Annotated in this window: 213 protein-coding genes, 11 pseudogenes and 1 riboswitch (2 of these 225 running past the window's edge); of the genes and pseudogenes, 122 read left to right on the forward strand and 102 right to left on the reverse strand. The window is 71.6% G+C overall.

The features are described 5' to 3' along the window. Positions 1–514, reverse strand: the start of a protein-coding gene (locus I6J71_RS19735; protein ID WP_204096049.1) for a M20 family metallopeptidase. 860 nt of this gene lie to the left of the window's left edge; only the first 514 of its 1,374 coding nucleotides appear in the window; it begins with the start codon at positions 512–514; its stop codon lies beyond the left edge, outside the window. 124 nt (positions 515–638) lie between these two features. On the opposite strand from I6J71_RS19735, the gene I6J71_RS19740 reads away from it, so the two are divergent. Both I6J71_RS19740 and I6J71_RS19745 read left to right on the forward strand, forming a co-directional pair. Beyond that, positions 639–1,148: a SigE family RNA polymerase sigma factor gene (locus tag I6J71_RS19740; protein WP_204096050.1), complete on the forward strand. Its 510-nt coding sequence runs from the start codon at positions 639–641 to the stop codon at positions 1,146–1,148. Continuing rightward, on the forward strand, positions 1,145–1,816 hold the full coding sequence (locus tag I6J71_RS19745; RefSeq protein WP_204096051.1) for a hypothetical protein: 672 nt from the start codon (positions 1,145–1,147) through the stop codon (positions 1,814–1,816). The genes I6J71_RS19740 and I6J71_RS19745 overlap by 4 nt, the downstream gene beginning before the upstream one ends. A 2-nt stretch (positions 1,817–1,818) precedes the next feature. Here I6J71_RS19745 and I6J71_RS19750 read toward each other — a convergent pair whose 3' ends face one another. After that, positions 1,819–2,316: a cupin domain-containing protein gene (locus I6J71_RS19750; protein WP_204096052.1), complete on the reverse strand. Its 498-nt coding sequence runs from the start codon at positions 2,314–2,316 to the stop codon at positions 1,819–1,821. A gap of 205 nt (positions 2,317–2,521) precedes the next feature. Here I6J71_RS19750 and I6J71_RS19755 point away from each other — a divergent pair, with 205 nt between their 5' ends. Together I6J71_RS19755 and I6J71_RS19760 are read left to right on the forward strand one after the other, a co-directional pair. Continuing rightward, positions 2,522–2,947 (forward strand): nuclear transport factor 2 family protein, encoded by a 426-nt coding sequence (locus tag I6J71_RS19755; RefSeq protein ID WP_204096053.1) that lies wholly within the window; start codon positions 2,522–2,524, stop codon positions 2,945–2,947. Next, complete coding sequence (locus I6J71_RS19760) at positions 2,944–3,546, forward strand: TetR/AcrR family transcriptional regulator (RefSeq protein ID WP_204096054.1); 603 nt, start codon at positions 2,944–2,946, stop codon at positions 3,544–3,546. Before I6J71_RS19755 ends, I6J71_RS19760 begins: the two co-directional genes overlap by 4 nt. On the opposite strand, the gene I6J71_RS19765 is transcribed toward I6J71_RS19760, so the two are convergent. The 7 genes from I6J71_RS19765 to I6J71_RS19795 form a co-directional block, all read right to left on the reverse strand. Then, entirely contained in the window at positions 3,515–4,495 is a 981-nt protein-coding gene (locus I6J71_RS19765; protein WP_204096055.1) for a GlxA family transcriptional regulator, read from the reverse strand. The two genes, I6J71_RS19760 and I6J71_RS19765, sit on opposite strands and share 32 nt — an antisense overlap. A 439-nt stretch (positions 4,496–4,934) precedes the next feature. After that, a complete protein-coding gene (locus I6J71_RS19770; protein WP_204096056.1) occupies positions 4,935–5,912 on the reverse strand; it encodes a hypothetical protein in 978 nt (325 codons plus the stop codon). 67 nt (positions 5,913–5,979) lie between these two features. After that, the gene (gene lepB / locus I6J71_RS19775; RefSeq protein ID WP_204096057.1) at positions 5,980–6,900 is read right to left on the reverse strand and encodes a signal peptidase I; all 921 of its coding nucleotides are present in this window, start codon (positions 6,898–6,900) and stop codon (positions 5,980–5,982) included. 1,122 nt (positions 6,901–8,022) lie between these two features. Beyond that, complete coding sequence (locus I6J71_RS19780) at positions 8,023–9,654, reverse strand: thiamine pyrophosphate-binding protein (RefSeq protein ID WP_204096058.1); 1,632 nt, start codon at positions 9,652–9,654, stop codon at positions 8,023–8,025. After that, positions 9,651–10,430 carry a cyclase family protein gene (locus I6J71_RS19785; RefSeq protein ID WP_204096059.1) on the reverse strand — a complete coding sequence of 260 codons (780 nt, stop codon included), beginning with the start codon at positions 10,428–10,430 and terminating at the stop codon, positions 9,651–9,653. The genes I6J71_RS19780 and I6J71_RS19785 overlap by 4 nt, the downstream gene beginning before the upstream one ends. A gap of 70 nt (positions 10,431–10,500) precedes the next feature. Further along, complete coding sequence (locus I6J71_RS19790) at positions 10,501–11,208, reverse strand: FadR/GntR family transcriptional regulator (RefSeq protein ID WP_204096060.1); 708 nt, start codon at positions 11,206–11,208, stop codon at positions 10,501–10,503. A 106-nt stretch (positions 11,209–11,314) separates the two neighbouring features. Further along, the gene (locus I6J71_RS19795; RefSeq protein ID WP_204096061.1) at positions 11,315–12,373 is read right to left on the reverse strand and encodes an enoyl-CoA hydratase/isomerase family protein; all 1,059 of its coding nucleotides are present in this window, start codon (positions 12,371–12,373) and stop codon (positions 11,315–11,317) included. 125 nt (positions 12,374–12,498) lie between these two features. Between I6J71_RS19795 and I6J71_RS19800 the strand changes: the two genes are divergently transcribed. The 13 genes from I6J71_RS19800 to I6J71_RS19860 all read left to right on the forward strand — a co-directional run bounded on the left by I6J71_RS19800 (position 12,499) and on the right by I6J71_RS19860 (position 25,808). Continuing rightward, positions 12,499–12,930 (forward strand): cobalamin B12-binding domain-containing protein, encoded by a 432-nt coding sequence (locus tag I6J71_RS19800; protein WP_239155057.1) that lies wholly within the window; start codon positions 12,499–12,501, stop codon positions 12,928–12,930. Continuing rightward, positions 12,930–14,378 carry a phenylacetate--CoA ligase family protein gene (locus tag I6J71_RS19805; protein WP_239155059.1) on the forward strand — a complete coding sequence of 483 codons (1,449 nt, stop codon included), beginning with the start codon at positions 12,930–12,932 and terminating at the stop codon, positions 14,376–14,378. The genes I6J71_RS19800 and I6J71_RS19805 overlap by 1 nt, the downstream gene beginning before the upstream one ends. Continuing rightward, entirely contained in the window at positions 14,375–15,367 is a 993-nt protein-coding gene (gene meaB, locus I6J71_RS19810) for a methylmalonyl Co-A mutase-associated GTPase MeaB (protein WP_239155061.1), read from the forward strand. The genes I6J71_RS19805 and meaB overlap by 4 nt, the downstream gene beginning before the upstream one ends. Next, a complete protein-coding gene (locus I6J71_RS19815; RefSeq protein ID WP_239155063.1) occupies positions 15,364–17,079 on the forward strand; it encodes a methylmalonyl-CoA mutase family protein in 1,716 nt (571 codons plus the stop codon). Before meaB ends, I6J71_RS19815 begins: the two co-directional genes overlap by 4 nt. Before the next feature lie 63 nt (positions 17,080–17,142). After that, the gene (locus I6J71_RS19820) at positions 17,143–18,828 is read left to right on the forward strand and encodes an L-lactate permease (RefSeq protein ID WP_204096063.1); all 1,686 of its coding nucleotides are present in this window, start codon (positions 17,143–17,145) and stop codon (positions 18,826–18,828) included. Continuing rightward, a complete protein-coding gene (locus tag I6J71_RS19825) occupies positions 18,825–19,247 on the forward strand; it encodes a hypothetical protein (protein WP_204096064.1) in 423 nt (140 codons plus the stop codon). Before I6J71_RS19820 ends, I6J71_RS19825 begins: the two co-directional genes overlap by 4 nt. Before the next feature lie 24 nt (positions 19,248–19,271). Continuing rightward, positions 19,272–19,423: riboswitch (cobalamin riboswitch) on the forward strand. 59 nt (positions 19,424–19,482) lie between these two features. Further along, positions 19,483–20,211, forward strand: coding sequence for a FadR/GntR family transcriptional regulator (locus tag I6J71_RS19830; protein ID WP_204096065.1), 729 nt, complete (start codon positions 19,483–19,485; stop codon positions 20,209–20,211). A 123-nt stretch (positions 20,212–20,334) separates the two neighbouring features. Next, positions 20,335–21,744, forward strand: a complete 1,410-nt coding sequence (locus I6J71_RS19835) for an ABC transporter substrate-binding protein (protein ID WP_204096066.1) — start codon at positions 20,335–20,337, stop codon at positions 21,742–21,744. Between the two features lie 5 nt (positions 21,745–21,749). Continuing rightward, on the forward strand, positions 21,750–22,793 hold the full coding sequence (locus tag I6J71_RS19840; protein ID WP_204096067.1) for an ABC transporter ATP-binding protein: 1,044 nt from the start codon (positions 21,750–21,752) through the stop codon (positions 22,791–22,793). 1 nt (position 22,794) lies between these two features. Beyond that, the gene (locus I6J71_RS19845; RefSeq protein ID WP_204096068.1) at positions 22,795–23,733 is read left to right on the forward strand and encodes a carbohydrate ABC transporter permease; all 939 of its coding nucleotides are present in this window, start codon (positions 22,795–22,797) and stop codon (positions 23,731–23,733) included. Further along, positions 23,730–24,611: a carbohydrate ABC transporter permease gene (locus tag I6J71_RS19850; RefSeq protein ID WP_204096069.1), complete on the forward strand. Its 882-nt coding sequence runs from the start codon at positions 23,730–23,732 to the stop codon at positions 24,609–24,611. Before I6J71_RS19845 ends, I6J71_RS19850 begins: the two co-directional genes overlap by 4 nt. A gap of 136 nt (positions 24,612–24,747) precedes the next feature. Continuing rightward, positions 24,748–25,308, forward strand: a complete 561-nt coding sequence (locus I6J71_RS19855; RefSeq protein ID WP_204096070.1) for an HD family hydrolase — start codon at positions 24,748–24,750, stop codon at positions 25,306–25,308. A 65-nt stretch (positions 25,309–25,373) separates the two neighbouring features. Next, entirely contained in the window at positions 25,374–25,808 is a 435-nt protein-coding gene (locus tag I6J71_RS19860; protein WP_204096071.1) for a L,D-transpeptidase, read from the forward strand. Positions 25,809–26,384: 576 nt separating this feature from the next. Here the strand turns inward: I6J71_RS19860 and I6J71_RS19865 are convergent. Next, complete coding sequence (locus tag I6J71_RS19865; RefSeq protein ID WP_204096072.1) at positions 26,385–26,543, reverse strand: hypothetical protein; 159 nt, start codon at positions 26,541–26,543, stop codon at positions 26,385–26,387. A gap of 440 nt (positions 26,544–26,983) precedes the next feature. Between I6J71_RS19865 and I6J71_RS19870 the strand changes: the two genes are divergently transcribed. Then, entirely contained in the window at positions 26,984–28,192 is a 1,209-nt protein-coding gene (locus I6J71_RS19870; RefSeq protein WP_204096073.1) for an MFS transporter, read from the forward strand. A gap of 9 nt (positions 28,193–28,201) precedes the next feature. Then, entirely contained in the window at positions 28,202–28,930 is a 729-nt protein-coding gene (locus I6J71_RS19875; protein WP_204096074.1) for a S9 family peptidase, read from the forward strand. Positions 28,931–29,044: 114 nt separating this feature from the next. Here I6J71_RS19875 and I6J71_RS19880 read toward each other — a convergent pair whose 3' ends face one another. Further along, complete coding sequence (locus tag I6J71_RS19880) at positions 29,045–29,509, reverse strand: GNAT family N-acetyltransferase (RefSeq protein ID WP_204096075.1); 465 nt, start codon at positions 29,507–29,509, stop codon at positions 29,045–29,047. A 75-nt stretch (positions 29,510–29,584) separates the two neighbouring features. Between I6J71_RS19880 and I6J71_RS19885 the strand changes: the two genes are divergently transcribed. Continuing rightward, positions 29,585–30,238 carry an AAA family ATPase gene (locus I6J71_RS19885; RefSeq protein WP_370542164.1) on the forward strand — a complete coding sequence of 218 codons (654 nt, stop codon included), beginning with the start codon at positions 29,585–29,587 and terminating at the stop codon, positions 30,236–30,238. 956 nt (positions 30,239–31,194) lie between these two features. Here I6J71_RS19885 and I6J71_RS48440 read toward each other — a convergent pair. The 8 genes and pseudogenes from I6J71_RS48440 to I6J71_RS19915 all read right to left on the reverse strand — a co-directional run bounded on the left by I6J71_RS48440 (position 31,195) and on the right by I6J71_RS19915 (position 38,707). Next, positions 31,195–31,611: a hypothetical protein gene (locus tag I6J71_RS48440; protein ID WP_239155066.1), complete on the reverse strand. Its 417-nt coding sequence runs from the start codon at positions 31,609–31,611 to the stop codon at positions 31,195–31,197. Continuing rightward, positions 31,587–32,006, reverse strand: coding sequence for a LysR substrate-binding domain-containing protein (locus I6J71_RS48445; protein WP_239155067.1), 420 nt, complete (start codon positions 32,004–32,006; stop codon positions 31,587–31,589). The genes I6J71_RS48440 and I6J71_RS48445 overlap by 25 nt, the downstream gene beginning before the upstream one ends. Positions 32,007–32,133: 127 nt before the next feature. Beyond that, positions 32,134–32,325 (reverse strand): annotated as a pseudogene (locus I6J71_RS50850) (LysR family transcriptional regulator); the annotation flags it as partial. Beyond that, entirely contained in the window at positions 32,264–33,433 is a 1,170-nt protein-coding gene (locus I6J71_RS19895; protein ID WP_204096078.1) for an NAD(P)/FAD-dependent oxidoreductase, read from the reverse strand. The pseudogene I6J71_RS50850 and the gene I6J71_RS19895, both read right to left, overlap by 62 nt. Continuing rightward, a complete protein-coding gene (locus I6J71_RS19900) occupies positions 33,430–33,756 on the reverse strand; it encodes a bifunctional 3-phenylpropionate/cinnamic acid dioxygenase ferredoxin subunit (RefSeq protein ID WP_204096079.1) in 327 nt (108 codons plus the stop codon). The genes I6J71_RS19895 and I6J71_RS19900 overlap by 4 nt, the downstream gene beginning before the upstream one ends. Before the next feature lie 211 nt (positions 33,757–33,967). After that, entirely contained in the window at positions 33,968–35,626 is a 1,659-nt protein-coding gene (betA, locus tag I6J71_RS19905; protein ID WP_204096080.1) for a choline dehydrogenase, read from the reverse strand. 14 nt (positions 35,627–35,640) lie between these two features. Further along, the gene (locus I6J71_RS19910) at positions 35,641–37,206 is read right to left on the reverse strand and encodes an amino acid permease (RefSeq protein ID WP_204096081.1); all 1,566 of its coding nucleotides are present in this window, start codon (positions 37,204–37,206) and stop codon (positions 35,641–35,643) included. Between the two features lie 35 nt (positions 37,207–37,241). After that, positions 37,242–38,707 (reverse strand): annotated as a pseudogene (locus I6J71_RS19915) (aldehyde dehydrogenase family protein). A gap of 209 nt (positions 38,708–38,916) precedes the next feature. Here I6J71_RS19915 and I6J71_RS19920 point away from each other — a divergent pair. Both I6J71_RS19920 and I6J71_RS19925 read left to right on the forward strand, forming a co-directional pair. Beyond that, positions 38,917–39,498 carry a TetR/AcrR family transcriptional regulator gene (locus I6J71_RS19920; protein WP_204096082.1) on the forward strand — a complete coding sequence of 194 codons (582 nt, stop codon included), beginning with the start codon at positions 38,917–38,919 and terminating at the stop codon, positions 39,496–39,498. 316 nt (positions 39,499–39,814) lie between these two features. Then, positions 39,815–40,936 carry an aromatic ring-hydroxylating dioxygenase subunit alpha gene (locus I6J71_RS19925; RefSeq protein ID WP_204096083.1) on the forward strand — a complete coding sequence of 374 codons (1,122 nt, stop codon included), beginning with the start codon at positions 39,815–39,817 and terminating at the stop codon, positions 40,934–40,936. Positions 40,937–40,939: 3 nt separating this feature from the next. Here the strand turns inward: I6J71_RS19925 and I6J71_RS19930 are convergent, their stop codons facing one another. Beyond that, the gene (locus tag I6J71_RS19930; RefSeq protein WP_204097147.1) at positions 40,940–41,587 is read right to left on the reverse strand and encodes a GntR family transcriptional regulator; all 648 of its coding nucleotides are present in this window, start codon (positions 41,585–41,587) and stop codon (positions 40,940–40,942) included. A 96-nt stretch (positions 41,588–41,683) separates the two neighbouring features. On the opposite strand from I6J71_RS19930, the gene I6J71_RS19935 reads away from it, so the two are divergent. From I6J71_RS19935 to I6J71_RS19975, 9 genes are all read left to right on the forward strand, one after another. Further along, positions 41,684–41,911 carry a hypothetical protein gene (locus I6J71_RS19935; protein WP_204096084.1) on the forward strand — a complete coding sequence of 76 codons (228 nt, stop codon included), beginning with the start codon at positions 41,684–41,686 and terminating at the stop codon, positions 41,909–41,911. Then, entirely contained in the window at positions 41,908–43,131 is a 1,224-nt protein-coding gene (locus I6J71_RS19940) for a sarcosine oxidase subunit beta family protein (protein WP_204096085.1), read from the forward strand. The genes I6J71_RS19935 and I6J71_RS19940 overlap by 4 nt, the downstream gene beginning before the upstream one ends. A 28-nt stretch (positions 43,132–43,159) precedes the next feature. Next, complete coding sequence (locus tag I6J71_RS19945) at positions 43,160–43,438, forward strand: sarcosine oxidase subunit delta (RefSeq protein WP_204097148.1); 279 nt, start codon at positions 43,160–43,162, stop codon at positions 43,436–43,438. Continuing rightward, positions 43,435–46,104, forward strand: coding sequence for a 2Fe-2S iron-sulfur cluster-binding protein (locus I6J71_RS19950; protein ID WP_204096086.1), 2,670 nt, complete (start codon positions 43,435–43,437; stop codon positions 46,102–46,104). The genes I6J71_RS19945 and I6J71_RS19950 overlap by 4 nt, the downstream gene beginning before the upstream one ends. Continuing rightward, a complete protein-coding gene (locus I6J71_RS19955) occupies positions 46,094–46,690 on the forward strand; it encodes a sarcosine oxidase subunit gamma (RefSeq protein ID WP_204096087.1) in 597 nt (198 codons plus the stop codon). The genes I6J71_RS19950 and I6J71_RS19955 overlap by 11 nt, the downstream gene beginning before the upstream one ends. Next, the gene (gene purU / locus I6J71_RS19960; protein ID WP_204096088.1) at positions 46,675–47,517 is read left to right on the forward strand and encodes a formyltetrahydrofolate deformylase; all 843 of its coding nucleotides are present in this window, start codon (positions 46,675–46,677) and stop codon (positions 47,515–47,517) included. The genes I6J71_RS19955 and purU overlap by 16 nt, the downstream gene beginning before the upstream one ends. Before the next feature lie 23 nt (positions 47,518–47,540). After that, on the forward strand, positions 47,541–49,985 hold the full coding sequence (locus I6J71_RS19965; RefSeq protein ID WP_204096089.1) for an FAD-dependent oxidoreductase: 2,445 nt from the start codon (positions 47,541–47,543) through the stop codon (positions 49,983–49,985). Positions 49,986–50,560: 575 nt separating this feature from the next. Beyond that, on the forward strand, positions 50,561–51,397 hold the full coding sequence (locus I6J71_RS19970; RefSeq protein WP_204096090.1) for an oxidoreductase: 837 nt from the start codon (positions 50,561–50,563) through the stop codon (positions 51,395–51,397). A 119-nt stretch (positions 51,398–51,516) separates the two neighbouring features. Further along, a complete protein-coding gene (locus I6J71_RS19975) occupies positions 51,517–52,494 on the forward strand; it encodes a zinc-binding dehydrogenase (protein ID WP_239155069.1) in 978 nt (325 codons plus the stop codon). 48 nt (positions 52,495–52,542) lie between these two features. Here I6J71_RS19975 and I6J71_RS19980 read toward each other — a convergent pair whose 3' ends face one another. The 6 genes from I6J71_RS19980 to I6J71_RS20005 form a co-directional block, all read right to left on the reverse strand. Beyond that, positions 52,543–53,982 carry a glycoside hydrolase family 3 protein gene (locus tag I6J71_RS19980; protein WP_204096092.1) on the reverse strand — a complete coding sequence of 480 codons (1,440 nt, stop codon included), beginning with the start codon at positions 53,980–53,982 and terminating at the stop codon, positions 52,543–52,545. Between the two features lie 3 nt (positions 53,983–53,985). Next, the gene (locus tag I6J71_RS19985; protein WP_204096093.1) at positions 53,986–54,816 is read right to left on the reverse strand and encodes a carbohydrate ABC transporter permease; all 831 of its coding nucleotides are present in this window, start codon (positions 54,814–54,816) and stop codon (positions 53,986–53,988) included. After that, positions 54,813–55,799, reverse strand: coding sequence for a carbohydrate ABC transporter permease (locus I6J71_RS19990; protein ID WP_204096094.1), 987 nt, complete (start codon positions 55,797–55,799; stop codon positions 54,813–54,815). The genes I6J71_RS19985 and I6J71_RS19990 overlap by 4 nt, the downstream gene beginning before the upstream one ends. Beyond that, complete coding sequence (locus I6J71_RS19995; RefSeq protein WP_204096095.1) at positions 55,796–57,088, reverse strand: sugar ABC transporter substrate-binding protein; 1,293 nt, start codon at positions 57,086–57,088, stop codon at positions 55,796–55,798. The genes I6J71_RS19990 and I6J71_RS19995 overlap by 4 nt, the downstream gene beginning before the upstream one ends. 575 nt (positions 57,089–57,663) lie before the next feature. Further along, positions 57,664–58,440: a hypothetical protein gene (locus tag I6J71_RS20000; protein WP_204096096.1), complete on the reverse strand. Its 777-nt coding sequence runs from the start codon at positions 58,438–58,440 to the stop codon at positions 57,664–57,666. Positions 58,441–58,564: 124 nt separating this feature from the next. Then, a complete protein-coding gene (locus tag I6J71_RS20005) occupies positions 58,565–59,497 on the reverse strand; it encodes a MurR/RpiR family transcriptional regulator (RefSeq protein WP_204096097.1) in 933 nt (310 codons plus the stop codon). A gap of 191 nt (positions 59,498–59,688) precedes the next feature. Between I6J71_RS20005 and I6J71_RS20015 the strand changes: the two genes are divergently transcribed. The 3 genes from I6J71_RS20015 to I6J71_RS20025 all read left to right on the forward strand — a co-directional run bounded on the left by I6J71_RS20015 (position 59,689) and on the right by I6J71_RS20025 (position 61,994). Next, positions 59,689–60,828: an alpha/beta fold hydrolase gene (locus I6J71_RS20015; protein WP_239155071.1), complete on the forward strand. Its 1,140-nt coding sequence runs from the start codon at positions 59,689–59,691 to the stop codon at positions 60,826–60,828. A gap of 40 nt (positions 60,829–60,868) precedes the next feature. Beyond that, positions 60,869–61,234: a DUF2568 domain-containing protein gene (locus I6J71_RS20020; protein ID WP_204096098.1), complete on the forward strand. Its 366-nt coding sequence runs from the start codon at positions 60,869–60,871 to the stop codon at positions 61,232–61,234. A 268-nt stretch (positions 61,235–61,502) separates the two neighbouring features. Next, positions 61,503–61,994 (forward strand): hypothetical protein, encoded by a 492-nt coding sequence (locus I6J71_RS20025; protein WP_204096099.1) that lies wholly within the window; start codon positions 61,503–61,505, stop codon positions 61,992–61,994. Here I6J71_RS20025 and I6J71_RS20030 read toward each other — a convergent pair. The 5 genes and pseudogenes from I6J71_RS20030 to I6J71_RS20050 form a co-directional block, all read right to left on the reverse strand. After that, positions 61,991–62,273 (reverse strand): annotated as a pseudogene (locus I6J71_RS20030) (integrase core domain-containing protein); the annotation flags it as partial. The gene I6J71_RS20025 and the pseudogene I6J71_RS20030 sit on opposite strands and share 4 nt — an antisense overlap. A 16-nt stretch (positions 62,274–62,289) precedes the next feature. Beyond that, positions 62,290–63,666: an IS110 family transposase gene (locus I6J71_RS20035; RefSeq protein WP_204096100.1), complete on the reverse strand. Its 1,377-nt coding sequence runs from the start codon at positions 63,664–63,666 to the stop codon at positions 62,290–62,292. Positions 63,667–63,976: 310 nt separating this feature from the next. Further along, positions 63,977–64,680, reverse strand: a pseudogene (locus tag I6J71_RS20040) (leucine zipper domain-containing protein); the annotation flags it as partial. 127 nt (positions 64,681–64,807) lie between these two features. Next, a complete protein-coding gene (locus I6J71_RS20045; protein ID WP_204096101.1) occupies positions 64,808–66,274 on the reverse strand; it encodes a hypothetical protein in 1,467 nt (488 codons plus the stop codon). A 105-nt stretch (positions 66,275–66,379) separates the two neighbouring features. Continuing rightward, positions 66,380–67,039: a serine/threonine-protein kinase gene (locus I6J71_RS20050; RefSeq protein ID WP_204096102.1), complete on the reverse strand. Its 660-nt coding sequence runs from the start codon at positions 67,037–67,039 to the stop codon at positions 66,380–66,382. 124 nt (positions 67,040–67,163) lie between these two features. Here I6J71_RS20050 and I6J71_RS20055 point away from each other — a divergent pair, with 124 nt between their 5' ends. Further along, positions 67,164–68,753, forward strand: coding sequence for an acyl-CoA synthetase (locus tag I6J71_RS20055; RefSeq protein ID WP_204096103.1), 1,590 nt, complete (start codon positions 67,164–67,166; stop codon positions 68,751–68,753). On the opposite strand, the gene I6J71_RS20060 is transcribed toward I6J71_RS20055, so the two are convergent. After that, positions 68,754–69,248: a MarR family winged helix-turn-helix transcriptional regulator gene (locus I6J71_RS20060; RefSeq protein ID WP_204096104.1), complete on the reverse strand. Its 495-nt coding sequence runs from the start codon at positions 69,246–69,248 to the stop codon at positions 68,754–68,756. A 181-nt stretch (positions 69,249–69,429) separates the two neighbouring features. On the opposite strand from I6J71_RS20060, the gene I6J71_RS20065 reads away from it, so the two are divergent. The 5 genes from I6J71_RS20065 to I6J71_RS20085 all read left to right on the forward strand — a co-directional run bounded on the left by I6J71_RS20065 (position 69,430) and on the right by I6J71_RS20085 (position 73,815). After that, complete coding sequence (locus I6J71_RS20065) at positions 69,430–71,643, forward strand: FUSC family protein (RefSeq protein ID WP_204096105.1); 2,214 nt, start codon at positions 69,430–69,432, stop codon at positions 71,641–71,643. Positions 71,644–71,757: 114 nt separating this feature from the next. Continuing rightward, on the forward strand, positions 71,758–71,967 hold the full coding sequence (locus I6J71_RS20070; RefSeq protein ID WP_204096106.1) for a hypothetical protein: 210 nt from the start codon (positions 71,758–71,760) through the stop codon (positions 71,965–71,967). 147 nt (positions 71,968–72,114) lie between these two features. Next, entirely contained in the window at positions 72,115–72,723 is a 609-nt protein-coding gene (locus I6J71_RS20075; RefSeq protein ID WP_204096107.1) for a GntR family transcriptional regulator, read from the forward strand. Between the two features lie 104 nt (positions 72,724–72,827). After that, a complete protein-coding gene (locus I6J71_RS20080) occupies positions 72,828–73,364 on the forward strand; it encodes a dihydrofolate reductase family protein (RefSeq protein ID WP_204096108.1) in 537 nt (178 codons plus the stop codon). Positions 73,365–73,656: 292 nt separating this feature from the next. Further along, complete coding sequence (locus I6J71_RS20085; protein ID WP_204096109.1) at positions 73,657–73,815, forward strand: hypothetical protein; 159 nt, start codon at positions 73,657–73,659, stop codon at positions 73,813–73,815. 106 nt (positions 73,816–73,921) lie between these two features. Here the strand turns inward: I6J71_RS20085 and pip are convergent, their stop codons facing one another. Continuing rightward, complete coding sequence (gene pip, locus I6J71_RS20090) at positions 73,922–74,878, reverse strand: prolyl aminopeptidase (RefSeq protein ID WP_204096110.1); 957 nt, start codon at positions 74,876–74,878, stop codon at positions 73,922–73,924. A gap of 146 nt (positions 74,879–75,024) precedes the next feature. On the opposite strand from pip, the gene I6J71_RS20095 reads away from it, so the two are divergent. Next, positions 75,025–75,486: a GNAT family N-acetyltransferase gene (locus tag I6J71_RS20095; RefSeq protein WP_204096111.1), complete on the forward strand. Its 462-nt coding sequence runs from the start codon at positions 75,025–75,027 to the stop codon at positions 75,484–75,486. Between the two features lie 111 nt (positions 75,487–75,597). Then, entirely contained in the window at positions 75,598–76,140 is a 543-nt protein-coding gene (locus tag I6J71_RS20100) for a GNAT family N-acetyltransferase (protein ID WP_204096112.1), read from the forward strand. Positions 76,141–76,144: 4 nt separating this feature from the next. Here I6J71_RS20100 and I6J71_RS49805 read toward each other — a convergent pair whose 3' ends face one another. The 3 genes from I6J71_RS49805 to I6J71_RS20110 form a co-directional block, all read right to left on the reverse strand. Continuing rightward, complete coding sequence (locus I6J71_RS49805) at positions 76,145–76,279, reverse strand: hypothetical protein (RefSeq protein ID WP_255570891.1); 135 nt, start codon at positions 76,277–76,279, stop codon at positions 76,145–76,147. Positions 76,280–76,540: 261 nt separating this feature from the next. Next, positions 76,541–76,864, reverse strand: coding sequence for a hypothetical protein (locus I6J71_RS20105; protein WP_204096113.1), 324 nt, complete (start codon positions 76,862–76,864; stop codon positions 76,541–76,543). A gap of 337 nt (positions 76,865–77,201) precedes the next feature. Continuing rightward, positions 77,202–77,345, reverse strand: coding sequence for a hypothetical protein (locus tag I6J71_RS20110; RefSeq protein ID WP_204096114.1), 144 nt, complete (start codon positions 77,343–77,345; stop codon positions 77,202–77,204). 377 nt (positions 77,346–77,722) lie between these two features. Here I6J71_RS20110 and I6J71_RS20115 point away from each other — a divergent pair, with 377 nt between their 5' ends. Both I6J71_RS20115 and I6J71_RS20120 read left to right on the forward strand, forming a co-directional pair. Next, on the forward strand, positions 77,723–78,436 hold the full coding sequence (locus I6J71_RS20115) for a hypothetical protein (protein ID WP_204096115.1): 714 nt from the start codon (positions 77,723–77,725) through the stop codon (positions 78,434–78,436). 137 nt (positions 78,437–78,573) lie between these two features. Next, on the forward strand, positions 78,574–79,431 hold the full coding sequence (locus I6J71_RS20120) for an SAM-dependent methyltransferase (protein WP_204096116.1): 858 nt from the start codon (positions 78,574–78,576) through the stop codon (positions 79,429–79,431). Between the two features lie 66 nt (positions 79,432–79,497). On the opposite strand, the gene I6J71_RS20125 is transcribed toward I6J71_RS20120, so the two are convergent. Continuing rightward, positions 79,498–80,406: a LysR family transcriptional regulator gene (locus I6J71_RS20125; protein ID WP_204096117.1), complete on the reverse strand. Its 909-nt coding sequence runs from the start codon at positions 80,404–80,406 to the stop codon at positions 79,498–79,500. Positions 80,407–80,534: 128 nt separating this feature from the next. On the opposite strand from I6J71_RS20125, the gene I6J71_RS20130 reads away from it, so the two are divergent. The 3 genes from I6J71_RS20130 (at position 80,535) to I6J71_RS20140 (ending at position 84,326) form a co-directional block, all read left to right on the forward strand. Further along, the gene (locus I6J71_RS20130) at positions 80,535–82,268 is read left to right on the forward strand and encodes a pyruvate dehydrogenase (protein WP_204096118.1); all 1,734 of its coding nucleotides are present in this window, start codon (positions 80,535–80,537) and stop codon (positions 82,266–82,268) included. Between the two features lie 21 nt (positions 82,269–82,289). After that, the gene (locus I6J71_RS20135; protein WP_204096119.1) at positions 82,290–83,279 is read left to right on the forward strand and encodes a PucR family transcriptional regulator; all 990 of its coding nucleotides are present in this window, start codon (positions 82,290–82,292) and stop codon (positions 83,277–83,279) included. Positions 83,280–83,384: 105 nt separating this feature from the next. Further along, a complete protein-coding gene (locus I6J71_RS20140) occupies positions 83,385–84,326 on the forward strand; it encodes an alpha/beta hydrolase (RefSeq protein WP_204096120.1) in 942 nt (313 codons plus the stop codon). Here the strand turns inward: I6J71_RS20140 and I6J71_RS20145 are convergent, their stop codons facing one another. Genes I6J71_RS20145 through I6J71_RS20155 form a run of 3 tightly spaced genes read right to left on the reverse strand, consistent with a single transcriptional unit; the run spans position 84,327 to position 87,711 of the window. Beyond that, complete coding sequence (locus tag I6J71_RS20145) at positions 84,327–85,073, reverse strand: succinate dehydrogenase/fumarate reductase iron-sulfur subunit (RefSeq protein WP_204096121.1); 747 nt, start codon at positions 85,071–85,073, stop codon at positions 84,327–84,329. Next, complete coding sequence (locus tag I6J71_RS20150; RefSeq protein WP_370542165.1) at positions 85,070–87,013, reverse strand: fumarate reductase/succinate dehydrogenase flavoprotein subunit; 1,944 nt, start codon at positions 87,011–87,013, stop codon at positions 85,070–85,072. The genes I6J71_RS20145 and I6J71_RS20150 overlap by 4 nt, the downstream gene beginning before the upstream one ends. Continuing rightward, on the reverse strand, positions 87,001–87,711 hold the full coding sequence (locus I6J71_RS20155; protein ID WP_239155073.1) for a succinate dehydrogenase cytochrome b subunit: 711 nt from the start codon (positions 87,709–87,711) through the stop codon (positions 87,001–87,003). The genes I6J71_RS20150 and I6J71_RS20155 overlap by 13 nt, the downstream gene beginning before the upstream one ends. A gap of 82 nt (positions 87,712–87,793) precedes the next feature. On the opposite strand from I6J71_RS20155, the gene I6J71_RS20160 reads away from it, so the two are divergent. The 4 genes from I6J71_RS20160 to fdhD all read left to right on the forward strand — a co-directional run bounded on the left by I6J71_RS20160 (position 87,794) and on the right by fdhD (position 91,995). Then, complete coding sequence (locus I6J71_RS20160; protein ID WP_204096123.1) at positions 87,794–88,723, forward strand: LysR family transcriptional regulator; 930 nt, start codon at positions 87,794–87,796, stop codon at positions 88,721–88,723. A gap of 39 nt (positions 88,724–88,762) precedes the next feature. After that, on the forward strand, positions 88,763–89,671 hold the full coding sequence (locus tag I6J71_RS20165; protein ID WP_204096124.1) for an MBL fold metallo-hydrolase: 909 nt from the start codon (positions 88,763–88,765) through the stop codon (positions 89,669–89,671). 100 nt (positions 89,672–89,771) lie between these two features. Beyond that, a complete protein-coding gene (locus I6J71_RS20170) occupies positions 89,772–91,127 on the forward strand; it encodes an OFA family MFS transporter (RefSeq protein ID WP_204096125.1) in 1,356 nt (451 codons plus the stop codon). Positions 91,128–91,143: 16 nt separating this feature from the next. Further along, on the forward strand, positions 91,144–91,995 hold the full coding sequence (gene fdhD / locus I6J71_RS20175; RefSeq protein ID WP_204096126.1) for a formate dehydrogenase accessory sulfurtransferase FdhD: 852 nt from the start codon (positions 91,144–91,146) through the stop codon (positions 91,993–91,995). A gap of 299 nt (positions 91,996–92,294) precedes the next feature. On the opposite strand, the gene I6J71_RS48450 is transcribed toward fdhD, so the two are convergent. Together I6J71_RS48450 and I6J71_RS20185 are read right to left on the reverse strand one after the other, a co-directional pair. Next, positions 92,295–92,522, reverse strand: a complete 228-nt coding sequence (locus tag I6J71_RS48450) for a hypothetical protein (RefSeq protein WP_239155075.1) — start codon at positions 92,520–92,522, stop codon at positions 92,295–92,297. A 172-nt stretch (positions 92,523–92,694) separates the two neighbouring features. Then, entirely contained in the window at positions 92,695–93,570 is an 876-nt protein-coding gene (locus I6J71_RS20185) for a LysR family transcriptional regulator (RefSeq protein ID WP_204097151.1), read from the reverse strand. Between the two features lie 115 nt (positions 93,571–93,685). Between I6J71_RS20185 and I6J71_RS20190 the strand changes: the two genes are divergently transcribed. Further along, complete coding sequence (locus I6J71_RS20190; protein WP_204096127.1) at positions 93,686–94,294, forward strand: dihydrofolate reductase family protein; 609 nt, start codon at positions 93,686–93,688, stop codon at positions 94,292–94,294. Here I6J71_RS20190 and I6J71_RS20195 read toward each other — a convergent pair. The 3 genes and pseudogenes from I6J71_RS20195 to I6J71_RS50860 all read right to left on the reverse strand — a co-directional run bounded on the left by I6J71_RS20195 (position 94,291) and on the right by I6J71_RS50860 (position 96,569). After that, positions 94,291–95,612 (reverse strand): annotated as a pseudogene (locus tag I6J71_RS20195) (IS701 family transposase). The gene I6J71_RS20190 and the pseudogene I6J71_RS20195 sit on opposite strands and share 4 nt — an antisense overlap. Positions 95,613–95,665: 53 nt before the next feature. Further along, a complete protein-coding gene (locus I6J71_RS50855; protein ID WP_370542166.1) occupies positions 95,666–96,220 on the reverse strand; it encodes an IS5 family transposase in 555 nt (184 codons plus the stop codon). Beyond that, complete coding sequence (locus tag I6J71_RS50860) at positions 96,168–96,569, reverse strand: transposase (protein ID WP_370542167.1); 402 nt, start codon at positions 96,567–96,569, stop codon at positions 96,168–96,170. The genes I6J71_RS50855 and I6J71_RS50860 overlap by 53 nt, the downstream gene beginning before the upstream one ends. Positions 96,570–96,733: 164 nt before the next feature. Here I6J71_RS50860 and I6J71_RS20205 point away from each other — a divergent pair, with 164 nt between their 5' ends. Continuing rightward, positions 96,734–98,191, forward strand: a complete 1,458-nt coding sequence (locus tag I6J71_RS20205) for an NF041680 family putative transposase (protein WP_239155398.1) — start codon at positions 96,734–96,736, stop codon at positions 98,189–98,191. Between the two features lie 26 nt (positions 98,192–98,217). Here I6J71_RS20205 and I6J71_RS20210 read toward each other — a convergent pair whose 3' ends face one another. From I6J71_RS20210 to sucC, 5 genes are read right to left on the reverse strand one after another with little or no spacing between them, the layout of a single operon-like run. Continuing rightward, a complete protein-coding gene (locus I6J71_RS20210) occupies positions 98,218–99,075 on the reverse strand; it encodes a LysR family transcriptional regulator (RefSeq protein ID WP_204096129.1) in 858 nt (285 codons plus the stop codon). A 13-nt stretch (positions 99,076–99,088) separates the two neighbouring features. Continuing rightward, positions 99,089–100,243, reverse strand: a complete 1,155-nt coding sequence (locus I6J71_RS20215) for a molybdopterin molybdotransferase MoeA (RefSeq protein ID WP_204096130.1) — start codon at positions 100,241–100,243, stop codon at positions 99,089–99,091. 10 nt (positions 100,244–100,253) lie between these two features. After that, positions 100,254–100,763: a carbonic anhydrase gene (locus tag I6J71_RS20220; RefSeq protein ID WP_304503276.1), complete on the reverse strand. Its 510-nt coding sequence runs from the start codon at positions 100,761–100,763 to the stop codon at positions 100,254–100,256. A gap of 2 nt (positions 100,764–100,765) precedes the next feature. Beyond that, positions 100,766–101,656, reverse strand: coding sequence for a succinate--CoA ligase subunit alpha (sucD, locus tag I6J71_RS20225; protein WP_204096131.1), 891 nt, complete (start codon positions 101,654–101,656; stop codon positions 100,766–100,768). 3 nt (positions 101,657–101,659) lie between these two features. Beyond that, positions 101,660–102,841 (reverse strand): ADP-forming succinate--CoA ligase subunit beta, encoded by a 1,182-nt coding sequence (sucC, locus tag I6J71_RS20230; RefSeq protein ID WP_204096132.1) that lies wholly within the window; start codon positions 102,839–102,841, stop codon positions 101,660–101,662. Positions 102,842–103,160: 319 nt separating this feature from the next. On the opposite strand from sucC, the gene I6J71_RS20235 reads away from it, so the two are divergent. The 4 genes from I6J71_RS20235 to I6J71_RS20250 all read left to right on the forward strand — a co-directional run bounded on the left by I6J71_RS20235 (position 103,161) and on the right by I6J71_RS20250 (position 109,883). Continuing rightward, on the forward strand, positions 103,161–104,903 hold the full coding sequence (locus I6J71_RS20235) for a thiamine pyrophosphate-binding protein (protein WP_204096133.1): 1,743 nt from the start codon (positions 103,161–103,163) through the stop codon (positions 104,901–104,903). Between the two features lie 16 nt (positions 104,904–104,919). Continuing rightward, a complete protein-coding gene (gene frc, locus I6J71_RS20240) occupies positions 104,920–106,149 on the forward strand; it encodes a formyl-CoA transferase (protein WP_204096134.1) in 1,230 nt (409 codons plus the stop codon). Between the two features lie 12 nt (positions 106,150–106,161). Continuing rightward, complete coding sequence (locus I6J71_RS20245) at positions 106,162–108,300, forward strand: acetate--CoA ligase family protein (protein WP_204096135.1); 2,139 nt, start codon at positions 106,162–106,164, stop codon at positions 108,298–108,300. A 173-nt stretch (positions 108,301–108,473) separates the two neighbouring features. After that, complete coding sequence (locus tag I6J71_RS20250; protein ID WP_239155077.1) at positions 108,474–109,883, forward strand: OFA family MFS transporter; 1,410 nt, start codon at positions 108,474–108,476, stop codon at positions 109,881–109,883. A 61-nt stretch (positions 109,884–109,944) separates the two neighbouring features. Here the strand turns inward: I6J71_RS20250 and I6J71_RS20255 are convergent, their stop codons facing one another. After that, the gene (locus I6J71_RS20255) at positions 109,945–110,682 is read right to left on the reverse strand and encodes a GntR family transcriptional regulator (protein WP_204096136.1); all 738 of its coding nucleotides are present in this window, start codon (positions 110,680–110,682) and stop codon (positions 109,945–109,947) included. A 280-nt stretch (positions 110,683–110,962) separates the two neighbouring features. On the opposite strand from I6J71_RS20255, the gene I6J71_RS20260 reads away from it, so the two are divergent. The 8 genes from I6J71_RS20260 to gcl all read left to right on the forward strand — a co-directional run bounded on the left by I6J71_RS20260 (position 110,963) and on the right by gcl (position 121,445). Next, positions 110,963–111,949, forward strand: a complete 987-nt coding sequence (locus I6J71_RS20260) for a 2-dehydropantoate 2-reductase (protein WP_204096137.1) — start codon at positions 110,963–110,965, stop codon at positions 111,947–111,949. 29 nt (positions 111,950–111,978) lie between these two features. Beyond that, positions 111,979–113,916: a molybdopterin oxidoreductase family protein gene (locus I6J71_RS20265; protein WP_204096138.1), complete on the forward strand. Its 1,938-nt coding sequence runs from the start codon at positions 111,979–111,981 to the stop codon at positions 113,914–113,916. Positions 113,917–113,927: 11 nt separating this feature from the next. Continuing rightward, positions 113,928–115,709, forward strand: a complete 1,782-nt coding sequence (locus I6J71_RS20270) for an NAD(P)H-dependent oxidoreductase subunit E (protein WP_204096139.1) — start codon at positions 113,928–113,930, stop codon at positions 115,707–115,709. 34 nt (positions 115,710–115,743) lie between these two features. Next, positions 115,744–116,667, forward strand: a complete 924-nt coding sequence (locus tag I6J71_RS20275; RefSeq protein ID WP_204096140.1) for a 2Fe-2S iron-sulfur cluster-binding protein — start codon at positions 115,744–115,746, stop codon at positions 116,665–116,667. A 145-nt stretch (positions 116,668–116,812) separates the two neighbouring features. Beyond that, on the forward strand, positions 116,813–117,937 hold the full coding sequence (locus tag I6J71_RS20280) for an acyl-CoA dehydrogenase family protein (RefSeq protein WP_204096141.1): 1,125 nt from the start codon (positions 116,813–116,815) through the stop codon (positions 117,935–117,937). 96 nt (positions 117,938–118,033) lie between these two features. Further along, positions 118,034–118,858, forward strand: coding sequence for a hydroxypyruvate isomerase family protein (locus I6J71_RS20285; RefSeq protein ID WP_204096142.1), 825 nt, complete (start codon positions 118,034–118,036; stop codon positions 118,856–118,858). Further along, entirely contained in the window at positions 118,858–119,748 is an 891-nt protein-coding gene (locus I6J71_RS20290; protein ID WP_204096143.1) for a 2-hydroxy-3-oxopropionate reductase, read from the forward strand. Before I6J71_RS20285 ends, I6J71_RS20290 begins: the two co-directional genes overlap by 1 nt. Before the next feature lie 20 nt (positions 119,749–119,768). Then, entirely contained in the window at positions 119,769–121,445 is a 1,677-nt protein-coding gene (gene gcl / locus I6J71_RS20295; RefSeq protein WP_239155400.1) for a glyoxylate carboligase, read from the forward strand. A 147-nt stretch (positions 121,446–121,592) separates the two neighbouring features. Here gcl and I6J71_RS20300 read toward each other — a convergent pair whose 3' ends face one another. The 3 genes from I6J71_RS20300 to I6J71_RS20310 all read right to left on the reverse strand — a co-directional run bounded on the left by I6J71_RS20300 (position 121,593) and on the right by I6J71_RS20310 (position 123,630). Next, the gene (locus I6J71_RS20300; RefSeq protein WP_204096145.1) at positions 121,593–122,405 is read right to left on the reverse strand and encodes a helix-turn-helix domain-containing protein; all 813 of its coding nucleotides are present in this window, start codon (positions 122,403–122,405) and stop codon (positions 121,593–121,595) included. Positions 122,406–122,415: 10 nt separating this feature from the next. Continuing rightward, positions 122,416–123,045 carry a hypothetical protein gene (locus I6J71_RS20305; protein ID WP_204096146.1) on the reverse strand — a complete coding sequence of 210 codons (630 nt, stop codon included), beginning with the start codon at positions 123,043–123,045 and terminating at the stop codon, positions 122,416–122,418. Between the two features lie 330 nt (positions 123,046–123,375). Further along, positions 123,376–123,630: a hypothetical protein gene (locus I6J71_RS20310; RefSeq protein ID WP_204096147.1), complete on the reverse strand. Its 255-nt coding sequence runs from the start codon at positions 123,628–123,630 to the stop codon at positions 123,376–123,378. 198 nt (positions 123,631–123,828) lie between these two features. Between I6J71_RS20310 and I6J71_RS20315 the strand changes: the two genes are divergently transcribed. Next, the gene (locus I6J71_RS20315; protein WP_204096148.1) at positions 123,829–124,326 is read left to right on the forward strand and encodes a MarR family winged helix-turn-helix transcriptional regulator; all 498 of its coding nucleotides are present in this window, start codon (positions 123,829–123,831) and stop codon (positions 124,324–124,326) included. A gap of 384 nt (positions 124,327–124,710) precedes the next feature. On the opposite strand, the gene I6J71_RS20320 is transcribed toward I6J71_RS20315, so the two are convergent. After that, entirely contained in the window at positions 124,711–125,166 is a 456-nt protein-coding gene (locus I6J71_RS20320) for a single-stranded DNA-binding protein (protein ID WP_204096149.1), read from the reverse strand. A gap of 562 nt (positions 125,167–125,728) precedes the next feature. Further along, entirely contained in the window at positions 125,729–126,514 is a 786-nt protein-coding gene (locus I6J71_RS20330) for a sulfite exporter TauE/SafE family protein (RefSeq protein ID WP_239155079.1), read from the reverse strand. Positions 126,515–127,688: 1,174 nt separating this feature from the next. Here I6J71_RS20330 and I6J71_RS20335 point away from each other — a divergent pair. Next, positions 127,689–128,375: an NUDIX domain-containing protein gene (locus I6J71_RS20335; protein WP_204097154.1), complete on the forward strand. Its 687-nt coding sequence runs from the start codon at positions 127,689–127,691 to the stop codon at positions 128,373–128,375. 3 nt (positions 128,376–128,378) lie between these two features. On the opposite strand, the gene I6J71_RS48455 is transcribed toward I6J71_RS20335, so the two are convergent. The 3 genes and pseudogenes from I6J71_RS48455 to I6J71_RS20350 all read right to left on the reverse strand — a co-directional run bounded on the left by I6J71_RS48455 (position 128,379) and on the right by I6J71_RS20350 (position 130,920). Then, complete coding sequence (locus tag I6J71_RS48455) at positions 128,379–128,747, reverse strand: hypothetical protein (RefSeq protein WP_239155080.1); 369 nt, start codon at positions 128,745–128,747, stop codon at positions 128,379–128,381. An 85-nt stretch (positions 128,748–128,832) separates the two neighbouring features. Continuing rightward, positions 128,833–129,387 (reverse strand): annotated as a pseudogene (locus tag I6J71_RS50865) (hypothetical protein); the annotation flags it as partial. Between the two features lie 123 nt (positions 129,388–129,510). Then, the gene (locus I6J71_RS20350; RefSeq protein WP_204096153.1) at positions 129,511–130,920 is read right to left on the reverse strand and encodes an amino acid permease; all 1,410 of its coding nucleotides are present in this window, start codon (positions 130,918–130,920) and stop codon (positions 129,511–129,513) included. A gap of 277 nt (positions 130,921–131,197) precedes the next feature. On the opposite strand from I6J71_RS20350, the gene I6J71_RS20355 reads away from it, so the two are divergent. Continuing rightward, positions 131,198–132,136: a catalase family peroxidase gene (locus I6J71_RS20355; protein WP_204096154.1), complete on the forward strand. Its 939-nt coding sequence runs from the start codon at positions 131,198–131,200 to the stop codon at positions 132,134–132,136. Between the two features lie 20 nt (positions 132,137–132,156). On the opposite strand, the gene I6J71_RS20360 is transcribed toward I6J71_RS20355, so the two are convergent. Beyond that, positions 132,157–133,287, reverse strand: coding sequence for a pyridoxal-phosphate dependent enzyme (locus I6J71_RS20360; RefSeq protein WP_239155082.1), 1,131 nt, complete (start codon positions 133,285–133,287; stop codon positions 132,157–132,159). Between the two features lie 161 nt (positions 133,288–133,448). Here I6J71_RS20360 and I6J71_RS48460 point away from each other — a divergent pair, with 161 nt between their 5' ends. From I6J71_RS48460 to I6J71_RS48485, 10 genes and pseudogenes are all read left to right on the forward strand, one after another. Beyond that, positions 133,449–133,646, forward strand: coding sequence for a hypothetical protein (locus I6J71_RS48460; RefSeq protein WP_239155084.1), 198 nt, complete (start codon positions 133,449–133,451; stop codon positions 133,644–133,646). A gap of 38 nt (positions 133,647–133,684) precedes the next feature. Further along, positions 133,685–133,843 (forward strand): annotated as a pseudogene (locus I6J71_RS48465) (hypothetical protein); the annotation flags it as partial. Between the two features lie 37 nt (positions 133,844–133,880). Beyond that, positions 133,881–134,150 (forward strand): hypothetical protein, encoded by a 270-nt coding sequence (locus I6J71_RS48470; protein WP_239155661.1) that lies wholly within the window; start codon positions 133,881–133,883, stop codon positions 134,148–134,150. Between the two features lie 498 nt (positions 134,151–134,648). Then, the gene (locus I6J71_RS48475; RefSeq protein ID WP_239155663.1) at positions 134,649–134,918 is read left to right on the forward strand and encodes a hypothetical protein; all 270 of its coding nucleotides are present in this window, start codon (positions 134,649–134,651) and stop codon (positions 134,916–134,918) included. 157 nt (positions 134,919–135,075) lie between these two features. Further along, a complete protein-coding gene (locus I6J71_RS20370; protein ID WP_204096155.1) occupies positions 135,076–136,563 on the forward strand; it encodes a hypothetical protein in 1,488 nt (495 codons plus the stop codon). Between the two features lie 32 nt (positions 136,564–136,595). Beyond that, the gene (locus I6J71_RS20375) at positions 136,596–138,134 is read left to right on the forward strand and encodes a hypothetical protein (RefSeq protein ID WP_239155086.1); all 1,539 of its coding nucleotides are present in this window, start codon (positions 136,596–136,598) and stop codon (positions 138,132–138,134) included. 10 nt (positions 138,135–138,144) lie between these two features. After that, positions 138,145–139,683 (forward strand): DUF2079 domain-containing protein, encoded by a 1,539-nt coding sequence (locus I6J71_RS20380; RefSeq protein ID WP_239155089.1) that lies wholly within the window; start codon positions 138,145–138,147, stop codon positions 139,681–139,683. 35 nt (positions 139,684–139,718) lie between these two features. Next, positions 139,719–140,660, forward strand: coding sequence for a non-homologous end-joining DNA ligase (ligD, locus tag I6J71_RS20385; RefSeq protein WP_204096156.1), 942 nt, complete (start codon positions 139,719–139,721; stop codon positions 140,658–140,660). A gap of 106 nt (positions 140,661–140,766) precedes the next feature. Next, positions 140,767–140,967, forward strand: a complete 201-nt coding sequence (locus I6J71_RS48480; protein WP_239155091.1) for a hypothetical protein — start codon at positions 140,767–140,769, stop codon at positions 140,965–140,967. Further along, positions 140,964–141,425 carry an SDR family oxidoreductase gene (locus I6J71_RS48485; protein ID WP_239155092.1) on the forward strand — a complete coding sequence of 154 codons (462 nt, stop codon included), beginning with the start codon at positions 140,964–140,966 and terminating at the stop codon, positions 141,423–141,425. The genes I6J71_RS48480 and I6J71_RS48485 overlap by 4 nt, the downstream gene beginning before the upstream one ends. A 62-nt stretch (positions 141,426–141,487) precedes the next feature. Here the strand turns inward: I6J71_RS48485 and I6J71_RS20395 are convergent, their stop codons facing one another. Continuing rightward, positions 141,488–142,681, reverse strand: coding sequence for a thiolase family protein (locus I6J71_RS20395; protein ID WP_204096157.1), 1,194 nt, complete (start codon positions 142,679–142,681; stop codon positions 141,488–141,490). A gap of 144 nt (positions 142,682–142,825) precedes the next feature. On the opposite strand from I6J71_RS20395, the gene I6J71_RS20400 reads away from it, so the two are divergent. Together I6J71_RS20400 and I6J71_RS20405 are read left to right on the forward strand one after the other, a co-directional pair. Beyond that, positions 142,826–143,263 (forward strand): helix-turn-helix domain-containing protein, encoded by a 438-nt coding sequence (locus tag I6J71_RS20400; protein ID WP_204096158.1) that lies wholly within the window; start codon positions 142,826–142,828, stop codon positions 143,261–143,263. Positions 143,264–143,358: 95 nt separating this feature from the next. Beyond that, the gene (locus I6J71_RS20405; protein WP_204096159.1) at positions 143,359–144,135 is read left to right on the forward strand and encodes an SDR family oxidoreductase; all 777 of its coding nucleotides are present in this window, start codon (positions 143,359–143,361) and stop codon (positions 144,133–144,135) included. A 2-nt stretch (positions 144,136–144,137) separates the two neighbouring features. Here the strand turns inward: I6J71_RS20405 and I6J71_RS20410 are convergent, their stop codons facing one another. Then, a complete protein-coding gene (locus I6J71_RS20410; RefSeq protein ID WP_204096160.1) occupies positions 144,138–144,746 on the reverse strand; it encodes a TetR/AcrR family transcriptional regulator in 609 nt (202 codons plus the stop codon). Between the two features lie 270 nt (positions 144,747–145,016). Between I6J71_RS20410 and I6J71_RS20415 the strand changes: the two genes are divergently transcribed. The 4 genes from I6J71_RS20415 (at position 145,017) to I6J71_RS20430 (ending at position 149,723) form a co-directional block, all read left to right on the forward strand. Then, complete coding sequence (locus I6J71_RS20415) at positions 145,017–147,377, forward strand: glycoside hydrolase N-terminal domain-containing protein (RefSeq protein ID WP_204096161.1); 2,361 nt, start codon at positions 145,017–145,019, stop codon at positions 147,375–147,377. Between the two features lie 137 nt (positions 147,378–147,514). Further along, positions 147,515–147,883 carry a DoxX family protein gene (locus tag I6J71_RS20420; RefSeq protein ID WP_204096162.1) on the forward strand — a complete coding sequence of 123 codons (369 nt, stop codon included), beginning with the start codon at positions 147,515–147,517 and terminating at the stop codon, positions 147,881–147,883. A gap of 89 nt (positions 147,884–147,972) precedes the next feature. Further along, positions 147,973–148,827: a LysR family transcriptional regulator gene (locus I6J71_RS20425; protein ID WP_204096163.1), complete on the forward strand. Its 855-nt coding sequence runs from the start codon at positions 147,973–147,975 to the stop codon at positions 148,825–148,827. 35 nt (positions 148,828–148,862) lie between these two features. Further along, positions 148,863–149,723, forward strand: coding sequence for a hypothetical protein (locus I6J71_RS20430; RefSeq protein WP_204096164.1), 861 nt, complete (start codon positions 148,863–148,865; stop codon positions 149,721–149,723). 2 nt (positions 149,724–149,725) lie between these two features. On the opposite strand, the gene I6J71_RS20435 is transcribed toward I6J71_RS20430, so the two are convergent. From I6J71_RS20435 to I6J71_RS20475, 10 genes and pseudogenes are all read right to left on the reverse strand, one after another. After that, positions 149,726–150,634: a cobalamin-binding protein gene (locus I6J71_RS20435; RefSeq protein WP_204096165.1), complete on the reverse strand. Its 909-nt coding sequence runs from the start codon at positions 150,632–150,634 to the stop codon at positions 149,726–149,728. A gap of 140 nt (positions 150,635–150,774) precedes the next feature. Further along, a complete protein-coding gene (locus I6J71_RS48490) occupies positions 150,775–151,278 on the reverse strand; it encodes a putative immunity protein (RefSeq protein WP_370542168.1) in 504 nt (167 codons plus the stop codon). A 69-nt stretch (positions 151,279–151,347) separates the two neighbouring features. Then, on the reverse strand, positions 151,348–152,448 hold the full coding sequence (locus I6J71_RS20445) for a serine hydrolase (protein WP_204096167.1): 1,101 nt from the start codon (positions 152,446–152,448) through the stop codon (positions 151,348–151,350). Then, a pseudogene (locus tag I6J71_RS20450) lies at positions 152,445–154,018 on the reverse strand (ABC transporter ATP-binding protein). The gene I6J71_RS20445 and the pseudogene I6J71_RS20450 overlap by 4 nt, the downstream one beginning before the upstream one ends. Positions 154,019–154,035: 17 nt before the next feature. Then, a complete protein-coding gene (locus I6J71_RS20455; RefSeq protein WP_239155094.1) occupies positions 154,036–154,956 on the reverse strand; it encodes an ABC transporter permease in 921 nt (306 codons plus the stop codon). Between the two features lie 43 nt (positions 154,957–154,999). Next, a complete protein-coding gene (locus I6J71_RS20460; protein WP_239155096.1) occupies positions 155,000–155,434 on the reverse strand; it encodes a thioesterase family protein in 435 nt (144 codons plus the stop codon). Continuing rightward, positions 155,427–156,379 (reverse strand): annotated as a pseudogene (locus I6J71_RS48495) (3-hydroxyacyl-CoA dehydrogenase NAD-binding domain-containing protein). Before I6J71_RS48495 ends, I6J71_RS20460 begins: the two are co-directional and overlap by 8 nt. Next, entirely contained in the window at positions 156,372–156,788 is a 417-nt protein-coding gene (locus tag I6J71_RS50870; protein WP_370542169.1) for a 3-keto-5-aminohexanoate cleavage protein, read from the reverse strand. Before I6J71_RS50870 ends, I6J71_RS48495 begins: the two are co-directional and overlap by 8 nt. An 81-nt stretch (positions 156,789–156,869) precedes the next feature. Beyond that, positions 156,870–157,268, reverse strand: a complete 399-nt coding sequence (locus I6J71_RS50875) for a 3-keto-5-aminohexanoate cleavage protein (protein WP_370542170.1) — start codon at positions 157,266–157,268, stop codon at positions 156,870–156,872. Continuing rightward, positions 157,268–158,128, reverse strand: coding sequence for a TetR/AcrR family transcriptional regulator (locus I6J71_RS20475; protein WP_204096170.1), 861 nt, complete (start codon positions 158,126–158,128; stop codon positions 157,268–157,270). Before I6J71_RS20475 ends, I6J71_RS50875 begins: the two co-directional genes overlap by 1 nt. A 173-nt stretch (positions 158,129–158,301) precedes the next feature. On the opposite strand from I6J71_RS20475, the gene I6J71_RS20480 reads away from it, so the two are divergent. After that, positions 158,302–158,919, forward strand: a complete 618-nt coding sequence (locus tag I6J71_RS20480) for an enoyl-CoA hydratase-related protein (RefSeq protein WP_204096171.1) — start codon at positions 158,302–158,304, stop codon at positions 158,917–158,919. A gap of 37 nt (positions 158,920–158,956) precedes the next feature. Here the strand turns inward: I6J71_RS20480 and I6J71_RS20485 are convergent, their stop codons facing one another. Further along, positions 158,957–159,766, reverse strand: a complete 810-nt coding sequence (locus I6J71_RS20485) for a carbon-nitrogen hydrolase family protein (protein ID WP_204096172.1) — start codon at positions 159,764–159,766, stop codon at positions 158,957–158,959. A 144-nt stretch (positions 159,767–159,910) separates the two neighbouring features. Between I6J71_RS20485 and I6J71_RS20490 the strand changes: the two genes are divergently transcribed. From I6J71_RS20490 to I6J71_RS20510, 5 genes and pseudogenes are all read left to right on the forward strand, one after another. Continuing rightward, positions 159,911–160,609, forward strand: coding sequence for a GntR family transcriptional regulator (locus I6J71_RS20490; RefSeq protein ID WP_204096173.1), 699 nt, complete (start codon positions 159,911–159,913; stop codon positions 160,607–160,609). A gap of 12 nt (positions 160,610–160,621) precedes the next feature. Continuing rightward, positions 160,622–161,944 carry a M20/M25/M40 family metallo-hydrolase gene (locus I6J71_RS20495; RefSeq protein ID WP_204096174.1) on the forward strand — a complete coding sequence of 441 codons (1,323 nt, stop codon included), beginning with the start codon at positions 160,622–160,624 and terminating at the stop codon, positions 161,942–161,944. A gap of 20 nt (positions 161,945–161,964) precedes the next feature. Beyond that, positions 161,965–162,784 (forward strand): annotated as a pseudogene (locus tag I6J71_RS20500) (alpha/beta fold hydrolase); the annotation flags it as partial. A gap of 31 nt (positions 162,785–162,815) precedes the next feature. Then, positions 162,816–163,424 carry a helix-turn-helix domain-containing protein gene (locus I6J71_RS20505; RefSeq protein WP_204096175.1) on the forward strand — a complete coding sequence of 203 codons (609 nt, stop codon included), beginning with the start codon at positions 162,816–162,818 and terminating at the stop codon, positions 163,422–163,424. Between the two features lie 2 nt (positions 163,425–163,426). Beyond that, complete coding sequence (locus I6J71_RS20510) at positions 163,427–164,176, forward strand: SRPBCC domain-containing protein (protein WP_204096176.1); 750 nt, start codon at positions 163,427–163,429, stop codon at positions 164,174–164,176. Positions 164,177–164,194: 18 nt separating this feature from the next. Here the strand turns inward: I6J71_RS20510 and I6J71_RS20515 are convergent, their stop codons facing one another. The 3 genes from I6J71_RS20515 to I6J71_RS20525 all read right to left on the reverse strand — a co-directional run bounded on the left by I6J71_RS20515 (position 164,195) and on the right by I6J71_RS20525 (position 166,499). Further along, entirely contained in the window at positions 164,195–164,419 is a 225-nt protein-coding gene (locus I6J71_RS20515; protein ID WP_204096177.1) for a DUF5703 family protein, read from the reverse strand. Continuing rightward, the gene (locus I6J71_RS20520) at positions 164,416–165,432 is read right to left on the reverse strand and encodes a YncE family protein (RefSeq protein WP_204096178.1); all 1,017 of its coding nucleotides are present in this window, start codon (positions 165,430–165,432) and stop codon (positions 164,416–164,418) included. Before I6J71_RS20520 ends, I6J71_RS20515 begins: the two co-directional genes overlap by 4 nt. Before the next feature lie 98 nt (positions 165,433–165,530). Continuing rightward, positions 165,531–166,499, reverse strand: a complete 969-nt coding sequence (locus tag I6J71_RS20525; protein ID WP_204096179.1) for an aldo/keto reductase — start codon at positions 166,497–166,499, stop codon at positions 165,531–165,533. A gap of 123 nt (positions 166,500–166,622) precedes the next feature. On the opposite strand from I6J71_RS20525, the gene I6J71_RS20530 reads away from it, so the two are divergent. From I6J71_RS20530 to I6J71_RS20545, 4 genes are all read left to right on the forward strand, one after another. Next, positions 166,623–167,666 (forward strand): LLM class F420-dependent oxidoreductase, encoded by a 1,044-nt coding sequence (locus I6J71_RS20530; RefSeq protein WP_204096180.1) that lies wholly within the window; start codon positions 166,623–166,625, stop codon positions 167,664–167,666. Next, complete coding sequence (locus I6J71_RS20535; RefSeq protein WP_204096181.1) at positions 167,666–168,508, forward strand: undecaprenyl-diphosphate phosphatase; 843 nt, start codon at positions 167,666–167,668, stop codon at positions 168,506–168,508. Before I6J71_RS20530 ends, I6J71_RS20535 begins: the two co-directional genes overlap by 1 nt. Before the next feature lie 124 nt (positions 168,509–168,632). Then, entirely contained in the window at positions 168,633–169,343 is a 711-nt protein-coding gene (locus I6J71_RS20540) for a histidine phosphatase family protein (RefSeq protein ID WP_204096182.1), read from the forward strand. 148 nt (positions 169,344–169,491) lie between these two features. After that, positions 169,492–171,543 carry a M3 family metallopeptidase gene (locus I6J71_RS20545; RefSeq protein ID WP_204097159.1) on the forward strand — a complete coding sequence of 684 codons (2,052 nt, stop codon included), beginning with the start codon at positions 169,492–169,494 and terminating at the stop codon, positions 171,541–171,543. Positions 171,544–171,682: 139 nt separating this feature from the next. On the opposite strand, the gene I6J71_RS20550 is transcribed toward I6J71_RS20545, so the two are convergent. The 3 genes from I6J71_RS20550 to I6J71_RS20560 form a co-directional block, all read right to left on the reverse strand. After that, a complete protein-coding gene (locus I6J71_RS20550) occupies positions 171,683–172,276 on the reverse strand; it encodes an AAA family ATPase (protein WP_204097160.1) in 594 nt (197 codons plus the stop codon). After that, positions 172,273–173,262, reverse strand: a complete 990-nt coding sequence (locus I6J71_RS20555; RefSeq protein WP_204096183.1) for a malate dehydrogenase — start codon at positions 173,260–173,262, stop codon at positions 172,273–172,275. Before I6J71_RS20555 ends, I6J71_RS20550 begins: the two co-directional genes overlap by 4 nt. A gap of 81 nt (positions 173,263–173,343) precedes the next feature. Continuing rightward, positions 173,344–173,784, reverse strand: a complete 441-nt coding sequence (locus I6J71_RS20560) for a MarR family winged helix-turn-helix transcriptional regulator (protein WP_204096184.1) — start codon at positions 173,782–173,784, stop codon at positions 173,344–173,346. Positions 173,785–173,890: 106 nt separating this feature from the next. Here I6J71_RS20560 and I6J71_RS20565 point away from each other — a divergent pair, with 106 nt between their 5' ends. Next, positions 173,891–174,289 (forward strand): nuclear transport factor 2 family protein, encoded by a 399-nt coding sequence (locus I6J71_RS20565; protein ID WP_204096185.1) that lies wholly within the window; start codon positions 173,891–173,893, stop codon positions 174,287–174,289. Continuing rightward, the gene (locus I6J71_RS20570; protein WP_204096186.1) at positions 174,289–174,654 is read left to right on the forward strand and encodes a VOC family protein; all 366 of its coding nucleotides are present in this window, start codon (positions 174,289–174,291) and stop codon (positions 174,652–174,654) included. Before I6J71_RS20565 ends, I6J71_RS20570 begins: the two co-directional genes overlap by 1 nt. On the opposite strand, the gene I6J71_RS20575 is transcribed toward I6J71_RS20570, so the two are convergent. From I6J71_RS20575 to I6J71_RS20585, 3 genes are all read right to left on the reverse strand, one after another. Then, complete coding sequence (locus I6J71_RS20575; RefSeq protein ID WP_204096187.1) at positions 174,638–176,743, reverse strand: FUSC family protein; 2,106 nt, start codon at positions 176,741–176,743, stop codon at positions 174,638–174,640. The two genes, I6J71_RS20570 and I6J71_RS20575, sit on opposite strands and share 17 nt — an antisense overlap. Then, positions 176,740–179,904, reverse strand: a complete 3,165-nt coding sequence (locus I6J71_RS20580) for a GH92 family glycosyl hydrolase (protein WP_204096188.1) — start codon at positions 179,902–179,904, stop codon at positions 176,740–176,742. Before I6J71_RS20580 ends, I6J71_RS20575 begins: the two co-directional genes overlap by 4 nt. A 126-nt stretch (positions 179,905–180,030) precedes the next feature. Further along, positions 180,031–184,338: a GH92 family glycosyl hydrolase gene (locus I6J71_RS20585; RefSeq protein WP_204096189.1), complete on the reverse strand. Its 4,308-nt coding sequence runs from the start codon at positions 184,336–184,338 to the stop codon at positions 180,031–180,033. 240 nt (positions 184,339–184,578) lie between these two features. Here I6J71_RS20585 and I6J71_RS20590 point away from each other — a divergent pair, with 240 nt between their 5' ends. Continuing rightward, positions 184,579–185,322: a bifunctional 2-polyprenyl-6-hydroxyphenol methylase/3-demethylubiquinol 3-O-methyltransferase UbiG gene (locus tag I6J71_RS20590; protein ID WP_204096190.1), complete on the forward strand. Its 744-nt coding sequence runs from the start codon at positions 184,579–184,581 to the stop codon at positions 185,320–185,322. Between the two features lie 557 nt (positions 185,323–185,879). Then, positions 185,880–187,331 carry an amidase gene (locus I6J71_RS20595; protein ID WP_204097161.1) on the forward strand — a complete coding sequence of 484 codons (1,452 nt, stop codon included), beginning with the start codon at positions 185,880–185,882 and terminating at the stop codon, positions 187,329–187,331. A gap of 201 nt (positions 187,332–187,532) precedes the next feature. Here the strand turns inward: I6J71_RS20595 and I6J71_RS20600 are convergent, their stop codons facing one another. Further along, positions 187,533–188,867: a M20/M25/M40 family metallo-hydrolase gene (locus tag I6J71_RS20600; RefSeq protein WP_204096191.1), complete on the reverse strand. Its 1,335-nt coding sequence runs from the start codon at positions 188,865–188,867 to the stop codon at positions 187,533–187,535. After that, a complete protein-coding gene (locus I6J71_RS20605; RefSeq protein WP_204096192.1) occupies positions 188,860–189,687 on the reverse strand; it encodes a M55 family metallopeptidase in 828 nt (275 codons plus the stop codon). The genes I6J71_RS20600 and I6J71_RS20605 overlap by 8 nt, the downstream gene beginning before the upstream one ends. A gap of 238 nt (positions 189,688–189,925) precedes the next feature. Here I6J71_RS20605 and I6J71_RS20610 point away from each other — a divergent pair, with 238 nt between their 5' ends. The 6 genes from I6J71_RS20610 to mptB all read left to right on the forward strand — a co-directional run bounded on the left by I6J71_RS20610 (position 189,926) and on the right by mptB (position 197,794). After that, positions 189,926–191,692 (forward strand): ABC transporter substrate-binding protein, encoded by a 1,767-nt coding sequence (locus tag I6J71_RS20610; protein ID WP_204097162.1) that lies wholly within the window; start codon positions 189,926–189,928, stop codon positions 191,690–191,692. A gap of 6 nt (positions 191,693–191,698) precedes the next feature. Continuing rightward, positions 191,699–192,730: an ABC transporter permease gene (locus I6J71_RS20615; protein WP_204096193.1), complete on the forward strand. Its 1,032-nt coding sequence runs from the start codon at positions 191,699–191,701 to the stop codon at positions 192,728–192,730. Next, positions 192,727–193,641 (forward strand): ABC transporter permease, encoded by a 915-nt coding sequence (locus tag I6J71_RS20620; RefSeq protein WP_204096194.1) that lies wholly within the window; start codon positions 192,727–192,729, stop codon positions 193,639–193,641. Before I6J71_RS20615 ends, I6J71_RS20620 begins: the two co-directional genes overlap by 4 nt. Beyond that, the gene (gene nikE, locus I6J71_RS20625) at positions 193,638–195,293 is read left to right on the forward strand and encodes an ABC transporter ATP-binding protein (RefSeq protein WP_239155098.1); all 1,656 of its coding nucleotides are present in this window, start codon (positions 193,638–193,640) and stop codon (positions 195,291–195,293) included. Before I6J71_RS20620 ends, nikE begins: the two co-directional genes overlap by 4 nt. Position 195,294: 1 nt before the next feature. After that, the gene (locus tag I6J71_RS20630) at positions 195,295–196,065 is read left to right on the forward strand and encodes a tyrosine-protein phosphatase (RefSeq protein WP_204096196.1); all 771 of its coding nucleotides are present in this window, start codon (positions 195,295–195,297) and stop codon (positions 196,063–196,065) included. A gap of 160 nt (positions 196,066–196,225) precedes the next feature. Beyond that, complete coding sequence (gene mptB, locus I6J71_RS20635; RefSeq protein ID WP_204096197.1) at positions 196,226–197,794, forward strand: polyprenol phosphomannose-dependent alpha 1,6 mannosyltransferase MptB; 1,569 nt, start codon at positions 196,226–196,228, stop codon at positions 197,792–197,794. Here mptB and I6J71_RS20640 read toward each other — a convergent pair. From I6J71_RS20640 to I6J71_RS20655, 4 genes are read right to left on the reverse strand one after another with little or no spacing between them, the layout of a single operon-like run. Then, the gene (locus I6J71_RS20640) at positions 197,791–198,498 is read right to left on the reverse strand and encodes a hypothetical protein (RefSeq protein ID WP_204096198.1); all 708 of its coding nucleotides are present in this window, start codon (positions 198,496–198,498) and stop codon (positions 197,791–197,793) included. The genes mptB and I6J71_RS20640 overlap by 4 nt on opposite strands. Before the next feature lie 10 nt (positions 198,499–198,508). Continuing rightward, a complete protein-coding gene (locus I6J71_RS20645; protein ID WP_204096199.1) occupies positions 198,509–198,922 on the reverse strand; it encodes a TIGR03668 family PPOX class F420-dependent oxidoreductase in 414 nt (137 codons plus the stop codon). 2 nt (positions 198,923–198,924) lie between these two features. Further along, a complete protein-coding gene (locus I6J71_RS20650) occupies positions 198,925–199,824 on the reverse strand; it encodes an LD-carboxypeptidase (protein WP_204096200.1) in 900 nt (299 codons plus the stop codon). Beyond that, entirely contained in the window at positions 199,821–201,752 is a 1,932-nt protein-coding gene (locus tag I6J71_RS20655) for a prolyl oligopeptidase family serine peptidase (protein WP_204096201.1), read from the reverse strand. The genes I6J71_RS20650 and I6J71_RS20655 overlap by 4 nt, the downstream gene beginning before the upstream one ends. 118 nt (positions 201,753–201,870) lie before the next feature. On the opposite strand from I6J71_RS20655, the gene I6J71_RS20660 reads away from it, so the two are divergent. The 6 genes from I6J71_RS20660 to I6J71_RS20685 all read left to right on the forward strand — a co-directional run bounded on the left by I6J71_RS20660 (position 201,871) and on the right by I6J71_RS20685 (position 207,030). Further along, a complete protein-coding gene (locus I6J71_RS20660) occupies positions 201,871–202,446 on the forward strand; it encodes a DUF3090 domain-containing protein (protein WP_204096202.1) in 576 nt (191 codons plus the stop codon). Between the two features lie 8 nt (positions 202,447–202,454). After that, on the forward strand, positions 202,455–203,264 hold the full coding sequence (locus I6J71_RS20665) for an SCO1664 family protein (RefSeq protein WP_204096203.1): 810 nt from the start codon (positions 202,455–202,457) through the stop codon (positions 203,262–203,264). Next, entirely contained in the window at positions 203,249–204,121 is an 873-nt protein-coding gene (locus I6J71_RS20670) for an aminoglycoside phosphotransferase family protein (RefSeq protein ID WP_204097163.1), read from the forward strand. Before I6J71_RS20665 ends, I6J71_RS20670 begins: the two co-directional genes overlap by 16 nt. A 76-nt stretch (positions 204,122–204,197) precedes the next feature. Beyond that, complete coding sequence (locus tag I6J71_RS20675; RefSeq protein WP_204096204.1) at positions 204,198–205,004, forward strand: DUF3097 domain-containing protein; 807 nt, start codon at positions 204,198–204,200, stop codon at positions 205,002–205,004. A gap of 93 nt (positions 205,005–205,097) precedes the next feature. Beyond that, complete coding sequence (locus I6J71_RS20680; RefSeq protein WP_204096205.1) at positions 205,098–205,532, forward strand: NfeD family protein; 435 nt, start codon at positions 205,098–205,100, stop codon at positions 205,530–205,532. A 118-nt stretch (positions 205,533–205,650) separates the two neighbouring features. Further along, on the forward strand, positions 205,651–207,030 hold the full coding sequence (locus tag I6J71_RS20685) for an SPFH domain-containing protein (protein WP_370542221.1): 1,380 nt from the start codon (positions 205,651–205,653) through the stop codon (positions 207,028–207,030). 59 nt (positions 207,031–207,089) lie between these two features. Here I6J71_RS20685 and I6J71_RS20690 read toward each other — a convergent pair whose 3' ends face one another. After that, complete coding sequence (locus I6J71_RS20690; protein WP_204096206.1) at positions 207,090–208,433, reverse strand: MFS transporter; 1,344 nt, start codon at positions 208,431–208,433, stop codon at positions 207,090–207,092. A 335-nt stretch (positions 208,434–208,768) separates the two neighbouring features. On the opposite strand from I6J71_RS20690, the gene I6J71_RS20695 reads away from it, so the two are divergent. From I6J71_RS20695 to I6J71_RS20715, 5 genes are all read left to right on the forward strand, one after another. Continuing rightward, the gene (locus I6J71_RS20695) at positions 208,769–209,206 is read left to right on the forward strand and encodes a GFA family protein (RefSeq protein ID WP_204096207.1); all 438 of its coding nucleotides are present in this window, start codon (positions 208,769–208,771) and stop codon (positions 209,204–209,206) included. 280 nt (positions 209,207–209,486) lie between these two features. Beyond that, the gene (locus I6J71_RS20700; RefSeq protein WP_204096208.1) at positions 209,487–209,873 is read left to right on the forward strand and encodes a VOC family protein; all 387 of its coding nucleotides are present in this window, start codon (positions 209,487–209,489) and stop codon (positions 209,871–209,873) included. 5 nt (positions 209,874–209,878) lie between these two features. Then, on the forward strand, positions 209,879–210,196 hold the full coding sequence (locus I6J71_RS20705) for a helix-turn-helix transcriptional regulator (RefSeq protein ID WP_204096209.1): 318 nt from the start codon (positions 209,879–209,881) through the stop codon (positions 210,194–210,196). Next, complete coding sequence (locus I6J71_RS20710; RefSeq protein ID WP_204096210.1) at positions 210,193–210,636, forward strand: SRPBCC domain-containing protein; 444 nt, start codon at positions 210,193–210,195, stop codon at positions 210,634–210,636. The genes I6J71_RS20705 and I6J71_RS20710 overlap by 4 nt, the downstream gene beginning before the upstream one ends. Before the next feature lie 21 nt (positions 210,637–210,657). After that, positions 210,658–211,251 (forward strand): TetR/AcrR family transcriptional regulator, encoded by a 594-nt coding sequence (locus I6J71_RS20715; protein WP_204096211.1) that lies wholly within the window; start codon positions 210,658–210,660, stop codon positions 211,249–211,251. Here the strand turns inward: I6J71_RS20715 and I6J71_RS20720 are convergent. Continuing rightward, the gene (locus I6J71_RS20720) at positions 211,231–212,013 is read right to left on the reverse strand and encodes an SGNH/GDSL hydrolase family protein (RefSeq protein WP_204096212.1); all 783 of its coding nucleotides are present in this window, start codon (positions 212,011–212,013) and stop codon (positions 211,231–211,233) included. The genes I6J71_RS20715 and I6J71_RS20720 overlap by 21 nt on opposite strands. Positions 212,014–212,180: 167 nt before the next feature. Here I6J71_RS20720 and I6J71_RS20725 point away from each other — a divergent pair, with 167 nt between their 5' ends. Next, a complete protein-coding gene (locus I6J71_RS20725; protein WP_204096213.1) occupies positions 212,181–213,029 on the forward strand; it encodes a trypsin-like serine protease in 849 nt (282 codons plus the stop codon). 9 nt (positions 213,030–213,038) lie between these two features. On the opposite strand, the gene I6J71_RS20730 is transcribed toward I6J71_RS20725, so the two are convergent. The 3 genes from I6J71_RS20730 to I6J71_RS20740 all read right to left on the reverse strand — a co-directional run bounded on the left by I6J71_RS20730 (position 213,039) and on the right by I6J71_RS20740 (position 215,865). Continuing rightward, a complete protein-coding gene (locus tag I6J71_RS20730; RefSeq protein ID WP_204096214.1) occupies positions 213,039–213,563 on the reverse strand; it encodes a CGNR zinc finger domain-containing protein in 525 nt (174 codons plus the stop codon). 188 nt (positions 213,564–213,751) lie between these two features. After that, positions 213,752–214,549, reverse strand: a complete 798-nt coding sequence (locus I6J71_RS20735; RefSeq protein WP_204096215.1) for a pentapeptide repeat-containing protein — start codon at positions 214,547–214,549, stop codon at positions 213,752–213,754. A gap of 38 nt (positions 214,550–214,587) precedes the next feature. Continuing rightward, entirely contained in the window at positions 214,588–215,865 is a 1,278-nt protein-coding gene (locus tag I6J71_RS20740) for a tyrosine-type recombinase/integrase (protein WP_239155100.1), read from the reverse strand. Between the two features lie 143 nt (positions 215,866–216,008). Here I6J71_RS20740 and I6J71_RS20745 point away from each other — a divergent pair, with 143 nt between their 5' ends. Beyond that, a complete protein-coding gene (locus tag I6J71_RS20745) occupies positions 216,009–217,103 on the forward strand; it encodes a response regulator receiver protein (RefSeq protein WP_204096216.1) in 1,095 nt (364 codons plus the stop codon). A 48-nt stretch (positions 217,104–217,151) separates the two neighbouring features. Then, positions 217,152–218,621 carry a selenium-binding family protein gene (locus tag I6J71_RS20750; protein WP_239155102.1) on the forward strand — a complete coding sequence of 490 codons (1,470 nt, stop codon included), beginning with the start codon at positions 217,152–217,154 and terminating at the stop codon, positions 218,619–218,621. A 3-nt stretch (positions 218,622–218,624) separates the two neighbouring features. On the opposite strand, the gene I6J71_RS20755 is transcribed toward I6J71_RS20750, so the two are convergent. Both I6J71_RS20755 and I6J71_RS20760 read right to left on the reverse strand, forming a co-directional pair. Beyond that, positions 218,625–219,287, reverse strand: coding sequence for a hypothetical protein (locus I6J71_RS20755; RefSeq protein ID WP_204096217.1), 663 nt, complete (start codon positions 219,285–219,287; stop codon positions 218,625–218,627). A 27-nt stretch (positions 219,288–219,314) separates the two neighbouring features. Then, entirely contained in the window at positions 219,315–219,848 is a 534-nt protein-coding gene (locus tag I6J71_RS20760; RefSeq protein WP_204096218.1) for a MarR family winged helix-turn-helix transcriptional regulator, read from the reverse strand. Positions 219,849–219,973: 125 nt separating this feature from the next. On the opposite strand from I6J71_RS20760, the gene I6J71_RS20765 reads away from it, so the two are divergent. The 3 genes from I6J71_RS20765 to I6J71_RS20775 all read left to right on the forward strand — a co-directional run bounded on the left by I6J71_RS20765 (position 219,974) and on the right by I6J71_RS20775 (position 222,947). Next, positions 219,974–220,570: a ClpP family protease gene (locus I6J71_RS20765; protein ID WP_204096219.1), complete on the forward strand. Its 597-nt coding sequence runs from the start codon at positions 219,974–219,976 to the stop codon at positions 220,568–220,570. 231 nt (positions 220,571–220,801) lie between these two features. Then, entirely contained in the window at positions 220,802–221,794 is a 993-nt protein-coding gene (locus tag I6J71_RS20770; RefSeq protein WP_239155104.1) for a zinc-binding dehydrogenase, read from the forward strand. Between the two features lie 166 nt (positions 221,795–221,960). Beyond that, the gene (locus tag I6J71_RS20775) at positions 221,961–222,947 is read left to right on the forward strand and encodes an RNA polymerase subunit sigma-70 (RefSeq protein ID WP_204096220.1); all 987 of its coding nucleotides are present in this window, start codon (positions 221,961–221,963) and stop codon (positions 222,945–222,947) included. A 9-nt stretch (positions 222,948–222,956) separates the two neighbouring features. Here the strand turns inward: I6J71_RS20775 and I6J71_RS50880 are convergent. Beyond that, positions 222,957–223,898: pseudogene (locus tag I6J71_RS50880) on the reverse strand (AraC family transcriptional regulator). A 172-nt stretch (positions 223,899–224,070) separates the two neighbouring features. On the opposite strand from I6J71_RS50880, the gene I6J71_RS48515 reads away from it, so the two are divergent. After that, entirely contained in the window at positions 224,071–224,355 is a 285-nt protein-coding gene (locus tag I6J71_RS48515) for a hypothetical protein (protein WP_239155106.1), read from the forward strand. 580 nt (positions 224,356–224,935) lie between these two features. Here the strand turns inward: I6J71_RS48515 and I6J71_RS50885 are convergent. The 6 genes from I6J71_RS50885 to I6J71_RS20810 form a co-directional block, all read right to left on the reverse strand. Beyond that, the gene (locus I6J71_RS50885) at positions 224,936–225,139 is read right to left on the reverse strand and encodes a hypothetical protein (RefSeq protein ID WP_370542171.1); all 204 of its coding nucleotides are present in this window, start codon (positions 225,137–225,139) and stop codon (positions 224,936–224,938) included. A gap of 176 nt (positions 225,140–225,315) precedes the next feature. Next, positions 225,316–225,582, reverse strand: coding sequence for a GyrI-like domain-containing protein (locus tag I6J71_RS48525; protein WP_239155108.1), 267 nt, complete (start codon positions 225,580–225,582; stop codon positions 225,316–225,318). After that, positions 225,569–225,745, reverse strand: a complete 177-nt coding sequence (locus I6J71_RS48530) for a hypothetical protein (RefSeq protein WP_239155110.1) — start codon at positions 225,743–225,745, stop codon at positions 225,569–225,571. The genes I6J71_RS48525 and I6J71_RS48530 overlap by 14 nt, the downstream gene beginning before the upstream one ends. A gap of 96 nt (positions 225,746–225,841) precedes the next feature. Beyond that, positions 225,842–226,159, reverse strand: a complete 318-nt coding sequence (locus I6J71_RS20800) for a YciI family protein (RefSeq protein ID WP_204096221.1) — start codon at positions 226,157–226,159, stop codon at positions 225,842–225,844. Beyond that, positions 226,159–226,977 carry an alpha/beta fold hydrolase gene (locus tag I6J71_RS20805; protein WP_204096222.1) on the reverse strand — a complete coding sequence of 273 codons (819 nt, stop codon included), beginning with the start codon at positions 226,975–226,977 and terminating at the stop codon, positions 226,159–226,161. Before I6J71_RS20805 ends, I6J71_RS20800 begins: the two co-directional genes overlap by 1 nt. Then, positions 226,974–227,502 carry the 3' portion of an RNA polymerase sigma factor gene (locus I6J71_RS20810; protein WP_204096223.1) on the reverse strand. It continues 824 nt past the right edge of the window, so only the last 529 of its 1,353 coding nucleotides appear in the window; the start codon falls outside the window, past its right edge; the stop codon is at positions 226,974–226,976. Before I6J71_RS20810 ends, I6J71_RS20805 begins: the two co-directional genes overlap by 4 nt.

The following is a 227,502-nucleotide window of genomic DNA, read 5'->3' on the forward strand; positions in this document are numbered from 1 at the left end:
AGGCCTCGACGAGGCCGGGGGAGCCCCGTTCCTCGCCGGTCTCGATCAGCACGGCGAGATTGAAACCCAGCTGCCCGCGGGCGCGCAGGACCTCGCGCAGCGCGAACAGGTTGACCGTGTGCTGGCCCTTGTTGTCGGCCGACCCGCGGCCGTACCACCGCTCGCCCTCGGCCGTGAGCGTCCACGGGTCCAGACCGGTCCGCCAGCGCGGCGCCTCGCCGTTGACGACGTCGCCGTGGCCGTAGAGCAGGACCGTCGGCCGGTCGTCCGCCTCGTGGCGCGTGGCGACCAGCAGCGGGCACTCGGCGGCCACGGTGTTCTCGACCACGCGTGTCGTGCAGCCCAGCTCCGCGAGCGCCGGCGTCAGCTCGTCGGTGAGGTAGGCGCGCAGGTGCGGCCGGCCGTGCTGGAGGTGTCTCTCCGTCGGGTACGCGACGCGGCGAGCGAGCTCGGCGAAGAGCTCACCGGAGTCGAACCGCTGCAGCGCCTGGTCGATCGTGTCAGCGCGGGACATGGAGCACCTTCCGGATGGGCGACGGGGGCGTGGTCCGTTCTAGCACCCGGATCACCACCGGAATGGACTCAACTTTCGGCTGTCCGGCTCGTCTCACCCGTCATGCACGCGCGCGCGGACCGGCATGGCCCGAGGTGACTCCGAGTTCACCGAATTCGTCCGGGCCAGCTCACCCCGGCTGCTGCACGCCGCCTACCTGCTGTCCGGCGACCGGCACCAGGCCGGGGACGACGTGCAAACCGCTCTGGTGCGCACTTACACGTCGTGGCCGCGGATCCGCAAGCAGGACCCGTTCGCTTACGCGCGCAAGGTGCTGGCCAACCACGTGATCGACCGCTGGCGCCGCCCGTACCGCGAGGACGCCAGCGAGGACGTGCCGGAGCGCCCGGTCGAGCGCGACTGCACCGACGGTGTGGCGGACCAGGAGTGGCTCCTGCGCGCGCTCGCGATGCTGAGTCCGCGCGAACGCACGATCGTGGTGCTGCGGCACTTCTGGGACCTGTCCGAAGCCGACGTCGCGGCCGAGCTGAAGGTGTCGCTGGGCACGGTGAAGAGCACGAACTCGCGGGCACTGGCCAAGATGCGCGTGTCGGTGGCCGACCGGCGGCCGTGCGCGGCGGGGCAAGCGTCGTGACCGACCTCGAAGACTTGCGCGGTGTGCTGGCCGAGCCGGTGCCGGTCGAGTTCGCACCCGTCGACGTCGCCGCCGTCATGCGCCGCGGTGGCCGCAACCGCCGGCTGCGCCGCCTCGGTGTCGCGGCGGCCACGGTGGTCGTGCTCGTCGCGGTGGTGGCGGGCGCCCGGCTGCTGCGCGCTCCGGCCGCGCCGCCGGTGACGACGCTGAGCGTCGGCGCCGCGGTGCCCGAGGATCGCGCGGCCACCCCGATCGGCCCGGTCGTGGGCACGAAGGTGCTCGACGCCGAGGGTGAGGTCGTGCTGTTCTTCGAGAGCGCGCCCGCCGAACCCGGCGCGTCGCCGTACCAGCTCGTGCTCGGCCACCGCACCGGAAGCGGCGTTGTCGCGGACCTCGCGGCCGGTCCGCGCGCCGCCTCGGACGGCTTCCACGCCCTCACCGCAGGACGCCCCGGCCGCGACGTTCCGCTGTACGGCTACTACTCCGGCGCCGCCACTCGCATCACCGCAGAGGTCGACGGCCCCGTGGTCGGCGCCGACACGCCGCGGGTCGAGGAACTGTCGGTCACGGTGTTCTGGTTTCCCCGCAAGGACGTCCGGCTGCTGGGCGGAGAGTCGAGCTTCCCGATGAACGCCTACGACGCGGCGGGGGACCGGCTGCCGGGCTGAGCTCAGCCGGCCTTGCGCGCCGCTTCCCAGGCGGGGCTCGCGCTGAAGTAGGTGTCGTAGATCTCCTGCACTTCCAGGAGGCTTTCCGGCGCCGCTTTGCCGTAGGCGATGCGTTCGAGGTGGCGGAAGTATTCGAACCGCTCGACGCCCGGGGCGATGACGATGAGGATGTCCGCGTTCTCGCCCGGTGCGGCGGCGAACGCGTGCGCCACGTTGGGCGGCACGACGACCAGGTCACCGCGCGCGGCGGTCACGACCTGCTCGCCCGAGAGCAGCTGGGCGGTGCCGTCGAGCAGGCAGAACAGTTCGGCGGAACCGGAGTGGTGGTGCGGTGCGCCGTTCGCGCCGTCCTTGAGCTCGATCTGGATCGTGGACAGGGCGCCGCCGATGGCGCTGCTGTCGGCCAGGAGCCGGATGGTGGTGGGCGCGCGGCCGATGACCTCCGCGTCGCCGGCGCGGACGTGGACGGTGTCGTCGAAGCTGGGGATGACGATGGACATGCGAAGCCCCCGGTGAGTCCCTCGTGGTGCCCGGCGGCGCCGGGCCTCGCGGCGAACGTACCACGGCCGGTTGCGCGCTGGGTGCGGTGAATTTCCCCAGTGCGCCAACGGTTTTCCGTGAGTCCGATACCGCGCAGGCGAAGAGGAGGGGTACCTCCGTGTAGTGGTTTCGGAGATACCCCTCCGCTGCTTCGGGAGGCTGAACATGTCCGCGCACCGGGACATCGAAAACCTGATCTTCACCTACGCCGCGCACGTGGATTCCGGAGATTTCGCGGATGTCGGGGAGCTGTTCGCACACGGGACGTTCTCGGGGGCCACCCCGGCGACCGGGCGCGAAGCCGTCGAGCGCTGCTTCCGCGACACCCTGGTCGTCCACCCCGACGGCACCGCGCGCACGCGGCCCCTGACCACCAACGTCCGCATCGACGTCGACGAACCCGCCGGCACGGCCACGGCGCACAGCTACTGGACCGCTCTGCAGGCGGTGCCCGGGCTGCCACTGCAGCCCATCGCGTCGGGCCACTACGACGACCGGTTCGAGCGCTGTGCCGGCACTTGGCGGTTCACCGAGCGTCGCCCGCACGTCGCCCTCGCCGGCGACCTGAGCCACCACCTCAAAGCCGCGTGAGGGCCGACGCGCGCCGCAACCGGGACCGGCTCGTCGCCGAAGCCCGGACGGCGTTCCTCGCCGACGGGACCGGGGCTTCGCTGGAAGAGGTCGCGCGGCGGGCCGGAGTCGGCATCGGCACCCTCTATCGGCATTTCCCCCGCCGCGAAGACCTGCTCGACGCCGTGTTCCAGGGCGAGGCCGACGCGCTGCTCACCCTCGGCCGTGAGCTCGGCACCGCCGACGACCCGTTCGCGGCGCTCGTCACCTGGCTGCGCGCCGTGCTCGAACGCCACCACGCGTGGCAGGCCATCGCGGCGGCGGGGCAGGACCGTCCTCATGCGACACTCGCGGCGTCGCGCGTGCCGGTGGAGCAGGCGGGGAAGACCCTGTTGGGCCGCGCCCAGCGCGCGGGCGCCGCCCGGCGCGAAGCGACCGTCGCCGACCTGCTGCGGCTCGCCGGCGCGATCGGCCGGACCGCCGACGAATCCCCGGACGACCCGGAGCTGCCCGACCGGCTGCTGCACCTCGTCGTGGAAGGGCTGCGCGTCGAGCCCGGCCCGGGGCCGGCGGCCGCGGTGACGGCCGCTAGGCCGTCTCGTCGCGGCGAGCCGTGCTGAACCGGCGCTGGTAGGCCGCCGGGCTGATGCCCAGCTTGTGCGAGAACACCCGCCGCATGCTCTCGTAGCTGGGGAAACCCGCGAGGGTCGCTGCTTGCGTCGCGGTGTGGCCCTGATCGAGCAGCGCCCGCGCGAGGTCGAAGCGGATGTTCTCGACGTAGCGGGCCGGGGTGGTGGCCAGTTCGTCGTGGAAGAGCCGGGTGAGGTGGCGGGTGCTCATGTTGAGGTGCTTCGCGAGCTCGCCGAGCGAGTGGTTCCCCTGCGGGTTCGCCGTCACGAGGTCGGTGATCTTCCGCAGGGCCGGTGTGTGGGGGGCCGGGCCCTGCAGCGGGGCGGAGAACTGCGACTGGCCGCCCGAACGCTGGAGGTAGACGACCAGGGAACGGGCGACCTCGCGGGTCAGGTCGGGGCCGTGGTCCTCTTCGACGAGCGCCAGCGCCAGGTCGATCCCGGCGGTCACGCCCGCCGAGGTGTAGGTGTTGCCGTCGCGGACGTAGATGGCGTCGGGGTCGACGCGGCACGTCGGGCAGCGGGCGGCGAGCTCGTGGGTGACCTTCCAGTGCGTGGTCGCGCGCTTGCCGTCGAGGAGGCCGGCGGCGGCGAGGATGAACGCGCCCGTGCAGATCGACGCGACGCGGCCCGCGCCGGCCGCGGGTACTCGCGCGGCTTCCGCCAGGTACCGCGGCACGCGCGTGCTCGGGTGCCGGTCGGAGCCGGGCACCAGGTACGTGTCCGCTGCGGTCTCGTCGGCGACGGCACCGTCGACCGCGATCTTGAACCCGAGGTTCGACGTGACGTCTTCGCCCGTCGGCGACACCAGCACGATGCGGTAGTCGGCACCGAACCGGTTGGCCTCCTTGAACACCTCCGCCGGGCCGGCGACGTCCAGCAGCGTCACTCCGTCGTAGACGAAGATCGCGACGCGGTGCGGTGTTGGCGACGAGTGCACACGCCATTGGTAGCACGCGGCTGCCCGCGGCGGCGGGGAACGTCCCGATTCGGGTGGTTCCCGGCCGCGTCGCGGCCGCGCCGGACCGCGGTTCGGAGCCGGCAGCTCAGCCGTGGAGCCAGCAGCTCAGCCGTAAGGACAGTCCGTCGAGTCGAATGGGCAGAAGTCATGTCGGAGTTCGTCGTGGGTGTGGAAGGCCCGGAGACGGCGGCGGTCGCCGAAGCGTCCCGGCTCGTGCCGGGGACGACCGGCCCGCTCATCTACCACCGCTCCCGCCGGGTGTTCCCGTTCAACGACCTGCACGCGCAGCGCCTTGGCGTGCAGCCGGATTACCTGGCGGCGATGCTCTACGACACCGGTTTCGCGCTCCCGACCTGGCCGCCGGCGTGCGACCTCGGGATATTCGTGCGCCGAGGCCGCGCGGGATCGCCGCCGGCGCTCAGCTCTTCGGGCATTCGTCGAACGAGGGAAGCGTGTAGTTCGGGTCGTAGTAGCCGGCGTCGTGGCGGGTTCCCCTCAGCGCGGGCGGGTTGGTGTAGCCGGGCGCGAGGTAGCCGTGCTGCGCGGCAGCGCAGCCGACGGACGAAAAGGCGGTCCGGCCGCCGTCGACCCAAAGGCCCTGGCTGCTTTCGGCGAACGCCGGGCCGTTGCGGAGCACGTACGTCTCGTCCACGCGCAGGAAGCTGTCGATCTGGTCCGGGCTGGTCAGGCCGGCGGGGTGCGGGTCGTCGAAGGCGTAGGCGATCACGTACCTCGCGTCGACGGTGAGTTCGCCCGCTTGGTCGCCAGGGCGCGCGGTGAGGGTGCCGAACGTGCGCGGGCCCGCGTCGAGCAGGTGGTAACCGTCGGCGATCTCGGTGACGAAACCGGCGGTGCTTTTCGTGGGCCCCGCCGAGAACAGCTTCGTGAGCCGGGCGCGCTGGTCCGGGGCGAACAGCGCCACGTACGCCTTCGGGTCGTGGCCGGTCAGCACGGCGGGGTCGAGCCGAGCTCTGATGATCGCGCTCCTGACCTGCAGGTAGGCGTGCGCTACCGCCTCGGGCGGGAACGACCCGGTGGTGGCCGGCTCAGGCGAGGTGATGCCGTCGATGTACTTGGTCCACGTGTCGGCCGGCGTGTTCGCGAACGGATGGGCCAGATCGACGTGCGCGTACGCCGGCACTGACGTCGGATCGGGCGCGGCGACGGAGCTGGCGGGCTCGCGCCCGGTCAGGACGATCGCCGTGGCCGTCACACCGAGGATCAGCACGACCGCGGCGACCACCCACCGGCGGCTGCCGCGTCGCTGAGTGCGGAACCGCTTGCGGCCGTTCTTGCGGTCCTTCTTGGCACCTCGCCGGGCGCCGGCCTCCGCCTGCCTGCGCCACGCCGGGTCCAGGAGGTCCGGATGGGACTCGAGCAGGTCTTCGTCGTCCACGTGCGTTCTCCCCACAGTCGTCGCCTGATCATCGACGGGGGGAGCGCGGTGTTACGCGCGCCTGCGCCTAACGGCGCTTCCACTTGCGCCGCAACGCTTCCCGCGTCCGGCGACCGAGGAACAGCGTCGGCACCGACAACGCCGTGCCCACGCCCATCGGGATCCCCCGCTGCCACACCGGCGCACCGAGCGCGACCGGGGTCGCCGAGTCCTGGGCGTCGTAGTCGCTCACGCCACCCCAGCGCGACGGCGGGAGGACGATGAAGCGCGCCTTGCCGATGACGTCGTCGACCGGGACGGTGCCGGGGACGCCGCCCCCGCCCTGGCAGCGGGAGTCGCACGAGTCGTTGCGGTTGTCACCCATCACCCAGAGGCTGCCTTGCGGCACGGTGACCGGCGCGAACGAATCCTGGACCGGGTTGTTCGGATCGGTCCAGTGGATGTAGGGCTCGTCGAGCGCCCTTCCGTCGACGATCACGCGGCCCTGGGGGTCGCAGCACTGCACCGTCTGCCCGCCGACGGCGACGACGCGCTTGACGAAGTCCTGCTCGTCCGGCGGTGCGAAGCCGACGAGCGAACCGATCTCGCGGAACGCCTTCGCGAAGAAGTTGCTCGGCTCCTGCGGAGCGATCTCGTGCTCCGTCCACGGCCCGGGCCCGCGGAACACGATCACGTCACCCGGTGACGGGTCATTGAAGTCGTAGGTGATCCGGTCGACGACCACCCGATCACCGAAGCACCCGGTGCAGCCGTGCAACGTGGTCTCCATCGACTCCGACGGGATCATGAAGACCTTCGCCACGAATTGCTGGATCAGGATCGTGAGCACCAGGGCGATCACGAGCAGGATCGGCAGCTCCTGCCAGAACGGGCGCTTCTTGCGCGGCTTGCGTCCGCGACCGTCCGAACCGGACGACTCGCCCGCACCGCCCTCATCAGGACGTTCGGGGTCACTTTCGGCGGATCCGCGGGTGATGGGGTCGACCACCGCGCCAGGCTACAGACTCCACCGGTGCCAGCGCCGCAGCGCCACTGCTCACGATCGGGGAGTCCGTTCCGGTGGCCGGGAACACGCGGGAGTCGCGCTTTCGCCCGGTGCTCTCGCCCGAGCGGAGCGGCGGGCGCTCAGGTGCGCGAGCCGGACCCTGGCCGGCTGCGCCCGCGCCGTGGGTGATCCTCGGCTCGCCTCGGTGGCTGCGGGTGTGCACGCCCTGCTGCCCAGCGCACTGGCCCGGCGCCGGTGGCGTGGCTGAAGCTGCGGCCGGTCGCCGGCGGCTCGACCCGGCCCCAGCTGCTGTCGACGGCACCCGAGTGGTGTGAAGCACGCGGATGGCTCGGCCGGGCGAGCCGGCGTCATTCGCAGCCGGCGCAAGCCGCAGGGCACTGCGCCGCACTCCCGCGCAACCATCCGGGCTCGTGGCCGCCCGCGATTCGGCGCACCGGTTCGCCGACGGGTGCGCGCGCAAAGGCCTCGACGGAGCCTCGCTCGGCCGCCGCCAGACGGCTTGGCAGGACCCGGACTTGGCGCCGCGTGCGGTGGGTGGCGCCGGCTCGCCGGCAGGTGTGCGTTCGCTTGCCGGCCCGTGCCGCGCGCGGCACGGGCCGAGCAGGTGGCGCTCGCCCAGAGGTCCAGCCGACCCCGCCCGCCACACCCGACGCGCCGCGCGCGCCGGTTGGTGGCTGGCCCGCCCGGACCGCCCGCTGGTGCCCGGCCATCGTGCGCGGCCAGGCGCGGTGCTGACCGGCCGGGCGCTGGTTGGTGGCCGGCCTGCGCGCACCGCCCGCTGGTGCCCGGCGATCGTGCGCGGCCAGGCGCGGTGCTGACCGGCCGGGCGCTGGTTGGTGGTTGGCTTGCCCGGATTGCGCGCTGCGCTCGGCGATCGCGTGCGGCCAGGCGCCGTGCTGACCGGCCGGGCGCTGGTTGGTGGTTGGCTTGCCCGGATTGCGCGCTGCGCTCGGCGATCGCGTGCGGCCAGGCGCGGTGCTTTCCGGCCGCGCGCCGGTTGGTGGCCGGCCTGCCCGGATTGCGCGCTGCGCCCGGCCATCCCGTGCGACTCGGTCCCCGGTACTGACCGGAGCGACCGTGCACCCGTTGTCCGAAAAGGACGGTTCAATGCCCGAACGCTTCCGCCAGCCACCACGCGCCCCCGTCGTCGGCGAGTTTCGCGTCGATCACCAGGGGGGTGTCGCGGGGGCCGTCGAGCCAGTTCGTGACCGGGGCCAGGTCCTCGACGCTCCGGACGGTGATCCCGGTGCAGCCGAAGCCGCGGGCGATCGCCGCGATGTCGGTGTCCGGGAAGCGCACCGCGTCGTGGTCGGCGTCGCCGAAGTGGTGCACTTCGGCGCCGTACGCGGCGTCGTTGTACACGATCACCACCAGGGGAAGGCCGAGCCGCACCGCGGTCTCCAGTTCGGAGATCGCCATGTGGAATCCGCCGTCGCCGGCGGCGAGCACGGGCAGGCGGTCCGGGCGGGCCAGCGCGGCGCCGATCGCCGTCCCCAGCCCGAGGCCGACGCACTGGTAGGCCTGCGTGAAGCAGAACCCGTTCTCGTCCGGCACCGACAGGTACGCGCTCGGGTAGCCCATGAAGTTCCCGGAGTCGACCGACACGATGCGCTGCCGCGGGAGCAGTTCGTCCAGCCGGGCGCTGAGCGTCCGCGCGTCGATGCGCCCGCCGCCGGAGCGGTCGTCGTGGCGCACGTTGTTCCACCGCACCTGAGCCAGCCGCGCGGCGAGCTCCGGGCCGCGGTAGCCGGCGGCGCGGTGGCCGCGTTCCTCCAGCAGCTCCAGCACATCGACGGCGGTCGCGGCGACGTCGCCGACCACGCCGAGGTGCACCGGCCGGTGCGCGCCCAGCGCGGCCTCCTCGCGGTCCACCTGCACGAGCCGCGCCTGCGGGCCGATCAGCTTGCCGTGGCGCGTGGTCCACATGTTCAACGCGCAGCCCCAGCCCACGATCAGGTCGGCCTCCGCGATCAGCTCCGCGGTCAGCGGCGACGAAAAGCCGCCGCTGATCCCGAGCGACCATGGATCGTCGTGGAAGAGGCCGTTGGCCACGGCCGACGTCGCGAGCAGCGCGCCGGTCACGTCGCCCAGCGCCCGCAACGGCGCGGCCTGGCCCCGTGCGCCTCGGCCCGCGATGAACACGGGCCGCCGCGCCCCGGCGAGCAGGCCCGCCAGCTCGTCGGCCACCGCGGTCGCCGGCCGGACCGGCGCGGGACCGGCGAGATCCGGCACCGCGCCGGGGGCCGGCGCGTCCTGCGCCTGCACGTCGAGCGGCAGGCTCAGCACCACCGTCCGGTTCTCCTGGCGCGCCGTGCGGAACGCCCGGACCGTGTCGGCGAACGCCGTGTCGGCCGAGTGGACGCGGGCGGCCGTCGCGCCCACCGCGATGCCGAGCGCGTCCTGGTCGATCCGGAAGTTCGACAGCACAGCCGCGGTCGCCGTGTCCGCGGTGACGACGATCATCGGCGTGCGGCTCTTCGCGGCTTCGGTGATCCCGGTGATCGCGTTGGTCAGCCCGCAGCCCTGGTGCAGGCTGAGCACCGAGACCTGCCCGCTCATCCGTGCGTGCGCGTCGGCCATGCTCGCCGCCCCGCCTTCGTGGCGCGCGGCGACGAACCGGACGCCCGCGGCGCGCAGCGCGTTGGTCACGTCGAAGTTGCCGCTCCCGACCACGCCGAACGCCATGCCGACGCCGAGATCGGCGAGGGTGCGCCCGACCAGCTCCGCGACCTTCACGCGCCACGCTCGACGAGCGCGTACACCCGGGCCGGGCTGCCGGACCCGCCGATGATCGGCAGCGGGCTGATCACCAGCATCGCTCCGGTCGCGGGCAGGCTCGCGAGGTTCTGCAACTGTGTCAGGCCGAACTTGCCCGCGCCGAGCAGCAGCTCGTGGCACGGGAACGCCGGGTCGAGCCCGGGCGCCTGACCGGCGTCGGTGCCGACGGTTTCGACGCCCAGCCCGGCGATCGGCGTCTCCTCGGCCAGCCACCGCGCGCACTCGGGCGAGATGCCGGGGGTGTGCGAACCGGACTCGTCGGCGTTGAGGAACTCCTCCTGGCCGCCGGAGTGCACGTCCCAGCCGCTGCGGTAGAGCAGCCACGCGCCGGCCGGCAGCGCGCCGTGCTCGGACTCCCACTCGCGCACGTCGTCGATCGAGAGCAGGAAGTCGGGGTTGCCCTCGGCTTTCGCCGACGCGTCGAGCACCACTGCGGGCGCGATCAATGTCCGCAGCGGCGCCTGGGAAACGTCCAGACCGTCCTTTCCGGACACCCAGTGCACCGGCGCGTCGAAGTGGGTGCCGGTGTGCTCACCGGTGTGGATGTCGTTCCAGTACCAGCGCGGGCCGCGCTCGTCGTAGCGGCTGATCTCTTCGAGCCGGAACGGGATCGTGTTCGCGAACGGCTCGGGCAGTTGCAGGATCGGGGTCGTGGAGCTCAGCGGTGCGGTGAGGTCGACGACCTCGATCCCACCCCCGGTGATCGCCGCGTTCAGATCGGCCAGCAACGACATGCGTCCTCCAGTGCTCGTCCGGTCAGCCTGGGGGAGACCCTATGCCCGGCAAGGGGTTCCGGGGAACCGCTCAGCCGGCGCGCAGCCCGTAGAACCCGGCGATGTGCCTCGTCACCTCCGCGGCGGCCCGGTCCGGGTCGCCGGTTTCGATCGCGTCGAGGATCCACGTGTGCTCGTCCGCGAGCTGCCGTGCGGTGGCGGGCCAGTCGGCCGTGCGCGCGTAACCGGCGGTCATCTCGTCGCCCACGGCGTCGCCGAGGGAGGCCAGCAGCACGGCGGCGAGGTCGTTGCTGGCCGCGTGGGCGAGCCCGAGGTGGAAGCCGGAGTCCAGCTCGCGGAACTGCCCGCGCGTGATGCCGGGCCGGCCCATCGCCTCGGTGGTCTTCCGCAGCCGGGTGAGGTCGTCCGGACGGACCGAGCGCGCGACCCGGGTGGCTGAAGACCGTTCCAGCTCGATCCGGATCGACATCAGGTCGCCGGTCCCGAACCGCGACAGCGACAGGTGCAGGCGCAGCAGCTTGTGCAGCGCGCCGGCCGGCTCTTCCGCGACGACCGCGGCCGCGGTGGCGTCGGCCGCGGGTTCGAGCACGCCCGCGGCTTCGAGAGCCCGGACGCCTTCGCGCACGCGCCCGGAGCCGACGCCCAGCGCCCGGGCCAGTTCACGCTCGGTGGGCAGCGGGTCGCCCGCGCGCAGGTGGGCGGTGAGGATCCAGTCCTGGATCCCCGTCAGCACCTGGCCCTGTGATCCGAGGTACCGCACGTTGTCCGGTTGGCCCATCGAACGGACCGCCTCCTCGACCCCACTGTCGACGTCACTGCGTACGTTCTGCCTGCCCGATGGTTGGCAGCGTAAGACAGTCGTGGTCAGACCACAATGTGGACTGCTACGGATGGAGCACGTGACAGCGAACCGGCAGGTCCAGTTCGTCGGCCAGTGGCGCGAAGAACGCCTCGACGGCCGGGTCGTCGACCTCGGCGAGCGTGCCCGGCCGCCAGCGCGGCGCGCGGTCCTTGTCGAGGATCGCGGCGCGGATGCCTTCGGCCAGGTCCGGGTGGCGCAGGAATCGGCTGCACAGCCGGTAGTCCTGCCGCAGGCACTGCTCGATCGTCGTCATCTCGCGGGCCGCGCGCACCGCCCGCAGGGTCACCTTCAAGGCCGTGGGCGCCGCGGCGGTGATCGCGGCGACGGTCTCGCGCGGACCCGGTTCGTCCATCGCCTCGAGGCGGTACAGCACGTCTTCGACGGACGGCGCGTCGCCGTACGCGCGGTCGATCCAGCACCGCGCAGCGGCCAGGGGCGCCGGGCCGGGATCTTCGGCGTACTTCGTCACCGTGGCTTCGATCGGCGCGCCCGCGGCGAGGTCGCCGACGAGCGCGGGCAACCGGTCCGACGGGACGTGGTGATCGGCGAGTCCACAGTGGAGCGCGTCCGCCGCGTCGGCCCGCCCGGCCGTGAGCGCGAGGTGCAGGCCGAGTTCACCGGGCGCGCGGCCGAGCAGCAGCGCACCGCCGACGTCCGGTGCGAGCCCGATCGCGACCTCCGGCATCGCGAGCACCGAGCGCTCGGTGACCACCCGGACGGGCGCGTGGCCGCCGATGCCGAGCCCGCCGCCCATCGTGATGCCGTCCATGAGCGCGACGACCGGTTTCGGGTAGCGGGCGAGCCGAGCGTCGAGCCGGTACTCCTCGCGCCACAGCGTCAGTGCGATCGCGGGGTCGCCGACCGCCGACGAGTGGACGACGCCGATGTCGCCGCCGGCGCAGAACGCGCGCTCGCCCGCGCCGTCGAGCACGACGGCGGTCACGGCGGGATCGTCCTCCCACGCGTCGAGCGCGGCGAGCAGCGCGCGGATCATGGCCAGGTCCAGCGCGTTGAGCGCGTCGGGCCGGTTCACCGTCAGCCGGCCGATCGAGCCCTGCACGCGGGCCAAGACGGTCGTCACGCCGGTCAAGTTAGCCACCGCATCCGCCTTTCGTGCAGCCGGGTGGTCCGGGTTCCAGGGTTGCACATCTTGGCCCACCACTTCTATGGTCAGACCACATGAAAGGACGACCAGCGGAGCGGAGAGTGGACACGGTGGGTGACAGCGGCGGTGAACCGATCCGGGTGATGCTGGCCAAGATCGGGCTCGACGGGCACGACCGGGGCGTGAAGGTCGTCGCGCGGACGCTGCGCGACGCGGGCATGGAGGTGATCTACACCGGCCTGCACCGCAGCCCCGAGCAGGTGCTCGAAGCGGCCGTGCAGGAAGACGTCGACGTGCTCGGCGTCAGCCTGCTCTCGGGCGCGCACATGCCGATCTTCACGCGCATCTTCGAGCTGATCGACGCGATGCCCGACCGGCCGCGGTTCGCGATCGTCGCGGGCGGCGTGATGCCGGACGAGGACGAGGAAGCGCTCAAGAAGATGGGCGTCGCCGACGTGCTCGGCCAGGACACCACCCCGGAGACGATCGTCGACCGCGTGCGCGAACTGGCCGCCGTGGCGGGTGAGGCCTGATGGACCCGAGGAAGTCGATGGAGCCGGCGAACGCGGTGAGCCCCATGGAACAGTGGAGCTGGCCGCCGCGCTATGACGAGACCTACCGCCCGCCGTCGGGCCAGGCGTACTGGTTCCCGCGCCGCGAAACCATGCCGGCCGGGGAACGGGACGAGGCGATCCTCGTCCGGATCCGCGAGGTCATGGCCTACGCGTGGGACCACGCGCCGTTCTACCGGCGCAAGTGGGAAGAGGCGGGCATCCACCCGTCGGCCATCCGCGATCTGTCCGACTTCGAGAAGGTCCCGGTGGTGCGCAAGGAAGAGCTGCGCGCCGACCAGGCCGCCCACGAACCGTTCGGCAGCTACCTCGCGGTGGAGCCGGGCGAGGTCAAGCACGTCAACGGCACGTCCGGCACCACCGGGCGCCCCACCGCGTTCGGCATCAGCGAGCGCGACTGGCGCAGCGTCGCCAACGCCCACGCCCGCGTGATGTGGGGGATGGGCATCCGCGAAACCGACACGGTGCTCGTCGCATCGCCGCTGAGCCTCTACTGGGGTTCCTGGGGTGCCTACATCGGCGCGGAACGGCTCGGCGCCCGCGTCTTCCCGTTCGGCGCCGGAACACCGGGGCAGACGGCGCGCACGGTGATGTGGATGAAGCAGATGGGCGTCACCGTCTTCTACGGCACCCCGTCCTACGCGCTGCACCTGGCGGAAGTCGCCGCCGACGAGGGGGTCGACCCCGCGGATTTGGGGCTGCGCAAGCTGTTCTTCTCCGGCGAACCCGGCGCGAGCGTGCCGAGCATCCGCGGCCGGATCGAGGAGGCCTTCGGCGCCGAGGTCTACGACTCGGGCAGCATGGCCGAGGTCAGCCCGTGGATGCACCTGGGCGCGGCCAACCACGAGCCGGGCGTGTTCGCGTGGCAGGACCTCGTCTACACCGAGGTGTGCGACCCGGTCGACCACCACCGCGTGGACTGGGGCCGCGAAGGCACACCGGTCTACACCACGCTCGAACGCACCAGCCAGCCGATGATCCGGTTGCTGTCCAACGACCTCACGCGCTGGGAAGCCCCGTCGGCCGACCGCGGCCGCACCTACCCGTTCCTGCCACAGGGCATCTACGGGCGCATCGACGACATGTTCACCGTGCGCGGCGAAAATGTGTACCCGAGCGCGATCGACGACGTCGTGATGGCCGCCGAGGGCTACGGCGGTGAGCACCGCATCGTGATCAGCCGCAAGTCCACGATGGACAGCCTCGCCGTGCAGGTCGAGCACCGCGGCGTTGCCGAAGCCGGCCTGGACGGCTGGGCCAGGGCGATCGAGGACAAGCTGCGCAAGGCGCTGGGCGTCGGCGCGCACGTGGTACCCGTGGAGTACAAGACCTTCGATCGCACGGAGTTCAAGGCCCGGCGGGTGATCGACGACCGCGACCTGCTGCGCCGCCTCGGAAGTGGGTCGTGAAGACGCCGGCCGACGTGGTGCACCGCGTGCTCGCAGGGGAGCACGCGGCCATCGCGCGGATGCTGACCTTCGTGGAGCGGCGCACCGCGGGCGTCGACGAGGCGCTCGCCGAACTGCACGGCAAGGCGGGCAACGCCCACGTGCTCGGGCTGACCGGGCCACCCGGCAGCGGCAAGAGCACGCTCGTGACGGCGCTGACCGAGTACTACCGCGAGCAGGGCCGCACCGTGGGCGTCCTGGCGGTGGACCCGTCCAGCGTGTTCAGCGGTGGCGCGATCCTCGGCGACCGGATCCGCATGACCGGCCTCGCGGGGGACGAGGGTGTGTTCATCCGCTCCATCGCCACCCGGGGTGCGCTCGGCGGGCTGTCACGCGCGGCGCTCGACGCGATCACCGTGCTGGACGCCGCGGGCAAGGACGTGGTGGTGCTGGAAACCGTCGGTGTCGGGCAGGCCGAGGTGGACGTGATCAGCGCGGCCCAGACGGTGGCCGTGGTCAGCGTGCCCGGCATGGGCGACGACGTGCAGGCGATCAAGGCCGGGCTGCTGGAGATCGCCGACGTGCACGTGGTGAACAAGGCCGACCGCGACGGTGCCGCCAAGACCGTGGCCGAGCTGCGCGACATGCTCCGGCTCGCGCACCGCAAACCGCACCAGTGGAACGTGCCGATCCAGCAGACCGTCGCGGCCACCGGGCAGGGCGTGCCCGAACTCGCCGAGCAGTTCGCCGCGCACCTGCGGTGGATGACCGAGCACGGCGAACGCGAGCGGCGGGCCCGGCGCACCAGCGCCACCCGCATCCGCTGGGTCGCCGAGCAGCTCGTGCTCGACGGCCTGCGTCCCGGAGTCCCCGCCTTCGACCGCGCGGTCGACGACGTCGCCGCCCGGCGCGAGGACCCGCTGTCGGCCGCGCGCCGCCTGGTGGGGTGCCCGGGCACGGCCGGGACTTCGGCTGCGACTTCGACGACCGATGAGGAGGAACTGTGGTGAACGAGCACGACCCGGTCCCGGATGAACGAGCACTGGCGACCAAGGCGCTCGTCGACGCGGTCACGCGGGAACTCAGCGACTGGGAGGGTGACGAGCTCGCCGGGTTCATCCGGCGCCAGCCCGAATCGCGTGACGTCTACCGCTCGGGCAGCGGGATGGAGGTCGAGCGCGTCTACACGCCGGCCGACCTGCCGGCCGACTGGCACGACATCGGCCTGCCCGGCCGCTACCCCTACACCCGCGGGCCGTACCCGACGATGTACCGCGGCCGCATCTGGACGATGCGCCAGATCGCTGGCTTCGGGCAGGCGGAGGAGACGAACAAGCGCTTCCAGTACCTCATCGCCCAGGGCCAGACCGGTCTGTCGGTCGACTTCGACATGCCGACGCTGATGGGCCTCGACAGCGACGACCCGATGAGCCTCGGCGAGGTCGGGCGCGAGGGCGTCGCGATCGACACGCTGCCCGACATGGAGGCGCTGTTCGACGGCATCGACCTCGAGCAGATCAGCGTGTCGATGACGATCAACCCGTCGGCGTGGATCCTGCTCGCCATGTACGTCGCCGTGGCCGAGGAGCGCGGCTACGACCTGAACAAGCTCTCGGGGACGATCCAGAACGACATCCTCAAGGAGTACGTGGCGCAGAAGGAGTGGGTGTTCCCGGTCCGGCCGAGCATGCGGATCGTGCGCGACACCATCGTCTACTGCAGCGAGCGCATGGCGCGCTACAACCCCGTGAACATCTCCGGCTACCACATCAGCGAAGCCGGGGCGAACGCGCTGCAGGAGATCGCGTTCACGATGGCGATCACCAAGGCTTACGTGGAGGATGTCGTCGCGACCGGCGTCGACGTGGACCAGTTCGCGTCGCGGCTGTCGTTCTTCTTCGTCAGCCAGGCGGATCTGTTCGAAGAGGTCGCGAAGTTCCGCGCGGTGCGGCGGTTCTACGCGAAGATGATGAAGGAGACCTTCGGCGCGCAGAACCCGCAGTCGATGCGGCTGCGGTTCCACGCGCAGACGGCGGCGGCCACGCTCACGAAACCGCAGCCGCTCAACAACATCATCCGCACCGCGCTGCAGGCCCTGTCGGCTGTGCTCGGCGGCGCGCAGTCCTTGCACACCAACGGGCTCGACGAGGCGTACACGATCCCGAGCGAGCAGGCGATGAAGGTCGCGCTGCGCACCCAGCAGATCATCGCCGACGAAACCGGCGTGACGAGCGTGATCGACCCGCTCGGCGGCTCGTTCTACGTCGAGAACCTCACCGACCGCCTCGAAGCGGGGATCCACGACTACTTCGCGAAGATCGAGGAGCTCGGCGGCGTGGTCGCGGCGATCGAGCAGGGGTTCTTCCAGCGCGAGATCTCCGACACCGCCTACGCGTTCGCGCGTCGCAAGGCGAGCGGCGACCGGCCCGTGATCGGCGTGAACAAGTACGTCGACGAGGGCCAGGGCGAGAAGATCGAAACGCACAAGCTCGACCCGGAATCCGAGGCCCGGCAGCTCGCACGGCTCAAGCAGGTGCGCGCCGACCGGGACCCCGACCGGGCGAAGGCGGCGATGGAGCAACTGCTCGCCGTGGCGGCCGATCCGTCGGCCAACCTGATGCCGGCGACGGTCGAGGCCGTCAAGGCGCACCTTTCCATGGGAGAGATCACGGGCGCGCTGCGTGATGTCTTCGGGTCCTACACCGAAACCCCGGTGTTCTAGGCCCACTGCAGTTCCTGGAGTCCCTGCCCTTCTCTCAACGACGAGAGTTCCCGGAGGTGACCTGTGTACCAGCAGGTTCCCGCGCCACTCGGTGGCAGCCTCGGCTGGTCCGCCCTCGTGTCCGCCCTGCCCCTGCTCGTGCTGTTCGTGCTGCTGGGCGTGTTCCGCGTCCGCGCCTGGCTGGCCTCGCTCATCGCGCTGGCGCTGTCCATCGTGGGTGCGATCGCGGTGTACGGCATGCCGGCGGGACCGGCGTTCGACTCCGCGCTCGAAGGCGCGGCGTTCGGCCTGTTCCCCGCGCTGTGGATCGTGCTCAACTCCCTGTGGATCTACCAGATGACGAAGGTGTCCGGGCACTTCGACGTGCTGCGGCGCACCTTCGCGAAGATCAGTGACGACCAGCGCGTGCAGGGGGTGATCATCGCCTTTTCGTTCGGTGCGCTGCTGGAGGCGCTCGCCGGGTTCGGGGCGCCGGTCGCGATCTGTTCGGTGATGCTCGTGGCGGTCGGGCTGAAACCGCTGAAGGCGGCCACGGTCGCGCTCATCGCCAACACCGCGCCCGTCGCGTACGGCGCCGTGGCGCTGCCCGTGATCACGCTCGCCAAGGTGACCGGCCTGCCACTGCACGACCTCGCGGCCATGACCGGCCGGCAGGTGCCGATCCTCGCGCTGATCGTGCCGCTGGTGCTCGTGATCGTGCTGGACGGGCGGCGCGGGCTGCGGCAGGCGTGGCCCGCGGCGATCGTGTGCGGCGTGAGCTTCGCGGTCGTGCAGTACCTGATGGCGAACTTCGGCCCGGTGCAGCTGACAGACATCGCGGCGTCGCTGGTGTCCGCGGCGGCCGTGCTCGTGCTGCTGCGGTTCTGGAAGCCGAAGCCGGCGGACGCGCCGGACCGGGCACCCGGCGATGGCGGCACGGCGCCCGTACCGAGCGGGCCCGGCTCCGGCGGCGGCGCGGTCACCGCGGCCGCGGCGACGACGGCGGTGCGGGAGCGGACCGTCGTGGACTCGCGGGCCGACCAGGTTCGCTCGTTCGCGCCATACGCGACGATCATCGTGCTGTTCTCGGTGGCCGCGATCCCGGTGGTGGCCGCGGCACTCGCGTCGACGACGAAGACGTTCAGCCGGCCCGGCCTGCACATCGTGACGGCCGAGGGTAAACCGCTGAGCCTGGTGTCGTACAAGTTCGACTGGCTCGCCGACAGCGGCACGGTGCTGTTCATCGCCGGGGTCGTGTCGGCGTTCCTGCTCAAGGTGCCGCTGCGGGAGGCGGTGCGTGCGTACGGGCAGACGGTCGTGCAGCTGCGCACGGCCGGGCTCACGGTGATGGCGGTGCTCGCGCTCGCCTACGTGATGAACATGTCCGGGCAGACGGCCACGCTCGGGCTGTTCCTCGCCGGTGCCGGTGGACTGTTCGCGCTGCTGTCGCCGCTGCTCGGCTGGTTCGGCACCGCGGTGACGGGTTCGGACACGTCGTCGAACTCGCTCTTCGGCGCTTTGCAGGTCGCGGCCGCGCACGGCGCGCAGCTGCAGCCGGTGCTGATGGCGGCGGCGAACAGCAGCGGCGGCGTCCTCGGGAAGATGATCAGCCCGCAGAACCTCGCGATCGGCGCCAGCGCGGTGGGGCTGGCCGGCAAGGAGGGCCTGCTGTTCCGGCGGGTGCTCGCCGCTTCGGCGGTGTTCGTGCCGCTGATGTGCATCCTCGTGTTCCTGCAGTCCACCCCGGTGCTGTCGTGGATGGTGCCGTGAACCGGGCGGTGGCGAGCGACGCCGTGGAGGAGGCCAACTCCGCGATCGGCGCGGCCGTCTCCACGTGCTCGCTGCCGGCCGCCGACGAAGCGGTGCTGCTGGAGGTGCAGTACGAGCTGATCGAGCTCGCCGAGGCCCTCGCCGCGGGAATGCCGGTGCCGCAGCTGCCGCGGCTGTGGCGAGCCGCGCGGGACCACGGCGGTGTCGTGGTCCCGCGCGGGTTCGCGGTACTGGGTGGGCTCAGCGCCGCGGCCGGGCTGCTGAAACTCGCGCGGGCGGTGCTGCGCCGGGCCGCGCGGGAGGCGCCGGACGACGCTGCGGCCGTCCTCGACCGGGTGAGTGAGGTCCTGCTGGCCTTCGCGTTCCGCGCGGAGGAGCACGAACGGTCGCTCGGGTTCGTCGGGTCCTGTGCCGACTAGTGTGGTCATACCAACAAAGAGGTCATATTGACACTACCGGCGAGCTCCGATTACCTTGAGTGAGCACTACGCGGTGAAGAGGAACTCCGGTGAGATTCCGGGCCGGTCGCGCCACTGTGATCGGACCCCGCCCGGCGGGGTCCGCAGGCAGACCCTCTCGCCGCGTCCATCCTTGAGCGGGTCGCACGAACCCGAGGAGGAGCGTGACCATCATGGGGATGTCGAGGGACCCGTCATGACGTCCGAGGCGGCCTGGGAGCCGGTCCGCCGAGTGCGGATGCACGAACAGGTGCTGGCGCAGATCGAGGAGAAGATCCTCGACGGGAGCCTGCGCGCGGGGGAGAAGCTGCCCAGCGAACGGGAACTCGTGAGCGCGCTCGGCGTGAGCCGCACCAGCGTCCGCGAAGCCCTGCGCGCCCTCGAGGCGATGGGGATCATCGAGGCCCGCACGGGTTCGGGCGCCGACGCCGGGTCGGTCGTCACCGCGCGCTCCACCCCGGCGCTGACCAATCTGCTGCGGCTGCACCTCGCGCTCGCCCGCATCAGCCTGGCCGACTTGGTCGAGACGCGCGTTCAGCTGGAGCGCAACGCGGCCCGCGGCGCCGCGGCGAGCCGCACGCCCGAGGACGTGGCCAGGCTGACGGGGCTCGTCGACGGCATGCGCGCGGCGGACCAGGAATACCAGCAGTTCAACGCGCTGGACACCGAATTCCACGTGAGCATCGCCCGCATCTCGGGCAACGCGCTGGCCACCGACCTGATGCAGGCGCTGCGCGGCGCCGTCGAGTCGGAGATGGCGGCGGCGTTCGCGCGGCTGCCCGACTGGCGCGCCGTCGCGGGCGACCTGGTGACGGAGCACGAGGCGATCCTGCGCGCCATCGAGGCCGGCGACGGGGATCGCGCGGCCGACCTCGTGGCCGACCACATCACCCGCTTCTACCAGGACCGCGTGCTCAACCCCTGAGGCCCGTCGGCATCCGGCGCGGTCGACGTCGCAGGTCATCGCCGGCATTCGCTTCACACTGCCGCGCTGTGGGGTATCGGCTAGACTCATCTGCCTCCTTTTCACGAGAGGGAGGAGTCGGTGATGAGCGACTTCCTCACTTCACAGCACAGCAGGCGGGACGTGTTGCGCGCGGCAGCCGCCATCACACTGGGTTCGGTGGCGCTGGGCGCCTGCGCCTCCGAGGAGGACAACGGCGGGAACACCGGTGGCCAGGCCCCGAAGGAAATCTTCAGTGAACCGTCCACAAAGCTCTCCGGTGATCTGAAAATCCTTCTCTGGAGCCACTTCGTCCCGAACCACGACGTGTGGTTCGATCGGTTCGCGCGCGACTGGGGCTCCCGGGTCGGCGTCAACGTGACCGTCGACCACATCGACCAGGCGCAGATCCCCACCCGGATCGCGGCCGAAATCCAGGCGCGCCAGGGCCACGACCTCATCCAGTACATCGCGACGCTCTCGCAGTTCGAGCCGAGTGTGCTCGACCAGCGGGACCTGGTCAGCGAAGCGACCCGGCGCTGGGGCAAGCAGCTGCCGCTGTGCGAGAAGTCGAGCCTCAACCCCGCCACTGGCAAGTTCTACGCGTATTCGCCGGGCTGGGTACCCGACCCGGGCAACTACCGCAAGTCGCTGTGGGAACCCGTCGGCCTGCCGAACGGCCCGGCCACGTGGGACGAGCTGCTGACGGGCGCGGCGCAGATCAAGAACAGCAAGGGAATCCCGCTCGGCCTCGGCATGTCCCAGGAAATCGACTCCAACATGGTGCTGCGAGCGCTGATGTGGTCCTACGGCGCCTCCGAGCAGGACGCGAACGAGCGGGTCACGATCAACTCGCCGCGGACGATCGCGGCCGTGGAGTACATGACGAAACTTTACGGGCAGGCCATGACGCCCGAGATCTTCTCCTGGAACGCGGCGAGCAACAACCAGGGGCTCGTCGCCGGCAAGCTGTCCTACATCGTCAACTCGATCTCCGCCTGGCGGACCGCGGCCTCGACGAACCCGAGCGTCGCCGACGACACCTTCTTCGTCCCGGCGTTGCGCGGGCCGGCGACCGCGCTGGCCGCGCAGCACGTGCTGTACAACTGGATCATCCCGCAGCACGCCACCGCGGTGCCCGCGGCGAAGGAGTTCCTCCTCCACTACACCGCCAACTTCGCCTCGGCGAGCTACCAGTCGAAGCTGTACGACTTCTCCGCGTGGTCCGCACTGACCCCCGAGGCGCCGAACTGGCTCGCGAACGACCCGTTCGGCTCCCGGCCGGCCGACAAGCTGAAGCTTCTCGCCGACGCCGTCCCGTGGAGTGCCAACATCGGCTACCCGGGCCCGGCCAGCACGGCCATCGGCGAGGTGTTCAGCACCTTCGTCATCCCCAACATGTTCGCCCGGGCGGTACGCGGAGAAGCCACCCCGCAGCAATCTGTCGCCGAGGCGGAGAGGCAGATCAACGCGATCTTCACCAAGTGGCGTGCCGCCGGGCTCGTCGGCGGCTGAGCACGATGGCGGTCGTCGAGGTTCGCGACCTGGTCAAGCAATTCGACGGTGCGCACGGGCCCGCCATCGACCAGGTCAGTCTGGCCGCTGCGGCCGGGGAGTACTTGGTGCTGCTCGGCCCGTCGGGCTGCGGCAAGACGACCCTGCTGCGGACCATCGCCGGGCTGGAACGGCCGACCAGCGGCGACGTGCTGATCGACGGGCACGTGGTGACCGGACTGCCACCCCGGGCGCGCCAGATCGCGATGGTGTTCCAGAGTTATGCCCTCTACCCGCACAAGACGGTGCTGGCCAACATCGTGTTCCCGCTCCGGGCCGTGGGCATGGCCAAGGAGGAACGCGAGGACAAGGCCCGCTGGGCGGCCGAGCTCCTGGGCCTCGACCCGTTGCTGCACCGGAAGCCGCGGCAGCTCTCCGGTGGCGAACGCCAGCGCGTGGCACTGGCCCGGGCACTGGTGCGCGATCCCCAGGTGTTCCTCCTCGACGAGCCGTTGTCGAATCTGGACGCCAAGTTGCGGGCCAGCGCACGGGACGAGCTGAAGCGGTTCCAGCAGGACGTGGGAACCACGACGATCTACGTGACTCACGACCAGGCCGAGGCGATGGGGCTGGGCGACCGGATCGCCGTGCTCAACGCCGGCCAGGTGCGCCAAGCCGGGCCTCCGGTGGAGGTCTACGACGATCCGGCCGACACTTTCGTGGCGACCTTCATCGGCTCGCCACCGATGAACCTGATCCCGCACGACGGCAAGCTGGTCGGGTTCCGCCCGGAGCACCTGCTGCCGGTCGAGAACGTCCCGGCCGGCGAGCGGGTCACGATGCCGCTGGCCGTGGAGCGGCTCGAGTACCTCTCCGGCGACCGGCACGTGTACGGCACGGTGTCCCGGATCGGTGAGCCCACCAGGGTGGTCGCCCGGCTACCGGCCACAGTGGACACCGCGATCGTGGTGGGCGAGACACACGAGTTCGCCGTGCCCGGCGCGCGCTTGCGGTTCTTCGACTCCGCCAGCGGGCAACGCGCCGAGCCGGTCCGCGTGGACGGTGGGTGAGATGGCCACGACTACCGACACGGTCACCAGCCCCGCGACCGCCCCGGCGCGGCGCCGCCTGGCGGACCGCGACGGCCTGCTGGCGTGGGGTTTCCTGCTGCCCAGCATCGTCTACATCGTTGCGCTGGTGGGCGTTCCGTTCGTGCTCGCCATCGCGTTCGCGTTCTCGGACGTGACGGCCGGGGACCCCTCCTTCGATTTCGTCGGCCTGCGCAACTTCTCGCGGGTCTTCCACGATCCCGTGTTCTGGCGGGCCCTGGGCAACACGTTCGTGTTCACCCTGATCTCGATGGTCCTGATCGTGGTGCTGGGCAAGGTGCTCGCCAACATCCTCATCGCGGACTTCCGCGGCAAATGGGTGGTCCGGTTCCTCGTCCTGCTGGCGTGGACGACGCCGGTGGCCCTGTCGTCGATCTCGTGGCTCTGGCTGCTGGATTCCATCTACTCGCCGATCGACTGGATGCTGCGGCAGTTCGGCGCGCTCGGTCCGGCGGAGAACGTGTACTGGCTCGGCCGGCCGGGCCTGGCGATGGCCTCGGTGATCGCGGTCCACGTCTGGCGGCTGACGCCGCTGGCCGCGGTGATCATGATGGCCGGGTTGATGGCCATCCCCAAGGACATCGACGAGGCCGCGCGGGTCGACGGGGCGGGGTACTGGCGGCGGATGTTCGAGATCACGATCCCGCTGGTGCTCCCGGTGGCGGCGGTCGCCGCGCTGTTCGGCGCGATCTTCACGTTCACCGACATGGCCGTGGTCCGCGTGCTCACCCGGGGCGGCCCGAACGACGCCACCCAGGTGCTCGCCAGCTGGGCGTTCTACCGCGGCATCGACGGCGGCGACGTCGCCCAGGGCGCCGTCATCGCGCTGTTCCTGTTCCCGTTGCTGCTCGCCGCGGCGGTGCTCATCCTGCGCGCGGTGCGCCGGATCGAGGTGCGATGACCACCGCCGAGGAGGCCGGCCGGCTGCGGCAGCGGTACGCCAGGCGGCACGTGCTCGCCCGGGTGGGCCTGTACCTGGCGGCGATCGTGGCTGCGCTGAGCTGCGCGGCGCCCTTCCTGTGGAGCCTGATCACGGCGTTCAAGCAGAACCGCGATCTGTACAACCCGCAGAACAACCCCTTCGTGTTCAACCGGCCGCCCACCGCGGACCACGTCACCTACCTGTTCACCGACACCGAGTTCCTGACCTTCGTGGCGAACACCCTGCTCGTCGGGATCCTGGTCGTGCTGATCACGCTCGTGCTCGGCCTGCCGGCCGCCTACGCGCTGGCCCGGCTGGACCGGCCGTGGTCCGGGGCGATGGCGATCGGCATCTTCCTCGTCTACCTCGTGCCCCCGAGCCTGTTGTTCCTCGCGCTGACGCGGATCGTGGTGGCGGTCGGGCTGCAGGACTCGACGTGGTCGCTGGTCCTGATCTACCCCACGATCACCATTCCGGTCTCGGTCTGGCTGCTCATGGGATTCCTCAAGAACATCCCGAAGGACATCGAAGAGCAGGCCATGGTCGACGGATACAGCCGGGTGGGCGCGTTCGTGCGGGCCGTCCTGCCCCTCGCGTACCCCGGCATCGTCGCGGTGGTCGTGTTCGCGTTCACCCTGACCGCGAGCGAGTTCATCTACGCGCTCGCCTTCGTCGCGCCGACGGACCAGATGCCGGTGAGCACCGGCGTCCCGACCCAGCTGGTGCGCGGTGACGTGTTCTTCTGGCAATCGTTGCAGGCCGCGACCGTGCTGGTGGCCGTGCCGATCGCTCTGGTGTTCACCTGGTTCCTCGACCGGTTCGTCGCCGGGTTCACGATGGGCGCGGTCAAGGAGTGACGCGCGGTGCGGTTTCCGGCCCGGATCGGCTTCGAGGCCGCGGACCGGCGTCGGGAACCCGGCTGGGTCGGGGCTTCGAGGTCGGCGGCGCCTAGGCTGGGCGTCGGAGATCACCGACCCGGGGAGTGGGGAAGACATGGCTGACGAAGCCACCGCGCTGGCTGCCTTCGGCTACGAACTGGGCGTGCTCAAGCGCGTCCGCCGCACGGGGTGGTGGCAGGCCGGCGTGCGCGACCCGGAATCGGTGGCCGAGCACAGCGTGCGGGCCGCGCAGCTCGCCGCCGTGCTGGCCGCCGAGGAAGGCGCGTCGCCCGAACGGGCGGCGTTCCTCGCGTTGTGGCACGACACGCAGGAGACCCGCACGGGTGACCTGCCGCATTCGGCGCAGCCGTACCTCGTGAAACCGGATCCGGGCAAGATCACCGCTGATCAAACGGCCGCGCTGCCCGCGCGTTCGGGTTCGGCCGTGCGGTCTGCCGTGGCCGAATACGAAGGCCGGTCCACGGTGGAAGCCCGCTGCGCGAAGGACGCCGACAAGCTCGAAATGCTGCTGCAGGCGCTGGAGTACCGAGCGGTGGGGGTGTCCACAGTGGAGGAATGGATTTCGTCGGCGCGAGCGGGCTTGGTCACGGACACGGCGCGCCGCGTGGCCGAAGCCGCGGTGGCGTTGTCACCGCTGGCTTGGCGCACCCTCTGAGTAGCACGATGGTTGGAAGATCGCCGACCGGGGAATGCTCCCAGTGAGAGACGGGAGGCAAGGCGATGAAGTGGAGGATCACAGCGCTCGCGGCGGGCGCGGCGGCGGCCGCGGCCACCATCGGCTTCGCGGGTGAGGCGAGCGCGGCCACGGCACCGTGCAGCGCCGCGGCGAAAGCCTGCGTCCAGCTGCACACCGGCACGGCCTGGCTGGTGGACCACGGTTCCGTGCTCCGCGGCGGCGTCCCCATCACGGCGGGCAAACCGGCCTTTCCGACGCCGAGTGGCACGTTCCGCGTGCAGTACAAGGACATCGACCACTACAGCAAGCAGTTCAACGGCCCCATGCCGTACTCGGTCTTCTTCACGACCACCGGCGTCGCGTTCCACCAGGGCAGCCTGAAAGTGCAGTCGCACGGCTGCGTCCACCTCTCCCACGCCGACGCGGTGGCGTTCTACAACTCCCTTCACCCGGGCGACGTGGTGGAAGTGGTGAAGTAGGGAGTTGCCGGGCTGCGGGGCGGACGGTCTCGCAGCCCGGGGTCGTTCACGGGTCTGAAACCCTGCCGCTGGCCTGGCGTTTGGGGTTGCCGCACTGCGGCGAAGCAAATCGCGTGCTCGTCTCGCGGGTTCCGCTTACTGTGTCCAGTCAAGTTGCCGGTTGTCCATAGGGGTCGTATCCATCCGCAGGATTGAGCCGGCTTGGCAGTTACCAAGCGGTTTTGTCGGTGGGGGCCGATGGAAATGGACGGGGAAGCCCCTTGGGTGGGCGGTTTCTCGCGGTCTTTGTGACACTGTTGATCGTGCCGGTATCGGGTGGTTGTGTCCTGCGTTCGGCGGGGCTGTCCCAGCCGAGGGTCGTCCGAGGGCGGTCATTGAGCGCGGCCGCGACCGCGTCCAGGTGCTCAGCGGTGTGGCCGGCGAGATCGGTGTCCTGGGGAAAGTACTGGCGGCCCGTTGGTGTTCTCGTGGATCCGCGTTGCCACGGCGCGTGCGGGTCGCAGAAGTAGCCTGCCTGCTGGTGGCCGTTGCCGTTGCCGTGGCCGTGCAGGTGCTTCTCACTGCCCTGGCCACGGCTCAACGATCGCCGCGACTGTTCAGGCGTGTCGCGATCTTCGCGATCCGAGCATCACCGACCAGTGTCGGGGTGTAGCCGTGGGGCAGGTGCAGCAGCCTCACATACCGGGCGCTGCGTTCGACCAGGGTGGCGATCGCGCTCCCGTGGAGTGCGCTCATGATCAGGTTGCCTTCCCCGTGCCCGCGCACCGCCCGGTCTGCGACCTGCGGTGCCCGGTCGCTCGAGATCCCCGGGAGCTGCCCCGGCGCCTTGACTCGCCGGGGGCCCTGAAACCGACGGCGCGAGCAGTCGGAGCCGCGTGGTGGTGGGGAAGCCGAACCGCCTTGGTCGTGGTGGGGTTCGATGCGCGGCGCCTGGGATCGTGCTCGCGGTGCTGACGTTTGCGTTGCGGCGCGCGGAAACCATGGTCGACGACGCGGTCACGGCGCGGGTGCCGGGCATCGTCGTGGCATACCCGTAGCAGGTGTGTCTTGGTAACCGAGGGCAAGCGAGATTGCCCTCGGCCGGTAATCCTTTGGGCACCGGTGGTATGTCACTCGGGCCGGCAGGGCCGCCGCTGGTCTGAACCTCCGCCGCCGGTTCCTGGCAGGATGGCCGGGTGGCGGCGAAGCAGGGTGAGCGGCCCGCGCTGGGGCGGGAGTTCGCGAAAGTCTGGGCGGCGTCCTCGGTGTCCGTGCTGGGCGACGGGGTGCGGGTGGCGGTGCTGCCGCTGCTCGCGGCGACCGTGGCGCCGACGCCGGGGGCCGTGAGCGCGGTCGCGGTGGCCGGGTCGGTGCCGTGGGTGCTGTTCTCGCTGTTCGGCGGGGCGCTGGCGGACCGGCACGACCGGCGGAGGCTCATGTGGCGCACGGACGCCGCCCGAGCAGCGCTGGTCGCGGCGGTGGCGGCGTGGGTGTTCGTGAGCCCGCCTCCGGTGTGGGTGCTCGCCGCGCTGACGTTCGTGGTGGGGTGCGCGGAGACCGTGTTCGACAACGCCGCCACGGCGTTGCTGCCGGACGTTGTGGCGGGCGAGGGACTCGACGCGGCGAACGGGCGGCTGCAGGGCAGCCAGGTGGTCGGGCTGCAGCTCCTCGGGCCGCCGCTGGGGGCGGCGCTCTTCGCGGCCGCCGCCGGGGCGCCGCTGGTGGTGGACGCGGTGTCGTTCGCGCTCGCGGCGCTGCTGGTGCGGTCCGTGCGTGCCGGACCCGGCGCGCTCCGTCCGCGCACGACGTCGATGCGCGCGGACATCGCCGAAGGCGGGCGGTGGTTGTGGGGCCACCACGGATTGCGCCTGCTCGCCTGCGAACTCGCCGTGGCCGCGCTGGCGGTGCAGCTCGCGACGTCCGTGCTGGTCCTGCTCGTCGTGCAGACGCTGCGTGCGCCGGAGTTCGGCTACGGGCTCGTGCTCGCGGCGGGCGCGGTCGGTGGGCTGGTGGGGTCGGTCGCGGCGGGACCGCTGAAGGCCCGGCTCGGGCTCGGCGCCCGGATCGCCGTGGCGATCACCGCGATCGGCGTCGCGCTGGTCGTGGCCGGCTTGGCGAAGTCGGTGGTGCTCGTCGCCGCGATGTACGCCTTGGGCAGCTTCGGCATCGTCGTCTGGAACGTGCAGGCGGTGTCGGTGCGCCAGCGGCTCGTCCCGCGTGAGCTGCGCGGCCGCGTGAGCAGCGCGTACCGACTGATCGGCTGGGGTGGGATCCCGGTCGGCGCCGCGCTGGGCGGCGTGCTCGGGACAGCGGCGGGGGTCCGCGCGCCGATCGTCGCCGGCGGCTGCCTGGCGCTCGCGTCGCTGGTGCTGGTCCCGCGGCTCGCGAAGCTGGTCCGGGCCTAGGCTGGCCGCATGGACCTCGCCGTGCGCTACGGGCCCGAGCCCGATCACCTCGCCGACGTCGTGTTTCCGCCGAACCTCGCCGCCCCGCTCGTCCTCGCGCTGCACGGCGGCTCGTGGCTTGCCGACATCGACCGCACCTACCTCGACCCGGTGGTGCGCGCCCTGACGCGGCACGGGTTCGCCGTCGCGAACGTCGAGTACCGCCGCGTCGGAGGTGGCGGCGGCTGGCCCGCGACCTTCGACGACGTCGCCCTCGCCGTGGCCACCCTGCCGCGGCTGATCGACGCGGAGCGGCCCGGCCGCGTGGACGTCGCGCGAACGGTGGTGCTGGGCCATTCCGCCGGCGGCACCCTGGCGCTGTGGGCCGCGCACGGCGTCGCCGCGCTCGCGGGTGTCGTCGCGCTGGCCCCCGTAGCCGACCTGGCGGACGCGTCGCGGCGGGAGCCCGGCGGCACCGTCGCGGCGCTGCTCGGCGGCGGCCCCGAAGACGTCCCGGAGCGCTACGCCGCCGCCGACCCGGCAGCGCTCGGCCGGCCGGACGTGCCGGTGGTGGTGCTGCACGGCGATCGTGATACGGCCCTTCCGGTGGAGCTGTCACGCGCGTACGCCGGGAACACCGGCGCGGAACTGCTCGTCGCCCCCGGGGCCGGGCACTTCGACGTGGTGGCGCCGGACGGCCCCGCGTGGACGTCCCTCGTGGACACCCTCACGAAACTGTCCACTGTGGAACGCGGCTGATCCGGTGGAGTGCCCGTTGCCCGCCATCGGGTTCGTGCGCACCGCACGCACGGAGCTCGAACGCACGCCGGTGCAGGCCGGCGCCAACGGAGCAGATCCTGCGGGACCTCGGGCTCAGCGGGCCGGACTGACCTGCAGCAGCTTCGGGGACATCGCGAACCCGTGCCGCTCGTACGCGGGCACGGCCCGCGCCGACGAGTGCACGGTGACGCGCTCCAGCCCCAGCTCGGCGGCCAGGCGCAGGAGCGCGTCGATGAGCCGGCCGCCGAGCCCGTCGCGGCGGCCCTCCGGCACGACGTAGACGCACTGGAGATCCCCGGAGGACCGCGCGACGGCCGCGGGCGTCGGCGCTCGCGGCGTGATCGCCAGGAAGCCCATCCCGAGCACCGTGCCGGTGCGGACCGCGACCAGGCACCGGTGCGTCGCGGTGTTGTCGTGGGCCCACGCGGCGAAGGCATCGACGAAACCGGCGCGTTCTTCTTCCGGGAGCCCGTCGCGCTCGGCCACCCATCGCCACCGCAACCCGGCGACGGCTTCGAGTTCGACCGGACGGGCGGGGCGGATCTCGACGTCGTCCATGGATCCATCGTGGCCCAGCCGAGGGTAAAGGAACCTTTACTTTCGACCGTTCGTTGTCGCGGCATGGTTCGCACAGTGATCGAACTCGGACGCCGGGACCTGCTCGTCGTCGCCGGCTTGCCCGGCGCGGGCAAGACGACGATGCTCCGCCGCGCCGCCGGCCCGTTGCGCGTGCTCGACTCCGACCAGGTGCGGCGGCGGCTCGACGCGGTCGTGCCCGCCGCCGTGCCGTACCGGCTCTACCGGCCGGTGGTCCACCTGTGCCACCGCGCGCGGATCGTGCTGTCCGCGGCCCTGCGCCGCGGCCCGCTCGTGGTGCACGAACCCGCCACGCGGTCGTCGACGCGGCGCTGGCTCACCGCCGTGGCCGCGGGTACCCGGCGTCCGGCCCGGCTGCTGTGGCTTGACGCCACGGCCGACCAGGCCCTGGCGGGGCAGCGCCGCCGGGCGCGGGTGGTGCGGAGCCGGTCGTTCGTCCGGCACGTGGCGAGAGCGCGGGCCGTGCGCGAGGACCTGTGCGCCGGACGGGTGCCCCCGGGGTTCGACAGCGCCCAGGTGCTCACCCGCTCGGCCGCGCGGCACGCCGTGCTGGCTCTCAGGCCAGGCGCCGGCGCACCCACCAGAAGGTCAGGGCCACGCAGCCCGCGGTCGGCAGCACGAACAGACCGGACCCGCACAGCTGCGGCGACCAGAACCGGCCGGCCGGCTGCACGGGGTACTGCCGGGTGAACCCGGCCCGCGCCACCGTGTCCAGGGTTCCACGCCGGGCGCGGGCGGCCGCGGCACCCGCGCCGGCGCGAGGTTTTCGTCGTGGCCGTCGATCGCGCCCGCGCCGTCGCGGAACACCTCCGTGCCGGCGTGGAGATCGCCGGCGGGCGTCTGCTCGGTGAGTACGACCACCGGGACGAACCCCGGGCGAGCGACCACGCGCCCGCGAGCGTCCGCCGGAACACCGCCCCGCCGGCGACGCCCAGTGTGAACCCGGACAGGCACGTCAGCGGGAACGACGCGAGCCCGACGTCGAACGTCGGACACCAGCCCTCGGCCGGGCGTCGAGGGCTCGAAACACCACTCGTGCGTGGCCGCCAACACCAGCCCGTGGGCCACCGAGAACGCGCCGCCGAGCAGCAGCCGGGAGCCGAGCCAGCGGCTCCGGGTGACCGACTGGGTCCCGGCGAAGCTGTAGGTGTGGTGCTCCAGTTCGGCGGCCCCGAGCGGGGTGCCGAGGAAGCTGCCGAGCGCGGGCGGCAGCAGCGTGGAGCAGCGGCTGCCCGTAGTTGTGCACGAAGGCGATCAGCCGGGCCACGCGCACCGCGGATCGGATGCGCCGCCGAAGCAGCCGGGCTGATCGGCCGCGGGCAACGAACCGCACGTGCCGGCCCCATCCCGACGTGACCCGCGGCCGGCAACACGAACAGGGCGGCGAGAGCGGGGAGGCGGACGCGGTCCTCCTGGCGCCAGGAGGACCGCATCACGCGGCGGCCCCCTTCGCCTGACCGGTCGCGAGGCGGTGCAGGACCAGCGTCTCGAGCGATACCGGCTCGGCCCGCCAGCCCGGGTCAGTTCTGGCCGCGGCCCCGGCACCAGCAGAGACGGTGCGGCTCCCCGGGTTTCCCCGGCCACCACCCGGCCGCCGATGTGGTCCACAGTGGACGACAGGCCGGTGAGCGCCGTGTGCGTGGTCATCAGCTCGTCGACGTCACCGGCGAGCGGCAGCCGTGGTCGGCCTTCGCCACCATGAGCACGCCCATCAGCTCGCGCCGCGCGAGCGGTTCGGGGCTCGCCACCGGCTCGTCGACGGCCAGCCCCGGTCGCCGGGCCAGGGCGCCGCCCAGCGCCACCTGGGCGCGCTGCCCGCCGGCGAGCTCGGCGACGCGCCGGCCGAGCGCGCGCCACCGCGGTGAGGGCCAGGAACCGTTCGGCGGCAGGGGAGAGCCGCCCGGGCCGCCACACCATCCGGCCGCGGCGCACCAGAGCGGGCCGAGCGGCACGGTCACCGCGCCCTGGCGGCGGGCGTCCTCGACCATGGCTCGGGGTACCAACGCCGCGCCCGAGCCGGCGAGCATGAGCGGCACCATCATCGCGCGGTGCTGGATCTCCACGACCAGCCGCGGTTCGGCCGTGCCGCGCAGCGCTTCCTCGACGAGCCACTGCGTCGCGGTGCCGGGCGGGTCGCGACGACGTCGAGCCCGGCGAGCTCGGTCACGGGCAGTGGCGAGCGCGCAGGCGCGTGCGCGGGCAGCACCGTGAACCCCTCCTGGGCGGCGAGGTCCCGGCAGGCCGGCCCCGCCGTCTCGGCGCCGGACTCGACGAGCCCGACCTCGGTCTGCCCGTCGCGCACGCGGCCGACGACGTCCAAGCCCGTCTCCGGAGCCCGCACTCGCACGGACCCCCACGGGTGCGGCGCGTAGAACCGGCCGAGCAGGCGGGCCGGCGGGTCCACGGCGAGCGTGGGCTGCGACGCGAGGTCGAGCGTCCCGCCGCCGAGGCCGAGCACTTTCGCGCAGGGACGCGTCGGCCGTGCTGAGGTCGAGCAGGATCCGACCGGCCGGCCCGACGAGCGCCTCGCCGGCGGGCGTGAGGGCGGCGCCGTGGGCCGGCCAGTGGAACAGCAGCCCGCCCAGCTCCTTCTCCAGCCCGCGTACGGCGTGCGAGAGCGATGGCTGCGCCGCGTGCAGCCGGCGCGCCGTGCTGGTGAAGCCACCGCGGTCGACGACCGCCGGAAGTACTGCAGTTGCCGGCGCTCCCTTCCCGTCAGGCGACGGGCGCCGGCCGCCGCAGCGCCTGCCGGCGCAACCGCGTGAACAGCTTGGCACTGTTGAGCGCGAAGACCCCCACAGTGGCGCCGTCGCGCCGGTAGGTCGCGACGAACGCGGCGTCGTCCGGGCCGCCCAGTTCGAACACGACCTCGTCGTCCGGGCGCGGGTTTCCGGCGAGCTGCAGCGTGCCCGCATACTGGTCCGACCAGACGTAGCCGCTCGGCGTGTAGTGGCGGGTGGTCGTGCCCGCGAGCAGGTTCGCGACGGCGACGCCCGCCTGTTCGCTCGCGTTGGTCCAGTGCTCGTGCCGGTGGCGTTGCCCGGTTTCGGCCGAGGTGTACGCGGCGACGTCGCCGACGGCGACCACGTTCGGCAGCGCGGTGACGAGCCCGGCGGACACGTGCACGCCGTTGCCGACCTCGAGGCCGGAGTCCGCGAGCCACTCGGCCGCGGGCACCATGCCGATGCCGACGACCACGACGTCGGCGGGCAGGTCTTCGCCGCCGGCGAGCCGGACCCCGGTGACGCGCCCGCCGCTGGTCAGCAGCTCGTCGACAGCCGCGCCGCAGCGCAGCACGGTGCCGTGGCGTTCGTGCAGCCGCGCGCACGCTTCGGCCAGCTGCGGGCCCAGCACGCCTTCGAGTGGCGTGGGCAGCGCTTCGAGCACGGTCACGTCGAGCCCCAGCGCGCGGCAGGTCGACGCGACCTCGGCACCGATGAACCCGGCGCCGACGATCACGATCCGAACGCCCGGCACCAGTTCTTCGCGCAGGGCCAGCGCGTCGTCGAGCGTGCGCAGCAGGTGGACGCCGGCGATGCCGTCCGTCCCGGGCAGCCGCCGCGCCCGCCCGCCTGTGGCGAGCACGACGCCGTCGACCGCCAGCTCGCCGTCGGACAGCAGTAGCCGCCCGGTGGCGGGGTCGAGGCGTTCCGCGCGCGTGCCGAGCCGCAGGTCGAGCGAAGCGAGGTCGTCGGCGTCGAGCAGGTCGAGCGAGGCGCGGTCCGCGGTGCCGGCGAGGAACGCCTTCGACAGCGGCGGCCGGTCGTAGGGCAGGTGGGGTTCCTCGCCGACGAGGACGACCCGCCCGGCGAAGCCCTGCGCGCGCAGCTCCTGCGCGGCGCGGGCCCCGGCGAGCGACGCCCCGACGATCGCGACCGACTTCACGCCGCGTCCTCGGCGCGGCCTGCCGCTTCCGCCAGCACGTAGATCACGCCGGCTTCCACGCGGACCTCGTACGTGCGCACGGCTTCCTTCGCGGGCAGGCACGACGGAAGCCCGGTCCGCAGGTCGAACAGCGCCGCGTGCAGCGGGCACTCCACGAAGCAGCCCTCGAGCCAGCCGTCGGCGAGCGAAGCGTCCTGGTGGCTGCACGTGTCGCCGATCGCGTACAGCTCGCCGTCGGCGTTGAACACCGCGATCGGCTCCGGGCCCGCAATCCGGACGGATTCGCCGGGGGGCAGTTCGTCTACCGTGCACGCGCGCAGCATCAGGGCCTCCGGGGAGGAGTTCGGGGTGTGGGTTGTGAGTCGTCTGTTGCGTATGAAGGAACGGAGAACGCGATACGCAACAAGTTTGCGGCGAGTGCCAGGATACCGTCAAGGGGTTCCCGCCGATCGGCCGCCGCGGATTTTCACGCCGTGCCGCGGGCACACCGCAGACCCGTGCGCCGGACGGGGCACGGGTCTGCGGGAGGCGGGGTTACGCCTGCTGGTGGCGGTAGAACGGCTGCTTGACCGGCGCCAGCGGGGTGTTGCCGAGGATCAGGTCCGCGGACTTCTCGGCGGTCATCATCACCGGCGCGTAGATGTTGCCGTTGGTGATGTAGGGCAGCACGGAAGCGTCGACGATCCGCAGGCCCTCGGTGCCGTGCACCCGCATGCTGCCCGGGTCCACGACGGACTTTTCGTCCACGCCCATCTTCGCCGTGCACGACGGGTGCAGCGCGGTCTCGGCGTCCTTCGCGACCCAGTCGAGGATCTCCTCGTCGGTCTGCACGCTCGGCCCGGGCGAGAGTTCGCCGTCGTTGTACGCGTCGAGCGCGGGCTGGTTGAGGATGGTCCGCGCCACGCGCACCGCCTCGACCCACTCGCGGCGGTCGTTCTCCGTGGACAGGTAGTTGAACCGGATCGCCGGGTGCGTGCGCGGATCGGTCGAGGTGATCTTCACCGAACCGCGCGTGTCGGCGTACATCGGGCCCACGTGGACCTGGTAGCCGTGCCCGCCCGCCGGCACCGACCCGTCGTAACGGATCGCGACGGGCAGGAAGTGGAACATCAGGTTGGGGTAGGTCACCTCGTCGTTGCCGCGGACGAACCCACCGCCTTCGAAGTGGTTGGTGGCAGCGGGGCCCGAACGCAGGAACAGCCACTGCGCGCCGATCCACGGCCGCTTCCACTTCGCCAGGGAAGGCTGCATCGACACCGGCTGCCTGCACCCGTACTGGATGTAGACCTCGAGGTGGTCCTGCAGGTTCTCTCCGACGCCGGGCAGATCACGCACGACGTCGATGCCGAGGCGAGCCAGCTCGCCCGCGTTGCCGACGCCCGACAGCTGCAGCAGCTGCGGCGTGTTGATCGCGCCGCCGCACAGGATGATCTCCTTGCCATACACCTCGCCCGGCGCGCCTCGGCCCTGCGAATATTCGACGCCGATCGCGCGCGTGCCGTCGAAGAGCACCTGCGACACGAAGGCCCGGGTCTTCACGGTGAGGTTCGGCCGGTGCAGCACCGGGTGCAAGTACGCCCGGGCGGCCGAGAGCCGCCGTCCTTTGCGGACGTTGCGGTCGAAGGCGGCGAAGCCCTCCTGCCGGTAGCCGTTCACGTCGTCGGTGCGCGGGTAGCCCGCCTGCTCGGCGGCGGCGAAGAACGCTTCGAACAACGGGTTGGTCGCCGGGCCGCGTTCCAGCTCCAGTGGACCATCGTGCCCGCGCCAGGTGCCCTCGGGCGAGTCGGCCAGGCAGTTTTCCATGCGCCGGAAGTAGGGCAGGCAATGGGCGTAGTCCCATTCGGACATTCCCGGATCCGCCGCCCAGCGCTCGTAGTCCATCGGGTTGCCGCGCTGGAAGATCATCCCGTTGATGCTGCTGGACCCGCCGAGCACCTTGCCGCGCGCGTGGTAGATCCGGCGCCGGTGCATGTGCGGCTCGGGTTCGCTGCGGTAACCCCAGTCGTAGAACTTGCTGCCGATCGGGAACGTCAGCGCCGCGGGCATGTGGATGAACACGTCCCACTTCGCGTCCGAGCGCCCGGCCTCCAGCACCAGCACGCGGTTCGAGGGGTCGGCCGAAAGGCGGTTCGCGAGCGCGCAGCCCGCGGACCCGCCGCCGACGATGACGAAGTCGTAGGTCTCGGTACTCATGTCTCCTCCGTCCCTCAGCCGGCCACGGAACCGGCGGCCGGTTCCTCCGGGAAGTGCTCGTCGCTGGTGTGCGCGGCGGCCCACTGGCGGCGCTTGACCCACAGCAGGATCCCGCCCGCCACCACGATCAGCGCGGTGATGAGGACCGCGCCCCACTGGAAGTACCAGTGGTCGTCGCCGTACACCTCGGCCCGCGGCCAGATGAGGTTGATCGTCATGCCCAGGCCGTAGAGCACCGCCACGAGGTTCACGAGAGTGCCCCAGCGGGCCAGCTTGAAGTAGGGCCCGTGGTCCGGGCGCGGCCAGTGCCCGCGCAGGCGGCGCACCAGCATCGGTCCCGTGACCATGAGGTAGGGGATGTAGAACAGGATGATCGCCGTCGAGGTGAGCACGAAGAACGCACGCTGGTTGCCGAGGTTGATCAGCAGCACCACGACGGTCAGCCCGCCGGTGATCAGGGCGGGCACGACCGGCGTCTTCGACCGCGGCGACACCTTCGCCAGGCGCCGGCTGAACGGCAGCCGCCCGTCGCGCGCCATCGCGAACGTCATGCGGATCGCGGCCGTCTGCACCGCGAGGCAGCACACCGTGATGGCGATGGCCGAGCAGACCAGGAACGCGTCGCCGAGCCCGGTGCCGAGCGTGCTCTTGAGCAGGTACGGCATGCCCGACGTGGACAGTTCGTCGGCGTTGAGGTCGCCCACGGCCATCATCCCGATCAGCATCATCAGCCCACCGACGACGAACGCCGCCGTCAGCGCGCGGATGATCGCCCGCGGCGCGTGCCGGCACGGCTTCGTGGTCTCCTCCGCGAGCGAGCCCGCGGTGTCGAAGCCGTAGAACACGTAAGCGCTCATCAGCGACGCGACCAGGAACGCCCCGGGGTAGCCCAGCGACTGCCCGCTGCCCGCGCCGTGGGTGTCGAAGACGATCCCGGGCCCGCGCTTGATGTGCACGGCGAGCGCGATCACGAGCAGCACGCTCGCACCGAGCTCCACGGCGACGCCGAAGTTGTTGATCTTCGCCATGAGCTTGACGCCGATGATGTTCACGATCGTCGCGAACACCACGAGCACGAGCGCGAGGATGATCGCGTTCTGCGCGCCGCCGGGAGTGGACGTGAGCCCGGCGTCGGAGTCGCTGCCGACGAGCTGGAACGCCGTGGACACCTGCGGCAGGATGATCTGGTAGGCCACGGCGACGGCCGCGGCCGTCACGATTGCGCCGATGATCATGATCCAGCCCGCGAGCCACGAGGTCGCGGGTTTCGCGATCTGCTTGGCCCACTGGTACACCGAGCCCGCGAGCGGGAACTGCCCGGCGAGTTCGGCGAAGCACAGCGCCACCGCCAGCTGGCCCAGGAACACCAGCGGCCAGGTCCAGATGAAGGCCGGGCCGCCCGAGCCGAAGCCGAAGAAGAACAGCTGGAACACCCCGGTCATGATCGAGATGTAGCTGAACCCGGCGGCGAAGCTGGAGAACGAGCCGAGCGAGCGTTCGAGCTCCTGGCGGTAGCCGAACTTTTCCAGTTCGGAGCTGTCGGAGTGGTCCCCGCCTGCCGGTTTGGATCGTGTCGTCATGGATTCGTCCTCGTGGTGGGGGTCGGGGGAGCGGCTCAGCCCTTGAACCAGCGCTGCGGAACGGGATCGATGTCGTGGTAGACGTGTTTGGTCTCGCGGTACTCGGCCGGCCCGGACGGTCCGAGCTCACGCCCGATGCCGGATCGGCCGAACCCGCCCCACTTCGCCTGTGGCAGGGAGGGGTGGTAGTCGTTGATCCACACCGTGCCGTGGCGCACGGCCGCGGCGACGCGCTGCGCGCGCCCGGCGTCCGAGGTCCACCCGGCGCCCGCGAGCCCGTAGTCCGTGTCGTTGGCGAGGGTGATCGCCTCGTCCTCGTCGGTGAACCGCTCGACGGCGACGACGGGCCCGAAGACCTACTCGCGCACCACCGCCATGTCCCGGGTGCACCCGGAGAACACGGTGGGGCGCAGGAAGAACCCGCGCTGCAGAGCGGGTTCGACGGCCGGGTGCCGCCGGCGAGTGTCGCGCGCGCCGCGAGCGCCCCGGCGATGGCCCGCTCGACCTCGGCCCGGTGCTGTTCGGGCACGTGCGGGCCCGCTTCGCCGGCGGGGTCGAGCCCGGAGCCGAGCCTGATCCGGTCCGCTCGGGCGGCGCGAGTTCGTCGACGAAGCGGTCGTGCACGCCGTCCTGCTCGATCAGCCGCGCGCCGGCCGAACAGATCCGTCCGGAGTGGACGAACGCGGCGGCGAGCCCGTAGTCCAGCGCGGTGTCGAAGTCGGCGTCGTCGAACACCACGTCGGGGTTCTTGCCGTCCAGCTCCAGCGCCACACGGCGGACTCCGCGCGCGGCCGCGGCCATGATCTTCTCGCCGATGGTCAGCCCTCCGGTGAAAGAGATCAGGTCCACGCCGGGATCGGGCACCAGCGCCGCACCGACCTGGCCCCGGCCCGAGCAGCAGGTTCACCACCCCGGGCGGCACGCCGGCTTTCCCGGCCAAAGCGACCAGCCGGATCGTGGTGAGCGGGGTGACTTCACTCGGCTTGAGCACCGTCGTGTTGCCGGCGGCCAGCGCCGGGGCGAGCTTCCACGGCACCTGCAGCAGCAGGTAGTTCCACGGCGCGATCAGCGCGCACACGCCCACCGGCTCGTGCTCGATCCGGCTGATCGCGCGCGGGTCGCCGGCGTCGACCACGCGGCCCGCGTCGTGGGCCGCCAGTGCGGCGTAGTAGCGGAAGACGCCGGTGACGTCGTCGACGTCGATACGGCCCTCAGCCGGCGTCTTGCCGGTGTCGAGGGTCTCGGTGCGGGCCAGCTCCTCGCGGTCGTGCTGCAGCAGTGCGGCGAGGCGGGTGAGCAGATCCGCGCGATCTTGCGCGGTCGTTCTTCGCCGCGGCCCGCCGTCGAAGGCGAGGCGAGTGGCGGTGACGGCGGCGGCGACCTCCGCGGGGCCTGCCACCGACGCGGTGGCGGACACTTCGCCGTCGGTGGGGTTGAGCACTTCCGAGTGCGCCTCGCCGGCGGCTTCGGTCCAGATTCCGTCGATGTGGAGGTCCTTCATCAGGCCTTTCCCAGCAGCTCGCGGAGCCGGTTGCCACGCTGCGTGTGACGCGCGGCACTCCAAGTGCGTACATTTGTACGCTAAGCGTGTACACCTGTCCACAACGAGCTCCCGAGGCCGGCACCCGCCATCCGCGCCGCCCCGGCCCGGGGACGTGCGACGATCGCGGGTGCCGGCGAACGGCCGGTCGGCGAAGGGGCTGGGTGGTGATGGCGACGAGGGACACCGCCGGGCGCAGGAAGCTGCGGGGCCCGAACGACCCCGAGCGACGCGCACGGATCGCGAAGGCGGCCATCCAGGTCGTGGCCGAGCGCGGCATCGACGGCCTCACCCACCGGGCGGTCGCCGCGGCGGCCGGCGTGCCGCTCGGTTCGACGACCTACCACTTCGCGACGCTCGACGACCTGCTCGAAGTGGCCCTGCACGCGGCCGCGGCGAACAACGTGCGCGAGCTGCACGAGTGGGAGCAGCAGCTCGACCCGGGCGCCGACTTCGCCGCGGCCCTGGCCGACCTCGTCATGGGCTACCTCCACGAGCTCTACCCCCACACCGTCGTCGAATACGACCTCTACGTGGCCGCCCTGCACCGCCCGCGGCTCCGGCCGGCCAGCGCCGCCTGGGACGACGCCCTCATCCAGCTGTTCGGTTCCCGCACCGACCCGCTCACCGGCCGGCTGCTCGCCGGGCTGTTCTGCGGCCTGCTCATGCAGGCGGCCCTCGCCGATCCGCCCCCGGCCCGCCCGGAGATCGAAGCCTTGTTCCGGCGCGCCATCGAAGGCCCGCCGGCCTGAGCCGGTGCCTCTGAAAAGTTCCCGCTCGGGACTGGCCGTACCGCCCGGGTTACTCCGGGCTGCCCGCGGGGCGGAAACCGTGCCCGCGCACCAGCTTCACCTGCGGTGAGGTAATCGGGTGACGCGAAAACCCCGGTTCTTGACAGCGTCGGCGGTGGCCCGCATTGTGTTCCGGAGAGAGCAACCTGGCGCGTATCGCGCAACATGATCACCGTGCTGATCATGGCGCTGAGCACCGTGCCCGGTGGCGACGTCCGCACAGTCGTGCCCCACAACTTCCCGCACCGATCGTCCCGCCCCGAGAGGAGCACCGCCGGTGACGACCACCGACCTGCCGCAGAGCCTGCTGCCGACGCTGCCCGGCCGTTACTACACCGACCCGGGGATCTTCGCGCGCGAGCAGGAGCTGATCTTCGAGAACGACTGGTTCTGCGCCGTGCGCAGCGCGGACCTGGCGGCGCCCGGCGCGTTCCGAACCGTCCAAATCGGACGCGAGAGCGTGCTCGTCGCGCGCGGGCGCGGCGGCGAGGTGAACGCGTTCCTCAACGTCTGCCGCCATCGTGGCGCCCGCCTGTGCACCGACGCCGAAGGTCGGGTCAAGCGTGCGTTCCAGTGCAGGTACCACGCCTGGACCTACGGGCTGGACGGCAAGCTGATCGCCGCGCCCAACCTCACCGGCATGCCCGACGTCGACCGCACCGAGTACGGCCTCACGCGCCTGGCCGTGCGCGAGTGGCTCGGGTACGCGTGGGTCAGCCTGGCCGAGGAACCGCCGTCGTTCGAGCAGACCGTGATGGCCGACGTGTCCGACCGCCTCGGCGGCCGGGCGGAGATCGAGGCGTACGGCCTCGACGGCCTCTCGCTCGGCCGGCGCATCGAATACGACGTGAAGGCGAACTGGAAGCAGATCATCGAGAACTTCATGGAGTGCTACCACTGCGCGACGATCCACCCGGAGCTCACCGAGGTGCTGCCGGAGTTCGCCGGGGGCTACGCCGCGCAGTACTACGTGGGCCACGGCGCCGAGTTCGGCGCGGACGTCGCCGGGTTCACCGTCGACGGCACGGCGGGCGTCACGCGGCTGCCGGGCGTCGGCGAGCACCAGGACCGCCGCTACTACGCGATCACCGTCCGCCCGCAGGTGTTCGTGAACCTCGTCCCGGACCACGTGATCCTGCACCGGATGGTCCCGCTGGCCCCCGACCGCACCCTCGTGGTGTGCGACTGGCTGTACCTGCCGGAGGTCGTGGAGTCCGGAGTGGACCTCACGCGCTCGGTGGAGCTGTTCCACCGCGTGAACCTGCAGGACTTCGAGGCGTGCGAACGGTGCCAGCTCGCGATGGGCTCGCGCTCGTACGCTCGCGGCGGGGTCCTCGTGCCCAGCGAGCACCACATCGGCGCGTTCCACGACTGGGTCCGCGCGCGGATCGGCGAGTAGCCGCTAGATCAGCGCGCGGATCGCGGTTTCGAAGCCGGTCACGTGGTCGAGAGTGAGGTCGGCGGCCTTCTTGGCGTCGCCTTCGATGATCGCCGTGAGCAGGGGCAGGTGCTCGTTCACGTGGCCGGCCATGCCGCTGAGGCGGGGCAGGAACACGCACCAGATGCGGGTGGCGAGGTTGTCGTAGTGGATGAGCGTGTCCTCCAGGAACGGGTTGTGCACGCACCGGTAGATGCCGCGGTGCAGCTCGAGGTCGGTGCGCAGCAGTTCGGTGTTGTCACCCGGGTGGGCCGGATCGCTTTCGGCGAGCTGCTCGCGCAGCACTGTAAGGCCGGCTCGGTCGGCTTCCGAAGCCCGCTGTGCGGCGGCCGCCGTCGCCATCGGCTCCAGCGTGCGGCGCACCTCGGAGATGTGCGCCAGATCGGAGATGTTGACGTCCGTGGCGAACGTGCCGCGGCGCGGGTAGGCGACGACGAGCCGCTCGGTTTCGAGGCGTTTGAGCGCCTCGCGCACGGGGGTGCGCCCCATGCCGAGCGTGTCGCCCAGCCAGTCCTCGTTGATCGGGTCGCCGGGCTTGATGTCCAGCATCACGAGGCGGTCGCGGATGAACAGGTAGGCCTGCTCGGCGAGTGACGGGCCGCTGACGGGCATCGGGCTGTTGACCGGGGTGCTCACCCGGCCTACTCTACATCGACGATTGATATATCAGAAGTCGACCAGTAAGCGCACGGACGGGAGCAGGCAGGAATGACCGCGACGATCGGGCGAGCGGACGCCGAGCTCGGCCGCTCCCCGCTGGCCTTCGACCCGGACGTGGCCGCCGGCGTCGGGGCCGAGCTGCACCGGTGGGCCGCGACGATCGCGCTGAGCGCCGGCGAGAACTTCAGTGACGACGTCACCGAAAAACGCCGCAGACGCGTGGCCAGGTTCACCGAACGGTTTCCGCTCCACCCCGGGTTGGAGGCCCCGCGATGACCCGCGGCGCCGACCTGCCCGAGCACCCCGATTTCCTCTGGGACAACCCGGAACCGAAGCGCTCCTACGACGTCGTCGTGGTCGGTGGCGGCGGCCATGGCCTCGCGACCGCCTACTACCTCGCCAAGGTCCACGGCATCACCGACGTCGCCGTGCTGGAGAAAGGCTGGCTCGCGGGCGGGAACATGGCCCGCAACACGACCATCATCCGGTCCAACTACCTGTGGGACGAGAGCTCCGGCATCTACGAGCACTCGCTCAAGCTGTGGGAGGGCCTCGAGGAAGACCTCGGATACCCGATCCTCTTCAGCCAGCGGGGGGTGCTCAACCTCGCGCACAGCCTGCAGGACGTTCGGGACAGCGTCCGCCGGGTGGAAGCCAACAAACTCAACGGGATCGATGCCGAGTGGGTGGATCCGGCCGGGGTGAAGGAACTCTGCCCGATCGTCGACACCTCACCCGACGTCCGCTACCCGGTGCTCGGCGCCACCTACCAGCCGCGCGCGGGGATCGCGAAGCACGACTACGTGGCGTGGGGCTTCGCGCGCGCGGCCGCCGCGCTGGGCGTGGACCTCATCCAGGACTGCGAGGTCACCGGGATCGAGACGACCGGCGGCCGCGTCACCGCGGTCCAGACCACGCGCGGGCGGATCGCCGCGGGCAAGGTCGCGCTGTGCGCCGCCGGGCACTCGTCCGTGGTCGCCGCGCTGGCCGGCTTCGACCTGCCGCTCGTGTCCCACCCGCTGCAGGCGCTCGTGTCGGAGCTGCTCGAACCCGTGCACCCGACCGTGGTCATGTCGAACGCCGTGCACGTCTACGTTTCCCAGGCGCACAAGGGCGAGCTCGTGATGGGCGCCGGCATCGACTCCTACGCCGGCTACGGGCAGCGCGGGTCGTTCCACATCATCGAGGACCAGATGGCCGCCGCCCTCGAGCTGTTCCCGGTGTTCGCGCGGGCGCACCTGCTGCGCACGTGGGCGGGCATCGTCGACGTCACCCCGGACGCGTCGCCCATCGTCGGCCTCACGCCGGTGGAGAACCTCTACGTCAACTGCGGCTGGGGCACCGGCGGGTTCAAGGCCACGCCCGGTGTCGGGTTCTGCTTCGCCCACACCGTGGCGAAGGGCAAGCCGCACCCGTACGCCGAGCCGTTCACCCTCGATCGGTTCACCACCGGCGCCCTCGTCGACGAGCACGGCGCCGCCGCCGTCGCCCACTAGCCCGCCCCAGACCCGAGGAGGCGTGACCGTGCAACTCATCCCGTGCCCGTGGTGCGGTCCCCGTGAGGAGACCGAGTTCCACTACGGCGGCCAGGCGCACGTCGCCTACCCGCAGGACCCGTCGGCGCTGACCGACGAGGAGTGGGCGAAGTTCCTGTTCTTCCGCGCCAACCCGAAGGGCGAGCTCGCGGAGCGCTGGACGCACAGCGCCGGCTGCCGGCGCTGGTTCAACGCCGTGCGCGACACGAGCACCCACGCCCTGCGCGCCGTTTACCGCCTCGACGAGTCGAGGCCGGTGATCCCGTGACCCGGCTGCGCGACCGGGGGCGCGTCGACCGCGCCGCCCCGCTCAAGTTCACCTTCGACGGCCGCGAGCTCACCGGCTTCCGCGGCGACACGCTGGCGTCGGCGCTGCTGGCGAACGGTATTCACCAGGTCGCGACGAGCATCGAGTACGGCCGCCCGCGGGGCGTCTTCGCGGCCGGCGTCGAGGACGCGACCGCGCTGGTGCAGGTGGAGAAACCCTTCCCCGAGCCGATGCTGTCGGCGACGACCGTCGAGCTGTTCGACGGCCTCGCGGCGCGCGGCCTGCCCGGTCGGGGCCGGCTGGCGAGCGAGCCCGACCCGGCCCGCTACGACACGAAGCACGTGCACTGCGACGTCCTCGTCGTCGGTGCCGGCCCAGCAGGACTCGCGGCCGCGCGCGAAGCCGAAGGCCGCGTGCTCCTGGTCGACGACCAGCCCGAACCCGGCGGTTCGCGGCTCGGCACCGGCGAACCGGTCGACCCGGTGCCCGACGGCGTGCGGTACTTGTCGCGCACCACCGCGTTCGGCCTCTACGACGACGGGTTCGTGCTCGCGCTGGAACGCCGCACCGACCACCTCGGCACCACCCCGGTACGCATCTCACGCCAGCGGGTGTGGCGGATCCGCGCGAAGGAGATCGTGCTCGCGACCGGCGCGCACGAACGGCCGGTGGTGTTCCCCGGCAACGACCGGCCCGGCATCCTGCTCGCCGGCGCCGCGCGCACGTACCTGCACCGCTACGGTGTGCTCGCCGGCCAGCGTGCGGTCGTGTTCACCACCAACGACAGCGCCTACGCCGCCGCCTTCGACCTCGCCGGCGCCGGCGCGGAGATCGCGGTGCTCGCCGACGCGCGGGAGACGGTTCCGGCACACCTGGCGGCTGCCGCGGCCGCGAGGGGCATCGAGGTCCGCCCCGGCCACGGCGTCATCGGCACCGCGGGTGGTGACCGCATCACGTCCGCCGTCGTCGCGGAACTCGGGGCCGCGCAAGGGGATCGCTTCGCGTGCGACCTGCTGCTCGTGTCCGGCGGCTGGAACCCGGCCGTGCACCTGTTCAGCCAGGCGTGCGGCGCGCTGCGCTTCGCCCCGCAGCTCGGCGCATACGTCCCGGACGGCGACCTCCCCCACGTGCGCGTCGTCGGCGCCGCCGCGGGCGAAGGCCTGCCGGAAGCCAAGATCCTCTGGCAGGTCCCGGCTCCGGAGTCCGCGGTGGACACCCGGTTCGTCGACCTGCAGCGCGACGCCACGGTGTCCGACGTCCTGCGCGCCACCGGCGCCGGCCTGCGGTCGCTGGAGCACGTGAAGCGCTACACGACCATCGGCACTGCCCACGACCAGGGCAAGACGTCAGGTCTGCTCGCCGCTGGGATCACGGCGGACGTCCTCGGCGCCGACCTCGCCACGCAGCGGCCCACGACCTACCGCCCGCCCTACACCTCCGTGCCGTTCGCCGCGCTCGCCGGCCGCAACCGCGGGGAGCTGCTCGACCCGGCGCGCGTGACGGCGCTGCACCCGTGGCACGTCGCGCACGGCGCGGAGCTCGAGAACGTCGGCCAGTGGAAGCGCCCGTGGTACTACCCACGGGCCGGCGAGGACCGGGAAACCGCTGTGCTGCGCGAATGCCGGGCCGCGCGCACCGGCGTCGCGCTCATGGACGGATCGACGCTCGGCAAGATCGACGTGCAGGGGCCGGACGCGCCGGCGTTCCTGGATCTGCTCTACCCGAACGTGATGAGCAGCCTCAAGGTCGGCCGTATCCGCTACGGCGTGCTGTGCGGTGTCGACGGCATGGTGATCGACGACGGCACGGTGAGCCGCGTGGCCGAGGACCGCTTCCTCGTCACCACGACCACCGGCAACGCGGCCATGGTCCTCGAGTGGCTGGAGGAGTGGCTGCAGACCGAGTGGCCGCACCTGCGCGTCTTCGCCACTTCGGTGACCGAGCACTGGGCCACGATCCCGCTCGTCGGCCCGCGGTCGCGGGCGGTGCTCGCCAAAGTGGCGCCCGGCCTCGACGTGTCCAACGACGCGTTCGGGTTCATGACGTGGCGCGACACCGAGGTCGCCGGCCTCGCGGCCCGCGTGTGCCGGATCAGCTTCTCCGGTGAACTGGCCTACGAGATCAACGTGCCTTCCTGGTACGGGATCGCGCTGTGGGAAGCGCTGCTCGAGGCGGGCGCGGAGTACGGGATCACCCCGTACGGCACCGAAACGATGCACGTCCTGCGCGCCGAGAAGGGCTACCCGATCATCGGCCAGGAGACCGACGCGACGGTGACCCCGCAGGACCTCGGCCTGAGCTGGGCGGTGTCGAAGAAGAAACCGGACTTCCTCGGCAAGCGCTCCTTCAGCCGGGCGGAGAACCTGCGGCCCGACCGCAAGCAGCTCGTGGGCCTTTTGCCCCAGGACCCCGCCGTGCTGCTGCCCGAAGGCTCGCAGCTCATCGAAACCGGCCACGTGCCCGAGCCGCCGGTACGGATGCTCGGCCACGTCACGTCCAGCTACCGCAGCGCGGCGCTGGGCCGCACGTTCGCGCTCGCCCTCGTGCGCTCGGGGCGCGAACGCCTGGGCCAGACGCTGTACGTGCCGGTCGGCGACGCGGTCGTGCCGGTGACCGTGACCGACTCCGTGCTGTTCGACAAGGAGGGAAGCCGCCGTGACGGTTGACGTGACCCGCCGTTCATCGCTGGCGGACCAGGCGGCGCTGTTCGCTTCGCTCGGGCCGGAGCTCCTCGTCCAGGAGCGGCCGTTCCTGGCTCAGCTCACCGTGCGCGTGCGCGAAGGGCACGAGGGCGTCGGTGCCGCGCTGGGCGTGCCCTTGCCCGTGCGGCCCTGCACGTTCACGTCCGGCGCGGGCCCCTTCGGCGCGGTCGACGTGCTGTGGCTGGGCCCGGACGAGTGGCTCGTGCTGGGCGGGCCCGGCGTCGCCGAGCCGGCGGAAACGGCGTTGCGCCAGGCGATCGACCTCGGAGCCGTGACCGACACGTCGGCGCAGCGCACCACGGTGCAGCTCGCCGGCCGGGCGGTGCGCGACGTGCTCGCCCACGGCTGCGCGATCGACCTGGACCCCGCCGTGTCGCCGCCCGGGACGTGCGTGCAGACGCTGCTGGGCCGCACCGGCATCGTCCTGCTCGTGCGCGAACGCGACGAATTCACCGTGCTCGTACGCCCGTCCTTCGCGCCGTACTTCGCGGCGTGGCTCGCCGACGCGGCGGCCGAGTACACCGAGGAGCAACCGTGGCGTTCACGCTGACCCTGAAGTGTCCCGAGCGCGCGGGCATCGTCCACGCCGTCACCACGTTCCTGCTGGAGCGCGGGTGCGACATCGTCGAGCACCAGCAGTTCGACGACGACGTGCGCGGTTCGCTGTTCCTGCGCACGTCCTTCACCTGTTCCGTACCGGCCACTGTGGACGATCTGCGGCGGGCGTTCGTCCCGGTGGCCGGCGACTTCGACATGGAGTTCGAGTTCGCCGACGGCACCGCGCCGCGGGTGCTGGTGATGGTGTCGAAGTTCGGGCACTGCCTCAACGACCTGCTCTTCCGGTGGCGCGCCGGCAGCCTCGGCGCCGAACTCACGCTCGTGGTGTCCAACCACGAGGACCTGCGCCCGACGGCCGAGGCCGCCGGGGTGCCGTTCGAGCACGTGCCGGTGACGCCCGCGACGAAGGCCGGAGCCGAACAGCGGCTGCTGGACCTGCTGTGGGAACACGAGATCGACCTCGTCGTGCTCGCCCGCTACATGCAGGTGCTGTCCGACGAGCTGTGTGGCAAGCTCGACGGCCGCGCGATCAACATCCACCACTCGTTCCTGCCTGGCTTCACGGGCGCGAAGCCCTACCACCAGGCCTGCGACCGGGGTGTGAAGTACGTCGGCGCGACCGCGCACTACGTCACCCCCGACCTCGACGAGGGCCCGATCATCGAGCAGGAGGTGCAGCGCGTGGACCACACGTACTCGCCTCGTGAGCTCGTGACGGTCGGGCGCGACGTCGAAGCGCTCGCCCTGTCCCGCGCGGTCCGCTGGCACTGCGAACGCCGTGTCCTGCTCAACGGCAACAGCACCGTCGTCTTCCGGTAATCCGTCTGCCCTGGAGTTCTGTCATGACCCGAGTCGTGATCATCGGCGCCGGCATCGTGGGCGCCAATCTCGCCGACGAGCTCACCGCCCGCGGCTGGACCGACGTCACCGTGCTCGACCAGGGCCCGCTGCCGCTCACGGGCGGGTCCACCTCGCACGCCCCCGGCCTCGTCTTCCAGACCAACCCGTCGAAGACGATGACGGAGTTCGCCACCTACACCGTCGAGAAGCTCAGCGGCCTCGAGGTCGACGGGCTGCCGTGTTTCCACCAAGTGGGCGGCATGGAGGTCGCCGGCACACCGGCGCGCTGGCAGGACCTGCACCGCAAACAGGGCTGGGCCACCTCGTGGGGCGTCGAAGCCCGCCTGATCGACGTCGACGAGTGCGTGCGCCGCTGGCCGTTGCTCGACGGGTCGAAGATCTTCGGCGCGCTGTATGTGCCGACCGACGGGCTCGCCAAGGCCTCCCGCGCCGTGGTCGCGCTGGCGCGCCGGGCGGAGTCACGCGGGGCGCGGTTCGTCGGCTCCACAAAGGTCACCGGCATCAAGCAGGCCGGCGGTCGCGTCACCGGCGTCGAGACGGACCAGGGCGAGTTCGCTGCGGACGTCGTGGTGTCCTGCGCCGGGTTCTGGGGCCGTGAACTCGGCGCGATGGCCGGGATGAGCGTGCCGCTGCTGCCGCTGGCCCACCAGTACGCCAGGACCGGCCAGGTCGCGGAGCTCGTGGGCCGTGCCACCGAAACGACGGAGGCGAGCTTGCCGATCCTGCGTCACCAGGACCAGGACCTCTACTTCCGCGAGCACGTGGACCGGCTCGGCATCGGTTCGTACGCCCACCGGCCGATGCCCGCGGAACCGGCCACAGTGGACGGTGGTGTCACCGAATCGGCGATGCCCTCCATGCTGCCGTTCACCGAGGAGGACTTCGCGCCGTCGTGGGAGGAGAGCAAGCTGCTGCTGCCCGCGCTCGGCCGGACCAAGGTCGAGGAGGGCTTCAACGGCCTCTTCTCCTTCACCCCCGACGGTGGCTCGCTGGTGGGGGAGTCGGAGCACGTGCGCGGGTTCTGGATCGCCGAGGCGGTGTGGGTGACGCACTCGGCCGGCATCGCGAAGGCCGTCGCTGAACTGCTCGTGCACGGCCGCAGCGACACCGACCTGCACGAGGTCGACGTCCGCCGGTTCGAGGACGTGCAGCTCGCGCCGGAGTACGTGAGCGAGACCGCGCAGCAGAACTTCGTGGAGATCTACGACGTGCTGCACCCGCTGCAGCCCAAGCTCTCGCCGCGCGACCTGCGCGTGAGCCCGTTCAACGTCCGCCAGCGCGAGCTGGGCGCGGTGTTCCTGGAGGCGGGCGGCTGGGAGCGGCCGCACTGGTTCGAGGCCAACGCGCCGCTGGTGAAGCAGCTCCCGCACGAGTACCTGCCGCCGGCGCGCGACGCATGGGCCGGTCAATTCCACTCGCCGATCGTGGCGGCCGAGGCCTGGCACACGCGCAACGGTGTGGCGCTCTACGACATGACCCCGCTCAAGCGCGTCGAGATCAGCGGGCCGGGGGCGCTGGAGTTCCTGCAGGGACTGACGACGAACCAGCTCGACAAGTCCGTCGGCTCGGTGACCTACACGTTGCTGCTCGACCACGCGGGGGGCGTGCGCAGCGACATCACGGTGGCGCGGCTGGAGCCGGACGTGTTCCAGGTCGGGATCAACGGCAACATCGACCTCGCGTATTTCACCTCCTTGCGGCCGCAGGACGTACGCGTTCGCGACATCACGGGCGGAACGTGCTGCCTCGGCGTGTGGGGACCGCTCGCGCGCGACCTCGTGCAGCCCCTGTCGGCGGAGGACTTCTCGCACACCGGTCTGAAGTACTTCCGGGCGCGCCCGGCGCGGATCGCCGGCGTGCCGGTGACGGCGATGCGGTTGTCCTACGTGGGCGAGCTCGGCTGGGAGATCTACACCTCGGCGGACAACGGATTGCGGCTGTGGGACATGTTGTGGGCGGCCGGGCAGGAGCTCGGCGTGATCGCGGCCGGCCGCGCGGCCTTCACCAGCTTGCGGCTCGAGAAGGGCTATCGGTTGTGGGGCACGGACATGACGACCGAGCACGACCCGTACGAGGCCGGGGTCGGGTTCGCCGTCCGCCCGGAGAAAGGTCCGTTCGCGGGCCGGGACGCGATCGCGGGGCGCACCGAGGAGACGGCGTCGCGGCGGCTGCGGTGTCTCACGGTCGACGACGGCCGCACGGTGGTGCTCGGCAAGGAACCGGTGTTCGTCGACGGCGCGCCGGCGGGGTACGTGACGAGCGCGGCGTACGGCTACACCGTGCACCGGCCGATCGCATATGCGTGGCTGCCGGGCACAGTCGCGATCGGCGACGCGGTGGAGATCGAGTACTTCGGCCGGCGGGTGGCGGCGACGGTGGCCGCCGAACCGCTCGTCGACCCGGGCATGGAGCGGATCCGGCGCTGAAGGGAGTGCGGTCGTGCGCGACCAGTTCCTGAAGTCCCGCGCCGCGCCCCGGGGCTTCGGCGCCGGCGGGCGGGACGGTGGCCGCGCCGGCCCTGGCCCAGGCGGCGGCACTGCTCGCGCGCACGGGTGACGGCGCGTCGGGGGGCTGGCTGCGCGGGCTGCGGCTCGCGGAGCGGGACGCGCCGGCGGCGCGGCGGGAGCCGGTGAGGCCGTAGCGACGTGCCTGCCTTCGGTGGAGGTGATCACCGCGGCGGGTGGTCTGCTGACACCGGCCGAGCGGCGGCCGGCCCGGGGTGGGGCGTCGCTGGACCTCGCGGCCGCGGTGGAGGCGGTGCGCTCGGCGGTGGTACAGGCCGGGTGGCGATTGAGGCGCGGCTGGCCGGGTTCCGGGCGACGAATTCCCGGCTCTGCCGGCGGCCGTCGCCTCGGTGGCCGGGCTCGTCGAGCGGGCCTCGGCGATCAAGGAGGCGGTGCGCCGCCAGGCGGCAGTGGCCTAACTAACTAACTGGTTGGTTGACGGATGGGCCGGATCGGTGTCTGATGGAGTGCGTAGGAACGAACTCCGGAAGGCACTCATGACCAAGACCTGGCTCATCACCGGCAGCTCCCGCGGCTTCGGCCGGGAGCTGGCCCGGGCGGTCCTCCAGAACGGGAACCGGCTCGTCGCCACCGCTCGCAACCCGGAACAGCTCGCTGATCTCGTCGCCGAGTTCGGCGACCGCGTACGCGCGATCGCCCTCGACGTCACCGATCCGGCGGCGGCCCGCGCGGCCGTGCAAGCGGCGGTCGACGCGTTCGGCAAGCTCGACGTCGTCGTCAACAACGCCGGCTACGCGAACTCCGCTCCCATCGAAGAGATGCCCGACGACGACTTCCGCGCCCAGATCGACGCGAACTTCTACGGCGTCGTCAACATCACCAAGGCCGCGTTGCCGGTCCTGCGTGCCCAGCGTTCGGGGCACGTCGTGCAGTTCTCCTCCATCGGCGGCCGCGTCGGCGGTTCGCCCGGGATGGGCGCGTACCAGGCCGCGAAGTTCGCGGTCGAGGGCTTCTCGGAGGTGCTGGCCAACGAGGTGGCCCCCTTCGGGGTGAAGGTGCTCATCATCGAGCCCGGTGCCTTCCGCACCGACTGGGCCGGCTCGTCCATGCGCGTCGACGCGGTCGGGGCCGACTACGAACAGTCCGTCGGCGCGATGAACCGTCGCCGGGAAGACTCCGCCACCTGGCCCGGCGACCCGGCTCGCGCCGCCAAGATCATCCTCGACGTCGTCGACCACGACGACCCGCCCCGCCGCCTCATCCTCGGCGCCGCTGCCGTCGAGCTGGCCGCCCGCTCGTCCGCCGAACGCGCCGCGGAAGCCGAGAAGTGGGCCGACGTGAGCCGCTCGGCCGACTTCCCGCCCGGGGAGTGACGTCGTCGGCTCGCCGCATCCGCAGCGCCTCGGCGGGGCGCTAGCATCGGCCGCATGTGCGAACGTGCCGGGCTGCCCCGGTGAGGGCCTTCGTGATCACCGGTCCCGGAGAAGCCACGGTGGCCGAGGTACCGGAGCCGACGGCGGGGATCGGCGAGGTCGTGGTGGCCGTGGAGCGCGCGGGGGTGTGCGGCACCGACTTCGAGTTCTTCACCGGGGAGATGCACTACCTCGCCGACGGCCAGGCGCGGTACCCGATGCGCATCGGAAACGAGTGGTGCGGCACGGTCGTCGAGACGGGCGAGGGCGTGCACCCGGCGTGGGCCGGCCGGCGGGTCGCCGGCGACACGATGCTCGGGTGCGGCCACTGCCGCCGCTGCCGCGGCGGGCACCAGCACGTGTGCGCCGACCGACAGGAGGTCGGGATCCGCGGCGGGCGGGCCGGAGCGCTGGCGGAGAAGATCGCCGTGCCGGTGACGTCGCTGCACGAGCTGCCGGCGAACGTCGACGCGGTGGCCGGGGCGCTCGTGGAACCTGGCGGGAACGCGCTGCGGGCGGCGTGGGCCGCGCTGGGCGAGCAGTCCGGGACGAACGCCGGCACGCGCGTCGCCGTCTACGGGCCCGGGACGATCGGGCTGCTCACCGCGATGTTCCTGCGGGCCGCGAGCGCCGAGGTCTACCTGGTCGGCGTCACGGAAGAGTCGATCGCCTTCGCGCGGCATCTCGGCTTCGCCGCCGCGGCCGAGCCGCCCGGGCCACCGGTCGACGCGGTCGTCGACGCGACGAGCGACCGGGCCGTCCCGGCGGCCGCGCTCGGCCTCGTCGAACCGTCCGGCCGCATCGTCTACATCGGACTCGCGGGTGAGCCGAGCACCGTCGACACCCGGCAGCTGGCGTTGAAGGACGTCACGGCGGTCGGGATCCTCAGCGCGTCACCCGGTCTCGAAGCGGTCATCGACAGCTACGCGGAAGGCGACGTCGACCCGCGGCCGATCGTCGCGGCGACCGTGGGTCTCGACGGGGTGGCCGACGTCCTCGCCGGCCGCCGCCCGCCCGGTGCCGGCCCGAAGATCCTGGTGGACCCGAACCGGTCGTGAAGGCCGGTCCGTGGGCACGGGTCGGGGGACCGTGCCCACGGACCGGGGTCAGGTGAGGTACTCCGCGGCCGCGCGCAGGCTCACGAACGAACCGCCGAACGTGTCGATGCGCGGACCCGAGCCGAAATCCGGGCCGGGGGCGCCGGTTTCGACGCGGACGAAGTCCACCTCGGACAGCGCGGCGAGGAACGCGAGCACCTCCGGGTGCCGGTGCGCCTCGCGCGTCACCACGACCACGCTCGCGAAGTCGCGGGCCTCGGCCCGTACCGCCGCGACGTCGGCGGGGGACACCACGAGCGCCCGCGTGTCCGGCACCAGCTCGGTCAGGTGCGGGCCGAGACCCCACGGCATCGGCCCCGCCGCGATCGTCGGGTCGGTGCGCACGTCGACCACCAGTGGCGCCCCGGCGAGCCGCGGCTCGCCCTGGATCCGCAGTGCGGCGCGCGCCGCCTCCAGGCCGAGGCGGTAGTCGACGGGCCGCCGCTGCGCGGGTGCCGGCGCGGTGCCCAGCGCAGCGGTGCGCGCGGCCGCTTCCGCGAGCCGGTCCGCCGGCAGCCTCCCGTCGGACACCGCCGCCACGACGGTCTCGGTGATGCGGTCGAGCGTGTCCGCTCCGAACGCGGCGCCGCCGAGGCACAACGCGTCCGCGCCCGCCGCCAGAGCCCGCACCGCCGCCGTACCGAGGCTGTCGTGCCGGCCGTACGCGCCGGACACCGCGCCCATTTCGAGCGCGTCGGTGATCACCGCGCCGGTGAACCCGAGCTCACCGCGCAGTACGTCGGTCAGCGCCGTTCGGTTGAGCGTCGCCGGTTCGTCGCCCCAGGGCCGCACCACGAGGTGGCCCGACATGATCGAGCGCACGCCCGCGGAGATCGCCGCCGCGAACGGCACGAGCTCGATCTCCCGCAGTTCCTTCGGCGTCCGCGGCAGCACGGGCAGTGCCACGTGCGAATCCTCCGTCGCCGCGCCGTGCCCGGGGAAGTGCTTCGCGCACGCGGCGACACCGTACTTCTGCAGCCCGGTCACGTAGGCCGCCACGTGCGGCGACGCCCGGACCGGGTCCGATCCGAAGGCCCGCACCCCGATGATCGGATCCTCCGGCGCCAGCGTCAGGTCCGCGCACGGCGCCAGGTTCACCGTCACGCCGCACGCGGCCAGCCGTTCGCCGAGGGCCGCCGCGACCGCGGTGGTGAGCCCTGGGTCGTCGGCCGCACCCAGCGCGAGCGGACCGGGCACGAACGACCCGGTGGCCACGTCCAGCCGAGTGACGTCGCCGCCTTCCTCGTCGATGCCGACGACCACGTCGTCGCGTTCGGCGCGCAACACGTCGGTCAGCGCGGCCACCTGCTCGTCGTCCACCACGTTGCGGCCGAAGAGGATCACCCCGCCCAGGCCGTCGCCGAACCGGCGGCGCAGCCACTCGGGCGCGGTCGTGCCCGCGAACCCGGGCAGCAGTACGGCTTCGGCGAGGTGCCGCAGGTCAGCCACAACTCATCCCTTCACGGCGCCGGCCGTCAAGCCGGACACCAGCTTGCGCTGCACGATCAGGAAGAAGATCAGTGCAGGCACGGCGTAGACCACCGACGCCGCCATGATGGCGCCCCAGTCGACGGAAAACGCGGTCTTGAACGACGAAAGCCACACTGGCAGCGTCTGCTTCGGCTTGTCCTGCATGAACACCAGCGCAAACAGGAACTCGTTCCACGCGGTGATGAAGCTGAACACCGAAGTGGTGACCAGCCCCGGCCCGAGCAGGGGCAGCGTCACGCGGCGGAACGCGCCCGCCCGGCTGCAGCCGTCGATCATCGCGGCCTCTTCGAGGTCGTACGGGATGCCGTCGATGAAACCGTAGAGCATCCAGACGGTGAAGGGCAGCGACGTCGCGAAGTACACCAGCAGCAGCGACGGCAGGGTGTTGAGCAGCCCGAGGTCGCGCATCAGCAGGTACATCGGGATGAACAGCGCCGAGAGCGGCGCCAGCTGCGCGACCAGGATCAGCAGCAGGAACCCCTTGCGGCCGCGGAAGCGGAACCGTGCGAGCGGGATCGCGGCCAGCACGCCGACCACCAGTGCGGCGAGCACGGCTCCGAGCGTGACGATGAGGCTGTTGCTCAGGTAGGTCACGAACCCCGGTTTCGTCAGTGCCGCCGCGAAGTTCGCGAACGTCGCCGACGTCGGGATCAGGTCGTATGCCGGGGAGAGCACCTCGCCCGGTGTCTTCAGCGACGTGGTGAACATCCAGTACGTCGGGAAGAAGAACACCAGTGCGACGAGGATGCCGGCCACTGAGAGCGTGACCCGCTGGGTCAGGGGCTTCCTCACGCGAGCTCACCGTCCTTCGTCCGCACCAGCAGCTGCACGTACCGCCCGGTCACCAGCAGCAGGATCACCAGCATGATCGTCGCGATCGCCGCCGCCGAGCCGAAGTGGCTGCCCGCGATGCCCTTGAGGTACTGCAGGATCGCGAGCGTGGTGCTCGCCCCGTCGGGACCGCCTTGCCGGATCGCCCAGATCTGGCCGAACATGTTGAAGTCCCACAGCACGGACAGGAACGTGACCATCGTCAGGATCGGGCGGATCGCGGGCCAGCTGACCGCGCGGAACGTCTGCCACGGCCCGGCCCCGTCGATGCCCGCCGCCTCGTACTGCTCCCGGGGCACCCCGATCAGTCCCGCGTACAGCGTGAAGGCGACGAACGGCACGGCCTGCCACAGCACCAGCAACCCGACCACCGTCAGCGTGCTCGCGCCCGTCGAGAACCACGAGTAGCCGATGAACGAGTGGAACCCCAGCCGGTCGAGGGTCTTGTTGAGGATTCCGTACTGCTGGTCGAAGATCCACTGGAACACCGTGGTCGTCGCGATCACGGGCACGGCCCAGGCGAGCACGAGCGAGACCTGCAGGATGATCCGGATGACGGGGTTGAGGTGGCGCATCAGCACGGCGATGACGAGCGCGACCAGCAACGTGGCGGCCACGAGCAGGGCGGTGAACACGACGGTCCGCAGCGCCACCGACCAGAACTGCGGGTCGGTCAGCTCGGCGGTGTAGTTGTCGAACCCGACCCACACGGTCTTGCCGGTCACCAGCTCGCGCAGGTCGAGCCGGCGCAGGCTGATGCCGAGCATCTGGATCGTGGGCCAGCCGAGCAGGACCAGGACGGCGACGAGCGCGGGCAGGAGCAGCAGGTACGGCGTCGCCCGCTCGCCCAACCCGCCCCGGCGCCGCCGTTTCGCGGGACCGACGTGCGCCGGTGCCGGCGGGGTGGTCCCCGCCGGCACCGGCACGTCGTGGGTGGCCGTCATCCGCCGATGATCTTGTCGAGGGCGGCGTTGGCGTCCGCCGTGGCCTGGTCGAGCGACTTCTTCCCCGTCAGGTAGGCCGTCAGCATGTCCTTCAGCGGGTTCTGGCCGGATTCGACCTCACCCCACTTCGGGCTGGTGGGCACCGCGCGGCCGTTCTTCGAGGCCTTGGCCATGACCCCGCCGAGTGGGTCCTTGTCCAGCGCGCTGGTGTCGGTGGACGTGCCCGGCACGTAGCCGGCGGCGGCCATCTGGGTCATGTACTTGGTGCTGGTGAGCAGCTTCAGGTACTCCTTCGCGAGGTCGGAGTTCTTGCTGTTGAGCGGGATCACCAGGTTCGAGCCGCCGAGGAACACCGGCGCCGTCTGGCCCGCGGTCCTGCTCGGGATCGGGAACGCGCCGGTCTTGTCGGCGATGCTCGGGTCGGTCTTCGCCGCCGTGGCGACCTCACCCGGCGTCCCGATGAACATCGCGACCTTGCCGCCGCCGTAGATGCCGGCCTGCTGCGGGGTGGCCTCGTCGTTGTCCTTCGGCGCGGTGGTGCCGGAGGTGTCCACGAGCTGCTTGTAGAACTCGAGACCCGCCTTGGCGCCGGCCGAGTCGAGCGTGGACGTGAAGCCCTTGCCCTCGGCCTGGGCGATGTCGCCGCCGTTGTCCCAGATGAACGACAGCAGCGCGTACCAGTACTGACCCGGCAGGTACAGCGGCTGGAAGTCCTTGTCGCTGCCGAACTTCGCCTTCAGCTTCGCGATGTCGTCGAGCCACTCCCGGTCCGAGGTCGGCGGCGCGGTGATGCCGGCCTGCTCGAACATGTCCTTGCGGTAGAGGACTTCGCGGTTGGCGGCGTAGAACGGCACGCCGTAGGTCTTGCCCTCGAACTCGCCGGAGGCCTTGAGCCCGGCGAGCCACTGCGGGCCGTTGAAGCTCGCCACGTCGCCCGAGAGGTCCGTGAGCACGCCGTCGGAGGCGAACGCCGGGGTCTGGGTGTTGCCGACCTCGATCACGTCGGGCGGGGTGCCGCCCGCGAGCGCGGTGGTCAGCTTCTGCTGGATGCCGTTCCACGGCTGGATCTGGTAGTTGACCTTGACGCCGGGGTGGGCCGCCTCGAACTCCTTGTTGAGCGCTCCCGTGAGGCTGTCCGGCGCGGAGCCGTCCATGAGCCAGACCGTGAGCGTGCCACCCTGGGAACCCCCCGAGCCGGACGCGTTGTCACCGCCGCCCGAGCCGGCGCACCCGGCTGTGGCGAGGGTGATGGCGGCGGCACCCGCCGCCAGCTTGAGCCAGCGCTTCACTTGTCTCGTCCTTTCGGTGCCCGGCCACCCGGCCGGTCTGTGACAAATGGTGTAGACCAATGGGTGCAGAGTGGTCCGGACCACAGCCGGTGTCAAGCGGGTAACCAAGACGTTGTAAACGCGACGGCCGGGTTGACGCTGCGTGTCCGCCCGGCTACCGGCGTTCGACGGGAAAGTGCAGGTGGCGGCGCGGAAACCCATGACCGGCCAGGGTTTCTCGCCCCGGCGGTGTTGTTCGTGAAGACCTCGCCGGCCGCATGAAAGCGGACGGGTCCTGTCCGCGGTGGCGGACGGGACCCAGTCCGGTGGTACGGGGTGGTCCGGCTGCGCGCGGACCTGATTCGTCGGATCGGCCCGAGACGGGACACCTCCGGTAGCCCGTGGGCGGCCGGCGTCCTCGGTCCAGACCCCGCGGAACAGCCCGTGGCGTCCGGGTTCGACATCCGCTTCAGGAGCGTCGCTTCGCCCAGGGGCGGGGCGCGCAGGCCGGATCGCGTCGAGGACCCTGACGTTGACACGCGGAAGGCCCCGCCCGGTGCACCGGACGGGGCCTTCCGCCTGCCTCCCGGACGGGGTCAGTGGTTGACCTTGAACCACGGCTGCGACCAGCCGAGGTAGGTCTGGCCCCAGGTGCTCTTGATCTCCGCGATCGTGGTCTGGGTGTAGGACCCCGCGCCGTGGATGTCGTTCGACAAGAACTGGCCGCCGCCGATCGAGATCATGGTGTGGCCCGCGCCGCCGTTGGAGAAGAAGGCGAGGCCGCCCGCGGGCACGTTCTCGTCGCCCGCGTGCTTGTACTGGCTCGGGATCTGCGTCCAGTGCACGTATGCCGTCTCGGAACCCGACGCCGAAAAACCGTAGTTCTGCGCGTTGATGCGGTCGCACCAGCCGTCGTAGGAGGAGTCGTTGCCGGAGTGCACGCGGGTCTTCGCGTACGCCACGGCCTGCGCGCAGGTGCGGGCGTCACCGAGGCCGGTCGTGGAGCAGGTGTTCGCCGGCGGCGTCGGCACGTTCGTGCAGTCGGGCGCGACGCGGCCGTCGCTGCCGGTGTAGACGTAGGTGTCGGTGACGTAGCCGCCCTTCGCGGCGATGTGGTCCCACACGTTGCTCGTGCCGTACTTGCCGGTCACGGTGTCGCCGGTGGTCTGGCAGTCGATGACCACGGCGGTGCCGTCGGCGATCGTGCCGACGGAGCTCGCGCCGGTGCCGGGAGCCGATCGCACGGTGAGCGGGGCACCGGAGTCGGTGTGCACGGTGCCGCTCGCGTCGGCGGCCAGTGCCGGCGCGATGCCGGACAGCGTGATGGCGGCGGCGAACGCGACCAGCCCGAGCGAGCGCTTCGCGATGTTCATCCTCGGTCCTTCCTGATCCCCAGTGGGTGTGGGAACCAGGTTCGCCGCAGCCGGTACACGGTCCGTACAAATGCGGTTCCGCGCCGGCGTGCGGGCGATGAACCCCGGACAATCCGGGCGCGGCTCAGCCCTTGCGTGGACCGCCCGACTTGCGACGCGGCACGTAGTCGCGGCTGTCGCCTTGGATCAGACGCGAGCGCAGGGTGGTGAGCAACTCCGACGCGCCGTTCGCGCGGGCTTCGTCGCGGGAGGCGAGCCCGAGCAGCAGTGCGTCGGCGAGGACCTCGGCGCTGAGCATCTCGCCGGTGAAGTTGCTGGGGGAGTGGGTGGCCTGCAGGCTCACGGCCACGCGGTCGCCGAACACCGGTGCGAGCGAGTCGGTGACCAACAGGGTGCGGGCGCCGACCTCGCGGGTCCGGTCGAGCAGCACCTCGATGTCGCCGAGCAGCCGGCTCGGCAGGAACAGCACGACGACGTCACCCTCGCCGAGACCGAGCAGGTCGTCGGCGAGGCGGAAGCCGGTCGCGCCGCTCGCGCGGGCGCGCCGCCCCATCCGGCCCAGCCGCAGCGCGAGGTAGCCGGCGAGAAAGCTCGACGGGCCGATACCGAAGGCCAGCACTTCGCGGGCTTCGTCGAGCAGGTTCACCGCCCGCTCGAAGTCCTCTTCGGTGATGAGCCGCCAGGTCTCGGCGAGCCGCTCGGTCGCTTCGGTGAAAACCCGCTCGAGCACCGTGGTCGGCGGGCCCTCGACCTCGCCGGTCTCACGCGCGTGCAGCTTGAGCGACGGGCTGGTCTCGGTCACGACCTGCCGGGCGAGGTGCTGGCGCATGTCCGACAGCCCGGTGTAACCGAGCGTCTTCGCGGTGCGGACCACCGTCGCGTCGCTGGTGCCGGTGGCCGAGCCGATCTGCTCGGCGGTGGCGAAGATGGCCTCGCGCGCGTGGTGGCGCAGGTACTCGGCGACGGTGCGCTCGGCCCGCGACATCCCGGCGAGCCGGCCGGTGATCCGCTCGGTGAGCGAGTCCCCGCCGTCGGCGGGGGTGGCGTCGTCGGGCATCGGATCACTCTCCTGTCGGCTCTTCTGCATCGTAGTGGCCGGGACCCGCCCGCGTCTGCGGGACCACTGTGGACGGTGTGGCACGGGTGCGATCCCGGACACAACGGACGGGTGTGGTTGCCGGCGCCACCGGGCCCGGCTAAGGTTCAAAGTAGTCAATAAAGGTGACTAACTGGAGCGAGGAGCGCCCGATGTCGGTGATCGAGCTGACGACCTTCAGGGTCCGTCCCGAGCGGACGCGGGCGATGCTCGACGCCCGCCCCGGCATGATCGAGGCGTTCCGCCGCGATCGCCGTGGCTTCGTTTCGGCGCGGCTCGTGCGAGTCGCGGACGAGACCTGGCTGGACTTCGTCGAGTGGACCGACGACTCGGCCTGGGACGCCTCGCGCGCGAAGGGCGGCAACCAGCCGGAGATCGCCGCCTTCTTCGCGACCATCGATGAGCTGGTGGGTTCCGAGCGCGGCGTGCGCTACGACGACGCCGAAGACGGCCCGCGCCGCGTGCGGACCGTCGGCTACGGGCCCGAACCGTCGCAGGTGGGAGAGCTGTACCTGCCTGAAGGGCCTGGCCCGTTCCCGGTCGTGGTGCTCGTCCACGGCGGTTTCTGGACCGCGTTGTACGACCGGCGCCAGCTGACCCCGCTCGCCGACGACCTGCTCGCCCGCGGGTACGCCGTGTGGAACGTCGAGTACCGGCGCCTGGGCGAACCGGGCGGCGGCTGGCCCGGCACCTTGACCGACTTCGCCGCGGCCGTCGACGCGTTGGCCGGCCTCGGCCCCGAGCTCGACCTGTCCCGCGTGGTGGTCATCGGCCACTCGGCCGGCGGCCACCTCGCAGCGTGGGGCGCCGGGCGCGCCACCCTGCCCGACGCCGCGCCCGGCGCGGGCCCGAAGGTCACGCCGGTCGCGGCCGTGTCCCTGGCGGGGGTGCTCGACCTGCGCGGCTCGGCGGAGGCCCGCCTCGGCCACGAGCTGTCCGACCCGGACCTCCCGGGACCCGCCGGCGCGCCGGTCGACGCCGACCGCCGCTACACCGGTGCCGTCGCGGCGCTGGCCGGAGACGGCCTGGTCCGCGCCCTCCTCGGCGGCACCCCCGCCGAACAACCGGATCGCTACACCTGGGCCACCCCGGCCGACGCCGGCGTCCCGCTCCTGGTCGTCCACGGCGACGCCGACGAGATCGTCCCGGCCGGCCAAGCCCGCGTCGCCTTCGCGGCCGAGACGGTCGACGTGCCCGGCGCGGGCCACTTCGACGTGATCGACCCGGCCCACCCGTCGTGGGCGCGCGTCGTGGCGTGGGCCGGGGAGCAGCTCGCGAAGCACGCCGGGTAGGCGGCCCGGCCGGGTGGTGGCGGCTCGCTACGCTGCCGGCATGACCACCACTCGTCCCGCCCTGCGCGGCTTCCCGGGGTTCGTGCTCGTGGTGCGGTTCCTGACGGAACTGGCGCTGCTCGCGGGACTCGCGGTGGCCGGGGCACGGCTGGGCGGCAGCGCGCTGCTCGACGTCGTCGGCGGAGTGCTGTGGCCGCTGCCAGCCGCGGCGATCTGGGCGCTCGTGATCGCCCCGAAGGCGCCGCGTCGCTCGCCCGAGCCGACGCGGTTCATCCTGGAGTTCGCGTTGTTCGGCGCGGCCGCGGTGGCCTTGGCCGCGTCCGGGCTGCTCGTGGCCGGGATCGTGCTGGCCGTCGCCGGCGTGCTCACCGCGATCGCGGTGCGGGTGTTCGCCAAGGACGGTTGACGAGGCGCGCGTCCGTGTGCTCGTGGCGCTCGCCGGCTCGGTCAGCAGAGTGTGGTTGAGCGAGTTCCCGATCGGCTCGGGTTCGTTGTCGGCGTGGAGCCGGTGCACGGGGGAACTCGATCGGCGTGCGGCCGCTGCTGCTCGGCCACCACGAGCCGCGGTGCGTCAGCGAGTCGTGCTGGCGGCAGGGTCGCGGATGGGGAAAGTGTTCACCGCGGGTCCTCTCGAAGCGGGGACCGGTCCCGTGTCCGGCCGGTACGGTTCGCGCATGGATCTTCGCGCCACTGCCCGGACCCTCGCCGTGCCCCCGGCCGCCGCGGCGCTGCTGGCCGCTCTCACCGCGTGCGGGGGCGCCCCGGATCCCGCGCCCGTCCCGGCGTCTTCGCCGGCGCCGGCTTCCGCGGTGTCCGCCACGTCAGCACCCGCCTCGCCCTCGGTCCCCGACCGCGAGCCGCACACGCTCGTGCTCAACGCGACCGGTGAAGGCAAGCTCACGCAGATCACCTACACGCTCGACGGCAAGACCCAGCAGAGGGGAGTGGTCACGCTCCCGTGGCGCCAGTCGCTCACCGTCGCGGCCGACGGCAAGCCGCACCAGTGGACGCTCGGGATCTCCTACGCCGGCGGCACCAAGGGCAACGTGGACATGTTCTCGATCGTCGACGGCAAGGAAGGCATCCACACGGCCGCGGCCGCCGCGGGCTCGCCCGGGTCGCACATCAGCGGCAGCGCGTCGGTCGGCGGGACCGTGCAGGGCTAGATGTGGTGTCCGGGGAGGTTGGTCAGTCGGGTGATCGGTGGGTGGCCTCCGATGGCGCTGTGGGCTCGGTGGTGAATGTAGAAGTGGGGCCAGTAGTGCTGCTCGGCGCTGCTGTTCGCTCGGGTAGAAACGGGTGTAGGCCCGGCCTTCGGCCGGGGTGCGGTGGAAGCGTTGGAGTTTTCCGTCGGTCTGGGGTCGGTAGGGGTGGGTCCGTTTCGGGGTGATACCCAGCTCGGTGCATATGTCGCGCCAGAGGTGGGAGCGGTAGGCGCCACCGTTGCGTTCCTAAGGGATGTCAAGCCGCTTGGTGGGGTTTAGCGTGGGTGTTGGACGGGCCGGTCGATGGAGCGCTTGGCGACTTCTTGTTTCGCTGGCCCGTCCCCACTCCGGTTGTCCTGTGTGATCGGCGAATGTCTTCCGGAACGGTGTATCGCTGGGCGATGATGTCGCCGGCTTGGATCGCGGTGACGGGTGTGCCGTTGACGTCGCGCAGCTGGTAGGGCGTGTGGTTTTTCCAGCATGATGCGATGCGGGTCAGCAGGGTGGTTGCGATGTGGCAGAGCGCAGAGTTGTGGTGCTTGCCGGCTTCGACCATCAGCCGGTGATACTTCGCGGCCAAGGTGGGGTCGTGGCGGCGCGCCTGGCTGGCGGCCATGAACAATGCTTCGCGGAGCAGGGCGTCGCCGCGTTTGGTCGGGCCGCCGTGGCTGCCGGAGACGCCGGACGCGTTCAGCGACGGAATAAGGCCGCTGAAACCGCGGACTGCTGCCAAGGACGAGAACCGGTTGACGTTGCCGAGCCGTCCGAGAATGACTGCCCCGGTCACGGGTCCGACGCCGGGCGCGGAGGTGATGAGCCCTTCGGGGTCACGTTCGGCGACCAGGACGGCGATACGTTCGTCGACATCTTTGATTTCATCGGTGATCGCCAGCGCGAGGCGGGCTTCGACGGCGATGTCGTCGGCCAGCTCGGCAAAGGCCAGTTCCTCGCCCCACAATTCGGTGGTCGCGGCGGCTGCGGCCAGGACCCTGTCGGCTTCCGAGTCGCCCCAGGCGCCGCGGGAGTGCCGGTAGAAGAATCGGGCCAACCGCGCACGGCCGAGGCGACGGACGGCGTGTGGGTCGGCGTAGCCGGCGGCGAGGAACCGCAGCGGAGTCTTGTTCGCCAGATCGCCGCTGAGGGCGGCATGCCAGTCCGGTCCCAGGATCTCCAGCAGCGCATCGAGCCGGGCGAGGCCGGCGGTGCGGCGCTGGACCAGCGTGGAGTGCAGTTTCGTCGCGCGCCGCAGCGGATCGCCCGGCCCCGTGCCCCGCTCGGGATGGAGTCCTTCGGGGTGCAGCAACGGCAGCCGGGCCAGCAGGACCGAGTCCATCCGGTCGCTCTTGGTGTGTTTGGCGTAGTAGGCGCGCAGATCCGCCGACCGCTCTGCGGACACCAGCACCACCGTCGCGCCCCGTCGGCGAAACCACGCGGCCAACGGAACCCACGCGTTGCGGGTCGGCTCCATCACGACCGTCACCTCCGCAGCCGTGACGCCGTCGGGCAGCCGTGCCCACAACCGATCCAGTTCCTCGCTGCGGGTGCGGAAACGGTGCCCGGACCAGAGCACGCGTCCCTGCTCGTCGGCCATGCTGGCTTGGTGCTGCGCGCGGACCGCGAGGTCGATGCCCATCCGAACGATCAATGCCGGCTCCCTTGCTCGCGTGAATTCGGATCCGGCCGCCGCACCGCCGTGGGAGTCCGAGCCGCACCAGACATTCGCTAACAGGGATCCACATCCGCCTCGATCAGGACATGGTCACCGGGTTCCTAACAGGGCATCTCGAACTCCGGCAGTGGCCCCGCCCGCCAGCATGGTCAACAGGCAAGGAGTCGCGCAGCGCTCCACTCGGTCAAACAACGTTCACAGGCGGGTGCCGGACGACCCCGATCCCTCCCGCCGGCCGACGAGACAGGCTCAACGCCGCACACCCAGCTTGAATGTCGGACAGGACTCGTTCGACGGTCACTCCGCGGGCGGCAAACCCTCCGCGGGCGGCAATCCAGGTGATGGCACGGTGCAGGACCGCGGTGGCGGTGGCTGCGGTTTCGTCGGTGTGGATCTCGGCGTAGGCGACGCGTGAGTGGTCGTCGATGACCGTGTGCAGGAAGGTGGTGCCGGTGCGCGGGTTGCGGTCCGCGCCGCGGGGCAGGCCGGGCGTGGCTCGCTTGTGCGGTCTCCGTGCTGCCGGCCGAGGACCTGGTGTCCGCCGCCGTCGGGGACGTTGCCGAACTTGGTGACGTCGACATGGATCAGTGAACCGGGATGGTCGTGCTCGTAGTGGCGCAGCGGTTCGCCGGTGACCCGGTCGATCCGGGACAACCGATTGATTCGGCAGCGCACCAGTACCGCGTGCACCGTCGATGCGGGCAGTCCGAGCCTGCCACCGGACCGGGCCGAGTCGGTGCCGCCATCGCCGCCGCACGATCGCCCGCACCGCCGGGCCGGGCTGTGGTGCGGACGCGAGCTGCGATCGATCACCCCGGCTTCGCCTTCGTGCCGGTATCGCCCAGCCCACTTCGCTTCGGTCTTGGCAGCGACCATGAACATCTTGGCCGCCGCCGCGCAGGTCCAGCCCTGCTCGACGACCAGGCGAGCCAACCGTAGCCGGGTTCGCAGGGTCAGGGTTGCGTTAGGGCGGAACACGACGGCCTCCGGTCAATGAAGCGGTTCCTGGACAGCTCCACTTCACAACCGGAGGCCTTCACCTGGCCACACGACAGGCCGTCACCCACTCAACCCCGGAAACGTCCCCGGACACCACAGCCAGAGCTCACACCGGGCCCGCCTCGTGGGTCCACCAGTCGATCAGCGCGAACGGGGTCGTGCCGCGGTGGGCGACGGCCTCGATGTGCGCCTGGTCGTCCGTCCACTTGAGAACGAGCTCGCCACCGGGGCCGGTCGTCGCGCACGCGAGCCGGCCGGTGCGGCCGCCGCGGGCGTAGGCCCGGTCGCCCTCGAAGTCTTTGGGCAGGCTCGTGCAGGCGGCCTCGCTGTCTCCGGTGCTGTTGAACACCTGGTTCATCGCGGCGGCGTCGGGCAGCTGGTAGTACACGACGAGCCCGGCGCCGCTCGTCCGTCCACACGCGACGGCGGCGGTGGCCGCGACCGCACCGAGGTCCTGCCACTTCCGGTCCGGCGACGGGCGCACGCAGTTCTGCCGCGACTGCGGCGGGATGTGCTGCAGCAGCGCGCGTTCCACCCCGTCCGGGAACGGCGGGGCGGAGTGCTCGTTCACCTCGCCGACGATCCGGCTCAGCGGCGCCACGTGCCACTGCGACCACCAGCCGCCGACGGCGTCGCCGGACGCCCCCGTGACGTGGCCGATCATCGAAAACGCTTCGAGGCTCCAGTCCATCGCGACCGTCCCGTCGGGACCCGGGTGGCACAGCACCTGGCCGAGGTCCACGCTGAGCCAGTCGAACCGGGTCGTGCCGAGGAACGGCGAGCCGGGGCAGCCGCTGCCGCTCGGCGCCTTGGCCGCGCGCACCAGCGCGGTGAACGCCGTCCGCAGCGCGGGGACGTCCGGGAATCGGACGTAGGAAACCCGGCGCGCGCCCGAGCCCTGTGGCGTGCAGGTGATGCCGGCGACGGCGCCGGCGTACGCGTCGAGATCCGCCGGCGCCGCGCGGACGCACCCCGTGCCGGCGGCGACGCCGAGCAGCGCGTTCTCGTCCGAGGTGGGAAAGGCCTCGGGCGCCCACCCCACCCAGCCTGCCCACGCCGTGCGCAGCGTGGCGTCGTCACCGGCCGGGACCTCGGCGCGCGTGACGGTGCGGGCCTGGTCGTCGGTCCACGTCACGGTCGCCGTGCCTGCGCGCACCTGGCACAGCACCCGGCCGCGCGCGGGTCCGGTCGCGGGGTAGCGGTGTTCACCGCCGGCCGCTGAGGCGCAATCTCCCTGATCGGCGGCGACGCCCGCCTCCGCGACAGCGTCCGCGTACGCAGCGGACACTTGCCGCGGATCGGCGTATAGCGCCGCCGTCACCGGTTGCCCCGACGCGTCGTGACAGGTGACGGTGGCCGTCGCGCCGGCCGCAGGCTGCCCCGCCGCACCGCAGTGGTCGCGCAACGCGGCCGGCACGCGCTCGAGCGTCGAATCCTGCGCGGCCGGCGACCCGCTCGCGGCGAACCACAGCACGAGCAGCGCGACCACCACGAGTGCCGGAGCCGGGATGCCGGTGAACCGCCACCGGCGCTTGCGGCGGCGGGTCCGTTCGGCAGCCGCGGTCGCGGCCACGAGATCGTCGACGAGCGCGGCGCAGCTCTGCTGGCGCGCGGCCGGATCCCGCGCGAGCCCGCGGCGATGCCCGGGTGCGCGAAGTCGGCGTGGTGGTGCGGCGGCTCACCGGACAGGCATTCGTAGAGCACGCAGGCCAGCGCGTACACGTCCGCCCGCGGCCCCGACGGGCTTGCCCTCGCGCTGTTCGGGCGCCGCGTAGTTCACGGTGCCGAGGAAGCCGCCCGTGGCGGTGAGCTTCGTCAGGGCGAGGTTGCGCGCGATGCCGAAATCGCACAGGAAGACGCCGCCGGTGGCGTCTTCGAGCAGGATGTTGCCGGGCTTGACGTCGCGGTGCACCAGGTCGCGAGCGTGGGCGGCGTCGAGCGCGGCACCGACACCCCGGCCGGTCGCCACGGTCTCCTCGAACGTCAGCGCGCCCCGCCGGTGCAACAGCCGCGCCAGGGTGGTCCCGACCACGTACTGCATCGCGAGGTAGCCGAGGTGCCCGTCGGTGGAGAACCCGGCGTCGTAGGCCGCGACGATGTTCGGGTGGGCGAGGGAGAGCGCGATCGCGGTCTCGCGCTCGAAGCGCCGCCGAAACCCGGGTTCGGCCATGAACTCCGGCCCGACGACCTTCAGCGCGACCGGCCGGTCGGCCACCACGTCCCAGGCCTCGAAGACCTCGCTCATGTTCGTCTTCGCCAGCTGGCGCAGCAGGCGGTAGCGCGGCAGGCGGCCGGTGATGTCCGGCCGATCGAGTGCCGGTGCTTCCGTCTCGTCCACGATTTCCGTCCCCCGAGGTGCGCCGCCGGAGCTTAACCGGTGCCCCGGGGTGCCGCCCGGCCCGGCGGGTCGCGGCCGCGGCGCAGGGTTGCGCGGTACGCGGCGGTGGATGAGACTCCCGGCTATGCCGAGCCCGTTCAGCGCCGAAACCGGCGAAGCGATCCAGCGCGCGCGTCAGCACTCCGTCGGTGATCTGCTGCGGCGCACGGCTGCGCGGTACCCCGACAAGCTCGCCGTGGTCTGCGGGGAGCGGCGGTTGTCGTTCGCGGAGTTCGACGCGGCGGTGAACCGCTGCGCACACCGGCTCGCCGGACGCGGGCTGGTGAAGGGCGACCGGCTCGCGCTGCTCAGCCACAACTGCCGGCAGTACGCCGTGCTCGCGTTCGCGACGGCGAAGCTGGGTCTGGTGCTGGTGCCGGTGAACTTCATGCTCAACGCCGGCGAGATCGCGTTCATCCTCGGCCACGCCGGGGTGTCGGGTCTGGTGGCGGAGGACGCGTTGCTGGGCACCGCGAAGGAGGCGCTGGCGCGAGCCGGACTCGGTGACGTCGTGCGCGGCCGCCTCGGCGGGGCGGATCCGGACTGGGAGTCCGTGGACGCGTGGATCGACGAGCCCGGCGACGAGTCGGAGCCCGGGGTGCTCGTGGCCGACGACGACCCGCTGCGGCTGATGTACACCTCGGGCACGGAATCGCGGCCGAAGGGTGTGCTGCTGTCGAGCCGGTCGCTGATCGCGCAGTACGTGTCGTGCACCGTCGACGGCGGCATGAGCGCCGACGACGTCGAGGTCCACTCGCTGCCGCTCTACCACTGCGCGCAGCTCGACTGCTTCTTCTCCGTCGACGTCTACCTCGGTGCCACGAGCGTGATCCTGCCCGGTCCGGACCCGGCCGCCCTGCTCGCGGCGGTCGAACGCGAACGGGCGACGAAGCTGTTCGCGCCGCCGACGGTGTGGATCTCGCTGCTGCGGCACCCGGCGTTCGACTCGACCGACCTGTCCAGCCTGCGCAAGGGCTATTACGGCGCGTCGGCCATGCCCGTCGAGGTGCTGCGCGAGCTGGCACGGCGGTTGCCGGACGTCGAGTTCTGGAACTTCTACGGCCAGACTGAGATGGCGCCGCTGGCCACGATCCTGCGCCCGCACGAGCAGCTGCCGAAGGCGGGATCGGCGGGCCGGGCGTCGCTCAACGTCGAGACGCGCATCGTCGACGAGGACGGGCGCGAGGTTCCGCCGGGGGAGATCGGCGAGATCGTGCACCGCAGCCCCCACGCGACGCTCGGTTACTACGAGGACGAGGAGAAGACGTCGGCGGCGTTCGCGGGCGGCTGGTTCCACTCCGGCGACCTCGGCGTGCTCGACGAGGACGGGTACCTGTCCGTCGTGGACCGCAAGAAGGACATGATCAAGACCGGCGGCGAGAACGTGGCCAGCCGTGAGGTCGAGGAAGCCCTCTACCGCCTCGACGGCGTCGCGGAGGTCGCCGTCTTCGGGATCAAGCACCCGCACTGGATCGAGGCCGTGACCGCGGCCGTCGTCCCGCGCGAGGGCGTGGACCTCACGGCCGACGCCGTGATCGCCCACGCCCGCGAGCACCTCGCCGGCTACAAGTGCCCGAAGTACGTGGTCTTCACCGACGCGCTCCCGAAGAACCCCAGCGGCAAGATCGTGAAGCGCGCGCTGCGCGACCGGCACGCGGATCTCGCGGCCGGCTGATCATTCGTCCGGCGTGAGGTACTTTGTCGCGACGGCCTTGTTGTAGCGCGTCAACAGCGAGCCGAACGAGCGCACCTCGTCCTCTGACCAGTCGCGGAGGAGGCCGGCCGCGGTGCGGCGACGGCGCGACTGCGTGAGGCGCATGCGGTGGCGGCCCTCTTCGGTCGGGGTGAGGATGCTGCGCCTGCGGTCGGCGGCCGAGGGGCTGCGCTCGACGAGCCCCTTACCGAGCATCACCGAAGCCTGCCTGCCGACGGTCGAGGGGTCTAGGCCGAGTGCTCCCGCGAGCGTCCCGATGTCCGCCGACCCCAGTTCGTCCAGAGTGCGCAGCGCCAGGTACTCCGACTGGTCCAGTTCGGTGTAGGTGTCGGTGCGGCGGCGCAGCAGCTCGAAGTTGCGCACGAGCACGGCCGTGGCGAGTTCGAGCACGTCGAGGGTGTCGCCGGTTTCGGCGAGCCGATCGGCCAGCTCGCAGGCGGCGAATGTCGGTTCCATGACTCGGTCCTCCGAAGCCCCTGTATGACACCGGTAATTATCGGTATCATACCGGTGATCACTTCGAACGCACGGGAAGGCGGGTTTTGTGCTGCCCAGGGCCAGGGAGATCCGAGACAGGGTCGTCGCTTCCGATCCGGGGCTCAACCGGTTGAGATCGGCGGGATCCGCCACCATCGGGATGGCCAGCGCCCTGGGTGTGGAATACCTGGTGGCCAAGATCACGGGCGCCGGCGCGATGGGTACGCTGACCTCGATGCTGCTCGGCGCGGTCGTCGGGATGATGGGCGCGATGGCGCTGGGCGACGGAAGTCCTTGGGTCAAGACCCGCACGGCCGCGTTCTTCCCGGTGGCGCTCGGCACCGGCATGACGCTCGGCGTGCTGGTGGGCAGCAACGCCGACTTGATGCTCGGCGTGTTCGTCCTGGTCATGTTCCTCGCCGTGTTCGTCCGGAGGTTCGGCCCGCCGTTCTTCTTCTACGGCTTCATGGGCTGGATGGGCTACTTCTTCGCGGCCTTCCTCCACGCGACGTTCGCGACGCTGCCCGGGCTGCTGCTCGCCGTGGTCGTCGCCAGCGCGTGGCTGCTCCTGCTCTTCCTGACAGTGCTGCGCACCAGCACGACCAAGACGCTGCGCCGGGTGGTCCGGGCGTTCGACGCGCGCGGCCGGTCCTTGGTCCGCGCGTGCGCCGACCTGCTGGCCAACCGCGATCCGGAGCAGCAGGCGCGCTTGCGTCGCCGGCTGCAGCGGCGGCAAGCGCGGCTCGCGGACACGGCGCTGATGGTCGAGGGCTGGTCGGCTCAGCCGGGCGCGGTGCCGCGCGGCCGTTCGGCGGCTTCGCTGCGGCGCCAGATGGTCGACGCGCACCACCTGCTCGACCAGCTCGCCACCGCCGCCGATTCCCTCGTCCGCAGTGGTTCGGGCCTCACGGTGCTCGCCGCCGAGGTGGCCGACCGGCTCGCCCGGCGCGACGACCGCGGCGCGGGTGAGGTCGCGTACCGCCTGGCCGATCTCGCCGAACGCGCGGGTGGCGCCGCGGGCGGGTGGTGGCCGGCGCGGCACTTCTCGGCCGCCGCGCTGGAGGTCGTCGCGGTGTTCGACGCGGCGCCGCAGCCCGAGGAGATCGGCAGCGACCCGGTCGACGACTTCGAACCCGCTGTCGGGCTCGCGTTCGGCAACCTGCCCGGCTCGCCGGCCGCGGCGGGCGACGTGCCTGCCCGCCAGTCGAAGTGGAACCCGTTGGCGCGCCTGGACTTCATCACGCGCCAGGCGGTGCAGAGCGCGCTCGCCGGCGGGCTCGCGATCCTCATCGGCAAGGAGCTGTCCTCGGCGCGCTACTACTGGGCGGTGCTCGCGGCGTTCTTCATGTTCACCGGCACGGCCACGCGCACGGAGACGTTCATCAAGGGGTTCAACCGCGTTCTCGGCACGCTCGTCGGGCTGCTCGCCTCAGTCGGGCTCGCCGAGCTGACGGCGGGCAACACCGCGGCGGTGCTGGTGACGATCTGCGGCGCGATGTTCTTCGGCTTCTACCTGATCCAGATCTCGTACGCGTACATGATCTTCTTCGTCACGATCATGGTCGGGCAGCTCTACAGCGTGCTCAACGAGTTCTCCGCGGACCTGCTCCTGCTGAGACTCGAGGAGACCGCCGCCGGTGCCGTGGCGGGGCTGATCGTGGCCGTGGTCGTGATCCCGCTGTCCACGCGGGACACCGTGCGCAGCGCGCGGAACAACCTGCTCATGGCCCTGGGGGAGATCCTCGCGGCCGCCGCCGAGCGGCTGGGGCACGGCAAGTCGCCGGACCCACAGCCGGACTTCGACGCGCTCGCGCGCGCTCTGGACCACCGGCGCTACCAGCTGGCGCTGGTCGCGCGGCCCCTCACGCGGCCCGTGCTCGGCGGCACGGACTCTCCGCGGCTGCGGCACCGGTTGTCGCTCTACGCCGCGCTCGCCACGCACGGGCGCGCGCTCGCCGTGGCGGTGCGGTGGCCGCAGGGTTCGTGTTCCGCGCACCCCGAAGGTCCGGTCGCAGCGTGCACGGCGCTCGAGGCCGCCGTGGAGGAACTCATCGCCACTCCGGTCGGGCAGCCGGCCACCGGGATGCGCGGTCCGCTGGCCAGCGCGGACGTCGCGTTGTTCGCCTACACCCCGGCGGCGCCGGGGGATCGCGCGAAGGACCCCGTGCTGCGGGCGCTGAGCCACCTGTACCTCGTGCTGCGGGATCTGACGGCGACCGGACCGGTGGAACTGCGGCCGGCACCGGCTCTCGCGGCGCCGGGGCCCCGGCTGTACCGGAAGATCCGTGCGGGGCTGCCGGTGGTGCCTGCGGTTCCGCCGGTTTCTCCGGTGCCTTCGGTGCCGCCGGCCGTGCGGCAACCGCACGACGGCTGACTTCCGCGCACGAACCGTGCCCCGGACGACCTTTCCCCCGGCTGTGACCACCTGAATCGGGCAGGGAGAGCGTTATCACATTCCTGCGGGGGTGGTTCGGGAGGAGGAAGTCCGATGGCCGGCGGAACGAACAACTCGGGAACGAACGGCGCCGTGCTGCTGTGCCGGTGCGTGTGCTCGGTGCTGGGACACCACCACTCGGTGTGCGACGAGATCGCCGTGCCGGGTGCGTCGGTGCCGCTGCTGTCCGGGACCGAGCGCCGGGCGGTGCCCGCGTGCCTGGGCTGCCACACCGCGGTGCACCAGGAACTCGCGCGCCGCTGAGTACGATCCCGGGGTGGCGCGGCGGAAGAACCCGGCGGCGGACCTTGTCCGGCTCGCTGGCGCCCGAGGCCCTGCCGCCCGCACGGGTCCTGCGCGACGCGTCTACGTGGCCCCGGGCAGCCGCCGGTCGATCGACGGCATCGCCCGATGGCCGTCTCGTCGACTCCGGTGCGGGAAGCTCTGACGAAACTGGAGGCCGGCGGGCTGGTCGCCACCCGCCCCGATGCCGGTTACGTCGTGGCGCCCGGGCTCGACGCGGCGGGACTGGACCACCTGTTCGACGTGCGCGGGCTGTTGGAACCCGAAGCCGCCCGCCTCGCCGCCGCGTCGCAGTCCCAGCCGGCCGACCTGCGCACCACGCGGGCCGCCACGACTCCCCACCCCGGCGCGGACGGCTACCGCGCCTACCCCGACTTCGCCGTGCTGGACGCGCGCCTGCACGGCGTCATCGCGGATGCCTGTGGAAATCCGCTGATCGCCGACGCCCTGGCCCGTCAGCACGCCCACACCCACGGCTGTCGGCTGTGTTTCCGCGTCGGCATCGCTCCGGCCACGGTGGCCGAACACGAGGCGATCGTCTCCGCCCTAATGCCCCGCCGCGGCGTCGATGCGGGCTCCCCTGGACCGGTTACGGGGCAGGCCGTGTCTGACAAGGCCTTGGTCCAGGTCATCACGCGTGGAAGACGACCGCGCAGCCGGGGTTCGCGCGGCGGCCGCCCACCCGGGTCGATCCCCTCCACGGCCACCGTCACGTGAACCTCCCGAGGTGAGTACCGGTGCAGGAACCTCGAGGAAATCGCACCGATGAGTTTCCGCGCCCGCTGCCGTCAGTACAGGAACAACACAACCGGAGGTGCGGAATGGGCAAGGTGCTGTACTCGGCGGCGATGTCGCTCGACGGGTTCATCGCGGGACCGGGCGGCGACGCGCAGTGGATGACGGGCTACCTCGGCCCCAACCCGGAGGTCGACGACCTCGTGCCCGGCATCGGCGCGCTGCTCGTCGGCCGCCGCACGTACGGCGGGGACGACCCCAACCGGGGCACGGAGCACGAAGGCGCGTTCGGCGGCACGTGGCACGGACCGCAGTTCGTGGTGACGCACCGGCCCGCTGAGCCGGCGCCGGGCGTCACGTTCGTCGGCGACGTGGTGAGTGCTGTCGCGGCGGCGAAGGAAGCCGCGGGGGACAAGTACGTGACCGTCCTCGGTGCGGAAGTCGCCCGCGGCTGTCTCGACGCGGGGCTGCTCGACGAGATCCTCGTGGCGATCGTCCCGGTGCTGCTCGGCGACGGCGTGCGGCTGTTCGAGCGCCCCGGCGGTGACCACGTGCGCCTCGAGCGCCTCAAGCTGACCGAAGCTCCGACCATGTCGAACCTGTGGCTGCGCGTCGTCCGCTGATGTCGCGGGGCCCGGTGAGCGTCGCCGCGGTGAGGTGGTGCAACCACGGGGCCTTGCGCGCGGATCGCGTCGTTCCTCGCGAACCGCGTGGTGCTGGAAGGGTTGTCCGCCATCGCCGTACCGGCGCGACCACGCCGTCGGCGCCGGGCGGGATCCGGCGCAGCCCCTGCCGGCGGGTCGGCCCGACCGGCGGCGGTGACCCGATCGCGCGACGGATTCCGCTCACGTGGCCGATGCCGCGCCGCCGCGGTCACCCCTACCGGTGGTGGGTCCCTGCGATTCGGGAGGGCGCATGGCCAAGCCGGTCGAAGAGATCCTGGCGAACGTCGATCTGTACGCGGAGGACCAGAGCGAGAACCTGCTCGCGGCGGCCGCGGCCGCGAGGACGACCTGCCCCGTGCCGCACACCGAGGAGGACGGCGGCTACCACCTGCTGGCCGGCTGTCGCTGAACTCGGACGACGGCGGCCCCCAGGCTGTCTGCTCAACCTCGCGGGAGCCACCGCCTTCCGGGGCCTCCGGACGGCCCCGCTCCCCGCGTACCCCGCCGTCCCCGGATCAAACGGGCTCGAAAGCGGTGATCGCCTTCCTGACCGCGTCGCCCATCGCGCGGCTGCCGGTGTGGCCGGCGTCGTCGATCACCACGAGTTCGGCCGACGGCCAGTTCCGCACGAGGCGCCACGCGGCCTGCAGGGGCACGCTCAGGTCGAGGCGGCCCTGGATCAGGACGGCGGGGATACCGTGCAGGTGGTGGACATCGCGGAGGATCGCGCCTTCCCCGAGCCAGGCGTGGTGGCCGTAGTAGTGCGCGCACAGCCGGGCGAGCGTGATCAGTTCCTCGTCGGGGTGGTCACTGTACTGGCCGGGCCGTCCGTTCGTCTCGTGCGCGATCACGGCGTCCTCCCAGGCGCACCAGTCGCGCGCGGCCCGCAGCTGCACCGCACGGTCGGGTGAGGCGAGCAGCCGGGAGTACGCGGCCAGCAGGTCGCCGTCGCGGTCTCCTTCGGGCACGCCGGCGCGGAACGCCTCCCACTCACGCGGCAACAGCCGGCGCAGGCCACCGTAGAGCCAGTCGATCTCGTCGGGTGTGGACGTGAAGGTGGCGACCAGCACGATCTCCGACACCCGCTCGGGATGGCGCTCGGCGTAGGCCAGCATGAGCGTCGCGCCCCAGGAACCGCCGTACAGCAGCCACTTCTCGATCCCGAGGTGCTCGCGCAGCCGTTCCATGTCGGCGATGAGGTGCTCGGTGGTGTTGTGCTCGAGGCTCACCGCGGGATCGGCGACGTTCGGCACGCTCTCGCCGCAGCCGCGCTGGTCGAACTGCACGATCCGGAACTTCGCGGGGTCGAACCCCGTGCGGCTGTTGCGTTTGCCGCCCGCACCGGGGCCGCCGTGCACGCACAGCACCGGTTTGCCGTCCGGGTTCCCGCTGGTCTCCCAGTAGATCCGGTTGCCTTCGCCGACGTCGAGCAAGCCGCGCGCGTAGGGTTCGACGAGCGGGAACGGGGCCATGACGGGATCCTCCGGGGTCGGCAACCCGCCGAGACTACCGATCCCCGCCTGCGGTGACATCTCGTTTTCGGGAAGGAAGGCCGAAGCCGCCAGCGGATATGCTTCGATATTTACAGGTTTAATCCGTTCTGGTTTCGTTTTTCGGTATGGACCACCTAATCACCCCGGTGACCGCCGACCGGATTCCCGATCTCGTCTCCTCCGTCGAGGCGCTGTTCCGAGAGGACGGTGGGCGCCGGGACCCGACGATGGACCTCACGTGGCCGCGTCGCGAAGGCGCGGCGTACTACACGGAATTGCTGAGGGACGAGGACGCACTGTGCCTGCTCGCCTCGCGGGGCGCCGTCACCGGTCACCTCATCGGACGGGTTCGGCGGCGGGATCCGCTGCGCCCGGGCGTGGTGACGGCAGCGCTGGAAAGCATGCGAGTAGCCCGCGAAATGCGGCGGAGCGGAGTGGGCACGGCACTCGTCGCCGCGTTCGCGTCGTGGGCCGGAGAAAAGGGTGCGGACCACTGTGAAGTCACCGCGTATTCCACGAACGCGACCGCTCTCGCGTTCTACCGCCGCCACGGTTTCACCGATTTCGAGCTGACCCTGCGGCGCTGAGTGCCGACCGGGGCTGCCAGGGGTATTCACGGGGCCTGTGCTGGGCACCGAGACACAGAAGGCCAGGGGCTTGGGACGCTCGGCCCGGCGGCCGTGCGCTAGGTTGCCGCCATGACCGAACTCGGGCCCGTCGGCTGGCCGCCTGCCCCGATCAGGACCGAGCGGCTCGTGCTCCGCGGGTCCGAGGCCCGGGACCGTACGGCGTTCCTCGAACTGTTCGCCTCGCCCGAGGTGGGCACCTACGTCGGCGGCCCTCGACCACGCGCCGAGCTCGAGCGCACGGTGCCCGAGGTGCCCGGGCGGCGCGCCGGTCTTTTCGTGATCGATCTCGACGGGACGATGATCGGCATGATCACATTCGATCGGCGGGACGCCACGCGTGCAGGACACCTCCGTCCGGAGGCCGGGGACGTCGAGCTCGGCTACCTGTTCCTGCCGCACGTGTGGGGACGTGGCTACGCGGCCGAGGCGTGCGCGGCGGCACTGGGCTGGTTCGCCGTCGCCCTTCCCGGCGAGCCGGTGGTGCTCTGCACCCAGACCGCCAACGACCGCTCCATGCGGCTCGCGGCGAAGCTGGGGTTCGCCGAGGTGGAGCGGTTCGAGGAGTACGGCGCCGAGCAGTGGTTGGGCGTGTGGTCCTCGGCCACGCCGTAACCTCTCACTGCGTGGAGATCTCGACCACGCGCCTGCGGGCGAGCACGGCGGTCACGTGGACGGTGACCATCAGCCGGTCGGTGGCGAACTGGGCGCTGCCGCCCGGGCCCGCCAGGATCTCGCTGAGGTCCTGCAGCACCCGGACCTTCGGACCCGGCGTCCGACACCGACACCGTGAAGGTTTGGCCGGCCATGGCGAAGTCGGCCTTGCCGCTGACCAGGACCTGGCACTTGCCCGACGCGCACGCGCCGAAGTCGCTGCCGTCGGTAGCCGGTGGGAGAGCGTCGGGCGGGGAATCGAGCGGGCGGCACCGCGGGGCGACGTCGTGGGACTGGGCCGGCACCGGCGTGCCGCGGGCGATCGCCGGCAGGTCCGGGGACGGCAGTGCGATGGTCATGATCACGCCGATCGTCTGCTGTGCCCGGGATTCACCTCGTCGACGGACTGGAACGCCGGCTCGGCCGACGGATCGACCGCGGGCAGTTTCGGCTGCATCGCTTGGAGCGCGGAGCGCAGGCTGGCGCGGTACTGGTCCGCGGCGGGGATGCCCCTGGGCTCGGCCATGCCGAGTGCGTCGACGACATCGGCGACACCGGAACCGGCCGACTGCGGGAATGAGCCGAGGTCGTAGGAGCTGAAGCGGGCGTACCGGGGATCGGTGATCAGGAGGTCTTCGATCGTGGCCGCGTTGAGCGAGGCAGCGGCATCGGCCGCCGCGCACACGGGGTCGGACCACGCGACCAGCGCACGGGTGGGGGCGGCCGGGTCGACGGAACTGCCGCACAGTCCGGCAGGTGGCGGCGACGTTGAAGGAGGCGTTGAGTTTCGCGTCGCTGCGGACGGCTTTCGGGAGGTCTTCGGCGACGGGCTCGATGCCGGCGATCGCGTTCGCGAGCTCACCGGCTTGCGCCGGCGTCGGCCGGGCGGTGGTCGAGGCCGGCGCCTTCTCGCCGAGTGGGTCGAGCGCCTGGGCCGGCCGCGACGTGGGTGTCCGCGGCTTTCACCCCGGACGGCGTGACGGCCTCGAGTCGCTCGCGCGCCTGGCCGAGCCGGCCCCAGATCACGCTGACGCAGGAGCTGATCGCGGAGAGTCGAGGAACCCGGCCCGCGAGGGGTCGGCGGCGGTGCGGTTGACCTCGTCGATGCCGGAGCAGAAGCCCTGCAGCGACTGCTCGCTCGTGCACACCGCCTGGGACCACGCCATGAGCCGCCGGGCACCGGCGGCAGCGGTGCGGGCGGCGCGTACCCGCCCGTGGTGCAGCCGGCGGCGAGCACCGCGAACCCCCCGGCAGTGAAGCCGTCCTGACCCGCGTGGGACTCCCTTCTCCCCAGGTGGCGAGAGACTAGGAAGGCGCTGCCGGGAGGGGTCCCGCAAGGCCGGCGCGAGGTGGCAGCCGACAGCCCGGACGGGGCCGACGCGAACCGCGGCAACGTGTCGGTGCGCGGGCCGTGTGCCGCCCGTGAGAAACCGTCACCCGGAGTGGTGCTCGGAGGTCGGGTTTACACGATCGGGCGAGGCTTCGTAGGATCTTGCCGCCGGTCGTGCCGCGGGCCCGCGGCCCCGGCGGGGTGGAGGTCTGGATGGCGCCCACGGGGCCCGGCGCAAACGGCGGTGAGCTGGACTCGGTCGCGAAGCTCGTGGACCTGTCGGAGACGGCGCCGATGCCGCGCATCGACGGTGAACGCCCGCCGCTGGTGACCCGGCGGAAGCCGCAGCCCGACCCCGGCGACCTGCACCCGGACCCGGCGGCCGCGCCGGCGTCGCGAAGGGAAGGCCCACGGACGAAACCGCAGCCCGTCGTGGGGGAGCTGCCGGCCGGTCTCGATGCGATGTTCGCCGGCGCCGAGCATCCAGCGACGGCGGAGCATGCAGAGCGGGCCGAGACCGCGCCGCCGCCGTCGACCGGCCGCACCACGCGCTACGTGGTGCTCGCCGGCGCAGTGGTCGTCGCGCTGGCCGGGTTCGGCACGTGGGCGCTGTGGGCGGCCCCGGACAGCGGCTCGGCGGGCAAACCGGCCGAGGTACCCGCCGCCCCGACGCGGTCCTCGTCCGCACCACCCGCGGTCACCACGATGAGCGCGAGCCCCACCCCGCCGCCGGCGACCGACCACGTGGACCACACCCCCGTCCGCACCACCGAGGAGCAGGAGCCGCAGCAGTCTGCCGACGGGCGCCGGGCGCCGCACACCAGCGAGCAGGACCCCGTGTCGGGCGCCTTCAGCTCGGTCGTGAGCTCCTACCTCCAGCAGTGGAGCAGCCGCCACCAGCAGCCCTCCCGCCACCACCGCGGTTAGGGGATCTTCGAAGGCGCAGGTCCGCGCCGATCTGTGCACCGGCCTGCCGCTGAACGGGCGACCTGGCGTAACCGGAGGGGGTCGGGGTACTACTCTGAGTGGGCCAATGCCGCCCCGAGCCGCCTTGCGAGGTGCCCATGCCCAGCGCTCCGCCGTCCACGCTGTCGCCCAGCCAGGTCCCGGTGGGCGTCGATCCGAACCGGCCGAGCATCGCGCGGATCTACGACGGATTCCTCGGCGGGAACCACTACTACGAGGTCGACCGCGCGGTCATGGAGAAGATCAACAGGGCCGTGCCCGAGGCGGTGCACATCGCGAGGGGCAACCGCGGCTTCCACAACCGCGCGCTGCGGTTGCTCGCGAACCAGACCGGCATCCGCCAGTTCCTCGACTGCGGTTCCGGCCTCCCGACGGCCGAGAACACGCACCAGATCGTGCAGCGCGCGCACCGCGACGCGCACGTGGTGTACGTCGACAACGACCCGGTCGTGCTCGCCCACGGCCGCGCGCTGCTGGCCGAGAACGACTACACGCACATGGTCGACGCCGACATCTTCCAGCCGGCGAAGGTGCTCGAGAACGACACCGTGCGCGAGTACATCGACTTCGACCAGCCGCTGGGCCTGCTGCACATCGCCACCATGCACCACTTCGAGGGGGACGGCGCGATCGACGTGATGCGCCAGTACATCGACGCCCTCGCCCCGGGTTCGTTCGTCGCGCTCGCGCACTTCTACGACCCCGAGGTGCCGGAGCTGACCGCCGTCGCGAAGCGCATCGAGGAGATCCTCGTCTCCGGCCCGCTCGGCGCCGGCCGCTTCCGCACGCGCGCGGAGATCGAAGCGATGCTCCCGGGGTTGGAACTGCTGCCACCCAACGCGACCTCCGGCCCGGGCCTGTCGGTCTGCGACGAGTGGTGGCCGGACGGTCCGCGCCTGGTGCCGCTGTCCGACTCCGCCAAGTGCGTCGCGGGTGTGGTCGGCCGCAAGCCCTGACCCGACGGTGCGACGAGTCCCCGGCAGCCGTGCGGTGCCGGGGATTTTTGTTGTGCCCGAACAGAACTACGCCGGCAGTGTTCGCGGCGCCGTCGCCAGGACGTGCTCGCGGAACCGCGCGCTCGCCGGCGGCAGGACGCGGCCCGCGAGCTGAGCGAGCCCGATGTCGCGAGCCGCGGAGACGTCCGTGACCCGCAGGTGCGGTGTCGCCGGCTGGGCGGGTTCCGGAGGGAACGTCGCGGTGTGGGGGAGCGGCAGCAGGGAAACGCCGAGACCTGCCGTCACGAGCCCCCGCAGCGTCTCGACCTCTTCGCCCTCGAAGCCGATTCGCGGGGTGAACCCGGCCTGCGCGCAGAGCCGCTCGGTGGTCTCGCGCAGCGCGTAGCCGGGCCGCAGCACGATGAACGTCTCCTCGGCCACGTCGGCGAGCCGCGCCTGTTTGCGGCGTGCGAGCCGGTGGCGGTGCGGCACGGCCAGCAGCAGTGGTTCCTCCAGCAGCCGCACCCAGCTGATCAGCGGATCACCCGGATCGCCGCTGGTGAGCACGAGATCCGCGGTGCCGTCGAGGAGTTCGCGGGCCAGGCCCTCTTCGCCGTGCTGGCGCAACTCGAACCGCGCGCGCGGGTGCGCGGTGCGGAAACTGCTCACCACCGGGGGCACGAGCCAAGTGCCGAAGGTGTGCAGGAACGCCAGCGGAACCACGCCCGCCTCGGGGTCGACAGCCTCCGCGACGGCCCGAAGCCCCTCGTCGTAGCGCTCCAGGATCGCGTCGACGTGCGCGGCGAACGCGTGCCCGGCCGGCGTGAGCCGCAGCGCGCGGCCCGAACGCTGGAACAGCGCGGCCCCCGCCTCGCGCTCGATCCGGTGCAGGGCACGGGAAAGCGCGGGTTGCGTGAGCCGCGCGCGGGCCGCGGTGCCGGTGACCGTCGCGCCGCGCGCCACCTCCTGGAAGAGCCGCAGAACGTGCAGGTCCATGTCGTCCATACTGCCACGTCATGGGTTCTAGGAAAAAGAGGCATTGGACGCATACGTACTGGCGGCACATGCTGAAAAGAGGCCAAGGACGTGCCGGTGATTCCGGGTTTTCGAGAGAGGAGCGGCTCATGCCCACTGTGGCCGAACAGCTCGTACGCACCCTGCGGGACGCGGGCGTGGAACGGATCTACGGGATCGTCGGCGACAGCCTGAACCCGGTCGTCGACGCGGTCCGCCGCATCGACGGCATCGAGTGGGTGCACGTGCGCCACGAGGAAGCCGCGGCGTTCGCGGCCGCGGCCGAAGCCCAGACGACCGGGAAGCTCGCCGTGTGCGCGGGCAGCTGCGGGCCGGGAAACCTGCACCTGATCAACGGCCTCTTCGACGCCCACCGCAGCGGCGCGCCCGTGCTCGCGATCGCCTCCCACATCCCGTCGGCCCAGATCGGCACCGGCTTCTTCCAAGAGACGCACCCGGAGCAGCTGTTCACCGAGTGCAGCCACTACAGCGAGCTCGTGTCGCAGCCGGAGCAGATGCCGCGGATGCTGCGCATCGCGATGCAGACGGCGTACGGCAAGGGCGGCGTGTCGGTCCTGACCATCCCCGGGGACATCGCCGACCGCAAGGCCGTGAACACCGGGGTGGAGAAGGTCCAGCTCGTCAAGCCGTCGCCCGTGGTGCCGCCCGCCGAGACGATCGAGGAACTGGCCCGCCTGCTCAACTCCGGCGAGAAGGTCATGCTCTTCGCCGGGGCCGGCACGCGTGGCGCCCACGACGAGGTCATGGCGCTGGCCGGACGGCTCAACGCGCCCATCGGCCACTCGCTGGGCGGCAAGGAGTGGATCCAGTACGACAACCCGTTCGACGTCGGCATGAGCGGCCTGCTCGGTTACGGCGCCTGCTACGACGCGATGCACGCCGCCGACCGGATCGTATTGCTGGGCACTGACTTCCCGTACGACAACTTCCTCCCGCAGGCCCGCACCATCCAGGTCGACACCGACGTCGCGCGGCTGGGCCGCCGGACGCCGCTGGAGCTCGCGGTGCACGGCGACGTCAAGGAGACCATCAAGGCCGTGCTGCCCTTGCTGCGCCGGCGCACGGACCGGTCCTACCTGGACCGCATGCTGCGTGAGCACGTGCGCAAGCTGGAGAAGCGGGTGGCGGCGTACACCACCAAGATCGAGCACCGCCGCCCGATCCACCCGGAGTTCGCGGCGTCGATCCTCGACGAGGTCGCCGACGGCGACGCGGTGTTCACCGTGGACACCGGCATGGGCAACGTGTGGGCCGCGCGCTACCTCATACCCAACGGCCGCCGGCGCGTGCTCGGCTCGTTTCGCCACGGCAGCATGGCCAACGCGCTGCCGCACGCGATCGGGGCGCAGTTCGCCGAACCGGGCCGCCAGGTCGTGTCGATCTCCGGTGACGGCGGGCTGGCGATGCTCATGGGCGACCTGCTGACCCTGTCGGCCTACGACCTGCCGGTGAAGGTCGTGGTGTTCAACAACGCGACGCTGGGCATGGTGAAGCTGGAGATGCTCGTCGACGGCCTGCCCGACTTCGGCACCGACCACGCGCCGGTGAACTTCGCAGCGATCGCCCAGGCGTGCGGCATCCACGCGACGCGCGTCGAGGACCCTCGTGAGGTCCGCGAGGCACTGGCCAAGGCGTTCGTCCACCCCGGGCCCGCCGTGGTCGAGCTGGTGACCGACCCGAACGCCCTGTCGATCCCGCCGCACATCACCGGCGCCCAGGTGCGCGGCTTCGCGCTCGGCGCGAGCAAGACGGTGCTCACCGGCGGTGTCGGCAAGATGATCGAGCTGGCGCGCACCAACCTGCGCAACACGCCGGGGTTCTGAGAAGCCCCGTAGGCTGGCTCCGTGCGTGAGCTGGCTGGGCGGATGCGGGCGGTCGACCCCGGGGCCGGGGCCGCGTTGCAGGTGATCGCCCACTTCGACGCCCTGGTGGAGGCCCGCGCCGGGCTGGAAGCGACGGTGCGGGCCGCCGCCGTGCTCGCCGGCTGCCCCGCGGGTCTCGTCGTCCCGGGCCGGCGGCTGCGGGTGCGCGTGGAGCCCGACGGTCGGCGTGTGGCGGGCGAGCCGAGCGGGTTTTCGGTGCCGCTGCCCGGGTATCCGGGTGCGCTCGCCTGGGTGGAACGGTCCGTGCCGGAGCCCGGCCAGGCGGAGTTCGACCGGGTGCTCGCCGAGCGGCTGGCCACGACCGTCCGGATCGTGCTGGACCGCACCGGGCCCGGCGCGGCGAACGGCGATCCCGCCGCGGTGGAAGTTCTCGTCGACGCCGGCGCCGACGAGGACACCCGCGTCCGCGCGGCGCGCCGCGCGGGGCTGGCGGTGGACGGCGTCTTCACCGTCACGGTCAGCACCGGCGGCCCCCGTCCGCCCGGGGCGGCGCGGCTGGGCGACCTCGACGTCACCGTCGCACCGGCCGGCTCGCCCACCGGCGCACGATCGGCCGCCGGACTACGTGACCTGCCGTGGTCCTACGAGCAGGCGCGGCTCGCCTTCCGGCTGACCGCGGACGGTGAGCCCGGCTCGTCTCATGTGGACGCCGCCGCGCTGGGCGGCCTGCTGGCCCTCGCGGAAGGGTGTGACACCCAGGCGGCCGTCGCCGAAGTGACGCTGCTCGAGCGCGTCCTGGCCGCGCACCCATGGGCGCTCGAAACCCTGACCGCGGTCGCGGCGGAGCCGAGCCTGCGAGCGGCGGCGGCCGTCGTGCCCGTGCACCACTCGACGCTGCAGAGCCGTGTCGATCTGCTCACTGCGGAGCTCGGCTACGGCCCCGCCACCCCCGCCGGCCGGACCCGGCTGACGATCGCGCTGGCGCTGCGCCGGTTTCGCCGCACCCGCTGACCCGCCACGTGGCGGGGCGCGGCCGCCGCCTGACGGCTGCCGCGGCGAGCGGTCGGGCTCTACCGTCGCAGACGACGAACCGGCCAACACAGGAAGCAAACAGCGATGACGAAGGTGCACCCGCCGTTCGACCCGGAGATCGCCGCGGCGCTCGTGGCCGTGAACTCCGCGCTGCCGTCGTCCGTCACGCCGGACCTCATCGGACGTCTGCGCGAGCTGACGGCCGCGGGTCACACGATGAGCCTGGCCGAGATCCGCGAACACGCCGACGCCGAGGAGGTGGACGGCAACGGCGTGCCGTTGCTCGTACTGCGGCCGAAAGGCAGCGACCCGGCCGTGCCGCTGCCGGGGGTGTACTTCCTGCACGGCGGCGGCATGATGGCCGGCAACAACCGCACCGGCGCCGACTGGGCACTGGCTTGGCTGGCGGAGCTCCCGATGGTGGTGGTGAGCGCCGATTACCGGCTCGCGCCCGAGCACCCGCACCCGGCGCCCGTCGAGGACTGCTACACCGGGCTGACGTGGCTCGGCGACCACCTCGCCGAGCTGGGCATCGACCCGGACCGGCTCGTGGTCGCCGGCGGCGGACTCGCGGCCGCCACCGCGCTGCTCGCGCGCGACCGCGGCGGCCCGCGTCTGCGCGGCCAGCTGCTGGTGTGCCCGATGATCGACGACCGCGCGAGCACCCCCTCGAGCACGGAGCTGGTCGGCGAAGGCGTGTGGGATAGCGTCTCCAACGCCACCGGCTGGTCGGCCCTGCTGGGAGCCGCAGCCGGTGGCCCGGCCGTCTCGCCCTACGCGGCCCCGGCCCGAGCCACCGACCTTTCCGGGCTGCCGCCCGCGTTCCTCGAGGTCGGTTCCGTCGAGACGTTCCGCGACGAGGCCGTCGCCTACGCCTCGCGGCTGTGGCAGGCGGGCGGGCAGGCCGAGCTGCACGTGTGGCCCGGTGGCTGCCACGGGTTCGACGAGGTGGTGCCGCACGCCCCGATGGCGCGCGAGGCCCGGGCGAGCCGCGTCAACTGGCTGCGCCGCGTGCTCGCGGAGTGATCACCGGCGCGATTTCCGCGCCGCCCGCAGGAACTCCCGGTTGAGCGTGGTGATGCTCGTCAGCGGGATCCCCTTGGGGCAGGCGAGGGTGCACTCGCCGGTGTTGGTGCAGCCGCCGAACCCTTCGGCGTCCATGGCGTCGACCATGTCGAGCACGCGTTGCTCGCGTTCGGGCTGACCCTGGGGGAGGGCGTTGAGGTGGCTGACCTTGGCGGCGGTGAAGAGCATGGCCGAGCCGTTGGGGCAGGCCGCGACGCAGGCGCCGCAGCCGATGCACGTGGCGTTGTCGAAGGCGAGGTCGGCGTCGGGCTTCGGGACGGGGGTGGCGTGGGCGTCGGGGGCCGCGCCGGTGGGTGCGGTGATGTAACCGCCGGCCTGGACGATGCGGTCGAAGGCGGAGCGGTCGACGACGAGGTCCTTGATGACGGGGAAGCCCTCCGACCGCCAGGGTTCGACGTCGATGACGTCGCCGTCGGTGAAGGCCCGCATGTGCAGCTGGCAGGTCGTGGTGGTTTCGGGGCCGTGGGCCTGGCCGTTGATGACGACACCGCAGGAGCCGCAGATGCCTTCGCGGCAGTCGTGGTCGAAGGCGACCGGCTGTTCGCCGGCTTCTATGAGGCTCTGGTTGAGCGTGTCGAGCATTTCGAGGAACGACATGTCGGGGCTGACGCCGTCGACCGGGTAGTCGACGAGGTGCCCTTCGCTGTCGGGGCCGGGCTGGCGCCAGACGCGTACGGTGAGTTTCACGTGTAGCTCCGCTGGGTGGGGTGGACGTAGTCGAAGTTCAGGGGTTCCTTGTGCAGCACGGGTTTCTCGCCGTATTCCCAGGCGGAGACGTGCGCGAAGTTTTCGTCGTCGCGCTGGGCTTCGCCGTCGGGGGTCTGGTGTTCTTCGCGGAAGTGCCCGCCGCAGGATTCTTCGCGCACGAGCGCGTCGAGCAGGAGGAGCTCGGCCAGTTCGAGGAAGTCCGCGACGCGACCGGCTTTTTCGAGCTCCTGGTTGAGTTCGGCGCCCGTGCCGGGGATGCGCACGTCGCGCCAGAACTCGGCGCGCAGTTCGGGCACGCGGTCGAGGGCTTTGCGCAGGCCTTCGGCGGTGCGGGCCATGCCGCAGTGGTCCCACATCATCAGGCCGAGTTCGCGGTGGAAGGAGTCGACGCTGCGGGTGCCGTTGACCGCGAGCAGCCGGGTGATGCGGTCGGCCACCGCGGTCTCGGCCTGGGTGACGGCGGGGTCGTCGGGGGCGACCTCGTCGAGGCGGCCCTGGCCGAGGTAGTCGTTGAGCGTGGCGGGGAGCACGAAGTAGCCGTCGGCGAGGCCTTGCATGAGCGCGGACGCGCCGAGGCGGTTGGCGCCGTGGTCGGAGAAGTTGGCTTCGCCGATCACGAACAGGCCGGGGATGGTGCTCTGCAGATCGTAATCGACCCACAACCCGCCCATGGTGTAGTGGATGGCGGGGTAGATGCGCATCGGGACGTCGTACGGGTTTTCCGCGGTGATGCGCTGGTACATGTCGAAGAGGTTGCCGTATTTGGCTTCCACGGCCGCCCGGCCCATGCGGGAGATGGCGTCGGCGAAGTCGAGGTAGACGCCGAGCCCGCCGGGGCCGACGCCGTAGCCGGCGTCGCAGATGTTCTTGGCGGCGCGGGAGGCGATGTCGCGCGGGACGAGGTTGCCGAAGCTGGGGTAGAGGCGTTCGAGGTAGTAGTCACGCTCGGCTTCGGGGATCTCGGCCGGCGGCCGCGGGTCGCCCTTTTCCTTCGGCACCCAGATGCGGCCGTCGTTGCGCAGGGACTCGCTCATCAGCGTGAGCTTGGACTGGTGCTCACCCGAGCGCGGGATGCAGGTCGGGTGGATCTGGGTGAAGCAGGGGTTGGCGAAGTAGGCGCCGCGTTTGTGGGCGCGCCAGATCGCGGTGGCGTTGGAGCCCTTGGCGTTGGTGGACAGGTAGAACACGTTGCCGTAGCCGCCCGTGGCGAGCACGACGGCGTCGGCCAGGTGGGTGGTGACCTCGCCGGTGACCAGGTCGCGGGCGACGATGCCGCGGGCGCGGCCGTCGACCACGATGAGGTCGAGCATTTCGGTGCGCGGGTGCAGTTCGACGTTGCCGGCGTCGATCTGCCGCGACAGGGCCTGGTAGGCGCCGATGAGCAGCTGCTGGCCGGTCTGGCCGCGGGCGTAGAAGGTGCGCTGCACCTGCACGCCGCCGAAGGAACGGGTGTCGAGCAGCCCGCCGTACTCGCGGGCGAAGGGCACCCCCTGGGCGACGGCCTGGTCGATGATCTGCGCCGAGACCTGCGCGAGCCGGTACACATTGGACTCGCGGGAGCGGAAATCACCGCCCTTGACGGTGTCGTAGAACAGGCGGTAGACGGAGTCGCCGTCGTTGCGGTAGTTCTTCGCGGCGTTGATGCCGCCTTGCGCCGCGACGGAGTGGGCGCGGCGCGGGGAGTCCTGGAAGCAGAACTGCACGACGTGGTAACCCTGCTCGGCCAGTGTCGCGCCGGCCGAGCCGCCCGCGAGGCCGGTGCCGACCACGATCACGCGGTGCTTGCGCCGGTTGGCCGGGTTCACCAGCTTTGCCGCGAACTTGCGCTCGTCCCAGCGCCGTTCGATCGGCCCGCTCGGGGCGGTGGCGTCGGCGATCGGGTCGCCGATGGTGTACTCGAGCATCCTCAGCTCACCCATCCGGTCATGACGGAAATCGGTACGATCAGGAACCCGGCGGTGATCACCACGGCGAGCACGGTGCCGACGGTTTTGATCGTGTGGTCCTTGGTCGCGCTCCTGATGCCGAGCGTCTGCGCGGCGCTCCAGAAGCCGTGGTTGATGTGCAGCCCGAGCATCAGCAGGGCCACGATGTAGATGACGTTGACCCACCAGACCTGGAAGTCGGCGACGACGTTGTGGTAAGGCTCGTCGCGCACGAAGTCCTGGTTGGCCACGCCGACGGTCAGGTCCAGGATGTGCCACACGATGTACACGGCGAGCGTCGCGCCGCCCCACCGCATCGTGTGCGTCGCGAAGCTGGCGCGCGGGCGCTGACCGTGGACGTAGCGCACCGGGCGCGCGCGACGGTCGCGTTTGGACAGTTGCACCGCGGCCGTGACGTGCAGCACGAGTGCGACGATCAGCGCCGTGCGCTGCACCCACAGGTACCAGGAACTGTGCAGCGCCGGTTCGCCGATCGTGCGCAGCCAGGCCGCGTAGTGGTTGAAGTCCTCGGGGCCGAAGAAGATCTTCAGGTTGCCGGCCATGTGCGCGAGCAAGAAGACGACGAACAGCAGTCCGGTCGCCGCCATCACGACCTTCTTGCCGATCGTCGATTCCCAGAAGAGCCGCACCGCCGGGCGTTTTCGCCGCGCGGTGGCGAGTTGACTTGCCACGGCTTCGACGTTAAGGCCGGTCCGACGAGAGGGCAAACACATCCTTCCTCTTGTCATGAGAGGAACCGCCTATGATGGGTGCATGCAGTTCCAGCAGCTGTCGTACTTCGTCGCGGTGGCGGAGACCCGGCACTTCACCCGGGCGGCCGAACAAGCCCGGGTCGCGCAACCGTCGCTGTCGCAACAGATCCGTGCGCTCGAGCGCGACGTGGGCGCCACCCTGTTCCACCGCGTCCGCGGCAACGTGACGCTGACCGAGGCCGGCGAGACGCTGCTGCCGATCGCGCGGCGCATCCTGGCCGAGACCGAGGCGGCCTACCGCGCGATCCGGGAGCTCGACGAGCTCGGCCGCGGCCGGGTCCGGCTCGGTGCGACGCCGAGCTTGTGCACGGGCCTGCTGCCCGTGATGCTCGCCGCCTTCCGCCGCGCCTACCCCGGCATCGAACTCGTGCTGCACGAAAGCGGTTCGCGCAACTTGCAGACCGAGCTGTCGGAAGGCGCGCTCGACCTCGCGATGATCGTCGACAGCCGGGTGCGCGACGACCGGCACCTCGAAAGCACCCCGCTGTTCGTCGAAGAGCTGGTGGTGATCTCGCCGAAGGACGCGCCGGCCCCGGCCCGCGGCCGGCTCCCGATCCGCGAGCTGGCCGACCGCCCGTTGGTGATGTTCCGCCGGGGCTACGACCTGCGGGAGGCGACGGTGAACGCCTGCCGTGCCGAAGGGTTCGACCCGGTCTTCGCGATCGAGGGCGGCGAGATGGACGCCGTGCTGGAGCTCGTGCAGGCGGGCATCGGGCTGGCCGTGGTGCCGAGCACGGTGGTGGGCGAGCGGTTCCGGATGACGCAGTTCACCGAACCCGGCCTGAGCCGCGTCGTCCGGCTGGCGTATCGCCGCGACGTCGAGCTGCCCCGGGCCGCGCGGGCGCTGCAGGAGGCGATTGTCCGGTTCCTCCGGGCCGAAAGTGGGCTCGGTCACCTCCCGGCGGGCATCCGCTCGCTCGTCGGCCGCTGAACGCGGCATGATCATCTCAGCCGAGGACGGGAGCGGGCGATGGCGGGTGCGCTGAACGAGCAGTCGGCGGTGCGGGTGCTGGAGATCGCCGGCGTGCGGTTCACCTACGTGGTGGACGGCGCGATGGCGATGGTGCGCAAGGCGTTCTTCGGCGGGGTGCCGGATTCGTATTGGACGGAGCACCCGGAGGCGCTCGACGCGCAGGGCCGCGTCGCGATGTCCGCCGGTGGCCTGCTCGTCGAACGCGACGGCGAGGTGTTCCTGGTCGACGCCGGCCTCGGGGACGTCCGCAGCCCGGTACTCGTCGAGGGGGAGACAGTCGGCTACTGCGACTCCGGCGCGCTGCCCGAAACGCTCTCGGCCCTCGGACACCGGCCCGAAGACATCGAGGCGGTCGCGTTCACGCACCTGCACGTCGACCACACTGGCTGGGCCTTTTCCGGCGGCCGCAGGTTCTTCCCAGCGGCGGCCTACCTGGTGGCGGGCGCCGAGTGGGCGCCGCACGAGCGCGGCGAGCTTATCCCCGGCGCCCCGGCGCGCGGCGACGTCATCGAGCCGCTGGCCGGCTCGCACCGGCTCATCGCCGACGGCGAGGAGGTTTTCCCGGGCGTGCGCGCCGTCGTGACGCCCGGCCACAGCCCGGGCCACACCTCCTACCTCGTCGACGCCGGCGCCCAGCGCGTCCTCGCGTTCGGCGACGTCTTCCACCTCCCGGCCCAGCTCACCCACCCCGATTGGCCGTCGCGCCCCGACGTCGACACGGCCGGTGTTCTGGCGGCGCGCAGCCGCATCGTCACCGAACTCGAGCAGCCGGGGACGATCGGCTTCGCGTTCCACTTCGGGGACCAGGCCTTCGGCCGCGTCACCCGGGGTGCCGACGGATTGCGGTACTGGGAGCCGGTCGAGGCGGAGGCGGTGCTGCCGGCACCGCGAGTGCTCACGGACTGAGTTCCGCCCGCCGGGGTACGGCCGTGGACAGGCGAAAGCACGGGTGCTATAACCGGACTACTCCATACTGCATACAACATCCAGTCGAGTGGGTGACGCCATGTCCGAGCCCTTGACCACGCCCGCAGTGCGGGAACTGCTGGACGTCTACGGACGCCGCTACCGGGTCGGCGAGAGCGATCTGGAGCTGCTCGGCCGGCCGCGCAGCTGGATGCTCTGGCTCAGCGGCGCGGCGATGTTCGCGGCCGGGCTGCAGCAGTACGGGTTCGGCGCCATCGCGCCCGTGCTGACGGGCGCGCATGGCTGGACGTTCACCGAAGTCGTGGTGTCGCTGGCGGTGTGGGCGGTGGCGCAGGCCAGCGTCGTGTTCCCGGTGGCCTGGCTGCGCGACCGCGGCCGGCTGTCGCCGCAGGCGGCCGTGGTGCTGGGCGGCCTGTTGTGCGCGATCGGGCTCGTGACGCTCGGCCACGCGACGAGCCTCGCGGTCGTGTTCGCCGGCTACTCGCTGCTCGGCGGCATCGGCACCGGGCTCGTCTACGGCACGTGCGTGGGCGCCGTGATGCGCTGGTTCCCCGACCGCGCAGCCACGCGCGTCGGCGCGGTGAGCGGTGCGTTCGCCTACGGGAGCGTGCCGTTCGTGCTCGTCGCCGGGTTCGCGCTGACCGCCGGCAACCGCGCGGTGCTGCTCGACGTCACGGCGGCGGTCGTGCTCATCGTGGTCGCGGGTTCGGGCGTGCTGCTGCGCTACCCGCCGCAGCACTGGTGGCCGGCCGGCGCGCCGGACCCGCGCGAGTGGGCGCGCGACAAGGTGCGCAACCGCAGCGTGTCCGCCAATCGCCCGGCCATCCGCCACTACCGCCCGGCCGAACTGCTGCGCTGCGGCACCACCCTCGCCCTTTACCTCACGGTGGTGCTCGCCGCCGCCGTGCTGCTGTTCGACCTCGCCTACCTCGCCACGTTCGTCGCGGAACGCGGTGGTGGCACCGGCCTCGCGGCGGTCGCGCTCGCGGTGCTGGCCGGCCTCACCGGCACCGGGCGCGTGCTGCTCGGGTGGCTGTCCGACCGGCTGGGCCGCCGCCGGATCCTGCAGGTGGCCCTGATCGCCGGTGCGGTCGGGCAGTTCGTGCTGTTCTACTCCGGCGAGCACCGCCACGCCGTGGGCCTCGTGCTCGGCGCCGCGCTCGCGGGCCTGGGCAACGGGTGCTGCTACACACTGCTGACCGGGCTAGTGCGCGAGTACTTCGGCGAGGACTCGGCCCTGCAGAACTTCGGCGTCCTCTACAGCGCCAAGGCCGTCGGCGCCCTGCTCGGCATCGGGCTCGCCGCGCTGGTGGTCGCCGCGCACGGCTACTTCGGCGCCTTCGCGGCGGCCGGCGTCCTCAGCCTGGCCGGCGCCGTCCTCACCGGACGGCTCGCGCAGCCGGGCCGGCCCAAGTCCCTGCTCCCCGCGCGCTGAACCCGGAGGTGGCCCCGTGGGCCGGATGACCAGCCGACGCCGCGTGTTCCGCGTCGTCGACGGAAACCTGACGATGCGTCCCGACACGCTCAGCGCCGAGGAGCCGCTGGAGATCCGCGTGGCCGGCCGCGCGCTCACCATCACCATGCGCACGCCCGGCAGCGATTTCGACCTCGCGGCGGGCTTCCTCGTCGGCGAGGGCATCGTGAGCCAGGGCGCCGACGTGGCGGGTATCCGCTACTGCGCGTGGGCCACAGTGGACGGTTCGAACACCTACAACATCGTCGACGTCCTCCTGCGCGACGGCGTCCCGCTGCCCGACCCGTCGATCGAGCGCACCTTCTACACCACGTCCTCGTGCGGCCTGTGCGGCAAGGCGAGCCTCGACGCCGTGCGCACCACGGTGCCGTGGCCGGTCGAGGACGACCCCCTCTCGGCGAGCCCCGGCCTGCTCGCGGGGCTGCCCGACGCGCTGCGCGCGGCCCAGCAGGTCTTCGACCGCACCGGCGGCCTGCACGCGGCCGGGCTGTTCGACGGCACGGGCCGGCTCCTGTGTGTGCGCGAGGACGTCGGCCGTCACAACGCCGTGGACAAAGTCGCGGGCTGGGCCGCGCGGGAAGGCCGGCTCCCGCTCGCCGGCACGGTGCTGATGGTGAGCGGACGGGCGTCGTTCGAGCTGGTCCAGAAGGCCGCGATGGCGGGGATCCCGTTGCTGGCGGCGGTTTCCGCGCCGTCGTCGCTCGCGGTGGAGCTGGCCGAGGAGCTCGGCCTCACCCTCGTCGGGTTCCTGCGCGGCTCCTCGATGAACGTCTACACGCGCGCCGACCGGCTGGGCCTGCACGACCCGCGGCAGCTCGTCGGCCACTGAGCCCGCTCGGGTGCCCGCACCGCGGCGGGCACGCGCGCACGGGGAAACCCCCTTCGCCACGGGGCAGTCGTGGCGGAGGGGCCCTGCTTTGGCCGAGCTCAGCGGTTCGTGGAACACGCGTGCGCCCCGGCGCCGGCCAGGGTGCCGCCGTCGACGATCAGGTACTCATGGGGGATCGGCGTGCCCGCGAACCACGATTCGAGGATTCGCGTGTGCCCGCCGCGTACCGGGCCTGGGCCGAGAGCGTGGAGCCCGAGGTGTGGGGCGTCATGCCGTGGTGGGGCATGGTGCGCCACGCTTCATTGCGGGTAGTTGCGCACCTGGGCGAGGACCGTCATCACGACGTGCTCGGCCACGCCGACGCTGTCGGCGTAGGTGACTTCCGCGACGGTCACGCCGTGCGCGATGGCCGCATCGAGGTCCGTGTGGTCCGAACCGATGCCGGCGGTGATCACGAGCTTGAGGTTCTTCGCCTTCTCGAACCGCTCCGGGGTGAGGTAGGCGGGCCAGAACGGCTGAAAGATCACGACATCCGCGTCGGGCAGCTCCTCGTGTCGAACACCGAGCCTGCGCGGTCCTTGTCGGACGTGACGACCGGCCGGTGGCCCCGGTTCTCCAGGAACTCGCGCAGGCCGAGCTCACCCGAGACTCGGCGGGTACCCCAAGACCTACGCGCGACGATCTGCCCCGCCTCGGCGGCTACCCCGGCGGGCAGACCCTCGCGTCCCCGAAGGCGCTCGACAGAGGCACCGGATCCCGGTCGGCGAGCACGAGCCCGATCTGCGGCGGCCGCGCCGGGTTCTCCAGGGGCACGACGCGCATGCCCGGAGGTACCCCCGACATGTGCGGCCAGGCGTGCGAGATGACGCTGGACCACCGGCGTGCGGCGACGTGCGCGGACAGCCCTGACACGGTATCGGGCTCGATCGCCGGGACGACCGACGCGCCGGCGGCGGCGCAGAACCCGTCGAGGATCCGGCGGTTGCGCAGCTGAGAGCCCAGCAGGCACAGCGGCACGGTCGCCGCCTCGGCCCACCGCACGCGCGGCCGGTCGGCGAGCTCACCGTTCTCGGGCGTCGGGAGCAGGTAGCGCTTTTCGCAGAGCGGGACCGTCCGGACGGCGCCCAGCTCCTCGTGGTCCACATAGGTCAGCGCGATGTCCAGTTCGAACTCCGCCGGCCGGCGCATGATCTCCCGTGAGGACAGCGATTCCGGCGTGACGCGCGCGTGCGGGTGGCGTTCGCAGAACGGCGTCGTCAGCAGCGTCGCGGGCGTCAGCGACGTCGGGATGGTGCCGACTCGCAGCACACCGGAGAGACTGCTGCGCATCGTGGAGAGGTCCTGGCGCAGCGCGTCGCACTCGGCGAGGATGCGGTGGCCCGACAGCAGCACCCGCTTGCCTTCGGGCGTGGGTCCTTCGAACCGCCGGCCCCCGCGCACGATGGGCACGCCCAGTTCGTGTTCGAGCTTGCGGATCGCGGCCGAGAGCGAGGGCTGCGAGACGTGACACGCGTCGGCCCGGGCGAAGTGCCGTTCCCGGGCCAGGGCGACGAGGTGCTCCAGTTGGCGTAGCAGCGCAGTTCATCCTCCCGCGGGCGAGCCCGCCCCGGACAGATCGATCCGGACGATCCGGTTGCCCGCCGCGCGGTTCGGGCGGAGGCTGGTGATCCGGCCCGGAGGAGGGGCAGCGATGGGGACGGCGTACCTGCACGCGGTGGCATCACTGGACGGCTACATCGCCGACGAGCACGACGACGTGGGGCGGCTGCACGAGTGGTACTTCAGCGGTGACCACCCGCTCGTCGAGGACGACCACGCCGAAGTGCACGGCGGCGCGCCGTTCCGCGTCTCGACGGCTTCGGCCGAGTACGTGCGGGGGCTGTGGGCGCGGCAGAAGGTGCCGGTCGTCGGGCGGCACCAGTTCGACCTGACCAACGGCTGGGAGGGCCACCCGCCCGCGAGCGACCACGTCGTGGTCGTGTCGCACCGGCCGTGGCCGGTGCGCTGGCACCCGGAGGCGCCGTACCACTTCGCCGGTTCGGTGGCCGAGGGCCTCGCCCGGGCGCGCGAGCCGGCCGGGGACGGCGACATCGGCGTGGGCGCCGGTGACGTCGGCGGGCAGGCGCTGGCGCAGGGCCTCGTCGACCACGTCGCGATCGACGTCGTGCCGGTCGTCTTCGGCCGGGGCAAGCCGTACTTCGGTGCCTTCGCCGACGGACACTCGATGCTCGGTGATCCGGACGTCGTCGTGCCGGGCGACGGGGTGCTGCACCTGCGTTATCCCGTGCGCCGGGGCTAGTACTCCAGCCGCACTTCGTGATATTTGTGCTGTCTTCGCTGGTGGTGGCTGGTCTTCGCGCGGTGTTGGTGACGTCGTCGCCAGTGTGACCAGGTCAGGATCGGACGCCAGTGTGGTGCGGTGTGGATCAGATGTGCCAGCAGACGGCGGACTTCGCCGAGGGTGAGCGGGATGAGGCCGCGGCCAGGACTTTTGGGGACACCGCTGCCGTGACCGCGAGGTAGGTGTGCGCAAGCATGGCCAGGGTGATGTGGCGATACCAGGCGTCGTAACGCCGGACTTGGTAGTGGTCAAGGCCGACTTCGTTCTTGGCGGTCTGGAAGCATTCCTCGATGGCCCAGCGGGCCCCCGCGACCCGGATCAGCTCCTCGTCCGGCGTGGTCGCGGGGGCGCAGCACAGGTAGTAGGCGAGTTCGGGTTCCACTCCGGTGCGGGTGATCTGGCGACGGACGAGCAGGCGTCGAGTCCACCCGTCGGGGGTGTGCTCGCCGATCGTGGGGATCGTGGCGGTGGCCCAGTCGTAGAGTCGTGGTCCTTTGGCGCCGTCACCCGCCGAGCGGCGTTTCCAGATCTCGGGTGGTGCCTGGGCGACGAGGTGATCCGCTCGTGCGGTGGCGAAGCCGCCGGCGGGCAAGGGCTGACTGCGGGGGACGGCGACCACGTAGCCGATGTTTCGCTGTTCCAGCCAGGATCGGAACTTGTTGTCCTGGCCGTACGCCTCGTCAGCGGTCACCCATCGTGCGGGGACACCGGCCGCGAACGCGCGGGCGAGCATCGCTTTGGCCAGCGTGGTCTTCGTCGCGAACTCGACCTCGTCCGGCACCGCCGCGTCGCGACAACGCTCGCGGTCGGCGATCCAGGATTTCGGCAGATATAGCTCGCGATCGACGAGAGTGCGTCCTTTCGTTGTGGTGTAGGCGAGGAACACGCCGAGTTGGCAGTTCTCGATCCGGCCCGCGGTCCCGGAGTACTGCCGCTGCACCCCGGCGGATTTGGTGCCCTTCTTGAGGAATCCGGTCTCGTCCACGACCAGGACACCGTCCGGGCCGCCGAGGTGTTCCACGGCATAGGCCCGCACGTCGTCGCGGACACCGTCGGCATCCCAGGCGGCGGCGTTGAGCAGCCGCTGCATGCCATCCGGGGTTGTGTCTCCCGCGATCTCGGCCAGGGTCCAGCCGTTCTTGTCCGCCAACGGCGCTAACAAGCCTCGCACGTAAGCGCGGGCACGTCGGCGAGGCTCGGCCCGGAAGAACCGGCCTGCCACCCGCCCGAACAACCCCTCCAGGCCCGCCGCCCACGCCGAGACGTCTTCATCCACCCACACAAGACCGAGAACCTATCAGAGCAAGATCACGAAGTGCGGCTGGAGTACTAGAGCGTGTCCGACAATGTTTTGGTCCAGGTGATCACGGCATGAAGGACGACGGCGGAGCGGTAGACGATGGCCAACTTGTCATAGCGCGTGGCCAGGCCGCGCCATTGCTTGAGCAGGTTGAAGCCACGTTCGACCACATTGCGACCGCGGTAGTCGACCGAATCGAACACCGGCGGACGGCCACCGCGTGAGCCACGGCGCTTCCGATGCCCGGCCTGGTCAGCGGGCTCGGGAATGACAGCGGTGATGCCGCGGGTACGCAAATGCCGGCGGATCGCCCGTGATGAATACGCCTTGTCCGCCCGGAGCTGGTCGGGACGGGTGCGGGCCCGGCCGCGCCCGGCCCGGCGGATCCGCAGATGGCGCATCAGGTGCGCGAACATCGGAGCGTCCCCGGCCTGACCGGGACCGACCAGCGCCACCAGCGGACGGCCGCACCCGTCGACGAGGTGATGGACCTTCGTGCTCCAGCCACCGCGGGAACGGCCGATCGCATGATCAGGCGGCTCGCTGCGCAGATCCGTGTAATTCGACCCAGCCCCCCGTGACACGCCTGATGCTGGTGGCGTGCTGATGCGCCCGCGCGATCGTGGAATCCACCGACACCGTCCAATCCACCAGCCCAGCCGCGTCCGCTTCGGTCAGCAGGCGCTGCAACACCACGTCCCAGGTCCCATCGCCGGCCAGCCGTCGGTGCCAGGTCCAGATCGTCTGCCACGGACCGAACACCGCCGGCACGTCCCGCCACGCGATCCCACACCGATACCGATAGATGATCCCCTCGACCATCGCCCGCGCATCCGAGAACGGCCGACCACGCCTACCGGTACGGACCGGCAACAAGTCCTCGATCAACGCCCACTGAACATCCGACAACAGCTGAAACCGCGACACACCCACACAATCTCAGCAACCAACCACAAACTTTGTCAGACACGCCCTAGCTTGAGTTTTAACGTCTGAGTGGTCGGTGGTGACCCCTGTCGATCATGAGTGAAGCCCTTGGTCGATCATTCCTTCTTGCGACAGACGGAAGATCGAGCCAAGGGCTTCAATTGATCAGTGTGCACCACGCTGGCGCCACCGGCGCGGGCAGGGAGCTGTCCGCGCTCCGGCAGGAGTTCTACCGATGCCTGCCCCGGCGAGCGGACGCGTTGTTCGAGCTGACCGACGCAGTGTTGTGCGCGGACGGTCCGGTCCGGTCGATCGCGGAGCTGTCCCTGGCCGGTGAGCACCGTCGCGGCCACGGCAGCAGCTATGCCGCACTGGCACGCGGACGGGTCGACATCGATCGGCTACGCAACGCGCTGAGCGGGGTCCCGCTGCCGCGCGCCGCAGACGGGCGGCTGGTGCTGGCGGTGGACGTGACCTGCTGGCTGCGTCCGGAAGCACACACCTGCCCGCAGCGGATCTTGTGTCACACCTACGGCCGTGGCAGGGACCAGCACATGATGGTGCCGGGCTGGCCCTACTCCGTGGTCGTCGCGCTCGAGTCCGGGCGGGGTTCGTGGACCGCGCCGCTGGACGCGGTCCGGCTCACACCCGGCGACAACGCCGCAAACGTGACCGCCCAGCAGATCCGCGCCGTGGTGGGCCGCCTCGTCGCGGCCGGGCACTGGCGGCCGGGAGACCCGGACATCCTGCTGGTCGCCGACGCCGGCTACGACGGCCCCCGCCTGGCCCACGTGCTGGCCGATCTTCCGATCACCGTGCTGGTGCGGATGCGCACCGACCGGGTCCTGCACCGCCCGGTCCCGCCGCAGCGATCCGGCACGTTGGGCAGGCCCCGCCGCCACGGCGACGAGTTCGCTTTCGGTGACCCGGCCACCTGGGGACAACCCGATGCCGTCACCGAAACCACGACCCGGCTCTACGGTCCCGCGCTGATCCGGGCTTGGGATCGGCTGCATCCACGGCTGACCCACCGCATCGCCTGGGCCGGCCACGACGGCGCTCTGCCGATCATCGAGGGCACCGTGATCCGGCTGCAGGTCGAGCGCCTGCCCTCCGGCGCGATCCCAAAACCGGTGTGGCTCTGGCACTCGCGCACTGGCCTGGGCCACGCCGAGGTTGATCTGGCCTGGCAGGCGTTCCTGCGCCGCTTCGATATCGAGCACACCTTCCGCATGCTCAAGCAGACCCTCGGCTGGACCACCCCGAAACTTCGCTCGCCCGAGGCGGCCGACCGATGGACCTGGCTGCTGCTGAGCGCTTACACCCAGCTGCGGCTCGCCCGCGACCTCACAGCGGATCTGCGCCGCCCCTGGGAAAGACCCCGACCAGCCCTGCGGCTCTCCCCGGCACGGGTCCGCCGAGGGTTTCGGAACCTGCGTCCACAACTCGCCTGCCCGGCCGGTGTCCCGAAACCGTCGCGGCCCGGTCCTGGACGTCCCGCCGGAACAGTCAACCACCGGCCCGCATCACGCCACGACGTCTACGTCGTCACCAGCACGAACACCCGAAAATCCAAACACGGCAAGAACACCAGATCGAGCAACCCACGACCCCGCCGAACAGGTTAAAACCCAAGCTAGCTCATCCAGCCGGCTCAGGTCAGGTGCCGCAGCACCGCGGCGAGGGCCGGTGCGGGATCACCCGCGGGGCGGGTCACGCAGATGTGCCAGGTCGGCCCGCCGCGGGTGAACGGGCGGGAGGTCAGGTCCGGGAACCGCGCGGCGACCGACGCGGGCAGGATGCAGGCCCCCAGGTCGTGGCGGACGAGTTCGGCCGCCGCGGCCGCGTCCGTCACCTCGTGGGCGACCACGCGGCGCACCTGGGCCGTCTGGAAGGCGCGGTCGGTGGCCTCGCGGTTGGCCCAGCCGGGCGCGAAGTCCACCACCGCGGCCGTCGCCGCGTCGGCGGCGGTGATCGGGCGGTCGGCGGCCCGGTCGTCCGAGCCGCTCACGAACAGCATCGCCTCGCGGCGCAACGGCCGCGCGACCAGGCCTTCGGCCACCACGCAGTTCTCGACCGCGACCAGCGCGTCCACAGCGGACTCCCGGAGCGCGGCGAGCAGCTGCCGCGGTGGGGCCATCCGGACCTGGACCTGCACGCCCGGGTGCTCGCGCCGCAGCGCGGCGAGCGCGCGGTGCGGGTCGGGCCAAGCGCCGGGCATCACGCCGATGCGGACGCGCCCGCCGAGCTTCCAGCGCGCGCTGTCGACGGTGGCGCGAGCGTGCTCCGCGGCCTTCAGCGCGGCTCGCGCGGCGGGCAGGAACGCGCGCCCGGCCGGGGTGAGCGCGACGCGGTGCGTGGTGCGTTCGAACAGCGACGTGCCGAGATCACGTTCGAGGGCGCGGACCACCGTCGACACCGTCGACTGCACGGTGTGCAGCCGGTGCGCCGCGGCGGTGAAGCCACCCTCCTCGGCGACCGCGACGACGATCTCCAGCTGACGCAGGTCCATGCACCCTCCAGTCTCAGCGCCGCCCGCCCGGCAGCGGCAGCAGTTCGAGGTCGCCGCCCGCGAATCCCGGCGGCACCACCGCGAGCGCGTCGGCCAGCGCCGCGCCCCACAGCGACCCGGGCCGGTCGTGGCCCACCGGCGTCACCGACCGGCCCGACCACGCGACCGGCACGAGCCGCGTGTCCCTCTCGTGCACCGGCAGGGCAGCGCCGGCTCGCGCCGTCGCCGGCGGTGGCGCGCGGTGCCCGCCCAGCCGCAGCAGCAACGGCGACAGCAGCGTCAGCCCCGCCGCCAATGCCGCGAACGGGTTGCCCGGCAGCCCGGTTACGCACCGGCCGTCCGGCAGCACTGCGAGCAGTTGCGGGTGCCCCGGCCGGCACGCGACGCCGTCCACGCGCACGTCGGCCAGCAGCGCCCGCAGCACACCGCGCAGGTGGTCCGCCGGGCCCTTCGACGTCGCCCCGCACACCACCACGACGTCGGCGTCGCCCTCGGTCAGTGCCGCGGTGAGCGCCGTGGGCTGATCGGCCGGCTGCACCAGCCCGTGCTCCTCGGCGCCCGCTTCCGCCAGCAGACCGGGCAGCATCGGGCCGATGGCGTCGCGCACGCGCCCCGGCGCGGGCACGCCCGAGGTCTGGACCTCGTCGCCGGTCACGACCACCGACACCCGGGGCCGCCGGTGCACCAGCAGCGTGTCGTGCCCCGCGGCGGCGGCCGCACCCAGCACCGCGGCCGTCACCGTCGTCGACGTGGCGAGCAGCTCTTCGCCCTCGGGACAGTCCTCGCCGCGGCGCCGCACGTGCTTGCCGGACGCGACTTCACCGGCCACTCGACGTCCACTGTGGACGGCGTACTCGACGGGCAGCACCGCCTGCGTGCCCGGCGGCACGGGAGCGCCCGTGGCGATCTCGATCGCCGTGCCGGGCGCGAGCACCCCCGGGTACGGCTCGCCGCCCGCCCGGACCGCGCCCACGACGGTCCACGGCCCGGGCCCGGCGACGGCGTACCCGTCCATCGCGGAGTTGTCGTACGCGGGCATCGCCGTCAGGGCCCGGACCGGGCTCGCCAAGGCCCGGCCCAGCGCTTCGGCGAGCGGCAGCTCCACCGCCTCGAGCGGTTTCACCGCGTCGCGGGCGATCCGGCGGGCTTCGGCCCATCCCCGGTGCATGGCGTCCCTCCTACTCCGGCCGGACCGCGGCCCCGACCTCCGTCATCGCCCCGGTCCGCTCGTCGTACACGAACCCTCGCACGGACGAGGTGTGCGGCAGGAACGGGCTGCTGCGCACCCGTCTCAGGCACTGCCGCACGTCCTGCTCCACGTCGGTGAACGCCTCGGCCGACCAGGGCGGCCGGATGCCGGTGCCCTCCTCGACCTGCCGGGCGAACTCTGTGTCCGTGAAGGTTCGCATGCCGCAGTCCTCGTGGTGGACCAGGACGATCTCCCGGGTACCCAGCAGCCGCTGGCTCACCGCGAGCGAGCGGATCGTGTCTTCGGTCACGGCGCCACCGGCGTTGCGGATCACGTGGGCGTCGCCCTCTTCCAGGCCCAGCAGCCGGTACACGCTGATGCGCGCATCCATGCACGCCACCACCGCGACGCGCCGTCTCGGCCGCTTCACCAGCCGGCTGTGGTCGAGGCCGCGGTGGTAGCGCCGGGCGTTGGCGACGAGCTCGTCGATCTCGCCCACGGCTACGCCGTTCCCGCGAGGACCTCGCGCACCAGCCGCGCGGTCTCGCTCGGCGTCCGGCCCACCCGGATGCCCGCGGCCTCCAGCGCCTGCTTCTTCGCGGCGGCGGTGCCGGCCGAACCGGAGACGATCGCGCCCGCGTGGCCCATCGTCTTGCCCTCCGGCGCGGTGAACCCCGCGACGTAGCCGACGACGGGCTTGCTCACGTTGGCCTGGACGTAGGCGGCCGCGCGTTCTTCGGCGTCGCCGCCGATCTCGCCGATCAGCACGATCACGTCGGTGTCGGAGTCCTTCTCGAACGCCTCGATGGCGTCGATGTGCGTGGTTCCGATGACCGGGTCGCCGCCGATGCCGACGCACGTGGAGAACCCGATGTCGCGCAGCTCGTGCATCAGCTGGTAGGTCAGCGTGCCCGACTTGGACACGAGCCCGATCCGGCCGGGGCCGGTGATGTCCGCGGGGATGATGCCCGCGTTCGACAGCCCGGGGGAGATGAGCCCGGGGCAGTTCGGCCCGACGATCCGCGTCGTGCCGCCCTTCGCCACCGCGTGCGCCCAGAAGACCGCGGAATCGTGCACCGGCACGCCCTCGGTGATCACCACGGCCAGGCCGATCTCCGCGTCGATCGCCTCGATCACGGCGTCCTTGACGAACGGCGGCGGCACGAACAGCACCACCACGTCGGCGCCGGTCTGGGCCATCGCGTCCGCGACGCTGCCGAACACCGGCAGCTCGTGCTCGCCGATCGTCACCTTCGTCCCGGCCTTGCGCGGGTTCACCCCGCCGACGACGTTCGTGCCGGCGGCGAGCATCCGCTTGGTGTGCTTGGTGCCCTCGGCGCCGGTCATGCCCGACACGACGACACGGCTGTTCTGGTCCAGGAAGATCGCCACTTCTCAGGCCTCCGCGTTAGCTGGGACGGTCGCGAGCTTGGCCGCCTCGCGGGCGGCGTCGTCCATGGTCTCGACCACGGTCACGAGCGGGTGGCCGGCTTCGGCGAGGATCCGCCTGCCCTCGGCCACGTTGTTGCCGTCGAGGCGGACCACCAGCGGTTTCGTCGCGGCGTCGCCCAGGATGCCCAGCGCCTGCACGATGCCGTCGGCCACGGCGTCGCACGCGGTGATCCCGCCGAAGACGTTCACGAACACGCTGCGCACGGCTGGGTCGCCGAGGATCACGCCGAGCCCGGCCGACATCACCGCAGCCGACGCGCCGCCGCCGATGTCGAGGAAGTTCGCCGGGCCCCGCGCACCGACCTCGGCGGCCGCGGCGGCGACGACGTCCAAAGTGGACATGACAAGTCCGGCGCCGTTGCCGATCACGCCGATGTCGCCGTCGAGCTTCACGTAGTTCAGCCCCAGGTCCTTCGCCTTGCGCTCGAGCGGGTCGCCCGCGCTCGGGTCGGCGAACTCGGCGTGGCCAGGGTGGCGGAACTCGGCGTTGGCGTCGAGGGTGACCTTGCCGTCGAGCGCGATCACCGAACCGTCGCCGGTGCGTGCCAGCGGATTCACCTCCACGAGCGTGGCGTCCTCGGCGACGAACACCTCCCACAGGCGCACCAGCACGCCCGTGATCTCGTCCGCGACCTCGGCCGGGAACCGCGCCGCTGCCACGATCTCGCGCGCCTTGGCCTGGTCCACGCCCGTGAGCGCGTCGACCGGCACCTTGGCCAGAGCTTCGGGCCGGGTCGCCGCGACCTCCTCGATCTCCATGCCGCCGGCGACCGAGGCCATGGCCAGGAACGTGCGGCCGGCCCGGTCGAGCAGGTAGGAGACGTAGTACTCCTCCGCGATGTCACTGGCCTCGGTCACCAGAACCTTGTGCACGGCGTGGCCCTTGATGTCCATGCCGAGGATGTCGTCGGCGACCTGCTCGGCGTCGTCGGGCGTCCCGGCGAGCTTCACCCCGCCCGCCTTGCCCCGCCCACCGGTCTTCACCTGGGCCTTCACCACCACGGGTCCGCCGACGAGCACCGCCGCGGCGCGGGCTTCCTCCGGGCTCGTCGCGACGCGGCCGCGGGGGACCGGTACGCCGTGCGCGGAGAACAGCTCGCGCGCTTCGTGTTCGAACAGATCCATCGGAGTCCTTCCTGCTGGGCCGGTGACGGCCGCGACGGGAGACGTGTGGACGACAGGGCCACTCGGCGCGGGACGCGCGGTTGTCACGCGCCGCGCTACGTGAAAAACCTTCGGCAAAACCTGCGGATGGCCCTGGACAGCGGGTCGCTCGGAGAGTAATCCTAATGCCTACCTCATACGGTATGCAATCTACAGTTTGCGCAGAAGGTGCCGCTGACCTGGAGAGATGTCCTTCGCCGCGGCTGTGGACCGATGACAAGCGCACCGGAACGAGCGCGCGGATCAGAGAGGTCCGGCGTGAGACAAGAGGAGTTGAGCAATGGCGCCAACCACAACCGGCCAGAACGTCGACAAGGACCGGGCCGCCCCCTCGACGAACGGCGGCGAGCCGGCTCCGGACACGATCTCCGGTGGGCACCTGGTGGCCAAGGCGCTCAAGGCCGAGGGCGTCGACACGATCTTCACCCTGTGCGGCGGGCACATCATCGACATCTACGACGGCTGCGTCGACGAGGGCATCAACGTCATCGACGTACGCCACGAGCAGGTCGCCGCGCACGCGGCCGACGGCTACGCGCGCATCACCGGCCGTCCCGGCTGCGCGGTCGTCACCGCCGGCCCGGGCACCACCGACGCGGTCACCGGCGTCGCCAACGCCCTGCGCGCGGAGAGCCCGATGCTGCTGATCGGCGGTCAGGGCGCACTCACCCAGCACAAGATGGGGTCGCTGCAGGACCTTCCGCACGTCGACATGATGAGCCCGATCACCAAGTTCGCCGCGACCGTGCCGTCGACCGCTCGCGCGGCCGACCTGGTGTCGATGGCGTTCCGCGAGGCCTTCGCCGGCGCCCCTGGGCCGTCGTTCCTCGAGATCCCGCGTGACGTGCTCGACGCGCGGGTCCCGCTGTCCGCGGCCCGCATCCCCGAAGCCGGCCGCTACCGCGCTTCGACGCGCAACGCGGGCGACCCCGCCGACATCGAGCGTCTCGCCGATCTGCTGGTGCACGCCAAGAAGCCGGCGATCCTGCTCGGCAGCCAGGTCTGGACGACGCGGGCGACGGAACCGGCGACGGAACTCGTGCGCACGCTGAACGTCCCCGCGTTCATGAACGGCGCGGGCCGCGGCACGCTGCCGCCGGGCGACCCGCACCACTTCCAGCTGGCGCGCAGGTATGCCTTCACCAACGCGGACCTGATCGTGATCGTCGGCACGCCGTTCGACTTCCGCATGGGCTACGGCAAGCGGCTTTCGCCCGACGCCACGGTGGTGCAGATCGATCTGGACTACCGCACCGTCGGCAAGAACCGCGACATCGACCTCGGAATCGTCGGCGACGCCGGCCAGATCCTCGCCGCGGTGTCGGCGGCGGCTTCGGGACGCGTCGACAACGGCGCGGTGGCCCGCAAGCCGTGGCTCGAGGAACTGCGCGCGGTGGAAGAGCAGGCCAAGGAGAAGCGCCTGCCGCAGCAGCACTCCGACGCGAACCCGATCCACCCCTACCGGCTCGTGCACGAGATCAACGAGTTCCTCACCGAGGACTCGATCTACATCGGCGACGGCGGTGACATCGTCACCTTCTCCGGCCAGGTCGTGCAGCCGAAGTCACCGGGGCACTGGATGGACCCGGGTCCGCTCGGCACGCTCGGCGTCGGCATCCCGTTCGTGATGGCCGCCAAGCACGCCCGCCCGGACCAGGAGGTCGTCGCGCTCTTCGGCGACGGCGCGTTCTCGCTGACCGGCTGGGACTTCGAGACGCTGGTGCGGTTCAACCTGCCCTTCGTCGGGATCGTCGGCAACAACTCGTCGATGAACCAGATCCGCTACGGCCAGGCGCAGAAGTACGGGCTGGCGCGCGAGCGCATCGGCAACACCCTCGGCGACGTCCGCTACGACGAGTTCGCCCGCCTGCTGGGCGGCTACGGCGAAGAGGTGCGCGATCCCGCCGACATCGCGCCGGCACTGCAGCGCGCCCGCGAATCCGGCAAGCCCTCGCTGATCAACGTCTGGGTCGACCCGGACGCGTACGCCCCCGGAACCATGAATCAGACGATGTACAAGTAGTCGGGAGGCACGAGAAATGGGAAAGGCACTCGATGGCGTCCGCGTCCTCGACATGACCCACGTCCAGTCGGGACCGTCGTCGACCCAGATCCTCGCCTGGCTGGGCGCCGACGTGATCAAGCTGGAGACGCCAGGGCGCGGTGACATCACGCGCGGCCAGCTGCGGGACCTGCCCGGAGTGGACAGTCTCTACTTCACGATGCTCAACGGCAACAAGCGCAGCATCACGCTGAACATGAAGAGCGACGAGGGCAAGGAGATCTTCACCAAACTCGTGGCCGGTGTGGACATCCTCGTCGAGAACTTCGGCCCCGGCGTGGTGGACCGCTTCGGGTTCTCGTGGGAGAAGCTGCAGGAGATCAACGAGCGGCTGATCTACGCCTCGATCAAGGGCTTCGGCCCCGGCCGCTACGCCGACTTCAAGGCCTACGAGGTGATCGCGCAGGCCATGGGCGGCTCCATGAGCACCACCGGTTTCGAAGAGGGCCCGCCCACCGCCACCGGCGCGCAGATCGGCGACTCGGGCACCGGCATCCACCTCGTCGCCGCGATGCTCGCCGCGCTGTACCAGCGCACGAACACCGGCCGCGGGCAGCGGGTGCAGGTGGCCATGCAGGACGCGGTGCTCAACCTCTGCCGCGTCAAGCTGCGCGACCAGCAGCGGCTGACCCACGGCCCGCTCGGCGAGTACCCCAACGACGTGTTCGGCGAAGAGGTCCCGCGCTCGGGCAACGCCTCCGGCGGCGGCCAGCCCGGCTGGGCGGTGCGCTGCGCGCCCGGTGGCCCGAACGACTACATCTACGTGATCGTCCAGCCGGTCGGCTGGGCCCCGCTGACCCAGCTGATCGGGCAGCCTGAGCTCGCCGAGGACCCCGAGTGGGCCACGCCCGAGGCCCGGCTGTCCAAACTGGACAAGGTGTTCGCGCTCGTCGAGCAGTGGACCGAGCGCCACACCAAGTGGGAGGTCATGGAGAAGCTCAACGCCCACAACATCCCGTGCGGTCCGATCCTGTCCACGAAGGAGCTCATCGAGGACGAGACGCTCGCCGCCCTGGGCTCCGTGGTCGAGGTCGACCACCCCGAGCGCGGGAAGTTCAAGACGGTGGGCTGCCCGCTCAAGCTGTCCGACTCCCCGGTCGAGGTGGGCCGTTCGCCGCTGCTGGGCGAGCACAACGACGAGGTGTTGGGCGAGCTCGGCTACGGCACCGATGAACTCGAGCGGCTGCGCACCGCCGGCGTGATCTGAGGAGAGGACCGGATGACCACGGAAACCGGCCGCGAAGCGGTCGAGAAGATCCTGGAGCAGGCGGCGGCGGAGGGACGCTCGTCGCTGACCGCACCCGAGGGCCGCGCCGTGTGCGAGGCCTACGGCATCCCCACCCCGCAGGAGCGGCTGGCGACCTCGGCCGACGAGGCGGTGGCGCAGGCGGAGGAGATCGGCCTGCCGGTGGTGCTGAAGATCGTGTCGCCCGACATCCTGCACAAGACGGAAGCCGGCGGCGTGCTCGTCGGCCTGCGCACCGCCGAGCAGGTCGCCGAGGGCTACGCCACGATCCTGGCCAACGCCGAGGCCTACGACGAGAACGCGGCGATCGTCGGTGTTCAGGTGCAGCAGATGCTCACCACCGGCCAGGAGGTCATCATCGGGTCGGTCACCGACCAGACCTTCGGCAAGATCGTGGCCTTCGGCCTCGGCGGCGTGCTCGTCGAGGTGCTGAAGGACGTGACCTTCCGCCTGGCGCCGACGTCGGAGGACGAGGCACTGTCCATGGTGGACGGTATCGCCGCGGCCGAGGTGCTCGACGGCGTCCGCGGCGCTGAGCCGGTGGACAAGAAGGCGCTCGCGGCCATCGTGCACGACCTTTCGCGTCTGGTCACCGACTTCCCGCAGCTGGCGGAGGTCGACCTCAACCCGGTGCTCGCCACGGCCGAGGGCGCAACCGCCGTCGACGTGCGCATCCTCGTCGACCCGGAGGCGGCGAAGGAGCCGGTGCGGTTCACGCAGGAGGAGATCCTCGCGGCGATGAACCGGATCATGAGGCCGGCCGCCGTCGCGGTGATCGGGGCTTCGCCCGTGTCCGGCAAGATCGGCAACTCGGTGATGAAGAACCTCGTCAACGGCGGCTACGCGGGGGAGATCTACCCGATCAACCCGAAGGCGTCGGAAATTCTGGACCGCAAGGCGTACGCGAGCATCAGCGACGTGCCCGGGGACGTGGACGTGGCCGTGTTCGCGATCCCGGCGAAGTTCGTGCCCGCGGCGCTGGAAGAGGCCGGCAAGAAGGGTGTGGCCGGGGCGATCCTGATTCCGTCCGGGTTCGGCGAGACCGGGAACATCGAGCTGCAGAATGAGGTCGTCGCGATCGCGCGCAAGCACGGTGTGCGCATCCTCGGCCCCAACATCTACGGCTACTACTACACGCCGGAGAACCTCTCGGCGACGTTCTGCACCCCGTACGACGTCAAGGGCGGTGTCGCGCTCTCCTCGCAGAGCGGCGGCATAGGCATGGCGATCCTGGGCTTCAGCCGGTCGGCCGGCATGGGCGTGTCGTCCATCGTGGGCGTGGGCAACAAGGCGGACATCGACGAGGACGACCTGCTCACGTTCTTCGAGCACGACGACAACACCCAGCTCGTCGCAATGCACCTCGAAGACCTCAAGGACGGCCGCTCCTTCGCGGAGACCGCCAAGCGCGTCTCGGCGAAGAAGCCGGTGGTCGTGCTCAAGGCCGGGCGCACCTCGCAGGGTGCCAAGGCGGCGAGCTCGCACACCGGCGCGCTGGCCGGCAACGACAAGGTCTACGACGACATCCTGCGCCAGAGCGGCGTGATCCGGGCGCCGGGGCTCAACGACATGCTCGAGTACGCCCGCGGTATCCCGCTGCTGCCCACGCCGAAGGGCGAGAACGTCGTGATCATCACCGGCGCCGGTGGCTCCGGTGTGCTGCTGTCGGACGCGTGCGTGGACAACGGCCTGACTCTCATGGAGATCCCCGGTGATCTCGACGAGGCGTTCCGGAAGTTCATCCCGCCGTTCGGCGCGGCCGGCAACCCGGTGGACATCACGGGTGGCGAGCCGCCGTCGACGTACCGGAACACGATCGCCCTCGGCCTTGAAGACGACCGCATCCACTCCCTGATTCTCGGCTACTGGCACACGATCGTCACGCCGCCGATGGTCTTCGCGGAGCTCGTGGTCGACGTCGTCGAGGAGTTCCGCAAGAAGGGGATCCACAAGCCCGTGGTGGCGTCGCTGTCCGGGGACGTCGAGGTGGAGCAGGCGAGCGACCACCTCTACGCCCACGGCGTCGTCGCCTACCCGTACACGACCGAGAAGCCGGTTGCGGTACTCGGTGCCAAGTACCGCTGGGCGCGGTCGGCCGGGCTGCTCGGCTGATCACTTCCGGCGAGGGGGAAGGAGGCGTATCTTGCCGGACACCTAGCCGTCGGTGACGCGGGGGACGGGAGCAAGAGCACGAAGCGCCGGGCGCGCGCGGTCGCGCCCGGCGGGGGACAGGAGCCACCCCGCTCAGAGGGAACCGAAGTCAACGTTGACGAAAGAGAACTCTCATGACCGCAGCCCAACCGACGTACCAGGAGATCGTCGACGACAACGGACGCACTTACCGGATCGGTGAGAGCCCCAGAGACCTGATGGGCCGCTCGCGATCGTGGATGGTCTGGTTGCCGTGGATCGCCATGATGGCGGTCAGCGTGTTCGAGTACGGCTGGGGAGCCGTCGAAGGAACACTTGAGGAGAAGTACGGCTGGTCGTTGTCGGACGCGTTCTGGCTGGCCAGCATCTGGGCCGTGTTCCAGGCCGGGGTCGCGTTCCCGGCCGGCCGGCTGCGCGAGAAGAACATCGTCTCGGCGAAGACCGCCATGCTGCTCGGCGCGCTCTTCTCCGGGATCGGCTACTTCACCATCGCGCACAGCGGGAACCTGGTGCTGGCGTTCATCGGGTACTCGGTCCTCGGCGGCACGGGCGCCGGACTGGTCTACGCCACTTGCATCAACATGGTCGGCAAGTGGTACCCGGAGAAGCGCGGTGCGCGCACCGGTTTCGTGAACGGCGGCTTCGCCTACGGTTCGGTGCCGTTCATCTACCTGTTCAGCGCCTTCCTCGGGCACGAGAACCTGACGATCACCCTCGACGGCATCGGCCTCTACATGCTGGTGGTCGTGGGGATCTGCGGGTTCTTGTTCAGGGACCCGCCGAAGAACTGGTGGCCGGCCGAGGTCGACCCGATCGCGTGGCTGAAGGGCAAGGCTGCCGGCAGCGCCAAGAGTCTCGAGAAGAACCCGCCGGCCGTGCGGCAGTTCACCCCGATGGAGGCGATCAGGACCGGCATGCTCCCGCTGATGTGGGTCACGCTGATCGTGATCGGCGGAGTCTCCCTGTTCGGCATCAACTTCCAGGTGCCGTTCGCCGAGGAAAGCCACTTCGGCGCGTTCGTCGCGGCGTCGTCGGCGGGCATCCTCGCGATCGTCAACGGCGTCGGGCGAGGCCTCGTCGGCTGGGCCTCCGACCGCATCGGCCGCAAGGCCACGCTGTTCTGGGTCCTGGTGATCGCGGCGGTGGCGCAGTTCGGCGTGATGTGGTCGGGCAACACGCACAGCCTGTTCTGGTTCATGGTGTTCGCGGTGCTGACCGGGTTCGGCAGCGGCGCGTTCTACCCGCTGTTCGCGGCCCTCGTGCCGGACTACTTCGGGGAGAACCACAACGCCACCAACTACGGCATCGTCTACAGCGCCAAGCTGATCGGCGGTGTCGGCGGTGGTGGTCTCGCCGCGGGCGTGATCGCGGCGTGGGGTTACACCGGTGCCTACATCCTGGCGGGCTGCATCGCATTGCTGTCGGCCCTCATGGTGCTGTTCCTGCGCCAGCCGGGCCGCCGCAGCGGCCCGACCGCGTCGGAGCAGAGCGGGGCCGGCGTGATCGCGCAGACCTCACCCGCCACCGGGACCGCTGGCAACTGACGCCTGCCGGAGGAACCGGGTAGAGGGCCGGGGAGTGAGGGGGCGGCTGACGCCCGCCCCCTCACTCCCCGGCTGCTTCGGGCCGCTCGTGGAACGCCTGCCGCGTGCGTTCCGTGTGCTGGGCCATGATCTTCTCCGCCTTGACGACGTCGTGGGCGGCGATGGCTTCGATCAGTTCGGCGTGCTCGTGCCACGCGTCGTGGCCGCGGGGCCGGGCGATCGGCGTGTAGTACCAGCGCACGCGGCGGTCGACGAGCCCGATCAGCTCGGTGAGCACGGCGTTGCCGGTGAGCTCGGTGATGAAGGTGTGCAGGTCGGCGTTGGCCGTGACCAGACCTTCGCCGTCGTCCGCGGCCAGCGCCTCGAGGCCGGCGTTCTGCAGCTCCCACAGCCGCGCGACGTCCTCTTCGGACGCGCACGCGGCGGCCAGGCGTGCGGAGTGCGTTTCCAGCACCGCCCGCACGCCGAGCAGCTGGTCGGCTTCCTCGTCGGTGGGCAGGTGCACGAAGGCGCCCTGGGCCGGCCGCAGGTCGACCCAGCCTTCGGTCTGCAGCCGCTGCAGGGCTTCGCGCACCGGCTGGCGGCTGACACCCAGGTACTCCGCGAGATCGGCCTCGACCAGGTGCTGCCCGGGTTCGAGCGTGCGGTTGATGATCAGCTCCGCGAGCGCTTCGTACACGACCTGCCGCAGCGGGGCGGGGCGCTCCACGCGCTTGGCCGACTTGGCCGCGAGGGACCCCTTGGCGCTGCGCCGGCCGGTGGGCCCGCGATCGGGCAGGGGAGAGGCGGTTTGGCTCACGGGGCACCTCGGCTCGGAAACGCGGTGGCTGGGAAAAAGCGGATTTCGACGATCTGGGACAGAGAATACAGGTTTTGGTATGCAAAATCCCAACTCTTCACCCTGTGGGCTGGATCTCACCCGAAGTGGATGAACGCCGCGTCCGGAAATGACTTCGGGTACCGGGTCCGGGTGCTCTGCCCGGGTGTCATCGGCGGATTCCATGACCGGACCCTGGTGCCGGGACGCATCACGGGATACTGTATGCAATCGCCGTGTTCGACCGAGCGGGAGGCACACCATGCGGGTTGCTGTTCTGGGCGCGGGCGCGATCGGCGCCTACGTGGGTGCGGCGTTGCACCGAGGCGGCACCGAGGTCCATCTGGTCGCGCGCAAAGCCCACCTCGAGGCGATGCGCGAACACGGAGTGCGGGTGCTGAGTCCCCGGGGCGACTTCACCGCACGTCCCCACGTCACCGACGACCCGGCCGAGATCGGCCCGGTCGACTTCGTCTTCCTCGGGCTCAAGGCCCACTCCTACCCGGGCAGCGGAGAGCTGCTCGAACCGCTGCTGGGACTGGACACCGCGCTCGTCGCGGCGCAGAACGGCATCCCGTGGTGGTACTTCCACGGCCTGGCCGGGCACCCCCTGGAGGGCCACCGCGTCGAGACCGTGGACCCCGGCGGCGCGACGAGCCGCGTCATGGCCGTGGAGCGCGCCATCGGCTGCGTCGTCTACTGCTCGACCGTGATCGAGGAGCCGGGCGTGATCCGGCACCTGGAGGGCACGCGCTTCTCCCTGGGCGAGCCGGCGGGCGGGATTTCGCCCCGCTGCGTCGCGCTGTCCGAGGCGATGATCACCGGCGGGCTCAAGGCCCCCGTGGAGCCGAACCTGCGCGACGACATCTGGGTCAAGCTCATGGGCAACGTCGCCTTCAACCCGCTCAGCGCGCTAACGCGGGCGACGATGGCCGAGATCTGCGAGCACGACGAGACGCGCGACCTCGTCGCCACGATGATGACCGAAACCCTTGCGATCGCCCGCGCGGCCGGCGCGGATCCGCGGGTCTCCGTGGAGAAGCGGATCGACGGCGCCTGGCGCGTCGGTCACCACAAGACGTCGATGCTGCAAGACCTGGAAGCCGGCAAGCCGCTGGAGATCGACGCCATTATCGGCGCCGTCGTCGAGCTGGCCGAGCTCACCGGGGTACCCGCGCCCGCGTTGCGGCACGTGCACGCGGCCATCGGCTTGCTGAACCGCACGGCCACCGCCGTGCCGGTCGGCTAGACCACCACCCACCACCCGGAGGCAAGAGGATGAAGCGCAGGCAGAGCACGACGCCGTACGCCCGGCTGACCGAACCGCTCGTGCGGGACTCGGGCGTGCTGCGACCGGCGACCTGGGAAGAGGCGCTCGACCGCGCCGCGGACGGATTCCGGCGCACGCTGGAGACGAAGGGCCCCGAGGCCTTCGGCATGTTCTCCTGCGCCCGGGCCACCAACGAGATGAACTACGTGGCCCAGAAGTTCACCCGCGCCGTGATGGGCACGAACAACGTGGACTCGTGCAACCGGACTTGCCACGCCCCGAGCGTGGCGGGCCTGGCGCGCGTGTTCGACAGCGGCGGCGGGACGTCGTCGTACCAGGAGATCGAAGACGCCGACGTCATCGTGATCTGGGGCGGCAACCCGCGCGAGGCCCACCCGATCTTCTTCCAGCACGTGCTCAAGGCCGTCCACAAGGGAGCGAAGCTGTTCGTCGTCGATCCGCGGCGCACGAGCACGGCGAAGTGGGCGCACCGGCAGCTGCAGCTGGAGGTCGGCACCGACATCCCGCTGGCCAACGCGATCGCCCGCGAGATCATCCACTCCGGACTCGCCAACACCACGTTCATCGAGCGCGCCACCGAGGGCTACGAGGAGTTCGCGGCGTCGGTCGAGCCGTGGACGCTGGAAGTCGCCGAGCAGGTGACGAAGGTGCCGGCCGAGCTGATCAAGGAACTGGCGCACACCTACGCGCGGGCCGACCGGGCGCAGCTGTCGTGGACGCTCGGCATCACCGAGCACCACAACGGCACCGACAACGTGCTGTCGCTGATCAACCTGTCGCTGCTGGCCGGGCAGGTCGGGCGCTACGGCGCCGGGCTGAACCCGTTGCGCGGGCAGAACAACGTGCAGGGCGGCGGCGACATGGGCGCGATCCCGGACCGGCTGCCCGGCTTCCAGGACGTGCTGGACCCGGCGGTGCGGGCGAAGTTCGACGCCGCCTACGGCTCGCACATCCCGCCGTACAAGGGCAAGAACCTCACGCAGATGCTCGAGGCGATGGAGGACGGCCTGCTCACCTGCGTGTACGTGGTGGGGGAGAACCCTGTGCAGTCCGAAGCGGACTGCGAGCACACGATCAAGCGGCTGTCCAACGTCGAGCACCTGGTGGTGCAGGACATCTTCCTGACCAAGACGGCGCAGCTGGCCGACGTCGTCCTGCCCGCCTCGGCCGCGTGGTGCGAGAGCGACGGCACCTTCACCAACAGTGAGCGGCGGGTGCAGCGGGTGCGCAAGGCGGTGAACCCGCCGGCGGGGGCGCGCGACGACATCGAGCTGATCTGTGAGCTCGCGCGCCGGCTCGGGCACGACTGGCACTACAGCGGCGCCGACGGGCGCGAGGTGTGGGACGAGCTGCGTTCGCTGTCGCCGATCCACGCCGGCATGAGCTACGAGCGGCTCGAGCAGCTCGGCGGGATCCAGTGGCCGTGCTACAGCGAGGACACGCTGGAGCCGTCGTTCCTGCACGCCCGGCTGTGGGCCGAGGATCCGGCCGAGCGCGGCCGGCCCGCGCCGTTCACCGTGCTGCGCCACAGCCCGCCGGTCGACGTCCTCGACGACGAGTTCCCCCTGCGCCTCACCACGGGTCGCCGGCTCGACTCGTACAACACCGGCGTGCAGTCGGGTGGGTTCCCGTCGCCGCGGCGACGCGGCGAGACGCTGGACCTCTGCGCGGCCGACGCGGCGCAGCTGGGTGTCGCGGAGGACGAGCTGGTACAGGTTTCCTCGCGGCGCGGCGCGATCGTCGCCCCGGTCCGGATCGACGAAGGACTGCGGCCCGGCCTGGCGTTCATGACGTTCCACTTCCCGGACGAGGTCGACGTCAACGTGATCACCATCGAGGCCACGGACCCCGTGGCCGGCACCGCCGAGTACAAGGCCGCTGCGATCCGGGTGGACAAACTCCCCGCCACAGCGGTCGCGGGCTGAGGGGGGCGGGCATGGACCTCCAGTTCCTGGACCTCGCCGCCTCGGCGGAAGAACGCGCGGCGGTCGACGCCCTGCCGGCCGGCGCGGACCGTGACCAGCTGCTGCCGGCACTGCACGCGGTGAACGACCGCGTCGGCTGGATCAGCCAGGGCGCGCTGAACTACATCTGCGAGAAGCTGCACGTGCCGCCGGCGGATGCGTACGGCGTCGCGAGCTTCTACTCGCTGTTCTCGCTCACCGAGCGGCCCGAGCGCGTGGTGCACGTGTGCACCGACCTCGCGTGCCGAGTCAACGGCGCCGACACGGTGTGCGAGACGCTCACCGAACACCTCGGGCCCGCGGGCAAGGCACGGGGCGGCGTGACGTGGCTGCGCAGCCCGTGCCTGGGCGTGTGTGAGAAGGCGCCGGCGGCGCTGGCGTTCGAGGCCGGCGACCCGCCGGGCACCGAGCTGGTCGCGCCGGCCACCGGCGCGTCGGTGGTGCTGGCGGCGCGGCGCTCACCGTCTACAGCGGACGGTGCCGCGCCGGTGCTGCACCAGCCGGACCGCGAGTCGCTGCGGCTGCTGCACCGGGTCGGGGCGGTCGACCCGGAGAGCCTCGACGACTACCGCGCCACCGGCGGATACGCGGCGCTGCGCAACGCGCTGCAGCTCGGGCAAGCGGGGGTGATCCGCGAGGTCACTGACTCCGGGCTGATGGGCCGCGGCGGCGCCGCGTTCCCGACCGGGCGCAAGTGGGACGGCGCCGCGCGCCAGCCCGAGCTGCCGCACTACCTGGTGTGCAACGCGGACGAGAGCGAGCCCGGCACGTTCAAGGACCGGGTGCTGCTGGAGGGCGACCCGTTCGCCCTGGTGGAGTCGATGACGATCGCCGCCTACGCGATCGGCGCGACGCGCGGGTTCCTGTACCTGCGCGGTGAGTACCCGCGCGCGCGGCGGCTGGTGCAGAACGCGATCGACGTCGCCCGCGAACGCGGGTTCCTCGGCGTGGACATCATGGGCCACGAGGGGTTCTGCTTCGACCTCGAGATCCGGCGCGGCGCGGGCGCCTACATCTGCGGCGAGGAGACGGCGATCTTCAACTCGATCGAGGGTTTCCGCGGCGAGCCCCGGTCGAAGCCGCCGTTCCCGACGGAGCAGGGGCTGTTCGGCAAGCCGACGGTGGTGAACAACGTCGAGACGCTCTACAACGTGCCGCTCATCCTCACCGCGGGGTACGCCGCGTTCCGGGAGATCGGCACGGAGAAGTCCACGGGGCCCAAGCTGTTCTGCCTCTCGGGCAACGTGCGCAAGCCCGGGGTGTACGAGGTGCCGTTCGGCACCACCCTGCGCGAGCTACTCGAGCTGGCCGGGGGAGTCGGTGAGGGCCGTGAGCTGCGGGCCGTGCTCCTCGGTGGCGCGGCAGGCGGGTTCGTCCGGCCGGACGAGCTGGACCTGCCGCTCACGCTCGAGGACGCCCGCGCGGCCGGCACCACGCTCGGCTCCGGCGTGGTGCTGGCCCTCGACGACCAGGCCGACCTGGGGAAGTTCCTGCTGCGCATCGCGTCGTTCTTCCGCGACGAGTCGTGCGGGCAGTGCGTGCCGTGCCGCATCGGCACGGTGCGCCAGGAGGAGGCGGTGAGCCGTATCGTCGGCGGCCGCAAGCTCGGCACCGGGGCCGACGACCTGGCGCTGCTGCGCGAGGTCGGGCAGGTGATGCGCGATTCGTCGATCTGCGGCCTCGGGCAGACCGCGTGGAACGCGATCGAATCGGCCGTGACCCGGCTGGGCGCGCTGAACGGAGGACACCAATGACGACCGACGGACCGATCCTTCCCGTGGAGCAGCCATGACCGTTGTCGACATCGGACTGCCGAAGCGGCTCGTCGAGTTCACTTTGGACGGTGAGCCCGTCCTGGTGCCCGAGGGCGGCACGATCCTGGACGCGTGCACCGCGGCCGGGAAGGCGATCCCGACGCTCTGCTACGGCGACACCCTCAAGCCCGCCAACGCGTGCCGGGTGTGCATGGTGGAGGTCGAGGGCTCGCGGACGCTGGTGCCGTCGTGCTCGCGCAAGGCGGAACCGGGCATGGTGGTGCACACGGACTCCGAGCGGACGCGGACGAGCCGCAAGGTCGTGCTGGAGCTGCTGGGCTCGGCGACCGACCTGTCGACCACACCCGGTGTCGCCGAGTGGATGGCGGAGACGGGCGCCGACCCCGATCGGTTCGGCCCGCCGGCCCCGCCGTCGGACGAGCGCGACGAAGCCCTGCCCGGGGAGCACGAGCCCGTCGACGGCCTGACCGCGGCGACCGTGCGGCAGCCGGTCAAAGTGGACAATGCACTCTACGTGCGCGATTACGGCAAGTGCATCCTGTGCTACAAGTGCGTCGACGCCTGCGGTGACCAGTGGCAGAACTCCTTCGCCATCTCGGTGGCGGGACGCGGGTTCGGCGCCCGCATCTCCACGGAGTTCGCGGCGCCGCTGCCCGACAGCGCTTGCGTCTACTGTGGAAACTGCGTCGAGGTGTGTCCCACGGGGGCGCTGAGCTTCAAGCGCGAGCACGACAAGCGCGAAGACGGTACCTGGGACGAAGCCCGCCAGACGCAAACCACGACGGTGTGCACGTTCTGCGGCGTGGGCTGCAACCTGACCCTGCACGTGCAGGACAACGAAATCGTGAAGGTCACCAGCCCGCACGAGAGCTCCGTGACCCACGGCAACCTGTGCATCAAGGGCCGCTTCGGCTGGCAGCACGTGCAGAACACCTGACGGCGGCCCCGACCCGCCTCGCCTGAGCGGACCCGCCGTCCCCGTTCCCGGCCGCCCCCAGCCGCCGACGTGCCGGACGGCGGGTCCCATGCGCTCTTCTTCCGTTCACAAACCAGGAGAACAACCGAATCGAAAGGGGGCAACGGTGCCTTCTGCCGAAGAACTGTCCCGGCTGGTGGCGTCCGCGGTGGCGCCGGTCGCCGCCGACGCCGACCGGCTGGCCCGCTTCCCGCGCGCGGCGCTGACCTCGTTGAGCCGCAAGGGTGTGCTTGCCTTGACCTCGTCGCGGCGGCTCGGCGGAGGTGGCCACGGGCTTGCCGAAGCGGCGCGGGTCGTCGAACTGGTGGCACGGGCGTGTGCGAGTACGGCCACGGTGCTGCGGTCGCACTTCGCCTCGGTCGCGGTGCTGGAGGCGCACGGCGACCAGGCCGTGCGCGCGGAGCTCGCGGCCGGCCGGCACCTGAGCACGCTGGCGTTGTTCGACGCCGGGCCGGGCTCTCGCCTGCTCGCGCCCGGCGGAGTGGCTTGCGCGCACGACGGCGTGGTCGATCTGCACGGCGGCAAGGCGGGTGTGGTCGCGGCGGGTGAGGCCGACAGCTACGTGTGGTCGAGCCGGCCCGCGGGTGGCCGCGGTGCCGCGACGCTGTGGTTCGTGCCCGGTCACGCGCCGGGCCTGTTCGTGCCGGCGCTGCCGGGCGGCGGCCTGGGCCTGCGGGCGTGCGCGGCCACGACCGTGCGGGCGGATCCCGTGCAGCTACCCGAGAACACCGTCCTCGGCGGCGACGGCGCGGGCGCCGATGTGGTGCTCGATCTGGCGCTGCCCTGGTTCCTCGGGCTCGGCGCGGCCGTCGCCCAGGGCATCGCGGAATCGGCCATCGAGCGGACGGCGGCCCACGCGGCCGCGGGCGCCTGTGCGCCGGGGGAGCCGCGCGCGGAGCTGGCGCGGATGCGGCTGCGCGCGGCGGCCGTGCGCGTGCTGACCGGCGACGCGTTCGCGACGTACAGCTGGGATCCGGCCCACGCGCTGCCGAAGCTCTTCCACCTCTGGCTGGCCTCCGCGGAAGCCGTTGTCGCGGTCACCGAGCAGTCGTTGCGGCTGTGCGCGGGCGCGGCCTTCCCCGGCGACGCGGCGCTCGAACGTTGCTTCCGCGACGCGCGGGCGCACTGCTCGCTCGAGCCGACCGTCGACACCGTAGTCGATCTCGCGGCTCGCGCCGGCGGTGAAATCGCCGCCGGTCCGGCGTTCGGCGAACTGCCGCTCGCTCGTTGACCGAGCCCAGGTCGGATCGGTATTCTCGAAGTACGGAAGAAAGATTCCACAATACGAAATATGAGGTTCGAGCGATCCGATGAGCCGAGGTATCCGATGACCGGTCCCGCCGGGGTGCGGCACGCGCTGCCCTACACCGCCAACCTGTCGATCCTGTTCACCGAGCTCCCGCTGCTCGAGCGCGCGCAGGCCGCTCGGGCAGCGGGCTTCACCGCGGTCGAGTACTGGTGGCCGTTCGACGGCGCCGACCCGCGCTCGGTCGAGGTGGAGAAGTTCGTCCGGTCGATCGAACGGGCCGGCGTTCAGCTGACCGGGCTGAACCTGTTCGCCGGCGACATGGCCGCGGGTGACCGCGGGCTCATGTCGTGGGTCGGGCGCGAGGCCGAGTTCGCGGTGAGCCTGACCATCGCGATCGGGATCGCGGAGCGGCTCGGCTGCCGCAGCTTCAACGCGCTGTACGGCAACCGGATCGAGGGCATCGCACCGTCCGAACAGGACGCGCTGGCGCTCGAGCACCTCGCCACGGCCGCCGAGGCCGCGGCGAAGATCGGCGCGCAGCTGGTGCTGGAACCGTTGTCGGGCACCCCGGCCTACCCGCTCAAGACGGCGGCCGACGCCGTCGCGGTGCTCGACCGGCTGGGGCCGGCCGACGTGCGGCTGCTCGCCGACCTCTACCACCTGGCGGTGAACGGCGACGACCTCGACTCCGTGATCGCCGAGTACACCCCGCGCACCGGGCACGTGCAGATCGCCGACGCGCCGGGCCGGCACCAGCCGGGCACGGGGGAGCTGGACCTCGAGGGACACCTGGAGAAGCTGGAGGCGGCGGGCTACCGCGGGCACGTGGGGATCGAGTACAAACCGGACGGTTCGACGCTCGAGTCCCTGGCCTGGCTGCCGGAAGAGCGAAGGGGCAAGTGATGAGCAGGATCGGATTCATCGGGCTCGGCGTGATGGGCACGCCGATGGCCGCCCACCTGGCCGGTGCCGGACACGAGGTGAGCGGGTTCGACCTGAACCCGGACGCGTCGGCGAAGCTGACCGCCGCGGGCGGGCGCGCGGCCGCGGACGTGGCCGACGCGGTGGCCGAGGCGGACGTGGTGATCACCATGCTGCCGGACCACCCGCAGGTCGAGCAGGTCGTGCTGGCGCCGGGTGGTGTCCTGGACGTCGCCAAGCCGGGCACGCTTCTGGCGGACATGAGCACCATCCGGCCGGAGACGTCGATCGCCGTGGCGCAGGCCGGGTCGGAGAAGGGGATCCGGGTGCTCGACGCGCCGGTCTCCGGCGGGCAGGCCGGCGCCGAGCAGGCGTCGCTGTCCATCATGGTCGGCGGCTCGGCCGAGGACTTCGAAGCGGCCAAGCCGGTCTTCGAGCTGCTCGGCAAGACGATCGTCCACGTGGGACCGCACGGCGCGGGCCAGGTCGTCAAGGCGGCCAACCAGCTCGTGGTCGGCGGCATCTACGGACTGGTCGCCGAAGCGATCGTGCTGCTGGAAGCGTCCGGTGTGGACGCCGGCGTCGGGCTCGACGTGCTCGCGGGCGGCCTCGCCGGCAGCCGGATCCTCGAGCTCAAACGCAAGTCGATGGTCGAGCGGCAGTTCGCACCGGGCTTCCGGATCGATCTGCACCACAAGGACATGGGGATCGCGCTGGCCGCCGCACGGCAGGCCGACGTGGCGCTGCCGCTGACCGGGCTGGTCGCCCAGCTCGTGGCCGCCGGGACGTCGATGGGCTACGGCTCGCTCGACCACTCCGCGCTGCTGAAGGTCGTCGAAGGCGTTTCCGGACGCCCGTCCGAGGAGGTCTGACGATGGCCCGAGTCCCCGCCATGCAGGCGGTCGTCGACGTGCTGGCCGACGAAGGCGTCGACGTCGCCTTCGGCTGTCCCGGCGCGGCGATCCTCCCGCTGTACCAGGCCATGCAGGGCCGCGGCATCGACCACCTGGTCGTCCGCCACGAAGAGGGCGCTACGCACATGGCCGACGGCTGGTCGCGCACGACCGGCAAGGTCGGTGTCGCGATCGGCACCTCCGGCCCCGCCGGCACCAACATGATCACCGGTCTCTACACCGCGCACGCCGACTCGATCCCGATCCTGTGCATCACCGGGCAGGCGGCGTCGTCGAAGCTGCACCAGGAGGCGTTCCAGGCCGTCGACATCGTCGAGATCGCCAAGCCGGTCACGAAGTGGGCGGTGCAGGTGAAGGAGGCGGCGCAGCTGCCGTGGGTGTTTCGCGAGGCCTTCCGCGTCGCGCGCTCCGGCCGGCCTGGACCCGTGCTCATCGACCTGCCGATCGACGTGCAGAAGCAGGAGATCGAGTGGGACTCGAGCATCGATTCGGCGCTGCCGGTCGCGGCGGTCACGCCGGCGCCCGCGCGCGTCGAGCGGGCTCTCGACATGCTGCTGGCCGCCGAGCGCCCGCTGATCCTCGCCGGCGGCGGGGTCGTGCTCGGCGATGCGAGCGACCGGCTGCGCGCCGTCTCCGAGCGGCTCGGTGTGCCGGTCGGTGTCACGCTGATGGGCAAGGGCAGCTTTCCCGAAGACCACGAGCTGTTCGCCGGCATGGCGGGTATCCAGACGTCGCAGCGGTGGGCCAACGCGGCGTTCCTGGAAGCCGACCTGGTGCTCGCGCTGGGCGCGCGCTTCGGTGACCGGCACACGGGTGAGCTGTCGGTGTACCGGGGTGAACGCAAGTTCATCCACGTCGACATCGAACCGACGCAGCTGGGCAAGGTGTTCGGACCGGACCTCGGCGTCGTCTCCGACACCGGCGCGTTCCTCGACGCGCTGGCCGGGGCACTGGACCGGCGCGAGGTCGCCGCGCGCGATCGGGCGTGGGTCAAGCGCCTCGGTGACCTCAAGGCCGAGCTGCCGCGGCGCGAGGACTTCGACGACCTGCCGATCAAGGCCCCCCGGGTGTTCAAGGAGATCAACGAGTTCTACGGCCCCGAGACGTACTTCGTCACGGCGATCGGGCTGTACCAGATCTGGTCGGGCCAGTTCCAGCGCGCGCACCTGCCGCGCCACTACCAGGTCTGCGGCCAGGCCGGCCCGCTCGGCTGGGAGATCCCGGCGGCGATCGGGGTCAAGAAGGCGCGCCCGGACGCGGAGGTCGTCGGCGTCGTCGGCGACTACTCGTTCCAGTTCCTCGTGGAGGAGCTCGCGGTCGCGGCCCAGTACGACGTCGGGTTCGTGCTGATCATGCTGAACAACGAGTACCTGGGCCTCATCCGGCAGGCCGAGACCGGCTACGACATGAACTACCAGGTCGACATCCACTACGACGACCACGGCACGGACAACGTGAAGATCATGGAGGCCTACGGCTGCTCCGGCACGCGCGTCGTCGCGCCGGGCGAGATCCGCTCGTCGCTCGAATGGGCGCGCAAGGAGGCCGAACGCACGCGTCGCCCCGTCCTCGTCGAGATCATGATCGAACGCGAAGCCAACGCGGCGATGGGCGCGGCGCTGGACGCGGTCAAGGAGTTCGAGAGCGCGAGCTGAGTTCCGCTTCGCGGTGGTGGTGAAGGTGCCGATGGGTGGGTCCGGGAGTGCGGGGCCCACCCGTCGTCGCACGCGTGGGTGGCGGATGACGTCCGGCGGGTTTCGGGGCTGGCCGCCACCTCGCCGCGGGAAGGCGTTCGTGCCGCGCTACTCGGTACGCACGAGGTTCGTGAGCGAGGCGAGCGCCTCGGCGTCGCGGGTGCCGGGGGTGGCGTGGAAGACCACGAGCTGCAGGGCGTCGGCGCCGGGGAGCGTGAGCTTGTCGCTGTGGAGGCCGATCGGGCCGGCGACGGGGTGGCGGAAATTGGCGCGGTGGGCGGTGCGCGGCTTGATGTCGTGCCGGGCCCAGAGCTCGCGGAAGCGCTCGCTCTTCGCGGCGAGTTCGGTGACGAGCTCGGTGGCGGCGGGGTCGCCGACGTTCGCGCCGAGGGAGGCGCGCAGGCCGCCCACGCCGTCGGCAGTGATCTGTTCCCATTCGACGCGGAAGTCGCGTTCGGCGGGGTCGAGGAAGACCTCGCGCAGGAGGTTGTGGCCCGGCGCGTACTTGGGTGAGAAGGCGGTGGCGATGGCGTTGGCGGCGAGGACGTTGGTGAGCCGGTCCTGCACGTACGCGGGCGTCGTCGGCCACGTGCCGATCAGCTCGGCGATGCTCGGTGGCACCACCGGGGGCGCCCCGACCGCGACGGCCGGCGGGGGAGCGGCGAGGCTGTGGAGGTGGGTGGCGGCGGCGGCGTCGAGGCCGAGCACGCGGGCCAGTGCGTCGAGCACCTGCGCGGACGGGTTCTGGTCGCGGCCCTGTTCGAGGCGCATGTAGTAGTCGCTGCTGATGCCCGCCAGCAGGGCCAGCTCTTCACGCCGCAGGCCGCGCACGCGCCGCCGGCCGCCGGCGGGCAGGCCGACGTCCTCGGGTGCGACGAGCTCGCGCCGCGCCCGCAGGTAGTCGCCGAGGAGGTTTTCCACGCGTGCCAGTCTACGAGAGCAGCGCCAGGAGTCCGAAGTAGACGGCGCCGCCGACCACCGCGCCGGCGAACGCGCCGCTCACGACCTCCCGAGCCGTGTGATCACCGAGCTCGACGCGCGACCACGCCACCCACGCCACGAACGGCACGAGCAGGAGCAGCCACGGCCCGTACACCCAGATGAGCATCATCGTGGCGCCCGCGGCGACCTCGGCGTGGATCGAGATCTTGAACCTGAGGCCGAACGTTGCGGCCAGCGCCACCGCGAGACAGGCCAGCTCCGTCGCGGTGAGCGCGATCAGCTCTCGCGGCGCACCGCCGAAGCTGAGCACGAGGAAGCCTGTGGCCAGCGAGGCGAAGCACACCGTGAACGGCACGAGGCGCCCCGCGCGGTTGGTCACGTGGTGCCCGTCCCACCTGCCGCGCTTCGCCCCGCGCACGATCACCGCCATCGGGATGAGCGACCCCGTGACGCCCACGACCAGCCCCCACAGCACCGCTGCCGCGAACCGGTGGCCGGTGACCTGCCACGCCAAGGCGAGCGGCAGGCCGAGCACCCACACCCAAGGCGCGAGCACCTCGGTGGCGGCTCTCGCCGCTTTCCGGCGGCTCCCACCGGACGGCACCACGGTCGACGACATCGGGAAGCGCTCCACCTGCTCGTGCGGTGGTTCTGCCCGGGGCGTCCGCCACGCAGAACCGCTTCGGCGAAACCGTACCGGTGGGCATCAGGGAGGTTGCCGGGGATCTCGGGTCAGCTTTGTGCCGAACAGGTGATGGTTCACTGTCTTGTTCGACGCACGCTGACCTGCGCACCGCGAGCCGGCGCTCGCCCTGAAGGCCCTGCCACGCGTGGGCCGGAGCGTCACGAAGGTGGTCCTCGCTCTCGTCCTGGCGGACGAGGGCACAACGCAGAGCCTGGCCGCGAGCTCGGCCCCGCGAGCGCCGTGGCCGGTTCGAGGCAGACGCGGTCACCTCTCAGCGGCGCGGGCGCCCGCGCTGCTGCTCGTCACGCCGTTCGGCTGGTACTGGACCGGCCTGATCGCCGCGCTCGTCATCGTCGCCGTCGCACTGGGCGAGGGCTGCGATTCCTGGCGTGGTGCGCACTGCTGCTGAGCGCGCACCAGCCTGCGGTCGCGGCCGAGCCACCACTGCAGGCTGCGCAGCACCACCGCCAGCGCGACGAACACACCGATCAGCAGCACCGAACCGCCTAGATCACTCACCACATGCCTTCTTCCGATGGGGAGCCCGACCCCGTCAGAGTGCGACCCTGGCGCCACGCGCGCCGCCGGCTCTCACGCTTCCTTGACGGTCACGGCGCCGACGTTGACGGGGTGCGCCGGCCGGGCGAATGAACACGCCGGTGGAGGCGGACGTCTCGGGCGAAACAGAACTCCTTTCGTTCGCCTAGAATCCGGGGTGTGAGTGAGTCTTGCGATGCCGTCGACGAGGTCATCGCGCAATGGCGGCAGGAACGGCCGGACCTGGACGTGTCCGCGATGGACGTCTTCGGGCGCCTCGCCCGGTTGACCCGCGTGGTCGAGGCGGCCGTTGAAGAGGTGTTCACGGAGCACGGCCTGCGGCCCGGTGAGTTCGACGTGCTCGCGGCCCTGCGCCGCACCGGCCCGCCCTACGCGCTGACACCGTCCGAGCTGTCGGCCGTGCTGATGACGTCGCGTGCGGGCATGACGAATCGGCTCGACCGCCTGGAGACGGCGGGGTATGTCGAGCGCAGCCTGGACCCGGCCGACCGCCGCAGCTTCCGCATCACGCTCACCACTGCCGGCCGCGACGTCATCGACGCGACCCTCACCGACCACGCGGCCGGCCTCGCGACCCTCCTCTCGTCCGCGACGGTGCCGGAAGACGCGGCGACGTTGAGCCGCATTCTGAAGGACATGCTCGCCGTGCTGAGTTGAGCTGAGCCGTAACCGCGTATGGCCGCGGCCTGGCCGCTGGGACGGGAACCTGCGGGGCCGCAGGTGGATCCGCTGGCGTAGCCGCGAGCGGGGCCGTGGCGCGGAGGCTGATCCTCGACGACTCCTCAGCTGTGCTGAGCCGATGGGAATCGCGCTCGGCCCTGCCCCGGCCGGTGTTGCGGTAGCTCAACGCAGACAGCGGTTCCGTGCGGCGCGCAGCTGCGACGGTGAGGTGGAGCCGCTGCGACCCGTGGGCCGGGCGACGCCGATGCGGAACCGTGTGTGGCCGCATTCCACCCAGCGCAGCCGAAACACCAGGGCACACCGGCGACTGCGCTCGGCAGCCGGCCGCGAGGAACCGTCCGCTGTGGACGAACCCGCGCGTCAGAACGGCGGATCACCCGCTCCCGCGGCGACCGCTGACGGCGCGGGTGACCACGGCCCGTCGGAGGAATCCGCGGGCGGCGGACCCGATCGGTTGGCGCGGTTGACCTTCGCGGTGGCGTAGCGCAGCGACGGGCCGATCTCGTCGACCTGGAGTTCCACCACCGTCCGGCGTTCGCCCTCCTTGGTTTCGAACGAGCGCTGCACCAGGCGGCCCTGCACGATGACCCGGGCGCCTCTCGCCAGCGACTCCGCGACGTTCTCCGCCGGCTGGCGCCACACACTGCAGCGCAGGAAAAGTGCTTCGCCGTCTTTCCACTCACCCGACTCGCGGTCGAAGGTGCGCGGGGTGGAAGCGATGGTGAAGTTGGCGACCGCGGCGCCGTTGGCGGTGAAGCGCAGCTCGGGGTCGGCGGTGAGGTTGCCGACGACGGTCACGACGGTATCTCCGGCCATGGTGTTCTCCTCTGTTCCGGGCGGCTCCGGGGTGGGGTCGCTTCCGGGGTTCAGGAGACCATCCGGGTACGACAGTTTCGCCGACGCAGGCCGTCACTCCATCGGGTGGAGGGGCGACCCCTTCCTTCGGCAGTACCCGCGCGCTGCCGAGGCGGCACCATGGGCGGCCGGACGAAGGGGAGCGCATGACGACGGCGAAGAGGGCCCGCGCGGCCGCGCTGGCGATCGTGGCGGCGGCCGCCGTGATGAGCGCCGGGGCACCCACGATCGGCACGGCCACCGGCTGCCGCGGCGGCCCGTCGTCACCAGCCCCGCGATCTCGGCGGAGATCGACGACGGCGACCGGCCGTGGTACCTCGTCCCCGAGCAGGTGTGGGACCACTCGAGCGGCTGCTTCGCCCTCGGCCGGCCGACGGGCAGCGCCGCCCCGCTGATGTAGGTGGAGGGGCAGTACCTGCGGCTGGCCCAGAGCATGGATGCCGGGCACAACTTCGACACGCCTTCGGTGGTGAAGGACCGCTACGGCACCTGAGGTGCCGGGCCGGTCCCCGGACTTCCCCGCTCAGGCCAGCGCGGCCTGGACGACGTAGAGCGACCCGACCCCGATGGCCAGGATGCCGAGCAGGAGCCGCAGGCCCGTTTCGGGGAGCCGGGGCTGGAGCCGGGTCCCGAGATAGCCGCCGCAGAGCCCGCCGAGGCCGCAGGCGAGACCGACGAACCAGTCGGGCGCGATGTCGCCGGGCGCCGTCATCGCCAGCAGGGCGAAGGAGGCGGCGCCGGCGAGCGAGGTGACGAACGTGGAAGCGAGCGCGGCCGGCGTCACGGTGGCGACGGGCAGTCCGCGGTTGACCAGGATCGGGCTCAGCAGGGAACCACCACCGATCCCGTAGATCCCGCCGACCACCCCGACGGTGAGTGCCAGCGCGAGGATCGACCGCGGTGCCGGCTCCGCGCCGGTGTGGTGGCGGCCGGGACGCCGCGCCCGCACGCACAGCCAGCCGCCGAGCGGCAGGAGGAAGGCCGCGACGAGGAGGCGGAACACGCTGGGACTCGGCACCGCGAACACCCGGATCACGGCGCCGATCACGACCCCCGGCACGGTGCCGGCGAGCATCAGCCGCGTCAGCGGTCCGCGCAGGTTTCCGTCGCGGCGGTGCCGGAGCAGCGCGCCGGGGACCGCCACGACGTTGAACAGGAGGTTCGTCGGGGTGACCGCGGGACTCGGCACACCGAGGACGCTGACCTGGACGGGGAGCAGGAAAACCGCACCGGACACGCCCACGGGAGTGGTCACCACAGAGATGATCAACCCCGCGGCGAACGCGAGCGTGCCCGTCGTCCAGTTCACCTCGGTCCTTTCGGCAGCGGTCGGTCCGCGCCACGTCAGTGTGCGGCATGGTCCTGCCGCTCCGACGTTAGCGGGTGCAGCCGACACCGGCGCCTCGCGCCGCCTGAACGCTCGGCGCGCCGCCCGGTCGTCCGGCAGCGAAACCAACGGCGACCGCAGCGGTGCGGCTCCCGGCGGTCGTGGCCGGCCGGGCAGGCAGCGCCCGGTCTGCCGGCATTCGCGGCCGGCAGCATCGCCGGCCGAGATCGCGGCGCGATTGTCGCGGCCGGCGGGCGAGACCGCGCAGGCGCACGCGGCACCGTGGCGGCACTCGTGGTTCGCCCCCCAGGACAGAGCCTTCTTCGCCGGCATTCGAGGCCTGCTGTCTTCACGGGTCGAGGGCTCGGCGTGGTTGTCCGGGCTGGCGGGCGAGACCGCGCAGGCGCACGCGGCACCGTGGCGGCGTTCGTCGTCCCCTCCGGTAGGCCGATCTGCTTCGTCGCGGTTGCAGGGCTGCTGTCTGCGCGGGCGCTCGGCGGTGGTTGTTCGGGCCGGCGGGCGAGACCGCGCAGACGGTCACGGCGCTCGTGGTCCGTTCCGGAAGACAGAGCCGCTTCGGCGGCGTTCGAGGCCGGCGGGCCACGCGGCCGAGGGCTCGGCGCGTCTGTCCGTGCCGGCGGGCCGAGACCATCCAGGCGATCGCGACGCCGCGGCACCGTGGGGGCAACGGCGGTTCGCCCCGCAACGCAGAGCCGGCGCGGCCGGCATCAAGGGCCGCGGTCCGAGCGCTAGGGGTGTTTGTCCGGCCTCGTGCGGGTGAGACCGGACAGCGTGCCGGGCGACGTTGCGCCTTCGCGGTGGCGCGCGTGGCCCGCCCCGGAAAGCAGAGCCGCTTCGCCGTCGTTCGAGGTCGTCAGGCCTCGCGGCCGGCGCGTCGTCCGGCCTCGTGCGCGGGCGAGACCGCACTGGGGTAGCGACGTTGCGGGACCGTGGCGGCGACCGCGACCCGCTCCGCAGCGGGAGAACGCTCGGGCGTCAGGCGAGGCCGGTGGAGAGCGCCACCTCCTTCTGCGCCTGCCCGTCCGCCAGCCGTGCTTGCAGCGGCCGGTCGGGCTCGTCGCGAGCCTGCGCACGGCGTGCCGACAGGGGTGGCCTATTTTCGTCAGGTTGACGATTAAGGTGTAGCGTGACGCCCATGGAGGAGTTCCCGCCGAGCGCGGTCACCGTGGACCTCGTCGTGCTCACGATCACCGGCGAGCAGCTCTGCGTGCTCCTGGTGCGCCGGGGAGTGGAGCCGTTCCGTGGCTCCTGGGCGCTGCCCGGCGGCTTCGTGCTCGCCGACGAGGACCTCGACACGGCGGCGCGGCGCGAGCTGGCGGAGGAGACGGGCCTCGCGGCGGGGACCGTCCACATCGAACAGCTCGCGGGCTACGGCGACCCGGGCCGCGACCCCCGCCTGCGCGTGGTCACCATCGCCTACCTGGCGCTCGCGCCCGACCTCCCCGTGCCCCGGGCCGGCACGGACGCGGCCGAAGCGCGGTGGACGCCGCTCGCGACCTTCGACCCGGCGACGATGGCCTTCGACCACGCGAAGATCCTCGCCGACGGGCTGGAGCGCGCCCGGGCGAAACTCGAGTACACCCCGCTCGCGACGGCGTTCTGCCCGCGCGAGTTCACCGTCGCCGAGCTGCGCCGCGTCTACGAGCTCGTGTGGGACACCCGGCTGGACCCGCGCAACTTCCACCGCAAGGTCACGGGCGCCGACGGCTTGCTCGAACCCGTCGGCACCACCACGACCCGCGACGGCGGCCGTCCCGCGCGGCTGTACCGGCGGGGGCCGGCCGAGCTGCTGTCGCCGCCGATGCTGCGCACCCGCGGCTGATCGTCACGCGAGCCGCAGCGTTGCGATCTCCCACGGGCGCAAGGAAAGCCGTGCGGTGCCGTCGTCGACGGCGACGGCTTCACCCGGCCGCCCGAGGAGGTCGGCCCGGCACGCCGAGGTGAACGGCTCGCGCACCGGCGCCGTCGTCGCTTCTGGCGGCTGAGCGACGAGCCGGACTTCCAGCTCACCGTCGCGCCGCCGCACGCTCGTGAGGACCGCACCGTCGACCGCCGGCCCGAGCCGGGCCGCCGCGGGTGCGTCGAGGGGACCGGTGCCCGGCGTGGCGTGCAGGCCGTGGCGGTAGCGCTCGGCGGCGTCGAGCAGCCCGCCGGCGCGCCAGTCGCCCGCGTGCGGCAGCACGGCGAGCTGCACGGTCGTGGTCCCGATCCGCTGTGCCAGCGGCGTCGGGGCAGTACTTCGTGATTGCCAGGAACGACCCGCCCTGGTTACCGGCCCCGCCCGGGGCGCGGCACACGCGCCAGTTACCCGCCGTGACGGGCGCCGACTGCTTCAGCTCGCCGGTGATCCAGGAGGCGTTGACGAAGCTGAGCTCCTTGCCGCTGTTCCAGGCCGCGTGCCGGTCGATGGACTCGCCGTTGATACTCTGCGAACCCGCGTACCCGGCGGTGAGGCCCATCCGGAACGCCTGCACGGCGCGGTCCCACGCCCGGCGCACCCGCGACTGGTCGTCGAGGTAGTGGTTGGCGCGGTCGAAGTACTTCTCCGGTTCCTGGGCCGGCGAGTAGGTGAACACCGTCTTCGTGTCCGTGATCAGGTACCGGCCCGGTAGCTTCTTCTGCACCCGTACACCGAAGTCGACGTAGCTGTCCCAAGTGGACACCTCGGCGGCCACGTCGGCGGGCTCGCTGGGGAAACCGGCCCGGGCGAACAGGTCGTGGCGGTAGTAGAGCGCGGCCGGGCCGACGTCGATCGGGAACCGAGCTGGAACCCGGCGGGCTGCGGCCGGCCCGCCACTTCCAGGGCAGGTACTCGTCGCGCACGCGGTCCGCACCGAGGGAGCTCACCATGACGCACCTCCCGCCGTCCGGCGCGGACGCGCCACCGGGACCGAGTATGCCCGCACCGCGCGCGCCCGGGCCGGGCACGGTCCCCGGCCCGGCGCGCGAGAAGCGGCTCAGTCCGCCTCGACGGCCGCCGCGGGCACCTCGGCCGTGCGGCGGCGCGACACGATCCGCCAGCCCACGGCGAGCACGACCACGAGCACCGGGATCGAGTAGAACGCGATCTTCTCGGCGCCGTCGGAGAAGCCCATCAGCACGACGACGAGCGCGAGGAACCCGAGCGTGGCCCAGCCGGTGTAGGGCGCGCCCGGCATCCGGTAGCCCGGCCGCTCGACCTCACCCCGCAACGCGGCCTGGCGCATGCGCATCTGCGAGTAGATCAGCGTCGCCCAGGTGGCGACCACGCCGAGCGAGGCGATCGCGATGGCGATGTCGAAGGCCTCCTGCGGCACGAGGTAGTTCAGCACGACCCCGAGCACGTAGACGACCGACGTGAACAGGATGCCGCCGTAGGGCACGTGTCGGCTGCTCATCCGGCCCACGAACTTCGGCGCCTCGCCCTTGTCCGCGAGCGCCCGCAGGATGCGGCCGGTCGAGTAGAGGCCGGAGTTGCACGAGGACAGCGCGGCCGTGAGCACGACGGCGTTCATCACGTCGCCGATGCCGGCGATGCCCAGGCGCGAGAAGACCGTGACGAAGGGGCTTTCGCCGCCGTTGTAGAACGGCCACGGCAGCAGCATCGCCAGCAGCAGCACCGAACCGACGTAGAACACGCCGATCCGCCACACCACGCCGTTGATCGCCTTCGGGAGCACCTTGCGCGCGTCCTTGGTCTCACCGGCCGCGATGCCGACGACCTCGATCGCGGAGTAGGCGAAGATGACCGCCTGCAGGGTCATGAGCGCGATGCCGAAGCCGGCGGGGAACAGGCCGCCGCGGTCGACGAGGTTGTGCACGCCCGCGGTGGTGCCGCCGATGTTCGCGCCCGTGAGCACGAGCCCGATCGCGGTGATCAGGAAGACCACGATCGCGAGCACCTTCACCACGGAGAACCAGAACTCCAGTTCGCCGAACAGCTTCACGCTCAGCAGGTTCACCGCGAGCAGCACGCCGAGCGCGACGAGCGCGGTGATCCACTGCGGCAGGTCGGGCAGCCACCGGTGCACGTAGATCGCGACGGCCGTGATCTCGGCGATGCCCGTCATCGCCCAGTTCACCCAGTACATCCAGCCGGACACGAATCCGGCCCACGGCCCGATGAACTTGCGGGCGTAGGTGACGAAACTGCCCGAGCTCGGTTCGTGCAGAACGAGCTCTCCGAGTGCGCGCATGACGAAATAGGCCGCGACGCCGCAGATGGCGTAGGAGAAGATCAGCGACGGCCCGACCTGCTGGAGCTTTCCGCCGGCCCCGAGGAACAGTCCGACGCCGATCGCGCCGCCGATCGCGATCATCTGCACCTGGCGGTTGCCGAGTGCTTTCGTGTAGCTGTCGCCTTCCTTGGCGACGCTTGTGGAATCCATGGTTGCGAGACGCTAGCGGGTGCTCGCGGCAGGCGGCCAGGCGCACCAAGGAAAACTTAAGGTGTGCGGGAAATCACCGCCGGTCGAACGGACAGAAAACCCGTTCTCGATTTGACAGATTGCGATTCCACCCGGCGACTTGATCAAGACTTGAGGAAACCGGCGCACCACTGTGGACGGTGGGCCTCCCAGGTTTCCGGGGAACTTGGGGAACACTTTCGTGGCCCCACGGTTAGTGCGGCAGGTGCGGAGCCGCGACGGCCGTTACGTTCGCGCCATGACCACGGAACTGCCCGCGTCCCAGCTCTCCGTGTCCATCGTGGACGAGATCGAGCAGCTGAAGGGCACCTTCCCGGGTTACCGCCGGGCCCACGCCCGGTGCGTCTGCTACGACGCCACGTTCGTGCCGTCCGGCGTCGCCGCGGACCTCACCACCGCGGCCCACCCGCGCGGCGAGCCCGTGCGGGCGACCGTGCGGTTCTCGCACACCGACACCAACCCGCATCTGCCCGACGCCGGCCCGGCCGTGCGCGGCCTCGCGGTGAAGTTCCACCTGCCGGGTGGCACGAACACCGATCTCGTCGCCGTGAACCTCGACCGGTTCATCGCCGCGACACCCGAGGACTTCCTCGGCCTGCTCAGGTCGGCCGAACCCGACCCGGCCACCGGGCAGCCCGACCTGGCCAAGGTTCAGGCGCACGTCGGCGCGCACCCGAGCGCCGGGCCGGCACTGTTCACCGCGGCGCAGATCCCGACACCGGTCAGCTACGGCACCACGACGTACTGGGCGATCCACGCGTTCCTGTGGCGCGCGGGCGACGGCGCCGTCCGCCCGGTCCGCTGCCGCTGGGTGCCCGAAGCGGGTGAGCACGTGCTCGGCGCCGGCGAAGGCGCCGACTGGCCGGCCGAGCACCTCACCGACGAACTGGCGACGCGGCTGGCGCGCGGCCCGGTCGAATTCAGCCTCAAGGTCCAGCTCGCCGAGCCGGGCGACCCGACCGATGACGCCACCCTCGTGTGGCCGGCGGACCGCACCGAGATCACCGCCGGGCGGCTGGCCGTCACGGGCGAGGTGACCGACCAGGAGCACTGGGATTCGCAAGTCTTCGACCCGACCCTGCTGACCGAGGGCATCGAGCTGTCCGGCGACCCGATCCTCGCCGCGCGCAGCGCGATCTACGCGGTGTCCTACAACCGGCGCAGCCACCAGCGCTGAGACTTCGGAGACCTCTGAGGTCAGACCAGGGTGCCCATCACGGCGGCCGCTTTCAGCCCCGAGCCGGTGAGGACGACGGCGGTGCGCTCACCCGGTGCGAGCTCGCCGCGCCGCCGGAACTCGTCGACCGCGGCTGCCGCGGTGGCGCTGGTCGGCTCGGCGTAGAGCCCGATCCGGGCCAGCTCCCGCGTCGCCCGGGCGATCTCGTCCTCGGCGATCGCGACCGTCGTCCCGCCCGAGCGCCGGATCGCGGCGAGCACCTCCGGCAGCCGCACGGGCTCGCGGATCGCCGTGCCCTCGGCGATGGTCGGGGCGAACTCGGTGGTGACGGCGTCGCCGGCGCCGGCCCGGAACGCGGCGTCGATCGGCCCGCAGTTGGCCGGCTGCGCCACCAGCAGGCGCGGCCGCTTCGCGATGGCCCCGCGGCGCTGCAGCTCGCCGAACCCGAGGTCGAGCCCGAGCACGATACTTCCCGCGCCGGCCACCGTCACCACCGCGTCCGGCGCGGAGAAGCCGAAGTCCTCCCACAGCTCGTACGCGAGGGTTTTGGTGCCCTGCAGGAAGAACGGGTGCCAGTTGTGGCTCGCGTACGTCGTTTCCCCCGACCGGCGCAGGGCTTCGGCCGCGGTGTCGCCGCGCGTCCCGGGCACGAGGTCCACTTTCGCTCCGTACGCCCGGCTCTGCAGGATCTTCGCCGGCGACGTTGACTCCGGCGCGAGGATCGTCGCCGTCATCCCCGCCGCCGCGGCGTACGCGGAGACGGACGAGCCGCCGTTGCCGGAACTGTCCTCGAGCACGTCGCGCACCCCCGCCCGCGCGAGCGCGGAGATCATGACGCTGCTGCCGCGGTCCTTGAAGCTGCCCGTGGGGGAGAACCACTCGAGCTTGAACCGGGTGGCGTGCCCCCGCCACGGCCGCTCCACCAGTGGCGTGCAGCCTTCGCCGAGCGAGACGGGAGCCAGGTCGCCGGGCAGGGCGGCCCGGTAGCGCCAGAGCGAGCGGTCGCCGGTGTCCACCTGCTCACGCGTGATGCCCGGCAGCGCCTCCACCGTCAGCGGCGCGCCGTCGTCCCCGCGCCACCGCAGCGGGTCGATCGGGTAGCGCCGGCCGCTGCGTTCGTCCACGTAGTCCACGAGGGACACTCTGGCCACGCCCACCCCGTCCGGTCAATGTACCGGTTTCGCGCCGCCCGTCACGGACGGGCTCACCGGCCTCCCGGCCGCGGTGACCGGCCCCGTGCCGCGCGCGCCGGCCGCTCCGAGAACCGGCCGTCACCGGAACGAGTGGATATCCACACTGGACACCTCGCCCGATGACGGCCACCGCCGAGGTGACGCAGGGGGGAACCGGCCGCGGTGCGGGCCGGGTTGTCGCGGCGGAAGGTCAACGCGGTGTTCGGCGCCGTGTGCTGGGGATGCTGCCGGCGGCGCTCGACCAGACCATCGTGGGCACCGCGCTGCCGACGATCGTCGGTGACCTCGGCGGGGCGGGCACCTGTCGCGGGTGGTGACGGCGTACCTGGCGGCCGAGACGATCACGACGGTGGCCGTGGGCAAGCTCGGCAACCTGTTCGGGCGCAAGCTGATGTTCCGGCTGTCCGTGCTGATCTTGGGTGCTGGACCGTCCTTCTGCGGGTTCGCCGGCAGCATGGTGTGGCTCATCGTCTGGCGCGCGGTGCCGGGGCTGGGCGGCGGCGGGCTGATGGTGACCTCCACGGCGCTCATTGCCGACGTCGTGCCGCTGCGTGAACGCGGCGAGTACCAGGGCGCGCGCCGTCGTGAACCCCGTGATCGACTACCTCGACATCCTGCTCATGGGCCCCGCCAACACCGGGCTGACGCTCGTGCCGCACCGGGGCGGCACCACCTACGCCTGGGACTCGCCCGCGAGCATCGGGCCGGCCGCCGGGTCCGTGGCTGCTGGGGCTCTTCGGTCGTGGAACTGCGAGCCGGAGAACCCATGCTGCCGATGCGGCTGTTCCGCAATCCCGTGTTCACCGTCGCCGGGCTCATGAGCTTCGTCGTCGGCCTCGCGATGCTGGGCGCGTTGTCGTACCTGCCGACCTACCTGCAGTACGTGCAGGCAGTTTCGGCCATCTCGTCCGGCGTGCGCCTGCTGCCGATGGTGCTCGTGCTCCTGTTCGCGTCGATCCTCTCGGGCAACCTGGTCAGCCGTACGGGCCGGTACCAGATCTTCCCGCTCGCCGTGGTCGGCGCTGAGGACGGCGCGCCGTCCTTCCTCAAGGAGGTGGCGCTGCGCGACACGTCGCGGGCCGCGGCGCCCGGACTGGGCGACGGGTTCGCCATGCCCGAGCCCGCGCGGGGGCGGCCGGGAGCTGGAACGCGCCATCGCCACGCTGTTCTTCCGCGAGCGCCGCGAGGTCGCGCCCGCCATCGCCACGCGATCGGGCTCGGAGCTCGACCACGGCGGGTCGTGGTGCCTGGTCCAGGTCCACCTTCGCGCCCGCCGCGGCGAACCGGCCACGCTCACCGCCGTCGGGCAGCACTGCGGTGTGCCGCCGCGGGTCCTGGAACCCGCGTTCGCGCGGCTGGAACTCACGGGCCACCTGAAGTTCCCGGGCGGCAGCTGGGCGCTCACCGAGGCAGGCCGGGCGGAGTCCGGCAAGCTCGCGCGCGCCTGGCACGACTGGCTCGCGGAGCGGCTCGCCGACTGGGGCGCCGGCGATCGCGCCGGGCTCGACGCGGCGATCGGCCGGGTCGCGGCGCGCGTGCTGGACCAGAGCGCCGACGCCGAACGCACCGGTCGCCACGCTCTGGTGTGAGCGACGGGCTCCTCACACACGGGGCGTTAGCATCGCCGAAACGAACACCCCCTATTGTTCCCGGACCATGTCGGTGGATGAGTCAGTGGTCACGATCCCGGACGGCGCGGACAGCCGCGCCGAGCCCCGGCCCGGCGGTGCCGTACGGTTACGCTCTGTGCGTTTCCGATGGCTCCCGTGGGCCGCCGCCCTGCTGGGCCTGTTGTCGTTCTTCCTGGTGCGCGGGAGCCTGACCGACGACGGGTACATCACACTCGCCTACGCGAAGAACCTCGCCGTGCACGGCGAGTGGGCGCTCGTCCCCGGCACCACGGCCAACTCGGCGACCTCGCCGCTGGACGTGCTGCTGCTCGGGTTCCTGACGCTGCTCACGCGGATCGGTGGCGCCGCCCACCCGGTGCTCGCGCTCGGGGCGCTCACGGTGCTCTCGGCGGGCGCGCTCGGCTGGGCGTGGCAGCGGCTGGTCCGGGCGTTCACGCTGCCCGCCTGGGTGGGCCTGCTCGGCGTGCTGATCGTGGTCGTGAACCCGTTCCTGCTGTCGGCGACGGGCCTCGAGGTGCTCCTCGTGCCCGCGATCCTGTTGTGGCTGACCGCGTTCGCCGTGGAGGGCCGGCCGGTCCTGTTCGGCGTGTTCGCGGCGCTGACGGTGCTCACCCGCCTCGACCTGATCGTGGTCGTCCTGATCATCACGTTCAGCACCGGCGCCATCCGCCGGCACTTCTGGCGCGCCTTCGGCACCGGCGTGCTCGTCGCGGCGCCGTGGTTCCTGTTCAGCTGGTTCGCACTCGGTTCGTTCATCCCGGACACGCTGGTCATCAAGCAGGACCAGGAAGGCCTGTTCGGGGCCTGGGGCTACTTCAGCGGCCCGGTCATGTACTTCCTGTACCAGCCGGTGACGGTGCTGTTCACCTTCGCCGGGGCGGTGGCGGGGGTGGCCGTGCTGATGGCCTGGGCCGGCGTGCGCTTCGCCCGACGCTGGGACGACTTCCCGGCGCTGGCCCCGGTCGTGGGCCTGGGCCTGGGCGGCGTCGCCTACTACATCGTGTACTCGACGCTCGGGGTCGGTCCGTACCACTGGTACTACGTGACGCCGACGGCGACGATCGCGTCGTTCGCCGTGCTCATGGTCGGCATCTGGCTCGCGGAGTCCGGCCGCCGGCCGGGTCTGCGCAGGGCCGCTCCGCTCACGGCGCTCGGCCTGGCCTGGGTCACCGCGCTCGGCATGGTCTCGATCGACCTCGCGCAAGGCGTGCCGTGGCCGTCACCGGTCATCTTCGGCAACTGGGCCAGTTCGACGGACTACGCACGGGTCGGCCGCGAGCTCGGCCAGCGGTTGCACGGAGCTTCGGTGGCGGGGCCGGGTGAGATCGGCACGCTCGCCTACTACTGCGACTGCCAGGTCCTCGACGTGTTCTCCGACCGCAGCCAGGTCGCGAGCATCGTGCGGAAGCGGATCGCCGAAGACGGTGCGGTGTCGAGGCTGGGGCTGCGCATCAACTACCACTGGTTCGACCGGAACCAGCCGCCGAGGCAAGTAGACTACAAACTTCTCTACGACAAGGGCCCGGCCACCGGACCCGACTCGTGGACGGTGTACTCAGCGGCGAAGGGCATCGGTCACTTCACGCTGGTCCCCGCCCGCTGATGACCTGCCCGGCCTCCTCAAGAGGAGCGAACGTGGCGTCTACCAGCACAACCGAGATGGACGAAGTCGACGACGCCGGGCGAGAGCGGCCCCGGCGCCACGTCCTGCTCGCGCTCGTGGTGGCCGTGCTCTCGGCCGGCGTGTGGGTGCTCGTGCGCGGGCACCTGATCGACGACGCGTTCATCACGCTCGCCTACGCCCGCAACCTCGCGTTCCACGGGCACTGGGGGCTCATCGAGCTCGGCACGTCGAACACGGCGACGTCGCCGCTAAGCGTGCTGGTACTGGCGGCGCTGACGCTCGTGGTGCGCGACGCCGTGCTCGCCGCGGCCATCCTGTTCGTGCTGTGCCAGGTGGTGATCGCAGTCGGGCTCGCCCGCCTCGGCGACCGGGCGGGCCTGCCGCGCTGGTTCTCGCCGCTGGCGGTCGCACTGCTGACCGTGAACCCGCTGCTCATCTCGTCGATCGGGCTGGAAGTCGAGTTCGGTGTGGCGGCCCTGGTGTGCCTGCTGGTGTTCTCGGCCGAACGGCGCCCGGTGCTCGTCGGCGTGGCCGCCGGCGTGCTCGTGCTGATCAGGGTGGACCTGGTGCTCATCGCACTCGTCGTGATCCTGTTGCGGGCGCGCTTCTGGGCCGGGCTGGGCAAGACCGTGCCGGCGGCGCTGGTGGTCGCGCTGCCGTGGTTCGTGTTCAGCTGGCTCGCGCTCGGCTCGGCGGTGCCCGACACGCTGATCATCAAGACGCTGCAGAAGTCCTGGGGCGTCTTCGGGTTCTCCAACGGTCCGGTGCTGTACGAGGGCGTGTTCCCGTGGGCGACGTGGCTGTCGTTCCTCCCCGCCGCGCTCGGTGCGGTCGCGTTCGTGTGCTGGCTGCCGACGCTCGTGCGGCGCGGCCCGGCTGCCGCCGCGTTGCTGCCGTTCGCGGCCCTGGTGCCGGCGGGGGCCGTGCATTACCTGGCGTACTCGCGGCTGCACGTCCCGCCGTACCACTGGTACTACGGGCCGAGCATCGCCGTGACCACGATCTTCTTCGCCGCGGCGGTCGCAGCGGTGGCCGGCCGCGCGCCGGCCGCGGCCCTCTGGACGGTGGGCGCCCCCGCGGTGCTCTCCGCAGTGGGGCTCGTGGGCGTGAGCGCCGCGTTCTACGCGTGGGGCGGCCTGCCGCGGCCGTTCGCCCCGATCATGTCCAACCACACCACCACCGCGCAGTACGAACGGATCGGGCCTGCGCTGGGCCGGCTTGTCGGCTCTTCGACGGTGCGCAGCGGCGGCGAGATCGGCGTGCTCGCCTACAGCTGCGGCTGCTCGATCGTCGACCTGTTCGACGACCGGGGTGCGGTCGGCCCTGCCATCGCGCAGCGCGAGGCCACGATGGGCTCGCTCGGCCGCATGCTCGTCGACTGGAACTTCCACAACTTCGACTACGACGTGGCGCCCGTGAAGCCGGAGTACGCGCTCACCCCGACTCCGGTCGGCGCGCCTGCGCCCGCGAACGTGGTCGCGAAGTGGCGGATCGCGTCGCCGTGGGCCGGCGATCAGGAGCTCTACCTCGTGCGGGCCGACGGCGGCTGAGGTGGACGGCGTGGCGGCCTCGTCGCAGCGTCTCCCGGCTGAGCCCGGGCAGGTGCCGAGACGCGGCCGCGGCCGGGCGCTGCTGTGGCCGGTCGCGGTGGCCGCCGTGTCGGCCGTGGTGTTCCTCGGGGTCAAGGGGAGCCTGATCGACGACGCCTACATCACGCTCGGCTACGCTCGCAACGTCGCCGAGCACTTCCACTGGGGCCTCGTCCGCGCCGAGACCGCGAATTCGGCGACCTCCCCGCTCAACGTCCTGTTGCTCGCCCTGGGCGGCACGCTGACCCGGGTCGCCGGCGGCCACGTCCACCCGGTGACGGGGCTGGGCCTGGTCTTCGTGGCGGCGATGACGGCCGTGGGGTGGGGTTTCGCGCGGATCGCGCGGGCGCTGCGGCTGCCGTTCGCGACGGCCGTGGCCGGGACGGCGGCGATCCTGTTCAACCCGTTCGTACTGTCGGCGACCGGGCTCGAGGTGCACCTCATCTCGGCGGCGCTGGTGCTGCTCACGGCGTACGCGCTGGAGGGCCGCGCGATCGGGTTCGGGGTGGTCGCGGGCCTCGCGGTCCTGGTACGGCTCGACCTCGTGCTGTTCGTGGTGCTCTTCGCGCTCGGTGTGGGCGCACTGCGCCGCCGGCTGCTGCCGGTCGCGGGCATCGTTTCGGCGGTGTGCCTGCCGTGGTTCGTGTTCAGCTGGTTCGCCCTCGGCTCGGCGATCCCGGACACGTTCCTGATCAAGACCACGCAGGGCGCGTTCGGCGAATACACCTACGGCAACGGGCCGTTCTACTACCTCGACCCGAAGCGGTGGCAGGCCACGCTCGTCTCGTTCGGACCGGCGGCGGCCGGGTTGCTCGCGCTGCTGGGCCTGGCCGGCTGGCTGCTCGCGCGCCGGCAGCAGGCAGCGCGGTTCGGACCGGTCGGCGTGCTGGGACTCGGCGGGCTCGCGTACTACGGCGCCTATTCGGGCCTCGGCGTGCCGCCGTACCAGTGGTACTACGTGCCACCGATCGTCGCCCTCACCGTCGTGTTCGTCGTGCTGGCCGGCTACGTCGCGACGCTGGGCCACGGGTTCCGGCGGGCGGTCGCCGTGACCGTCGCGGTGCTCGTGTTCGCCGGGACAGTGCTGCCCGCCGGGTACCTCGACGTCCGCCGCGGCGTGCCGTGGACGGCCCCGCCGATCTTCGGCAACTGGGCCACGGCCGCCGCCTACGCCCGTGTCGGGCAGGAGATCGGCGCCCGGGTCGGCGACGCGACGGTGGCCGCGCCGCCGGAGGTCGGCACGCTCGCGTACTTCTGCGGCTGCTCGATGGTCGACACCTTCGCGGACCAGGGCCGGGTCGTGCCGCTGGTCGACCGGCGGATCGCCGAGACCGGGCCGGTCGGCTCCTTCTTGCTCCGGCTGGACTACCACTGGTTCGACCGGACGCGAAAACCCCGGCCCGTGCAGTACCGGCTCGAGTGGAGCTGGGCGCCGATCTCCGGACCCGACACTTGGCACCTGTTCTCACCCGCCACCGGTAACGGCTGGGTGCGGCTCGTGCGGATCTGATCGCGGCGGGGCCGCCCAGCGGTTACGGTCACGGCATGGCGAAAGACTCCGCGGTGGAGGTCGCGGTCGGGGACCGGATGGTGCGGATCTCGAACCCGGACCGGGTGTACTTCCCGGCCCGGGGCGAGACGAAGCTCGACCTCGTCAACTACTACCTGTCCGTGGGCGAGGGCATCGTGCGTGCCCTGCGAGAGCGCCCGTGCATGCTGCACCGGTTCCCGTCGGGCGTCGCGGGGGAGAAGGTGCACCAGAAGCGCGTACCGCACGGCGCCCCGCCGTGGCTGGAAACGGTCCGCGTGCACTTCCCGCGTTACGGGCGCTACGCCGACGAGCTGTGCGTGACCGAGGCGGCGCACGTCGCGTGGGCGGTGCAGATGTCCACTGTGGAGTTCCACCCGTGGAACTCCCGTCGCGCCGACACGGAGAAACCCGACGAGTGGCGCATCGACCTGGACCCGATGCCCGACTGCCCGTTCGACACGGTCCGCCGGATCGCCCACGTCGCCCACGAGGTGCTGGACGAACTCGGCGCGATCGGCTGGCCGAAAACGTCGGGCGGCCGCGGCCTGCACGTCTACGTGCGCATCGAACCGCGTTGGGGCTTCGCCGAGGTCCGCCGCGCCGCGCTGGCCTTCGCGCGGGAGGTCGAGCGGCGCGCGCCCGAGTACGTGACGACCACGTGGTGGCGCAAGGATCGCGACCCCCGCAAGCTCTTCGTGGACTACAACCAGAACGCCCGCGACCACACGATCGCCAGCGCCTACTCCGTCCGCGGGGTCCCGGAGGGCACCGTGTCGACCCCGATCCGCTGGGACGAGGTGGACGACGTCGAGCCACGCGAGTGCACCATCGCGACGGTGCCCGCCCGTTTCGCCCGGCTGGGCGACCTGCACGCGGGCATCGACGACACGGCCTTCTCCCTGGAGCCGCTGCTGGAGTGGGCCGACCGCGACGGGCTCGACGCGGAGGACTCGTGAGCCACCCGGTGTTCGACGTGCGCGGCCGCGTCGCGCTCATTACGGGGTCCAGCCGCGGCATCGGGCTGGCGCTCGCGCGCGGGCCGCCGAAGCCGGGTGCACGGTCGTGCTCAACGGCCGCGACGCGACCGCGCTGGAGCGGACCCGCGCCGCGCTCGCCGAGGGCACCGGCGCGAAAGTGCCGGCCTGCCCGTTCGACGCGACCGATCCGGCGGCGGTGGCCGAAGGAGTCGCGGCGGCCGAGGAGCCGCCGGTCCGCTCGACGTCCTCGTCAACAACACCGGGATGCAGCGCCGCGGACCCTTGACCGAGTTCCCGGACGCGGACTGGGACCGGCTGCTCGCCACCAACCTCACGAGCGCGTTCCTCGTCGGACGGGAGGTCGCGCGGCGCATGACCCCGCGGGGCCGCGGCAAGATCGTGAACGTCTGCTCGCTGCAGAGCGAGGTCGTGCGTCCGGGCATCGCGCCCTACGCGGCCACCACGGGCGGGCTGAAGATGCTGACCAAGGGCATGTGCGCCGACCTCGGCCCGCCGGGCATCCAGGTCAACGGGCTCGGCCCTGGCTACTTCCGCACCGAGCTGACGGCCGCGCTGGCCGCCGACGAGGAGTTCAGCGCGTGGGTGCGGAAGCGGACGCCGGCGGGACGCTGGGGTGAGGCCAGCGACCTCGTCGGGCCGTTGCTGTTCCTGTGCTCACCGGCCTCGGAGTTCGTGTCGGGGCAGATCCTCTACGCCGACGGCGGGATGCTGTCCGTCCTCTGAGGACCGAACGGGTGGAGCGGCGCCGGGACGCCGGGGATGGTGGCGCACGTCCCGGCACCGGGTCAGAGGCGCTCGATGATCGTCGCGTTGGCGAGCCCGCCGGCTTCGCACATCGTCTGCAGGCCGTAGCGGCCGCCGGTCTGCTCGAGCACGGACAGGAGCGTCGTCATCAGGCGGGAGCCGCTGGCGCCGAGCGGGTGGCCGATCGCGATGGCGCCGCCGTTGACGTTGACCTTGGCCAGGTCCGCGCCGAGTTCGGCCTGCCACGCCAGCACGACGCTGGCGAAGGCTTCGTTGACCTCGAACGCGTCGATGTCCTCGAGCTTCAGCCCGGCACGGTCGAGCACCTTGCGCGTCGCCGGGATGACGCCGGTCAGCATGTACAGCGGGTCGTCGCCGACCACGGAGAACGAGTGCAGGCGGGCTCGCGGCTTGAGGCCCAGCTTCGCCGCGGTTTCGCTGCTGGTGATGAGCACGGCGGACGCGCCGTCGTTGATCGGTGAGGAATTGCCTGCCGTCACGCGCCAGTCGAGCTGGGGGAAGCGCTGCTCCCACAGGTCCGCCTTGAACGCCGGCTTGAGACCCGCGAGGACTTCGGGCGTGGTGCCGGGCCGCACGGATTCGTCCGTGGTCACGTCGACGAGCGCGCCGTCGGGGCCCGGCGCCTTGAGCGGCACGACCTCGCCGGCGAACTTCCCGTCGGCCCACGCCTGCGCGGCGCGGTGGTGGCTCTCGGCCGAATACGCGTCGAGCTGCTCACGCGAGAAACCCCACTCGGCCGCGATGAGCTCGGCGCTGATCCCCTGTGGCACGAGCCCTTCGGGGTAGCGCGCGGCGACGCCGGCGCCGAACGGATCCTTGCCCGCGACCTGGCTGCCCATCAGCACCCGGCCCATGGACTCGATGCCGGAAGCGACTACCACGTCGTAGGCGCCGCTCAGCACACCCTGCGCGGCGAAGTGGATGGCCTGCTGGCTGCTGCCGCACTGGCGATCGACGGTCACGGCGGGCACCGACTCCGGCAGGCCCGCGGCGAGCGCGGCCCAGCGCGCGGTGTTCATGCTCTGCTCGCCGATCTGGCCGACCGCGCCGCTGATCACGTCGTCGATCACCGCCGGGTCGAGGCCCGTGCGCTCGACGAGCGACCGGATCGCGTGCGCGTGCAGGTCGACCGGGTGCACCCCGGCCAGCCGCCCGGTGGGCTTGCCCTTGCCGATCGGGGTCCGTACCGCGTCGACGATGACTGCGTCCCTCATGACCTGCCTCCTCGCATAGCCGGTCTCCCCGTTGTACGCCGGGTAAGTTGGACAACACAACTGAGTTGGCCTGTGGTGTCGATCAGCTCACACGCCGGTGGTGACGTGCTAGGTTGGAAATTCCTAGCGGCGGAGGTGAGTCGGATGGCAGCGCGAGGCCGGGAGTGCTCGATCGCGGACGCGCTCGAGGTGGTGGGCGAGCGGTGGAGCCTGCTCGCGCTCCGGGAGATCCTGCTGGGAGAGCGGCGGTTCAACCAGATCGCCGACAACACCGGAGCCAGCCGCGACATCCTCGCCGCACGGCTGCGCAAGCTCGTGGACGCCGGGGTGCTCGAAAAGCGCCGGTACGAGGACCACCCGCCGCGCTTCGAGTACTTGCCCACGGAGTCGGCGCGCGCCCTGCAGCCGGTGCTGCTCGGCTTGATGCAGTGGGGTGACCGATACGTGCATCAAGGACCGCCGCCGACGGTCTACGAGCACGCGTGCGGCGAACAGCTGCAGGTGAAGAGCGTGTGCGCCCACTGTGGCGAACCGGTGAACGCAGCCGGTACCCGCCCGCTGCGCGTCGGTGCCGTGCGCTGATCCGGTGCGTCCGGGCGCTTTCGGGCCCGGCGTCCGCGTGCCAGGATGGCCGCGGAAAACCGTCCGGACGGGCGGTGGTGCCGGGAAGGGGCGGCGTGCCGGAACGGATCCTGGTGACCGGCGGGACCGGTCAGCTCGGCAGCGTGGTCGTGGACCAGCTCGTGGCGGCGGGGGAGCGGGTGCGCGCGCTGAGCCGGAAGCGGCGCAGTGGCCGGGGCGCGCAGTGGGCGGTCGGCGACCTGCGGACCGGCCGCGGCATCAACACCGCGCTGGCCGGCTGCGACGTCGTCCTGCACTGCGCCGCCGACTACCGGCGTGAGGCCGACGCCATTCGGACGCTCGTGGAAGCCGCGCGCTGGACCGGAAATCCGCCACACCTGGTGTACGTCTCGATCGTCGGCGTCGACCGCGTGCCGCTCGGCTACTACCGGGCGAAGCTCGCCGCCGAGGACCTGATCGTGAACTCGGGGCTGCCGCACACGATCCAGCGCGCGACGCAGTTCCACTCGCTCGTGCGCGCGGTGTTCGCGGCCGCCGGGCGGCTGCCGGTGGTGCCGGTGCCCCGGTGGCGGTTCCAGCCGGTGGACGTGCGCGACCTCGCGGGCCGGCTGGCCGAGCTGGCCAAGGCCGAGCCCGTGGGTCGCGCGCCGGACTTCGGCGGCCCGGAGGTGCTGCCTGCGGCGGACCTGGCGAAGGCCGTGCTGGCGGCGGCCGGGCGGAGGAAACGCGTGCTGCCGGTGTCGCTGCCCGGTTCCCTCTACCGCGCGTATGCCGACGGCGGCAACCTCGCACCCGAGCACGCCGACGGTGTCCTCACCTTCGCCCGCTACCTCGCCGAGCGGCCCGATCCGGGTGCGCTGCGGTATCACTGACCTCACTGACCCCGCGGTGTCACCAGGAGTTTGAGCACGTCGGCGAAGAGTGTGTCCGGCACGGCGGAGGCTTCGATACCGCGCTCGACCGCGAGCCCGTTCGACAGCGCCAGCACCACCACCGCGAGCTGCTCCGGTGGCAGCGGCAGCTCGACACCGTGCCGGCGCGCCGCCCGCACGATCGCGGCGGTGATCGCGTCGCGCAGCTGGGCCCGGCGCAGGGCCAGTCCCTTGTGGATGGCCGGGTTGCGCATCGCGATGCCCCAGTACTCCAGCAGGAGCTGGTGCCACGTCGCGTCGGTGCCGATGCCCGCGGCCAGCCGCGCGCCGGCTTCCGCGGTGGCCTCGCCGAGATCGCTCAAGTTGTCGAACACCGTGGTGGCCACGCGCATCCGCTCGACGAGGTGCTCCTCCATGATCGTGAGCACGAGGTCGTCGCGCCCCTGGAAGTTCGAGTAGACCGCGCCCTTCGTGAGCCCTGCCGCCGCGGCGATGTCGTTGAGCGACGTGGCCGCGATGCCCTGGCGGGCGAACACCTCCGCGGCAGCGTCGATGATCTTGCGCCGCGTCTCGGCGCGACTCGGGCGGCGCGGGGTCCGGGAGGGAGCCATGGCCGGAGACTACAGCTCCCTCACCTGGATCTTTCCTCCGTCGCGACGCGGCCGGAGGAGCTGGAAGCCCGGTGCGCCGGACCCCGTCGCGGGCCTGCCCCCGGCCCTGACTGGCGCGCCTGGTCAGACCGGGCCGAGTCCGTGGCCGAGCGCGGCGAGGGCGCCAAGGGTGGGAAAAATTCCGAAAAATATTGACCAGCTTCGGCCAGACATCCTATCTTTGGCGAGCTTCACAGCCGGTTTCCGCCTTCGACGCCGAAGGGAATCGCCATGTCGGACTTCTCCGCCCCGCCCTCTCGTCGGACCTTTCTCAAGCTCGGTGGCGCGGTCGGCGCCGGCTTCGCGCTGAACGGGCTTCGCCCGTTCACAGCGCAGGCGGAGCCCGCGAGACCGCCGGTCGCCGACCTCGTCCCCGACACCGCCGCGACCACCCTGTGGTACCCCGCGCCCGCGGCCGAGGACCACGTCATCGAGCAGGCCCTGCCGATCGGCAATGGTCGGATCGGTGGCCTCGTCGGCGGCGACCCCGCGGCCGACTACCTCTACTTCACCGACTCCTCGCTGTGGAGCGGGGGGCTCAACGACCAGCTGCAGTCCGACGGGCAGCTGCCCTACGGCCGCGACGACTTCGGCAGCTTCGGCCTGCTGGCCAAGGTGCGGCTCAAGCTGCCCGCCCACACCGGCGTCCGGGACTACCGCCGTACCCTCGACCTCAGCAACGGCCTGGTCACCGCGACCTACGGCCTCCGCGGCGCGAAGTACCGCCGCGAGGTCTACACGAGCCACCCCGACGACGTCGTCGTGATCCACTTGACGCAGCAGGGCGGCGGGTCCTACACGGGCTCCGTGACGCTCGAAGGCACCCGCGGCGAGCAGCCGACGGCCGGTGCCGGTGTCGTTTCGCTCGGCGGCACCTTCGCCAACAGCCTGAAGTACAGCACCGCGGTCACCGCCGCGGGCGAGGGCGGGCAGGTCGCGGTGTCGGGTACCGAGGTGACCTTCACCGGCTGCAGTGAAGTGGTGATCGTCGTGTGCGGCGGCACCAGCTACGTGCCCGACGCCGCCCGCAAGTACCTCGACGCCGCCGCGGATCCCGCCGCCGTGGCCGCCGGGAAGGTGACGGCCGCAGCGGCCGTGTCCGCCACCGCGCTGCTGGCCACGCACGTGAAGGACTACCGCGGCCTCTACGACCGGATGAGCGTGAACCTGGGCAGCTCGCCCAAGAACCGGAGCGGGCTCGACTCCTGGTCGCGCCTCGCCGTGCGCTACACCGACCCCGGCACGCCGGATCCCGAACTCGAGGCGAGCTACCTGCAGTTCGGGCGCTACCTGACGATCACCGGCTCGCGCGACGGCCTGCCGATCAGCCTCCAGGGCCTGTGGCTGAGCAACAACTCACCCGACTGGTACAGCGACTACCACACCGACATCAACCTCGAGATGAACTACTGGCTCGCCGACCGCGCGGGCCTCAAGGAGTGCTTCGACGCGCTGGTGGACTACTGCCTCGCGCAGCTGCCCGCGTGGAGCGACACGACGCAGCGGCTGTTCAACGATCCCCGCAACCGGTTCCGCAACTCGACCGGCAAGATCGCCGGCTGGGCGATCGCGTTCTCCACCAACATCTACGGCGGCTCCGGCTGGGCGTGGCACCCGGCGGGCAACGCGTGGCTGTGCAACAACCTCTGGAACCACTACGAGTACACCCGGGACGCGGCGTACCTCGCCAAGGTCTACCCCGTGCTGAAGGGTGCGACCGAGTTCTGGGCGGCGCGGCTCATCACCCGGACCATCGACGGCGAGGACTACCTGGTCAGCGACACCGACTGGTCGCCGGAGCATGGCCCGGACGCGGTGGGCAACAGCTACTCGCAGGAACTCGTCCACGACCTGTTCGGCCACTTCACGCAGGCCACCGAGATCCTCGGCCGCGACACCGCGTACGGCAAGACGATCACCGGCATGCGCGACCGGCTCCACCTGCCGACCGTGAGCCCGGTGACCGGCTGGCTGCAGGAGTGGCTTTCGCCGGAGAACCTGGGTGAGACGACCCACCGGCACCTTTCGCCGCTCGTCGGGTTCTTCCCCGGTGACCGGATCACCACCGACACCGCGCCCGCGGACCTGATCGAGGGAGTGCGCAAACTGCTGATCGCCCGCGGCATGGACACCTTCGGCTGGGGCTGTGCCTGGCGGTCGGCGTGCTGGGCCCGCCTGAAGGACGCCGACCGCGCCTACCAGTTGTTCCTCACGGTGCTGCGGCCGTCGGTCAACAACGGCAACGGCACGGCGGCGAACTTCTTCGACATGTACAGCCAGGGCAGCTACACGATCTTCCAGATCGACGCCAACCTCGGCGCGCCGGCGGCGATGCTCGAGATGCTGCTCTACTCGCGGCCGGGGGTGATCGAATTCCTGCCCGCGCTGCCCAAGGCGTGGGCCGACACGGGGCGGGTGACGGGGATCGGCGCGCGCGGCGGGTTCGAAGTGGACCTCGAATGGCGGCACGGGAAGGTCACCAAGGCCGTGGTCCGCAGCGTGGGCGGCACCGAGACCGAACTACGGGCCGGCAGCTGGCGCAAGACGATCCGGCTGCGCCCGAACGAGTCGGTGACCGTCACGCCGCACTGACCACGTCCGGTGCCGGGAGGCCCCCGCCCCTCCCGGCACCGGAAGCACTCCACGCCACCTCGGCGCTTCGGCCTCGAACAGTGTAGCGTTCAACTATACGGCGTCGCACTGACTGCCGGAGTGGACCGGGAGGCGGCATGAACATCGCGTTGTGGATCGCTGCGGGCATCGCGGCCGCGATCTACCTGGCTGCGGGCGGCATGAAGCTGGCCACACCGAAGGAGAAACTGCTGGAGAACCCCACCATGGGCTGGGTGGCGGACTTCTCCGGCGGCATGGTCAAGTTCATCGGCCTGGTCGAGGTGCTGGGCGCGATCGGCTTGATCCTCCCGCAGGCACTCGGCATCGCCCCCGTGCTCACGCCGCTGGCCGCCGTCGGCTTCGTGATCATCGCGCTCGGCGCGATCGTGGTGCACGGCCGGCGTAAGGAGCCCAGGGGCATCCCGATGAACGTGCTGCTGCTGGTGCTTTCGGCCTTCGTCGCGATCGGCCGGTTCGCGGGCTGATCCGGGCTCACCCTCGCGTCGGTCATGGCCGACGCCGGCTGCGGCCCCTGACCTAGGCTGGGTGCCAGGCGAGGGGACGGGAGGCCGCGGTGGACGTCGACCTGCGGAAGGTTCGCTACTTCGTCGCCGTGGCCGAGGAACTGCATTTCGGCCGCGCGGCGGAGCGGCTGCACATCGCACAACCCGTGCTCTCGCGCCAGGTCCGGGCGCTGGAGGAACAGTTGCACGCGCAGCTGTTCGTCCGCGACCGCCGCTCGACCGAGCTGACGGCGGCGGGCCGTCAGCTGCTGGAGGACAGCCGGACCATCCTCGCTGCGGCCGAGGCCCTGCGCCGGCGGGTCGCCCTGGCCGCCCGGGGAACCTCGACGTTCACCATCGGCTTCATGCCGGGCCTCACGGTGACCGAGCCCGTGCGGGCGCTGACCGCGCGCCACCCCGAGCTGTCCGTGGAGCTGGTGCGGACGACGTGGGACGACCAGGTCGAGGTGCTGCACGACGGACGGGCCGACGTGAGCCTCGTCCGGCTCCCGGTACCGCCGCGCGGGCTCACCGTCCGGCCGATGTTCGGCGAACCGCGGGTGGCAATCCTGCCGGTGACACACCGGCTGGCGGGCAAGGAATCCGTCGAGGTGGCCGACCTCGCCGAGGAACACCTGCTCAACGACCCGGACGCGGTGCCGGAGTGGCGCGCCGTCGCGACCGAGCTGCGCGCCGGTGGTGCCGCGCGGCCGCGCGGATTCCGCAGCGTCGAGGAGAAGCTCGAGCACGTGGCCGCGGGCCTCGGCATCGTGATCGTGCCACTGTCCACTTCGGAGTACTACACGCGCGGCGACGTGACCCACGTGCCGGTGTCCGACCTGCCGCCCAGCCGGTTGGCCGTGGCTTGGGTCGCCTCGCGCCGCTCGCGGCTGATCTACGAGTTCGCGGAGCTCGTCACAGCGTGACTGCACTGCGCGCCGTTGTGTGGTAACCCAGGACCATGAACGCGCTGGGCTCGTACGTGGAGTCATGGTCCCCCGAACCGCTCACCGACAGCGACGCGCTGGAGGCCGGACCGGCCGCCGCGCTGTCGGCGGCGCTGGACCTGCCGCGGCCGGCGGCGGTCGCGGGGGAGCCGCTGCCGCCGCTGTGGCACTGGCTGTACTTCCTCGAGTGGCCGCGGCACTCGGAGATCGGGGCCGACGGCCACCCGGCCGGCGGCCACTTCCTGCCTCCGCTGCCCGACCGGCGGCGGATGTTCGCGGGCGGCCGGCTCGAGGTGCGCTCACCGCTCGTGCTGGGCAAGCCGGCGGAGCGCGTGCGCTCGCTCGGCGAGGTCACGGTGAAACACGGCCGCACGGGGGAGATGCTGTTCGTGACCGTCCGCACCGAGATCGGCCAGAACGGCGAGGTGCGGGTCGTGGAGGAGCAGGACATCGTCTACCGCTCGGGTGAGGACTCCGGTCGAACGGCGCTCGCCGGGATCGACCTGACGGGTTCACCGTCGTCGGCCGCCGAATGGCAACGGGCGTGGACGCCGGATCCCGTGCTGCTGTTCCGGTTCAGCGCGCTCACCGCCAACGCGCACCGCATCCACTACGACCAGCCCTACGTGACCGGCGTCGAAGGCTACCCGGGCCTGGTCGTCCACGGGCCGCTGCTCGTGCTGGCGCTGCTGGAGCTGGCCCGCACCCGCGCGCCGGAACGCGCGATCTCGTCGCTGTCGTACCGGTTGCGCCGCCCGGTGTTCGTCGGTGAGCACCTGCTCGCGACCGGTGTCCCCGGCGACGGGGGAGCGGCGCTGCAGGTGGACGCGGCCCGTGCCGAGGCGGTCGCGACCGCGGATGTCGTGTTCGGCTGAGGTCAGGCGAGGCGCGCTTCGCCGGACGTCAACGGCGGGTCCGCTTCGACGCCGTGCAGCACGTGCGCCAGGACCTCCGCACCCCGCACGACCCGCGGGCCGGGGCGGTTGAAGTAGGCCGGCCCGTCGAGCAACCACACCGCGCCGGCACGCACGGCCGGCAGGTCCACCCAGCCGGGAAGCGCTGTGAGCACGCCGAACTCGGCCGCAGTGCGGTCGGGGCTGAAGCCGCACGGCAGAACGAGCAGCACGTCGGGCCGCGCGGCTCGCACGGTCTCCCACGGGATCGGGCGCGTGTGCTCGCCCGGGTCCGCCAACAGGGGATCCCCGCCCGCCGCGGTGATCTGCTCCGGCACCCAGTGCCCGGCCGGCCACAACGGATCCAGCCATTCCAGCGCCACCACTCGCGGCCGCGGCCTCCCCGCCACCCGCGCGCGCACGGCGTCCAGCCGCGCGGTGAGCGCCCGGACCCGGTCCACGGCGAGCTCCGGCACGCCGAGGGCGTCACCGAGAATCGTGACGCAGCCGAGCACGTCGGTGAGCCGGCGCGGCTCGAGGCTCAGCACCTTCGTCCCGGTGTCCAGCAGCCGCACGGCCTCGGCCACCCGCGTGTAGGACACGGCGCAGACCTCGCACAGGTCCTGCGTCAGCACGAGGTCCGGCGCCAGCTCCGCCAGGCGTGCGGTGTCCACGGAATACAGCGACGAACCGCTGTGCGCCGAACCGCCGACGGCGGAGGAGATCTCGCGGCTCGTGAGCACCGCGTCGTCCACCTCGGCCGCGGTCACGACCGGCACCGCCTCGACACCCGGCGGCCAATCGCACTCGTGAGTCCGCCCGACCAGATCACCGAGCCGCCCCAGCTCTGCGACCAGGTCGGTCGCGGCAGGCAGCAACGACACGATTCGCATGCCCCCGAACCTAGCCTGCCCAGCCGGGCGACGCGCTGCGGAAAACTGTATAACGACCTATACGCCCGGGCGATGGCGCCCGCCGCATTTGCCAGCTGCAAAAAAACTACCGCAAAGACGCATCCGGCGCCCGCATCAGCTCACCGGTCCGGCCGCCGCCGGGCGGGGCTTGGGGATAACGCTTGAGGACGTCGACGAGTACGGGGCCGGCGAGGCCGCGGGCCTGCTCCAGGTGCGCGGATCCGACCTGGGGGTCGCCACCGGCCGAGACCTCGAACGCGTGCGCCGCCGCGGCGGCTGGGTCCAGGATGTGCTTGACCTGGGTCGCGTTCTCCGGCGGGTGCAGGAACGCGGCACCGGCCGCGCTGCCGGCGGCGCACGGCTACACCTGCCGCCGCGTGACCCGCGTCCCGGGTTTCCCGGGCCGCGCGGTCCGCCGTCCACGCGCTGTCGCGCAACGCCTTCGTCCGCTCGCCGCCGCTCGCGAAGCCCTCGGCGGCCTCGAGCGCGGCACGCGGGCGGGGAACGCCTGAGTGCGTGCGTTCGAAGATCGCCAGCGCCGGCAGCGCGCACGCCACGGCGTAGGCGGTCACCACGCGCAGCTCGGCCTGGTCCAGTGCGATCGCGGGGGAGTCGTCGGCCATCGCGCCATCCTGCCGCGCCCGGCTGGGCGACGCCGTGGAATTCCACTGTGGACCGGAGATCGACTCCGGTCAGGCGCACTCGTGCAGGGCCGCCAGCAGCGTGGCGGCGCGGGAATCGACGTCCTCGGCCTGCAGTTCGTTGGTGGCGAAGGAGAACGCAACGCCGCGGGTGGGCCAGGCGCCGTGGCGGCCCCCGCCGGCACCGGAGTGGCCGAACGCGGCGGGGTCGGCGGCCGCGGGCCCGTAGGTGCCGATCGGGTCGGCCAGCTCGTAGCCGAGGCCGAAGCGCAAGGGCCGGTCGTTGATCGCGTCGATGCCCTCGGACCAGGTGCGAGTGGCCTGTGCAAGCACTGCGGAGGGCACGAGCGAGCCGGACAGCAGCAGGTCGTACAGCCGCGCCATGCTCGTGGCGGTGCCCACGCCGCTGCCGGCGGCGAGTTCGGCGCCACGATACTCGGGGGAGTTCATGGTGTCGGTGGAGTCGAGCACCCCGCGGTACATCCGCTCGGCGATCCGCCGGCGTTCCTCGTCCTGCAGGAACGTGCTGATGCGGTAGCCGGGCGCGCGCAGCAGCGTCGCGACCGGCACCGACGCCGGGGTGCCGAGCCGCAGGTCCAGCCCGTACGGGGCGGCCAGCAGCTCGTGGACCAGTTCGCCGACGCGCTGCCCCGTGACGCGTCGGATGAGTTCCGTGGCCAGGTAGCCGTAGGTCAGCGCGTGGTAGGCGACGCGCGTGCCCGGCGTCCACAACGGACGCTGTTCGGCGAGCGCGGCCGCGTTGGCGGCGTTGTCGGCCGTCGGCAGGTCGGGTTCGACGTAGGGCAGCCCGACGGTGTGCGCCAGCACCTGCGAGACGGGCACTTCGCCCTTGCCGGCGGCCGCGAATTCCGGCCAGTAGCGGGCGACGCGTTCGCGTGGCCCGATCACCCCACGGGCGGTGAGGATCGCCATCAGCGTGGCGACGACACCCTTGGTGCCGCTGAACAGCACCACCCGCGTCTCGGGTGTCCATGGGACCCCGGGCGACGCGGCGCCGGCGCACAGCTCGACGACCGGTTCGCCCCGGCGGAAGACGCTGAACGCGACGCCGCCGGAGGTCTGGGCTGCGACCTGGGCGAACGCTTCGCGCACGGCGTCGAACCCGGGCCGGACAGCACCGTGGCCCGTCATAACCGCGGTGTGGTGGCCAGCAGTTCGCCGGTGTAGGCGTGGGCGGGCGCGGTCAGCACGGATTCGACCGTACCCTCTTCCACGATCTCCCCGCCGCGCAGAACGGCGATCCGGTCGGCCACCTCGGGCGCGAGCGCGATGTCGTGCGTCACGAACAGCACGGCCATCCCCAGCTCACGGCGAAGTTCCCCGAGCAGCTCCACGATGGTCGCCTGCACCGACACGTCGAGCGCCGAGGTCACCTCGTCGCACACGAGCACGTCGGGGGTCGTGACCAGGGCGCGGGCGATCGCCGCGCGCTGGCGTTCGCCGCCGCTGAGCTGGTCGGGCAGCCGGTTCGCCAGCGACCGGCCGAGGCAGACGCGATCGAGCACCTCCGCGACGCGTTCGCGCCGGCGGGCCCGCGGCAGGTCGGTGAGCCGCACCAGCGGCATCTCGATCGACCGGGCGGTGGTGCGGCGCGGGTTGAGGGAGGAGAACGGGCTCTGGAAGACGTACTGGATCCGGCGGCGCTCGTCGTCGCTGCGGGCGCGGGTGGCGGCCGCGAGCGGGGTGCCGGCCAGCGCCCCGGTGCCGGTGAACCGGTGGGTCAGGCCCGCGATGCACTGCGACAGGGTTGTCTTGCCCGAGCCCGATTCGCCCAGCAGCATCACGCATTCGCCGCGGTGCACCTGCACGTTCACGCCGCGCAGCACGTGCTGCCGGCCGTAGGCGACACGGATCCCACGGGCGGCCGGCACGGCGTCCGAGGCCGGCGGAGCGGTGGCGGGATCGGCGCCCAGATCGGGCACGGCGTCGACGAGTTCGCGCGTGTAAGCGTGCCCCGGCCGCTTGAGGACATCGTCGGCCGGGCCGGTTTCGACGACTGCTCCCTGGTACATCACCGCGACGCGATCGGCCAGCTGCGCCACCACCGCGAGGTCGTGGTGATGTAGAGCGCGGCCACGCCGTGCTCGGCCGTCAGCCGCCGGACGGTCTCCAGCTCCAGCGCCTGCGTCATCACGTCGAGCCCGGTGGTCGGCTCGTCGAGCACCACCACGCTCGGCCGGCACGCGAACGCCATCGCGATCCCGACGCGCTGCTGCTGCCCGCCCGAGAGCTGGTGCGGGTAACGCCGGCGGTAGGCCCGGTCGGCGGGCAATCCGACCTCCGTGAGCACCTCCGCCACGCGCTCCTCGACCGAGCCGGCGTAGCCGTGGGTCTCGAGGACCTCGGCGATCTGCAGGCGGATGCGCAGCGCGGGGTTGAGCGACAGCGCCGGGTCCTGCGGCACGTAGGACACCGTGGCGCCCCGCAGTTTCCGGCGCTGCGCCGGGCCGAGGGCGAGGACGTCGACGGGGTCGCCCACCCGCGGGTGCAACGTCACGCGCCCGCCGTCTTCGGCGAGCCCGCGGCCGAAGTGGCCGAGCGCGGCGAGCCCCGCCGTGGTCTTGCCCGAGCCGGATTCGCCGACGAGCGCGAGCACCTCGCCCGGCGCGATGCCGTAAGAGATCCCGCGCAGCACCGGCCGGCCCGCGGCGGTGGTGACCCGCAGGCCGGACACCTCCGGGGCGAGTGGCGCACCGTCGATGGCGCTGTCCACTGTGGTCACGACTGCACCCCCGCGGTCTCCCGGGTGTGCCCGGCCGCGGCCGAGGCGAGCGAGTCGGCCACGAGGTTCGTGCCGACGGCGAGCAGTGCGATCGCGATGACCGGCAGCAGTACGCCCCACGGCTGCACGACCAGCGCGATCCGGTTCTCGTTGATCATCAGGCCCCAGTCGGCCGCCGGTGGCTGGATGCCGAGGCCGAGGAACGACAGCGACGCGATGTAGCCGATCGAGTAGGTCAGCCGCAGTCCGAGCTCGACCATGAGCCGCCCGGTGATGTTCGGCAGGATCTCCCGCAGCAGGACCCGGCTGCGCGGCACCGCGTACATCTCGGCGGCCTTGATGTAGTCCTCGCCGCGCACCGCGACTGTCGCTTGGCGCGCGACGCGGGCGGTGCGCGGGGCGTGGGTCAGGCCGATGACGAGCACGAGCAGCCAGCCCTGGGGCCCGATCACGGCGATGGCGAGCAGCGCGATCACCAGTTGCGGGAACGACAGCAGCACGTCGTTGCCGCGCATCAGCAGGCTGTCGAGCCGGCCGCCGCCGTAGTCGGCGACCATGCCGAGCAGCGCGCCGAGCACGATGCCGGGTGCGGTCGCGAGCACCGCGTAGAGCAGCAGCGTGGTGCCGCCAGCGAGGAAGCGGGTGAGCACGTCGCGGCCCAGCCCGTCGGTGCCGGCGAGTCCGTCCGGTTTGTACGGCTTGCCCGCGAAGTCCGTGGTGCTGTAGCCGGTGAGCACCGGTCCGAGCCACGGGCCGAGCAGGGCCTCGTCGCGGCGGCCCGGTCGGTGCGGCGGCCGCGACGGCGGAACCGCCGCACGCGGCGAGCAGGGGAGCGGCGCCCAGCAACGCGGTGCCGCCGAGCGCCGCGGCGAGGAACCGGCGGCGGGCAGGGAGTTCGGCTCACATCGTTCTTCCATGGGTGACTTTCGGGTGGGTGGTGGCGCGGTGGGGTCCGGCAGGTCAGGAGATGGCACGCCCGGCGTGTTCGGGCAGCGGTGCGAGGTACGTGCGCAACTGCTGCGCGACAGCCTCGGGCAGCGGCGAGGATCTGCCGCCGGCCACGTGCAGGCACACCAGCTCCTCCGTCGCCACGACCTCGCCGCCGACCTGGAGCTCGTGCCACAGCCGCACCGTTTTAGCCGCGACGGCGAGAACGGCGGTCCGCACGGTCAGCTCCGCGTCGGGCGGGACTTCCCGCAGGTACCGGACGTGAGCTTCCACTGTGTACAGCGACGCGCCCGTGGCCGCGCGGTAGGCGGTGTCCAGACCGACCGCGTCCATCAGCGCGGTGGTCGCGTCGCCGAAGACGAGCACGTAGTACGGCTCGGAGAGGTGGCCGTTGTAGTCGATCCACTCGGGACGGACGCGGTCGCGGTGGGTCAGCGGTTCACCCACGGCGGGCCTCGCCGACGGCCCGCTGGATCGCGATGATCGCCCGGTCGCGCTCGGCCACGAGGTCGGCGATCGTGCGGGCCCCGGCCTCGTCTTCGCACCCGGCGACGACGGCGTCGCGCAGCAGCCTGGTGAGCTCGGGCGCATCGAGCCGGGTCCACGGCGACTTCAGCGACGGTCCGAAGTGGTCGAGCATGTGCGCCATGCCGCCTTCGCCGCCGGCCAGGTGGAAGGTGAGCATCGGGCCCTGCACCGGCCAGCGCAGCCCGGGCCCGTCGGTGATCGCGGTGTCGATCTGCTCGACCGTCGCCTCCCCTTCGGCCACCATGTGCAGGGCTTCCCGCCACAGCGCCTCCTGCAGCCGGTTGGCGATGAACCCGGGGACCTCCCAGTCCATCGTGATCACCGTCTTGCCGACGTGCCGGTAGAACGCGCTCGTCCACTTCACGGCCCAGGGCGCGGTCAGCTCGCCGCCCACCACCTCCACCAGCGGGATCAGGTACGGCGGGTTGAACGGGTGCCCGACCACCAGCCGCTCCGGGCTCTTCGCGGCCCTCTGCATCTCGGTCATGCCGTAGCCCGACGTGGGCGAGGCGATCACCACGCCGGCGGGGTGACCGAGTCGATGCCGGCGAGCAGTTCCTGCTTGAGGGTCAGGTCTTCGGGGGCACTTTCCTGCACGAACCCGGCACCCTCGACCGCTTCGGCGAGCGTGCCGGTCACCGTCAGTGCGTCGCGGGTCGCACCGGCGGCGAGCCCGAGCGTGGTGAGCGTGGGCCAGGCGGCGTCGATTAGCCGGCCCAGCCGCTTGGCCGCGTCCGGCGCGGGGTCCCAGGCGCGGACTCGGTAGCCGCGGGCGAGGAAGTGCGCGACCCAGCCGCCCCCGATCACCCCGGCCCCGACGCACGCGACAGTGTCCACTTCGGCCACGGTGGAGACCTCAGGCACGGACCCGCTCCTTCAAGCCGAGGATCTCCCGCGCCCGGTCGGGCGGCGCGACGGTGGCGCCGAGGTCTCCGACGATCCGGACCGCGCGTTCGACGAGCTGCCCGTTGGTCGCCTTGACCCCGCGCGCCAGGTAGAGGTTGTCCTCCAGGCCCACCCGCACGTGCCCGCCCAGCAGCACCGACTGCGCGACCCACGGCATCTGGTCGCGCCCGATCGCGAACGACGCCCACTGCGCGCCCGCGGGCAGCAGCCGCACCATCGCCTGCAGCAGCCCCGGGTCGGCGGGAGCGCCGTACGGGATGCCCATGCACAGCTGAAACAGCGGCGGCGCATCGATCAGCCCTTCCTCGACCATCTTCGACGCGAACCACAGGTGCCCGGTGTCGAAGATCTCCAGCTCCGGCTTCACCCCGCAGCTCCTGGATGCGCTTCGCGCCGGTGCGCAGCATGTCCGGAGTGGACACGTACAGCCGGCTGCCCTCGCCGAAGTTCAGCGAGCCGCAGTCGAGCGTGCAGATGTCGGGCAGCAGCTCCTCGACGTGCGGCAGCCGATCCATCGCGTAGACCAGGTCGGTGCCGTCGACCGGCTTGAGCGGATCCTCCTCGTCGAGCACGAGGTCGCCGCCCCCATCCCGGCCGTGAGGTTGACCACCACGTCCACTCCGGACTCCCGGATCAGCCGCACCGCCTCGCGGTACAGCGCGACTTCGCGGGCCGGGGCGCCGGTTTCGGGCTTCCGGACGTGGATGTGGACGACGGCGGCGCCCGCGTTGGCGGCTTCGATCGCGCCGGCGGCGATCTGCGCCGGCGTGACCGGCACGTGGGGGCTGCGGCCGACGGTGCCGCCCGCGCCGGTGAGGGCGCAGGTGACGATGACCTCGTGGTTCATCAGGCTCCCTTGACGATCGACCTCTCGATGAAGTCGTGCAGGTGCGCGCGCATCGTGGCCCCACTGCTGCCCGGCTTGCGGGTCAGCACCTGGATGCCGAGCCCGTCGATCAGCGCCGTGAGCTGTTCGGTGGCGGCCTCGGGATCGGCCACGCGGAACACCCTCTGCTCCTGGCCGGTGCGGATGGTCATGAGGATCGTCCGGTGCCGGCGGTCGTAGGAATCGGTGTAGAGCGACCGCAGTTCCGGAGCGAGGGCGACCTCGTTCCACACCTGGAGCCAGACCGACCACTCGGCGCGGAGCACGCCGTCGGCCGGCAGTTGCAGCTCGACCAGCTTCAGCAGCCGGTCGTGGGCGTCGGCGACGGCGTGCAGCTCGGCGACCTGCCGGTCGAACGCGAGCTTCACGTTGCGCCGCAACGCTTCGTGCAGCACTTCGGTCTTGCTGGGGAAGTGGTAGTGGATGGTGGCGGTGCTGGTCCCGCACGCCTTCGCGATGTCGGCGATGCGCACGTGGTGGTACCCGCGCTCGGCGATGAGCTCCCAAGCCGTCTCGAGGATCCGCCGCCGCGGTTCGGACTGCGTGTGGTGCTCGGGATCGCTCGCCGGGCGCGCGGCGAGCGCCGGGACCGCCGTCACGGTCTTCGCGTCGTCGCTGCCGTTGAGCAGCCAGTTGACCGTGACGCCGCAGTACTCGGCGACCCGGACGAGTTCGTGCGGTGAGAACCGGCGGGTGCCGGTCAGCGCCTTGGACAGTTTCGTCTCGTCGAGCCCGATGGCCGCGGCCAATTCCCGCTGGGCTCCCGGCATGGACCGGATGAGTTCCCGGACTCTGCTTCGCAGCTCCTCGGACTCATCCATGCCGCAAGACCGTAACCCGGCGTTGCGATTATCGCAATACTCCGGGCACTCGCGGCGTAACACTCGTAAAATTCTAGTGGTATGGAACGGAATTGCGATCGTCACCTGACTGTCGGGTCAGTCGAGGACGCTCGGTTTGACCGCGGGCAGCCCTGCGGCTACCGTCGGCGACCGTGACCGCCGCACTGCCCCGGGCCGTCCGCACCGAGGTGGTCGACGGCGTCCTCGTCGCGACCGTGGATCGCCCCGTCGGCAACCCGATCGACTCCCAGGTGAGCTTCGAGCTCTACGCCGCGTGGGCCCGGCTGCGCGACGATCCGGCCGTGCACGCGGGGATTGTCACCGGCGCCGGCCGCGAGTACTTCTCCGCCGGGTGGGATCTCGCGCCGGGCACCGGTGGTTTCGCCGGGGTGGCCGACTTCTTCCGCCTCCCCAAGCCCATGATCGCCGCCGTCAACGGCCTCGCCCGCGGCGGCGGGTTCGAACTGGCCCTGATGACCGACCTCATCGTCGCCGCGGAGCACGCGGAATTCGCGCTGCCCGACCACCGCGGTGCGGTCCCGTTGCCGGATCGACTGTCCGAAGAGGCCGTTCACGCCTTGTGCCGCAGCGGGCGGCTGTCCGCCGCCGGGGCCGCGCGGTGCGGTGTGGTGCACCGGGTCGTCCCGGCGGGTACCGAACTGGCCGTCGCGCTCGACCTCGCTCGTTCGCTCGGCGGCACGCCCGGCGCGGCCGCGGCCGTGAAGGAGATCGGCCTCGGCGCGCACCGGGCCGGCGACGAATTCGCCTGAGCGGAATTCTCCCGCCGCACGAGCGGGAATCAGCCGGCTAGTTGACGGTTTCCTTCGGCACCACGGCGAACCGGCGCAACGCCAGCGCCGGGTTCGTGGTCCGGACCTGCTCGAGCCGATCCGCCGAGACCTCAGCGACGGCGACCCCGGGCCGTTCGCCGAGCGACGCGGCGACCACGCCCATGGGGTCGGCGATCAGGCTCGAGCCCGAGCCCATCGGCGCGATCTGCCCCGCCGCGGCGACATACACGGTGTTCTCGATCGCACGGGCCTTGACCAGCGTCGTCCAGTGGTACTCCTTCAGCGGCCCCGGCACCCACTCTGCAGGCAGCAGCACAACCTGCGCGCCCGCATCGGCCAGCCGTCGCGTGACCTCCGGGAAGCGCAGGTCGTAACAGGTCTGCAGCCCGAAGGTCAGGCCGGCGGCCTTGAACGTCGGTGGTTCGGTGATCTCCCCGGCCACGATGAAGTCGGACTCCCGGACACCGAACGCGTCGTAGAGGTGGATCTTGCGGTACAGCGCGGCGAGTTCGCCATCGGCACCGGCGGCGACCAGCGTGTTGCGGATCTTCCCGCCGCCCGGCACCGCCTCGTTGACCCCGGCGACCACGACGACACCCCGCTCACGGGCCATCTCCCGCAGCCCGGTCACGAACGGGCCGTCGAGGTCCTCGGCCGAGGCGACGAACCGCTCGTCGACGGCGGGTGCGGTGAACATCGAGTACTCGGGCAGCACGACCACCTCGGCGCCGCGGTCCGCGGCCACGCCCACGAGCCGGGTGAGCTCCGCCAGGTTGGCGGTCTTGTCTTCGGTGGGCGCGAACTGCGCGACGGCGACATGCGCCATGCGGGGGTCCTTTCGGAAGCGGGGAGCGGGACACCAAAGCGGTGCCCGTCTCGGTGTACTTCGTGTATACATGACGGGTTTCCCGTGGTCCAGGGGTGTACGCTCGCCACCGCGCGGACGCGCGCGCCGGATGAGGGGAGACGCATGACCACCACCGAACCGGGGACCACCCCGGTCGAGGGCGGACCGGCTCGGGAACGGGTGTACGCCTGGCTGCGCGACGGGATCATCTCCGGCGCGCTCGAAGGCGGCCGGTTCCTCGACGAGCAGTGGGTCTCCGGGGTGGTCGGCGTGTCCCGCACGCCGGTGCGCGAAGCGTTCCACCGGCTCGAAGCCGAGCGGTTCATCTGCCTGCTGCCGCGCAAAGGCGCGCAGGTCCGCACCGTCACCGCGCGCGAGCTCGAAGAGGTCTACCAGAGCCGCCGGCTCATCGAGGGCCACGCGATCGCCGAGGTCTGTGCGGCCCGCGCGGGGGCGCCGGCTGAGATTGCTGGCTGGATCGAGGACATGAGCCGCGCCGGAGCCGAGCGCGACTGGTTCGCCGTGTCGGGGTTCGACCGCCAGTTCCACCGCGCGATCGTCGGCGCCGCAGGCAACACCGTGCTCACCGAGCTGTACGACACGCTGCGTTCGCGCCAGCAGCGGGTGACCGTGCGGGCGCTGGAGGCCCGCCCGGAACGCCTGACGATCATCGACGCCGAACACCGGCAGCTCGTCGCCGCGCTCGACGCGGCGGACACCGACGAGGCGCTGCGGATCCTGAATCAGCACCTGCGGCCGGTTTCGGAGGTGGTTTCGGCCCTCGACCGGACGGAGAGCGGCACCGCGCCCGGGAGCGGATGATAGGAAGGTCGGGTGACCGAACCGAACTCGATCGATGCCGCCGCTGCCGAGGCCGTAACGCTGACCAGCGAGCTGATCCGCATCGACACCACGAACACCGGAGAGCCCGAGACCCTGATCGGCGAACGCGCCGCCGCGGAGTACGTCGCGGAGCGCCTCACCGACGCCGGCTACGAGATCACCTACGTCGAGTCCGGCGGCAAGAACCGGCACAACGTCATCGCCCGGCTGCCCGGCGCCGACCCGTCGCGCGGTGCCCTGCTGATCCACGGTCACCTCGACGTGGTCCCGGCCGACCCCGCCGAGTGGTCGGTGCACCCCTTCTCCGGCGCCGTCCAGGACGGTTACGTGTGGGGCCGCGGCGCGGTGGACATGAAGGACATGGTCGGCATGACGCTGGCCCTGGCGCGGCACTACAAGATCAACGGCATCGTGCCCCCGCGCGACATCGTGTTCGCCTTCCTCGCCGACGAGGAGGCCGGCGGCAAGTACGGCGCGCAGTGGCTCGTCGAGCACCGGCCCGAGCTGTTCGAGGGCGTCACCGAGGCGATCAGCGAGGTCGGTGGTTTCTCCATCACGCTCAAGGACGACGTGCGCGCGTACGTGATCGAGACGGCCGAGAAGGGCATCCGCTGGATGAAGCTGCGTGTGCGCGGCACGGCGGGCCACGGCTCGATGATCCACCGCGACAACGCGGTCACCAAGCTGGCCGAGGCCGTCGCGAAGCTCGGCAACCACCGCTTCCCGCTCGTGCTCACCGATTCCGTGCGCGAGTTCCTCGCGGGCGTCACCGAGATCACGGGCTGGGACTTCCCCGAGGACGACCTCGAGGGCGCGGTCGCGAAGCTGGGCAACATCTCCCGCATGATCGGCGCGACCTTGCGCGACACCGCGAACCCGACGATGCTCACCGCGGGCTACAAGTCCAACGTGATCCCCTCGGTCGCCGAGGCCGCCGTCGACTGCCGCATCCTGCCCGGGCGCATCGACGCGTTCGACCGCGAGCTCGACGAGATCCTCGGCCCGGACATCGAGAAGGAATGGATGGAGCTCCCGCCGGTCGAGACCACCTTCGACGGCGCCCTCGTCGACGCGATGACCGCCGCGGTGCTCGCCGAAGACCCGGGCGCGCGCACCCTGCCCTACATGCTCTCGGGCGGCACCGATGCGAAGTCCTTCCAACAGCTCGGGATCCGCAACTTCGGCTTCGCGCCGCTGAAGCTGCCCGCCGACCTCGACTTCTCCGCGCTGTTCCACGGCGTCGACGAGCGCGTGCCGGTGCAAGCGCTCGAGTTCGGTACCCGGGTGCTGGACCGGTTCGTGCGTTCGTCCTGAACTCCGGCAACCGCCGGCATGCCCGCGTGACCGTCGTTCTGCTGCACGGCTACGCACTCGATCGCCGCAGCTGGGAACGGATCGCGCCGCTGCTGCCCGAGGCCGTGGGACATCCGTTGGCGGTCGTGGCCTACGACCACCGCGGCCCCGGCAAGTCCGGTCGCGGTACGGCGACCATGGCGCAGCTGGGCGACGACCTCGCCGAGGTGCTGGAGCGGGCCGTACCCGAGGGTCGCGTGGTGCTCGTCGGCCACGACGTGGGCGGGCTCGCGATCATGGCGCTGACGCCGCGGCGCCCGCGGCTGTTCGCGGCCCGCGCCGCCGGGCTGGTGCTGCCCGCGACGTCGTCGGGCCGGCTCGCCACGGAGGTCGCGGCCGCGTGGCCGGGCGCTCTCGGGATGCTCGCACAGGGCCTGGAGCTCGTGCTGGGGGCGAAGCTGTTCGGCCGGTGCGCGAGCACACGAGCCGCGCGGTCAGCGCCGGACTGCGCTGGTGGCTCTTCGGCGACGACGCGGATCCCGATCTCGTCGAGCTGACCGTCAAGATGATCAGGCGCAACTGGCCGCACACCGTCGCGGTCTTTCGCCCGGCCCTCGACGCGTACGCGCGTGACGCCGCGCCGGCGCGGGTGGGCGCGCTGCCGGTCACGGCCATCGTGGGGGAGCGGGACCGCATCGTGGCGGCTTCCGACGTCGAGCAGTTCGCCGGCGCGCTGGACCACGGGACGGCCGTGGTCCAGCCGGGGGCTGGCACGTCGTGCCACTGGAGGCGGCCGCGCAGCTCGTCCCGCGGATCGTCGCGCTGCTCCGCGAGGCTTACCGACAAACCGAAGGTTCTTGACAACTTCGTTGTTCGGAACCACGATATCCGCATGTTCCCCGTTGCGGTGATCGAGGACGCGGCCGCGGCCGAGGTGTCGCTGGACCCGGTCCGGGCGCGGTTGCTGGCCGAGCTCGCCCAGCCGGCGTCGGCGACGATGCTCGCGGCCCGGGTGGACCTGCCCCGCCAGAAGGTCAACTACCACCTGCGCGCGCTGGAAAAGCACGGGCTCGTGGAGCTGGTGGAGGAGCGGCGCAAGGGCAACGTCACCGAGCGCATGATGCGCGCGACCGCCGCGTCGTACGTGATCTCGCCGTCCGCGCTCGCCGCGGTGCAGCCGGACCCGGCTCAGTCACCCGACCGCCTTTCGGCCCGGTGGCTGCTCGCCGTCGCGGGCCGGCTGGTGCGCGACGTCGGAATCCTGATCACCGGCGCGGCCAAGGTCCGCAAGCGCGTCGCGACGTTCGCGCTCGACGGCGAAGTCCGCTTCGCGTCGGCGGCCGACCGCGCGGCATTCGCGGAAGAGCTGACGGCGGCCGTGACGACGCTGGTGAGCAAGTACCACGACGAAAGCGCCGAGAACGGGCGCGCCCACCGCGTGGTCGTCGCGGTGCACCCGAGCGTGCCTGACGAGCCGGACGCCGACGCCGGAGAGGACTGAACATGGGGGAGCACCTGCCGGGCAAGGACTTCGAGGCGCACAACGCCGCCGAGGTCGCCGCGACACCCGAGGAGATCTGGGCGGCGATCTCGACCGGCCCGGGCATCGACTCGTGGTACATGGGCCGCAACGAGGTCGAAGGCGGCATCGGTGGTGTCGTGCGCGGTGCGTTCGCGGGCTTCGAACCGGAATTCTCGATCACGGAGTGGGAGCCGCTGGAACGGCTGGCCTACGGCACTGGACCCGGACCCGACGGGCGCAAGATCGCCTACGAGTTCCTTGTGGAGGGCCGCGACGGCGGGAGCTCCGTGATCCGCTGCGTCACCACCGGGTTCCTGCCCGGCGACGACTGGGAGGACGAGTTCGAGGCGATGACCGCGGGCGGTGCGCTGTTCTTCCGCAACCTGCTCGAGTACGTCACGCACTTCGCGGGCCGCACGGCCACGCCGATCACGGCGTTCGGCCCGCAGGTCGGCGACTGGGACCGGCTGTGGACGGCGCTCGGCGCCGAACTCGGGCTCGACCGCCGGCCTGCCGAAGGCGACCGCGTGCGGATCACCCGCGCCGGGCAAACTACCGAAGGTGTCGTCTACTTCGTGAACCCGCAGACGCTGGGCGTGCGCACGGCCGACGCGCTGTACTGCTTCCTGGAGGGCTTCCGCGGCCCACTGGTCGTCTGCCACCACGTGTTCACCGATACGGGCGGCGATGAGCAGAGCTGGCGGGAGTGGCTCGGGCGCCTCTGCGCCTGAGCCGGGGGTGGGCCGGCCTCAGGTGGCCAGGCCCGGCAGCCGGTCGGCCGCGGTGCGCTTGCGCCGCAACCAGACCCGCCGGGTGCCGTCGGCGTAGAGCCGCACCGTGCGCAGCTCCCAGCCGGCGAACTCGGCGTGGATCGAGAGCTGGATCGTCGCCGCGCGCCGCGACACACCCGGAGGCAGCCGCAGGCGGCGATACTCCCAATCTCCTTCGACCACCGCCTCGTCGACCGTCGTCATGGCTGGATCACCTGGGTCCCTTCTCCGGCAGCCGAGCCGACGAGCACGCGGCCGCTCCGGTCGTCGACGCTCACCGAGTTCGGCTGGCGCACAGTCGGGAATCGGTACTTCTCGACGGGTTCGCCGCCCCGGACGTCGAAGCCCACCACTTGGTTCTGCCCGGTCAGCGTGACCCAGGCGAGGTTGCGCTGGTGGTCGTAGGCGATGCCGTAGATCCCGCCCGGCACCGGGTAGAGCTGCCGCAGGATGAGCGGGCCGACCGAGAACGCGAGCAGCGCACCCGCGCGGGCGTCGGTCACCAGCACGCGGCCGTAGTTGTCACTGGTGGCGTTGGCGGCGCCCTCGCCCGCGCGCAAGCCCTCACCCATCGTCCCGGCGTTCACGTCGACGCTGAACACCGCGGTGCGCAGCCGGTCGAGCACGACCACGCCCTGGCCGGTGTTCACCACGCCGTCGGCGCTGTAGAGCTGACCGGTGATCGTCTTGGTCACCGCGCCGTTCGCGAGGACCTCCACGGCCTTGCGGTCGCGCACCGCGACGAGCGTGTCCGGCCCGTCGGCGACGCCGGACGCGGGCTGTCCGGCCACTGCTTGCGTGGCCTGCTGCCCAGTGGGCAGCGTGATCTTCACGAGCTCACCCTTGCCCGGGACGCTCGCGATCGCCTGGCCGTTCGACGCGGTCAGCGACTCCGCCGGGCCGGGCAGCGGCACCGTGGCTTTCGGGGTGCTCAGCGAGTCGAGGTCGTACACGAGCACCGAGGGCGGCTGCGTGACCGCGACGGCGAGCGTGTGGGTCTTCTCGTCGGTCACCAGCGCCGATACAGCGGGCGTCGCGAGGATCTGACCAGCGGGTTTCACGGTCACGGCGGGGGAGGGTGCGGGCTTCGCGGCGACCGGGTTCGCCACCACCTGCAGCGAATCCGTGTTGTTCTGACCAGACGACGAGCACGCCGAGAGCGCGAGGGCACCGGCCAGCGGGATCGCGATCCGCGACACGGCGGTGAGCCGACGCACCTTGAAGCCTCCAGCTGTTCCTCGGCGAGGTGTCCCCACCAGCATCCCCCACGATTCCCGTGCCGTCACGTCAGCGTCATCCAACAGACACCTGCGCCTCATTTCAGCCCTCGCTCCGGATAGCCCACCTCGACGCAGCTCACGTCGTCGAGCGCGCTGCGGATCGCGGGCGGGAGCGTGAGCTCCTCCGCCGCGAGCGACCCCGTCAGCTGCCCGGTGTCGCGGGCACCGACCACGGGCGCGACCACCCCCGGGCGGTCGCGGACCCAGGCCAGTGCGACGACCAGCGGCGACGTGCCCAGACCGTCGGCAGCCGTGGCCACGGCCTGCACGATCCGCGCCGCGCGGTCGGTGCGGTGGTGCTCGACGTACCCGGCGAACTCGCTCGACGCGCCGCGCGAGTCGGCGGGCGTGCCGGTGCGGTACTTGCCGGTCAGCACACCGCGGCCGAGCGGCGCCCACGGCAGGAGCCCGACGCCGTGGTGGGCGGCGGCCGGCACGGCCTCGCGCTCGATCCCACGCTCCAGCAGCGAGTACTCGAACTGCCCGGAGACGATCGGCGCGGCCGCGCTCGCGCGGGCGGCGGCCGTGGCCAGTTGCCAGCCCGCGTAGTTGGAGACGCCGACGTAGCGGACCTTGCCGCTGCTCACCGCGTAGTCGAGCGCCGAGAGGGTTTCCTCGATCGGCACGCCGGCGTCCCACGCGTGCAGCTGCCACAGGTCGACGTGATCGGTGCCGAGCCGGCGCAGCGAACCGTCCAGCGCGGCCAGCAGCGCCCCACGCGAGGCTCCGCCGCCGAACGGGCCGTCGGTGCGCCGCGCGACCGCCTTCGTCGCCACCACGACGTCCTCGCGGGGCACCAGGTCACCCAGCAGGCTCCCGAGCACTCGCTCGGCCTCGCCCTCGGCGTAGATGTCCGCGGTGTCCACCAGGGTGCCGCCCGCGTCGACGAACGCGACGAGCTGGCTGGCCGCCTCTTCGGCGTCGGTGTCCCCGCCCCACGTCATCGTGCCGAGCGCCAGGCGCGAGACCCGCAGTCCCGACCGGCCGAGCTGTCGCTTTTCCACGACCGCCGAGCCTAGTGGGCGACGCGGCCCGGACTGGACCAAGGTGACACCGTGTCGCGACCCGCCGCCCCTACGGTGCACCCACGGCCGAGCCGCCGGGAGCTGATCGGTACGTTTTCGGCCGTGCGAATCGGACTCAACCTCGGTTACTGGGGCACCGGGGACAACTCCGCGAACCTGGCGCTGGCCGGGAAAGCGGACGAACTCGGCTACGCCGTGGTCTGGGCGGCCGAGGCCTACGGCTCCGATGCCGTGACGATGCTCACCTGGATCGCGGCGCGGACCGAGCGGATCGACGTCGGCAGCGCGGTGCTCCAGATCCCGGCCCGGACGCCCGCCATGACCGGCATGACGGCGGCCACCCTTGACACGCTTTCAGGCGGGCGCTTCCGGCTCGGCCTCGGCGTCTCGGGCCCGCAGGTGTCCGAAGGGTGGCACGGTGTGCGCTTCACCGACCCGGTGGGCCGCACGCGCGAGTACGTCGAGATCGTGCGCTCGGTGCAGACGCGGCGGCGCGTGCGCTTCAGCGGCGAGCACTTCGAGCTCCCGCTGCCCGGCGGACCGGGACTGGCGCTGGGCTTGACCTTCCGGCCCGAGCGCAAGCAGGTGCCGATCTACCTCGCGGCGATCGGACCGAAGAACCTCGAGCTGACCGGCGAAGTGGCCGACGGCTGGCTGCCCGTGTTCTTCTCGCCGGCGCACGCCGGCGAGCAGCTGGCCCGCATCCGCGCCGGCGCCGAGGCCGCCGGCCGCTCGCTCGACGCGTTCGACATCGCGCCGGCGGTACCGCTGGTGGTCGGTGGAGACTGGCGCGAGTGCGCCGACGCGGTGCGCGCCCACGCCGCGCTCTACCTGGGCGGGATGGGCAGCCGCGAGCGGAACTTCTACAACCGGCTCGCCGCCCGGATGGGCTTCGAAGCGGCGGCCGCCGAGGTGCAGGAGAAGTACCTGGCCCGCGACTACGAGGGTGCGCGGGCGGCGGTGCCGCTGGAGTTCCTCGACGCGACGTCGCTGCTCGGCCCGCGGGAGCGGATCGCCGAGCGGATGACCGAGTTCGTGCGGGCGGGTGTGACGACGTTGTCGGTGACTCCGTTCGGGGAGTCACGGGGATTCGAGGCGGCGCTGCGGACCGCCGTGGACGCGATCGAGCTGGCGGGAGTGGCCTGATGGGGTGGTTCGAAGCACTGGTGCTGGGTCTGGTGCAGGGGCTCACGGAGTTCCTGCCGATCTCTTCCAGCGCGCACCTGCGGATCGTGGCTGCGCTGGTCGGCTGGGACGACCCGGGCGCGGCGTTCACCGCCGTGACCCAGATCGGCACCGAGCTCGCGGTGATCCTCTACTTCGGCAGGAAGATCGGCCGCATCCTGCGGGCCTGGTTCTTCTCTCTCTACCGCCGCGGCTGGCGCCACGACCCCGACGCGCGGCTGGGCTGGCTGATCATCGTGGGCTCGATCCCCATCGTGGTGCTGGGCCTGCTGCTGCAGGACGCGATCGACGAGGCTTTCCGCGACCTGCGCATCACCGCGTCGACCCTGATCGTGTTCGGCATCATCCTGCTCATCGCCGACCGCATCGGCCGGCAGACGCGCACGCTCGACGACCTGACCGTGCCCCACGGCCTCGGGTACGGCTTCGCGCAGGCCCTGGCCCTGATCCCGGGCGTCTCGCGCTCGGGCGGCACGACGAGCGCCGGCTTGCTCATGGGCTACACCCGCGCCGACGCCGCGGAGTACTCGTTCCTGCTCGCCCTGCCCGCGGTGTTCGGCTCCGGCCTGTACAAACTCACCGACATCGGCAAGAACGGCGAGACCGCGCAGTGGGGGCCGACGATCCTGGCGACGCTGGTCGCGTTCGGCGTGGGCTACCTGGTGATCGCGTGGCTGATGGCCTACATCAAGCGCCGCAGCTTCGTGCCCTTCGTCGTGTACCGCATCGTCCTCGGCGTGCTCCTCTTCGCACTGATCTTCAGCGGCGCTCTCGACCCCAACGCGGGCCCCGTCGGCAGCTGACCCTCACCCCCACTTTCGCCCGCCTTCACCACTCCTTCGTAACCACAACGCGAGATCGCCGGCTCAAAGGCGATCTCGCCCGCCTCGGCGAAGCCGAGGCAGACAGCCCAGTTAGGGTGGCCTCGTGAGTACGGTCATCTTGCTGCGGCATGGGAAGTCCACCGCGAACGGCTCCGGGGTCCTCGCGGGGCGTACGCCGAAGGTGGGGCTGGACGACACCGGCCGCACCCAGGCCGACAAGCTGGTCGAGCGTCTGGCGGGAGTGCCGGTGGCCGAGCTCGTCGTGTCGCCGATGCTGCGCTGCAAGCAGACGGTGACCCCGCTGGCGACCGCGCTCGGCCTGAGCAAGACCGTCGAGCCGCGCCTGTCCGAAGTGGACTACGGCGATTGGACGGGGCGCGAGCTGAAGACGCTGGTCAAGGAGCCGCTGTGGCGCGTGGTGCAAGCCCACCCATCGGCCGCGGTGTTCCCCGGCGGCGAGGGGCTGGCGGCCATGCAGGCGCGTGCAGTGGCGGCCATCCGCGCCCACGACGCCCGCATCACGGCCGAGCACGGTGACCACGCGGTGTGGGTCGCCTGCAGCCACGGCGACGTCATCAAGGCGGTCCTGGCCGACGCGCTGGGTCAGCACCTCGACGCGTTCCAGCGCATCGTGGTGGACCCGGCGTCGGTGTCGGTGGTCCGCTACACCGAGACCCGCCCGTTCGTGCTGCGCGTCAACGAGAACGGCGGCGACTTGGGCGGCATCGTGCCTGCGCCGCCGAAGAAGAAGGGCCGCGGCAAGAAGGACGCCGCTGCGAGTGACGCGGTGGTCGGCGGCAGCACCGGACGCTGAGCCCGCGGCTGACACGCGGGCCGGTTCGCCGGAAAGCAGGCGGCTCGCGGCGTGCGGACCCCGTAGGGTGAGCGGAACCAGTGTGAACGAACACTGCGGAGAGAACACGTGGCGAAAACACGTGTACGAACCCCAGGAGCACAACTCGATGATGTCGCCGGACAACCCGTTCGCCACCCCCAGCGAGCTGCCGTACGCCCTGCCGCCGTTCGACCGGATCTCCGTCGGGCACTACCGGCCGGCGTTCGAGGAGGGCTTGCGCAGCCACGCCGCCGAGATCGAGGAGATCGCCGCGAACCCGGCGGAGCCGACGTTCGAGAACACGATCGTGGCGCTCGAGCGGGCGGGGGAGCTGCTGGAGCGGGTGTCCGGGACGTTCTTCAACGTCTCCGGGTCCGACTCGAGCGAAGAGATCCAGGAGATCCAGGCCGAGCTGGCGCCGAAGCTGGCCGCCCACTCCGACGCGATCCACCTGAACCCGCGGCTGTTCGCGCGGATCGACGGGCTGTACCGCAACCGCGAGGACCTGGGCCTCGACCCGGAGTCGCTGCGGCTGCTGGAGCGCCGGCACACGGACTTCAGCCGCGCCGGGGCCGGTTTGCCCGAAGCCGACCAGGAGCAGCTGCGCAAGCTCAACGAGCAGCTCTCCACGCTGCAGACGAAGTTCCAGCAGAACCTGCTGCGCGACACCAACGATCTCGCCGTGGTGGTCGACGACGTGGCCGACCTCGCCGGGCTCGACGAAGGCGCGGTCGCCACCGCCGCCGAGGCGGCCGCCGCCCGCGGTGAAGAAGGCAAGTACGTTTTCAACCTCACGCTCCCGACCGCGCAGGCGGTGCTGGAGTCGCTGGCGAACCGGGCGGTGCGCGAGCGGATCTTCACCGCCTCGGTCTCGCGCGGCAACCGCGGCAACGAATACGACAACAACGCCGTGGTCGCCGAGATCGTCCGCCTGCGGGCCCAGCGGGCTGCGCTGCTGGGCTACCCGGACCACGCGACGTACGTCATCTCGGACGAAACTGCTAAGACCGCCGACGCGGCGGCCGGTCTGCTCGAGCGACTCGCCCCGGTCGCCGTCGCCAACGCCCGCACCGAAGCCGCCGAGCTGCAGACGCACCTCGAGGCCGACGTGCCGGGCGCGACGCTGCAGCCGTGGGATTGGGCTTTCTACGCCGAGAAGGTCCGCCGCGAGCGCTACGAGGTCGACACCGCGGCCCTGCGTCCGTACTTCGAACTCGACCGCGTGCTCACCGACGGCGTGTTCTTCGCCGCGAACAAGCTCTACGGGCTGAGCTTCACGGAGCGCCACGATCTGCCCGGGTACCACCCCGAGGTGCGGATCTTCGAGGTCTTCGACGCCGACGGCACGGGTCGCGGCCTGTTCCTCATGGACTACTACACGCGCGACTCCAAGCGCGGCGGCGCGTGGATGAACGACTTCGTGTCCCAGTCGCGCCTGGTGAACCGCAAGGTCGTGGTGGTGAACGTCCTCAATGTCGCGAAGCCGCCGGCGGGGGAGCCGACGCTGCTGACGCTGGACGAGGTCCGCACCGCGTTCCACGAGTTCGGCCACGCCCTGCATTCGCTGCTGTCGGCCGTGACCTACCCGACGTTCGCGGGCGCCAACGTGCCGCGCGACTTCGTGGAGTACCCCTCGCAGGTCAACGAGATGTGGATGTTCTGGCCCGAAGTACTGGCCAACTACGCCAAACACCACGTAACCGGCGAACCGCTCCCGGCCGAGCAGGTGGCCAAGCTCGAAGCGGCCGAGCAGTACGGCGAGGGCTTCAAGACCACCGAGTACCTCGCGGCGTCGCTGCTCGACCTCGCCTGGCACCGCCTCGGCGTGGACGACCGCGTCGACGACGTCCAGCGCTTCGAAGCCGCCGCCCTCGAGAAGGCCGGGGTCGCGGTGGACAGCGTGCCGCCGCGCTACCGCACCACGTACTTCAACCACGTCTTCGGCGGCGGCTACAGCGCGGGCTACTACTCCTACATCTGGAGCGAGGTGCTCGACGCCGACACCGTCCAGTGGTTCCGCGAGAACGGCGGCCTCAAGCGGGAGAACGGCGACCACTTCCGCGCCACACTGCTGGGCCGAGGGGGCAGCGTCGACCCGATGGAGGCGTTCGTGGCCTTCCGGGGCCGCGAGCCGCAGATCCAGCCGCTGCTGGAACGCCGCGGCCTCGCCGGCGCCTGATCAACCACCGAAGAGTGCCGACCGGAACACCCACCGGTCGGCACTCTTCGGTTTTCAACTGTATAACGACCTATACAGCCGGGCATGATTCCAAGAAAATCCAGCTCCCGTCTTCAACTCCACTCACCACAAAAGCCAGCTACGACAGGGCTCGGACAACTGCGGCGTAAGTCTGATCCTCGTCGAGATGTCCGGTGTCGATGACGAGGCACCGGGGTCGCTGGGTGAGGTAGGCCGCGAGGTGGCCGTGGACGCGCTCGACGAGGTCCAGGCCACCGGTGTCGGTGATGATCGTGTCGATGTCGCGCGCGGGACCGTCCGTAGTGGAGCGTGCCGCATAGCGCTCGAGCGCGTGCGAGGTGGTGGCGGTCAGCGCGATCTCCACATAGGACGCCCCGGCGGCGCGGGCCGCGGCCTCGAATCCGGACACCTCGTCGACCCGGGTGGCCAGCTGGGGCATGACGACGGAGAACCCGGACCGCAGATGGGTTTCCGCCATCGCGATCGCCAGCCGGCGCGCGATGGGCAGGGTGGCCCAGAAGTTCGCGCGCCAGCCACCGATGAGAGACACGACGTGGTCGGTGTCGAGGTCGAGCACGCCGGGGTGCTGTTCGGCGTAGCGGCGCGCGACGGTGGACTTCCCGATGCCCGAGGCGCCGTTGAGATGGATGAGACGAGGGCCGCCCCGGACGGATCCGGGACGGCCCTGGGCGTCGGCGCTCAGCGGACTCAGATGAGGCCGAGCTTCTGCACCGCCTCGCGCTCCTCGGCGAGCTCGCCGACGGTCGCGTCGATGCGGGTGCGGGAGAACTCGTCGATCTCCAGGCCCTGGACGATCTCGTACTTGCCGCCCTTGGCGGTGACGGGGAAGGACGAGATGAGGCCCTCGGGCACGCCGTAGGAGCCGTCGGAGACGACCGCGGCGGAGGTCCAGTCGCCTTCGGGGGTGCCGTTGACCCAGGTGTAGACGTGGTCGATGGCGGCCGACGCGGCAGAGGCGGCCGAGGAGAGGCCGCGGGCCTCGATGATGGCGGCGCCGCGCTTGGCGACGGTGGGGATGAAGGTCTCTTCCACCCACTTCTGGTCGTTGACGGCTTCGGCGAGGTTCTTCCCGCCGACGGTGCCGTGGGTGATCATCGGGTACTGGGTCGCCGAGTGGTTGCCCCAGATGGCCAGCCGCTTGATGTCGGAGACGGGGACGTCGAGCTTCTTCGACAGCTGCGCGAGGGCGCGGTTGTGGTCGAGGCGGGTCATCGCGGTGAAGCGGTCGGCCGGAACGTCGGGCGCGTGCGACTTGGCGATGAGGGCGTTGGTGTTGGCCGGGTTGCCGACCACGAGGACGCGGATGTCGTCGGCCGCGCCGGCGTTGATGGCTTCGCCCTGGGGCTTGAAGATGCCGCCGTTCGCCTCGAGCAGGTCGCCGCGCTCCATGCCCTTGGTGCGGGGGCGGGCGCCGACGAGCAGGGCGATGTTGGTGCCGGAGAACGCCTGCTTCGGGTCGTCGAAGATGTCGATGCCGGCGAGCAGCGGGAACGCGCCGTCGTCGAGTTCCATCGCGGTGCCCTCAGCCGCCTTGACCGCCTGCGGGATCTCGAGGAGCCGCAGCTTCACCGGGGTGTCCGGGCCGAGGAGCTGACCGGACGCGATGCGGAAGAGCAGCGCGTAGCCGATCTGGCCGGCCGCACCGGTGACGGTGACGTTGACAGGGGCTTGGGTCATAGCGGGTTCTCCAGCTTGAGACGACTTTGGCTAGTACCGCGACTCTAGTACTCGCGGTTGGTTTCGTTCGGGTGCGTCCAGTCACTCTGTGGCGGGTGGTGTGACGTTGGCTGCGAGTCTGCCGAGCAGTGTGGCAAGTGTCGCGATTTCGTCGTCGGTGAGGCCGGTGCGCATCCGCTTGTCGTGGGCGACGGCGGCTTCGGCGAGGCGGTGGAAGGTGGTCTCGCCGTGGTCGGTGAGCTCGACGTGGTGGACGCGGCGGTTGCCGGGGTCGCGGGTGCGGGTGAGCAGGCCGGCGGTTTCCATGCCGTTGAGGTGGTGGGTGAGGGTGGCGCCCTGGATGCCGACGGCGTCGGCGAGTTCGCGCTGGCTGGTGTGCTGGTGGGTTTTGAGCGCGATGAGGATTTGCCAGACGGGCTGGGAGCCGCCGACTGCGGCGAGGGCCTGGTCGAAGGCTTGGCCCGCGGCTTTGGCGGTGCGGGAGAGGACGACGCCGATGGGCGCGGTTGTTGGTCGTGGCACGGGGGAACCCTATCGCAGATTGATCGAAGCCTAAGCGTTTGACATCTAACGATTCGGGCTCTAACGTTTTCCCCGGCAAGCTGCTCCACTGACCACGGGAGGGATCATGAGCACCACCGAAGACATCCAGGAGCTGGGGAAGCGCTGGGTCGCGGCCGAGACGGCCGGGGACACCGAGGCGCTGGACACGCTGGCGACCGGCGACTTCGCGCTGGTCGGGCCACTGGGGTTCGTGCTGGACCGCGAGCAGTGGCTGGGCCGCTACCGCTCGGGCGCACTGGTGACGCACGAGCTGGACTGGCGCGACGTCGCGGTGCGCGAGCACGGAGACACCGCGATCGCGATCGGCGTGCACGACCAGAAGGCTTCGCACCAGGGCAACTCGGTGGACGGGCAGTTCCGCGCGACGCACGTGCTGGTGCGGGAGGACGGCCGGTGGCTGCTGGCCGGGATGCACCTGAGCCCGCTGGGTGCGCCGCCGGCGTTCGCGCGCGGGGGTGCGTGATGGCCGTCGAGCTGAACCACACGATCGTCTGGGCGACGGATCGCGACGCGTCGGCGGAGTTCCTCTCGGGTGTGCTGGGGGTGCCCGTGGGGGCGGGGACGGAACCGTTCTTGCCGCTGGTGCTGGGCAACGGGGTCACGCTGGACTTCGCGCAGGCCGAGCGGGTGGCGGGCCAGCACTACGCGTTCCTGGTGAGCGAGGAGGAGTTCGACGCGGCTCTGGCTCGCCTGACCGAGCTGGGGACGCCGGTCTACGCGGACCCGTTGCACCGCACGCCGGGTCTGAACGGGATGTTCGGCGGGCGCGGGCTCTACTTCGCCGATCCCGACGGGCACAACATGGAGCTGCTCACGAAGGCCGGGTAGCGCCGGCCGGGGCGGGCTGGGTCGCGTCGATGTCGAAGATGCGGCCCAGCGCGATGACGCCCTCGTCGAGGTGGCTGAAGCTGGAGACGACGGCGCGGGTTTCGGCGTCGTCGATGCGGTCGGCGACGGGGGTGCCGTCGTCGCGGACGAGCTTGCGGGTGGGCGTGGTGTTGGGGTGGCGGACGGTGTCGCCGACGAGGTCGATGTTGGTGAGCACGCGCTTGGTGAAGAGGCCGAGGCGGTCGGCGACGGGTCCGTCGAGCTGGCCGGGCTGGGCTCGGGCGGCGACGTGGCGGGCGCGGAACGCGATGTTTTCGAGCGTGGTGAGCACGTGCCAGCCGTAGTCGCGCCGGGAGCTGCGCAGGTTGATGGGGTGGGTGAGTGGTTCGATGGTCTTGCGGACCTGTTCGACGGAGCGGTCGAGGTCGCGGGACATCTCGATGATGTTGACGTTGTCGCGGCCGGCGAGCAGGACTTCGGCGCTTTCGACGAATTCGTGGAGTTCGTCGAGCACTGCCGCGATGTCGTCGAGCATGACCGAGCGGGTGCGGACGGGGACGATGACGAGCGCGGCGAGCAGGCCGGAGGCGGCGCCGACGGCGGTTTCGGCGACGCGGATCCAGAGGACTCCGATGCTGAAGGTGCCGAGCAGGCTGTAGAGCAGGCCGAGCATGCTGGTGACGAAGAAGGCCATGAGGAACTGCGAGACGCGGGACATGTAGACCATGCCGAAGACGCAGACCATGATCAGGGCCAGGATCGCGATGGTGTTGCCGCTGACGAGCAGGGCGAGGGCGACGCCGCCGACGATGCCGATGAGCGTGCCGCCGGTGCGGCGGACGCCTTTGACGAAGCGGGCGCCGGCGCTGGAGGTGCCGACGAACACGACGAAGACGGTGAGCACGGCCCAGTACCAGCGCTGCTGGGAGATGAGCTGGCCGGCGAGGACGGCGAGCCCGCCGCCGAGGACGGCTTGGATGGCGCTGCGGGTTTGGTTGTCCCAGGCGAAGGCCTTGGTGGGCTCGGGGTCTTCGTCTTCGTCGTCGAGGGAGTAGTCGACGGTCGCTCCGGGGTGGGCCACGCGCTGGGCGCGGTCGTCGGCGACGGCGAGTTCGGCGATGGCGCGGCGGACCCCGTCGCCGGGGTGGGCTTTTTCGTCGATGCGGCTGCCTTCGACGAGCATGCGGCTGTACTCGCCGGTCTCGCTGATCAGCGGTAGTTCGCGGGGGTCGCGTTCCATGAGGGAGCGGAACTTGGCCAGGCGGGCGACGAGGTCGTCGGTCACGCCTTCGGGCAGCGGGTGCGAGCAGGTGCGCTGCACAGAGATGGTGAGCCACTGGACGGCGAGCTCGACCTCGATGGCGCGGCGCCGCAGCTGGTCGGCGTTGCGTTCGTCGACGACGTCGGGGGCGTTGTCCTCGATGAGCAGGACCGATTCGTGTAGCCGGGACAGGGCGGTGCGGATCTGGCGGTTGCTGCGTTCGCTGCCGGCGGAGGAGAGGTAGGCCTCGGTGGCGCGCACCGCCGCGGCGACGCGGGCGCGGAAGGCACGGCGGATGCGGATGAATTCGCTCGCGGCGTTGCGGCGCAGCAGGGCGAAGCGCACGAGTGCGTTGGCGGCGATGCCGGCGGCCATGGCGGTGATCAGCTGTGGGGCTTGGGCGAGGTGGGCTTGCAGGAACATGGGGAAGAAGAACAGGAAGAACGCGATCGAGCCGAGCGCGGTGCCGCGGGGGCCGAAGCGCTGCAGGTAGACCGCGACGAAGATGAGCAGCACGAAGATGATGCTGTCCAGCGGCGGGTAGGCGGCGCCGACGGTGGCGAGGGTGATGGAGCAGGCGCCGACGAACGCGGCGAGGCACAGGGTCACGGCTTGCCCGCCGCTGGTGGGGTCGTTGACGGTGAACGCGCTCATCATGGCGGCGATCGCGGCCACGAGTGAGGTGGTGAGGGGGAAGTGCAGGGGCTGCAGCGCGAGGATGGCGAGGATGATGCCGAGCACGGCGGAGCCGGCGAGCCGCAGGCGGACGAGGCCTGGGTCGGCTGCCACCAGCCGGTCGAGAGTGGCGTCGCGGACGTCGGCGATCATCGGGCGAGCAGCTCCCACTGGGCGAGGGTGACCCGGCGGCGGGTTGCTGCGGTGATCCGCAACCGGTACTGCGCGCAGGCGGCGGGGGTGTCGAGGACGAAGGGCCGGGTCTGGCGGCGCCAGCGGAAGAGCTCGTCGGAGCGGCGGTCGAGCACGGTCCAGCGGCGGCCGTCGTCGGAGCCTTCGAGGGTCCACGCGCTGGGGTCGCCGTCGCGGCTGCCTGAGGTGAGTGTGTACATGGTGACTTCGCGCGGGGTGCCGTGGACGGTGAAGTCGACGACCGGGGTGCGGCTGGTGAAGGTGGCGTCGGTGCGGCTGGTGTCGTCGAGCAGGACGGGGGCGGGTCCGTCGGGGCTGTAGGCGGTGCCGGTGAGGTCGCGCAGTGGCGTGGGTGGTGCGGGGGTGACGGGTTCGGTGCCCCAGGTGCCGGGTTCGGCGCGGACGTCGAATTCGAGCACGGCGCCGCGGGCGAGGCGGGTGTGGGAGATGGTGGGGGCGTGGTGGGGTTCGCCGTCGACGGTGAGGCCGTGGACGTAGGGGGTGTCGTGCTCACCCTTGTCGTGCACGGCTGAGGCGGTCGCGGCGCCGGGGGCGCGGATCACGAGGTCGTGACCGTTGTCCAGGTGCAGGGTCGCGCTGCGGAACAGCGGGGCGGACAGCACGTAGCGCGGGGTGCCCACGGCGAGCGGGTAGAGGCCCAGGGCGGCGAAGAAGTACCAGGCGGACATCTCGCCGTTGTCCTCGTCGCCGGGGTAGCCCTGGCCTAGTTCGCTGCCGAGGTAGAGGCGGCGCAGGACTTCCCGCACGGTGCGCTGCAGCTTCGCCGGCGCGCCGGCGTAGGCGTAGAGCCACGGGATGTGGTGGGAGGGCTGGTTGGAGTGGCCGTACTGGCCCATGCGCACGTCGCGGGCTTCGGTCATCTCGTGGATCAGCCCGCCGTAGGAGCCGGGTTTGCGACCGGTCTCCGGCGTGGCGAAGAACGTGTCGAGTTTGGCTTCGAGCCCGGTGGGGCCGCCGTGCAGGGCGGCGAGGCCGGGGCCGTCGTGGGGCACGGAGAACGCGGTGTTCCACGCGTTGGTCTCGACGAAGTCGCCGCCCCACGCTTCGGGGTCGTAGTCCTGCGGCGGGAAGTGGCGGCCGCCGTTGGGCCGGCGGCCCTGGAAGAACCCGATGCGCGGGTCGAAGTGGTGCAGGTAGTGCTGGGCGCGCTGGCGCAGGTAGGCGGCGTTGTCGGCGCGGCGGCGCGCGCGGGCGCCTTCGCTGCGGCGGGCGAGCGCGTCGGCGAGGTTGGCGAGGCCGAAGTCGTTGAGACAGCCCTCAAGCGCCCACGACAGTCCTTCGTTGGTCGAGGTGGGCGTGTAGCCGAGGAACGGCGAGGTGTCGAGGCCTTTGCGGCCGACGCCCGCGTGGGGCGGGGCGACCGTCGCGTTCTTGAGGGCGGCGTCGTAGGCGGATTCGACGCCGAAGTTGGTGACGCCTTTGAGGTAGGCGTCGGCGAAGGCGACGTCGGAGCTGGTGCCGGTCATGAGGTCGGCGTAGCCAGGGGAGGACCAGCGGGCGATCCAGCCGCCTTCGCGGTACTGCTGCACGAACCCGTCGATGAGCCGGCCGCATTGTCTGGGGGTCAGCAGCGCGTAGGCGGGCCAGGTGGTGCGGTAGGTGTCCCAGAACCCGTTGTTGACATACAGCTCGCCGTCGACGACCTTCGCGCCGGTCCGCCGCCGCGTGCTCAGGCCGCGGCCGCGCGCGACGGGACTGGCGTGGCGGATGCCGGTGGGGGTGTTCTCGTGCCCGCGGTTCGGATAGAGGTAGAGGCGGTAGAGGTTCGAGTAGAACGTCGCCAGCTCGTCCTCGCTCGCACCCTCCAGTTCGACGCGGCCCAGCAGCTGCTGCCACTTCTCGCGGGCGTGGTCGCGGACCTGCTCGAAGCTCGTGCCCGCGGGGATCTCGGCGTCGAGGTTGCGCCGCGCCTGCCCGAGGCTGATCAGCGACGTCGCGATCCGCAGTGTCACCTCCGGCGCCTCGAATCGCAGGTGCCCGGTGACCGTGCGCCAGAACGGCCGGCGGATCGCGCCGCCGCCCGCGGCCGGGGTGTCGGCCTGGGCGTAGACGAACATCCGCCGTGCCCCCGTGGACAGCCGGCTGCGCACCCACGTGTGCCCGGTGACGACGCCGGTGTCCGGGTGCACGCGCAGGCCGCCGCGGTTGCGGGCGTTGTCGAACAGCACCCAGCCCCGGTCGCCGGGGAAGGTGAACCGGAAGATCGCGGCGTGATCGGCCGGCGCCAGGTCGGCCGTGAGGCCGTTGGTGAAGCGCACGCCGTAGTGGTGGGGCCGGTCGGTCTCGTCGGCGTGGGAGAACGTGAGCGCGCGGCGCCGGGGGTCGGGTTCGACGGGACCGGTGCCGGGCAGGAGGTGGAAGGTGTGCCGGTCGCCCATCCACGGGCTCGGCTGGTGGCTCAGCGCGACCGCCTGCAGCGCCGGTTCGTTGTCCTCGGTGTTGTGCCGGTGATAGGAGTAGATCCAGTCCAGGGCGCTCGCGTCGGTCACCGGGGTCCAGAAGTTGAACCCGTGCGGCACGGCCGTGGCGGGGAAGGTGTTGCCGCGGGAGAAGTCGCGCCCGGAGTGCGTGCCGCGGGTGGTGCGCACGTGGTCGAGCGCGTCGCCGGTGCGCGGGTGGTGCTCGCCGAGGCGGACGTCGTCGACCCAGCCGGTGAGGTCGCCGCCGGCGGGCGGGTCGGTGAGCAGCACGATCCGCTTCACGCGGCGGCCGGCGAACGCGCCGAGCGGGCGGCGCACCAGGTTCCACTGGTCCACCAGCAGCGTCTTCCCCTCGCCCTGCGCGGCGGCGGAGAACCCGGCGGTGGTGCCGTCGTCGAACTCCACGTCCAGCGCGACGAAGGTGCTGCGGTAGGAGGGCACCGGGGCGTCCGAGGCCGGGAAGACCACGTAGGACAGTGCACTGTGGGCGGTCACCGGCACGTCGGTCTCGAACAGCACCACGCGCTCGACGTCGGTGTAGCGCAGGGCGTGCCGCCCGGTGAACCCGACGCCTGTCTTCGCGGTGGGGGACCGGTCCGGTCCGGTGCCGACGCGAACCTCCGAGGCGACCGGCTGCGGGTCACCCGCCTCGAACGAAGAAAAGAACCCGGCGCTGGTCACGCCCACACGGTAGCCGCTCCGACCCGGCCCGGCCTGCCGTGGACGACGGTCTTGACACGATCCCCCGAACAAGCCGTGGGGCTCCTTCCCGGCCGGAAAGGAGCCCCACGGAGGTGGTGAACCGGACTACAGCTTCGCGCACTGCCCTGCGGCCGGGCCGCGGACGGTGTTGGCGACGTCGTGGTCGGTCGGGGCGGGGGAGTTGGCCGCGCAGGCCAGCGGGCCGCCCACGGTGCTGCCGGCCAGCACCGGCCCGGCATTGCCGGTGAGGGTCACCGGACCCCCGGTGTCGGTCAGCTCGATCGACACCTGCCCCGTCGTGCCCGTGATCGTCACCGGGCCCGAGACCTCCGTGCGGTTCAGCACGACCTGCCCGGCGCCGGTCGCCGCCAGCGGACCCGAGATCGAGCCGCCGCGCACGATCAGCGAAGCGCCCTTCGCCACGGTCACCGGACCCGACACGGTCGCTTCGGCGAGACACACCGTGCCGCCGGACACCGTGAGCGGGCCCTTCTGCTCACCCGTCAGCGTCTTCGTGCACGACGCGTCCGGCCGGCCCAGCAGCTCGATCTCCGCCACCGACGCGGCGCCACCCGTGCTCGCCGTGACCTGCAGGCGGTAGTAGGCGTAGTGGGCCGGGTTCTTCACCGCGAACGCCCGCGTCTGCTGCCGCCACGCGAAGCTCTGGTCGGTCTGCTCGTCGGCGACCGCCCAGGTCTTCCCGTCGTAGGAGCCTTCCAGCTTCCAGCTCTTCGGATCACCCGCACCCTTGGGCGAGGTCAGCGTGTAGTGCGTGACCGCCTCGTCCGCCGAGTTCAACTGGTAGGTCACCGCGCCCGTCACCTTCGCCTCGGTGCGCGAGGTGTTGTCGAACAACGCCGCGACGTTCGAGCCGTCCGAAGTGGACACCGTGCCCTTGCCAGCGCCGGTCTCGTCGTGCAGCGGCGACGGCACCGCGTCGCCCGTGGTGATCGACTTCGGCGCGTCGTCCGGGCCGGTGCCCCACGCCGAGGGGTTCGGGCCCATGTCGAAATCGAGCGTCGCCCCGTGCGCCAGCACGTCCTGCGGTAGCGACGTCGAGGTCCACGGCTTCCCGTTGACCTTCAGCCCCTGCACGTAGACGTTCTTCGCCGAGTTCTTCGGCGCGTTGATCACCACGTCACCGCCGGGCAGGTGCAGCGTCGCCCTGGTGAACAGCGGCGACCCGATCGCGTAGTTCGGGCTGCCCATCTGCAGCGGGTAGAAGCCCAGCGCGCCGAACACGTACCACGCGGACATCTCGCCGTTGTCCTCGTCGCCCGCGTAACCCTGGCCCAGCTCGCTGCCGGTGTAGAGCCGCGAGAGCGCCTCCCGCACCTTCGCCTGCGTCTTGGCCGGCTGGCCCGCGTAGTCGTACATGTAGAGCAGGTGGTGCGAGGGCTGGTTGGAGTGGCCGTACTGGCCCATCCGCACGTCCCGCGCCTCCCGCATCTCGTGGATCACCGTGCCGTAAGACCCGGTCATCGTCGCGGTCTCCTGATCGGCGAAGAACGCGTCCAGCTTCTGCGCCAGCTTGTCCTTGCCGCCGTAGAGGTTGGCCAGGCCCTGCCCGTCCTGCGGCACCGTGAACGCCATGTTCCAACCGTCGGTCTCGGTGTAGTCGCCGCCCCACGCGCGCGGGTCGTACTGCGCCGCGGTCTTGGTGAACTTCCCGGAGGCGTCCTTGCCCTGGAAGAACCCGATGCTCGGATCGAACAGGTTCACGTACTGCTGCGCCCGGCTGGTGAAGTACTGGTAGTTCTCCAGGTACTCCGCCTTGCGCGGGTCACTCGCCGGCGCCTGGTCGTACAGCTTCTTCGACAGGTTCGCGATGCCGAAGTCGTTGATGTAGCCCTCGATCGCCCACGAGAAGCCCTCACCGGTCGAGTTCGGCGTGTAACCGAGGAAGATCGACTGGTCGAGGCCCTTGCGGCCCACCGCCGAGTTCGGCGGCGTCACCGTCGCGTCCTTCAGCGCCGCGTCGTAGGCCGACTTCACATCGAAGTTCGTCACGCCCTTGAGGTAGGCGTCGGCGAACGCGACGTCGGAGCTCGTGCCCGTCATCAGGTCCGCGTAACCGGGGGAGGACCAGCGCGCGATCCAGCCCGAGTCGCGGTACTGCTGCACGAACCCGTCGACCATCTTCCCGGCCATGTCGGGCGTGAGCAGCGAATACGCCGGCCACGTCGTGCGGTAGGTGTCCCAGAACCCGTTGTTGACGTAGATCTGGCCGTCGACGATCTTCGACCCGGTCTGCGTCGCGGTGTCCGCACCCGCCTTCGCCGCCACGGGACTGGCGTACTTGTACACCGGGGCCTGCGGGGTGCCGGTGTTCTCGAACGCCGAGTTCGGGTACAGGAACAACCGGTACAGGTTCGAGTACAGCGTCTCCAGCTGGTCCTTGGACGCACCCTGCACCTCGACCACGCCGAGCTGCTTGTCCCACGCCTGCTGCGCGGCGTCGCGCACGGAGTCGAACGTCGCGGTCGGCCCGATCTCCTGCTCCAGGTTATTCTTCGCCTGCTCCACGCTGATCAGCGACGTCGCGATCCGCATCGTCACCGTCTTGTCCGCGCCCGCGGCGAACCGCAGGTACCCGGTCACGTTGTCCCGGCCCTGCCCGGAAAGCTTCGCCCCCGCGGTCACGGGCTTGTCGAACGTCGCGTAGACGAACATCCGCCCCGCCCCCGCGGACAGGCCGCTCTTCGCGTCCGAGTAGCCGGTCAGCGTGCCCGAAGCCGGGTCGAGCGTCAGCCCGCCCGAGTTGTTCACGTTGTCGAAGATCAGGCTCGAGTCGGCACCCGGGAACGAGAACCGCATGACCGCCGCGTGATCGGTCGGTGCGATCTCCGTCTTGATCCCGTTCTCGAACGTCACCCCGTAGTAGTGCGCCCGCGCAACCTCGTTGTCGTGGCGGAACGGCAGCGCCCGCGCGTCGCGGTTCGCGTCCGGCACCCCCGCCGCGGCCGAGGGCATCACCTGGAAGCTCTGCCGGTCACCCATCCACGGGCTCGGCTCGTGGCTCACCGAGAACGCCTGCAGCACCGGCAGATTGTCCGCGTTGTTCTGCGAGTGGTAGTTGTACAGCCAGTCCGACGACCCGGCCGCCGTCACCGGCGTCCAGAAGTTGAACCCGTGCGGCACCGCCGTCGCCGGGAAGTTGTTGCCCCGCGAGAACGTGCCGTTGGCCATCGTCCCGCGCGTGGTCAGCACGTTGTCACTCGGGCGCAGGCTCGCCGGGGGCGTCGGCGTCGCCGAAATCTTCACGTCGTCGAGCCACCCCTGGAACGCACCCGGGCCGTTCGGGTTGTCGTAGCCCACGAGGATCCGGTCGATCGTCTTGCCCGCCGCGACCGTGCCGATCGCCGACCGCACCAGGTTCCACTGGTTGGCGTAGAGCACCTTGCTCGCGCCCTGGCCCTGCGGCGACAGCGGGAACCCGTACTGGTCCGTCGCCCCCAGCCCGCTCAGGTAGGTGCCGTCGGTGAACGCCAGGTCGATCGCGACGTTCGTGCTCGGGTACTTCAGGTCGTTGCCCGTGAACTGTGGCTGCACCTTGTACGACAGCTCGGTCGACGCCACCACCGGCAGGTTCACGTCGAAGACCTTGTTGTACGAATACCCGTGCCCGGCCGCGGTCTGCGTGCCGGCGTAGTGGAACGCCTTCTTCCCGGTGAACCCGACCCGGCTCTTGTTCGTGTACCCGCCCGTCGGGCCCGCGTCCACGTAGCTGCGCATGTTCGGCAACGGCGGCGGCGCCGGATCGTCGTTGGCCAGCAGCAGCTCCGAAACCTGCATGATGCCGTCGCCGTGATTGCGCGTCACGTCCAGCCGGTAGTACCGGTAGGCCGCGGACGGCGCCGCGAGCTTGTACTCGTGCTCCTGGAACCGCGCGTCGAACGACTGCCCCGACTGCTTGTCCAGGTCTGTCCACGACTGCGCGTCGTTCGAGCCCTGCAGCGTCCAGTCCTGCGGATCACGGCCGGGGAAGTCGTTGGCCGAGCTGAGCGCGTAGTGCGTGATCGCCACCGGCTCCGCCAACGTGATCTGCGCCCACGCCGTGGGCTCCCACGAAAGCCACTTCGTGTCGGTCGTGCCGTCGACCAGGTTCGCCGAAACCTCACCACCGTCGGTGTTCTCGCTGCTCGCACTCGTCTCGGTCACCTTGCCCCGGATGTCACCCGGGATCGTGGCACCGTTCGCCCCATTGACCCCCGACGTGCGCGGCTCGCCCGCCGCGTCGGTGTCAACGGTGTCCTGCCACGTCGGCTGCGGATCGGTCGGCTCGAACGAGGAGGAGAAGTCCGGCGGAGGAACCTCCGCCGCGGCGACCGCGGTCACCGGCAGGGCGACCAATCCGGCCGCCGTCACGACCGCGACCAGCGCGGCGTGGACGGGTCTGGCGCTTCGGGGCATCGTTGCTCCCAGCTCGTCGGGGTTCGGGGCGCGCCCGCGCGCGCAGGTTCCCCCAGCGGCGGCGCTACGGAAGGGAAACTCCTGCCTGACATCGATGTCAAGATCCGGTGGGCAAACCTGGCCGGAAACGGACAACGCCGGACGTACCCGCTGGCTCATCCGGCGCTCCGGCCCCGTTCCCCCGGGTGAGGCGAGCCGAAATCCCGCACCCGGATCCGCGCCACCGGTATAAGGGGACACATGCCCACCGATCCGACCGGCCAGACCGGAACGCACCCCACAGGCGCCGATCACGCGCGAACCCGCGTGACCGGCCCCGATTCGGCCGCCGCCGCGATCGCCGCCGACGAAGCCGCTCGCCGCCGGGCCGGCGCCGCACTCGCGGCCGGCGATCCGACCGGGTGGTTCGAACCGCTCTACGCCGCGGCCGAAACGGGCGAGGCCGTCGTCCCGTGGTTCCGCGGGGAACCCAGCCCCGAACTCGCCGCGTGGGTCGCCACGCAACCGGCCGACGGCCGCAGCGCCCTCGTCGTCGGCTGCGGGATGGCCGACGACGCCGAACTGCTCGCCGGCGCCGGGTTCCGCACGTCGGCCTTCGACGTGTCGCCGAGCGCGATCAAGGCCGTGCTGAACCGCTTCCCGGAGACCCGCGTCGCCTACCGCACCGCCGACCTGCTCGACCCGCCCGCCGAATGGCACCACGCCTTCGACGTCGTCGTCGAAATCCTCACCGTGCAGTCGATGCCCAAGTCCGTCCGCGCCGAGGCGATCGCGTCGGTGTCGTCCTTCCTGGCCCCCGGCGGCACGCTCGTCGTCGGCGCCGTCGCCGAGGAGAGCATCGACCTCGCGACATGGTCCGGACCACCGTGGCCGCTCAACCGCGCCGAACTGGACTCCTTCGCCCGCGACGGCGTCACCGCAACCTCCCTCGACCGTGTCCGCGACGGCGCCCGCTGGTGGGCGACCTTCACCCGGGAGTTCTGACCATCTCCCACCCCGGCCGAGGCGTCCGGGAGGCCGAGGCGTTCGGCGATTTCCGCCGAGCTCCAGCCGTGTTTGCAGGCCTGGGCGATGAGCACCGGTTCCGACCAGTTTTCGACGTCTCCCGGACGCCTCGGCCTCCCGAACGCCGAGGACGCCGAGTGGCGCCCAGCCGTGCTCGAAGCCGAACGCCTACCGCGGGTGATCCGGGGAGGACCGTCAGAAGCTGCCGGACGAATTGCCGGTTCTCGTCGGACCTCGCCCACAGCGGAATGGCGACAATTGCCCGTCGGCAACCGATGTTGGGGGCAGGACCCAATGGCGATCGGGAACACCGACGGTCAGCGGACGAGAATTGAGACATCCGTCCTGTTGCATGACGCGGCATTTCATGGCCGGTGCCGGTGGAATCGGCCCCGGTCGACCCTGTGACCTGCGGTGCGCCGCCTTAGACGGCAGAACGAGTGCGCGACTTCGCCGGTGCAGCTGGCCCGTCCGGTTTCCCTGTTGCGCGAAGCGACATTTCATGGCCTCTGCGGCAGGCCGATAGCTTCGGATTCATGGAGTGGAGTTTTCTCGCGGCCGGCGAGCTTTCGGCTGCTTTACGTGCCGGCGAGGTGACCTCGGTGGAATTGATCGACGAGGCGATCGCCCGTATCGAGCGCGACGACCAGGTGATCAACGCGATCTGTGTGCCGGACTTCGACCGTGCGCGGGCCGCCGCACACCGTGCCGACCAGGCGCGCGCCCGCGGCGAGGATCGGCCGTTGCTCGGTGTTCCGGTGACGGTCAAGGAGTCCTACAACATCGCCGGGCTACCCACGACCTGGGGCATGCCGCCGCACCGGCACCATGTGCCGGCCGAGGACGCGGTGCAGGTGTCGCGGCTGAAGGCTGCGGGCGCGGTGGTGCTCGGTAAGACGAATGTTCCGTTGGGGCTGCAAGACATCCAGAGCTTCAACGAGATCTACGGCACCACCAACAACCCGTGGGACCACGCTCGCACCTCGGGCGGTTCCTCCGGCGGGTCGGCGGCGGCCCTGGCGTGTGGCTTCGGCGCGCTGTCCATCGGCTCCGACCTCGCCGGCTCGTTGCGCACCCCGGCGCATTTCTGCGGTGTCCACGCGCACAAGCCGACACTGGGACTGGCCGCGAACCGCGGCATGGTCCCGCCGTCCGCGCCGGCATTGCCGGTCGACTTCGACCTCGCCGTCGTCGGTCCGATGGCGCGCACCGCCAGCGACCTCACGCTCCTGCTCGACGTCATGGCTGGGCCGGACCCGCTGACGCTCGGCGTGGCGCACCGTTTGGCGCTGCCGCCCGCCCGCCACGAGCGGCTCGGCGATTTCCGGGTCTTGGTCCTCGACGAGCATCCGCTCATTCCGACCGGGTCCGCCGTCCGGGCGGGCGTGAACCGGGTGGCCGCCGCGCTGGTCGAGGCCGGGGCCCGCATCGAACGGCACAGTCCGCTGCTGCCCGATCTGACCGAAGCCGCGACGCTCTACATGCAATTGCTGATCTCGGGCTCCGTGGCGCGTTTTCCCATCGAATCGCACGAGCAGCTGCGGACCCGCGCCGCCGGACTGAGCGCGGCCGACCAGAGTCTTGACGCCGTGCGGCTGCGCGCCATGGTGTTCAGCCACCGCGACTGGATCGAGGCGAACAACCGCCGCGAGGCCCACCGCCACGGCTGGCGGCAGCTGTTCGCGCAGTTCGACGCCGTGGCGTGCCCGATCACGCCGACGCCCGCGTTCCTGCACGACCACAACCCCAATCCGTTGGAACGGCGCATCGACATCGACGGCGTCGAGTACCCGTACTTCGACCAGCTCGTCTGGGCCGGCCTGGCCACCATGCCCGGCCTGCCCGCCACCGCCATACCCGCGGGCCGGTCCCTTGAGGGCCTGCCGGTCGGAGTCCAGCTCATCGGCCCGGCGTTCGAAGATCGCACCCCGCTGCGGTTGGCCGAACTGCTCGAGCAGAAGACCGGCGGCTTCCAGGCGCCGAAATAGGGCGTATGGCCGGGTCACCGCAGGGCCGGGCGTCGTCGAGAACTCCCCGTCCCCATCGACCGGCTGTGCCGCCGGTGGGACGTGCCGCTGCGGAAGAAGACGCTGCGGAAGAAGACGCTGAGGCGGATGCTCTACGACTCCGCCGGCCGCCAGGTCCAGGTCCTCGCCCTCAGCGTCGAGGGCCTGGACCTGGCCCGATCCTCAGCACTCCGTGAGGAACCGCGTCAGCACTCGCGTCCCGAAGTGCAGGCCCTCCACCGGCACGCGCTCGTCCACACCGTGCGCCAGGGCCCGGTACGGGAAGCCTTCGGGCAACGACAGGGGAGCGAAGCCGTAACAAGCCATCCCCAGCTTCGAAAACGCCTTCGCATCCGTCCCGCCGCCCAGGCAGTACGGCACGACCACGGCGCGGGGGTCCTCGGCGCGCAGCGCCGCGGCCATCGACGAGAACCACGGCGAATCCACCGGCGCCTGCACGGGCGGCTGGTGCGCCACGAACTCCCGCGTCACGCCGGGCCCGAGCAGCGAGTCGAGGACCTCGAACAGCTCGTCCTCCGCGCCGGGCAGCACCCGCACGTCCACCTGGGCCGTCGCGGTCGACGGGATCACGTTCACCTTGTAGCCGGCCGAGAGCATCGTCGGGGTGGTGCTGTTGCGCACGGTCGGCACGACCAGCGACCCCGCCGGACCCAGCCGCGCGACCGTCGCGTCCACCGCCTCACTCGACGACAGGTCCACCGGCACCCCCAGCGCCGCGCCGGTCCGCTCGAGGAACGCCTCGACGGTCGGCGTCAGCCGCACCGGCCAGCGGTGCGCGGCCACGCGGTGCAGCGCACCGGCGAGCATCGTCACCGCGTTCTCGTCGTTCGGGCGCGACCCGTGCCCCGCGCGCCCGCGCGCGGTCAGCTCGAGGTGCGCCGTGCCGCGTTCGGCCGTGCCCACCGGATACAGCCGAACCATCCGCCCGTCGGCCGCCGGCACGTGGTAGCTGTAGCCGCCGGACTCACTGATCGCCGCCGCACAGCCCTCGAACAGCGACGGGTGCTGCTCGACCAGCCAGTGCGCCCCGAACTCGCCCTTGTCCTCCTCGTCCGCGACGAACGCCAGCACCAGGTCCCGGCGCGGCCGCAGTCCCGACGCGACCGCGGCGAGCACCATCGCGCAGAAATCCTTCATGTCCACCGCGCCGCGGCCCCACAGGAACCCGTCGCGCACCTCGCCGGAAAACGGCGGTACCGACCAGTCGGCCGCGTCCGCGGGCACCACGTCCAGATGCCCCTGCACCAGCAACGCGGGCAACGCCGGGTCGGTCCCCGGGATCCGCGCGAGCACGTTCGCCCGCCGCGGCGCCGACTCCACGACCTTCGCCGCGACCCCGTGGCGCTCCAGGAACTCCGCGACGTACTCCGCAGCTTCGCGTTCACCTGCGGAATCCCCGTTACCGCGGTTGGTGGTGTCGAACCGGATCAGATCGGCGCACACCGCGACAACATCAACCACGGTCCCGCCCGCGCCGTCGTCCGCAACGTCAGCCATAGATGCCCTGCACCGCCCCGCCCGCGATGGCCGTGACCACCTTGAACGCCTTCATCGCCTCGGTCATGCTCGGCGCGTCGAACCCGACGCGCCGGGTGCCGATATGCTCCACCGTCGGGATCACCGCCGTCGCCTGCGCCAGGTGACTCGCGTCGAACTCCACTTCGATCCGGTGCCGCCCGGGCGTGCGCTCCACGCGCCCGGCGCGCGCCGACGACTCCGCGGCCGCCGCCCTAAGCAATTCGGCCGTGCGCGCCGGCGGCAGGCAGATCGCCGCGTACCGGCTCACGCACTCCTTCACCGGCACCAACTCCGCCTCCGGGGCGTAGTCACGCGCGTCGTCGCACGCCTGGTCGTCGCCGCTGACCATCAGCACGGGCACGCCGTACTCCGCCGCGAGCGCCGCGTTGAGCCGGCCCTCGCTCGCGGGTACGTCGTCGAGCCACACCCCGGTGATCTGGTTCTCCAGGTAGGTGTGCGACAGCACCCCGTCGAACCCCGCACCCGCGTGGTATCCGAGGAACACGACACCGTCCACACCGGAATCGACACCCTGCATCATCGACAACGGCTTGTGGCGCCCCGTGAGCATCCGCGCCCGCGGGTCCAGCTCCTCCAGCAGCAGGTTGCGCTGCGACGAGTGCGCCTCGTTCACCAGCACGTCGGTGGCGCCGGCTTCGAACAGGCCCGCCAGCACGGCGTTGACGTCACCGGTGAACAGCCGCCGGAATCGCTGCCACTGCTCGGTACCGGGCACGACGTCGTCGGTCCACGTGACGCCCGTGGCGCCTTCCATGTCCGCCGAGACCAAGATCCGCATGCGGGCACTCTAGTCATCCTACGTCCGCGCCGGGGCCGGAACGCCGGAGGTCACCCCGCGTGACGACACGCCGGAGATAACGATCGGACACGCACAGTCGCCGCAACATATTGCGCCCTTCCCTCGGTATGTGGTTACTTTTCGGCTCTGGGGTCAGACAAGGGGTGGTTTTCAAGTGCGGATCAAGCACGTTCGGCGCGGGCTCGCCCGCGTCATCGGGGTACTCACAGCGGGAACGATGGCGGTCCTGCCGTTGGCGGCCACAGCCGCGGCGCAGCAGCCGGCGCAGCCGAAAGTACTGCGCGTGGCTCTCACGACCGGGATCGACCACCTGAACCCGTTCACCGCGTCGCTCGCGGCCTCGACGCAGGTCGGGCGGTTCATCTACGAGTTCCTCACCATTCCCTCGGCGGACAAGGCCGAGGCGTCGCCCGCGCTCGCCGAGTCGTGGACGACCTCGCCCGACAAGCTCACCTGGACCTTCAAGATCCGCCAGGGCGTGAAGTGGTCCGACGGGCAGCCCGTCACCGCCAAGGACGCCGCGTTCACCTTCCAGCGCATGCTCGACGACGAGACCGCGCGCACCGCGAACGGCAACTACGTCGCCAACTTCCAGAGCGTGTCCGCACCCGACGACACGACGCTGGTGATCAAGACCAAGGCCGTGCAGGCCACCATGGACCTGCTGGACGTGCCGATCGTGCCCGAGCACATCTGGGCACCGATCAAGGACCTCAACGACCCGAAGACCGACGACCTGTCGGTGGTCGGCGTGAGCGACGGGCCGTACCAGCTCACCGAGTACAAGCAGAACGAGTACGTGAAGTTCAAGGCCAACAAGAGCTACTGGCGCGGCGCGCCGAAGGTCGACGAGCTACAGCTGCTCGTGTTCAAGGATGTCGAAGCCGCCGTCAACGCCCTCAAGCAGGGTGAGGTCGACGTGATCAACCGCCTCACCCCGACCCAGTTCGACGCCCTCAAAGGCCAGCCGAACATCGCGACCAACAAGGCACCCGGGCGCCGCTACAACGAGATCAACATCAACTTCGGCGTCGAGGACGTGAACAACAAGCCGATCGGCAACGGCAACCCCGTGCTCAAGGACCTGCGGCTGCGCCAAGCGATCGCCGAGGCGATCGATCCGAAGACCATCGTGGACAAGGTCATGGGCGGCTACGGCCAGCTCGGCGGCGGCGTCGTCCCGCCGATCTACTCCGGCTACCACTGGGATCCGGCGCCGAACGAGGCCCGCAAGTTCGACGTGGCCGCCGCGAACAAGGCCCTCGACGAAGCCGGCTACACCAAGGGCCAGGACGGCATCCGCGTCGCCCCCGGCGGCGCGCGCCTCGAACTGCGCTTGACCGGCCACGCCAACCGCGCGTTCGACCAGCGCACCGCCCAGTACGTCACGGGCTGGCTGCACGACATCGGCATCTCGGTCAAGCAGGAACTCGTGTCCGACGAGGAACTCAACGACCGCACCACCGCCGGCAACTACGACCTCGCGATCTCCGGCTACGCCACCAACCCCGACCCGGACTACGCGCTCGCGCTGCACACCTGCGCCGCCCGCCCCAACGCCGAGGGCAAGGGCGCCACCACCGACACGTTCTTCTGCGACCCGCAGTACGACGCGCTGTACGAAAAGCAGCTCACCGACACCGACCCGGCCACCCGCGCCGGCTACGTCAAGCAGGCCCAGGCACGTCTCTACAGCCAGGCCGTCAACGTCGTCCTCGACTACGACAACGCGCTCGAGGCCTACCGCTCCGACAAGTTCTCCGGCTTCCAGACGCAGCCGCAGCCCTCGGGCGCGATCCTCGAGCAGACCGGCTACTGGGGCGTCTACGGCGCCGTGCCCGCCGGAACCGAGGCCACCGCGAGCGACAGCGGCGGGTCGAACGCGGTCCTGTGGGTCGTGATCGGCGTGGTCGTGCTCGTCGTCCTCGTCGGCGGCGGCATCATCATCGGCCGGCGCGGCAAGTCGGCGGACGACCGGGAGTAGTCGGTCTTGACTCAGGCACTCACCTCCTCCGACCAGGCCTCGGTGCTCGTCGACCCCGACGAGCACCGAGGTGGGACCGGGACCCTCCGGTTCGTCGCGACGAAGGTCGCCGAAGCGATCGCCAGCATCCTGCTCGTGATCGTGCTCGGCTTCCTGCTGTTCCGGCTCCTGCCCGGCGACCCCGTGGCGTTCATGGTCCGCGAACGGCCCACCGACCCCGCCCAGATCGCCGAACTGCGCGACCGCCTCGGCATCGACAAGCCCCTGCTCACCCAGTTCTGGGACTACTTCACCGGCCTGTTCCGCGGCGACTTCGGCACCTCCTACATCGAACGCCGGCCCGTGCTCGACATGATCGGCGAACGCCTGTGGCCCACGGTCCTGCTCGTCGGCAGCGCCACCGTGCTCGCCGTCGCCCTCGGGCTGTGGCTCGGCATCCGCGCCGCGTGGAAACGCGACAGCTTCTTCGACCGCACTCAGACCGGCATCGCCTTGACCCTGTGGTCGGTGCCGCAGTTCTGGCTCGGCCTGCTGCTGCTCGTCGTCACCGGCGGCCTGTTCCCCAGCCGCGGCATGCACTCACCCGACGCCGGCCCCGGCTTCCTCGCCCAGGGCCTCGACGTGCTGCACCACCTGGTCCTGCCGTGCGTGACGCTGCTGGCGGTGTTCTACGCGCAGTACATGCTGGTGATGCGCTCGTCGCTGCTGGGGGAGATGAACGCCGACTACCTCACCACTGCCCGCGCCAAGGGCCTGCGCGACGACCTCGTCCGCCGCCGCCACGCCGTGCCCAACGCGCTGCTGCCCACCGTGACGCTCGTGTTCATGCAGTTCGGCATGGTCGTCTCCGGCGCCGTCACCGTCGAGGCCGTGTTCTCCTGGCCCGGCCTCGGGCAGCTCACCTACGACGCCCTCCACGGCCCGGACCTGCCGGTGCTGCAAGGCGTCTTCGTCGTGCTCGCCGGCGCCGTCGTCCTGATGAACCTGCTCGCGGAACTGCTCTACCGCGTGCTCGACCCGAGGGTGCGCACCGCATGACCGCCCCCGCTCTGTCCGAGACCCCGCGCGCCATCGCGTGGCGCCGCCGCCGCGCCGGGATCACCCGCACCTGGCACGAGTTCGCCGGCCAGAAAGCCGCGCTCACCGGGTTGGTCCTGCTCGTGCTCACCGTCCTGCTCGCCCTGCTGCTGCCGGTCATCAGCGACTCCGACGGCCTCGACGTCACCAAAGCCACCGGCCACCCGCTCAGCCCACCCGACGGGCAGTTCTGGCTCGGCACCGACATCGACGGCCGCTCCGTGCTCCTGCTGACGATGTGGGGCACCCGCATCTCGCTGCTCGTCGGATTCGCCGCCACCGTGCTGTCCGTGCTCATCGGCACCGTCATCGGCATCACCGCCGCGCACTTCGGCGGCTGGCTCTCCACGATCCTGCTGCGGTTCACGGACTTCTTCCTCGTCCTGCCGTCACTGGTGCTCGCGATCGCGCTGTCGGCGGTCCTGCCCCAGGGCATCTGGACGATCGTGCTCGCCATCGGCGTCACCGCCTGGCCCAGCACCGCCCGGCTGGTGCGCGCCCAGACCCTCACCATCGAAAGCCGCCCCTACATCGAGCGCTCCCGCGCCCTCGGCGGCGGCCACCTGCACGTCGTCGGCAAACACGTCCTGCCCGGCGTCGCGCCCCTCGTACTCGCCAACACCACCCTCGTCGTCGGCAACTCGATCATCGCCGACGCAACCCTGTCGTTCCTCGGCGTCGGCGACCCCAGCTCCATCTCCTGGGGCGCGATGCTCGAGACCGCCCTCAACAACGGCGCCGTCAGCCGCGGGGCATGGTGGAACCTGCTCCCGCCGGGCCTCGCGATCGTGCTCGTCGTGCTGTTCTTCACCCTGGTCGGCCGCGGGCTGGAGACGGTGCTGAACCCCAGGCTCAAAGGACAACACTCGTGACCGCCCTGCTCGAACTCAAGAACCTCGGCGTCACCTACCGCACCGGCAGCGGCGACGTCCCCGCCGTCCGCGGCGTCGACCTGCGCCTGGAAGCCGGCGGCACGCTCGGCGTGGCGGGGGAGTCCGGCTCCGGCAAATCCACCGTCGCCATGAGCGTGCTGCGCCTGCTGCCGCGCAGCGCCCAGGTCACCGGCCAGATCCTGCTCGACGGAGAAGACGTCACCAGCATGCGCTGGGGCCGGCTGCGCGCAGTGCGCTGGGCCGAAGCGTCCGTGGTGTTCCAGGGCGCGATGCACGCCCTCAACCCCGTGCGCCGCATCGGCGAGCAGATCGCCGAACCCCTGCGCCTGCACCCGCCCGAAGACGGGCCGCAGCCCGGCGAGGCCAGGATCAAAGCCCGCGTCGCCGAACTGCTCGAACAGGTCGACCTCCCGCCCGCGCGCGCCGGCGCCTACCCCCACGAACTGTCGGGCGGACAGAAACAGCGCGTGATGATCGCGATGGCGCTGGCGTGCTCACCCCGCCTGGTGATCGCCGACGAACCCACCACCGCACTCGACGTGATCGTGCAGGCGCAGGTCCTCGAACTGCTGTCCAAGCTCGTCGCCGAGCAGGACATCGGGCTCGTGATGATCAGCCACGACCTGTCCGTGCTCGCCGCGACCTGCGAACGCATCGCCGTCATGTACGACGGGCAAGTCGTCGAGGAACGCCCCAGCGCCGAGCTCATGACCGACCCGCACCACGAGCACAGCCGCGCACTCGCCGCCGCGTTCCCCACCGTCGGCGACCCGGTGTCCCGTTTCGCCCCGGCCACCAGCACCCCGCTGCCCCCGGAACCCGAACACCGCGCCGGCCCGGGCGACACCCCGCTGCTCGAAGCGGTGGACCTGCACGTGAGCTTCCGCGACCGCACCGGCAAACGCATCCACGCCGTCAACGGCGTCGACCTCACGGTCGGCCGCGACGAGATCGTCGCGCTCGTCGGCCAGTCCGGCTCCGGCAAGACCACCCTCGCGCGCACGCTGCTGGGCCTGCAGAAAGCCGACTCCGGCGCCGTCCGCCACGAAGGGCAGCCCATCCCCACCGGCGGCGCCGCATTGCGGGCGTACCGGCGCAAGGTCCAGCTCGTGCTGCAGGACCCCACCAGCGCCCTCAACCCCGCCCACACCGTCTACGAAGCCGTGGCCGAAGGCCCGCGTATCCACGGCCTGCCCGCCGAACGCGACACCGTGCTGCGCGCCCTCGAAGCCGCCGAACTACGGCCCCCGGAGAAGTTCCTCGACCGCCTGCCCCACGAACTGTCCGGCGGCCAGCGCCAGCGCGTGGTCATCGCCGGCGCCCTGGCGCTCGAACCGGCCGTGCTCGTCGCCGACGAACCCGTCGCCTCCCTCGACGCATCCGTGCGCGGGGAGATCCTCGCCCTGCTGCTGCGGCTGCGCCGCGAACTCGGCCTCGCCGGGCTCGTGATCACCCACGACCTCGGCCTCGCCTGGAACATCGCCGACCGCGTCGCCGTGATGTACGGCGGCGAACTCGTCGAAACCGGCACCGTCGAACAGGTCCTGCTCGACCCCCGCCACGAGTACACCCGCTCCCTGCTCGCCGCCCTGCCCGGCGGCACCGCCCAACGCGCGGGAACCGGGCACTGACGTGGCCCGGGCAGTCACCTGGGACGGCTTCTTCAACACCCGAGACCTCGGCGACCTGCCGACTCGCGAGGGCGGCACCACCCGCCGCGCCGCCTTCTACCGCGCAGCCGACCTGCGGTTCGTCACCGGGACCGGCTGGGCCCAGGCACGGGCAGCCGGCCTCCGGACCGTGATCGACCTGCGCAACCCCGCCGAGATCCGGCCCCACGCAGAGCAGCCGGGGTTCGCCGGTTCGGCACGGCTGGCCGCCGACCCCAGCGGGGCCGTCACACCGCCCGGCATCACCCGCGTCGAAGTCCCGCTCGACGACGTCGACGACGTCGAGCTCTGGCGCTGCATCAGCGACGAAAAACTCGACGGCAGCCCGCTCTACTACCCGCTCTTCCTCCACCACAAAGGCGCGCGCTGCGCCGCGCTCATCGAGGCCATCGCCCGAACCGAACCCGGCGGCGTCCTGTTCCACTGCGGCTCCGGCCGGGATCGCGCCGGCTTGACCGCGCTCCTGCTGCTGTCCCTCGCCGACGTCGAACCCGAAGCCATCGCCGCCGACTACGACCTGTCCACCGAAGCGGTCCGGCCCTTCTACGCAGCACTCGGTGTCGCGGACCAAAGCCCGATGATCAGAGCCATCCTCACCCGGCGCGGCACCACCACCACCGACGCCCTGCTCACCACCCTCGACGGCTTCGACGCCCGCCAGTACCTCCTGGCGGCCGGTGCGAGCGCCGCCGCGCTGGACGAGGTCCGGCGCCGGCTCCTCACCGCGGCGTAGGGTCGAGCCGGCTCACGAGGACACAACCCGCTCCGACCAGGATCGACCGCGCGAAACCGGGCCAACCGCGCACACCGCGTGCGAACAGGTGCGCGAACACCGTCCGTGCGGGAGCCCGTGCGGTGAGGCGAAGATTCACCCGGTAATCTCCTGGATCGAAATGGCGACCACCACCGACTCCGCGCAGCCGTCCGTGATCAGCGCCCCGGACGCGCAGCTTTTCACGCCCTCGCGGTTCCCGTACCGCACGATCGCGATGGGCACCATCGGGACCACGCTGCTCATGCTCGCCGCGCTCGGCGCCGGTGGCATCCTGATCCGCGACCCCGTCCTCGGCCACGGCCCGCTGTCGTGGATCCGCTACGGCCACGGCCGCGCGCTCGCCAACGGGCTGCTCTACCTCGGCTTCGCGCTCGTCGTGTGGGCGTGGGTCCGCCTCGGCCGCTACGTGCTCGCCGGCCGCATCGGCAGCAAGCCCATCCTGGTCGCCGCGCTGTGCTGGATGGCTCCCCTGCTGGTGTCGCCGCCGCTGTTCACCCGCGACGTGTTCTCCTACCTCGGCCAGGGCGCCCAGCTGCTCTACGGGCTCGACCCGTACGCCAACGGCCCCGCCGAACTCGACGTGCTGCCCAACGTCGTGCAGAACGTGCACCCCCTGTGGCAGACCACCCCCGCCCCGTACGGGCCGCTGTTCCTGCTGATCTCCAAGGGCATCGTGTCCGTCACGCAGGACAACATGATCGCCGGCGTGATCCTCACCCGCGTCGTCCTGCTCGTCGGGCTCGGCATGACGCTGTGGGCGCTGCCGCGGCTCGTCAAGCACCTCGGCGGCAAACTGCCCGTGGCGCTGTGGCTCGCGGTCGCCAGCCCGATGATGGTCATCCACCTCTTCGGCGGCCCCCACAACGACCTGATGATGCTCGGGTTCCTCACCACCGGCGTCCTCGCCGCGCTCGAACGCAAGCACGTCGTCGCGGTCGTGCTCGTCACCATCGGCATGCTCATCAAACCGACCGCCGCCGTCGCGCTGCCCTTTCTCGTGTGGATGTGGGCCGCGAACATGAGCGGTGAGTCGAAGGTGAAGAACTTCTTCAAGGCCGGCGCCGCGTCCGTCGGGCTCTTCCTGCCCGTGTTCGTCGCCGGCACCTGGCTCTCGCTCGGCTCGCTCAACCTCGGCTGGTGGTCGGGCCTCAAGGCACCCCAGCTCATCGCGAACTGGCTCAACTTCCCGACCGGCATCGGCGAAGCCGTGTACAACCTCGTGCACCTCGTCGCCAACGTCCCGTCCTCGCCGTTCGTGACGGTCGCCCGCGCCCTCGCCATGCTCGCCCTGGCCGCCTTCGGCATCCGCCAGTGGTGGCTCTCCCGCGACGGCGGCCCCCAGGCCGTCTACCGCGCCGCCATCACCCTGCTGGCCGTCGCGATCCTCATGCCGCCGACCCTGCCGTGGTACCTCACGTGGGGCTTCGTGCTCATCTCGGCGTTCCCCTGGGAGCGGCGCAACCTCTCCGCGGTCGTGGCGGTGTCGGTCTTCGTCACCCTCGTCTACTACCCGACTGGCGAACAGGCCCTCTACGACTGGTGGTTCATCGCGATCGTCGTCGTGGTCAGCCTCTACGCGGCCGCGTCCCTGCTGCGACCGGACCCGCTGGGTCTCATCACGGCGTGGCGGAAACCGCGGGACGAAGAGTTCCTCCCCGCGGCTCCGACGACCGCCTCTCTCGACTAGGGCCGTCCGAGGGCGTCGGCGAACAACGGCGCGACCTTCTTCACCACCGCTTGGCCTGCCGCCTTGCCCGTTCCGAATTTGCCCTTGTAGACCAATGACTCCGCACGGTCGCCGTTGGCGATCACCAGCACACAGACGTTGACCTTGATTCCATCGGTCGGCGCTGCGCAGAACCCGTACTGCGCATCCGCCACCTTCGGCGCCGTGAACTCGCCGATGGAACCGAAGTCTTCGTCCTTGATCGTCACGTGGCCGCAGGCGAGCGCCTTCTTCACGCCAGCCACGATCTGGGCTCCCGTGTAGCCGTCGTACTCGGCCACGAGCTGTGCGATCTGCCCGTTCTGGTCGCCCGAGCGTGCCTGCGCACCCAGCTTCGCCTTCGAGTCCCACGGCTGCGGCACCCCACAGGCGTACACCAGCCGCAACGGCGTGGTCGCGCCGATGATGTATTCGACGGGCTGCACATACTCGTCCTGCCCGACCTCCGCCAACTCATTCTCGGTCGGCAGCAACCGCTCGAGCGTCGGCGGATGCACCACCGACGAAGGGGGCGCGTTGCTCGACACGGGCGACGGCTTCGGTGCCGAACCGACCGGCGGCTGCGCCGAACCGGAGGAACACCCCACGGCCAGCACCGCAAGACCGGACAACACCACCGTTTTCCACAAGATCCGTCTGTGCACGGCACCAAGATCGTCGATCACCGGATGACTGTTACGAAGCCGCCCAGCCGCGCCAGGACCGGACCACCGTGGACACCACCGCGTGCTCCGGCGGATGCTCCGTGTACTGCGGGTACTTCGCCACCAGCCACGACACCGGTTCGGCGCGCGAGGAGGCGTCCAGCACGCGGGCCACGCCGTCCGCACGGGCCCACCACAGCTGCGTCCAGTCGTCGGAGTAGACGTCGACCAGGAAGGTCACCGACGGGTTCTCCGCGATGTTCGCCAGGCGCCGCAGGGAGGTCGTGGACTTGGGTTTGTGATCGACCGCGAAGACGATCTCGTCGCCGGCCACGGCGAAGGTCACCGGGACCAGGTGCGGGACGCCGGAGGCCGACGCGGTCGCGAGGCGGGCCACCCGCGAAGCGGCGAAGCGGGCCCGTGCTTCCGAAGCGGACAGGCGCATGATCAGGCCAGGGCGGGGGAGTCGAGGGTGATCGTGGCGAGTTCGGTGTCCAGCGACGCCCGCGCGCCCAGCGGCAGCGTCGGCGACGACGCCACGTGCCCGAACCCGAAGTCGCCCAGCACCGGGACCTCCAGGGGTGCCAGGCGCTCCAGCAGCAGCGCGCGGATCTCCGCCGGATCGCCGCACGCGGCCCACGAACCGAGCACCACCGCGCGCGCCCCGGCGAACCAGCCGGAACGCAGCAGCTGCGTGAGCATCCGGTCGATCCGGTAGGCGCTCTCGGTCACGTCCTCCAGCAGCACGATCCCGTCGTGCGCCGAACCCCGCTCCGGCGTGCCCACGCCCGCGGCGAGCAGCGACAGGTTCCCGCCCACCAGCACGCCCGACGCGCGGCCCGGCACGAGCACGTCCGAGCCTGGGGCGCGCAGCACGCGGGTGCGTTCGGGTTCGAACAGCGTGTGCCGAAGGTGTTCGGCCGCCGCCTCGTCGAACAGGACCGAAGCCGGCATGGGGCAGAACAGCGTGGCCAGGTCCAGGTGCGTCGCGACGGCGCGGTGCAGCGCGGTCACATCGGACGACCCGGCCAGCACCTTCGGTCCGGCCGCGCGCAGCGCGGACCAGTCGAGGAGCTCCAGCATCCGCTGCGCGCCGTACCCGCCACGCGCGGCCAGGACACACGCGACCTCCGGGTCGAGCCACGCATCGGTGAACTCGGCCGCCCGCACCTCGTCCGGCGCCGACAGGTACCCGGCCCCCGAGCCGCGCACCGCGTCACCCACGCGGACCTTCACGCCCCACCCGCGCAGCACGGGCAGCGCCGCGTCGAGCAGGTCCGGCGCGACCGGCCCGGACGGCGCGATCAGCGCCACCGTGTCACCCGCCACCAACCGTGGTGGTCTCATCGCGCGAGTTCCAGCTTCGGCACGTCGGGCGTCGCGAACCCGAACACCTGCCCGTAGAACGACAGCTCCGCCTCCAGCGCCGTCACGATCGTCTCCGCACGCCGGAACCCGTGCTGCTCACCCGGGAACCGCAGGTAGGCGTGTTCGACGCCGCTGCCGGCCAAGCCCGCGACGAACCGGTCCGCCTGCTCCGGCGGGCAGATCTGGTCCTCCAGCCCCTGCAGGAACAACACCGGGCCGGCCAGCGACCCCGCGTGCGTGATCGGCGAGCGCTCCCGATAGCGCTGCTCGGTCTCCGGGTACGGCCCGACCAGCCCCTCGAGGTACTGCGACTCGAAATCGTGGGTTTCGCCGCCCGCGCCGGTCCAGGTCGCGAGGTCGAGGATCGGGAACTTGATCGTCGCGGCCGCGTAGGTGCGGGTCATCGTGATCGACGCCGCCGAGGTGAACCCGCCCGCGCTGCCGCCGCGGATCGCCAGGCGCGCCGCGTCGGCCGAGCCCTCGGCCACGAGCGCCTCGGCCACCGCGACGCAGTCCTGGACGTCCACGACCCCCCACTGCTCGCGCAGCCGCTCGCGGAACGCCCGGCCGTAGCCGGTCGACCCGCCGTAGTTCACCGCCACGACGCCGATGCCGCGGCTGGTGAAGTACGCGACGGTCAGGTCCAGCGCCGCGTCACTGCGCCCGGTCGGCCCGCCGTGCACGTGGACCAGGTAGGGCGGCCGCTCACCCTCGGGCGCGACGAAGTCCGGGTTGGCCGGCGGGAACACGAACGCGGGGATCCGGGCGCCGTCGGCCGCGGTGAACACGCGCTCCTGCGGCACCGGCAGGTACTCCTTCGCCGGCAGGTCGGCCGGCTGCGGCGTCAGCGCCGTCCAGGTGCCCGCCCCGAGATCGACGCGCACCACGGCGCTCTCGCGGTCGGCGCCGGCCGCGATCCCCGCGACCCCACCCGGCACGGCGGCCAGCCCCGAGGCCGACCACTCGCTCAGCTCCTCGGCCACGCGCGTCACCGAACCGTCGTGCTCGTCGAGCACCGCCAGCTGCCCCGACGCGAGGACGGCGTGCCGGCCGCCACCCAGCGGGGTGAACCAGCTCGCCCCGAGCTTCCACATCGCGCCGCCGAACTCCTGCTCCACCGGCGCCAGGTTCGTCACCGACCCGTCGAGCGAGATGCGGTGCAGGTTCCACCAGCCTTCCGGGTCCAGCAGCGCCAGCAGCGCGTCCGCTGTCTCCCACTCCAGCTGGCACACCGCGACGTCCCGGCCACCGGCGAGCACCTTGGCCGCCCCGAACACGCCGTCCGCGCCGACCGGCGCGACGAACAGCTCCGTGCCGTCCCACGGCATCGCCGGGTGGTCCCAGGCCAGCCACGCCGCGTGCGCGCCGTCGGGTGAAAGCTGTGGGGCGGTGAAAAACCGATGCCCCTCGACCAGGACGCGCTCGGGGGCGCCGGCGAGCGAGATCGCCACGAGCTCCCGCGCGATGTCCGTGCGCCGCGGGCCGGTGCTGCGCTCGCGCACCGCCCACACCTCACCCTCGCGCCCGGGACGCAGGTCGCCGTAGCGCACGCCCTGCGGCTCGGCCGGTTCCGGCGTCAGCGGCGTCACCACGCCGTCGACGGAGGCGTAGACGCGCTGGTCGGCCCAGTGCGTGAACACCACCACCCCGCCGGCCACCACCCAGGGCCGGCCGCCGTAATCGTGGACGCGGTTGCGCAGGTTCCACGGCGCCGGCAGCACGTCCTCGACGCCACCGCCCGGCACCTCCCGCACCAGGGCCACCCGGCCGCCCTCCGCGGGACGCGCTTCGGCCCACCACAGCTCGTCACCGACCGTCGTGAGCCACTGCGCGCCTCCCCCCGCCGCCGCGACGTCCGCTGCCGAAACGGGTGAGGTCCAGGTTCCGTATGCAGAGATCTGTGGCACCCGGAAAGCCTAACGGCGATCCGCAGCGTGTCCGCACCCGCACGTACCGCACCGAAATCCCGCCAACCAGGGGCGGCGGATGCCGATCAAGCGCCTGTGGCCTAGGGTCGGGGGTGCTATGTCTCGCGTAATCCACGTCTTCCGCAAGCCCGACCGGTTCGTCGCCGGAACCGTCGGCGAGCCCGGCGATCGCACGTTCTACCTCCAGGCGTCGGAAGATGTCAGGACGATCAGCGTGACGATCGAGAAACAGCAGGTGGCCGTACTCGCCGAGCGCCTCAGCTCGCTGCTGGAGGAGGTCGCCAGCCGCTTCGGCGCCGACGTGCCCGCCGACGTTCCCGAGGACCAGCTCGACGTGGACCCGCTCACGGTGCCCGTCGAGGAGGAGTTCCGCGTCGGGACCATGGGCCTGGGCTGGGACGCCGACTCCAGCGCCGTTGTGATCGAACTGCTCGCGATCACCGAAGGTGAGGTCGACGAGACCGTCGTGCTCGACGACACCGAGGAAGGGCCCGACGCCGTGCGGGTCTTCCTCACGCCGGTTGCCGCCCGCGCGTTCGCCGAGCGCGCCGACCGCGTCGTCAACGCCGGCCGCAAGCCCTGCCCGCTGTGCGGCGAGCCCCTCGATCCCACCGGGCACATCTGCCCGCGGCAGAACGGCTACCGCCGCGACGTCGACGTGGCCGAGGACTGAGGCCGAGCGTGGCGACCACCGCTCCGGAGCCGACGGACCCCGCCGCCCGCGAGTTCGTCACCCACGGGCGCATCGACGTCGAGGGCCGGCTCGTCGACGCCTCCAACGTCACGCTCTTCTGCGCGATCGAGCTCGACGGCGTCACCGGCCGCGTGGTGTACAAGCCAGTGTCGGGCGAGCGGCCGCTGTGGGACTTCCCCGACGGCACGCTCGCCGGCCGCGAAGTCGCGACCGCCATGATCGCCGACCGCAGCGGGCTCGGCGCCATCCCGCCCACGGTGCTGCGCGACGGGCCGTTCGGACCCGGCATGGTCCAGCTGTGGGTGGAGACCGCCGAAGAGGACGAGCTCGTCGACGTCTGCGCGCCCGACGAGGTCCCCGAAGGCTGGCGCACCGTGCTGCACGCCCACGACCGGCTCGGTGAACCGGCGGTGCTGGTCCACGCCGACCACCCCGGCATGCGCGAGCTGGCCGTGCTCGACGTCGTCGTGAACAACACCGACCGCAAGGGCGGGCACCTGCTCGCCGGTACCGACGGCCGCGTCTACGGCGTGGACCACGGCATCTGCCTGCACACCGACCCCAAGCTACGGACCGTGCTGTGGGGCTGGATCGGTGAACCCCTCGGCGCCGAGACCGCGGAGAAGCTGCGGAAGCTGCGCTCGGACCTCGACGGGCAGCTCGGCGCCGCCCTCGGTGAGCACCTGACCACGTTCGAGATCCGCGCCCTCGAACAACGCACCGACTTCCTGCTCGCCGAGGCCGTCTTCCCCGAACCGGGCGACGACTGGCGCGCCATCCCCTGGCCGCTGTTCTGACCGACGCGCTCGACACCGCCGCCCGCGCCCGCCTGCTCGACCGGTTCGGTCCCGCGGTCGAACCGTGGTGCGACGGGCTGCCCGCCCTCGTCACGCGCCTGGCCACCCGCTGGGACCTCACCGTGCGCGAGGCCCGCCCGGGCAACACGGGCCGCACGCTGCTGTGCGACAGCCCGGCCGGACCGCGCGTGCTGAAACTCTGCCCCGACCCCGCGATCGTGTCGGCCGAAGCCACGGCGCTGCGGGCGTGGGCATCCCTCCCGCGGGTCGTGCAGGTGCTCGACACCGACCTCGCCGAAGGTGCGCTCCTGCTCGAAGGCCTCACTCCCGGCACCACCCTGACCGACGCCGAGATCCCGTGGGACCAGGTCCGCGACCTGCTCGGCCAGCTCCACGGCGTGCCGGTCACCGGCGCGTTCCCGACCCAGCTCGAGCGCGTCCACGCGATGTTCGACCTCGCCGAACGCCGCCTGCGCGGCTCGGGCGCCGAAGCGCACTTGCCGTGGCAGCTGCTGCACACCGGCCGCGCCCGCGCCGCCATGCTCGCCACGACCGGTCCGATCGCCCTCGTCCACGGCGACCTGCACCCCGGCAACGTCCTCGACGCCGGGCCGGATCGCGGCATCGTCGCCATCGACCCGCGCCCGTGCCACGGCGATGCCGCGTTCGACGCCGTCGACTGGGCCTACCTGACGCTGTCGGCCGGCGGCACCCTCGACGACGGCCTCGCCCTCCTGCCCGACCCCGCCCGCACCCGCGCATGGTGCGTGGCCCTCGCTCCGCTTGTCGCGATGGGACCTCTGCGCCGTACGGGCCCGACCCCGTTCACCGACGCGGTGCTACGGCTCGCGGCGTAAGGAACTCCCCAGGCCGACCCACCCGCCCGGCGTGGCGCGACGACGCGGCCCCTCCACGGCACTAGCGTGCACGGCCGTGCGCTCACATTCCTACGACGACGTGCTGGCCGGTCCGCGCAAGCGGAAGGTGCCCGAGGTACCGGCCGAGCCGGGACTCGTGGTGGAGGACCCCGCCAGCGGTTACTGCGGTGCGGTCGTGAAGATCGAGCACGGAAACGTCGTCCTCGAGGACGCGAAAGGCCGCCACCGCGTGTTCCCGCTCGGGCCGGCGGCGTTTCTGCTGGAGGGCAAACCCGTCACGCTCGTGCCGGTCCGCAAGACCGCGGCACCGGTGCGGCGGGTGTCGGCGTCGGGATCGGTGAAGGTGCCGGGCCTGCAGGCCCGCGTCGCCCGGGATTCGCGGATCTGGGTGGAGGGCAAGCACGACGCGGAGCTCGTCGAACGCGTTTGGGGCCACGACCTGCGGGTCGAGGGGGTGGTCGTCGAACCGCTGGACGGCGTCGACGTGCTGGCGGAGCGGATCGCCGAATTCGGCACCGGGCCGGGACGCCGGCTCGGCGTGCTCGTCGACCACCTCGTCAAGGGCAGCAAGGAGTCCCGGCTGGTCGGGCAGATCCACGACGAGCAGGTGCTCGTGACCGGTCACCCGTACGTGGACATCTGGCAGGCGGTGAAGCCCGCGGCCGTCGGCATCCGCGCGTGGCCCGAGATCCCGCGCGGCGTGGAATGGAAGGCCGGCATCTGCGAGGCGCTCGGCTGGGGCGAGACCTACGAGGGCTGGCAACGGGTTCTCGCGGCGGTGAGCAGTTTCCGCGACCTCGAGACCCCGCTCATCGGCGCCGTCGAGCGGCTCATCGACTTCGTCACCGAACCCGCCGGATGAGCGTCCGATGTGTCCGGTTCGTGCAAGGTTACGCGTCGGTCACGTCGAGTCACTTGCCCGGTGCGAACCGGCGCGATCTGAGAGCATGAGCACATGGCAGCGGCACTGATCTGGCTGATCATCGGCATCGTCCTGATGATCGCCGAAGTCATCTCCGGCGACTTCGTGCTGATCATGCTCGGCATCGCCGCCCTGCTGGGTGCCGGGTCCGAAGCGATCACCGGGAACATCTTCATCGACGTCGCCGTGTTCGCCGTCAGTTCCGTCGGGCTCCTCGCGCTCGCCCGGCCCGCGCTCAAGCGCCGCTTCCTCGCCGGCTCCCACGTGCGCACGGGCACCGACGCGCTCATCGGCGTCCGCGCCGTTGTTGTGTCCACAGTGGACTTCGATGCCGGCCGGGTGAAGATCGGGGGAGAGGTGTGGTCCGCGCGCGCCGTGCACGAGTCGCAGCCGCCGATCGCGCCCGGCACCAGCGTCACCGTCGTCGAGATCTCCGGTGCCACCGCCGTGGTGGACGTCTTGTCGTGACTTCGCCGGAACGTCGGAAATCGGTACTAGGTAAGGGGAAACGCTCTTGTCGACTATAGCGATCGTCGTGGTCGCGCTACTGGCACTGTTCGTCATCATCACAGTGGTCAAGGCGATCATGGTGGTGCCACAGGCCCAGTCGGCGGTGATCGAGCGCCTCGGCCGGTTCCGCACAGTCGCCTCGCCCGGCCTGACTTTCCTGGTGCCCTTCCTGGACAAGGTCCGCGCCCGGATCGACCTGCGCGAGCAGGTCGTCTCGTTCCCGCCGCAGCCGGTGATCACCGAGGACAACCTGACGGTCAACATCGACACCGTCGTGTACTTCCAGGTCACCGACTCGCGCGCCGCGGTGTACGAGATCTCCAACTACATCATCGGTGTCGAGCAGCTCACCACCACCACCTTGCGCAACGTGGTCGGTGGCATGAGCCTTGAGGAGACGCTGACCTCCCGCGACGCCATCAACAGCCAGCTGCGCGGCGTGCTCGACGAGGCCACCGGCCGCTGGGGCATCCGCGTGGCACGCGTGGAGCTCAAGGCGATCGAGCCGCCGCCGTCGATCCAGGACTCGATGGAAAAGCAGATGCGCGCCGACCGCGAGAAGCGCGCGATGATCCTCACCGCCGAAGGTCAGCGGGAGTCGTCGATCAAGACGGCGGAAGGCCAGAAGCAGAGCCAGATCCTCGCCGCGGAAGGCCAGAAGCAGGCGGCGATCCTCGCGGCCGAGGCCGAACGGCAGTCCCGCATCCTGCGGGCGCAGGGTGAACGCGCCGCCCGTTACCTGCAGGCGCAGGGCCAGGCGAAGGCCATCGAAAAGGTGTTCGCCGCCATCAAGGCCGGCCGCCCGACGCCCGAGGTGCTCGCCTACCAGTACCTGCAGACCCTGCCGCAGATGGCGCAGGGCGACGCGAACAAGGTCTGGATGATCCCGAGCGACTACGGCAAGGCCCTCGAAGGCTTCGCCCGCGCGCTCGGCGCCCCGGGCGACGACGGCGTGTTCCGCTACGAACCGCCGAAGGACGACACCCCCGAAAAGCCCGATCTCGAGGACGACGAGGTCGCCGGCTGGTTCGACACCACCAGCGACCCGAAGGTCGCCGAGGCCGTCGCCGCCGCGGAAGCCGTGGCGCGCAAGGAAGTCCCGGGCCCGCTCGGCACCCCAGAGCACCCGCACCGCCGCGGCATCGGCGGCCCGTCGCCCACCTTGCAGGCCGGGTCGGTCGAGGCGCAGGAGGAAGCCGAACCGCCGGTGCCGCCCACGCCCGAACCACCGCAGGGACCGGCGGGCGGGGCGCCGTCCACTCCGCCGCCGGGTATGCAGCACCAGGGCCCGCCTTCGCTCCCGCAGCCGCAGCCCCCGACGGCCCCGCCGGGCGGCCCCTACCAGGGCCCGCCGCAGCAGTTCGGCGGCGGCCGGCAAGGGCCGGGCACCGGCCCGTTCCCGCACCAGGGCCCGTTCGGTGGCCCGCAAGGCGGCCCGCCGCCGCAGGGCCGCTGACACCCTCGAACACGAAGTGGGGCACCGGAGAAATCCGGTGCCCCACCTTTTTTCGCCGGTCAGCGCGCGTACACGCTCATGTCCGCGATGTTCGCCTTCGACCGGTCCGGCAGCATGGCCACGCACAGGACCGTCACCACGGCCGAGAGCACGATGTAGATCGACACCGAGTACGGCGTCCCGGTCTCGTGCAGCAGCCACGTCGCCAGCAGCGGCGCCGGACCGCCCGCGAACACCGAGGCGAGCTGGTAACCCAGGCCGGCCCCGCCGTAGCGCAGGTGCGTCGGGAAGCTCTCCCCGATGAGCGCCGCCTGCGGCCCGTACTGCATCGAGTGCGCGACCAGCGACACGATCACGGCAATGAAGACCAACGCGTGCCCGCCGTGGGTGAGCGCCGTGAAGTACGGGAACGCGATGACCCCGGTGAGCACGGAACCGGTCAGGTACACCCGCTTCCGCCCGACTTGGTCGGACAGCTGCGAGAACAGCGGGATCAGCACCAGCTCGGCGGCGGCGCCGACGAGCACCGCGTTGAGGATGAACGTCTTGCTGAACTCCGGGCGCTCCACCACGTATACGAGCACGAAACTGGTGAACAGGTAGAACGGCATCTGCTCGCTGAAGCGCAGCCCCGCCGACAGCAGGATCTCGCGCCAGTGGTGGCGCACCGCGTCCTTCACCGGTGCCTTCGACGTCTTCTTGTTCGCCACCACCGCCGCGAACATCGGCGTCTCGAGGATCCGCAGCCGGATCACCAGGCCGATGGCCACGAGCACAAGGCTGAGCAGGAACGGGATCCGCCAGCCCCACGAATTGAACTGCTGGGGCGAGAGCGTCGCCGACAGCAGCGTCATGCCACCGGTGCCGAGCACCAACCCGACCGGGACGCCGATTTGCGCGAAACTCCCCAGGAGCCCGCGCTTGCGCTGATTGCCCCACTCCATCGCGAGCAGTACGGATCCGCTCCACTCACCGCCGATCGCGATGCCCTGGATCAACCGCAGCAGCACCAGGATCAACGGTGCGGCGATCCCGATCGCGGCCGTGCCCGGCAACACTCCGACGACAGCCGAGGACAGGCCCATCAGCAGCAGCGTGATGATCAGCGTCGCCTTGCGCCCGAGCCGGTCGCCCCAGTGCCCGAAGATCGCCGCCCCGACCGGCCGCGCCGCGAACCCGACGGCGTAGGTCGCGAACGACTGCATCGCCCCCGCGTACCCCGAGGAGGCGGGGAAGAACAAGTGCGGGAAAACGAGCGCCGCGGCGGTGTTGTAGAGGAAGAAGTCGTACCATTCGATCGTCGTGCCGATCGAGCCGGCGAGCGCCGCCCGCCGCACCTGAATCCGGCGGTCCCCGGAGGAAGCCTTGACCGACTGGCTGACTTCGTTGTCACCTAGAACCATTGCTGCACACCTCTCGTGACAGACGTCACCCTGTAGTGTGAGGCACCGGCGCTGGTTCCGCCGATTCGTAGCGAAGGACCCGGCATGGTCCTTTCGTTCTGTCACCCACTGTGTCCGGAATCCACCCGACAGGTACCCCGTGGATCGATCTTCCGCCGTGTCCTGCGCGCGGTGTGCCTACGCCCAGCTGGGACAGGCACGAACGAAAACCGGCAGTGATACTCGGGGCAGGCCTTCCGGCACCGTCCACCGTCCACCCGGGATTCGCCGGGAGCCACCACCATTTCTTGCCGGGTCCGGTTGTGCCCGGCGAAAACGTGAAGGAGAACCAGAAAATGGCGAGCACCGGCACGACGGCCGCCCCCGCGGTGCGAACCGGGCACTGCCTGTGCGGCTCGATCGCCTACCGGTTTGAGGCGGAGCCCGAACTCGTCGTCCTGTGCCACTGCGAGGAGTGCCAGCGCCACACCGGCTCGGCGTTCTCGGAGAACGTCCTGGTCGCCCGCGACGCGGTGAAGATCGAAGGCACGCCGAAGTCCCACCAGACCACCGGAACCGAGAACGGCCACCTGCGCGACCGGCTGTTCTGCAGCGATTGCGGCACACCGATCTTCACGATTCTCCACGAGACACCCGGCATCCTGATCGTCAAAGGCGGCACCCTCGACGACCGGTCGTGGCTGGCCCCGACCGCAGAGGTGTGGGGCCGCCGCGCGCAGCCGTGGGTCGAACCGAACCCGGCGCGCGTGCGCTTCGACGGCGACGCGAAATAATTCCCGCGCGAATTCGCGGCCGGCCTGAATTGGCGGCGATGCGCGGAATCAAGCGCCTTTCATCGAGTGTGGTGTACCGGCGGAAATGCCGGCACACCACCCGGCTCCGTTTCCGGTGACGCGAGGCCGGCGCTGCTCCGGGCCGGCGTCACCGCCCGGCGAAGCAGCCCGGAGCAGCCTCGCCGGCGAAGCGGCCGGGTACCGCGTGCTCGCCGCCCCGGCGGCATGAGCACACCGGCCACCTTGACACGTAGGAATTCTCCTACCTATTGTTGCGGTCATGACCGTCTCCCGCATCCAGTTCGTCACCGTGCCCGTGGCCGATCAGGCCGCTGCCCGGGACTTCTACGTCGGCAAGCTCGGCCTCGACGTCGTCGTCGACCGTGCCGGCCCCGCCGGGCGGTTCGTGATGGTGGCGCCGAAGGGCGCGCAGACGGGCCTGGTGCTCGTCGACTACCCGATCAGCGGGGTGCACCTGGCCGGGCCCCTGCACTTCCAGCTCGACACGAGCGACCTCGATGCCGACATCACGGCGTTGCGCGCCAACGGGGTCGACGTCCCCGAACCGCAGACGATGCCCTGGGGCCGGGCGACCTCGATCAAGGACCTCGACGGCAACGGCGTCGGCCTGCTCGAGCCTTCGGCGTTCGGCAACCGGCCGAACTGAGCGCCGTGCCCGTCAACGACGACGTCTTCGCCGCATTGGCCAACCCGGCGCGGCGCGAGGTCCTGCGGCTGCTGCTCGACGGCCCGATGGCCGCGGGCGATCTCGCCGAGCGCTTCGCCATGCGCCGCCCCAGCCTGTCGGAGCACCTGCGCGTGCTGCGCGAAGCCGGCCTGGTCACCGAGCAGCGGACCGGGCGCCACCGCGTCTACTCGCTCGAAGCCGGCCCGCTCGAGGAAGTGACGCAGTGGCTGAGCCCGTTCGAGCAGTTCTGGCGCACGAAGCTCGCCGCCCTGCGCGACCTGCTCGACGAGGAGGATCTGTGACCGCGACCCCGGAGGACCCGACGGCGATCCACGTCGACCAATTCCTCCCGCACCCCGCCCGCAAGGTGTGGCGCGCGCTGACCGAGCCCGACTTGCTCGAACGGTGGCTGACCATGCCCAACGACATCAAACCCGTGGTGGGGCACCGGTTCGAGCTGCTCGCCGAGCCCGTGCCCGCCGCCGGGTTCGCGGGCGGGCCGGTGCAGTGCGAGGTGCTCGTGGCCGATCCCGAGCGTGAGCTCAGCATCCGGTGGGGTCCGCAGTGGACCGTCACGTGGCGGCTCGTCCCGGAAGGCCGCGGCACGCGGCTGTTCCTCACCCACGAAGGCTTCGACCCGGACGATGAGTTCCAGCGCGCCGCACGGCGGATCATGGGCGGCGGCTGGCGCTCGCACGTGCGCCGGGCGCTGGAACGCGTGCTCAGCGTGCTTCCCGGCTGAGCCCGGCTACGATCAGGCACCGTGACGGAGTCCAAACCGCTGCGCGCCGACGCCCGGCGCAACCGGGCGAAGGTGCTCGAAGCCGCGGAAACGGTGTTCGCGGCCAAAGGCACCGGTGCCCCGACCGAGGAGGTCGCGCGCGAGGCGGGCGTGGGCGTCGGCACGGTGTTCCGGCACTTCCCGACGAAGGAAGCCCTGCTCGAAGCCGTGCTGTTCGCGCGGCTGCACCGCTTCGTCGACGAGGCCGAGAGCGTCGTCGCGCGGGACTCGCCCGACGCCGGCGCCGCGTTCTTCACCTTCCTCACCAGCTGGATCGAGATGTCCAGCGCGAAGAACGCTTACTTCGAAGCCCTCAGCGCAGCCGGGGTGAGCGTGCCGACCGCGGGCTCCGTCGTCGGCGCCCGCCTGCTCGATGCCCTGGGGATGCTGCTGCGCCGCGCTCAGGACGCCGGCGCGGTGCGCCCGGACGTCACCGTCGGCGAGCTGATCCCGGTGATCATCGGCACGGCCAAGGCGGCCGAGCACGTCGGCACCGACTGCGGCCTGCGGAACCGCGTCGTCGCGATCCTGTTCGACGGCCTGCGGCCCGCGATGTCAGTGGCGCACCGCGCCTGAAGCCGGCCCGAACGGCTCCAGCTTCGGGCGTTTCGGGCTCATCGCGTCGCCCGATGACTCGCCGCGCAGCCGCCGCCGCACCCACGGCCACGCGTGCTCGCGGCCCCACTGCAGGTTCGCCGCCCGCCGTTCCCGGGCACTAAACGGGGGTCGCGGCCCCAGCTGGGCCGGGGTGAGCTCGTGCGGCACCCCGAGGACGTCGAGCACCGCGATGGCGATTTCCAGGTGGCCCTTGCCGTTGAGGTGCAGCCGGTCGGGCGCCCACATCCGCCGGTCCCGCAGCTGCCGCATCGACCACATGTCCACCAGCAGCGCGCTGTGGCGGGCGGCGATGCCGCGCACGTGCTCGTTGTAGATCGCGACGCGTCCGCGCATCTGCCGGAACAGCGCGTCCTCCACCCCGTCGACGCCGGTGAACAGCACGACCCGCGCGCCGGTGCCGCGCAGCCGGGAGACGGCGAGCTCGTAGGAGTCGGTGAGGGCGTCGATGTCGGCCTTGGGCCGCATCAGGTCGTTGCCGCCCGCGTAGAGGGTGACCAGGTCCGGTTCCATCGCGACCGCCGGTTCGACCTGCTCGGCCAGCACCTGCGGCAGCAGCTTGCCGCGGATGGCGAGGTTGGCGTAGCGGAAGTCCGGTTCCCGCGCGGCGAGCACCTCCGCGACGCGGTCGGCCCAGCCGCGCACCCCGTTCGGCGCGGTCGGGTCGGCGTCGCCGACCCCTTCGGTGAAGGAGTCACCCAGAGATACCAAGCGGTTGGTCATATCGGGCACCCTAATGCAGCCTGAATCGTGCCCCGATGGGTAGCGGTGTCACAGAGTGACGAGATTCGCTGAGATTTCTCCACGGATGGCTGAACTATTGGGAGTCTCCCAACGTTGTTGCCAGTGTGAGATCACGATCCGGTCACCGCCGGTCCCGGCACGGTGCGATGGCCCTCGCCATCGTCGCAGGTGCGGGACTCGCCGCGGGGTACGTCACCGTCCAGAAGGGCGCGACCGCGTCCGCCGCCGGCAGCAACGAGGCGGGGAAGGTGGCCCATTCGCGGTCGGGCTCGGGAGGCCAGGCCGCCGAGGCGACGGTGAAGGCCGCGCCGGCCGGCACGGCACCGGCCCTGCCGCCGAGCATCATGCCGTTCAACGCGAAGCTGACGTCGAAGGACATCCCGGTCGCCGGCGGGGGCGTGCGCGGCGGCGGTTGCAGCGGCTCGCTGATCGCGCCGGACTGGATCATCACCGCCGGGCACTGCTTCCACGACCTCGACGGCACCCGCGTCGGCGGCACCCCGCGCTACCACATGGCCGTGGCCGTCGGGAAGATCAACGACCAGGACCCGCGCGGGCACGTGGTGCAGGCCGTGGACGTGCGCCAGTCGCCGGTCAACGACCTCGCGCTGGTCAAGCTGAGCGAGCCGATCACCGACATCACCCCGCTGACCCTGCCCACCGGCCCGCCGAAGGTCGGGGAGAAGGTGGACTTCGTCGGCTGGGGGTCGCTCTCGGCCACCGTCGTCGCGCCGGCCGACCACATGAAGCGCGGACACTTCCAGGTGGAGCAGATCCACCACACGGAGCTGCAGATGACGCCGCTGGAGGCGCGGACGGTCGAGAACAGCCCGTGCCACGACGACTCGGGCTCGCCGTTCTTCGTCCCCGACGGCGACCAGCACGGCCGGCTCGTCGCGATCGAGGACAACGGGCCCGACTGCCCCCAGCCCGGGCTCGAGACCACCGCCCGCGTCGACACGATCCTCGACTGGATTCACGAGCAGATGGGCTGAGCTCGGGGCTCAAGCGCTGATCTTGCGGGCGCGGTGGTCGGCGACGTTGACCCGCGTGCCGCAGCGCGTCGAGCAGAACCGGCGACGTCCGTTGCGGGAGGTGTCGACGAACGCGATCCCGCAACCCTCGCGTGCGCAGACACCGAGCCGGTCGGGTGCTTCGCACACCAGGTGCGCGAGCCCGCCGACCGAGTGCGCCTGCACCCGGCCCACCGCTCCGGCGTGCTCGCTGGCGTAGTGCAGGTGCGGAGGTTTGCCGTCGTGGCTGGAGATGTGGGGCCGGAACGCCGCGGTGGCGAGCAGGTGGTTGACCAGGTCCACCCGTTCACTCGGGTCCGCGGCGAAGACCGCGCGGAGCTTGCGGCCCCAGGCGAGGATCCGCGCGGCCTCGTCGCCGGTCAGCCCGGCCAGCGACATGCCGTGGTCCCGGCACGTGTGCAGCACGTCGTCACCGGTGGGGCGCTCGCCCCGCACGAGCGTCGCCAGGGCCGCGGCCACTTGCGCGCCCGACCCTCCGTAAGGGTTGAAGTGCACTGACTCATTACAGCACGATCGGGGCATGGACGAAAACCGTTGCCCTCGCTGTGGCTGGCCGCTGGCTGACCTGCCGGCGTCCGCCGTCGCTCCCGGTTCCCGCGGTAGCGGCGCCGACTACGTGCGCTGCCTGTGCGGCAGCTGGATCGCGCGCCTGGGCGGCGTGGTGGTCGGGTCGACGCGGCCGATCACCAGTGAGCGGGCCGGGTGAGCCGCTTCGGCAGCCGGGTCTTCGCGTCGCCGCGGGCGGCGTTGACCTGCGACTGGGTGAGGAACAGGCAGCCGGTGAAGTCCGCGCCCCGCACGTCCGCGTCGCGCAGGTCCGCCCCGATCAGGTCGGCCTGGCGAAGATCGGCGCGCCGCAGGTCCGCGGCGATGAGGTAGGCCCCGCGCAGGGTCGCGCCCCGCAGGTCCGCGCCCGCGAGCTTGGCGCCGATCAGGTCGGCACCGCGGCGGTTCTTCTTCTTGGTGGTGGTTCCGCGGACGAGTTCACTCGTGCGCTGCAGCAGCACGTCGACGCGGGCGCGCTGCCCGGCGACGTCGGTCGTGAGCAGGGCATCCGGATCGGCCTGGGTGAGCAGTTCGGTCTCGGCGAGCGCGGCGTCGAGGTCGGCGTGCAGCTCGCGGGCGGCTTCGAGCGAACGGGCTTCGGTGAGGTACCACAGCAGTTCGTGCACTTGGCGCATCACGGGCAGGGCGGCGAACATCTGCTTCGCACGAGCGGGCTCGGCCCGCCAGTCGTGGCCGCCGAACGTCACCTGGGAGACCTGCTGGCCCGCGCCGAAGCAGTCGTAGACCGCGCAGCCGGGGAAACCCTTGTCCCGCAAGCGGTCGTGGATGCCGCAGCCGAAGTCCGGCCGCAGGTTCGGGCACGGGTTGCCGGCGGCCTTGTCGAGCGCGAAGTCGGCCGAGCGCGTGAAGGTCAGCGCGACGCAGCAGAGGCCGAAGCAGCTGCCGCAGTCGGCGGTGAGCGTGGGGTGGGACAACGGTTCTCCTGCTGATGGGTCTTTCTGCAGCCTAGTGACTAGGCCTCGGGCTGGAACCAGCTGCTCGCCACCAGGTCAACAGCGCTGCGTTCGGGAGCGCGGGCGGCGTGGTCGTAGGTCTGCTGAGTGGTGTCGATGCTGCTGTGACCGACGTCGGCCTGGACGTGCACCAGCTGGGCCCCCGCCTCGACGGCCGTGGTGACGTAGAAGTGGCGCAGCGCGTGCGGGTGCATGGCGCCGGCGATCGGTTCCAGCTCCGTCCCGCCGCTCGCGGTGATGCGCCGCAGCAGCTGCCAGATCGCCTGGCGCTGGTAGCGGTTGCCGGTGCGCGTCTCCAGGAGCGGCGTCGCGGGCGCGTGCCTCTGCTGCGTGCGGCGCTCCACGGTGGTCTCGCACGAGGCCGCAGCGGTGTCGCGGGCCTTCAGGTAGGCCAGCAGCGCGTTCTCGGCCGGCGCGCTCAAGTAGACGACGCGGGTCTTGCCGCCCTTCCCGAGCACCCGCAATGCGCGCCGGCCCCGCGTCACGTGCAGGTCCGCGCGGTCCAGCGCGCACAGTTCGCTCACGCGCAGCCCGAGCGTGAACAGCGCGACCACGGCCACCGCACGAGCGGTGTCCACCGGGCTCGCCCCGCGGCGCGGGGTGCCGGCGGCGCGGTAGAGCGCGCGGACCTGCCGCGTGGTCAGCGTGACGGTGCCCGACGTGCTGCTCGCGGCCGTCGTGAGGCCGAGCCGCCGCCGGTTGAGTGCGGCGGGGTTGCCGGCGACGAGCCCGACGTCGGCGAGGTAGCCGTAGAGCGCCTTGACGGTCGCGAGCATCCGGTCGCGCGTGGCGGGTGCGGCACCGGCGGTGGCGAGGGTGTCGAGCCAGCTCTTGACCTCGGCCGACGTGGCGGCTGCCGGGTCGAGGCCACGGGTCACGCACCAGCGGAACCAGTGGTGCGCGCGCAGCCGGCCGCGGGGCGCGGGCGGGGGAGCCGAGGTGGGTGTAGGGGTGACGCCCGTGAGCCGCAAGGCGTCGGCGTAGCGGAAAACGGCGTCGCGCCAGGCTTCCGTCGTGACTGCCACCGGTTCGGGTCGCGATGGTGTGCGGACCCAGTCGGCTAGGTCGGCGGCGGTGACCGGAAGTCCGAGCCCTTCGGCGTAGGTGCGGCGGGTGGCCTGGTTTCCGTAGCCGGCGAGCCAGTCGGCGATCGCGGCGAGGAGGGCACCGGGGTCGGAGACGCCGGGCCACACCTCGGCGTCGGCCGGAAGGGGGTACCCAGTTTTCAGCCCGCCGTCGGCCGGCTCGATCGGGTCCGCAATCTCACTTACAGCCAATGGTCCGCCACTCTCCGCCGATGGTTTCGCGCTTCGACGATCTTAGCAACAAAAGCTCTTTTCTGTAGCTAACCTGTGTAATAAGTTGATTAACTTCAACCCTGGTTAGGAGTTAGATAACTCAATACGCTATGGTCAGATCCGTGACTGAAGGAGCTGTGATCGAGGACCGGGCGGTCTCGTTGTGCGGGTTTCGGCAGTGCCGGGCGCCGTTGCCGCCACCGGGGCCGCGCGGTGGCCGCCCGTTCGAGTTCTGCCCGGATCGGCGCTGGCCCGGGGACCGCACGTGCAAGCAGCTCGCCGCAGCGGATCAGGCGTTGCGGGACGCGCTCGGCGACTCGGCGCCGCACACGGGGCTGACGGAGGCGGCTAGTGAGTTCGTCCGGGCCGCCGCGGAGCTGGGTGAGCCGCTGCAGACGCTGCGCAACGCGCTCGACAGCGTCGCCGCGCGCGCCCAGGACGAGGTCACCGCCGCACTCGCCCGCGCCGAAACCGCGGAAGCCCGCGCTGTGGAGGCCGACGGGCTGCGCCAGGCGGCGGAAGCCCGCGCCACGGAAGCCGAAGAAACCAGAGCCGCCGCGCAAGCCCACGCCCGAGAGGAGGAAACGCGCGCCGACGCCGCGGCGGAGACTGCGGCGGCCGCGGTGACGGCTCGCGCAACCGCCGAACTGGACCGGGCCCGCGCCGAAGCCGCCGCGGCCGCCGCCACGGAACGGGCCGAGCAGGCGAGCGCCGACGTCCGGGCCGAACGGGCCCGAGCCGACACCCTGGCCGCCGACCTCGCCCAGCGTGCGCAGGAGCTCGCCGTCCGCACCACTGAACGCGACGCCGCCCTCGACACCCTCACCGAGGCTCGCGCGCAGCTCGACGACGCCCGTGAAGCCCTCCTGGCCGCCGACGAAACCCGCGAGGCACTCACCGCCCAGCTCACCGCCGCCCGCACGCGCGCCGACGACTTGGCCACCCGCCTCCAGACGGCCCTGACCGATCACCACAGCGCCACGACCGCCGCCGCCGAGGCTCGCGCCGAGCACCACCGCCGGACGGCTGTCCTCACCACCCGCCTCGACGACGCCGCCTCCCGGCTCACCCGGGAGGCCGAGGCCCACACGGCGCTACGGGCCCGGCTGTCCCGGGTCCACCGGCTCGCCCTGACCGGCCCCGCCGAGGGCACCGATCTGCGCGCCGCCCTGCTCGCGGAGCTGCTGGACGTCCCCGCCGACCCCCCGAGGCCCTGACCTCGAAGTTTTCACCGGTACCACGTCCGTCCTTGTGACCATGCCCGCGTGAGCGGGACATTGGCCGAACCGGACACGGGGAAGGAGAACGTGATGACCGGGCAAGCACCGCAAGTGACAGCGGATCCGACGTTCTACCGCAGCCCCGGCGACGCGATCGCGGCCCCGCCGGAGACGCTCGCGTACGTCGTGGCGTTCGACCGGACGGGCCGCACGCCGGACGTCTTGGCGACCGTCGACGTCGATCCCGGGTCGGGCACCTACGGCAGCGTGGTCGGCTGGTCGGAGCTGCCGACCACCGGTGACGAGCTGCACCACTTCGGGTGGAACGCGTGCAGCAGCGCGTTCGCGCACGCCGGACACGATCCGAACGGCCTGCGCCGTCGGTTCCTGCTGCTGCCCGGGCTGCGCTCGTCCAACATCCACGTCTTCGACACCGAGCCCGACCCGCGCCGTCCCGTGCTGCACAAGACGGTGACCGCGGCGGAACTCGCCGAGAAAGCCGGGTACTCCCGCCCGCACACGTCGCACTGCGGCCCGGACGGCGTCTACCTCTCGTGCCTCGGCGCCGGGGACGGTTCCGGTGGTCCGGGCGGGATCGCGTTGCTCGACCACGACACGTTCGACGTGATCCGCGCGTGGGAGACGGATCGGGGCCCGCAGTACCTCGCGTACGACGCGTGGTGGCACCTGAACCAAAACACCCTGATCAGCAGCGAGTGGGGCACGCCCGCGATGATCGAGGACGGGATCAACCCCGAGCTGCTGCTGGGGCACAAGTACGGGCACGCGCTGCACTTCTGGGATCTGGCCGAGGGTCGCCACCTCCAGAGCGTCGACCTGGGCGAGCAGCACCAGATGGTGCTCGAGCTGCGCCCGTCGCACGATCCGGAGGCCACGTGGGGGTTCGTCGGGGTGGTGGTGTCCACCGAGGACCTGTCGGCGTCGGTGTGGCGCTGGCACCGCGACGGCGGCACGTGGGCAGCGGACAAGGTGATCACCGTGCCGGCCGAGCCCGCGGACCCCGCGGATCTGCCACCGGCGTTGCAGCCGTTCGGCGCCGTGCCGCCGTTGATCACCGACATCGCGCTCACCGTGGACGACCGGTTCCTGTACGTGTCCTGCTGGGGCACCGGGGAGTTCAAGCAGTTCGACGTCAGCGATCCGGCCCATCCGCGGGAGACCGGTTCGGTGCGGCTCGGGGGTATCGCCGGCCGGGTGCCGCATCCGGCCGCGCCGTCGCTGCGGCTCTTGGGTGGTCCACAAATGGTCGAGGTGAGCCGCGACGGCCGTCGGATCTACCTCACCAACTCGCTCTACGGCTCGTGGGACGACCAGTTCTACCCGGAGGGCGTCGGGGCGTGGCTGGCGAAGCTCGAAACCGATCCCGACGCGGGCGGGGGCCTGCGTGTCGACGGGAAGTGTTTCCTGCACGGCGACGACTTCCGGGGCTTGCGGCCGCACCAGATCCGCTTGGAGGGCGGCGACGCTTCGTCCGACTCGTACTGCTTCCGCTGACGGTCAGCCGAGCGCGCTGAAGGGCGTGTCGCACAGGCTGCAGGTGATCGGGCCCAGTGCCAGCACGGACCGGGCCGCGCGGACCCGGCGTGGTGGCTCGCAGGCGCACACGGCGGCGACGTAGTTCGGCCCGCCGCGGTGTGCGCCGCGGCCGTCGACGGGGGCGATGACCACCGGTGCCGGCGCGACGGTGACCGGCTCGGGCGAATCCGGATCCGGCGGCTGCGCGCCGGGGGCCTGGGCCCGCAGCGCGACCTCGTGCTCGGTGTGCCGCCATACCGTCAGGGCCTGCTCCAGCACCCGGAGGTGCTGGGCGTAGGACTCGATCGTCGCGGGCAGGGCGGTGGTGGCGGACCAGCCGATGCGGTCGGCCTGTTCGGCACGGACGCCGACCTCGCGGGCGAGGGTGGCGAAACGTTTGTTGTGGTAGCGCCCGTCGCTGACGTCGACGATGTCGCGCGTGGCGGCTAGCCCGTGGGCGGCTTCGTGCAACGTGGTAGCGAGCAGGTCGGCCACGGGCCGGCGGAGCCCTTCGGCACAGAGGAAGAACTCGGCGCGCGGTTCGACCCCGTCGCCGACATGCCAGCGCGAACGGGCGAAGTGGCCGTGGATCTCGGTGGTGGTCCCCATCGTGCCGGACGCGAGCACGAGGATCGCTTCGGGCACGTCGGGGCGGCGGCGGCGGATCTCTGCCTACAGCTGTTCCATCGCGTGCATCACCCGGGTCGTCGGGCCGAAGACGGTGTCCACGCGGCCGATCTTCCCGCTTAAGCGGTAATCCGGCTCAGCGGGCGAGGCCGGCCTCGCAACGGCCGTGACGTCAGCGCAGGTGCGGGCTGTGAGGGGTGCGGTGATCTCGTTTCGCACGCGGTCGAGGACTTCCCTCAGCTCGGCCGGCTTGGTGCGGCCTTCGGCGGTGAGGGTGATGACGTTGCGGCGCCGGTCGGCCGGATCGGCTTCGCGCAGCACCAGGCCGGCGTCGGCGAGTTCGGTCACGGCTTCCACGACGTAGCTGCGGTCGATGCGGCACCGCCGGCCGAGCGCCGCCTGGCTCGCGGGGCCGAACTCCTCGACAGCGGCGAGCGGTGGGTAGCGGTCCCGCCGGAATTCTGCGGTGCTGATCGCGTCGGTGAGCACCCGCGCGACCTGGGTCGCGAGCTGGGTGACGAGCCAGCTGGGCCGGCTGTGCAACAGGGTGGGGACGCGGTTGTCCCCCGGATTCCGCATGCGCAGAGGGTAAGTGATCGCCCGCAGCGAACCGGCCACGCCGTGAGCGAACGAAGGTCCCGTGGACGCGGTGGAGCTCCTACGTTCGGTGCGGTCAGGGATCACGAGACAGGCAGGAGGCGACGATGATGTTGACGGCGGTGCCCGAGTTGCACGCGGGCGGCCAGCAGGCGAACGAGTCGGTGTACGAGCAGTTGTTGCGGGACCGCATCGTGTTCCTGGGCAGCGAGGTGAACGACGAGGTGGCGAATCGCATCACGGCGCAGCTGTTGCTGCTGGCGGCTGACGACGCGGAGCGCGACATCACGTTCTACATCAACTCGCCCGGGGGTTCGGTGACGGCGGGGATGGCGATCTACGACACGATGCAGCTGGTGAAGCCGGACGTGGCCACGTGGGGGCTGGGGTTCGTGGCGTCGATGGGGCAGTTCCTGCTGTCCTCGGGCACACCGGGCAAGCGCCACCTGCTGCCGAACGCCCGGGTCGTGATGCACCAGCCCTCGGCGGGGATCTCGGGGGCGGCGAGCGACATCGCGATCCAGGCCGAGGTGTTCGGGAAGATGAAGCGCCGCATCGCGGAGCTCACGGCGGCCCAGACCGGGCAACCGGTCGACCGCATCACCGCCGACGCCGACCGCGACCGCTGGTTCGACGCCGATGAGGCGCTCGCTTACGGATTCGTGGACCACATCGCCGGCGCCGACCAGGCGGTGACGGCCTGACCGGCCGAGCCACGGCCGTGGGCTGAGCCCTGGCGGGCGTGCCCGCGGTTTCGTCGCCGGGCTCGGTCGGGGCGGCTTCGTCGCGGCCGAGCCCGGCGAGCGGGTCTTGGCGGGGCGCCGGTTCGCAGGCGTCGGCCGGTTCCTTTCCCCGGTGGCCGGGGTCTACCTCGTCGAACCCCGCGGACCGCCACGGTGGCGGCCCGCGGTGAAACGAGGAGAGAGGTGGTCGCCGTGAGAATTCCCGCCACCATGCGGGCCCTTCAGCAGACGTCGCTGCTGGGCCCGCGCGACGCTCGTCTGATCACCGACGCGCCGGTGCCGCACCCGGGCTGGGGTGAAGTTCTGGTCCGGGTCACCGTCGCCGGGGTCAATTTCGCGGACGTGTCGAAGGCGTGCGGAGTGTTTCGGGGTGGCCCGCGCCCGCCGTACGTGGCGGGGTTCGAGGCCGCCGGCGAGGTCGTGGCGCTGGGCGAGGCGGTGACCGGTCCGGCTCCGGGCACGCTCGTCGTCGGCGTCGGCGACGGGGCGTTCGCCGAGTACGTGGTCCTGCCCTCGGCCGGGGCGATGCCCGTGCCGGCCGGGTGGACGGCCGAGCAGGCGCTGGGCCTGGTGGTGAACTGGCCGACCGCGCTGGCCGCGCTCAGGCCCCTGGGTGGCCTCGCCGCCGGGCAGACCGTGCTCATCCACGCCGCGGCGGGCGCGACCGGCCAGGCCACGGTGGTACTGGCCAAGCACTACGGCGCGACGGTCGTGGCCACCGCGTCGCCGGGCAAGCACGAGACGGTGCGGGCGCTGGGCGCGGATCACGTCCTGGACTCCCGCGACGGCGACCTCGCGGCCGGGGTGCGCCGGCTGACCGGGGGCACCGGTGCCGATCTGGTGCTCGAGTCGGCGGGTGGTGCCACGTTCGCCGCGAGCTTGGCCGCCGCCAAGCGGGTCACGGGACGGGTCGTCGTCTACGGCATGGCGGGCGGGGAAGCCGCGATCACCAACTGGCAGCTGGTGTACGAGCACCAGGTCCATCTCGTCGGCCTCAACCTCGGCGTGCTGATGCAGGCCGCGCCGGAGATCTTCGGCGAGGTCCTGCGTGAGCTGTCCGCTCTTGTCTCGGCCGGAGTTCTCGCCCCTGCCCAGCCCACCGTGTACGAGTTGGCCGATGGTCCGAAGGCGCTCGCGGAGTTGGCGGCCCGCGCGACCGTCGGCAAACTGGCGCTGCGGCCCTGACCTGGGTTTCGATTCCTTCGCGCCACTGCCCCGGTCGTACTGGGTGACGGCCCCGGCGGGCGGGGCTGCCGGCGAACGAGGAGCAGCGCATGGCGAACGAGCGATCCACGGCCGGGCACCACCCGGATGCGTCCGGAGCGGGCTCGGCGCGGCCTGGGCTCGCGGCATGACGGCGCGCGTGCGGGAGGCGGCGGACCCGGACCGGTTCGCCGCCGAAACCGAGCGGTTCCGCCGGGAGCTGGTGGCGCACTGCTACCGCATGGTCGGCTCGGCGCACGACGCCGAGGATCTGGTGCAGGAGACCTACCTGCGGGCGTGGCGGGCATACAGCGGTTTCGAGGGCCGCGCGTCGGTCCGGTCGTGGCTGTACAAGATCGCCACCAACGTCTGCCTGACCGCGGTGCGGCCGCGCCGGATGCGGGTGCTGCCCTCGGGCCTGACCGGACCGCAAGCCACGCCCGATCGCCCGCCTCGTCCGGTGCCGCCGGGGGAGGTCGCGTGGCTGGAACCGGTGCCGGACACCTGGCCGGCCGAAGATCCGGCGGCCGCGGTGATCGCGCGCGAATCGATCCGGCTGGCGCTGGTCGCGAGCCTGCAGCACTTGCCCGCCCGGCAGCGCGCGATCCTGCTCCTGCGCGAGGTGCTGGCCTTCACTGCGGCCGAAACCGCGCAGATCCTGGGCACCACCACGGTGGCGGTGAAGAGCGGCCTGCAGCGTGCCCGAGCCCGGCTGGCCGAGCTGGAGCCCGAACCCGAGGACCTGCTCGAACCGGCCGACCCGCGGGCTCGCGCGTTGCTGGAGGGCTACGTCGCGGCGTTCGAGCGCTCCGACGCAGGTCTGCTCGAACACGTGCTGCGCGCGGACGCCACGCTGGAGGCGACGCCGTTTCGCGACTGGCAGGCGGGCCGGGCGAACTGCCTCCGCGTGCTCGACGCGTATGTGCTGGGCGCGCCGGGTGACTGGCGGATGCTGCCCACCACGGCCAACGGCCAGCCCGCGGTCGTCGCGTACCACCGGGACGCCGGTGGCGTGCTGCGCGCGCACGACGTCGTGGTGCTGGCCGCCACCGCAACCGGGATCTCGCGGGTGGTCGCGTTCCACGATCCGGCGCTGGTCGCCCTGTTCGGCTTCCCGGACGCGCTCACCGGCTGATCCGGAGCGTCACGCGGGCAGGCGGGTGCGGTAGTGCTGGGGGCTGCGGCCGTATTCGCGTTTGAACGCGGCGCTGAGCGCGAAGGCGCTGCCGTAGCCGACCTGGCGGGCGATGGCGCCAATGGTGGCGTCGGGGTGCCGGCGCAGCAGGTCGGCGACGAGGGCGAGGCGGAAGGTGGCAAGGTAGGCCATCGGGGGTTCGCCGACGGCGCTGCTGAAGCGGCGGGCCAGCGCGGCGCGCGAGACGCCGGTTTCGCCGGCTGGCGCGGCGACCGTCCACGGGTGCGCGGGCCGGTCCTGCAGCAACCGCAGGGCACGGCCGGCGACGGGGTCGTCGTGGGCGCGGTACCAGGCCGGCGCGGCTGAGCCGGGGCGGGCGAACCAGGTGCGCAGCACGGCGATGAGCAGCAGGTCCAGCAGCCGGTCGAGGACCGCGACCTGGCCGGGTACGTCCTTGCCGGTTTCGCCGGCCAGCAGTGGCACGAGCGGGCTGTCCCACTCCGCCGCGCGGACGACGAGCACCTGCGGCAACGCGGTCAGCAGCCGCTTCGACACCTCGCCGACGTGGGGTAGGTGCCGGTGAGCAGCAGTGTGGTGCTTCCGGAGCCGCTGCCCCAGGTGCGGATGCCGGTGTCGACGAGGTCGGTGAGGTGCTCGCCGTCGGGGGTGCGGCACTGCCGGCCGGGCAGGATCACAGCCTGCGGCGGGGTCGCCGGGTCGTCGGCGAACAAGTGCAGGTCGGGGCCGCGGACGATGGCGACGTCACTGGCGCCGACCCGTGTGGCGTCGCCACCGTCGGGCACGAGCCAGGCTTCGCTGCTGACGACGGCGACGAGCGTCAGCGGTGCTTCGTCCTCGATGCGCAACGACCAGGGCGGGTTGAGCACCGAGCGCAGGAGGAACGCGCGGTGCGCGCGGGGGGCCGTCGAGGAGAGCCGCGAGCGGATCCATCGGGGAGGTGTAGACGCTGACGCATGGCATCGAGCCGCTGAGCCATGGAGCGTGTCATCGGTTCGGGCTTCCCTGGCAGTCATGACGAAAACGACTCTGGTTTTGGGCGGTACGGGCAAGACGGGGCGCCGGGTGACGCAGCGGCTGGCTGCGCGGGCGTCGAGTGCGGGCGGTGTCGCGCGGCAGCCGGCCGCGGTTCGACTGGGCGGACGAGATCACGTGGGCGCCGGTGCTCGAGGGGATCTCGGCGGTTTACGTGACCTTCTACCCGGACCTGGTGGTGCCGTGGGCGGCGCCGGTGATCCGGGCGTTCTGCGCCCGGGCGGTGCCGGCGGGGGTCGAGCGGATCGTGCTGCTGTCGGGGCGTGGCGAGGAGGACGCGGCCGCGAGTGAGCGGGTCGCCTGGTGCGAAGTGGACGGTGCTGCGGGCGAGTGGGTTCTTCCAGAGCTTCAGTGAGCACTTCTTCCTCGAGCCGGTGCTGGCGGGTGAGCTCGCCTTGCCGGCCGGGGCGGTGACTGAGCCGTTCGTGGACGCCGGCGACGTCGCCGACATCGCGGCCGAGGCCCTCACCACCGGTTCACTGGACGGGCAGACGCTGGAGCTGACCAGCCCGCGCCTGCTCACCTTACGCGACGTCGTCGCGGAAATCTCCGCCGCGACAGGACGGAATGTCCGCTACCGTCCGGTTTCGCCGGGTGGGTTCGTGCGGCTCACGACCGAGGGCGGGGTGCCGGCGGACGAGGCGCAGGTGCTAGTGGAGGTGTTCGCGCGGGTGCTGGACGGGCGCAACTCGCATGTCACCGGTGACGTGGAGCGGGTGCGGGGCGCCCGGCGCGCGATTTCGCCGACTACGCGCGGGCGAGCGCGGCAGCCGGCGTGTGGACGCGGTGACGGGACCCGGCCGGGGAGGGGAGCACGGGATGTCCACGGTGGCCGAGGTGGTGCTGGTGGTGGCGATCGTCGCGGCCGGGCTGATCGCGGGGTTGTTCTACTCCTACGCGGTGTCGGTGATGCCCGGCCTGGCGCGCCCCGACGATCACACGTTCGTGACGGCGATGCGGCAGATCAACATCGCGATCGTCAACGGCTGGTTCCTGCTGACGTTCCTGGGCGCACCGCTGCTGGTCGCGGCGGCGGTGGTGCTGGATGTGGTGGCGGGCGGGCGCGGGGCGCTGCCGTGGCTGGTCGCCGGGTGCGCGCTGCTGCTGGCGATGATCCTGATCTCGGCGGTGAAGAACATCCCGATGACCAACGCGCTGGAGCGCGGCACGGCGGGCCTGGCCGAGCCGGTTCGAGACGAGCTGGGTGCGCTGGAACCTGCTGCGAGCGTTCGTGTCGACGGGCGGGTTCGCGTGCCTGCTCGCCGGGTGGCTGGTGCGGGGAACCGGCTGAGGTGGGCCGGTTCCCCGCGGCCGGTCAGTCTGCGAGCCGGAAGTACAGGTCGGTCTCCCAGCGGGTGGCGTCGGGTTCGACGCGCGGGTCGGTGCGGTAGACCTCGAGCCGGCCGCTCCAGTGCTCGCCGTCCGCCGCCCGCCGGCGGTCCCAGCGCACGCCTTCACGCGCGCCCCAGTCGAGCACGGCTGCGGTGGCGGCGGCGAGGCCATCGGGCGCGCCGTGGTGGGTGGCCTTGACGTACTTCCCGCCCGGGACGACGGCGGTGAAGTACTCCTCACCCAGCTCCACCGGCTCGGTGACCGGGCACGCCCGCTTCGACGGTCAGGCTCGTCATGCCGGGGCCGAGCACGAGGTAGCGGACGAACGGTGCTCCGGCGGGCTCGACGCCGCGTTCGGCCAGCGCCGTGACGAGCGCCGCGATGCGGTGGGCGACCTCGCGCAACGCGTCCATTCCGACGGTCGCGCGTTAGCCGACGTAGGTCTGGTCTTCGCGGTCCACGAGGGACGGCATGGGACTTCTCCTCGGATCGGTTCTGATCGGAAGGGATCAGAGCATCGGGCGGACTTCGATGGTGCCGTAGGCGGCGGCGGGGTGGCGGGCGGCGATGTCGACGGCTTCGTCGAGGTCGCCGCATTCGATCACCGCGTAGCCGCCGATCTGTTCCTTGCTCTCGGTGAACGGGCCGTCGGACAGCAGTACGTCGCCGCCGCGGACGCGGACGGTGGTGGCGGTGGCGGGCGGGTGCAGGCCGCCTCCGCCGACGAGGATGCCGCGGGTGAGCAGGTCGTCGGACCAGCCGCCGCAGCCGGCGATCTTCTGTTCCTCGGTGGGTTCTTCCCCGGCGATCATCAGCAGGTAGCGCATCAGCGGGTCTCCTGGTTCTGCGTGAGGACTTCGGTCAGGCGGGTGGCGAAGGGTGCGGGCTCGGTCGCGAAGCCGCCGTGGTCGCCAGGGAATTCGACGGGGTCGAGCCCCAGCGCGTCGGCGAGGGCGAGGCCGGCGGTGTGGGCGGGGGTGCCGGCCGAGGTCGTGCCGACGCCGGCGACGATGCGGGTGCCGGCGGCGCGCAAGGCGGCGAGGTCGGGTTCCCAGGCACCGACGGCGGCCATGAGGTGACCGAAGAAGAACCCGAAGTTGGCGAACATCCGCTTGCCCTGTTCGAGCTGTTCGGGAGTCGGGTGCTGCGGGGGTGGCGGTGGGGTGAACCCGGTGGCGGTGAAGAACGCGCCCATCGCTGCTTCGACGCCGTGCTCGCGGTAGACAGCGGGGACGTCGGGGAAGTCGGCGAGCAGTTCGCCCAGGTAGCGGCTGATCGGCGGCTCGTGCGCGACGAGCGTGGCCACTTCGCCGGGATAGCGCTGGGTGTGCTCGAGCATGGTGATGGCACCGCCGCTGTTGGCGAACACCGCCGCGGGGCCGCCGCCGAGTTCGGTGAGCAGGCGGTGGACGTCTTCGGCGTGCTCGCCGACCAGGTCGGGCCCGGGTTCGCCGGTGATGGGGCTGCGGGAGAGGCCGCGCGGGTCGAAGGTGACGACGGTGTGGCGGTCGCTCAGCTGCGGGCGCAGCGCGGTGAACGCCGTGGCGTCGGCGGGCCCGCCGGGCACGAGCAGCAGCACGGGGCCGCTTCCTTCGACGTCGTAGGTGAGTTCGGCGCCGGGTACGCGCAGGGTTTGGGTGATCATCGCGGTCCTTCCGGTTCGCGGGTCGGTTCGTCCAGCCGACGAACGGGCGTGGCCGGGACCGACACTCCGGCGACGGGTTTCTCGGGATCTTCGGGAACTTCGGTGACTTCGCCGAGCCGGCGGCGCAGGTAGCTGCGTTCGGCGTCGGTGCGCGCCAGGGTGAGCGCGTCGGTGTAGGCGGCGTGGGCTTCGTCCGCGCGGCCGAGGCGGCGCAGGAAGTCGGCGCGGGTGGCGGGCAGGAGGTGGTAGCCGGCGAGGGTGCCGCGGGCGGTGAGGTCGTCGGCGAGCGCGAGGCCCACTTCGGCGCCGAAGGCCATGCCGGCGGCGACGGCGTGGTTGAGGTCCACGACGGGGGTCGGCAGGTGGCGGCGCAGTTCGCGGTAGAGGCCGGCGATCTGGGCCCAGTCGGTGTCGGCGGCGCGGGCCGCGGTGGCGTGGCAGGCGGCGATGGCGGCCTGCACCTGGTAGGGGCCGGGGGTGTGGCGGCGCAACGCGGCTTCCAGCAAGCTCGTGCCTTCGGTGATC

The sequence above is a fragment of the Amycolatopsis sp. FDAARGOS 1241 genome (assembly GCF_016889705.1).
In the GTDB taxonomy this organism is placed as follows: Bacteria; Actinomycetota; Actinomycetes; order Mycobacteriales; family Pseudonocardiaceae; genus Amycolatopsis.

Excerpts from the sequence above, each read along its gene's own strand:
- I6J71_RS19740 (WP_204096050.1), top strand. The coding sequence starts at position 639 with ATGGCCCGAGGTGACTCCGAGTTCACCGAATTCGTCCGGGCCAGCTCA.
- I6J71_RS19750 (WP_204096052.1), bottom strand. The coding sequence starts at position 2,316 with ATGTCCATCGTCATCCCCAGCTTCGACGACACCGTCCACGTCCGCGCC.
- I6J71_RS19755 (WP_204096053.1), top strand. The coding sequence starts at position 2,522 with ATGTCCGCGCACCGGGACATCGAAAACCTGATCTTCACCTACGCCGCG.
- I6J71_RS19785 (WP_204096059.1), bottom strand. The coding sequence starts at position 10,430 with ATGTCGTTGCTGGCCGATCTGAACGCGGCGATCACCGGGGGTGGGATC.
- I6J71_RS19790 (WP_204096060.1), bottom strand. The coding sequence starts at position 11,208 with ATGGGCCAACCGGACAACGTGCGGTACCTCGGATCACAGGGCCAGGTG.
- I6J71_RS19805 (WP_239155059.1), top strand. The coding sequence starts at position 12,930 with ATGGACCCGAGGAAGTCGATGGAGCCGGCGAACGCGGTGAGCCCCATG.
- I6J71_RS19830 (WP_204096065.1), top strand. The coding sequence starts at position 19,483 with ATGACGTCCGAGGCGGCCTGGGAGCCGGTCCGCCGAGTGCGGATGCAC.
- I6J71_RS19835 (WP_204096066.1), top strand. The coding sequence starts at position 20,335 with ATGAGCGACTTCCTCACTTCACAGCACAGCAGGCGGGACGTGTTGCGC.
- I6J71_RS19840 (WP_204096067.1), top strand. The coding sequence starts at position 21,750 with ATGGCGGTCGTCGAGGTTCGCGACCTGGTCAAGCAATTCGACGGTGCG.
- I6J71_RS19845 (WP_204096068.1), top strand. The coding sequence starts at position 22,795 with ATGGCCACGACTACCGACACGGTCACCAGCCCCGCGACCGCCCCGGCG.
- I6J71_RS19850 (WP_204096069.1), top strand. The coding sequence starts at position 23,730 with ATGACCACCGCCGAGGAGGCCGGCCGGCTGCGGCAGCGGTACGCCAGG.
- I6J71_RS19855 (WP_204096070.1), top strand. The coding sequence starts at position 24,748 with ATGGCTGACGAAGCCACCGCGCTGGCTGCCTTCGGCTACGAACTGGGC.
- I6J71_RS19860 (WP_204096071.1), top strand. The coding sequence starts at position 25,374 with ATGAAGTGGAGGATCACAGCGCTCGCGGCGGGCGCGGCGGCGGCCGCG.
- I6J71_RS19865 (WP_204096072.1), bottom strand. The coding sequence starts at position 26,543 with ATGAGCGCACTCCACGGGAGCGCGATCGCCACCCTGGTCGAACGCAGC.
- I6J71_RS19875 (WP_204096074.1), top strand. The coding sequence starts at position 28,202 with ATGGACCTCGCCGTGCGCTACGGGCCCGAGCCCGATCACCTCGCCGAC.
- I6J71_RS19880 (WP_204096075.1), bottom strand. The coding sequence starts at position 29,509 with ATGGACGACGTCGAGATCCGCCCCGCCCGTCCGGTCGAACTCGAAGCC.
- I6J71_RS19900 (WP_204096079.1), bottom strand. The coding sequence starts at position 33,756 with ATGCTGCGCGCGTGCACGGTAGACGAACTGCCCCCCGGCGAATCCGTC.
- betA (WP_204096080.1), bottom strand. The coding sequence starts at position 35,626 with ATGAGTACCGAGACCTACGACTTCGTCATCGTCGGCGGCGGGTCCGCG.
- I6J71_RS19910 (WP_204096081.1), bottom strand. The coding sequence starts at position 37,206 with ATGACGACACGATCCAAACCGGCAGGCGGGGACCACTCCGACAGCTCC.
- I6J71_RS19920 (WP_204096082.1), top strand. The coding sequence starts at position 38,917 with ATGGCGACGAGGGACACCGCCGGGCGCAGGAAGCTGCGGGGCCCGAAC.
- I6J71_RS19930 (WP_204097147.1), bottom strand. The coding sequence starts at position 41,587 with ATGCCCGTCAGCGGCCCGTCACTCGCCGAGCAGGCCTACCTGTTCATC.
- I6J71_RS19935 (WP_204096084.1), top strand. The coding sequence starts at position 41,684 with ATGACCGCGACGATCGGGCGAGCGGACGCCGAGCTCGGCCGCTCCCCG.
- I6J71_RS19940 (WP_204096085.1), top strand. The coding sequence starts at position 41,908 with ATGACCCGCGGCGCCGACCTGCCCGAGCACCCCGATTTCCTCTGGGAC.
- I6J71_RS19965 (WP_204096089.1), top strand. The coding sequence starts at position 47,541 with ATGACCCGAGTCGTGATCATCGGCGCCGGCATCGTGGGCGCCAATCTC.
- I6J71_RS19970 (WP_204096090.1), top strand. The coding sequence starts at position 50,561 with ATGACCAAGACCTGGCTCATCACCGGCAGCTCCCGCGGCTTCGGCCGG.
- I6J71_RS19990 (WP_204096094.1), bottom strand. The coding sequence starts at position 55,799 with ATGACGGCCACCCACGACGTGCCGGTGCCGGCGGGGACCACCCCGCCG.
- I6J71_RS20000 (WP_204096096.1), bottom strand. The coding sequence starts at position 58,440 with ATGAACATCGCGAAGCGCTCGCTCGGGCTGGTCGCGTTCGCCGCCGCC.
- I6J71_RS20005 (WP_204096097.1), bottom strand. The coding sequence starts at position 59,497 with ATGCCCGACGACGCCACCCCCGCCGACGGCGGGGACTCGCTCACCGAG.
- I6J71_RS20015 (WP_239155071.1), top strand. The coding sequence starts at position 59,689 with ATGTCGGTGATCGAGCTGACGACCTTCAGGGTCCGTCCCGAGCGGACG.
- I6J71_RS20020 (WP_204096098.1), top strand. The coding sequence starts at position 60,869 with ATGACCACCACTCGTCCCGCCCTGCGCGGCTTCCCGGGGTTCGTGCTC.
- I6J71_RS20025 (WP_204096099.1), top strand. The coding sequence starts at position 61,503 with ATGGATCTTCGCGCCACTGCCCGGACCCTCGCCGTGCCCCCGGCCGCC.
- I6J71_RS20035 (WP_204096100.1), bottom strand. The coding sequence starts at position 63,666 with ATGGGCATCGACCTCGCGGTCCGCGCGCAGCACCAAGCCAGCATGGCC.
- I6J71_RS20055 (WP_204096103.1), top strand. The coding sequence starts at position 67,164 with ATGCCGAGCCCGTTCAGCGCCGAAACCGGCGAAGCGATCCAGCGCGCG.
- I6J71_RS20060 (WP_204096104.1), bottom strand. The coding sequence starts at position 69,248 with ATGGAACCGACATTCGCCGCCTGCGAGCTGGCCGATCGGCTCGCCGAA.
- I6J71_RS20065 (WP_204096105.1), top strand. The coding sequence starts at position 69,430 with ATGGCCAGCGCCCTGGGTGTGGAATACCTGGTGGCCAAGATCACGGGC.
- I6J71_RS20070 (WP_204096106.1), top strand. The coding sequence starts at position 71,758 with ATGGCCGGCGGAACGAACAACTCGGGAACGAACGGCGCCGTGCTGCTG.
- I6J71_RS20075 (WP_204096107.1), top strand. The coding sequence starts at position 72,115 with ATGGCCGTCTCGTCGACTCCGGTGCGGGAAGCTCTGACGAAACTGGAG.
- I6J71_RS20080 (WP_204096108.1), top strand. The coding sequence starts at position 72,828 with ATGGGCAAGGTGCTGTACTCGGCGGCGATGTCGCTCGACGGGTTCATC.
- I6J71_RS20085 (WP_204096109.1), top strand. The coding sequence starts at position 73,657 with ATGGCCAAGCCGGTCGAAGAGATCCTGGCGAACGTCGATCTGTACGCG.
- pip (WP_204096110.1), bottom strand. The coding sequence starts at position 74,878 with ATGGCCCCGTTCCCGCTCGTCGAACCCTACGCGCGCGGCTTGCTCGAC.
- I6J71_RS20095 (WP_204096111.1), top strand. The coding sequence starts at position 75,025 with ATGGACCACCTAATCACCCCGGTGACCGCCGACCGGATTCCCGATCTC.
- I6J71_RS20100 (WP_204096112.1), top strand. The coding sequence starts at position 75,598 with ATGACCGAACTCGGGCCCGTCGGCTGGCCGCCTGCCCCGATCAGGACC.
- I6J71_RS20110 (WP_204096114.1), bottom strand. The coding sequence starts at position 77,345 with ATGGCGTGGTCCCAGGCGGTGTGCACGAGCGAGCAGTCGCTGCAGGGC.
- I6J71_RS20115 (WP_204096115.1), top strand. The coding sequence starts at position 77,723 with ATGGCGCCCACGGGGCCCGGCGCAAACGGCGGTGAGCTGGACTCGGTC.
- I6J71_RS20120 (WP_204096116.1), top strand. The coding sequence starts at position 78,574 with ATGCCCAGCGCTCCGCCGTCCACGCTGTCGCCCAGCCAGGTCCCGGTG.
- I6J71_RS20125 (WP_204096117.1), bottom strand. The coding sequence starts at position 80,406 with ATGGACCTGCACGTTCTGCGGCTCTTCCAGGAGGTGGCGCGCGGCGCG.
- I6J71_RS20130 (WP_204096118.1), top strand. The coding sequence starts at position 80,535 with ATGCCCACTGTGGCCGAACAGCTCGTACGCACCCTGCGGGACGCGGGC.
- I6J71_RS20140 (WP_204096120.1), top strand. The coding sequence starts at position 83,385 with ATGACGAAGGTGCACCCGCCGTTCGACCCGGAGATCGCCGCGGCGCTC.
- I6J71_RS20150 (WP_370542165.1), bottom strand. The coding sequence starts at position 87,013 with ATGGGTGAGCTGAGGATGCTCGAGTACACCATCGGCGACCCGATCGCC.
- I6J71_RS20160 (WP_204096123.1), top strand. The coding sequence starts at position 87,794 with ATGCAGTTCCAGCAGCTGTCGTACTTCGTCGCGGTGGCGGAGACCCGG.
- I6J71_RS20165 (WP_204096124.1), top strand. The coding sequence starts at position 88,763 with ATGGCGGGTGCGCTGAACGAGCAGTCGGCGGTGCGGGTGCTGGAGATC.
- I6J71_RS20170 (WP_204096125.1), top strand. The coding sequence starts at position 89,772 with ATGTCCGAGCCCTTGACCACGCCCGCAGTGCGGGAACTGCTGGACGTC.
- I6J71_RS20190 (WP_204096127.1), top strand. The coding sequence starts at position 93,686 with ATGGGGACGGCGTACCTGCACGCGGTGGCATCACTGGACGGCTACATC.
- I6J71_RS20210 (WP_204096129.1), bottom strand. The coding sequence starts at position 99,075 with ATGGACCTGCGTCAGCTGGAGATCGTCGTCGCGGTCGCCGAGGAGGGT.
- I6J71_RS20215 (WP_204096130.1), bottom strand. The coding sequence starts at position 100,243 with ATGCACCGGGGATGGGCCGAAGCCCGCCGGATCGCCCGCGACGCGGTG.
- sucC (WP_204096132.1), bottom strand. The coding sequence starts at position 102,841 with ATGGATCTGTTCGAACACGAAGCGCGCGAGCTGTTCTCCGCGCACGGC.
- I6J71_RS20235 (WP_204096133.1), top strand. The coding sequence starts at position 103,161 with ATGGCGCCAACCACAACCGGCCAGAACGTCGACAAGGACCGGGCCGCC.
- frc (WP_204096134.1), top strand. The coding sequence starts at position 104,920 with ATGGGAAAGGCACTCGATGGCGTCCGCGTCCTCGACATGACCCACGTC.
- I6J71_RS20245 (WP_204096135.1), top strand. The coding sequence starts at position 106,162 with ATGACCACGGAAACCGGCCGCGAAGCGGTCGAGAAGATCCTGGAGCAG.
- I6J71_RS20250 (WP_239155077.1), top strand. The coding sequence starts at position 108,474 with ATGACCGCAGCCCAACCGACGTACCAGGAGATCGTCGACGACAACGGA.
- I6J71_RS20260 (WP_204096137.1), top strand. The coding sequence starts at position 110,963 with ATGCGGGTTGCTGTTCTGGGCGCGGGCGCGATCGGCGCCTACGTGGGT.
- I6J71_RS20265 (WP_204096138.1), top strand. The coding sequence starts at position 111,979 with ATGAAGCGCAGGCAGAGCACGACGCCGTACGCCCGGCTGACCGAACCG.
- I6J71_RS20270 (WP_204096139.1), top strand. The coding sequence starts at position 113,928 with ATGGACCTCCAGTTCCTGGACCTCGCCGCCTCGGCGGAAGAACGCGCG.
- I6J71_RS20275 (WP_204096140.1), top strand. The coding sequence starts at position 115,744 with ATGACCGTTGTCGACATCGGACTGCCGAAGCGGCTCGTCGAGTTCACT.
- I6J71_RS20285 (WP_204096142.1), top strand. The coding sequence starts at position 118,034 with ATGACCGGTCCCGCCGGGGTGCGGCACGCGCTGCCCTACACCGCCAAC.
- I6J71_RS20290 (WP_204096143.1), top strand. The coding sequence starts at position 118,858 with ATGAGCAGGATCGGATTCATCGGGCTCGGCGTGATGGGCACGCCGATG.
- gcl (WP_239155400.1), top strand. The coding sequence starts at position 119,769 with ATGCAGGCGGTCGTCGACGTGCTGGCCGACGAAGGCGTCGACGTCGCC.
- I6J71_RS20305 (WP_204096146.1), bottom strand. The coding sequence starts at position 123,045 with ATGTCGTCGACCGTGGTGCCGTCCGGTGGGAGCCGCCGGAAAGCGGCG.
- I6J71_RS20320 (WP_204096149.1), bottom strand. The coding sequence starts at position 125,166 with ATGGCCGGAGATACCGTCGTGACCGTCGTCGGCAACCTCACCGCCGAC.
- I6J71_RS20335 (WP_204097154.1), top strand. The coding sequence starts at position 127,689 with ATGGAGGAGTTCCCGCCGAGCGCGGTCACCGTGGACCTCGTCGTGCTC.
- I6J71_RS20350 (WP_204096153.1), bottom strand. The coding sequence starts at position 130,920 with ATGGATTCCACAAGCGTCGCCAAGGAAGGCGACAGCTACACGAAAGCA.
- I6J71_RS20355 (WP_204096154.1), top strand. The coding sequence starts at position 131,198 with ATGACCACGGAACTGCCCGCGTCCCAGCTCTCCGTGTCCATCGTGGAC.
- I6J71_RS48460 (WP_239155084.1), top strand. The coding sequence starts at position 133,449 with ATGACGGCCACCGCCGAGGTGACGCAGGGGGGAACCGGCCGCGGTGCG.
- ligD (WP_204096156.1), top strand. The coding sequence starts at position 139,719 with ATGGCGAAAGACTCCGCGGTGGAGGTCGCGGTCGGGGACCGGATGGTG.
- I6J71_RS20395 (WP_204096157.1), bottom strand. The coding sequence starts at position 142,681 with ATGAGGGACGCAGTCATCGTCGACGCGGTACGGACCCCGATCGGCAAG.
- I6J71_RS20400 (WP_204096158.1), top strand. The coding sequence starts at position 142,826 with ATGGCAGCGCGAGGCCGGGAGTGCTCGATCGCGGACGCGCTCGAGGTG.
- I6J71_RS20410 (WP_204096160.1), bottom strand. The coding sequence starts at position 144,746 with ATGGCTCCCTCCCGGACCCCGCGCCGCCCGAGTCGCGCCGAGACGCGG.
- I6J71_RS20415 (WP_204096161.1), top strand. The coding sequence starts at position 145,017 with ATGTCGGACTTCTCCGCCCCGCCCTCTCGTCGGACCTTTCTCAAGCTC.
- I6J71_RS20420 (WP_204096162.1), top strand. The coding sequence starts at position 147,515 with ATGAACATCGCGTTGTGGATCGCTGCGGGCATCGCGGCCGCGATCTAC.
- I6J71_RS20430 (WP_204096164.1), top strand. The coding sequence starts at position 148,863 with ATGAACGCGCTGGGCTCGTACGTGGAGTCATGGTCCCCCGAACCGCTC.
- I6J71_RS20435 (WP_204096165.1), bottom strand. The coding sequence starts at position 150,634 with ATGCGAATCGTGTCGTTGCTGCCTGCCGCGACCGACCTGGTCGCAGAG.
- I6J71_RS48490 (WP_370542168.1), bottom strand. The coding sequence starts at position 151,278 with ATGGCCGACGACTCCCCCGCGATCGCACTGGACCAGGCCGAGCTGCGC.
- I6J71_RS20445 (WP_204096167.1), bottom strand. The coding sequence starts at position 152,448 with ATGACGGGCCACGGTGCTGTCCGGCCCGGGTTCGACGCCGTGCGCGAA.
- I6J71_RS20455 (WP_239155094.1), bottom strand. The coding sequence starts at position 154,956 with ATGGAAGAACGATGTGAGCCGAACTCCCTGCCCGCCGCCGGTTCCTCG.
- I6J71_RS50875 (WP_370542170.1), bottom strand. The coding sequence starts at position 157,268 with ATGAACCACGAGGTCATCGTCACCTGCGCCCTCACCGGCGCGGGCGGC.
- I6J71_RS20475 (WP_204096170.1), bottom strand. The coding sequence starts at position 158,128 with ATGGATGAGTCCGAGGAGCTGCGAAGCAGAGTCCGGGAACTCATCCGG.
- I6J71_RS20485 (WP_204096172.1), bottom strand. The coding sequence starts at position 159,766 with ATGGCGCATGTCGCCGTCGCGCAGTTCGCGCCCACCGAAGACAAGACC.
- I6J71_RS20490 (WP_204096173.1), top strand. The coding sequence starts at position 159,911 with ATGACCACCACCGAACCGGGGACCACCCCGGTCGAGGGCGGACCGGCT.
- I6J71_RS20505 (WP_204096175.1), top strand. The coding sequence starts at position 162,816 with ATGTTCCCCGTTGCGGTGATCGAGGACGCGGCCGCGGCCGAGGTGTCG.
- I6J71_RS20510 (WP_204096176.1), top strand. The coding sequence starts at position 163,427 with ATGGGGGAGCACCTGCCGGGCAAGGACTTCGAGGCGCACAACGCCGCC.
- I6J71_RS20515 (WP_204096177.1), bottom strand. The coding sequence starts at position 164,419 with ATGACGACGGTCGACGAGGCGGTGGTCGAAGGAGATTGGGAGTATCGC.
- I6J71_RS20535 (WP_204096181.1), top strand. The coding sequence starts at position 167,666 with ATGGGGTGGTTCGAAGCACTGGTGCTGGGTCTGGTGCAGGGGCTCACG.
- I6J71_RS20545 (WP_204097159.1), top strand. The coding sequence starts at position 169,492 with ATGATGTCGCCGGACAACCCGTTCGCCACCCCCAGCGAGCTGCCGTAC.
- I6J71_RS20555 (WP_204096183.1), bottom strand. The coding sequence starts at position 173,262 with ATGACCCAAGCCCCTGTCAACGTCACCGTCACCGGTGCGGCCGGCCAG.
- I6J71_RS20565 (WP_204096185.1), top strand. The coding sequence starts at position 173,891 with ATGAGCACCACCGAAGACATCCAGGAGCTGGGGAAGCGCTGGGTCGCG.
- I6J71_RS20570 (WP_204096186.1), top strand. The coding sequence starts at position 174,289 with ATGGCCGTCGAGCTGAACCACACGATCGTCTGGGCGACGGATCGCGAC.
- I6J71_RS20575 (WP_204096187.1), bottom strand. The coding sequence starts at position 176,743 with ATGATCGCCGACGTCCGCGACGCCACTCTCGACCGGCTGGTGGCAGCC.
- I6J71_RS20585 (WP_204096189.1), bottom strand. The coding sequence starts at position 184,338 with ATGCCCCGAAGCGCCAGACCCGTCCACGCCGCGCTGGTCGCGGTCGTG.
- I6J71_RS20590 (WP_204096190.1), top strand. The coding sequence starts at position 184,579 with ATGCCCACCGATCCGACCGGCCAGACCGGAACGCACCCCACAGGCGCC.
- I6J71_RS20595 (WP_204097161.1), top strand. The coding sequence starts at position 185,880 with ATGGAGTGGAGTTTTCTCGCGGCCGGCGAGCTTTCGGCTGCTTTACGT.
- I6J71_RS20600 (WP_204096191.1), bottom strand. The coding sequence starts at position 188,867 with ATGGCTGACGTTGCGGACGACGGCGCGGGCGGGACCGTGGTTGATGTT.
- I6J71_RS20605 (WP_204096192.1), bottom strand. The coding sequence starts at position 189,687 with ATGCGGATCTTGGTCTCGGCGGACATGGAAGGCGCCACGGGCGTCACG.
- I6J71_RS20610 (WP_204097162.1), top strand. The coding sequence starts at position 189,926 with ATGGCGGTCCTGCCGTTGGCGGCCACAGCCGCGGCGCAGCAGCCGGCG.
- I6J71_RS20620 (WP_204096194.1), top strand. The coding sequence starts at position 192,727 with ATGACCGCCCCCGCTCTGTCCGAGACCCCGCGCGCCATCGCGTGGCGC.
- mptB (WP_204096197.1), top strand. The coding sequence starts at position 196,226 with ATGGCGACCACCACCGACTCCGCGCAGCCGTCCGTGATCAGCGCCCCG.
- I6J71_RS20645 (WP_204096199.1), bottom strand. The coding sequence starts at position 198,922 with ATGCGCCTGTCCGCTTCGGAAGCACGGGCCCGCTTCGCCGCTTCGCGG.
- I6J71_RS20650 (WP_204096200.1), bottom strand. The coding sequence starts at position 199,824 with ATGAGACCACCACGGTTGGTGGCGGGTGACACGGTGGCGCTGATCGCG.
- I6J71_RS20660 (WP_204096202.1), top strand. The coding sequence starts at position 201,871 with ATGTCTCGCGTAATCCACGTCTTCCGCAAGCCCGACCGGTTCGTCGCC.
- I6J71_RS20680 (WP_204096205.1), top strand. The coding sequence starts at position 205,098 with ATGGCAGCGGCACTGATCTGGCTGATCATCGGCATCGTCCTGATGATC.
- I6J71_RS20685 (WP_370542221.1), top strand. The coding sequence starts at position 205,651 with ATGGTGGTGCCACAGGCCCAGTCGGCGGTGATCGAGCGCCTCGGCCGG.
- I6J71_RS20690 (WP_204096206.1), bottom strand. The coding sequence starts at position 208,433 with ATGGTTCTAGGTGACAACGAAGTCAGCCAGTCGGTCAAGGCTTCCTCC.
- I6J71_RS20695 (WP_204096207.1), top strand. The coding sequence starts at position 208,769 with ATGGCGAGCACCGGCACGACGGCCGCCCCCGCGGTGCGAACCGGGCAC.
- I6J71_RS20700 (WP_204096208.1), top strand. The coding sequence starts at position 209,487 with ATGACCGTCTCCCGCATCCAGTTCGTCACCGTGCCCGTGGCCGATCAG.
- I6J71_RS20720 (WP_204096212.1), bottom strand. The coding sequence starts at position 212,013 with ATGACCAACCGCTTGGTATCTCTGGGTGACTCCTTCACCGAAGGGGTC.
- I6J71_RS20725 (WP_204096213.1), top strand. The coding sequence starts at position 212,181 with ATGGCCCTCGCCATCGTCGCAGGTGCGGGACTCGCCGCGGGGTACGTC.
- I6J71_RS20760 (WP_204096218.1), bottom strand. The coding sequence starts at position 219,848 with ATGCGGAATCCGGGGGACAACCGCGTCCCCACCCTGTTGCACAGCCGG.
- I6J71_RS20765 (WP_204096219.1), top strand. The coding sequence starts at position 219,974 with ATGATGTTGACGGCGGTGCCCGAGTTGCACGCGGGCGGCCAGCAGGCG.
- I6J71_RS20775 (WP_204096220.1), top strand. The coding sequence starts at position 221,961 with ATGACGGCGCGCGTGCGGGAGGCGGCGGACCCGGACCGGTTCGCCGCC.
- I6J71_RS50885 (WP_370542171.1), bottom strand. The coding sequence starts at position 225,139 with ATGTTCTTCACCGCCGAGATCAGGATCATCGCCAGCAGCAGCGCGCAC.
- I6J71_RS48530 (WP_239155110.1), bottom strand. The coding sequence starts at position 225,745 with ATGGACGCGTTGCGCGAGGTCGCCCACCGCATCGCGGCGCTCGTCACG.
- I6J71_RS20800 (WP_204096221.1), bottom strand. The coding sequence starts at position 226,159 with ATGCGCTACCTGCTGATGATCGCCGGGGAAGAACCCACCGAGGAACAG.
- I6J71_RS20805 (WP_204096222.1), bottom strand. The coding sequence starts at position 226,977 with ATGATCACCCAAACCCTGCGCGTACCCGGCGCCGAACTCACCTACGAC.